This is a genomic window from Zymomonas mobilis subsp. mobilis ATCC 10988 (assembly GCF_000175255.2).
Taxonomy (GTDB): domain Bacteria; phylum Pseudomonadota; class Alphaproteobacteria; order Sphingomonadales; family Sphingomonadaceae; genus Zymomonas; species Zymomonas mobilis.
This window is the reverse complement of the sequence record NC_017262.1, coordinates 1095758-1326443: the sequence shown is the minus strand read 5'-3', so window position 1 is coordinate 1326443 and position 230686 is coordinate 1095758. Positions and strand designations below refer to the sequence as shown.

Below are 230686 nucleotides of genomic sequence, written 5' to 3'. Positions count from 1 at the left end.
ATCAGGTAACTATTACGATCAGTGCGCTTACTGATTTGTCAATAGTCATGAACAGCGGCGTCCCCGGCACCGGCACCCCCCCCAGCGGCGGCCAAAAACCTGGTTTGACTGTTTCGACTTCAACTGGTGCTCTTGCAGCACTTGACACGATTAGCAAGGCCTTGACTTCAGTTAACAAAATCCGTGCAGGTCTTGGTGCTTCCGAAAGCCGCCTGAACTCGGTCGTCAACAACCTGACCACCAATGTTACGAACTTGTCTGATGCTCGTAGCCGTATCGAAGATACCGATTACTCTTCTGAAACGACCAATCTGGCCCGTTCTCAGATCCTGAGCCAGGCTTCCACCGCTATGCTGGCACAGGCTAACCAGTCTCAGCAGAATGTTCTGTCCCTGTTGAAGTAATTGTTACTTTAAACAGTTTCAAAAGAACAAAAAAGAAGCCGCCCGAATTTCGGGCGGCTTTTTTAATATATTATATAAATTTTGAAAAATTCAGTCAGAGCCAAGTGTATAAGGTAATTGGCCGATATGTTTTACTTTCTGAGTAACATCCATATCAAACCATAATTTATATCCAGCAGCCATCGCCTTGACGCTAAAAACATAATCTTCTCCGAAGATAGCCTTTTCCTCGTTATCCTCAAAGTCACGCAGCGCGAATAAAAAATAAGGGCGAAACAGATGGTCAAAAACCGACATTCTAATCAGTAAACAGCCTGTTGGAATAAATAGTGCTGGTAATAATCCATGATCTGTTAAATCTTCAAATTTGTTAACACTTTCAACTCCCGAAAATAAAATGTTTTCAGTTCTTTTACGATAGTTAACCCCGATAATATCTTTGTCATGAGATAATAATCTTGTGATGGTATCGGGGGGGATATCCATATCACTGTCGAGAAAGAAGAGATAATCGGCTTTTGCTTCCTGTGCCATAGCCACGCAGGCATTACGGGAAACAGCGATATTCGGCGATTTATTGTTAATCAGGATGAATTCAACATCAGGGGTATGTTGCATCATGATAGCGGTCGAAATCATAAAATCGACATGCACCATAGGCCCTGATGGAAAACAAATGGCAATTTTTATAGGCAGATCGGGCTTGTTGGCTGTCATCAGACAATCCTTGCAGCAAAGCGGAAAAAAGAAATCTGGCCAAGTAGCCTAAAAAATTAGGCAGAAGGCGGCAGTAATTTTTCTTTCTCTTTTTCCAATAATTCCCGCTCCATCAATAAGCGACGTTCTTCAATTTCTGGCATATGATAGACCCGTTGACCAATGCGGCCTATTTCGGCTGACAAATTAGTATCGCACCAGATATCATAGCCCAATTCACGGACGCGATCACAAAAAACAAAGTCGTCGCCCATCACGTCATCTTGGAAAACATCATAATAAAAATGCGGTAGATTAGGATCGAGTTTTTTGAAAACATCCATTTTTACTAATAAGAAACCGCCCGGCATATAGCGCATTTTCAACAGGCCTTTTTCTAATTCTGCCTGATCTTGATTATCATCGGCGATACCCAATAAATTATAGGGAGCAATAGGTTTTGGGTAGGTTGCACCAATAATGTCTTTTTTCTGTGCCAAAAGATGGTGCAGAGCATTATTAGGGAAAGTGATATCGCCGGATAATAAAAGAATATAATCAGCACCCCAATTAAGCGCATCTTTAACGGCTATATTTTTGGCACCAGCCAATACCGAGGAACGACCACAAATTATATTGGTATCCAAATCTTTGGCATGTTGAATCATGCCCATCGCACTGATTGAGAATTCAACCAAGATCATGTCACCTGGTGCAATAACCGCGATTGCAACCTTTGGATTAGTGATATTTATATTTTCGCCCTGTTCCATATTAAAGTTCCCCTAAAAGGCCGTAGTTTGCCTTGCATTAAGAAAAAATAAATCTTTTGATAGATAATAGCTTTTTTAATATTGGATCAATTCTACTTATTTTTATTGAATTTATATTTTTATTATCTTTTTAATGCTGCCAATCTGTCATTTTTGGGCGCAAATGATCGACTGCCGATTTTTTGATTTGGCTAATTCTGGCTGTGCCTAGATCAAGCACTTCCCCGATTTCTTTCAGGTTTAATTCTTCGACATAATAAAGCTGTAAAACCAAGGCCTCCCGCTCTGGTAGAGTTTTGATCTGTTCAGCCAAAGCCGATTGCAACGCCTCGCGTTCCATCTCGCTTGCTTGATCGGCATTATCGTCGGTGAATATGCTGGAATGATCGGAATAAACGTCGTCTAAAGATTCTTGCCGAATATTGATCGCCCCATCCGCCCATTCGCGATATTCGCTGGGAGACATATTCAGCTTTTCAGCTATTTCAGCCTCTTCGGGACGACGACCAAGCGTCGCAGATAACTCTTCACGCGCTTTGTTCAAGGTTTTTTGGCGAACAATACTGGAACGGGCCGTGGCCGCATGTTGACGCATATAGTCAATCATCGCGCCCCTTATCCGCATCGAGGCGTAGGTTGCAAAGGCAAAACCCCGATTTTCAAAGGCATTGGCCGCCTCTATCAAAGCAACCATGCCAATTTGTATCAAGTCTTCCACTTCAATCGCAGAAGAAACACGGCCATGTACATGCCATGCAATTTTCCGAACCAGTTGAAGATGGGTTTTGATTAACGCTTCGACATTCTTTTTTGACGGGTTGCGGCTGTAGATATCTGGCGAGGGATCGGAAGCGTCAAAATCATTAAGATGCACTCACCATCTCCAAGCTGGAAAAGAAATTGCTACGCTTTGTTTTCTTGAGCAAGCTATAGTCATTAAGCCGATGCGCTAAGCGTTCAAAGGCTTCTGATGCCCGTGATCTGGGGAATAAATCCAGACAGCAGCGTTTTCTTAATACCGCTTCACGAATATGAGAATCCCGAGGCACTGAACCCAAATGATGCAGTTTTATGCCAAGAAAACGGGCGGAAACATCCGAAAAACGCCGAAATAGATCGCGCCCATCGGTTTCATCCTCGACCATATTGGTGACGACCAGAATCTCTTTCACCTTATATTCAAGCGCCAACAGCTTGATAAGGGCATAGCCATCCATAAAAGATGTCGGTTCAGAAGACAGAACCAAAATCACCTGATCGGCAGAAGCCATCAAAGAAAGCGAACTGGAGGAAGCGCCGCTAGGATTATCTAGCAGAATATAGTCAAAAGACTTTGTCCAAGGGCGCAAACTATCAACCAATCGGCGTTTGGCAACCGCGTCCATTTCCATGATACGCCCAGCGCCATTGACCCCCGGCACCAAATTCAGTCCAAAGACCCCTTGTTGCACGACATCTTCATATTGCCGCCTGCCGGTTAGAATATCTTCAATCGTTCGATCAGAATTCATGCCTAGCACAATACCGGCATCAGCCATGCCCAGATCACAATCCAGTAACAGAGTGCGCTGCTTTATTTTAGAAAGCGCTGCCGTCAGATTGGCAATCACATTGGTTTTGCCAACACCGCCCTTGCCACTGGCAACAGCGATGACTTGAAGGTTGCGTGTCACTTTTAAGGACATTTAGGACACCGCCTCCGCATTATTTGCTGGTATCGAATGTGATGATTGGCCATCCCCAACCACGGCAACGACCTCTACCGGCTTTCCATCTGGGATTTCAAGAAAAGACAGCACAGAAATTTCAGAAAAATGCGGTTTAAGCAAACGTGCCAAAGGTCGCCGGATAACCGGCGAGGTCACAATTGCAAAACGCTGCCCATTCGACAAAAGCGGCTGGGCTGCCGATTCAAGTGCGGTCACAATCCTGTTTGCCAAGGCGGGTTCAAAAGGATGAGCGGCTTGGGGGCCTGAACGCACGCCTTGAGAAAGCAACGCCTCTAACTTGGGTTCAAAAGTAACCACTGGCAAAGGCATTTTTACAGGAACGATCGACTGAACGATGATACCACCAATACGTATTCTGATCGCTTCCAACAGGGCATTCGGTTCCGTTTCCTCTCGGACAGCATCAACCATCGCTTCAACAATACGCCGGAATTCGTGAAGAGAAACACCTTCCCATAACAGAGAGCGGCAAATCAGCGTAATCACTGCCAAAGATAACGGTTGAGGCGTCACGGCAGATACAAGCTGGGGAGCGGTTTCTTTCAACATATCAAGTAATTTTTGGGCATCATCCATGCCAAAAAGATCAGCGGCGTTATTGATAATAGACTGATTAAGATGGGTTGCAATAACTGTTGCTGCATCAACCACTGTATAACCCGCTACAATAGCATCAGAACGGCGATTTTCAGGAATCCAGACCGCATTCAGACCAAAAGTAGGATCTTTTGAAACGCGGCCTACTAATGTGCCATCCGCATCACCATTATTGAGCGCCATAAGTTGATCTGGCCAGACTTCATCTTCGCCAGTCACCACACCGGAAACGCTAATCCGATAGCTGTTTGCCCCTAGTGAGAGGTTATCACGCACACGCACCAAGGGGATAACAAAGCCTAAATCGCGGGATAATTGCCGTCTAATACCGGTAACACGCGCCATAAGAGGCGCTTTTTTACGGTCATCCACCAATGGAATAAGACCATAGCCAATTTCTAAAGACAAAACCGCCCCATCAGAAACATCATTCCACGAAACAGGCGGTGGCGTATCTGGCACCACGACAGGCGGCGGTGCTTCTTTTTTGGCGGCTTCGGCTTGGGCAGATTTGTGCAATTTCCACGCCGTCCAGCCGGAAAGACCCGCAGCAGGTAAAATAACAAAATGCGGCATGCCCGGAACAATGCCTAAAAAACCCAGAATAACCGCAACAGGTGTCCATGCTCGGGCAGAGTTAAACTGACTAACAATCTGGCCGGTCAAGTCAAAGCTGGATGTAACGCGGGTAACAATCGAGGCTGTTGCAAAAGACAACAGAAAAGATGGTATCTGTGCGACCAAAGCATCACCGATAGCCAGCTGGACATAATTTGATGCCGCATCGCTAAGGGTCATATTATAGCTAAAAACGCCTAAGATAAGGCCGCCAATAATATTGACCAAAAGAATAAGAACGCCCGCGACAGCGTCCCCCTTCACAAATTTAGAAGCACCATCCATTGAGCCATAGAAACCAGCCTCGGTCGCGACTTCCTGTCTTCTGTTTTTGGCTTCTTCAGGTGTAATTAAACCAGCATTTAAATCGGCATCAATCGCCATCTGTTTACCCGGCATTGCGTCCAAGGTAAAACGGGCAGAGACTTCTGAAACGCGCCCTGCCCCCTTGGTCACAACGACCAAGTTGATAATCATCAAAATGGCAAAGATGAAAATCCCGACAACATAATGTTCCCCGATCAAAAAATGACCGAAGGATTCAATCACCATGCCTGCCGCATTTGCGCCAGTATGACCATTTACCAAAACAACGCGGGTTGAGGCTACGTTAAGCGACAGTCGTAACAGTGTGGCAAAAAGCAAAACGGTCGGGAAAGAAGAAAAGTCTAATGGTTTGGCAGCATTCAACGACACCATCAAGACCGCCAGCGAAATCGTGATATTGGAAATAAAGCCGATATCCAACACCGCTGTTGGCACCGGCACAACCATTAATCCCACCAGAACCAAAATAGCCACAGGCAAGATAGCCGTGCGTCCAGCGGCAAGCCAGATCGTTTTTCTGACCGCTGCGGTAGCCATTAAATACTTTCCTTTTTCAAAAGACGACTAATTTTGCCTTTGCCGGTCATCCCCGCTCCTGCCAAATTTACGACATTTTTTAGATTTATCTCTGAAGGTAAGCAATTTTTGTGCCATAATTTGTTAAGATTTTTAAACAAAAAAACAACATAATATTTAGAAAAATAAAACGTTCTTTTTTATGCTCTCTACATTTATTAGTGAAATTTTTATATAAAAAAGGATATTTTTATATACCAAAATCCTCATTACATTGCATTTTGGGACAAAAATGCGCTGAGGAGACTTTATTGGCCGTCCATTTCGGAGTAAAAATAATATCGGGAAGCTAGCGGGGAAATCCGTCACTTTCGCGGTAAAGTGACGGCAAAGTTGACAGTTGGGTAAGGAAAATAACTAGGGCTGTCAGAAAATTATGAAAATTTGCCTGTGCGACGATAAGCCAAAGGCGCATCTGTTAAGCCATAAATAGCCATCTGACTTAACAGCTTTTGCATCATATCGGCACTGTAAAGACTACGCTGCCGGCCTGCTTCGGCCTGCTTCATGGCTGTCTGCAAAGATTCACGCAAAGAATCCGTGGTATGCCACGCATCTTGCTCTTTAACTTTTTTGACTGCGGCAGAAACCTCCGCGCAGGCAGCTTCGATGTCATCGACGCTCCGCCCGTCAAGGGCTTGCACCAAGGCAATGATCGCGTTTTTTAATTCAGCCAGCTCACTCATTAGAATCAGTTGAAGCAGAAGCCGTCACAGAAGAAGCTGATGACGTGCTATCTGCCGTCTCATACTGAACCATCTTTGACGCAATCGCGCTTGCACTGATAGGATAACGACCTTCGGAAATTAAAGCCCGAATGGCCTGAATTTTAGCCTTGTTGACAGGGGGTCCTGCAACCGCAATCGCTTCGGCAAAACTTACCGCGCTAGAGGTTGTGCTTTTTTCTTTTGACTTGCTGCTGTCAGTCGATACCGAGGTGGATTCTGTTGAGGAAGTATCCGTTACAGAAGAGACCGAGGAGGTTTTGGTCTTTTCATCAGCCGCCGGTATCGCTGTCTGGACGGAATTGGCATCCCCAGAAGAGTTTGAACTGTTTAATGATACAGCGCTGACCGCTTTTAATGCGCTGCTGGTTCCGATACTGTCGACCATTCGATTAGCCCCGATTTTAAAATACTAATAATAAAAAAAGCTCCTGATACCCCTATAACGGCAAAATTTCCGATTATTTAAATCATTTTAATCATTCAAATCCGGGAATTCTTACTTTGCCAGATTCGACCACGACCGCAATAACAGGTGGTTTGCTCGGATCAGACTTGACGCGGATATGATCGCCTAATGCGCCGTCTTGTTGTGCGATGCCCTGAACAGACACGGTGAAGCTGTTATTTCCTGCTACTAATTCGACAGGATCACCCCTCTTAACCAGAATAGCTCCTTTGCTATCTTCCTTGGAATTTCCTGAATTTTGGCTGTTTTGTGGATTTTCTCGGCTGTGTAACACACGAGAAGCGGTTCTGACTAAAGGCACACGGATACGCCAGCCAAGGGATGGACAATGGACAGAAACAGAACCTGCAATCGGTTTATCCACCACAACAGATTCTGGGCATTGTGCCAAATGTAAACGGCGATCGACAGGGGTTACGGCACCGCCTTCCGCCCCGATAGGAACACCGAGACTGGTCGCAATTTGTTTATCCAAGGCTGATAAGTCCTGAAAATCAGCAGCCAAAACGGATGTATTCGGTAATAAAAAAGCAAAACTACCTAAAAAAAAGCCTAAACATGAATATTTATTTTTCATTATTGCCTTTTATCCCTCTGTTTATGCTGCGTTTTTCAGGATTTGCTTTCTATATTTTTATATCCACTGAAAAAGCAAAATTATCTCTGGCAGAAAAGTCAAAATAACAGATACCTCATCGAGATATCATCATATAATTTTATGGTTTCTGCCTCGTGACATTCTCAATCAGGCAGCCGTTATACTAAGCGGCATCCAATCCGCTAAGTCTTATTTTGATCTTTGACTCCTATTTTTTTCAATAGCCTTTAGATAAAGATTTTCTGACTGATAGCATTTTTCATTACGGAAAGAGCAATTAGGCGCAGGATTCCTGTTGGGTGCGCGCAAAATCACCATCTGCCCGACCCATTTTAGTCGCCCGATTAAATTTTAGAGAAAAATGTATCTGCCCTGCGATAACCGCTTATTCGCTTTAACATCTTATTATGCGATGATTTCAAATTTCATCGCTAAAAGATACGGCTTTTTCATACGGTTTTTTTCTTGAAATTCTGAGCATTCTTAAAATGGCTGTTTCGCCTAGGGCTTGTTAGATCTTGAAATAGTTTCTGTATTATAGAGATGGAAAAAGTAGACGTAGGCGGTATTTTTACGGATGAGACATGGGCAACCTGGGGACCTCTGATTGAGGAAGTTCGCCCGATTGGCAAGACGCCGCCCCATGATCTGCGTCGGACTATATCCGCGATATTTTGGCGCCATGAGAATGGCACGAAATGGCGGAGCATTCCCGTTGAACTGGGTCCGTGGTGGCATGTGGCGCAGCTTTTCATCCGCTGGGCAAAGCTCGGCGTATGGGAACACTTGTTAGAACGGGTTTAGAAACAACAGGGAGTGGCACTCGGAATGGCTTTTCTAGATGGCACGAACATAAGGGCTCACCATAAGGTGGCGGGAGCCGAAAAAAAGGGCTTCTTTCGAAGAGCGAGACCATCGTGAAGCGCTTGGCCGCTCTCGCGGTGGCTATGGCACGAAAGTTTGTGTAATTGCTGATGGACACGGGAAAGCTATAAATTTTACTCTTGCGCCCTGATAGGCTCATGGACTGCCAATGGAGCCAGTCATGCTCGAACATCTCCCCTCTGTTCCCATGTGGGTCGTAGCTGACAAAGGCTATGCTTCGGATGCTTTCCGTGAACGGATCTGGGACATGGGGGCTCGACCAGCCATTTCTACAAAACGACGTGATGCACCGGTCGCCTGCCATAAATGGGCTTATCGTTGCCGGCATCTCGTTGAAAACCTCTGGGCTCGCCTCAAAGAGTGGCGCGCTGTCGCTACCAGATACGAAAAAACAGCAACCTCGTTCCTCGCTGTCATCCATATCGCTGCCGTCGCAGACTGGATCAAGATCTAACAGAACCTAAATTAGCGTGAAGAAAGGGTGCAAAGAGCCTTCTATCGTTATTTTACAGGCATCGTCTTATTCTCTTTACTAATGGTAATGAGTAAATGCTGGCCGTTATCCGCCAAGGGGTTATCGGGTGCCATCATGATTTTTAAATGATTTTCATCAACGCCTGATGATTTGAGCTGTCTTGCCACCGAAGCTGTTCGTGCCGCCGCCAGTTCCCATTTATCAAATCGGGCAGTGCCATTACCAATGCCATGGCTTTCAATCATAAAATAAGCTGATGCCCGTGCCGCTTTCTTGGCAAATTGGGCTAATGCAGCCTTCCCTTTATCTGTCAAAATGGCATCTTGAGGCGAAAATAAATCATCCGCCAGAAAATCTTGCGTCGGACAAGCGGCACCTGTTTTAGTTAAACAATTGTCGGTTGTGCTTTTGTTATCGTCTTTGGCATTGCTTGTATTTGTATCATTGGCTTTCATTGCATCAGCTGGCGAAGCCGTCTTATTGACATCTGATTGAAGAGCGCTGCCCCCTGCCCCATTATTTTTCTGCCTATTGTGATCTTCGTGATTAAAGGCAGAGCGTAAGCTATCCGCAACTTCTTTCGGGTCATGCTCTCGGGCATAAAGCAGCACAAAAAAGCCGAGAATCGTCATCAAAAGGTCGATATAGCTGACTGTCCAGCGTGAATTTCTTTTCAGCTTCACGGGATTTAGTCCTCTATTATACTGGTTTTGACGGGGGGCAGTTTGATAACCGGCGGCTTCAATTCATCCGTAACAGAAGAAATCAGAGTGTCCGCCACTCTTTTCCACCATTGCCCTTCCATGTCCGATAGATATTCCAACCGTCCGGCGATCGGGGCAGCAATCAAGGTTGAAAGACATAAGCCATAAAGCGTGGTTAAAATAGCCATCGCCATAGAAGGCCCCAGACTGTTAACGTCGCTTAGATGGGAAAACATGTTGACCAACCCGACAACCGTCCCAATCATGGCGACAGAGGGAGCAACATCGCCCACGATATACCAAAAATTGATTGCCCCTTGATGCCGATTCTTCCGTTTTTCCAATTGTCCCGTTATCCATTGCCGGAAATCATCAGGGTCACGGCAGTCAGTCAGCCGACCTACCGCCTTTTGTAAAAAGAGAGGCGCAAAAGTAATATCTATCCGATCAGCCGTCGCGATACCTTTTGCCTTGGTTTGCTGTAATACCGCCTGCAATGCCCGATCGGCAACTTCGCCATCATGTTCTGGCTTGGCCGTGAGTAACGGCTGGAAGGCTTTAAATGCCCGCAGAATGTCAGCCGCTGTTGATCGGAATAGGGCAATAAGAAAACTTCCCACAAGCACCAGCAGAAAGGCGGCGGCGTCAAAAAAATGACTAACTGACGTCAGAAGATACATTAAGCCCCTCTTTTTGTAAGAAAAATAAGATGGCATCCGGCAAAGCAAAGCGGCAACTATCGGCAAATTTTTGCCGCTTCCGGCAATCGCTCGCCTTTTTTCTATTAAAAACCTGCCGAAGAAATCGCCTTTCCGCGACATTTAACCATTTGGCACAGCTTTTGAATAGAAATCCACACATTCTTTTTGAGACTCTATTTTAAGGGGGCGACATGGCGATCAGTTCAACTCTGTTCGGTATTCAGGGCGATGCTCTTGTGTTGAGAAATCAACGCATGGCAATGCTGGCTTCGAACATCGCCAATGCGGCAACACCTAACTATAAAGCGCGGGATATCGATTTTAACAAAGCATTGGGCGAAGCCACTTCTGGCAATGAGACTGAAGAAGCCGTCAATGATGCGATGGGATACCGAGTGCCGATTGACAAATCTATCGATGGAAACACGGTCGAATTGCCAACCGAACAAGCGCAATTTGCCGAAAACGGTTTGAAATATCGTTCGACATTGACCTTTATCCAAGATCGTATGTCTGACGTTATGTCATCCTTGAAGGGAGAATAAGGCGTTTTATGGATCGGCCTCTTTCTATTTTTGATATTTCTGGTCGGGCTATGTCCGCCCAGTTGGTTCGTCTGAATACCAATGCGTCCAACCTTGCCAACGCCAATTCCGTGGCGAGCAGCAAGGAAGCAGCCTTTCATCCCTTAAAGCCTATCTTTTCAACAGTGACCCAATCGCCCGGCATTGCCACTGTCAAAGTTAACAAGGTAGTCGCAACAGGTAGCCCGCCAACCCAAATTCACGATCCGACGCATCCCTTGGCGGATGAAAATGGCGATGTATGGGCGGCAGGTGTCGATACAGCACAAGAAATGGTCGAGATGATTGAAACCGCACGTGACTACCAAAACAATGTGCAGGTTATGCAGACGGCAAAATCGCTCACGCTCGATACGTTAAAAATGGAACGTTAATTAAAAATTAGAGTAATCCGAGTTTAACATTTTGCTTATCTGCGACCTTTAGGAGAATATCATGTCATCAACATCGTCGGTATCCGGCCAAAGTTATATCAACCAGCTATCCAGTGGTTCCAGCACCTCGTCAAATAGCACAAGCAGTTCAAAAGACCCGACGGCAGCTTTAAGCTCGACCGATTTTTTAACGCTTCTGACGACGCAGCTAAAATATCAAGATCCTGATAGTCCGGTCGATAACACGCAAATGGCCGCCCAGATGGCGCAGTTCTCCAGTGTTGCCGGTATTAACCAGTTAAACACGACGGTCAGCTCTATTCAAAGCGATGTTTCTAATTCCCGCCTTGGCAATGTATCGAACTGGATCGGTAAAGCTGGCTTGGTCAGTTCCAATATTGCGACCTCGATTGATGGCACCTTTGCCGGACAGGTCAAATTGGATAGCGCCGCTTCCGATGTCAAAATCAGCCTTGCCGATAGCGCCGGAAAAGTGGTCTATTCCAAAGATTACGGTTCGCAAAGCGCAGGCGATGTTAGCTTCTCATTCTCGGGCAATGACAGCAGCGGCAATGCCGTATCAGGGCCTTTGACTGTCAAAGTCAATGCAACCAATAGCTCTGGTGGTAGTGTCAGCAACTCTACATCCACATGGACAATGATTGATGCCGTCAATTCTCCGGCCAGTGGCACGACGCAAATCGTGACATCGCTTGGAACCTATGATCCCAGCGACATTACCAGCATCAGCTAAATCCTTTAACCCTTTGCCCTTCCTTCAGGAGAGCTTTTAAATGGCTTTTTATACCTCTTTAACGGGTCTTAATGCTGCCCAGACTGACCTTTCGGTTACGTCAAACAATATCGCCAACTCCGGTTCTTATGGTTTTAAGAAAACCACGACCGATTTTGGTGAATTGGTTGCGGATTCTCCGCTTGCTTCTGCCAAAAATATTGGTCAGGGTACTCGCCTCCGTGCCACTATTCAGGATTTTACCTCTGGTAGCATGAAGACCACTAACCGCGCGCTTGACATGATGGTCAATGGTGATGGTTTCTTCTTGGTTAAATCCCAAGGCGCTTCCGGCACGATTTCTTTGACCCGTGATGGTAGCTTCCTGACCGACAAGAATAACAATGTTGTTACCTCTGATGGCCATTATCTGCAGGTCTATGCAACCGATAATTCTGGCAATATCTACACCAATGGCGATACGGCTTCGGCAACGGGTGGACGTACGGTCAAAAATTTAACTCTGCCGTCTTATGAAGACCAGATAACGCTTGATTCTACCGATAAAGGCAGCTTGGTCACTGTAGGCAATAGTTTAGCTGCAACTGGAAATGTTACGGTTGATGGTCACACGATCTATGGTGCAAAAATTACGCTAGGCGGTGCCGGATACACAGATACAGCGAACACGAAACTTTCAGGTGGCGTATTAACCATTACAGGCGGTAGGGTAGATAATGCTAGTACGCGTGTGGCCAATACGGTTACCTACACGTCAACCAATGCAACCGCCACCGTAAACCCGTCAGCTACGGGAACAACTTTAACTAATATCACTAGCCTTGGCACCCTGGCTTCAAATGGAAGCACTTATACTGGAAAGATCATGGATGCCAGTGGCGCAGAAGATACAACCGGCAAGGTTTCCCCTATTCAGAAGGATGAAAGCGGCGACACTTCTTCAGCCCTCAGCAATATTGCCGTTGCAACTGACGGTAAGGTAACCGCTACCTTTGCCAATGGTAACCAGTATATTTTGGGTGCCGTTGCTTTGGGTGATGTGAACAACCGTAATGGTCTTCACTCTACGGGTAATGCCAACTGGACGGTAACCGGTACGTCCGGCAACCTGAACTATCGTGAAGCCGATACTTCCGGTTTGGGCTCTGTGCAGTCCGGTGCTTTGGAATTGTCGAATATCGATCTGACGCAGGAATTGGTTAATCTGATTTCTGAACAGCGCAACTTTCAGGCGAACTCCAAGGCTATCAGCACGGATAACCAGATGGTCAGCTATGTGATGAATATCCAGTCATAATTTTTGGCTGAATAATCACCGACAAGCATAGGGAATAAAATGGACCGTCTTCTTTACACTTCACTGTCTGGTATGCGGGCAACGATGCGGCAGCAGATTGCTACCGCATCCAATTTGTCCAACACCGAAACCCCCGGTTTTAAAAAGGAACTGTCAACGCAGGCAGCTTTCTGGCTGCGGGGCGGTAACAGTAGTCGGGCTATGGCATCGCAGGGCATTTATTCGGCTGATTTACAAAAAGCCGAAGTGCAACAAACCGGACGGGATTTAGATCTCGCGATGGGGGGCGATTCCATGATCGCAGTGCAGGCAGAAGACGGTTCAGAAGCCTATACGCGTCGGGGTGACTTGCAAGTCACCAATTCGGGCGTTCTGGTTAATGGTGAGGGGCATCCCTTGGTCGGCGAAAGAGGCCCTATAACCATTGGGGCGGCTGACAAAATTACGATTGATAAAGACGGCACCGTCTATGTCATTTTGCCGGGGCAAAATCCGGTTCAGCCCGAAGCCATTGACCAGATCAAATTGGTTTCACCTTCTACCCAGCCCAGAAATCGCATTGCAAAGGGATTGGATGGTTTATTCCGTGTTGTCGATGGCGGCACATTAAACCGTGATCCGGCGGCCTCTGTTCAGGCGGATAGTCTCGAAAATTCAAATGTCGAACCGACACAAGCCTTGGTCGATATGATTCAGGCCAGCCGATCTTATGAGCAATCGGTCAAAATGGTCGCAACCGCAAGACAGCTTGATGAAAGCAGCACCAGCCTGATGGATATCCCTGAATAGGTTTGACTTAAGTCCGCTGCATAACAAGATTAGACTGTAAGGAATACAAAGAATGCCAACGACGCCGCTGCAAGTTGCAAGAACCGGATTGGATGCCCAAAACACCCGTATGCGGATTATCGCAAACAACCTTGCGAACGTTAATACGACCGCTTTTAAACGTGATCGGGCAGCCTTTGAGACCTTGGCTTATCAGGCAGAAAGACAGCCGGGTGCCCAGTCAACCAACAGCTATTATTATGCAACGGGTTTAACCTTGGGTTCTGGTGTCCAAACTATCGCCACTGAACGGCAGGAAACCCAAGGGTCTTTTGTGAATACCGGCAATTCCCTTGATCTTGCGGTTTCAGGTGTCGGCTATTTCCAGATTCAGTTACCAGATGGAACCATTGGTTATACCCGCGCCGGTAACTTTCAGTTATCTCAAGATGGTCAGATTGTGACCGATGATGGTAAGCCGTTAATCCCGAATATCAATATTCCGCAAAATGCCGAGCAGATCACAATCGGTGAAGATGGAACGGTTTCTGTTCAGCTGCAAGGCCAAACGCAGTCGAACCAAGTAGGACAGATCCAGACTGTCCGCTTTATCAATCCAGCGGGTTTGCAGGCAACAGGTCAGAATCTTTATATTGAAACCCAATCATCGGGACAGCCGCAAATCGGTCTGCCGCAGCAGGATGGTATGGGCTATATTTTGCAGGGCGAGCTTGAACAATCCAACGTCAATATTGTTCAGGAATTAGTCGATATGATCGAAACGCAGCGCGCTTATGAAGTGAACTCGAAAATGGTCAAGGCTTCTGACGAGATGCTGCAATATATCAACCAGCAGATTTCTTAATATGGCGCATTTTATGAAACCTTCTTTTTCGGCAATGTTGATAGCGGTTGCAGTCTTGGCTGTTTCACCGCTCCATGCTCGTAAGAAGGTTACCCAGCCAGATCCGAATTTTGCAGCGACCTATCCCGATGATCCAAGGCCGGAAGTCGTACCGAATGGCGCTATTTTTCAGCCGTCTTATGGTTATATGCCGATCATTTCAGGCGCACGCGCTTCGCATGTTGGCGATATGGTGACGATTACGTTGGTTGAATCTTTTGCCGCCAGCAAATCTGCCAATACGACGACCTCTCGTTCTGGAGGGGCATCGATTATTCCACCAACGACCGGCCCCCTTTCCTTTTTTAAAGCGACAGATGCTACGGCTAGCAGCTCTCATAATTTCAAAGGAACAGGCACGACTGGACAGTCGAACAGCCTGTCCGGTGAAATTACGGCAACCGTCGCCCGCGTCTTTCCTGATGGGACTATGCTTATTCGTGGTGAAAAAATTATGACCATCAATCGTGGGGATGAACATATCCGGATTTCCGGTCTTGTTCGACCTTGGGATATTGATGGCACTAACCATGTCTTGTCTACCCGCATTGGTGATGCTCGCATCAGCTACACCGGAACCGGAGATGTTGCGCGTGCCAGCCGTATGGGTTGGTTGGGTCACTTCTTCCAAATGATCAGTCCTTTTTAATGGGCAGAAAGTCTATGGATATTTTTTCATCTGAAAGAAGCCTGATAGGCAGACTGTTCCAAAAAAGTATTTTGGGGCTGTTTCTCGCTTTTTTGGCACTGATTTCGCCCTTTATGGGGGCGGCAAAAGCAGACCGGATCAAGGATCTTGGTTACTTCCAAGGGATGCGAACCAACCAATTGACCGGCTATGGTATTGTTACGGGTTTGGCCGGAACGGGTGACTCCAGTTTGCAATATACCATTGCGGCAATGACGGCTTTGTCCGCTCGTTTTGGTCTTAGCATGCCGAGCAATGTCAGCCCGACTTTGCAGGATGCGGCAGCGGTTATTATTACCGCAGATTTGCCACCTTTTGCGAAACCCGGACAAACTATCGATATCACCGTTTCTGCTTTGGGGCGTGCGCGCTCTATTCGCGGTGGCGCGTTGATGATTACGCCTCTTTATGGTGCTGATGGTCAAATCTATGCCATGGCACAAGGCAATCTCGAAGTCGGTGGTCTTGGTATTAGTGGCCGCGATGGTTCCAATCTAACGGTTAATATTCCAACCGCTGGGCGTATTCCTTCGGGGGCTACGGTTGAACGAGCGGTTGATCCCGGTTTCGCTTCTGCGCCGTATTTACAGTTTAACTTGAGCGAAGCTGACCTGACCAATGTGCAACGGGTCGCGACAGCTATCAACAATGCATTGGGCCCTGGACGGGCGCATGTCTTGGACGGCGTTTCGGTAGCCATCACGGCACCTGAAGGGGCAGAAATTCGCACCGCTTTAATGGGTGAGATTGAAAACCTGCCGGTCGATCGTGCTGATGCTCGCGCTCGGGTGACGATCAATGCCAGAACCGGTACGATCGTGATCAATGGCGCTGTTCGCATATCGCCTGCCGCTATCACCCATGGTCGTTTAACGGTTCGAGTGGATGAGAATTATGGTGTGTCCCAGCCTAATGCTTTTGGACAAGGGCAAACAGCTGTCACACCTAATAGTACAATTACAGCGGAACAGACGCGTTCTCCGATGTTCCATCTTCAAAACGGTGCCAATCTGACAGATATCGTGAAAGCGGTTAATGCCATTGGTGCAACCCCGGGCGATTTGGCCGCCATTTTGGAAGGCTTGAAACAGGCCGGGGCTATGAATGCGGATTTGATAATCTTATGAGCAGTATTTCAAAAATTACGAACGCCCAAGATTTGGCTGCCAGCTTGGCAGTCAGTCAAAATACGATGGCTTCGAATGGGGCATCGGCTTCTGCAACCAAGGCATATGGAGAAGCGGCTGCCGCAAAGGGTAAAACCGGCGTGGCAGCGGTCGCCCAAAAATTCGAAGCTATTTTTAATCGGCAAATGCTTTCTGGAATGCGGAAAGCCTCTCTCTCTGATGACGATCCTTTTGGCAATGATGCTGGCGATCAATTCCGAGATATGCAGGATGCTAAACTTGCAGAAAATCTTGCTGCTCATTCAGGGAAGCATGGCATTGCGGCTATGTTAATCCAGCAAATGGGTGGGCAGGTTGCTACGGATGGAACGGCCGCAACCAATAGCTAACTTTGGTCAGTGTGATTATTACTGCCGTAGTTCTTTATTTAGTAATAATTGACATAATTTTTCTAAAAAATTTGGCCATTAAGCCGTAGAATAACAAAAGAACTAATGCGGTTGGTATCCCATACCTTGCGCGGCGTGGTGACAGGATAAGTGAAACGATATGAGCGATATTCTTCAAATTGGAGCTTCTGGCGTCCTTAACTACGGTAAGGCAATAGACGTTATCGGCGAAAACGTTTCCAATGCAAGCACCACTGGTTACGCAAGACGCGATGTTTCTCTGATTGAAGCCCCTAATGGTGGTAGTGGAATCCTTGGCCTTAATCAGGTCAGTGGTAATGGGGTTACAACCCAGTCTGTTACACGGGCATGGGATGGTTTTGCAGCAACCCATGTCAGAAACACGGCTAGCGATGCGGGCGAAGCCAGTGCCGTTTCGCGTTGGATGTCTTCTGCTGAAACGGCTTTGAATAGTGGAGATACTGGGACAGACAGCGAGCTGACATCCTTTTTCACTAGTCTGACTACTCTGGCATCGAATCCGACCAATGCAACGCAGCAGGCCGCATCGATAAGTGCGCTTAACGATTCAGCTAAAGCGATAAGCTATTCTGCTTCGAATCTAAAAAATGTCTCTGACGGGATTAAAGATGAGGCTGATGGTAGCGTATCCGTTATCAACTCAGATCTTAAAACCTTGGCAAAGGTCAACGCAGCAATCATCCGCACCCCGAGTGGTACCGATTCAGCTGCAGGCCTTGCTGATCAGCGTGACCAGTTATTAGACGATTTATCCTCTAAAATCGGTATTAACGCAGATATTGCCTCCAACGGTACCGTCAAAATTACTTTAAGCGGCACCAGTAATGGTCAAACCCTGTTGTCGAGCACGGCAGCAGGTCAGATGGCTGGATCGTTTACGGCTTCTATGGATTCGTCTGGTAAATTGACTATTGGGGTGAAAGACGCTCTTAATAGCAATAATAACCGCGATATGAGCAATAGCGCAGGCGGTTCTCTTAGCGGCTTGGTAACAGTTGCATCTACAGTCGCTGATGAACGTAGTAGCCTTAATAGCGCGGCAAGCGATTTTGTAACGCAGGTCAATGCGTGGAATAGCCAAGGCACAACACCTTCCGGTGCAGCAGGCGGTGATCTGCTGACCATTACAGATGGTGATGCCACCACGATTGCGACAACAACGTCTGATGGTAGCAAGATTGCGAGCGCAAACAGCTCTAGCCCGAATGGAAACCTTCAGAATGTTTCCAGTGCTTTAAGGGGCAGCAACGGTATCGAAGCCAATTATGCAACCCTTGTAAGCAATAATGCTCAGGCAACATCTTCGGCTGCAACAAACGCCACCAATACAAAGAATTTATATAATACTGCTGCGAAAACGCGCGATAGCTTGTCAGGTGTCGATTTAAGCACCGAAGCGGCTCAACTTCTGCGTTACCAACAGGCTTATAATGCTTCTGCAAAAATATTGCAGACGGCGCAGACTACCATGCAAGCTATTCTTGAACTGTTCTAGGAAGGGTTAGACTAATGACAACCATGTTTGGTATTAATTCTTCTATCAGTAGCATGCTATCTACTGATAGCGCGATCGCCAGCTATCAGAATCAAGTTAATACAAAAAAAAAGATACAGCAGCCCTCTGATGATCCGGTTGCTTCTCAACAGATTGACACCTTACGGCGCAGCTTGAGCGGGAATACCGCTTATCAGAAAAATGTCTCAACAGCGACTGCCGTTTCTGATCAGTCCAATGCGGCTTTATCCGATATCTCAACGCAGCTTAGTTCCATCCAGAACAAGTTGCAGCAGGCAATGAATGGCACCAGTTCATCTTCTACTCGTGACATTTTAGCTAAAGAAATTAGCACCGCGACAGACCAGATAGACAGCTACAAAACGACAACTGATACCAATGGTAATTCGCTATTTCCTGCCAATAGTAGTCAGTTGATTACCTATCCGATTGGTGACAGCCGTTCGGTTGCGGCAACCCTTACGCAATCTCAGGTTTTTAACTTTACTGCTAGCTCTGGCAGTAGCGCAGGTTCAACCGTTGATCTTTCGACTCTGTTACAGAATACGCAAACTGCGATCAAAAATAATGATTCAAGTGCAATGGGTGATGCGCTTAATCAGATACAGGATGCAATCTCTCATATGTCTGATGCACAGGGTCAGCAGAGTGTTCTGGCTACCCAGATTAGCGATCAGGATAACCGCCTTGCCAACCAAGCGCTCACAATGAAAACGACAAAATCATCTTATGAAGAAGTTGATTACAAGGAAGTTTTACCTGAGATTGTGGCAAGTCAGACCCAATTAGAAGCACAGCAAGATGTCTTTTCAGTCGTAGCCAAATCGTCTCTTTTCGATAAACTTGGATAATAGCTGATTAGATAGCTTCAAATAATTGACAAAAATATCGGTTTAAAAATACAGCCTTATGCTAAGAATATTTTAATATCTCTAACCTTAAAATATTCTGAATAGGCTGTATTTACTTGCCGCCCTGTCTTTGTGAAAAGGCAGCTTAAATATTTGATAATTATAAATCGGGAATAGACATAACCCGAGGGAAAGGTTTTTCATGTTTGCGGCAATCGGCTTTACCATCTTGCTGGTCATGGTATTCGGTGGCTTTGCTATTACGGGTGGCCATCTGGGGCCAGTGTTGGAAGCTATTCCGCATGAATTGATTGTTATTGGTGGCGCCTCGGTGGGTAGTGTCGTTGCCGGTAACTCGATGCTTGAATTGAAACTTTTGCTAGGCGGGTTCAAATCTGTTTTTAAAGGTCCCAAATTCAACAAGGAAGATTATCAAAATACGATTTTCCTTGTCGGAAAGCTGATGCGCACCCTTCGGACTGAAGGTCCAGTGGCATTAGAAAGCCATGTCGAAAACCCTGAATCCAGTGCTTTTTTTGCAGAATATCCGAAATTATTGACGGATAAAACCTTGGTTAGCCTTATCACGGATACGCTAAGGCTGGTTGTGGTTTCTTCAGGAACGCTTGATCCGAATGCTGTTGAAGATGTCATTGATAATACGATCAAGACCCATCATAGCGAGACCTCTCTACCGGCTGATATTCTTCAAAATCTTTCAGAGGCTTTGCCGGCTTTCGGTATTGTTGCCGCTGTTTTGGGTGTGGTTAAAACCATGGGCTCCATTGACCAGCCACCGCCTATTCTGGGTGCGATGATTGGTTCAGCCTTGGTCGGAACCTTCCTTGGTGTGTTGCTCGCTTACGGTATTGTTGCCCCTATGGCTAACCGTTGCCGCGCCGTGATTGATTCAGATGCCCATATTTATCAGGTCATTAAGCAGATGATTATTTCATCCATGCAAGGGCATCCTCTTCCTCTGGTTATTGAAGCGGCACGCTCGGATATTCCAGAAGAGAATAAACCAGAATTTGCCGAAATATTTGATGGAATGCGTGGGCGTTAAGCCTTGAATTCCGAGTTGATAACAAGGCATTAAATCCGAAGGCAAAAGACGGTGGCAAGAAAAAGCAACAAAAACGAGCCAGAAATACGCCCCATTATCGTCAAAAAGATTATTGACGAAGGGCATGGTGGTCACCATGGCGGCGCGTGGAAAGTCGCTTATGCCGACTTTGTGACGGCCATGATGGCCTTCTTTCTGTTGTTATGGCTTTTGGGTGCTACCAACGAAAAAGAGCGTAAAGGTATTGCCGACTATTTTAATCCATCTCTGACACCAGAAAGCGCAGCGGGATCAGATGGAGGTATGGGATTCTTGAAGGGGGATTCCATCACGGCACCTCAAGATATGCCAACCCATTCGAAACTAGCCCCTAATGGGCAAAAGTTGGTTGCGAAAAATCCTGACGTTATTGCTCAAGCGAAAGAGATCATTAAACAGAATGATCGGCAGCGTTTCGAAAAGCTGCGCGAAATGCTTGAAGAGCATATGAAAAAAGACCCAAGTCTTGCCCGATTACAGCAAAGCGTTCGTCTGGTTGAGACGCGCGAAGGCTTGCGCATCGACCTTGTTGACCAATCTGATTTTGCCATGTTTACCCTTGGCACAGAGAATATGGTCCCTGCAGCACAGAAACTTATTGCCGAGGTTGCGCGGGTTATCAAAGATGTTCCGAATATGATTATTGTTCGGGGACATACCGACGCCCTGCCCTATGCTTCGGGTCAAAATGTCAATAACTGGACCTTGTCAGCTGCTCGTGCGGATGCAACCCGTCGTGGTCTTATTGCCGGTGGAGTTGATATAAACCGTTTCGACCGGATTGAAGGGGTTGCTGATCGCGAACCTTATGTCCCCGAAAATCGGATGGATCCACGAAACCGTCGTATGTCTATTACGCTTAGCTGGCTTAATAGCGATGATGCCCGGAGTCATCCGGTTTCACCGACTTCTGGTCATTCCGACCCGACACCGGAAGAACATAAAGCAGTTGTCAAAATAAACACGCCTTCGGATAAAAAAGTCTCGAAATAAGGTCTGATGTTCGGTTTTGAAGAAAGTATTCTCATTGAGAGGGATGTAAGCCTTTTAAAGGCTCATCCCCCTTTGGGGCGTTATTTGAAGTTTGTTTTTCCGTAAAAAATATTGGGCGACATTAGGTTCTGTTAACAAAAATAGACCGCAATTTTTCAGCCGCGGTATATAATATATATAGGAAGGTGATGAAGGCTTGTCTGGCTTTGTTATAGCATGTGGCGATACGTCTGAACGGCCTTAACTTATTGAATATTCGCTCGATACGATCACGATCTTTGTAAGATTGAAGATCGCAAGGAATATGCTTTTTTCGATTGGAACAGCGGTGAGATAACAGGAAGGATGCCTCAAAAAGCAGTTTTTCCTGCAATCTGTCGCTATCATAGCCTAGTGGCGAGAAAAGGCTGGGGCGTTGCGACAGGAATAGCTATCAAGCTTATTGGCTCCAGAATAATCGGAGACTTCACTGCCTGTCAGTTCGAAAGCGACAGGGCGTCCTTAATCTTTAAATCGAAACAGGCATAGGTCTTGCTCGTCAAACTACCGCCCCTTCGACCGAAATTTTTCTTATGTATCCCCTTTTGCGCCAGCTGCTTGATTGTGAGCGCGAATGACCGTGCTCTCTATCAATATTTGCCCGTCACATTCGTCAGGCCAAGGTCAGCCAAACTGTCCAAACGAGCATCCCAGATACTTTATTCTGTCCATCTCTTGAACCGAACATAGACCGAATTTATTTCCTATAGCGTTCATGCATATCTTACCATGAATAACCTGTTCGAAGGGCATAAAGCATAGCATTGAAAAATAACCGATTATTTTTTGTCGGCTGTGCTCAGCGTCCGCCGTCGCTAGGAAGAAGGCCTTTCTATCATCTTCCATTCCGCATCTGTTAGATCTCCACACATCCTACCTGCCGCGCAAAAACTTTATTTGAAATGACCCTTTCAAATTTTAATTTATATCCTTTTTCAATGGAACCTCGGCATTTTATAGCTGTCATCGGAAAAGTCAGAAGAAAGAAGGACTCTCTTCAAACAAATTATTCTTAGAAAAGATTATCCTGCCTTCTTGAGAACTTTACTGACAGCAACGGCTAAATCCTGAATAGAAAACGGTTTGGGTAAAAAGGCGACATGCTCAAGGCTGATCGAGCGTCTTAACTGTTCTTCTGCATATCCCGAAATAAACAGAACAGGTAAATCCGATTTGATTTTGCGGGCTTCGCTGCCCAAACGAGGCCCATCCATACCCGGCATGACGACATCAGAAATCAGGAGGTCAATTTCAGGATTTTTTCTTAGGATAGACAGCGCTTCTTCGCCATTTTCTGCCGTTAAGACTTCATAGCCCTGCCGCACTAATCCAAAACTGGCAACGTTACGGACAGTTTCTTCATCTTCGACTAACAATATTTTACCGCTTCCCCAGACCATAGAGGGGGTTGGAGTATCTTGTGGCGAAATTTCTTTTTGAGGTAATTCGCCTTCGTAAATAGGGAGATAAATCGTAAAACAGGTACCAACGCCTAATTCGGAATCGGCAAAGATAAAGCCGCCGGATTGCCTTACAATGCCATAAACAGTTGCCAGACCTAATCCGGTTCCCTTGCCGACCTCTTTCGTTGTGAAAAAAGGCTCGAATATTTTGTTCAAAATTTCGGGAGGAATACCGCTTCCCGTATCCGATATGGCCAAGGCGGTATAATCCGCAGGAGGAATGGCATGATGCCTTTTCCTAGAAGATTCTTCAGCTAATACGCGGTATGTTTGAATAGTGAGATGCCGTTCTTCGCGACTATCCAGCATGGCATCACGAGCATTTACCGCGAGATTAACAATAACCTGTTCTAATTGTCCGGGATCGGCTCTGACTAAACCCAAATTGCGACCATGCTTGACTGTCAGCAAGATTTTTTCACCCAATAGCCGCTTCAAAAGATTGGAAATCTCTGAAATAACATCAGGGAGTTGCAATATTTGAGGTCGCATTGTCTGCTGACGGGAAAAAGCCAGTAATTGTCGGGTTAAAGCAGCTGCCCGATTACTGTTATGTCTGATCTGTTGAATATCATCATAGTCACTGTCGCCCGGGACATGACGCATACGCATCACATCACAATAACCGATGATAGCTGTCAAAATATTATTGAAATCATGCGCCACACCACCTGCCAACTGTCCGATAGCCTGCATTCGGGTGGTTTGTGCCATTTGTTGCTTGATTTCATTTTCGCTGGCGGATTCCTGCAAACTTATCATCAAGGCAGATTCACCCAGATGACGGATACCAGTTAGCGTCAGAATAACCGTTTCTTCTGGCTTGGCGATCAATCTGACAGAGATCTCACCGGAAAGAGCGCGCCCCGAAGAATAACGCCGAACCGCATCGGCAACAGCGGCTTTATCCTCTTGCACGACCCAATCGCTTGGATACATGACGAATTGTCGGAGCGACATTCCTGTAATGCGGGACATCGGCGGATTCATCAATAGGACTTGGCCATCTGCCCCGATAATAGCTAAATTATAAGGTAAGACAGGGAGTAATCGTCCGATAATATCGAGATAATCTTGTCCTGTTTGATCGCTATTTTGAACCTCGTCCAGTAATAAGATCAGATTAAATTCGGCATAATGCTGACCTTTGAGATGCCTCTTGGAGGTGTTCGAGGCGATATCTATTTTAACAAAATGAACAGGATGCTCTTTTTCGCCTGCATTTTTAAAGAAAAACTGTCCATGACGATTAACCTGAAAAAAAGATAAAAAGTCAGCGCCTTTTATATCGCTGTCGATCTGACCGGTGCTTCTGAAATTGAAAACAGGATTAGTCATAACAATCCGGCCTTTTTCGTCCAGCAAAACGGCTATAATACCCGCTTCTGCAAAAAGCCGGCCTAAATGGCCTTCGATTAAAGCCGATAGGGTCTCGCCTTCAGGAATAGGATGTTGCGACTGAATCCGCCATATAAGATAATTATGATGGATGCCTGCCCTGCGGATTGAGAGCGTATAAATCTGCCGATTAGCGGATTGCCATGTCAAATTGGCACCACCATTACGCCAAACAAGACGCAAGGCTTTATCAAGCGATTGCCGCGTTTCTGGTGGTAGGTCAAATTGATCGGGTAAAAGCAAAGAAGGAAAAGCGTGATTATAAGCCGCATTTGAAGCCAGCATTTGTCCAGAACGGTCGCTAATAGCGACGGCGGCTTTATCACTATCAATAATGGAATGAAGTAAGGCCAGATCTGGCAACTGGGAAGTTGAATGAATATTAGGAGAGATAAAGGTTTTTTTTCGAGAAAGCAGAATAAAAAAAGTAATCCCGAAATAAGTCACTAACGATAAAAATAAAAGGCGTAAGTCCCCGATAACCCATCCAAAAACAAAAAAACAAAAAAAGGAAATGATTAAAAAGGCTATCACAAGCCATCTGGTTGCAGGAATATTTTTAATTCCAGCCAAATAAGAAAATATGGCAGATTTCATACATATTTCATCGCTGAACGAACAAAAAAGGTCAATCAAATCACTTTATAGAAAAAGAAAAGATAGAGTGCATTTTATTTATGAAGAATTGATTGCTTTTGCCAATTCCACGCTGTTTTTTCTCGGACGCAAAAACAGAGCCTGTAGAATATTCTAGCGACGTAGGCCGGAAAGGCTAGACAGAAAAAAGCCTGTCCGATTTCATTTTAGAAATGCCGTTACGGACAGGCTATAGATTCGAAATTCGGAGGAAAGCCGAATTATCCCCCGATATCCAAGAATTTTTTACGCCGCATTGACCGCAAAGCATCACGATCCATCGGTTTTAAGAAAGCTAATTCTTGAAGTAACGCCATTTTAAGAGCGTCAATCGCGGTTTTGGGGTCACGATGAGCGCCGCCGACCGGTTCGAGAACAATACGATCGACAATACCAAGACCATAAAGGTCAGTGGCCGTCAGCTTCATCGCTGTTGCCGCATCACTGGCCTTCCCTGCATCACGCCATAGAATAGAAGCGCATCCTTCAGGGGAAATGACAGAATAAACCGCATGTTCAAACATCAAAAGACGATTAGCCGCAGCGATAGCGATAGCACCACCAGAGCCACCTTCCCCGACGATAACGGAGATCAGGGGCACGCCTAGAGACAAACAGGTTTCTGTTGAACGGGCAATAGCTTCTGCCTGCCCCCGTTCTTCGGCATCAATGCCCGGAAATGCCCCCGATGTATCTACCAGAGTAATAACCGGCAAACCGAAACGATCCGCTAGCTTCATTAAGCGGATAGCTTTGCGATAGCCTTCAGGACGAGCCATGCCGAAATTATGTTTAAGACGGCTGGCGGTATCATTGCCTTTTTCTTGGCCAATAATCATGACCCGCTGCCCATCTATACGGGCAAGCCCCCCAATGATGGCTTCATCTTCACCAAAAAGGCGATCACCGGCCAAGGGAATAAACTCTTCACACAAAGCCGAGATATAATCATGGAAGTGAGGCCGTTCGGGATGGCGGGCGACCTGTGTTTTTTGCCAAGGCGTCAGATGTGCGTATGTATCACGCAGCAGTTTTTGCACCTTGACCTCGAGATCAGATATCTCACGGTCAAGATCCATTTCATCCGAAGTAGCTTTGCGAAGTTCAGCGATGCGTGTCTGTAACTCAGCTACGGGCTTTTCAAAGTCGAGATAAGAAACCATTATTGCTCGGTTAGGCTGCGTTTACAGGAACGTCAACGAGTGGATGACGTGAATTGACTAATTCAACCAATTTTTGGCTGTCAACATGGGTATAAATCTGGGTAGTCGAGATATCCGCATGGCCTAATAAAAGCTGCAAGACTCGCAAATCTGCTCCCCCTTCGAGTAAATGTGTTGCAAAAGCATGCCGTAAGACATGGGGACTCACTCTTTCGCGTGGTAAATCAGCTTCGACAGCCAATTCTTTGATAAGCTGGTAAAGTCTGATCCGGCTAATATGCCCCTTTCCTGAAGGAAAAAGCCATAGGCTTTTTTCAGGCACATGCACCAGCCACGCGGCGACCGCATCCGTTGCCCTATCTGATATCGGCACCAGACGTTCACGACCACCCTTTCCTTTCAAAATTAAAAAGGGCTGTTTGCGGATAAACGCCTGTTTCGGTAAAGAAACCAGTTCACTGGCTCTTAAACCAGAACCATATAATAATTCGACCAAAGCCATCAGCCGTAAAGTGGATGGGGTTGCTGCACGCTCGTAACGTTGTTGCAAGGTGACAAATAACCGTTCAACCTCGGCCGTTGTCAGAATTTTGGGCAAATTCCGCGAAATACCAGCATGAGGCAAAGAGGATGACGGATCATCTGTTCTCATGCCTTCTTCTAACAAAAAACGATAAAAATGCTTTAGCGCTGCCGATTTTCTAGCAACCGTATTACGGGCATAGTCAGACCACACAACGCCCAGACTGGCAAGATCATCTGTATCAGCTTTGACAAGACCGTTTTCAAGCTGTTGTGAAGCCAGTCTTAGATCGCTGCCATAGGCCATAAGCGTGTTGGGAGAAGAGCCGGATTCCGCCGCCATCATTTCAAGGAAACGGAGAATAAGGCTTTCATCTTCGATCCGCGCTTCATTTTCAGATTTTTCTGACATTAGCCCATTCTTAAAACAAAATAGAGATTAAAGGCTATCTTTTATGTGCGGCTCATCATTTCAACCGCCATCATCCGCGCTTCATTTTCAAGGCCGACTTTTTTCATCGCTTTCAACATATGATAAAAAGTCGAAGGGGCGACCGACCGCCATGAACGATTTTGCATACCGATCGCGACAAGTAAAGCGACCGTTGCCGGAGCATGCGACAAAGCGGCCTTATCAAGGGCTTTGACCCAAGAATTTTCGTCATGCAAAAAATTATCATAATGGATTTGGAACCACCAGCTTTCTTCTTCGTCAATCCGATCGAGGCCTGCCAAAGCCGCTACAGCCATACGACCACGCCAAGGGTCACTCTGGTTGGTTTGCTCGATAAAATGCCGAATATGATTACGGCTTAAATCCATGACTTTATCCGGCGATCCCAGTGCCAATAATATCCATGCAGGATCGCTCTGCTCTTTATCCATGTCTTTGACAGCCGATGCCCATCGGGTAGCCGCTTGATCGAAACCGGCTGAGAACATAGCCCCCAACAAATCGGGAATAATATCACGATAGCGTTTATTGGGGGTGATATAGCTTGCGGCTCGTGCAGTGAGAATCATCCCCGCATAATGCTCATCTGCATCATCGCCATTGCGTATCAAATTCTCAATCGCTTTGACACGGCTTGTCTCATCCCTGTTGATATAAGCCTGCTTTAAATTGGGAATATCATCATTTATGACAAGATCATTATTATCATGTTCATTGTCACTAGCAGACAGGGATGAATAAAAATCGACAAGAGCCGAATTTGAAAAAACGCCAAGGACAGCGGCTTTTCTAATAGCGGTTACCCTTGATCTTGCCGGAATCATCGTTGATCGTGCAAGGAAAGCCCAATAGGCTGGATTAAGACTGCCATAAAGATAGTCAGGTAATAAAAGACCGGCGGCAGTCGCCATGCCAAAACGCCATGGTGTTAAGTGACCGACTTCACCCCGATTGATATGGATCGTATGATTGTCATGGCTGCCTGCAAGAGCAAGCTTTTGCGCCAATTTTCGGTCTGTTTGGTCACCTTTATAATTGGCACGGCTGAATAGCCAACTAGAGACGGCATCATCGCCACCCAACCCTGCACATAAAGCACGCACCAAAGTTTCATTGGCATCTTTTAGGTCAGTATTGGCAAAATAAGGTAGTAAAGGGCAGAGTCCAGCCGGATCAGCCGTCGCCAGAACCGTTTTAACGGTTGCGTCTAGCAAAAGAGCATCAGGGGCAAGCCCTGACTTTTGGATGAGCGCTCTCGCTGCATCCGCCTCCCCTAACTGCAGCAGCAGATTCGCCCTTGCGGCTATCCAGCCTTGGGGCGAGACATCTCTTGGTAACGCTTTTAAGATCAAAGCGCGCCGCAGCATGATTTCTGCCCAGCGTGAGGCCAAAGGCGTATCCACATGCAGCATCAGGCTGGTAAGATAACGACCAGAGGGGTTATTGCCCCAGCCATCTCTTAAATTACCTGCCTTTGCCCCGCTGATAAGGCCGCTATTCTGCCAAAAAAGATAATTTCCGTCTTTTTTTTCGGTTTTTTCTTTTTTTTCTATCCTAATAGGATGTTTTAAAGCATGAACCGAATAAGAATGAGCAGATGATGTTTGACTCTGTCCGAAACAAACGCCACTGCTCATTATTCCAGTGAACATGCCAAAAGATAGGAAGAATACCCATTGCCGCCAATAACGACCTGTGAAGGGCTTCCGTCTGTCTTTAGCCAAATTGTTACAAACAGTTTTAGCGAGCAAGCACGTCATTACCGACGTCTTTTTCGATAGAACGAATCGGAGCTTCAAAATGCATGAAGCCAAGGCTGAAAAAGCCAACGATCACAATAAATATGATTCCTAACAGGAAAGCGCGTAAAATTGACATACCCATCCTCAAAAGTCAGCCGATTTTGCTCATTTATTCATTAACCTAGATAATTGTGTAATCTCATTTCTTTCGTGTATAGCGTCTTGGCCATGCTGCAAAGCCCTTCTTCTCCATATCCGCGCACAATTACCTTGATCGGTATGATGGGCGTTGGCAAGTCTACTATTGGTCGTCGTCTGGCCAGCCAGCTTAACATGCCTTTTTCAGATTCAGATCTGGAAATCGAAGAAGCTGCCGGACAATCCATAACAGAGATATTTGCCCGCTACGGTGAAAACTATTTTCGTAATGGTGAACGCCGTGTCATTTCACGCCTTATTGCTGGCGAACCCAAAGTCTTGGCTGTGGGAGGTGGCGCCTTTATGGATGAAGAAACACGGAAACTGGTTCTTGAAAAAACATTGGCGATCTGGGTCAAAGCCGATATTGATACTTTGGCCGAAAGGGTCACAAAACAGGCTGATCGACCTTTGTTAATCGGACATGATGTCCGCACCCGTTTGCAGGAACTGGCCGATATCCGCGACTCTTTTTATGCAATGGCACCTTTACATGTCTGGACTGGGGCGCAGCCCCATGAAGAAATAGTGGATGCAATAATAATGGCGTTACCGCGATGAGCAGTGAAGTTTCAAAAACCGTCACCGTGCCGATTGATCTTGGCAATCACAGCTATAAAATCGACATTGGCGCAGGCCTTTATCAGCAGGCGGTCTCTATTTTGACCCCTTATGTCCGTAATCGGCGTTTTATTGTCATTACGGATGAAAATGTTGCCCGCTGTCAGCTACCTGAATTTGAAAAATCCTTTCATCAGGCAGGTGTTACGGTAGATTCTATTATCTTGCCAGCAGGTGAAGCCACTAAGAGTTGGCACCATCTGGCTGAACTTTGCGATCAGCTTATCCGGCGTGGTGTTGAACGGCGGGATGCTATCATTGCTTTGGGTGGTGGCGTGATCGGTGATCTGGTCGGATTTGCTGCCGCTATTTTGAAAAGAGGCTGCCAATTTATTCAGATACCCACCAGCCTTTTGGCGCAGGTGGATTCTTCGGTTGGCGGAAAAACGGCGATCAATTGCGAAGCTGGGAAAAACCTGATTGGTGCATTCCATCAACCTGTTTTTGTTCTGATTGATCCTGATGCCCTTCAGACATTGCCTGCTCGGCAGCTTCGTGCTGGCTATGGCGAGATTATCAAATACGGTCTTATTGATGATCCTGATTTCTTTGCATGGTGTGAAGAGCATGGTGCGGCTCTGATCGAAGGGGATAAAGCCAGCCGTCTGTATGCAATTGAACATAGCATCCGTGCAAAAGCCCTTATTGTTGCTGATGACGAAAAAGAAATCAGCGGGAAACGCGCTCTCTTAAATTTGGGTCATACTTTCGGTCATGCGTTAGAAGCAGATACCGGATTTTCTGATAAATTATTCCACGGTGAAGCCGTGGCTGCTGGTTCTGCTCTGGCCTTTGGCTTTTCCTATGTCAAAAATCTGGCATCTAAAGAAGATGTTCAGCGGATTATTACGCATTTGAGAGAAACGGATCTTCCCGCCAGCCTTGAAGAAGCCGGTGTCAAAGCCTCTGGTAAAGAGTTGGTTGCCCATATGATGCATGACAAAAAAATGGAAGCTGGCCGCCTTCCCTTCCTTTTGGCACGGGGCATCGGGAAAAGCTTTTTGGATAAAGAAGTTAATCTTGAAGAAATTGCAGCCTTTTTGGATAGCCCATTGGCACGTAAAGGCACGATTTAATTCTATATTATTTTTTGAAATGAAGGCCGCCCTGATATTTTGTCACGGGCGGTCTTTTTTGTTCATATGCCTAGATTGACCTAGCCAGAAAAAGACAGCGGTCACCAACCATCCCGCAATCATCAAAGACCCACCTATCGGAGCTATATGCGCGACGATTTTGGGCGCATCCAAGGCAAGGCTATAAAGAGAGGATGAAAAAAGAAAAGCACCGATCAAAAGAAGAAGGCTTGGTAATTTATTGGGCATTTTTATCCTGATAGCCAGCACGGCGACAGCATGGATTAACTGAAAATCAGCCCCCGTTTTTGCCCATAAAGCGGCCTGATCATGGAATAGATGCGCACCGGCAGCACCAAAAGCGACAGCGATTGCCGCTGATAAGGCGGCTAAAGCAGAGATATAGTCACGTTTCATAAAAGGCTTTACTCCTGACATCCTGACAAGGTCAAATTCAGGCGGGCAAAGCCTCTGTTTTTGCGACCATAGCCGCTTCAAAGGCAGCGATAACCGTTTCAAACGGCAAACAGATGGCTCCATGACGGCCCTTATGAGGACGTGCTGCCGATAAAGCCATTAAGCTAGGCCAGCTTGTGATATCTTCGATTTCTCCAGCAAGATATGCCTTTAATTGCCGAAGTGTTTCTTTTAATTCCGGCAAAGAACGCCCGATAATATCCTGACCCATTAAAGCTGCCGAAGCCTGCCCCAAAGCACAAGCTGAAATGTCTAGCCCTATTTCTGTGATATGTTGGTTATCATCAAGACAGACATCACAGGCCATTTGACTACCACAAATAGGCGCACGTTTTTCGGCGCGACCATCGGCTATTTCCAACCGTTCTTCAAACGGGATAGAGGTCGCTAATTTAAGAATATCTCGCGTATAAAGTGGTTCTGCCATAGAAAAGCTACCCCAAATTAGAGCCTCAAAATATGGAAGAATTTACCAGATATTTTTTAGGCCTAAAAAAGAAATTTATTAAACGCCCTTATAAGCGATTAGAAAATAGTATTCTGTTTTTTTAATAAATTTTTGCCCTAGCCCTTCAAAAGGCCGCCGAGGAATGGAAGATAAGACAAGTCGACAACCGTTAGAATGCACTATTTTGGCCTATTCATTCTTTAAGACGGGCTTTTTAGGATGATTTTTCTTTTTAGGTAAGCTGGGAGTAGCATCCTCGGATGCCTTGCTGTCATTATCGGTATCAGTAGGAAAAAAAGCCTCTTCAATAGGCTTGGACATCATCTTTTTTCGATAAGAAGTTACTTTATCTATCGGCCAGCTTGTTTTTTCAGATTTCCCATTTTCGCGAATATGCTGCCCAATCCAGCTTGGGTCAGGAATACCGGCATAATCGAGAATAGCCGTGCTGCCATTTTGTAGCCACGGATAACTAACAGCCGATTCTAACCATAGCGGGACACGATGTTTATAATGGGTCGAAAAAGTTGCATTTATCAGGATGATAACAAGGAACAGACATTCGGCAATAATGGCGCCCTTTATAGCCCCAAAACCCGCACCCAGCACCCTATCTGGAAAAGCCAGAAAAGAGCGTCTTACCTTGGCACCGATACTATCTGATAACCATTGACCCACAAAATAGACTGTCACGAAGAGTAAGACGAAAGAAATTAAATTCGCCCCAAAAAGACCTACACCCAGCCAATTATGGACAATATTGGCAGCCGAGACATGTCCTATTCTGACAGCGATAATTGCGGCAACCCAAGCAAAAAGAGAAAGTGCCGCGCCAATGAAACCGCGCCAAAAACCTGTAAAGCCACAAATAATCAGTAAGGCCAAAACGGCTAAATCGACTGGATGAAAATTGGTCATTAACGTCCTAGTAAATAATCCACACATTGACGAAGGGTTGAAAAAGAAGAGAATGCAATATTCTCCTTATTTTCAACCATTTTCGGTATCAGAGCCTTGGTGAATCCCAGCTTAGCGGATTCCCGTAATCGCAACCGACTATGGGCAACCGGTCGAATTTCACCCGATAAAGCGATTTCACCGAAGGCCACGGTTTCAGAGGGAATAGGCCGTTCTGCCAAAGCAGAAATAAGCGCCACGGCAACCGCAAGATCAGCGGCAGGATCGGTTACACGATACCCGCCCGCGACATTCAAATACACTTCAGCCGAGGAAAAATTTAACCCGCAACGCGCTTCTAACACGGCCAAAATCATCGCTAAACGTCCAGAATCCCATCCAACGACAGCGCGTCTAGGTGTGGCACCACTAGAAAGCCGAACGGTCAAAGCCTGCATTTCAACCAGAACGGGGCGCGTGCCTTCCATTGCCGGAAAGACAATGGCTCCGCTCATATTTTCATCTCTTGTTGTTAGGAACAGACTGCTGGGATTGGAGACTTCGGATAATCCCTGATCGGCCATGGAAAAAACGCCGATTTCATCCGTGCCGCCAAAACGGTTTTTTGTGGTGCGCAATATTCGATATTGATGGCTACGCTCGCCTTCAAAAGCGAGAACCGTATCCACCATATGTTCAAGCACGCGGGGCCCTGCGATAGCGCCATCTTTGGTAACATGACCCACAAGAATTAAGGCAACTCCCGCCTCTTTTGCGAAACGAATCAATTCTTGCGATGAAGCGCGCACCTGACTGACAGTTCCCGGCGCGCCTTCGATCATATCCGAATACATCGTCTGGATAGAATCTATAATCAGGAAATCAATATGCGGTAACTGTTCCAAGGTGGCGAGAATATCGCGAACCGAAGAGGCCGCCGCTAATTGCACGGGCGCTTGCCCGAAACCCAGTCTTTTTGCGCGTAGCCGGATTTGGTCAACGGCTTCTTCACCAGAAATATAGACAACTTCTTTGCCCGCTAGAGCCAATCGAACGCCGGCTTGAAGAAGCAAAGTGGATTTACCGATACCGGGATCACCGCCAATTAAAGTAGCCGATCCAGAAACAAAGCCGCCGCCCAGCACCCGATCAAATTCGGCGATACCCGTTACCATACGTTCCGGTAAGGGTTGTTCCGTTGCCAGATTGCCCAATCTGACAATATTTCCACCAGTTCGGAGATTATGACGATTCGTAAAAGGCGTTTTAGGCGCTATCTTTTCTTCAACTAAACTATTCCATGCGCCACAATCGGCGCATTGTCCCTGCCATTTGGTGGCAACAGCGCCACAGGATTGGCAGATATACCGTTTTTGTTGTTTGGCCATATTTTTTCATACGAACATAATGCAAATATGACAAGTAACGCCTCTAATTTGACCTTGCCTGATGAAAAACAATAAGAGAGAATAGCCCTATGCAATTTTTACGTACAATGTTCGCGGCGGTTCTTTTCGCCATTTTTCTTACTTTTTGTGCCAGCAATTATAACATTTCTGTCAAGCTCCAAATGTGGCCGGGATGGGAAGCTGATATCAATATCGTTTTGTTATTATTGATAGTCTTTTTAATTGGGCTGGTTCCGGCATTGCTTTATCACAGCGCTTCCCGTTGGAATTGGCGTAGAAGGATTGACAAGCTCAACCGTCAGATTGCAGATATGCAGCCAGAAAACCCGCCGGTAGAGACGCCGTCACTCACGAAGAATGACTCAGCTTTCACTGGCCAATAGAGTTTGATGCACTGTGCCCAATACTGACTTTTTATCCAATCCCGTTTTTGTTGCCCTCGATACACCAGACCTGAAAAAGGCTGAAAAGCTGGCGACGATCCTCCGCCCTCATGTTGGCGGGATCAAGCTTGGTCTGGAATTTTTTATGGCGCATGGCCATTACGGGGTTGAAAAAATCGCAGATCAAGGGCTGCCTATTTTTCTTGATCTCAAATTTCATGATATTCCGAATACAGTGGCTTCTGCGATTGAGGCTTTGTTTCAGGCGATCAAGTCGCCGCCTGCTATTTTAACGGTTCATACCGAAGGCGGTGAAGCCATGATGCGCGCGGCCAAAAAGGCCGCAGACAAAGGCTCGAAAGTGGTGGGTGTCACTATTCTGACCAGTCTCGATCAAAGTGATCTTGGTGTGATTGGCATGACGGGAACGCCAGAATCGCAGGTTGAAAAACTGGCACGTCTGGCACGTAGATCCGGTCTGGATGGCATTGTCTGTTCTGGTGAAGAAGTCGAACAGGTGCATGAAGAATGGCGCGATGGCTTCTTTGTTGTTCCCGGAATACGGCCTGCCGATAGTGTCGTTGGTGACCAAAAACGGGTTTGCACGCCTGCCGATGCTTTGGATCGGGGCGCTTCTATTTTAGTTATTGGCCGCCCGATTACCCGTGCAGATGAACCTGCCGAGGTGGCCTCGGCTATTGCCAGACAATTGCGCCGGAAATAATCGTCCGAGAAGCATAAAAACACTGTGACCCGATGGATAATATCCTTTAGAGGTATCTGGACTTTCAGTTTATCTGAAGGGATCAACGGGTTTCTTTCCGGATGTAATAACAATGTCGGTTCGTACAAAAATATGTGGTTTATCCACAGAAGAGACAGTCGCGACTGCCGTCAGATATGGCGCAGACTACATCGGCTTTGTCTTTTTTGAAAAAAGCCCACGGTCGGTAACACCAGAAAAAGCGGCTATGCTGATCCGGCAGATCCCCGACCACGTCCAGAAGATGGGCGTTTTTGTTGATCCCGATAATAATTTACTGGAAAGAGCCTTGGCTTCCGGCCTAACGGGTTTTCAGCTACACGGCCATGAAACGGCTGAACGGATAGCTTCCATCCGCGAGACATTTCCTAAGGTAAAAATATGGAAAGCGCTTTCTATTGCCAACAGCCAAGATTTGGCACAGGCACCGCATTATCGCGGTTTAGCCGATCGGTTGCTTTACGATGCACGTACCGATGGCGTATTGCCGGGCGGTATGGGCAGGCGCTTCGACTGGCGTTTACTCAAAGAGTATAAACATCCTTTGCCTTGGGCTTTATCCGGCGGACTTGATGCCAATAATATAGCCCAAGCCGTCGCTATCACTGGTGCAGAACTGGTCGATATTTCTTCGGGTGTCGAAACATCACCCGGTATCAAGGATATGGACAAGATTGCCCAATTCCTTCAAGCGGTTCGTCTATTATGAAACAATCTAATTCTGTTCTTCCGAATTCTCTTCGCGCCCAACCTGATGCAGGAGGGCATTTTGGCACATTCGGCGGACAATATGTTCCCGAAACCCTGATGCCTTTAATTCTTGAGCTTAATCAGGAATATCGGCGCGCATTGAAAGACCCGTCATTCATAGCAGAAAGAGATGATCTGCTAGAGCATTATGTCGGTCGTCCTAGCCCGCTTTATTTCGCGCCTCGCCTGACAGAAGCCTGGGGCGGCGCAAAAATCTATTTGAAGCGTGAAGATCTTAATCACACGGGTGCGCATAAAATCAATAACTGCATCGGTCAGGTCTTATTAGCGAAAAGAATGGGTAAAACCCGCGTTATCGCGGAAACCGGTGCCGGACAGCATGGTGTCGCAACGGCGACCGTTGCGGCTCGCTTTGGTCTATCTTGCACGGTCTTTATGGGTGAACTGGATACAGAGCGCCAGCAACCCAATGTCTTTAGAATGAAATTGTTAGGTGCCGAGGTTCGTCCCGTTAAAGCGGGTTCCCGCACCTTAAAAGATGCCATGAATGAAGCCCTGCGTGATTGGGTGGCTCATATTGATGACACTTTCTATATTCTTGGCACGGCAGCAGGCCCCCATCCATATCCTGAAATGGTGCGTGATTTCCAATCCGTGATTGGACGCGAAGCCAGAGAGCAGATTCAAAAAGCAGAAAAGCGTTTACCGGATTTATTGATCGCAGCCGTTGGCGGTGGATCAAATGCTATGGGGCTTTTCCATCCTTTCCTTGATGATACAGATGTCGCTATGATTGGTGTCGAGGCTGCCGGTGAAGGCATGGAAACCGGTCGTCATGCAGCCAGCTTAACGGGCGGCGCACCGGGTATCGTCCATGGAAACCGCACCTATCTTCTTTATGATGAGAATGGTCAGATTAAAGATGCCCATTCGATTTCAGCCGGTCTTGATTATCCGGGTATTGGCCCTGAACATAGCTGGTTAAAAGACATAAAACGTGTCCGTTATGAAACCATTACGGATAACGAAGCCTTGGCCGCTTTCCAGCAGCTTTGCCGATTAGAGGGTATTATTCCGGCATTGGAATCTTCCCATGCTTTGGCAGAAGCCGCCAAAATAGCCCCGACAATGGGCAAAGACAAAGTCATTATTGTTAATCTTTCAGGGCGTGGCGACAAAGATATCTATACCGTAGCCAGCCATTTAGGGGTCGCGTTATGAGCCGGATTGCCAATACTTTTGCCAAAACAAAAAAAGAAAATCGGGCTGCTTTGATTGCCTTTCTGACGGCAGGTGATCCCTCTATTGAAGCGACCCCTGCCCTGTTGGATAGTCTGGTTGAAAATGGCGTCGATATTATCGAATTAGGGATGCCCTTTTCTGATCCGATGGCAGATGGCCCCGCTATTCAGAAAGCCAATCTTCGGGCTTTGGCGGCTAAAACTGGCTATAATGACATCTTTAGAATAGCCACGGAATTTAGAAAACGACATCCGGAAACGCCGCTTATCCTTATGGGATATGCCAATCCGATGACGTTTAAAGGCAGCGACAGCTTCGCCGCCTCTGCAAAAGAAGCCGGTGTTGACGGCATTATCTGTGTCGATATTCCGCCAGAAGAAGACGCAACCCTTGGTGTCGCAGTGCGCGAAAAAGGCATGGATATGATCCGGCTCGCCACCCCGACCAGTGATGAAGCGCGTTTGAAAATCATCCTCGATGGGGCTTCCGGTTTCCTCTATTATGTTTCTGTCGCGGGCGTTACGGGTCTGCAACAGGCAACTGAAGCCAGCATTGATGCCGCGCTTGATCGGATTAAAGCTGTAACAGATTTGCCGGTTGCCGTCGGTTTCGGTATTCGTTCACCAGAACAGGCCGCAGCGATTGCCAAAAAGGCTGATGCGGTTGTGGTGGGTTCGGCCTTTGTGTCTTGCATCGAAAAGGCTGTGACCAATCGCCAAGATCCCAATGCCGCCTTAGAAAAATTGGCTAAAGAATTAAGCACGGCCATTTCCGATGCCCGTAAGGAGGCCGCCCTATGAGTTGGCTCGAAAAAGTCCGAAACAAAATACCTTTTATTGTCAAACGAGAAACGCCTGATAATCTGTGGCATCGCTGCCCCCATTGTCAGACGATGATTTTCAACAAAGATTACGAAGAAAATCTGTCTGTTTGTCCAAAATGCGGCTTTCATGGCCGCATCGGGAGCCGTGCGCGTTTTGATTCCCTATTTGATGAAGGGGATTACAGCGTTCTTCCTCCGCCCGTCGTGCCGGAAGATCCGTTAAAATTCCGCGATACCAAACGTTATGTTGATCGTCTTAAAGCAGCCCGCCTTAAATCGGGCGAAAATGATGCGCTGCTTAATGCCAAAGGGCGGTTGGCAGGGCGTCAGACGGTTATTGGCGTTCAGGACTTTTCCTTCATGGGCGGTTCTATGGGCTTGGCGGTCGGAAGCGCTTTTGTGGCTGGTGTCAAAGCTGCAATAGAATGTCATTCGCCTTATATCATCTTTACGGCGGCAGGTGGTGCAAGAATGCAGGAAGGCATTTTGTCTTTGATGCAAATGCCCAGAAGCACGGCAGCTATTGCGGAGTTAAGAGAAGCCGGACTGCCTTATATTGTCGTCTTAACAGACCCGACAACGGGGGGTGTTACCGCCTCTTATGCGATGTTGGGTGATGTTCAGATTGCGGAACCCGGTGCCTTGATTGGCTTTGCCGGACAGCGTGTTATTGAATCGACCATTAGAGAGAAGCTCCCCGAAGGATTCCAGCGGGCAGAATATCTTCTTGAGCATGGTATGATTGATATGGTTGTTCCCCGTGCTGAAATGCGTGATCGTCTGATCTCGCTTGTGGATTATCTGCTTCCTGCCAATGAAGCGGCCTAAACATTCCTTGCTGTTCGAGATATAAATTATGGCCGATCACGCCCGTTCCGATAATCCAGATGTTCAATTCCAATTAGACAGATTGGCACGCCTCTCACCGGGAAGTGACATCTTGGGTCTAAGCCGTATCAGCGAATTGCTGGAACGGCTGGGACATCCAGAGCATCACCTGCCCCCAGTATTCCATGTTGCTGGAACCAATGGCAAAGGCTCTACTTGCGCCTTTCTAAGAGCGGCACTTCAGGCCGCCGGTTTGTCTGTCCATGCCTATACCAGTCCGCATCTGGTACGTTTTAATGAACGTATCAGAATAGCTGACAAGCTGGTCGATGATGATACCTTGGCTGGTTTATTAAAAGAAGTATTGGATATTGGTGAGGATGTCGGTGCTAGCTTCTTTGAAGTCACCACGGCGGCGGCCTTTTTGGCTTTTTCTCGGAACCCTGCGGATGCCTGCGTCATTGAAGTCGGTTTAGGGGGCAAGCTCGATGCGACCAATGTCATTACCAATCCGATTGTATGCGGGATTGCCCAGCTTGGGGTCGATCATCAGGCTTTTTTAGGCGATAATGCCGAAGATATTGCAGCCGAAAAAGCTGGTATTGCCAAAGAGACAGTGCCTCTGGTCACGCAGACCTATGAGCCTTCTATTGCGGCGCAGATCAAAAAAATAGCTGATGAGAAAAAAGCGGTTTGGTTGCCTCGTGGCAGCATATGGGAATGGACAGTTTACCAGAATGAGCTGCATTATCGGGATAAGGCTGGACGGCTCCATTTGCCTTTACCGCGGTTAAACGGCAGTCATCAGAATGAGAATGCGGCCTTGGCCGTTGCGATGCTGCGCCATCAGAAAGTTATTCAAATACCAGAGGCGGCTTATAAAGCGGCTATGGGATGGGCTTTCTGGCCAGCCAGATTGCAGCATGTCTCGGATGGTCGTTTGGTAAGCCAATTACCGGTTGGGGCAGAATTGTGGATTGATGGTTGTCATAATCCCGCCGCCGCCCCTTCAACGGCAGCTTTCTTCCAAGAACATGTCGAAAAAGAGAAGAAGCCTTTCCATCTTATTATGGGCATGCTCTCTAATAAAGACGCCGAAGGTGTTCTTCAGTTTTTTGGATCGACACAGGCTCGCTTCTATGCGGTTCCAGTGCCAAGCCATCCCTATCATTCGCCTGAATATCTGGTGTCTATCGCCCAGAAAAATGGAATGTCAGGGCGGATTGCGGCTTCACCGGAAGAAGCGCTTCGCTTGATAGCCCGCGAAGCCTCTCCCGATTATCCGCCGATCATTGCTATCGTTGGTTCTCTTTATCTGGCAGGCTCTGTCTTAAAAGCGAATGAAACACCACCAGAATAAGAATTTACTATCATGGGAGGCTATTTTTGATAGCCTTCCGTTTCGCTTATCGAGCGATCAACCATTCCAGACCGCATCATAAAAGCGTAAAGCAGGATACTGGGTAAGGCGATCACGGTCGTCAGAATATAATAATTCACGTAGCCCATGGCTTCTATTAGCGCCCCTGCTGTGGTGCCAGTCAGGAAACGCCCCAAGACACCCGCTAAAGCGCTCAATAAGGCGAATTGTGTTGCTGTAAAGCGAAGGCTGCATAGCGCAGATAAATAAGCGACAATGGTCACGCCGCCGATACCGCTTGAAAAATTTTCAAAGCCAACGGCAAAAATTAGCATTGGCATTGAATGCCCACAAGCCGCCAAAATAGCGAAGCTCACATTCGATATAGCCATTAACACAAGACTTAGCAGAACAGAACGCTTCATCCCCATACGGACAAAGAGAATGCCGCCGGCAAAAATACCGGCTAAAAGCGCAAAAAAGCCGATATTGACATCGCCTAATAATATTTCCTGCTTTGTGAAACCGAGGCTAACCAACAGATTGCGAAGCATCAGATTGGCCATTGTATCCCCGACTTTATGAAGAAGGATGAAGAGTAGAACCATCCAAGCGCCTTGCCGTTGCAAAAAATCACGCAGAGGATTGATAAAGGCTGCAACCATATCGCTGGGCGTTTTTAAAGGCTCTGGCTCGCGATATTGGTTAGGCTCGCCCATAAAAATAGAGGTTATCGGGGCAATCAGGACAAAAGGTGCGCAGGCAATATATCCGATATGCCAATTCCATTTATCAGCGAGCAGCAAGACGCCTGAGCTGGCCAGAAAAGACCCAATACGCCACCCATATTGAGATAATCCTGATCCGACACCTAAACGGGACGGATCTAATAATTCAATACGATAGGCATCTAAAGTGATGTCTGCTGTTGCTCCACAGAAGCCTAAGAAAATCGCCCAGAAAACGACTTGTTCCAGATTTCTATAAGGATCAGCTATGCCGAGCATCACGATAGCAAAGGCCGTTAGAATTCCACTCACCCAGAGCCAAGCGCGTCTTTGCCCGATCATTTTTGTGAGGAAAGGGATTGGACAACGGTCGATTAAAGGCGCCCACAACCATTTCAGGCTATACATCAACAAAGTTAGGGCAAAAGCCGATATTGATTTTTTATCAATCCCCGCATCTGACAATCTATGCGTCAAGGTTGCAGCGAGTAAAGTGTATGGTATACCGCTTGCAATACCGAGAAAAAATGCCGCAAGGGATGCTTTCTCAAAATAGGGCATAAAGGTATTTGCAATACGTTGCGCCCAATCCTTCATTCTCTTATGAATGGCTTGTTTCCTGCTAAAATATCAGATTATGTCTGCTTACGGCATAGCCTTAGCCGGAATTGTAACGAACATCCATATCGGAAGGGATGACTTTGAAATAGAAAATATCGAGCCGTCTTCTTTAAAAGAATTTTGTTTATTTGCAAAAATAAAAAAATAATTTTTAGTTTTATAAAAAAATTTCCTTCCTAAAGGAAATATTTTGGTTAAAAAACACAATCATATCAATTTCCGATAGGGAATTTCTTCTATCTTGTATTCAAGTTAAATTATTGCTCTAAATTAGTGGAATTTAAAAATTTTTCTGTTTGAAAAATAAAATTAAACATTTAATTTTATTCAAAATATTGAAATTATATTTTTGGAGAAGAGAGTGGCAAAAAGGCTCACCTTTTGGATAGTCGTAGCCTTGATCGCAGGCTTGATTATTGGCGCGATTATGAATTTGACTATCCATGACAAAAGCTGGATTGACTATCTGGTAGAAAATTATCTGTCGTTATTGACGGTAATTTTCTTGAAACTGATCAAAATGATCCTTTCCCCTTTGGTCTTTGCCACATTGGTTACCGGTATCGCCCATATGGGGGATGGCAAAGAATTAGGCCGTATTGGTCTTAGAACCATGTGCTGGTTTATCGGGGCAAGTTTGGTCTCGCTGGCCTTGGGGCTTTTGCTTGTTAATATTCTTAGACCCGGTGATGGCTTGAATTTTGTGCCGCCTGCGGCTTCTGCAAATCCTGTTGCCTCATCCGCCCCTGTCTTTTCGTTAAAAGATTTTATCAACCATTTGGTGCCGCAATCTGTCGTTGATGCCATGGCGCATAACGAAATCTTACAGATTGTTATCTTTTCGGTCTTTTTCGGTTTGGGGCTGGGTTCGCAGGGTAAAAAGGCAAGACCTATTTTGCGGGGTATCGAAAGCCTGTCCCATGTGATGCTTAAAGTGACCAATTATGTCATGTGGTTTGCGCCTTTTGCCGTTTTTGCGGCGGTGACATCGGTCATTGCTCAACGCGGTTTTGGCATTATTCTGACCTATGGTTATTTTATTGGCAGCTTTTACCTTGGTTTGGCTGTTCTTTGGGGTGTTATCCTCCTCGCAACGCGATTGGTTGTCGGGAAAGGTGCGCTTAACATTATACCGCTGTTGAAAGCGCCAGCGCTGATTGCCTTTACGACATCTTCTTCCGAAGCCTCCTTGCCGCCGACTTTGGAAGCGCTGGAAAATTTTGGTGTGCCGCCTCGGATCGCCGGATTTGTTTTACCATTGGGTTATTCATTCAACCTTGATGGCACCATGGTTTATTGCACCTTTGCCACGATGTTTATTGCACAATCTTACAATATTCATCCGCCAATGGGGCAACAGATCATCATGCTTCTTTTGTTGATGATTACCTCAAAAGGTATTGCCGGTGTGCCGCGCGCCAGTTTGATCGTTATCGCTTCTGCCCTTTCTTTTATGCAGATCCCAGAAGCCGGTATTTCCCTTATTTTGGCCGTGGATCACTTCCTCGACATGGGACGTTCTGCCACCAATGTTATTGGTAACGCTGCCGCGAGCATGGTTGTTGCCAATTGGGAAGGTGAACTGAAAATCCCCAGCAAAGAGGAAATTGCAAAAATAGGGGCTGAATAAATTTTTCATTTTTTATAGCCTGACCTGTGACAGGTCAGGCTATAGATGGTTGTTTGACAGAAGCTGTGATTCGCCTATGGCTGTTTCCGGTATTCCACGCCTCTTGCTACGGCCAAGCATTCAACCAGATAAGGACTTATGGTTTTCAATCGCCCCCCGAAATCCGGCAAAGGCCGGTCTCCGTCATCTAGAAATCCGGCTCGCTCCCAAACGACTTCAGAAAATAATAGATCACAAAAAACGTTACGCCCTTCTTTTGATAAAAAGAAGGAAGACAATACTTCCTTTCGGCATTTTGATTCTTCTGCTCGCAAAGATAAGCCTTATAAAAAGGCCGCAGGCTATTCTGACAACAGATCGCGTCAGGATAGAGCGCCTCTAAAAGCACGGCAGGATCGGCAAGAAAACGACCGTTTTTCGCGTCACAATCGCCCAGATTCAAATGACCGTTTCCAGCGGAACAACCAAAGACAAGATTTTTCAGAAAGACCGCGTTCTTTCCGTGACCAAAAGCCAGCGCAAAGCCGCTATTCTGGCGATAGAAAAACAGATAATTCTTATGGTTACCGCAAGGAAGCTGGCGATCGTTTCTCACGGAATGACTATCCGCGCACTGACTCCCCACGTGGAGAAAGACCTTTCCCAAATCGAAAAGGTGAAATGCGGAATAACGAGAACCGTCCTTCGCGCTTTTCTCGTGAGCCATCCGATCGTTCCGACCGTTTTTCGCGCAATGCTGGCTATCAAAATACTAGGTCTGATAACCGTTTTTCTGAAAATGCTTCGCGTAATTATGGTTATGCGGGAGAAAGAAACGACAGGCGTTCTGAAAGGCAAGGCTATAATCGCAATCTTGCCGTTAATCCGTCTTATTCACCGAATGCCCGCCCTTTCAGAAAAAAAGGGGCAAGTGAGCCGGCTTCGGCGCGGATACCGCGTGAACATGGCGAACAACGTATCGCCAAATTGTTATCACGGGCAGGTATTGCCAGCCGCCGCATGATTGAAGCCATGATCGAAGAAGGCCGTATTGCCATTGATGGCGTGACGGTTGAAAAACCCGCCACCTTGTTGACCTCGCTTGACGGTGTCACGGTTGACGGCAAACCGGTCAATGCACCGACAGAAACGCGGCTCTTTTTATATCATAAAGCTACCGGCTTATTGACTACTGAACGCGACCCCGAGGGACGCAAGACGATTTACGATCGCCTGCCCGCAGATTTGCCAAGGGTTATGCCGGTCGGTCGATTGGATATGAATACAGAAGGCTTGTTACTTCTGACAACCGATGGCGGATTCAAGCGGATGCTGGAATTACCGGCCACCCACATCGAACGTTGCTATCGCGCTCGTGTTTTCGGTGATGTTTCCCAAGATCAATTGGAAGAGTTGATCGAAGGCGTCACTATCGACGGGATTCATTATGGTTCGATTGATGCCAATTTGGAACGCCGGACGGGTCGGAATGGCTGGGTCGAAATGAAGCTGCATGAAGGCCGCAATCGTGAAGTTCGCCGTGTATTGGGTTATCTGGGATTACAAGTTTCGCGCTTGATCCGTATCAGCTATGGCCCTTTCCTTCTCGGAGATTTACCGGTTGGGGCGGTTGAAGAGGTTGATCCTGCGACCTTAAAAGCTTTTAAGAACACTCTGCCTGAAATGTCTTAGAGGATAATTTTTCACAATGAGAATTATTGCCGGAAAATGGCGGGGACGCAGTTTAAAAACACCCAATAGCGACACGACCCGCCCGACCAGTGACCGCGCCCGCGAAGCGCTGTTTTCGATGTTAGAAAGTCGTATGGGATCACTCGAATCCCTACGAGTAGCCGATATTTTTGCCGGAACGGGGGCGCTTGGTCTAGAAAGTCTGTCGCGCGGGGCGGCCTTTAGCCTGTTTGTTGAGCAAGACCCCGAAGCCTGTAAAATATTGAAGAGCAATATAGAAAAAATGGGCGCACAAGCGGACACCCGTTTAATGGCGCAGCCTGTTTCTTCCCTCGCGCCGATTTCGCAGCCTTTTGATCTTTTGCTTTTTGATCCCCCCTATAACAGTGGTGGAGCGGGTGCTTTATTAGAAAAACTGACCCGTCTGGGCTGGGCATCACCCTCCGCATGGGCAAGTATTGAAACAGCCAAGCAAGAGACAACCTCTGCCGGAGGTTGGGTGGTTGAAGCCGAAAGGACATATGGCAAATCCCGTGTCACCTTACTTCGGAGAGTAGCGGAATCTTAATTCCTATGGAATTCCTTTGCCTCATCCCTTGCTGATAAAGTTTTCTAGGCGTAATTTAACGAAGTGACTGACTCCTTGTATTCATCTTTTTCAGCCGAAACCCCACCAGAACCTGATTATCTGGCACGCCTCAATCCTGAACAGAAAGAGGTTGTCAGGACGACAGAAGGCGCCCTTTTGGTTCTGGCAGGGGCAGGAACGGGTAAAACGGCCGCTTTAACAGCAAGGCTGGCTTATTTGGTCGAAACCCTGAAAGCATGGCCTTCGCAAATCTTGGCGGTGACCTTTACCAATAAGGCGGCCCGCGAAATGCAAATGCGGGTAGGTGATTTGCTGGGCAGTCAGGCAGAAAACATGCCTTGGTTGGGCACATTTCATTCCATCGCAGCGAAAATGCTGCGCCGTCATGCCGAATTAGTCGGGTTAAAATCCGATTTTATTATTCTTGATACTGACGATCAAATTCGGCTTTTGAAACAGCTTATCCAAGGGCAAGGCATTGATGAAAAACAATGGCCAGCCAAACAATTGGCAGGCATTATTGACCGTTGGAAAAATCGGGGTTTAACACCCGATAAAATTGCAGGGAAAGAAGAAGATAGCTTTGCTGATGGTCAAGGTGCGGCGCTTTATCTGGCCTATCAAAAAAGACTGTTAAGCCTGAATGCCTGCGATTTTGGCGATCTGCTTTTGCATATGCTGGTTATTTTGACCCAGCATCGAGAGGTTCTGGACAGCTATCATGATCGTTTCCGCTATATCATGGTAGATGAATATCAGGATACCAATCAGGCACAATATTTGTGGTTAAGGTTATTAGCCCAGAAAAACCGGAATATTTGCTGTGTTGGCGATGATGACCAGTCTATCTATAGCTGGCGGGGTGCTGAAGTCGCCAATATTCTTCGTTTTGAGGAAGATTTTCCGGGCGCAAAGATTATCCGTCTGGAACATAATTATCGATCAACACCGCAGATTCTCGGTGCGGCATCAGGGCTGATTACCCATAATAATGCTCGCCTTGGGAAAACCTTGTGGACGGAAAGGGATCAGGGCGAAAAAGTCAAAATTATAGGCGTTTGGGATGGCGCAGAAGAGGCAAGGCAACTTGTTGCCGATGTCCAAAATCTGAGGCGTGCCAATATTCCCCTGAACAAGATGGCAATTCTTATTCGCGCCCAATTTCAAAGCCGCGAATTTGAAGATATTTTTATAGCAAAGAACCTCCCCTATCGTATTATCGGTGGCTTCCGTTTTTATGAAAGAGCGGAAATAAGGGATGCCTTGGCCTATCTTCGAGTTATTGCCCAACCGACAGACGATCTTGCCTTTGAACGTATTGTTAATGTGCCGAAACGCGGTATTGGCAAAAAGGCGATGGAAAAGCTTTATCAAGCGGCTTTTCTCGATCGCATTCCCTTAGCCGAGGCTGCTGAAAAACTGGTTTCAGAAAAAACACTGGGAAGCAAAATAACCCAGTCGCTTGGCCAGTTAATGAACGATTTTTCTGAATGGCGAAAAAGCCTGTCCGTCGTCAGCCATGCGGATGTTACCCGAAAAATGTTGGATGAATCCGGCTATAAGGCGATGCTTCGCGCCGTGAATGATGTCCAATCTGCGGGGCGGTTGGAAAATCTGACCGAATTAGCGCGTGCAATGGAAGAATATGATGACCTTGGCAGCTTTCTTGAGCATGTCAGCTTGGTCATGGATCATGAAAACGATCCGATAGATGATAAAATCACCCTTATGACGATGCATGCCGCCAAAGGCTTGGAATTTGACCATGTCTTTTTACCCGGGTGGGAAGAAGGCGTTTTTCCATCGCAGCGGTCATTAGATGAAGGTGGCCTCAACAGTCTGGAAGAAGAAAGACGCTTGGCCTATGTCGGTATTACCCGTGCCAAGAAATGCTGCACCATTTTTCACGCGGCCAATCGCAGAGTTTATGGTCAGTGGATAGCTTCGACACCTTCGCGTTTTATCAGCGAGTTACCAGACGACCATATAGATGAGAAATCACTTCTTCGAAAAAAGGCCCCTATATGGCGTGACATATGGGCAGAAGATAGATCCAAAAATCCGGCTTATAATTCTGCAAAAGAAGCTATTACGCCGCCATGGCAATTAGCTAGTCGTCGGGGTGCAGGTTGGCAAAGGGCGCAAAAAGCGGCCGCTTCGCCCTCTCCTGCGGTTAGCCATCCATTAAAGAAGAAGGACAGCCCTCAATATAAGATTGGCGACACGGTAAAACATGCTAAATTTGGTCAGGGTGTCGTCAATGAAGTGGATGGGGACAAGGTAACGGTCGAATTTCACGATAAGGATGTCGGCATCAAAAAATTACTTTCGCAGTTTGTCTCCTTGTAAAGATTCATAAAATAACAAAAGATTTGTTGTTTTTTAGTTATTGCCATTAAATCTACACTGCAAATTGATCGAGAAGACCAATTTTTGATGCTTTTGACATCGCCTGAAGATAGGTGGCAACCTCGACTGGATAATAGACATTTTTGACTATCGACAGACTGCGCAGAAAAGCGAAGAGATGGAAATCATCGGTAGATAATTCCCCATTAACCGCATTGGACTCATCAATTAAGGGTGCCAATTCTTCTAGGCTCAGGACCTGTTAATTTCTTGAGTTGAGCGGGCTGTTGTGATTCACAGGTTTACCGATGGAGGTGAAGCTGTAAGTGACGTGTTTTTGCTGTCTGAGCACCAGATGGAACGGATTAAGCCGTTTTTTCCACTGGCGCATGGTGTGCCGCGTGTCGATGACCGTCGTGTCCTGAGCGGGATCGTTTACGTGATCCGCAACGGCCTTCAGTGGAAAGACGCCCCGAAAGCGTATGGCCCGCACAAGACTTTATACAACCGGTTTATCCGGTGGAGCCGCCTGGGTGTCTTTGACCGGATCTTCGTCGCCCTGACGGAGCAGGCAGGCCGTTCGAAGCGTCTGATGATCGATGCAACACATCTGAAAGCACACCGGACAGCGGCCTCCCTGCTCAAAAAGGGGCTTTTCCCCGCCATATCGGACGCACGAAAGGCGGACTGAACTCAAAGCTTCACGCTGTATGCGATAGTCAGGGCCGCCCTGTCCGGCTGCATCTGACCGCAGGTCAGGTCAGTGACTTCAAAGGCGCGGATGTTCTGCTGGCAAATCTGCCGGAAGAAACACAAGAAATTCTCGGGGACCGGGGATACGACAGTAATAAAATCAGACAGTCTCTCGCAGACCGGAATATCACCGCCTGTATTCCGCCGAAGAAGAACCGGAAATCAAAGCCGCCTTACGACTGGCATCTGTATAAAAAGCGTCACCTCATCGAAAATATGTTCGCAAAGCTCAAAGACTGGCGGCGTGTCGCAACACGATACGACCGGTGCGCTCACATATTCATGTCAGCAATCCATATCGCAGCAAGTTTCATCTTCTATCTCAAAGAATGAGTCCTGAGCCTAGCAACAGATTCATTTCTTCGCGTAAGGATTCACTTTCCCCTAGCCAACGGCTAAAAAGCCCTGTCTGGGCTTCTTTCTTGGAAATGAAATAAGCGCGCGCGGCAGTGGTCGCAAAATCCTCAAAAGGCGCGCAGGCTATTCTCGGAATAATCAAAGAAGAGAATAGAGGCGTCACCCGTTCCAGCCAGTTTGCAATCTTGGATGAATTTCTTCCGGTAACAATAGGCGTGCCTAAATGGTCAATATGAGCCACAATATCCATACTTTCGGCGATAAAGCGGCCATCGTCTTCTAAAATCGGCAACATTTTTTTGCCAATCATCCGTATAGGATCAGTTTCATTGTCATTCAATAAGACTATTTTTTCGAAATCAATGTTTTTCAGGCCAAAAATCATGCGCGCTTTGACACAGAAGGGGCAATGCTCATAAATAAATAGCTTGAAAGCCATAAAATACGGTCTCTTTTTCAATCGGGTGGTTAAGACATCCCGATCATAATTCTGATAAAATAGAAATAAATGACCGTTACATCGGTTTGGCTTGTTACAGAAAAAACGGCTGGGGTAAGGACAGTTATCTATCCTGTCCGGTAGAATGATACCTGCCCTCTACCCTCAAAGAAAAAGTGGCTTAGCTTGGATTATCCAAGGTAAATAGATCGGATTCTTCATCATAGGCGAAATATTCAGCATAGCGTGCCATACTAGTAACTGCCTTGATCGTATCATTGGCAGCCTCTTCTGACATGTAATCCTGAAGCTCCTCACGGAAACGTTGTGCCGAGGCTTTGTGGCTAGGCCTTTCATCCAAGATACAACGAATATGAGCCGCCAATGGCACATAGACGGAAAGCTGTTGCGAAAAGAGATGCTTACGATCGTCAAGCTCGCTTTCGACAAAACGCTGTCCCAAAGGCGTAAGACGGATATCGCCTTTTTCCATCTCGACAAAACGCAATAATTGCAGCGTTTCACCAACCGGAAATAAATCGTCAATTTCAAGGCGCAGACTGGCTGCAAGAGGGGGAAGGTCAGCCTTGCCGTTATAGGGAGGTGCGGCAATCGTTTCGATCAAACCAGCCAATTCGTTAACCGAGACCTTGGGCAAGACAATAGCGATACCATTGCCGACAAAAGGTTCGGAAGGAAGCGTAGCGGTGCCATCCGTTTTTGAGGTCATCAGAGAATAAATTTCTTCTAAAATCTCTCTGAAAGCAGGATCAAGCCGATTTCTGGGCTGAGGTAAATCAACATGGATTTCTCCAATGATATGCCCCGGATTTGATCCAAAAATCAAAATATGGTCACACATCAATACCGCATCTTCGATATTATGCGTCACCATCAGAATGGCTTCTATTGGCATTCGGCCTTCTGACCAAAGATCAAGTAAATCATTCCGTAACGTTTCGGAAGTCAGCACGTCCAAGGCAGAAAAAGGTTCATCCATCAATAAAAGTTTAGGATGAACGACAAGAGCGCGTGCCAATCCAACCCGCTGGCGCATACCTCCAGACAATTCTTTAGGATAAGCACTCTCGTAACCATCAAGGCCAATCAGATCGATAGCGGACAAGGCTTGCCGCCGCCGCTCTGCCGGTTTGATACCCCTCGCCTCCAGACCGATTTCAACATTTTCAAGAACCGTTAGCCAAGGAAAAAGCGCAAAATTCTGAAAGACCACAGCGACATCGGAAGATGTTCCTGAAATCAGTTTACCTTCAAAAGTAACCGTGCCTTTCGTCGGCTGAATAAGCCCCGCAATAGCCCGCAAAAGGGTTGATTTCCCAGATCCAGAACGCCCCAATAACCCGACGATTTCACCCCGACGGAGTTCCATATTGATGTTATCCAGCACAGTGATTTGGCCAGATGTTCCATTGTCATAGCTCTGACAGACATCTTGCACTGAAACGAGTGGCGGATTTTTAACAAGGACAGAATTATCCATAACCAAGCTCCCATCAGGAAAGGCTTTTAATTGAAACGGATACGACGCTCGGCAAAGGCATAAAGCGGCCGCCAAAGGATCCGGTTAAAAAAGGTAACGAAAAAGGCCATGACAACAATGCCAAGGACAACCCGTCGGACATCGCCTGCGGTTGTCGCGTTAGCAATATAAGCACCAAGGCCATAGGCTTCGAGTTGAGTGTTGCCCCAACTAGCGACCTCGGCAACAATGCTGGCATTCCAAGAACCGCCAGTCGCGGTTAAAGCGCCCGTAATATAATAAGGGAAAATACCCGGTAACATGACCCGACGCCACCATGTCCACGACCGTATTTGATAGACGGCGACAGCTTCCTTTAAATCTGTCGGGAAAGAAGCGGCTCCGGCAATAACGTTAAACAGAATATACCATTGCGTGCCGAGAATCATCAAAGGTGAAAGCCAAATATTGGGATTGGCACCTGTGACAACAATCGCAATGACGACAAAGGGAAATAGGACATTGGCAGGAAAGGCCGCTAAAAATTGGGCAATGGGCTGGATATGCTGTGCCAAGGATGGACGGAGTCCAATCCAGATGCCAACTGGCACCCAAAGCAGGCTGGCGAGCATAATTAATACGGCTACGCGCAGTAAAGTCATCAAGCCGCAGCTAAAAGATATCCAGACATCCTGCCAAGAAAGTGCCTGACGTAAATAATCAAATGTAACCCAACCACCCCAAAGGATGGCGGACAAGACACAAAAACCCCAAACATAATCCCCTATTTTACTATGCGTATCGGAATTAGCCGGATTGACCTGATTTTCAGCCGAGGAAAACCGGATCATCATCAATTGCTGGCCAATCCATAGAAAGGGAGTTGATAAACGCTTTATCAGACGCGTATGGCGAATAATGTCATAGACCCATGAATTGACTTTTTCTTTGCTCGTTGATTGTTCAACTTTGAATTTTTCAGCCCAAGCCAAAATAGGTCGAAATAAGAGCTGGTTATAAAGAAGAATGATAACGACCATTGCCAAAACAGCGGCGGCAATGGCGGAGAAGTTTTTCTCATCGATCGCTAACGCCAGATATGACCCGATGCCCGGTAAACGAATATCCGTATTCCCAACGGTGATGGCTTCGGAAGCGACAACAAAAAACCATCCCCCCGACATTGACATCATCGTATTCCAAATCAAACCGGGGGCGGCAAAAGGCGCTTCTAATCGCCAAAAACGCTGCCATGCAGATAGTTTAAAACTACGGCATACCTCATCAAGATCAGTCGGAATACTGGTCAGTGACTGATAGAATGAAAAAGCCATATTCCAGACTTGGCTTGTAAAAATAGCAAAGATAGATGCACATTCAGCACCGATTTCTTGCCCTGGGAATAGCCGAAGGAAAAACGTCACGGTAAAGGTCAGAAAGCCCAGAACTGGCACTGATTGCAAAATATCCATTGCCGGAACAATAATTTGCCCTGCCCTGCGATTTTTAGCCGCGAAAGTGGCAACCACAAAGGTAAAAACCAAGGATATTAAAATACCGGCAAACATGCGCAGGGTTGTCCGCAACGCATATTCTGGCAAATGACCAATCCCTAAAGAAATGGGCTGTTTTTCCAAGAGTGCTAAAGAGCCGCTCATATCAGAAGTGCCATGGACAACAAGCGCAATAGCCCCGCCGAGCAAGGTAAACGCGACCAAGTCATAAATATTCGGCAATATTGGGACACGGGAAAAGGCCGGATTTGCACGCGGCTCTATGCTATTATGAGGAAGAAAGACCATAATAGACCTCATCATCCATGATAGAATAAAATAAGCATACCTTATCTATATTATAGAAAAATAACTTAATTTTACTCAATACGATAAATATAAAATCATTCATATTTTAGAAAAAATATGAATTTACGATAAATTAATAAAAAATGAGGTAAATTTTATCGGATTGGATCAAGAAAAGGGTAATAATAAAAAGATTGCATTATTGAATATGCAATAAAAAAGCCGTTATTGATCATTCTATCTCTCCCGAATCTATGGGGAGCCAAGGCAGCCTTTCAATCGGCTTTCTTAGACAAAAACAGCTGGAAAAATGCCTCATATTTGGGACATTCTAAAAGCCGGATAAAATCAAAATCATTTCGGCATTAGAAACATTTTGAAACATGGACATCCCTGCTCTGTTACCTGACTTTTGTCAAGATTAGATCATTCTAAAAAAGATACGGGATAATTTTGTTACAAAGTCTTTAATATTCTCATTAGGATGCGAATTTATAGATGTCGCTTTGGCGGTTAGCGGGTCTAAAACTCTGGAAAAAAGTTTTAAAGAAGGAAGAGAAAACTCTACCAAAACAAGAATATAGATAAGGGAAATATGGAGCAGATCGCAGGATAGCTAGGGTATTTAGCTATCTATTTAATTTTAAAGGAAAGAAATAAACTCGACGTGTTTGGTACGGGTGGTCGGACTCGAACCGACACTCTATCGCTAGAAACGGATTTTGAGTCCGTCGCGTCTACCAATTCCGCCACACCCGCACAAAAGCGCTACTTGAAGCGTTTCGCTGTATAACCAGCTAAGGTCAACGCGGATGCCACAAGTAACGCCTTCCGTCCAGTCTATTTTTTACTTTTTTTGCATTTTTTATCAGAAAAGCTCAATTTTTTTAGAATCTTGGCCGTTTCACTAGGCGAAGTGTTGGCCAATCACCCAAAACAACCCGATCAGCCAAACGCATACCCAAATTTTTATAGGCTCGACAGACGGCTTGCTCTTGCTCTGCAACGAGCCCGGCAAGAATCAGAGAGCCACCTTTCTGTAAAGCTGGGACAAAGGACGGTGCCAATTCAATCAAGGGCCCTGCCAAGATATTGGCAATCAACAAATCATAGGGCGCACGCCGTTTTAATTGGCGATTATCCATACCGGCAGCCACAACCATTTCAACCTGCCGACATCCCATGCCCAAAGGCACATGGTTAACGACTGCGTTTTCTTTGGCGACTTCTACAGCGACCGGATCAATATCTGAAGCGATTACGCGCGCGGAATGCCATAAATGGCGGGCGGCAAAGGCCAATAAACCCGTGCCGGTGCCGATATCGGCGACATTATGAAAATTTTGACCGGCCTTCTTCATCCGGTCAAGCATCGTCAAACATCCAGTTGTTGTTTCATGATGTCCGGTACCAAATGCCCGTCCGGCATCAATAACAAACATCTTTTTGCCTTCTTCAGGCGCAACCGCATTGCTGGGCGTGCAGACCAGAAAGCGTCCGGCGCGAACCGGTTCCAGTCCGGATTGGGACAAAACAACCCAGTCTTCTTCTTCGATATGTTCTATAATTTCTTTTTCTAAGGCCGAAGTCGGAGCCAAAGCCCGTATAGACTTAATTTCTTCAGCCTTTGGTTCATGGTCAAAATAGACATCCAAACGCCATTCTTCGGGGCGTTCTGGATCAGGTTCAGTCACCATAATAACAGGCGGCTCATCCAGCAGGGCAAAAGCCCCAATTTCACCATCAGCAACCGCCTGCGCTTCGTCTTTGCTGCAAGGTAAAGTCAGTTTCCAGCTACCGTTACAAGGGGCGTTAAAAGGGAATCCTGTTATCATATCTCCATTCCCTTGTTTTCTATTACCCATGGCGCCCAATCCATCCTTTTTCTATTTCGTGTTTTAAAAATTTAAACAGTTCATCATTTGCTTGATATCATCTATCAGCTAAAAGATATTTTTTGATATTTCCCCTGTTTAATCGGAGTATTTCTTGTGGCTCGGTCGACGGCTTCTTCTTCCTCTTCTCGCAAGACAGCATCGCCCGACTTTCAAAGAACGGCGACTTTGTTGCATCGCTTAACGGCACTGGCAATTGCTTTTATTGGTTTTCCGCTTTTTACCCTATGGTTATTAGCGGTATCAACCAGTCCAGAAAATTATGCGCTCTTCTGGCATTATATTATTCATAGCCCTGATAAGAACAGCTTTGCCTTTTCCGTTAATATTATCAGCCGTATTATAGGGGTCATGCTCACATGGTGTTTTTTCTATCATGTGATGTCTGTAATAAGGCTTAATACCCTTAAACGGCTGCAACGCCCTTCCCTTTATAAAAATTACTTTTTTTACTCTGCCACAAATATGGTCGCTCTTATTCTAACCTTGCTGGTTTGGGGCATTATTTTTCTCGGGGCATAATGATGAATTCTTACAGTGACAGCCCGCTATCTGGAAATCACCGTTATCGTGATAGCCATCGAACCGATTTTTATAAAAAACTCACGGCGGCGGCTAATCTTCTTTTATATGTTTGGTTGATCGTCTCTTTTCTGGAATTACCGGTCTATGATTTTAATGTCATTAGACGTTGGGTAGCCCAGACCATAGTCGCCTTGCCGATGATTTTTCTGGCCATATCGACCTATGGCTATGCCTGCTCTTTTGTGGATAAGCTGTTTTCAGAGGAGCGTTTTCCAAAAGCAGGGCTGTATTTCCAGATAGCCGCCTATTTTTACATGATAATTTTTGCAGCGATCGCGGTCTTTTCAATTCTGAAAATCGCTTTTCATTCTAGTATAAGCTAATTATTCAGAAAACTAATCCCTAATTCTCTATTATATAAAATATTAACACGAGGTCTGTGCGCAGACCGCAGACCTTTACGGGTCAGGAGAAAAAACAGATGTCCATTCTTGCCAATGCGACAACCAAAGTGATTACGCAGGGCATCACTGGCCAACAAGGCAGCCATCATACAGCCCAATCTTTGGCCTATGGCACAAAAATGGTCGGTGGTGTGACCCCAGGCAAAGGGGGGCAAACCCATCTTGATCTGCCGATTTTCAATTCGGTAGCCGAGGCAAAACAAAAAACCGGTGCCGATGCTTCCATGATTTTTGTACCGCCTGCTTTTGCAGGGGATGCTATTCTTGAAGCTATTGATGCGGAAATTCCGCTGATTGTAACGGTCACCGAAGGTATTCCAATTTTGGATATGGTGCGGGTAAAACGGGCTTTGACCGGTTCCAAATCGCGTTTAATTGGCCCGAATAGTCCGGGATTATTAACCCCCGATTCCGCCCGTATCGGCATCATGCCGGGTGCGATTTTCAAAAAAGGTTCTGTCGGTATCGTTAGTCGTTCTGGCACCTTGACCTATGAAGCCGTTTTCCAAACCAGCCAGTTGGGTCTGGGACAGTCAACGGCTGTCGGAATCGGTGGTGATCCGGTTAATGGCACCAATTTCATCGATATTCTCGACATGTTCCTTGATGATGATGCAACTGAATCCATTATCATGATTGGTGAAATCGGTGGTTCGGATGAAGAGAATGCCGCCGAATTTTTGAAAGAGCAGGCCAGAAAAGGCCGCAAAAAACCAGTAGCTGGATTTATTGCCGGTGTTTCTGCGCCTCCGGGGCGGCATATGGGACATGCTGGGGCTATTGTTTCCGGTCATTCCGGCAGTGCGGCTGCTAAAATAGAAGCCATGGAATCGGCTGGTATTGCGATGACGCCTGATCCATCAAAGATTGGCCATACGTTGCTCAATTTGCTTAAAAAATAGAATAAAAAGCCTCTTCATAGGGGCTTAGAATAAAAATATATGGCTGATTTTGATTTGAAATTATTATTTTTTATCTGTCAGCCATAATTTTCATGTCAAAAAATTAAATCAAAATCTATTTAATATTACAATTTGCGCCCTATCCAGATAATTCTATTTTGCCCATTCTTAAAAACGAACCGGTTACCAAACGGTATCAAATCCTGAATAGGGGACAAGATGGGCAGCATCGATAGCCATCAAGCGAATAAAACGCCTTTTCATAAAGAAGAAAGCAAAATTTGGACAGAACGGGGCAGTAAAGATTATTTGGTAACCAGTTTTGCCTTGTTTCTAGGTTCTGTTGACAAAGGGTATAATTTAAGATTTTTAGAGATAACTTGAGGACAAGTTTTGTAGGGTAGATAGAGATGCGAGGAGATCTGACGGACGCGGAGTGGGAGATAATACAGGGTCTTCTTCCAAGCGAACGAGGCCGCTGCGTGCGTCCCGCCAAAAGTAATCGGTTATTTCTCAATGGTATGCTTTATGTGCTTCGAACAGGCTGCCCGTGGCGAGATATGCATGAACGTTATGGGAAATGGAATTCGGTCTATGTTCGGTTTCGTAGGTGGGCAGAACAGGGTGTGTGGGACGCTCTTCTTGAAACCCTGGTTGACCTTGGCCTGACAGATGACTGGCAACATATGATAGATAGCACGATTATTCGCGCCCACAGCCAAGCGGCTGGCGCAAAAGGGGGACGCATAAGGAAGGCTTTGGTCAAAGCTGCGGAGGCTTTACGAGCAAGATCCACGCCCGTTCCGATGGTCAAGGCCGCCCTCTAGCTTTCGCACTAACCGGTGGTGAGGTCTCTGATTATTCTGGCGCTGATAGCTTGATAGATATCCCTGTGACAACACCCCACTGTTTTCTCGCGGATAAAGGATATGATAGCGATAGGTTACGCGAAAAACAGCTTTTTCGAGGCATCCTTCCTGTTATCCCGCCTCGTTCCAATCGAAAAAAGCCTATTCCTTATAATCTCCAGCACTACAAAGATCGTCATTGTATTGAGCGGATGTTCAATAAGTTGAAGCGGTTCAGGCGCATTGCCACACGTTATGACAAAACCAGAAAATCTTTTCTCGCCTTCCTTCATCTCGCGGCCGTAAAATTGTGGTTACCTTCCTTTGTCAACAAAACCTAGTCGGCTTCATTACCTTTTCTCTTTTATATTGTGTTCAGCCTATTCTGCCTGAATTAACCCGTTATTTCCATGTAAGCGTTACAGAGAGTTCTTTTGCAATTTCGCTGACAACCGGTTTTCTTGCCGTTTCTATCTTCTGTTCAGGAGCAACGGCTGAAAGTTTGGGGCGAAAAGGCATTATGTTCTTTTCGATGGCTTCAGCCTCTTTCATGAATATTTTTGCGGCCTTTTTACCGTCATGGAATGTCTTTCTGATTGCGCGCGCTTGTGAGGGATTCGTCCTTGGCGGGGTTCCTGCTGTCGCCATGGCGTATCTATCGGAAGAAATACATCCCAAGAATTTGGGCTATGCCATGGGCATTTATGTTGGTGGAACAGCTTTCGGTGGTATGTTTGGCCGTGTTGCCGTAGGTATTATGACTGAATTCACAAGCTGGCAAATGGCGCTTAGAATTCTTGGAACTGTTGACCTGCTGGCAGCTATCATTTTTGGATTATGTCTGCCCACTTCCAAAAACTTTATCAAAAGAACGCGTTTTGATGTGAAATATCATGCCAAAGCATGGTCACAGCACATCACCCGCCCCGATATGTTTTTGCTTTTCGGCATTGGAGGGCTTGCGGTTGGTAGCTTTATCACAATTTTCAATTTTATTGATTTCCGTTTGGTATTACCGCCCTTCTCGCTGTCATCTTCGCAAATCAGCTTTATCTTTCTGTCTTATATTTCGGGGATGATGGCTTCCCCTGCCGCCGGTTCATGGTCAGACAGGATAGGCCGAGGGCCTGTTCTTATTGCCGGTATTGCTATTATGCTTTCCGGTATGTGGTTGACACTGAGCAACCATCTACTTTTGATGGTTTGTGGCATTCTTATCTTCACCACCGGATTCTTCACTATCCATTCTGTCGCCAGTGGTTGGGTCGGGCAGCTAGCGCGCCAAAATAAAGGCCATGCGACATCGCTTTACCTTTTATGCTATTATATGGGTTCTAGCATTTTCGGTTCTTTGGGTGGCGTATTCTGGACATCTGGCGGCTGGCCAAGACTGATCGCCTACACATCCTGTTTATTGGCTATTGCCACTATTTTCTCGACCATTCTTATTCGCCGTCATGCGCTATCTATAAAATAAGAGAAGATATACTATCATTTATAATTTTATTTTTATGCATATTGAATAATATTCACAAAATATATAACCTTTAATTGTATTAATTATAAATAAAAAGAAAAATTATGGTTGACAAATACGGATTTAATAGGGGGGGATTTCTATCCCCAAAGTTATTCATGTCATTTGGGTTGGAGATGAGAGCAAACGTCCTAATCATTTTATCAATAGCTGGGTTGATCAAAATCCTGATTGGGAAGTAAAGGTCTGGGGCAACGACATTCTAGCCAATCATAATTGGTATAATGCCAAACATATAAAAACTCTGTTAGAATGCGGGCGGTTAGACGGGGTTAGCGATATGATGCGCTATGAAATCCTGTTTATTGAAGGTGGTTTTTATGTAGATGCCGACTGCTACTGTATCCGTCCTCTAGAAGATTGGCTGTTTGATAGTGATATCTGTTTAGGTTGGGAACATGAGCAGATGCGTCCCGGACTCATTGGCAATAATGTGATGGCTGCTGCGCCGCAGCAAGAATTTATGGCAAAGCTGATAGAGCGTATTCACAATCGAGAATCTATTACTGATGGTTGGCCATGCCATATCACAGGTCCCAGATTGGTAACAGAAATCCACCAAGAAAATCCGCAATATAACTATACATTGTGGCCAAGCCATTATTTTACGCCTGTCCATAATACAGGTGCGCGCTATACAGGACAGGGGCATGTCTTTGCCGATCACGTCTGGGGAACAACCAAAGGCCATCCACAAAGTGTTTGCGATATTATTATCGACTAAATCTTATTTTGTGTCCTCTTCCTTCGGGAAGAGGGTTTCTGTCTGACCTATTTTGATGGGCACTTGGTGGTAACGGCTAGAAAAGGCCGTCATAAACAACAATTCATTAAATCTACTGTTAAACATTAGCTTATTTTTCGGCCTTTTTGTGTTCTTAAGGTAGGTTCTGCTGAGGCGGGGTCTTCTGGCCAAGGGTGGCGTGGATATCGACCGCGCATTTCTTTCGCAATCATATTCCAACTACCCGCCCAAAAATCAGTTAAATTTTGGGTTGTCTGGATAGGCCTACCGGCAGGAGAAACCAGTCTTAACACCAAAGCCACCCGACCATTTAAAAGCATTGGATGCTTTTTCATCCCAAATAGAGCCTGCGGACGGACTTCAACCGCGGGCCCACCGTCTGCTTTGTAATCAATGACATGACTACTACCGGCAGGCGTAATCAATCTAGCCGGAACCCATTGATCGAGCTGCTGTTTACCTTGCCATCCCAGTATATTTTCTAAGGCCTGTGTCAGGTCAGACGCCTTTATCTGATCCAAACGACGGCATCCCAACAGCAAAGGATAAAGCCATTCATCGACTTTAGACAAAAGGGTATCATCACTTAAGCCGCCATCAGAAAAGGCTCCCCCTTCTGATTGATGTGCTGCCACGAAAGCCCATCTTTCCTGCAAAGCTAAAGCTGCATCCGACCACGGTAAAATATCAAGACCATATTGCTGGACAGCCGCCATCAGAGCCGATGCGATTGCTTCTTCATCAGGGGAATCATCCTGTCCCCGTGATAGAATAATGGCACCCAATCGCTGTAGGCGTTCGGTTTCAACAGATTTGGTTGCAAAATTAAAACGGACATTTTGTTCAACCACTATCTTTTCAGAAAAAAGAGCGTTGATTTGCTCTGTCGTTAAAGTTGCAGCTGACAGAATACGTGCCGATTGTGCCGAGCCTTGCGCCTCGGCCACGGCTAACCATTCACTTTGTGCCAAAGGCGATAACGGATCTAGTCGGAACCCCCTGCCGCCAGCGGAAATCCATTGTTCGCCTTTGGCATCACGCCTTTTTGCGACACGATCAGGAAAAGCCAAAGCCACGCAAGCCCCGACATCGCCCATCTCGATCACGTCCCTTTTGGAGGAAACGGTTAACCCGACCTGTTTTCTCCATCGATTGGCAAGTTGACGTGCTTTTTGTGATCGGAGTGTTTTTTCACGATAAAAACGATTGAGACGGTTTTCGATGTCAATATCCATGCCGCCGATGCCGCGCTCGGAAAGCAAAACGGCAACATCAACGGCCAAAGCCCCCCAGCCCTTTGCCTTTGCCTTCAATATCATATGACCAAAAGGTAACGGCATTGGGAAAGCTGCCAGATCACGGCCATGCGGCAAAGGACGCTTATCGGAAGAAGTCGCCTGTAAATTTTCCAAGCGTTTATAGGCTTCTTCTATCGCTTTTTCCGGTGGGGAATCAATCCAACGTAATTGATTTGGTGTTACCCCCCATAAAGCACAATCCAATGTCAAAGCCGACAAATCGGCTTCTGTTATTTCAGGAGGATCGTAAGGTGACAAACCGACTTGGGCAGCTTCTTCCCATAATCGCCAGACATAACCGACATCTTGCCGACCAGCACGACCGGCGCGCTGTTCAGCCGATGCCCGACTGACGCGTTCAGTAACCAATCGCGTTAAACCTGATTGACGATCGTAACGCGCCCGTCTTGTCAAACCGGAATCAACAACGATGCGGATACCATCCAATGTTAGGCTGGTTTCAGCAATCGCACTGGCCAGAACAATTTTGCGATATCCTTTTGGCACGGCCTGAATAGCCGCATGCTGTTCCCGAAAATCAACTGAACTATGCAAACGATAGAGCAGGATATTGGAAGGTAGATTTTCCAATAAAGCCGCAGTGCGTTCTATCTCGGCGATACCCGGTAAAAAAGCGAGAATACCGCCGTCATTTTCGAGTAAAGCCCGACGAATAACAGTCGCCATATTCTGCTCAATTGAAAGATCAGGACGGCGGCCTTCATAGTAATAATGTAAGGGATAACATCGCCCTTGGCTTTCAAGAAGAGACGCTTTACCAGCGCCCTCTTCTGCCATGAGATCGGAAAAGCGTGTCCCGTCCATGGTTGCCGACATTGCGATCAATCGTAAGTCAGGGCGCAAAGCAGATTGCACATCCAAGGCCAAAGCTAAGGAAAAATCGCTATCAAGGCTTCTTTCGTGAACTTCGTCAAATAAAACTGCCGAGATATTCGGTAATTCAGGGTCTTGTTGAATCTGATGGCGAAATATCCCTTGGGTCACGACCAAGATGCGGCTTTTATCTGACCGTTGCGATTCCATTCTGGTCAGATATCCGACCGTCTGGCCGACAGGTTCCCCCATTATTTGCGCGATGCGTTCAGCGGCTGCCTTGGCTGCCAAGCGACGCGGCGAAAGCAGGATAATCTGCCCTTGGCACCAATCTTCTTGTAACAAAATCGGTGCAATCGCCGTTGTTTTACCTGACCCCGGAGGTGCTATGATAACCGCATTGCTTCGATTTCTGAGTGTTTCAGCCAATGGCTCAAAAATAGAAGAAACCGGCAATTCTTTCAGAAGGGCATTATTCTTCAACATAGAGAAGGCTTTACGGTTATCAGAAATTATTCGTCCTTCTTTTAATAAGCGCGGGCGATTGTAAATTCGACGGCTTCTATCAACGCCTCTTTCACTGCACCGTCAGGAAAAGCCTTCAAAGACTGGATAGCTTTTTCACCATAAAGACGAGCGCGTTCCAAGGTGTCCGACAAGGCATCCGTATTTACCAATAGAATTTTGGCAATATCAAGATCACTGTCAGCGACGCGGCGGCCTTCTATAGCTTCACGCCAGAAATCGCGGTCAGCCTTTTCACCCCGCTGATAGGCTAGAATGACCGGAAGGGTCACTTTCCCGTCGCGGAAATCATCGCCGACACCCTTACCCATGGTCTGGCTATCCGACATATAATCAATAGCATCATCGGTTAGCTGGAAGGCGATACCTAAATACTGACCATAATCGGCAAGACTTTGTTCTTTATCTTTCGAACAGCCCGCCATGACCGCTGCGATCCGACAGGATGCCGCAAATAAGACAGCCGTTTTTGCACCAATAATAGACAGATAACGCGCTTCGTCTGTTTCCACCTGATATTGAGAAACAAGCTGATCCACCTCACCTTGGGTAATAATTGCCGCCGCATTAGACAGAATTTCAAGCGCCCGTAGTGAGCCGGATTCAACCATCATTTCAAAAGCGCGGCTTAGGAGAAAGTCGCCAACCAAAACAGTGGGCCCATTGCCCCAAATATTATTGGCCGTCCGCTTGCCTCGCCGTAAATCGCTATGATCCACAACATCGTCATGCAACAAAGTTGCCGTGTGAATAAATTCGATAGCAGCCGCTAATTTATAATGAATATCACGCGGTTCGCCTATCAAACGGGAACAGGCCAGCATCAGCATAGGCCGCATTCTTTTCCCGCCGCTGGAAATAAGGTGGCCTGCCAATTCAGGGATAAGGGGAACTTCGCTTTGCATCCGGTCAAGAATGACTTGGTTTACAGCCTGCATATCAGAGGCGACCAGATGCATTAACGGCTTCAAAGAGGCCGCCTGATTTCGATCTGTGGCAGAATTGATGGCGGTCATGCTGAAAAGACTACACTGTGAAGCATGAAGAAATACAAGCGTTGACACTTGCTCAACTTGTTTGCAACCGTCAAAAAGATACCTCCATCGCTTCGATAACTAAGGATTTTCATTTATGCCCAATGATCGGTTGCAGCGCTATCGCAAAAGTATTGACAATATCGATACGGCTCTCATCTGCCTTTTAGCAGAAAGATTCAAGATTACTTCAGATGTCAGTTATTACAAGGCTGAAAAACAACTTCCTCCTGCAGATCTTGCCCGCGAAGCCGAACAGGCCAAGCGGCTGCGTCAGTTAGCCGAATCAACGGGATTAAATCCTGACTTTGCAGAGCGCTTTTTACGAATGGTCATCGAAGAAGCAACCCAACATCACCGTCTCATCAAAGATGAGATGGAAAAAAGCTGGTCTAACTAACTCTACAAGAAAAGCGATGGAAGAAAAGGCCTTGATTTTCAAGGCCTTTTCTTTTGAAACAGAAAAAATATGGCGATAACAAAAGAATAAAAATTTAATCCAAAAGAGTGTCTTTTCAGGGAATTATGCCGAATTCCGGCGCTTAAGCTGAGGCCATTACCTTTTCAAAAGCCGCCTTAAAGGCATTCATTTCCGCAAAACTACCTACGGAAACGCGCACCCAATCAGGATAGCGCGGTCGAGTTCCAGAAATAAAAATTTTATATTTTTTTAAAGCATCCGTGACTTGTTGCCCCGGTCTTCCAACATGAAGCATAAAAAAAGAGGCCTCTGACGGCGTATATTTGTAACCTCGTTTCGAGAGCCAAGCGAAAATATCATTTCGAACCGCTTTGTTATAAGCCTTTCGCTCCGGTAATAATTTTTCATCTAAAAGGCTGGCTTCAGCCGCAGCAAATGCCGGCATGGGGGGATTATTAGTATCGAAATAGGTTATTTTCTCTAACAAATCAGGGCGAGCGGCTGCAAAACCAAGGCGCATCCCTGCCAAGCCGTAAATTTTAGAGAAAGTCCGAAGCACGACCACATCTTTTCCCTGGGCAACAAGGGACATTGCCGAAGGCATATCGCTGTAATGAATATAGGCTTCATCGACCAAAACAACGGAATTAGCGGGTTTATGTGCGAGCAGCCATTCTATGTCGCGCATTGGCGTAACAACACCGGTCGGATTATTTGGATTACAAATATAGTAAAGACCGGCATCTGGTGCCGCAGATAACATAGCCGCGACATCAATTTGATGCTTCTCATTGACCGGCACCGGCTTTAGAGGCGCAAAATTTTTACCGTCCGGCGCTTTGAAAAAAATATCAAAAGTAGGAAGCGGATAAGCAATGGCATGGTCTTTATCAGAAAAAGCCATGGCGGCGGCGTGAAGGGGAACCGTTGATCCCGCAAAAAAATGGAGATAATCGACCGGAATATTTTCTTGCTGACTGATAATTTTCGAAATATTTTCAGCAAAATTCATCCCATAGCGACCACTAAATGGAATTGTTTTCGCCAAGGCCTCTCTCGCATTAGCGCAGGGACCCAAGGGATTTTCATTATAATTGATAAAAACGCCGTCACTCATTTCACCAAGCAGGCTATCCGGCGTTTCAAAAGACGAATTAGAAGATAATGGCGTTGCCGCTGATAGAGCGCTTTTCTGAACGAAAGGTGCAGCAACAATACCCCCTACGGCCATCTGCATTAAGCGGCGACGAAATAAATTGGCCTCACTCATATTACCCCCTTCGTGAAAAATAAAAATTTATTCCTCTAATAAAGGGAAGTAAATACTAAAATTACATAAATAAATATTTTATTGCATCAAAATACCAAAAAGGAAGGATATGGATATATCTATACCCTTCCTCAAAGGATTATCTGCCGATAAAAATCAGCTTTTAAAGTGTAATATTGCGCCCCTGTTCACCCGCAATTTCAATAATATATTGCCATGCCATACGACCAGAAAGGCCGCTTCTAGAGCGCACCCATGACAAGGCATGGTTTTCATCTAACGTTAAACCGAAGCGCGCTGCATATCCTCTTATCATTTCGAGGTAATTGCTCTGGTCACAAACATGGAAACCTAAATTAAGGCCAAAACGATCAGCCAAAGCCAATTGGTCATCAAGACTGTCACGGGTAAAGGATTCTGCAGTATCCTGTACTTGGCGCGCAATGATATGACGACGATTGGCGGTAACATAAAGCCGCGCGTTATCAGGACGAGCCTCTGCCCCCCCTTCTAAAAGTGAACGTAAGATTCTAGGGGCTGAACTACCTTCTTCAAAGCCGAGATCGTCAACGAATAGAACAAAACTACGCGGTTGATCAGCAATATAGCCAAATAATTCTGGTAGCGTATCAACTCTTTCGCCAGCGACCTCGATCAAAGCTAAGTCGGCGCCTTCTTTCTGAAGTTCACCAACAACGGATTTGCATAAGGCTGATTTTCCGCTGCCTCTAGCACCCCATAGCAAAACGTCATGGGCTGCCAGATGATTAGCCAGCCTTGCGGTATTATCGAGCAAAGCTTTTTTCTGGCTATCTACTCCGGTCAAGCAATCAAGCGGAAAAGGTTTGAAAGAACGGGCAGCGATTAAATTTTGACCACGCCAGATATAGGCCGGTGAAGCCATCGGATCAGCCCATACGGCTGGCGGTGGTGCCAGACGTTCCAAGGCATCCGCAATCCGTTTCAGGTTATTATCATCAGCAGAAAGCATTTGAGTTTATTCCCAATTTTTTAAAAATATCGAAGCAATCCCTATTCATCATGGAATAGCGATCGCACGCAAAATTTACCGTCCCGGAGGTGCCAAGCGGATGAGCTTTCCGCCTTTGTTGTCATCATACAGAACCCACAAAGCGCCATCGGAACCTTGAGCGACATCACGAACAGGATGCCCCATTGGCCAGCGATCTGCCTCACGGACTTTGTCGCCCTTTATCTCCATTCGGACGAGCATTTGGCTAGCGAGACCGCCGATAAAAGCATTGCCTTTCCATTCAGGAAACAGATTTCCTGTATAGAAAAGTAGGGATGACGGCACGAGACTAGTGCTCCAACTCCATTTCGGCTTTGTAAATTCAGGATGAGTGGGCGTGGTAGCGGTAGAAGAAGACGGTTCGGCTGCCGCTGTTACGATAGGCCAGCCGTAATTAGCCCCCTTTTGGATGAGGTTGAGTTTATCACCCCCATTTTGGCCAATTTCATTTTCCCACAACCGTCCATCAGGAGAAAAGGCCATACCTAAAGGATTACGATGTCCTGAAGTCCATATCTGGGATTTTAGAAAACTGCTTCCGTTAAAAGGATTATCGGCAGGAATCCGGCCAATGTCAGTAATTCTGACAATCTTCCCGAGATTGATACTCATATCTTGAGCGGCGGCAGGCTGTGATCTGTCACCACTTGAGATGAAAAGGCTTTTATCCGGTGCAAAAGTCATTCTGGCACCAAAATTGACGTCACCTTCGGTTTTAGGCTCTTGCCTCCAGATAACGGACAAGCCTGCGAGACGCCCCCCGCCCTTGTTATCACAAACCAATTCAGCTCGACCAATAACGGCACCCATAGCTGATTTGTCTTCACCGGATAGATCATCTACGCTTTCGCCATTCCGAAGCGCGGCTTTTTCTTTCAACAGCTTTTCGGATTCTGTCCAGCTGAGATAAATAAGGTGGTTCTTTTCAAAATCGGGATGCGGGGCAATATCAAGCAAGCCACCTTGGCCATTACTAACAACATCAGGCAGATTACGAATAACGCCGATTTTATTGTCAGGATGCCATAATTTAAGCTGTCCTGATTTTTCAGCAACCAGCAGCGTACCATCCGGTAAAAAGCTCATCGCCATAGGATGATTGAATTGGGCAATTTCATGAATAATAAAGGGGCGTCGATCAACAGGCGTTAATTGTCCCTGTAAAACGCTGGAAGAATCTCCGCTTTCATCGCGACCGGCTGCAAATTTTTCATCGACCACTTTGTGATATTTTTTAATCACATTACAACCGCTCAATAAAAAAGCAGACAGGCATAACTGCCCCAACATAAAAGCAGCCTTACCGGATGTCCGTTTTTTAGAAAAATGACCTGACAAAAAGCCTTTCGAACGACAAAGCATGGCTATTCTTTCTTCAAATTATCCTGAAAGACACAATTTACAGGCGACATAGCAGAAATTCAGAATAGAAAGGGCGAAAATAATCCCCGATTAACGAATGATCCCTTCACGATTAAAAAACACATCTTTTTCCGAACAAGGTAAAAGGGGAAAAGATCGTCGTAAAAACGGCAATATTCTTTATTCTCCTCTTGTAGAAATACCGCGCAATCTGTATATAATTCGTATCTCCTCGACATCGACGGTCTTTGTTGGGGCTAGTGTCTGAATTGATACTGGCACGATAATCTGTGCAAACAGATATTGAAAAGACATCGGTTAAAACAACAAGCGAGAAAACGAGGCTCGCGAAACGTCCTGAAATCTTTTGATTTTATGACACAACGGAACAAGCAAAGTTATGACTGATACGGCTCCGAAAGCCCCTGTTGTTGATATTCCAGCGATTACCGCCTTGGTCGAACCTGAGGTCAAGGCATTGGGTTTAGAGCTTGTCCGTATTGCGATGTTTGGCGGCAAAAGTGATCCGACCTTGCAGATCATGGCTGAACGCCCCGATACGCGACAGATTGGTCTTACCGAATGTGAAGCTTTGTCCCGCCGTCTTTCGGAAATATTCGACGAACAGGATCCTATCGAAGACGCATATCGTCTCGAAGTCAGTTCCCCCGGTATTGACCGGCCTTTAACGCGCCGGAAAGATTATCAGGACTGGAAAGGTTTTTCTGCTCGCATCCGGTTATCAGCACCGCTTGATGGCCGGAAACAATTTGACGGAGAAATTATCGGTATCGACGATGCTGATAATGTTATATTGGATTGTCCTAAAGTAGGGCAGAAAATTTTGCCGTTTTCAGCTATAGAACGGTCAAAATTATTATTGACTGATGCGCTCATCGCCGCCACCCAACCGCTAGACAGCGAAGGCGCCGACCAGATTGTAAGAGAAGGATGATCGATATGGCTAGTGCCATTTCTGCCAACAAGGCTGAGTTGCTTGCGATCGCCGATGCCGTGGCGCGTGAAAAGCTGATTGACCGTGCTATCGTTATTGAAGCGATGGAAGAAGCTATTCAGCGTGCAGCACGCGCCCGCTATGGCGCCGAAAATGACATTCGGGCAAAAATTGATCCGAAAACCGGCGACATGCGTCTGTGGCGTGTCGTTGAAGTAGTCGATCAGGTCGATGACTTTTTCAAACAGGTTTCTGTCGTCGACGCTCAAAAATTACAAAATGGTGCTTCGGTTGGGGATTTTATCGTCGATCCTCTGCCTCCGATCGAATTTGGCCGCATTGCCGCACAGGCTGCTAAGCAGGTTATTTTCCAAAAAGTCCGCGATGCTGAACGTGAACGGCAATATGCAGAATTTAAAGACCGTATCGGTGAAATCATCACCGGTATCGTCAAGCGTATTGAATTTGGTCATGTCGTTGTTGATCTTGGTCGCGCAGAAGGTGCTTTACGCCGTGATCAACAGATTCCGCGTGAAACTTTCCGTGTCGGTGATCGGGTTCGTTCCTTGATCATGAATGTCCGCCGTGAAAATCGTGGCCCCCAGATTTTGCTTTCGCGCTCTCATCCGAATTTCATGAAGAAGTTGTTTGCGCAAGAAGTGCCGGAAATTTACGACGGTATCATTGAAATCAAAGCCTGCTCCCGTGATCCGGGCAGCCGCGCCAAAATTGCTGTTGTCAGTCAGGATAACACGATTGATCCGGTCGGTGCCTGCGTGGGTATGAAGGGTAGCCGTGTTCAGGCCGTTGTTCAGGAAGTTCAAGGCGAAAAGATCGATATTATTCCGTGGTCGGAAGATCTTGCAACTTTCGTCGTAAACTCCTTGCAGCCAGCACAGGTTTCTCGCGTTGTTATTGATGAAGATGACAGCCGTATCGAAGCCGTTGTGCCAGATGATCAACTTTCATTGGCTATTGGCCGTCGCGGGCAGAATGTCCGCCTTGCCAGCCAGTTGACGGGGTCTGCTATCGATATTCTGACCGAAGCCGATGCTTCGGAACGGCGACAGAAAGAATTCGTTGCTCATTCGGAATTATTCCAGCACGACCTTGATGTTGATGAAACCTTGGCACAATTGCTGGTAGCCGAAGGCTTTGGTAGCCTTGAAGAAGTTGCCTATGTTGATCAGGCTGAAATTTCCGCTATTGAAGGTATCGACGAAGAGCTTGCTTCTGAATTGCAGAACCGCGCTCGCGAAGCTTTAGAGCAGCGTGAAGCGGAAGCACGTGAAGAAAGACGCAAGCTTGGTGTTGAAGACGCACTGGCCGATTTACCCTATATGACAGAAGCAATGCTTTTGACCTTGGGAAAAGCTGGTATTAAGACGCTTGATGATCTAGGTGATCTTTCAACTGACGAACTTGTTCACAAAAAACGTCAGGATCAAAGACGCCGTCATTCGTCTGATAACAATGAAGAAGACGGTATTCTGGCTGAATATGGCCTCAGTCAGGAACAGGGGAATGAAATTATCATGGCAGCACGAGCCCATTGGTTCGATGACGCTGAAGATGAAACCCATTCCTCGGAAGACACTGAAACAAGGTCGGAGAAAGCCTAATAATGGTTTATGGAATAATTTTCCATTGCCCCAAGGCTCCTTTATGTAAAGGAGGCGCCTTGGCGTATGGAAGACAATGAAACCGTCAATGATGAACTGAAGACTGATTCGTCCCGCCGGTGTATTTTAACCGGTGGTAAGGACTCGCGCGATTATCTGATCCGACTTGCCCTTGCCCCAGACGGATCGGTGCACCCTGATGTTCGGGCTCGTGCGCCCGGACGCGGGGCGTGGATCAGTGTTGATCATACGGCACTTAGTCGGGCAATTACCAAAGGCAAATTGAAGGCGGCATTACAACGCGCCTTCAAAACCTCTGATATCACTATTTCTTCTGATCTCCCTGTCCGTATAGAAAATGCGCTTCAACAGCAGGTGTTAAACCAGCTCGGCATAGAGGCGCGTTCCGGACGACTGCTAACCGGTTTTGAACGCATCATAGATAGTTGTCGAAATGGGCAAGCCGCCCTTTTGCTTCATGCCTCGGATGCGGCACCGGATGGTTGCAAAAAACTGGATCACGCTTTTCAAAGCGGAAAAAATAGAAATGCTGAAAGACAAGACTTCCAGTCTGTCAAAGGTTGGGTTTTGCCTGTCGACCGCATGATTTTGTCATTGGCCGTTGGACGCGGAAATGTGGTACATATTGCATTAACTGCACCAACAACAGCTGACCGTATCAAGAAATCTTTGATGCGGTGGTGCCGATTTATAGGTTGGAACTGGGATACCGATATTTGCATCGACGAGAATGCAGATACCATGGCTATCGCTGGAAATAATGTGAAGGGTTCGGATTAACAGATGAGCGATAACGACAAGCCGAAGCTCGGGATGCGGGCGCCGCTGGGAATAAAACGCACAGTAGAGACCAGCAAGGTGAAGCAGAGCTTCAGCCATGGCCGTTCAAATACCGTGATTGTAGAAACCAAAAGAAGACGGGTTATCAATAAACCGGGCAGTGGTGATGCAGCAACGGCTGCTGAAACGGCCAAAAAACAGGCTGCACCGGTAGAAAATACCCCAAATAAGGATACAGCCGTTACTCAAACTGCTACCAAGAATGAAACCGTGGCAACGCCTGCTGCTGCTCCGGCTCCGGCGCCAGCGCCAGCTGCACCTAAACCAGTTGCAGCAGAAGCGACCGCCCAAGAAACAAGCAAAGCTGCGCCTGCCGCAGCACAGCCTGTAGCTGAAAAAGAAGCCGCCGCTCCGGCAAGTGCAGAAGCCGCGAAACCCGCAGCCATAAAGGTTACGGATCGGGGTGCCAAGAAAACGACCGAAAAGAATGGCGCGAATGCTTCCGGCAATCGCCCGTCGGGTAATCGTTCGCAGGACAATCGCGGTCGCCAAGGCGGCCGTGGCAGTCAGAATAAAAACCAGACGCGTTCAGGCGGTCAGCCGCGTCAGCCACGGACATTGGCACATCGTGATCTCGCTTCGAGACAGGAATTACAGGCTCGCCTTTTGCGTGAAGCAGAAGAAAGCCGTCTTCAGGCATTGGAAGAAGCCCGTCGCCGCGAAGATCGCCTGAAACAAGAAGCCGATCTTGAAGAACAGCGCCGGATTGAAGAAAAACGTCGTCTTGAAGCCGAAGCGAAAGTTGAAGCTGAAAAACAGGCTGCTCTGAAAGAAAAAGAGAAAGCTGAAGCAAAAGCGCGCGCTAAAGCTGAAAAAGAAGCCAAAGCGGCTCAAGCCAAAACGGCAGGGGCTGCTGAAGGCGAAGAAAAAACGCGTCGTCCAGCAAAAGCCGCGGCACCTAAAGCCCGCGAAGAGCGGAGCGAATCGCCTCGCTCTCCTGCCCCAAGACGCTTTACACCGGTATCACCGCCAAGACGCGAAGCCCCTCGCCCTGCTATGCGTGATCGCAAGGGTGAAGATCGTCGTCAATCAGGTAAACTGACTGTCACCAAGGCTTTGTCGGGTGATGAGGGTGGCGCACGCGCCCGTTCTTTGGCGGCTTTACGACGCGCCCGTGAAAAAGATAAACGCGCAAACCAGAACAGAGCCCAACAGGTTCGTCAGATACGTGACGTTGTTGTTCCAGAAGCGATTACGGTTCAGGAATTAGCCAACCGTATGGCTGAACGGGGTGCTGATCTGGTCAAAGCCTTGTTCAAAATGGGCGTGGCTGTAACGCTTACCCAGACGATCGATCAGGATACCGCAGAATTGTTGGTCACTGAATTTGGCCATAACATCAAACGCGTTTCTGAAAGTGACGTCGAAATCGATAGCTCGAGCGACGTCGATCCAGAAGAAACGCTGAAATCACGTCCTCCGGTCGTGACGATCATGGGACATGTTGACCATGGTAAGACCTCCTTGCTCGATGCTTTGCGTGGCAGCGATGTGGTTCGTGGTGAAGCCGGTGGTATTACCCAGCATATTGGCGCTTACCAGGTAGAATCACCTTCAGGTGAGAAAATCACCTTGCTCGATACGCCGGGTCATGAAGCCTTCAGTGAAATGCGTGCACGTGGTGCCAATGTTACCGACATTGTTATCATTGTTGTTGCGGCAGATGATGGTTTAAGACCGCAGACGGTCGAAGCCATTGACCATGCTCGCGCAGCGGATGTTCCGATTATCATTGCCATCAATAAGATGGATAAGCCGGAAGCCAATCCCCAGCGCATTCGTGAAGCCTTGCTGCAATATAATGTGCAGGTCGAAGCCATGGGCGGTGACGTACAGGATGTCGAAATTTCTGCAGCGAAAAAGACCGGTCTTGATGAATTGATCGAAAAGATCCTGCTTCAGGCAGAAATGCTTGAGCTTAAGGCCAATCCTGATCGTGCCGCAGAAGGCACTGTCGTTGAAGCCAAGCTGGATCGCGGTCGTGGACCGGTCGCAACCATTCTGGTTCGTCGCGGCACCTTGAAGGTTGGCGATATCTTTGTGGTCGGTGAATTCAGTGGCCGTGTAAGAGCCATGACCGATGCCCAAGGAAAGAACCAGAAAGAAGCTGGCCCTTCTATGCCGGTTGAAGTCCTCGGTCTTTCCGGCGTTCCGCAGGCCGGTGACACCCTTACGGTTGTTGAAAGCGAAGCCCGTGCCCGTGAAGTCGCAGCTTACCGTGCTGAAATCGCCCTTCGTAAGCGGACGACGGCACAGCCAGCCAGCCTTGAATCCATGTTCTCGGCATTGAAGGACAAGCAGGCTGTTGAATATCCTCTGCTTATCAAAGCCGATACGCAGGGTTCAGTCGAAGCAATCGCCGGTGCTCTTAATAAAATTTCGAATGAGGATATCCGCGTTCGTATTTTACATCAGGGCGTTGGTGGTATCACTGAAAGCGATGTCTCCTTGGCCGCAGCTTCTGGTGCGCCGATTATCGGCTTCCATGTTCGTCCGAACAGCAAAGCACGTGATATTGCCCGTCGCGATGGCGTAGCCTTGAAATTTTACGATGTGATCTATGATCTGATCGATGAAATTAAAGCCGCTATGGCTGGCAAACTTGGCCCAGAATATTTTGAAACTGTGGTCGGTAAAGCCGAAATTCGTGAGGTCTTCTCTGCTGGTAAACATGGCCGCGCCGCCGGTCTGTTGGTTCTGGAAGGCTATATCCGCCAGAAATTGCGGGCACGTGTGCTGCGTAATGACGTTATTATTTATAACGGTTCAATCGCATCACTGCGTCGCTTTAAAGATGATGTTCCCGAAGTTCGGGCTGGTCTCGAATGCGGTATCACGCTGGAAGGCTCAACCGACATCAAAGCGGGTGATATTGTCGAAACCTTTGAAGTTGAAGAACGGGCACGCACCCTTTAATTTTTCAACAGATTATCTATTTTGCGGTCAGGGTCATCGACCTTGGCCGCAATTCTTTTTCATGCCGATTTCTTTTTAAAGTCTGTCTCTCTCAGCCCTTAAAAAGATACCGTATTTTATATTTTGTTTTTTAAGGTCTGTAGCCCATGCGTCGCAATCAAACGCCAGAAGGTCACTCCATCCGCCCGTTACGTGTCGGAGAACAAATCCGTCATGTTTTAGCTGAAATGCTGATGAGAGGGGAAATCCATGGCGATACATTAGACAATCTATTTGTCTCTATCAGTGAAGTCAGAATGACTCCTGATTTACGGATCGCCACCGTTTTCGTAAAATCGTTAGGCGGCGCGTCTGATGACACAGTCATCGGCGTTCTGTCAAAAAACGCTTCTTTTCTCCAAGCCGCTATCGCTAAAAAAATACGGCTGAAATACGTGCCTAAGCTCCGCTTTTTAGCCGATGAAAGTTTTGAACAGGGTAGTCGGATTGACTCACTGTTACGCTCGCCTCATGTGCAGCGTGATTTACAGGAAAATGACGATCAGGAAGACGACAGCGAAGGCAGCCTTTAAGCGATCAAGCGGGTATTTCACGCATGGCTAAGTTGTATTTTTATTATGCCTCGATGAACGCCGGAAAATCGACGAATCTTTTGCAAGCGGATTTCAATTATCGTGAACGAGGGATGCAAACCTTATTGTTCACGGCCGGAATTGATACCCGCTATAAACAGGGTGTCATAAAATCCCGTATCGGTTTAGAAGCGCCCGCTATCGCGTTTTTTGAGGAAAGCTCTCTATGGGATATTATCCAAGAGCAGCATGTTAAAAATCCGCTGCACTGTATCTTGATAGATGAAGCGCAATTCCTGAACAAAAATCAGGTATTTGAACTTGCCCGCGTCTGTGACGATTTGAATATTCCAGTTTTATGTTACGGTCTTCGCACTGACTTTCAGGCTGAATTATTTGAAGGCTCGAAATATCTGCTGGCGATTGCGGATAAATTGGCAGAAATCAAATCGGTCTGTTTTTGCGGTGCCAAGGCGACAATGAATTTACGGGTTGATGAAAATAAAAAGCCCATTCGTCATGGACAACAAACGGACATCGGAGGGAACGAGCGCTATATCGCGCTTTGCCGCCGCCATTTTATAGAAAAACTCAATAGCTTATGACCCTTACGCCCTCCCCGACCGATGCGCTCCATGGCTGGATCATTCTCGACAAGCAAGAAGGCTTAGGCTCAACCCAAGCCGTCTCTGCTGTCAAACGCGCTATCCGTATCGCCGGATTACCGAAAGTAAAAGTCGGTCATGGCGGGACGTTAGATCCCCTTGCCTCTGGCGTTTTACCTGTTGCCTTAGGCGAGGCGACGAAATTGGCGGGCTATGCGCTTAATTCCGACAAAGTCTATGCCTTTACCCTCGCTTTTGGAGCGGAAACGGATAGCTTGGATAGAGAGGGGCACATCACCGCTCAATCAGATAAACGTCCCACAAGGGAAGAAGTGGAATCTGTTCTATCTTGCTTCCGAGGTGAAATACACCAAATCCCCCCCGTTTATTCTGCCTTGAAAATCAATGGGAAACGCGCCTGCGACCGCGTCCGCGCCGGAGAAACGGTGACCGTCAAAGGACGCGATATTACTATCCATGAATTGACCTTAGACGATTTTAGCCCCGATCAGGCTACTTTTATCGCCAAGGTTTCTAAAGGCACCTATATTAGAAGCCTTGCCCGCGACATTGCCCATAAACTGAATTGTTATGGTCATGTCAGCTATTTGCGTCGATTGAAATCGGGGCCATTTACGAGTGAACAGGCAATTTCACTGGACAAATTAATGGAAATGGCGCAAGCTGGAAAGCTGTATCAAATGCTTTTGCCTTTAACAGCAGGGCTGGACGACATCCCGGCTTTAGCAGTTTCCTCCGATCAGGCAAAAGCACTCCGTCAGGGGCAGAAATTGATCGGAATTAACGCAGAATCCGGCTTAAATATGGCAATGGAATCACAAATTCCGGTTGCTCTTATTGAAGTCACTGGGCAAGAAGCCCGGGTTTTGCGCGGTTTCAATTTTTAAAATAGAAAGGACGACTGATGTCGATCACAGCAGAACGCAAAGAAGCGTTAATCAAAGAATATGCACGCGTCGAAGGCGATACGGGTTCTCCGGAAGTCCAGGTTGCTATTCTGACCGAACGGATTGTTAACCTGACCGAACATTTCAAAACCCACGCCAAGGATAACCATTCCCGTCGTGGTTTGCTCCGTTTGGTTAACAAGCGTCGTAGCCTGCTTGATTACGTCAAGAATAACGACAAAGACCGCTACAGCAGCCTTATCGCAAGACTGGGTCTTCGTAAGTAAAAGACGGTGCGGCCTCCTTATCGGGAGGCCGTTTCGCATCCGGTTATCTCGCAATCCGGCGAATCCGGAAAAAGGCAGCTCCTGACATAGGGTCGGAGCCAGAAGGAAATTGAATGTTCGATATTAAACGCCAGGAAATCGATTGGGGCGGGAAAAAACTGACACTGGAAACCGGACAGGTTGCCCGTCAGGCAGATGGCGCCGTCATTGCGACCTTAGGTGAAACGGTCGTATTATGCGCGGTAACGGCAGCAAAAACGGTAAAAGAAGGTCAGGATTTCTTTCCTTTGACCGTCCATTATCAGGAAAAATATTCAGCAGCAGGCCGTATTCCCGGTGGCTTTTTCAAGCGTGAACGTGGCGCAACCGAACGGGAAACGCTGATTTCACGGTTAATCGACCGTCCAATCCGTCCTCTGTTTCCGGAAGGTTTCTATAACGAAACCTTGGTCATTGCGCAGGTCATGTCCTATGACGGCGAGAATGAACCGGATATCTTGGCGATGATCGCCGCTTCTGCGGCCCTTGCTCTTTCCGGTGTGCCTTTCCTTGGTCCCATCGGTGCTGCCCGTGTGGGTTATCAAGATGGCGAGTTCATTCTTAACCCGACCTTGGAACAGCTTGAAAAAAGTGATCTTGATCTGGTTGTCGGGGCTACCCGTGATGCCGTGATGATGGTTGAATCGGAAGCGAATGAGCTTCCCGAAGAAGTCATGCTCAATGCCGTTTCTTTTGCGCATGAATCTTTACAGCCGGTTATCAAAGCTATCATCAATCTGGCAGAACAGGCCGCTAAAGAGCCTTGGGAACTGGTCAGCTATGATGACAGCGCATTGGCTGCCAAAGTCGAAGAACTCTGCTACGACAATTTCGATAAGGCCTATCGTCTGACTCGTAAGGCTGAGCGTGTTGAAGCCTTGAGCAAGGCCAAAGCGGTTCTTGACGAAGCCTTCCCAGAAGCTGATCCGACAGAAAAGCTGCGTATCCAGAAGCTCGCGAAGAAGCTGGAAGCAAAAATCGTCCGCACCGCCATTCTGAAAGAAGGCCGGAGAATTGACGGACGCGATCTGAAAACAGTTCGCCCGATCCGCTCTCAGGTTGGATTCTTGCCCCGCACGCATGGTTCTGCTCTGTTTACGCGCGGTGAAACACAGGCTTTGGTTTCAACCACCCTTGGAACGGCGGATGCTGAACAGATGATCGACGGTTTAACCGGCCTTCATTATGAACGCTTCATGCTGCATTATAACTTCCCTCCTTATTCGGTCGGTGAAGTTGGTCGTTTTGGGGCTCCGGGTCGTCGTGAAATCGGCCATGGTAAACTGGCATGGCGTGCGCTTCATCCGGTTTTGCCGAGCAAGGCTGATTTCCCGTATACCATCCGCGTTTTGTCGGATATCACCGAATCTAATGGTTCCTCTTCCATGGCAACCGTTTGCGGTGGCTGCCTTGCCTTGATGGATGCCGGTGTTCCCTTAACGCGTCCGGTTTCCGGTATCGCCATGGGTCTTATTCTGGAAAAAGACGGCTTCGCTATTTTGTCGGATATCATGGGTGATGAAGATCACTTGGGTGATATGGACTTTAAGGTCGCCGGTACCGAAAAAGGTATCACCAGCCTCCAGATGGACATCAAGGTTGCTGGCATTACCGAAGAAATCATGCAGAAAGCTTTGGAACAGGCTAAAGGTGGCCGTGCTCATATCTTGGGTGAAATGTCCAAAGCGCTGGGTGAAGTCCGCTCCGAAATTTCTAATTTGGCACCGCGCATTGAAACAATGAGCGTACCAAAAGACAAAATCCGTGATGTTATCGGAACGGGCGGAAAAGTTATCCGTGAAATCGTGGCGACCACAGGTGCCAAGGTCGATATCGAAGATGACGGCACGGTTCGTCTGTCTTCTTCCGATCCGGCCAATATTGAAGCAGCCCGTGAATGGATCAATGGTATTGTTGAAGAACCGGAAGTAGGCAAAATCTATAACGGTAAAGTCGTCAATATCGTTGATTTCGGTGCCTTCGTAAACTTCATGGGTGGCCGTGACGGCTTGGTACATGTTTCGGAAATCAAGAACGAACGTGTCAACAAGGTCAGCGATGTCCTGTCTGAAGGTCAGGAAGTCAAAGTCAAGGTTCTTGAAATTGACAACCGTGGCAAGGTTCGCCTGTCTATGCGTGTTGTCGATCAGGAAACCGGCGCAGAGCTGGATGATAACCGTCCGCCACGTGAGAACGCAGAACGTCGCGGTGGTGAGCGTCCTCGTCGTGATCGGGGCCCTCGTCGGGAATCTGGCGATCGTCCGGCAAGACGTGACATGGAACCGGAATTTGCTCCGGCATTCCTGCGCAAAGATAGCTAATATCTTTCATATTTTGTATCGAAAAAGGAGGGTCTTTAAAGATCCTCCTTTTTTTTGCATAAAAAGAAGGCCATAGAACAAACAGTGATAAAGATAGTCTCAAACTGTCTTTTTATAGGAAATACCAGAATATTGTATCTGGGGGAGGATGCATGGTCTTAATCCGGAATACCCCGGTCATGCACAGGATGTTAGAGCTTTTGCCTTTATGGCAAAATAAACCATGGCTCGGGAATATCTGCGCTTTGATTTTTGTAGGATGTGCCTTCCTTGTCCGTAGTATTATTGGGCATTTTTTACCGGCAGGTTATCCTTTCGTGACCTTTATGCCGACAATGCTTGTGGTTACTTTCCTCTTTGGGACAAGACCGGGTATTATCGCGGCTATTCTTAGCTTGATGGTTGCGCCTTATTTTATCGAAGAAGGAAGCCGATTTAACGGTGTATTGGTCTGGTTTCTTTGTCTGCTAGAAACAGTCACGGATATGGGATTGGTGATTGCGCTACAGCAAGGTAATTACCGCCTCCAGAAAAAGCGTGCCTATAATCAGATGCTGGCTGAACGCAATGAATTGCTGTTTCATGAATTACAGCATCGCATTTCAAATAACTTACAGGTTATTGCGTCATTATTGCGGATGCAAAGCCGCAGCATCACTGATGAAAAAGCCAAGGAAGCTATTGATGCCTCTGTTCGGCGGATTCATATGATCGGTGAATTACAGCGGGCGCTTTATATTAAAAACGGGAATCAGCTTGGGGCAAAACTGATCCTTGATCGCTTGATCAAAGAGGTCATTGCGTCCAGTAATCTCCCGAATATCCGCTATAAAATAGAAGCTGAAGACCTGATCTTACCGTCAGATATGGCAATCCCTTTAGCGCTTGTATCGGCTGAATCCGTTTCAAACGCGTTAGAGCATGGCTTTAAAGGCGATCATAAAGACGCGTTTATTGAAATTAAGCTTCAAAAAATTGGCGGGCAAATCGAGCTTACCATTTCCAATAATGGCAAACCTCTTCCCCAAGGCTTTTCCCTTGAAAAGGTCGATAGCTTAGGCCTGAAAATTGCGGCTATGTTTGCCCGCCAATTCAAAGGAAAATTCACCTTAAGTAATCAGCCTAACCGTTATGTGGTTTCTAGCCTTATTTTGCCTTGCGGTTAGGGAATGACCATTTCCATTATCCACTGACTTGACTTTTGGCATTATTTTGGCCTTAATATAGATAAGGTAATGGAATCTACCTGATCCTTTCTATGGATCGAACCGCCCTTTAGGCTGATGACTCCTGCTCAAACATATTTTTATGATTGAGGAGTCATGCCTGCTGATGATCGTTCTTGGCGGAACACGGTTTGGCTCCTTGATTAAAGGATGCCAGATGTATCAGTTATTTTTAAAATACAAACCCTATCGGCTTATTTTGCTGTTTAAATGGCTCGCTATCATTTTCCCATTGGCAGCTATTATCGGCAGTTGTTGTGCCCTGTTCCTATGGTCATTGGAATGGGCGACAAAAACGCGTTTTCTCTATCCAGCGCTTCTTTTCGGATTGCCTATTGCTGGTTTTATCACTTCATGGCTTTACAGCCGTTACGGTAAATTGGCGGCTGGTGGAAATAATCTCATTTTGGAAGAGATTCATAAGCCGAATGTAGGTGTCCCGTTACGAATGGCACCCCTTATTTTTATATCGACCGTTATAACTCATCTTTTTGGTGGCTCGGCAGGTCGAGAAGGCACGGCTGTCCAGTTAGGCGGTAGTATCGCCAGCGGCATAGGCAAAATCGCAGGGCTTGATAAAAAAGATATTCGCTTGCTCCTGATATCAGGTATTGCCGCCGGTTTTGGTGCTGTTTTTGGAACGCCTGTCACGGGAGCGATCTTTGCCCTAGAAGTGCCGGTTATTGGTCGATTAGAATATCGCGCGCTTATTCCAGCTTTAACAGCGGCGATCTTGGGTGACTGGGTCTGTCGCCTTTGGGGGATGGATCATCTGCGTTATAGCATGGCCTCCTTTAGCCAGATGGGGCATTTCCAATTAAATATTATTCTCTTTTTTAAAGTTATTCTGGCCTCAATCGCCTTTGGTGTTATCGCCCGCCTCTTTTCGGAAAGTCTCGCCAATAGCGCCCAATGGTTTAAAAAAGTTATTCCATCGGCACCTCTTATCAGTTTTACGGGCGGTCTTATTGTGATTGCTCTCGTTTATATTACCGGAACGAGAGACTATCTTGGTATAGGAACGATTGCAGCTCAACCTAATGGATTACAGTTAGGTAGTTTTTTTGACCCCCAACAGCATCATTATTGGAGTTGGTTACTCAAATTTATCTTTACAGTGGTTACTCTTAGCACTGGTTTTAAGGGGGGTGAGGTAACGCCCCTTTTCTTTGTCGGAGCCGCCTTGGGTAGCACCATTGCCCATATCATTGGCGCGCCTGTCGATCTTTTTGCTGGCATTGGTTTTATTGCTGTCTTTGGTGCCGCTGCTAACACGCCCCTCGCCTGTATTATCATGGGGGTAGAGATGTTCGGAGCCGATAACATCGTTTATTTCGCCGCCGGATGTTGCACCGCTTATATCTTTAGCGGATATTCAGGGATTTATTTATCCCAAACCATCGGCACAGAAAAACCGGATATTCGTTCAGACACAATTTTGGCACAAAGCCTCAAAATGTTGCAGAGAAATTGGTGGACACCTGCCAGTGATCCTTTGATCTTTGCTAAAATTGATCCATCAGAAAAAGAGCCGAATCCAGCGGAGAAAGCCAAAGAAGAAGCGACTGCTGCAAGTGATCATGCAAAGTTTTTATAAAAATTTACGGACAGCTATTGCCTTTATGGCTGTCCGACCTTAGCTAGAGAGCGTCACTTCGGTGACTACGATGGTAGACTGTTAAGTGAAATAGACTCGACGGACCCGGAGGGCAGTACTCCGGCGCCTCCACCAACAGCCGCGGATAGCAAGCCACTGTTGTTGATGGGGGCGAAACAGGATCGACGTGTGTAGTAAAGACTTGATTGCCATCCGGCGTGATTGAGCCGTTAAACCGATCATTTTTATAAGTGCCAACGATAACGAGGTACTCGCTGTTGCTGCGTAATGGAAACCTTCACGGGTAGACATTACTAAGTAAGAGCGCGGTTGGGCTGCACCGGGCAACAGAAGCAGATTCCAGCGGTTCGGGAAGCACCGGGCAACAGAAGCTTCCCATTTCTATTATCAAAAGCCATCATGGCTTTTTCTATCTATGTATTTCCCACACTGATTTTCAGCAAAAGTCTCTTTTAGCGCTTCTGCCGTCCTACTGATGAATATCAATCTGTTAGCTTATCAATCAAAACTGAACTGGCTTTATTCAGGCCAATAACCGTCAACTCTGCTTTGTGATGGCTAAAGCGCTCCTGCACCTTTTGAAAGGCTTCTACAGCAGTTACATCCCATAAATGGGCATGCGTCAGGTCAATCGTTACCGAACGTCCCTCAATATCCTTCATATCAAACGCATCAATAAACATATCGGCAGAGGCATAGAAAACCTGTCCCCTGACTTGGTAGATACGCTTATTCTCTTCATCAACAGCCTTTACCTTGATTAAAGACGCAATTTTAAAGGCAAAGAATAAGCTGCTTAACAGCACCCCAACAATGACACCGGCAGCTAGATTATGAGTCAGGACAGTAACCAGCACTGTTGCGATCATCACGATAATTGAAAGTTTCGGCTGCCGTTTAATATCCGAGAAAGATTGCCAGTTAAAGGTGCTGATAGAAACCATCACCATAACAGCGACCAAGGCAGCCACAGGGATTTCAGATACCCAAGACCGAAGTCCTAGCATAAAAATCATCAAAAACATGCCAGCGGCAAAAGTAGATAGTCGCCCCCTGCCCCCATATCGGACATTACCAACGGTCTGTCCGATCATACCACATCCCGCAATGCCCCCGAAAAGGCTGGCAGCGATATTGGCAATGCCTAATCCCCATGATTCCCTATCTTTATCGCTGCTGCTATCGGTCAGATCATCTACCACAAAAGCGGTCATGATCGATTCCAATAGCCCGACCATCGCTATCGCCAAGGCTGGCATCAAGATAATCTGCAAGGTCTGCCAATTATGGGGAACATTCGGCAATGCCCAATGGGGCAAAGTAAGCGGTAATTGTCCTAATTCGGCGACAGTTTTTACCTGTAAATGGAAGAAATGAGAAATCAGAGTGAGAATAACAATCGCAATCAAGGGCGATGGAATGCTGCGAATTAAACGGGGCGCGGCATAAATAATCACTAGCCCAAGCCCGATCAAAATCAGCCCTTGGGTATTCGCGCCCAATATTTGGGGAAGCTGGGCTGAAAAAATCAGAATAGCCAAAGCATTAACAAATCCCGTCCGCACTGGACGAGCAACGAAACGCATCAGAATAGATAACCGCAGCAGACCAAAAATAATTTGGAACACCCCAGCAAGAATACCGGCGGCTAACAAATATTGTAATCCATGGCCATGAACCAACGCCGCTGCAACTAAGGCAACCGAACCGGCAGCCGCCGAAATCATGGCAGGCCTTCCGCCCGAAAAAGCAATAACAAGACCAATGACAAAAGACGCATATAATCCGACTTGCGGATTAATGCCTGCAACCGAACTAAAAGCAATGACTTCTGGAATAAGCGCGAAGGTCGCTACCATACCCGCCAATAATTCTCGTGTAACGTAAACGGGCAGGTTTGCTTTTGGACTCTTTGCGCTGGTCATCGGGTATCCTTAAAAATGCTAGGCCTTGCCGAAGAATTGAGATTGCCATCTTTTACCAGAGCTCAAAATTTTACCGAAAGATTTTAGCTCTATTTATCCGGCTTCCTCGAAGGAAAATCTGCGATGGGAAATATCAATTCAGTTTTTTGGGCAAGATCAAGGTTTTGGGATTTAGCAAGGCTGAGCCCGATCGTCAAAATATCAGGAATATTGCCGATAATATGACCAAAATTTCACTTCAAATGATGAAGTGAAGGATAATTTCTTTATACTAAGACTTCTAAAGATCAGCTTTAAGATCGGCTGATTATCCCTTATGGGAAAGGATATTTTCAAAAATCTATCTATCAGTTCATTTTTAAAAATGGATATAGCAGATTTCAACTCTCCCCTTTTCACGGATCACCGATGTCAAATATTCTTACAGAGATCTGCGCCACCAAGGCAGAATTCGTGGCAGAACGAAAAAAACAGATTGGGAATAATGCCCTTCTTGATTTGATAAAGGCACAGACGCAACCCCGTGGTTTTCGAGCTGCCCTAGAAAAAAAGAGAGCGCGAGGGCAATTCGGGCTTATTGCAGAAATCAAAAAAGCTAGCCCTTCAAAAGGGTTAATCCGTTCTGATTTTACACCAGCAGCCCATGCCCGTGACTATGAAGAAGGCGGTGCAGCCTGTTTATCCGTTTTAACAGATCGCCCCTATTTCCAAGGCCATGAAGATTATTTAATCGCGGCCAGACAAGCGGTAAAGTTACCCGTCCTTCGTAAAGATTTTATGATTGACCCGTGGCAGGTAACCGAAGCTAGAGCCATCGGTGCCGATGCGATCTTGATTATCGTTGCGGCCTTGGACGATCAACAGATGCAGGATATTGAAGCCGCCGCTTTAGAATATGGCATGGATGCTTTGGTAGAAGTCCATAGTCATGATGAGATGGAGCGGGCGTTAAAATTGAAATCCCGTCTTATTGGCGTCAATAATCGCGATTTGCGAGACTTTTCGGTCAGTTTTGACCGCACCTATGAATTAGTGGGTTCAGCCCCCAAAGATTGCACCTTTGTTGCGGAAAGCGGTATCCGCAATCATGATGATTTGGTGGCTATGCAGCGTCATGACATTGGCTGTTTTTTAGTAGGTGAAACTTTAATGCGGCAAGATGATCTGAGAAAAGCCACAAAGGATTTATTGGGATTATCCTAAAGACTTTTGACGATAGGATAATCTGCCTTTCATAAAGGCATTTTCTGTAGTTATTTATTTTTAATAAAAATTCCGGCCACCTAAATCAGGCAGCCGGAATTTTAAAATTTATAGATGGGCCACCATCTCTTCTGTAAATTGGCTGGTAGGCAGCGCAACGCCTTCTGGCATGAATCGCGCCAAATCAACCGTAGCATGTCTCTTCTGGAACAGTTTTTCCATAGCCTGACTAATCAGCTTGCCGACTTCGAACCATCCAAGATAGTCAAACATCATGGCACCTGACAGTAACAGCGAAGACGGGTTAGCCTTATCTTCCCCAGCGATATCCGGTGCCGTGCCATGGGTCGCTTCAAAGATCGCATGTCCGGTGGCATAGTTGATATTAGCACCCGGTGCGATACCAATACCGCCAACCATGGCGGCCAACTGATCGGAGATATAATCGCCGTTCAAATTCATGGTTGCAATAACCGAATAATCTTCAGGTTTCAGAAGAGTATTCTGCAAGAAGGCATCGGTAATCACATCTTTAACGATAATTTTTCCAGCAGCCTTGGCCGCCTGCAAAGCCTTGTCAGCAGCTTCGGCACCTTGTGCCTTTTTCAGCTGATCATATTGGTTCATCGTAAAAAGTTTATCGCCAAATTCACGTTCAGCTAAGGCATAGCCCCATTGTTTAAAGCCGCCTTCTGTGAATTTCATGATATTGCCTTTATGCACCAAGGTAATCGATGGTGCTTTCTGGGCAATAGCATATTCGATAGCCGCACGAACAAGCCGTTCAGAGCCGTCAATAGAAACGGGTTTGATGCCGAAAGAAGAGGTTTCAGGGAAACGGACCTTGGTAACGCCCATTTCTTCATGCAAGAATTTATAAAGCTTTTTGGCATCATCCGTGCCTTCCAGCCATTCAATACCCGCATAAATGTCTTCGGTATTTTCCCGAAAAATAGTCATATTGACTTTTTCAGGGTGTTTGACCGGTGTTTCGACACCTTTAAACCAGCGAACTGGGCGCAAACAAACAAAGAGATCCAGTTCCTGCCGCAAAGCTACATTTAAAGAACGAATACCGCCGCCGATAGGCGTTGTCAGAGGGCCTTTAATACCGACAAGATAGTCTTTGAAGGCAGTCATCGTTCCATCAGGCATCCATGAGCCTGTTTGGTCAAAAGCCTTGCCGCCAGCTAAAACCTGTTTCCATTCAACGCGGCGTTTGTCGCCATAAGCCTTTTCGATGGCTTTATCGAAAATCGTCTGAGCAGATTGCCAGATTTCGGGTCCGACACCATCGCCTTCAATAAAAGGAATAACGGGATAATCGGGAACCTGTAATTTACCTTCGGTAAACGTTATTTTTTCACTCATCACTATTCCTCATAGCAGGCCTATCTGCCTCAAAAGAGGCGATAGCCCCGCTTTCTTCACCCCAATTATGAGGCTTTATATTCAGACTTTAATTTATTCAGTGCACTACCGGCGCGGAACCATTCAATCTGTGTCTGATTATAGGTATGGCTCACTTCAAAAGACTCTGTGGAGCCGTCTTTATGGGTCAACTGAACCGTTAAATTCTTACCCGGTGCAAAAGAGGTTAAACCTAAAATGCTGATTTTGTCTTCTTCTTGGACTTTGTCATAATCGGCTTTATTGACAAAAGTCAGCGCCAACATGCCTTGCTTTTTCAAGTTGGTTTCATGAATGCGGGCAAAAGATTTAACAATAATCGCCTTCACATTAAGAAAACGCGGTTCCATCGCCGCATGTTCGCGCGATGAACCTTCACCATAATTTTCTTCGGCAACAACAATCGAGCCTAAACCTTCGGCTTTATATTTTCTAGCCAAAGCAGGGACAGCCATATAGTCGCCTGTTTCAGGATCAATCACAGAATTGGTTTTATGGTTAAAGGCGTTTACCGCACCAATCAGCATATTATTGGCAATATTATCCAAATGGCCACGGTAACGCAGCCAGACACCTGCCATAGAGATATGATCAGTCGTGCATTTACCCGTCACCTTAATCAGCAAAGGCTGATTGATAATATCTTTGCCATTCCAAGGCGCAAAAGGTGCCAGTAATTGCAGACGCTCGGAATCTGGTGCGACAGTTACCTTAATCTGGCTGCCATCTTTGACAGGCGCAATATAACCTGCTGATTTAAGGGTGAAGCCCTTCTTCGGCAATTCATCGCCAATCGGTTCTGCCAGTTTTACCTGCTCACCCTTTTCATTGGTTAGGGTATCTTTAAGCGGGTTAAAGTTTAAGCTCCCCGCGATTGAAAAGGCCGCAACCATCTCCGGTGAGCAAACAAAGGCATAAGTATTGGGATTGCCATCATTTCTTTTTGCAAAATTGCGGTTAAAAGAAGTGACAATAGAATTCTTTGGCGCTTTATCAGCGCCTTCACGCCGCCATTGACCGATACAAGGGCCGCAAGCATTGGCCATAATAACGGCACCAGCCTGTTCAAAATCGCCAATCAGACCATCGCGCTCGGCTGTTTCTTTGACCTGTTCGGAACCCGGATTGATAATAAGCTGGGATTTAACCTTAAGATCCAAAGAATTTGCATTTTCAATAATCGAGGCTGCTCGGCTTAAATCTTCATAAGAAGAATTGGTGCAAGAACCGATAAGGCCTGCTTCCATCTTTTCAGGATAGCCATGCTCGGCAACTGCTTTGGCAAATTCTGATACAGGATATGCGAGATCAGGCGTGAAAGGACCATTGACGTAAGGCTCAAGGCTACTGAGATCAATTTCAATCACGCGATCGTAATAAGAAGCAGGATCAGCCAAAACCGCGTCATCGGCTCTGAAACAGTCTTCTAGAGACTGCCCAAGATCAGCAATTTCACTACGATCAGTCATTTTCAGATAATCAACAGATTTCTGATCGAATGGGAAAATCGAAGTCGTAGCCCCAACTTCTGCCCCCATATTGCAGATTGTTGCCTTTCCGGTCGCGGAAAGAGCGGCGGCGCCATCGCCAAAATATTCAATAATTGAATTGGTGCCACCTTTGACGGTCAAAATACCAGCAAGTTTTAGGATAACATCCTTAGCAGAAGCCCATCCTGACAATTTACCCGTCAATTTTACCCCGATAATCTGGGGCATTTTCAGTTCCCATGGCAAACCAGCCATCACATCAACGGCATCCGCGCCGCCAACGCCAATAGCAATCATCGAAAGACCGCCTGCATTGGGAGTGTGGGAGTCGGTTCCAATCATCATCCCACCAGGGAATGCATAATTTTCTAACACGACCTGATGAATGATACCTGCGCCCGGTTTCCAAAAACCGATACCATATTTATTCGAAACGTCTTTTAGAAAGCTGTAGACTTCCTGATTGCTCTTTTCTGCTGCGATCAGATCATCATGGGCGTTTTTATAGGCTAAAATCAGATGATCACAATGAACCGTAGAGGGAACAGCAACCTTGTCCCGTCCAGAATTTAAAAGCTGCAATAACGCCATCTGGGCGGTGGCATCTTGCATCGCGACCCGATCAGGGGCGAAGTTAACGTAATCAACGCCTCGTCGATAAGGCTTAAGTACTTCGCCTTCAGCTAAATGGGCATAGAGTATTTTCTCTGTCAGCGTTAACGGCTTACCTAATGCGATTTGTATTTTATGGATTTTATCACGATAGCCCTGATAAACACGCTGGATCAAATCAACATCAAAAACCATTTTACGCTTTCACTTCTATAAGTTCACTCTCTTTGCAAAATTCTCATATCATTCAATTGTCAGGATTTATATTTATTTTTTTATCTAATGGCACATTGTAATAGATATATTTTAAAAGACATAAATTGTAATAATATTACATTTTATCAAAAAAGACGCTTTGTAAAATTATAGAAATCTTGGGCTGGGATAAAAATTTAATTACAAAACCTTAATTCAGAAATACTGACCGATAAATTAAAACAAGACTAATGGATATATGATCGAATAATTTGAAAAATTTATTGCTATCTTATGGCAAGACACAAGGGCGCGTTTCAGCAGAGCTGATATATAATTTAGGAAAACGCCACTTAGAAAAATTACAGAAATAATTGGGGCTGAATAAACTATCGGAATTTTAATATTTTGATTGGCTAGACCCAAAAATTCGATGAGAAAATGAGGATTACCTTAGCCGATTAAAGCTAGTCCTCTATTTTTTAAAATAAGGGGAAAATGGAAAGTCAGGAAACCAGTTTCAAAAAACTGGCGGAGCGGGTGGGATTCGAACCCACGAGAGGCGGTTAGCCCCTACACACTTTCCAGGCGTGCGCCTTCGACCACTCGGCCACCACTCCGCATTTGTGTTGCGGGGTGCAGCTCTAATCATCTCGAGCAAAAAAGGCAAGCCCTGCTTTGATTTTTTTGAAATTTTTTAGAAAAAAACAAAAAGAAAGGGGCTAATAAGCCCCTTCCCTTTTTAAAATAAGCTTTGAAAGAAATCAGGCTTCTTCATTTTCCTGTTCTTCAACCTGAACAGGGCCAGAATCCTGACCTTTTGCCGTGGTATCGCGATCAACCAATTCAATCACAGCCATCTGGGCTGCGTCGGAAGCACGGATACCGGCTTTGATGATACGCGTATAGCCACCGTTACGATCTTTGTAACGTTCAGCCAAAACGTCAAACAGCTTTTTCAGCTGAGTATCGTCCAGCAACCGGCTATGAGCTAAACGACGGTTAGCCAAGCCACCTTTTTTAGCCAGCGTGATAAGCTTTTCGGTGTAAGGACGTAATTCACGTGCCTTAGCCAAAGTCGTGATGATCTGTTCATGCTTAATCAGAGCCGCTGACTGATTGCGGAACAAAGCCAGACGATGGCTGGAAGTACGTTGCAGCTTGCGGCCGCCTACACGATGACGCATTTTAAATCCTTTCGTTTGTTCTCAAGGCCGTTTCAGGTACCTTGGACCACGCTTTTTTAAAGAGAGCGCCTAACTCTGCTGCGAAAGACCGGCCTGATTTTCAGGCCGGTTTACAGAAATCAATATTCCTGTTCGAGCTTTTTGGCCATTTCCTCAATATTTTCAGGCGGCCAACCAGGGATTTCCATACCCAGACGCAATCCCATACCGGACAGCACTTCCTTGATTTCATTCAAGGATTTACGGCCAAAATTCGGGGTGCGCAGCATTTCTGCTTCAGTCTTCTGGACAAGATCACCGATGTAAATGATATTGTCATTCTTGAGACAGTTAGCAGAACGAACAGAGAGTTCTAATTCGTCAACCTTCTTGAGAAGGTTACGATTAAGCTGATTAGCACTATTTTCAGCTTCGCTGCTGGAAGAAGGCAGCGAGCTCTGTCCAATAGCAGAGGTTGGCGGAGCCAGACCATCATCAAAGTGGACAAAGAGCTGAAGTTGATCCTGAAGGATACGGGCTGAATAAGCAATCGCATCTTCCGGCGAAATGGTACCATCGGTTTCGATCGTCAACAAAAGCTTGTCGTAATCGAGTTCCTGACCAACGCGGGCATTTTCGACTTTATATGCAACCTGTCTTACCGGAGAATAAAGCGCATCAACTGGAATAAGACCAATAGGTGCATCTGCCGGACGGTTAGCCACAGCGGCAACATAGCCTTTGCCGGTATCAACGGTCAATTCAGCATTAAAGACGGCACCCTGATCAAGATGACAGATCACTAATTCTGGATTCATCACCTCGATATCACCGCTAACAGCAATATCGCCGGCAGTAACCACACCTGGGCCGGTACGAGAAATATGAAGGCGACGGCTACCGTCTCCCTGCATTTTAATCGCGACCTGCTTGATATTAAGAACGATATCGGTCACATCTTCACGAACCCCATTCAGGGACGAGAATTCATGCAACACATTTTCGATCTTGATAGCCGTAATGGCTGCCCCTTGCAGTGAAGATAACAGCACACGGCGCAGTGCATTACCAAGCGTCAGACCAAAGCCGCGCTCTAATGGCTCGGCAACAAAAGTTGCCTTGCATTTGCCGTTCCCGCTCGCTTTCTTTTCCAGGGCGTTGGGCTTTTTAAGTTCCTGCCAGTTCTTAGCGTTGACAGCCACGTTCGTCCCCTTGTGAGTTGAGCCGGCAGGGCTGCCCGCCGGCCACCAAAAAAATGGAAAAGGAAGGACACTGATGCCCTTCGCCAGATCGATCAGACACGACGCCGTTTAGAAGGACGCACGCCATTATGCGGAATCGGGGTCACATCACGGATAGAAGTGATATGAAAACCGACAGCCTGCAAAGCGCGAAGGGCAGATTCACGACCTGAACCCGGACCTTTAACTTCGACTTCTAAAGTGCGGACACCATGTTCAGCGGCCTTTTTACCGGCATCTTCTGCGGCAACCTGTGCAGCATAAGGCGTCGATTTACGGCTGCCCTTGAAGCCCATCATACCAGCAGATGACCAGGAAATAGCATTTCCCTGTGCATCGGTGATGGTGATCATTGTATTATTGAAGCTGGCGTTAACATGAGCTACGCCGGCTGAAATATTTTTACGCTCGCGTCTTTTAACGCGCTGCGGTTCGCGTGCCATATCCTAAAATTCCTCAGGCTGGATGATGCAAAAGCAAAAAGATATCTTTTAAGAAGATATCTGCTTATTTCTTCTTGCCAGCGATGGGCTTAGCTTTACCCTTACGCGTGCGTGCATTGGTGTGAGTGCGCTGGCCACGGACAGGCAACCCTTTACGATGACGCAAACCGCGATAGCAGGCAAGATCCATCAAACGCTTGATGTTCATAGCGACCTGACGGCGAAGATCACCTTCAACCGTATAGTCAGCATCAATAGCTTCACGAATCTGCAATACTTCGTTGTCAGAAAGATCCTGGACACGCCGTTCCGGCGCGATACCAAGCTTGGTAACGATTTTCTTAGCCGTGGTCGGACCGATACCATGAATATAGGTAAGTGCGATCTCTACACGTTTGTTTGTCGGGATATTGACACCCGCAATACGAGCCATGTCTGTAATCTCCTGCTCCACGAGATATGTGGCACATATCTCATCTCAGCGCTTTTTTTATTACAGCTATCACCCCAGACATGCCGAAACACCCCTGCGATTGACAACTGCAAAAGAGCAAGCTTGCTAACCGTTAGGTAGGCATGAGTCAAGGACAACTGATACAAAACCAGCAATTATTCTCTTTTTCTATAAAAAATCTTTAAAAAAATAGCAATAAAAAAGCCCACTCAAAAGATCATAGAAAATGAAGCGTGGAACAACCCTATTTTAATATAAAAAAGGCAGGCCATAAATGACCTGCCTTTGAGATATAAAAGCAGAAAAAGCGCATTATGCAGAGATAGGTTTAGCACCCTTCTCTTTCAGAATTTCTGCGATTTTAGTCGCGACGTCTCCCATGGGGAGCATCCCGTCTACGTAAGCGACAATGCCTCTCGCTTCATAAACCGGCAAAATTGGGGCAGTCTTTTCGTGATATTCTACTAATCTTGCCCGAACGGCTTCTTCATTATCATCAGGGCGACGTTTGAATTCAGTAGAACCACAGATGTCACAAACCCCTTCTTTGTGGGGGCGTTTGAATTCATCGTGATATCCAGCGCCACATTGAGCACAAACATAGCGTCCGACAATCCGCTTTACTAAGGCGTTTTCATCGACTTTGATCTCAATGACGCAATCAAGTTTGCTGTGGCGTTCTGCCAATAACTTATCGAGCGCTTCAACCTGAGGTTTTGTCCGAGGAAAACCATCAAAAATGACGCCATTTTTGGTATCGGGTTTATCGAGACGCTCGCCCAAAATTCTGATCATCAGGTCATCAGGAATCAGCTTACCAGCCTTCATCAATTCGCCAGCGATTTTGCCCACTTCAGTACCTTCTTTAACGGCCTGACGCAAAATATCACCTGTAGAGAGCTGAACCATCCCAAAGTCATGGACTAATCGATGGGCTTGTGTTCCCTTGCCAGCCCCCGGCGGGCCAAAAAGAATAATGTTCATTGTAAAGATTCCGATTTATTAAACAGGAAAACCTATTTCAATCTTTGGCGCCGCCGAATGCTCTTACCACGCAATTTCGACTTACGGATTAAGTCACCATATTGATGGGCAATCAAATGGCTTTGGATCTGGGTGACCGTGTCAATCGTCACATTAACAACGATCAACAGACTGGTTCCGCCAATAGCAAAAGAAGTCATACCCAACTCGCTAGCCATAAATTCTGGCACTAAACAGATGCAAGTCAGATAAGCGGCTCCGATAACCGTAATACGGGTCAGCAAATAATCGAGATAATCTGCGGTGGCTTTACCTGGACGGATACCGGGAATAAAACCGCCATAGCGCTTCAAATTATCAGCTGTTTCTTCTGGATTGAAAACAATGGCCGTATAGAAGAAGCTGAAGAAAACGATCCCGATCCCGTATAAAAGCATATACAGCCATGTGCCATGTGCCAGATACTGGTTGAGCGTAATCAGAATATTGCTCCACCGTCCCCCTGCAGTCACCCGCTGGCCAGCAAATTGCGTAATCGTCAATGGCATTAATAAAACAGAAGACGCAAAAATGGGCGGGATGACATTAGCGGTATTTAACTTTAACGGCAGATGGCTTTTATCCGCCTGCATCATCCCATTAGCAGATTGGCGTTTAGGATACTGAATTAAAACACGCCTTTGCGCTCGTTCCATAAAACAGATGAACAGAACCAAGGCCGCTACAACAGCAATAACAGCAATAATCAGAGCAGGATTAACAGCTCCGCTTCTTGTACGTTCCAGCGTATTCAGAATAATAACCGGAAGCTGTGAAACAATCCCCGCCATAATGATAAGCGATGTTCCATTCCCCACGCCGCGGCTTGTAATCTGTTCACCTAGCCACATCAAAAACATGGTACCGCCAATCAGGGAAATCACGCAGCTGATGCGGAAAAGTAAACCCGGATCGACGACGGCAGATAAGCCCGCAGGCGTTTTCCAGTTTTCTAATCCAACGGCAATAAAATACCCTTGAATCGCAGTCAGAAGAACCGTGCCGTAACGCGTATATTGGTTCAGTTTTTTTCGGCCACTTTCACCTTCTTTTTTCAAAGCCTCAAGATGTGGGCTAAGAGAGGTTGAAAGCTGAACGACAATAGAAGCCGTAATATAAGGCATTAATCCCAAAGCGATCAATGACATACGACTTAGAGAACCACCGGAAAAAGTATTAAAGAAATCCAGCACACCACCATGTGTCTGCGCAAAAAGCGCGCCCATAGTGCGCGGATCAATCCCCGGTAACGGCACAAAAGAAAGTAACCGAAAAACAATCAAAGCCAGAAAGGTAAACCACAAGCGCTTTTTAAGGTCAGTGGCCTTCCCAAACTGGGATAGATTGAAATTAGAGGCAAATTGATTGGCTGCTGATGCCATTATTCAGTCGAACCCCGAAAAAATTGCTGATAGATTTTAAAAAACTATCATGACGTATGATCGACATGCCGCAAAAGATAAAGAGAAAGCTCGAGCCTTATCTTCTTTCCACGACCTCTTGAGTAATAAAAACTCAAGAACCGGACATAGAGGGTTTAAGCAGTGAATGCAAAGTTGACAACCAAGCCTTTGCCTAAAATGACGTTTATTCCAGAAAAAACGGCCTGCAAAGGTAAATACCTTAACAGACCGTCCTTCTTTTAATCAGGCTTGGTGCCTAGCCTATTAGGCGTCTGTCTTTTCAACATTGCGACGAGCAATGATTTCAACCGATCCGCCAGCCTTTTCAACGGCTTCGCGGGCAGCTTTAGAAATGCCAGCAACTTTGAAGGTTACTTTAGAAGCAATCTCACCTTTACCGAGGATACGAACACCATCTTTACCACCGCGGGCAACACCAGCCGCTTTTAAAGCCTGGTGGTCGATCGGATTTTTGGCATCAAGACGGCCAGATTCAATCAGCTTTTGAACAACGCCAAGGTTAACTTCAGCATAGTCTTTGCTGAAAACATTGTTAAAGCCGCGTTTCGGGAGACGCATATAGATGGGCATCTGTCCACCAGCGAAACCATTAATCGAAACACCAGAACGGCTTTTCTGACCTTTTTGACCGCGACCAGCGGTTTTACCAAGACCAGAACCAATACCGCGACCAACGCGGACACGACCAACGCGTGAACCGGCGTTATCTTTCAGACTATTTAATTTAAAAGACATATTAAAAGCACTCGCTTTCGCTTTTGGCGCGCAGAAAAATTTTCAAGGAAAGCCTATGCGCATCAAAGCTTTCCAAAACAAAAACAGCGCCTCTCTTATCGAGACGACGCTGTTCTTTGCCAATTTCCTTATCAAAAGACAAGGAAAAGATTAGTTCTCAACTTTAACCAGATGAGCAACCTTGCGAAGCATACCCCGAACATCGGGCGTATCCTTCAATTCGCGGGTGCGATGCATCTTGTTGAGGCCAAGACCAATAAGCGTTGCACGCTGATCTGGGCTACGACGGATAGGAGAACCAATCTGAGTAACTTTAAGAGTTGCCATCACATTTTTACTCCACAACCGCAGCAGCTTCAGCTTCAGCCTTAGCTGCAGATGCACCACCGCGACCGAAGAGATCAGCAATCCGTTTACCGCGGCGCTGGGCTACGGCTTTCGGGCTTTTCTGATCGTTCAGTGCTTCAAAGGTAGCACGAATCATATTGTAAGGGTTGCTGGTGCCAACAGACTTCGTCACGACGTCAGCAACACCAAGGCTTTCGAAGATGGCGCGCATTGGACCACCAGCGATGATACCGGTACCTGACGGTGCCGAACGCAGATAGACCAGACCAGCACCGAAACGGCCACGACCATCATGATGCAAGGTACGACCTTCACGAAGCGGGACGCGAATCATCGTCTTTTTAGCTGCGGCAGTTGCCTTGGAAATAGCTTCCGGCACTTCGCGAGCTTTACCATGACCAAAGCCAACGCGGCCTTTACCGTCACCAACAACAACCAAAGCGGCGAAACCGAAGCGCTTACCACCTTTAACCGTCTTAGAAACACGGTTAATGTGAACCAGCTTTTCAATCAGCTCTTCACCAGCTTCTTCGTTGCGACGGTCATCACGGCGACCACGACCATCACGGCCACGACCACCACGACCACGGCCACCACGACCACGACGTTCGTTGTTCGGATTGGTGCCGTTAGCAGCATTGGCAACTTCGGCATTTTCCGTTTTCTGGATTTCGCTTTCGTTAGCCATTTAGAACTCCAATCCGCCTTCACGGGCAGCATCAGCCAGAGCTTTTACCCGCCCATGAAACAAAAATCCCCCGCGGTCGAATACAACCTTGGTAATACCAGCCGCTGAAGCGCGTTCGGCTAAACGTTTACCCGTTTCAGCCGCAGCTGCAACAGTCGCACCAGATTTGTCTCTTACAGCTTTTTCCAGTGTGGAAGCTGCAACAACGGTGCGTCTCTGATCATCATCAATAACCTGAGCATAAATATGCTGGCCAGAACGGTGAACAGATAAACGAGGACGATGATTACCCTTGGCACGCAGCGTGGTACGAACCCGCTGACGACGCCGTTCAAAAAGAGAAAGACCTTTGGCCATTATTTCTTCTTCCCTTCCTTACGGAAGATGAACTCACCGGCATACTTGATACCCTTACCCTTATAGGGCTCAGGACGACGCCAGCGACGAATCTCAGCCGCGACCTGACCAACTTTCTGCTTATCAATACCAGAGATATTGACAGTCGTTGGTTCCGGCGTCTGGATCGTGATACCTTCCGGTATAGCAAAATCGATATCGTGGCTGTAGCCAAGCTGCAGTTTCAGGGTTTTACCCTGTGATGCAGCACGATAACCGACACCCGTGATCTGAAGGGTTTTAGAATAACCTTGAGTCACACCATCGATCAGATTCTGTACCAATGTACGCTGCATACCCCAGAAAGAGCGGGCACGCTTCGTGTCATTGACAGGCTGTACAGAAAGCTGACCATCTTCAAGTGAATAGGTCACTTCAGAAGACAAAGGCATAGAAAGCTCGCCTTTGGGGCCTTTTACTGAAAGTACACCGTCTGCAATATTTGCGGTGACGCCCGTCGGGATAGCCACCGGTTTTTTACCGATACGGCTCATCAGAACACCTCCGCAAGGACTTCACCGCCGACATTCTGGTCGCGGGCTTCTGCATCAGAAAGAACACCTTTCGGCGTTGAAACGATCGTGATGCCAAGGCCATTACGGACACGCGGTAATTCGCGAGAACCAGAATAGATACGACGACCCGGTTTTGAAACACGAGCCAGATGATGAATAGCCGGCTGGCCTTCAAAATATTTCAGCTCAATGCGCAGTGCGTCATGATTGCCAAGCTTGGCTTCAGTATAACCGCGAATATAGCCTTCACGTGCCAGCACATCTAATACGCGAACACGTAATTTAGAGGCAGGAGATACCACGCTATCTTTGCGGGCATGCTGGCCGTTGCGAATGCGGGTGAGCAAATCACCCAGAGGATCGGACAATGCCATTTTATATATCCCCTTACCAGCTCGACTTGGTGACGCCTGGAATCAGGCCTTTATTAGCCAGATCACGCAACTGGATGCGGCAGAGCTGGAACTTACGATAATAACCGCGCGGGCGGCCGGTTAAAGCACAACGATTGCGAACACGCGTTGGATTCGCATTTCGTGGCAATTCAGCCATTTTCAGCCGTGCAACAAGACGATCCGTCTCATCAAGGCTCTTGTCATTGGCAGCAGCCTTTAACCGAGAATATTTACCGGCATAGGCTTTAGCCATTTTTTTGCGCTTTTCGTTCTTGTTAATCGAACTCAGTTTCGCCATGACTTAAGTTCTCTTTCCTTAAAGAGCTGCCTGATTCATGAAATCAGGCTGCCTTTTTCTGTGTAGTGTCAGCCGGGAACGGAAAGCCGAACAAACGAAGCAATTCACGTGCTTCTTCATCCGTCTTAGCCGTAGTGGCAACAACGACATCCATACCGCGGATGGTGGAAACCTGATCATAGCTAATTTCCGGGAAAATCAGCTGTTCTTTGATACCGGTAGCATAGTTGCCACGACCATCAAAGGATTTTGGGTTCAATCCACGGAAGTCACGCACGCGAGGCAGCGCGATCGTCAGAAAACGATCGAGAAACTCGAACATACGTTCACGACGGAGCGTTACCTTGACACCGATCGGCATACCTTCGCGCAATTTAAACTGCGCAATGGATTTTTTTGCACGGGTGACGACAGGCTTCTGACCAGCAATCAGCTCCATTTCAGCTGCGGCTTGGTCAACCTTTTTCTTGTCCTGCGTCGCTTCACCAACGCCCATATTCAGGACGATTTTCGTGAGTTTCGGGACTTCAAAAGCATTTTTATAACCGAATTTCTCGGTCATTGCTTTGATGATCTCGTCATCATACTGCTTTTTCAGGCGCGGAACATAGGCTTTAGCCATTGATCGTCTCCCCTGATTTTACAGCGATGCGTACTTTCTTACCATCGCGAACATCAAAACGGACCCGGGTGGCTTTACCCGTTTTCGGATCTTCGATTGCAACCTTAGAGGCAGCAATCGGCGCTTCCATACGATCCAGCCCGCCCTGGGGGTTAGCCTGGCTTGGTTTACGATGACGGGTAATAATATTGATACCCGAAACGATAACCTTGCCTTCTTGTGGCAGAGCCTGGGTTACTTCGCCATGCTTACCTTTGTCCTTGCCGGACAAGATAACCACGCGATCACCTTTTTTAATTTTAGCTGCCATTACAACACCTCAGGCGCAAGTGAAATAATTTTCATATGGTTACGCGCCCGTAACTCACGTACCACCGGACCAAAAATACGAGTACCAATAGGTTCGCCACTCGTTTTATTGATCAGAACAGCCGCATTACCGTCGAAACGAATCACCGAACCATCGGCGCGATGAATATCTTTGGCAGTGCGAACGATAACGGCACGATGGACGTCACCCTTCTTAACGCGCCCGCGCGGTGCGGCTTCCTTGACTGATACAACGATGACATCGCCAACAGTCGCGGTACGACGCTTAGAACCGCCCAGCACCTTGATGCACTGCACCCTCTTCGCACCGCTGTTGTCGGCAACGTCAAGGTTCGTTTGCATCTGGATCATATAATTAGACCCTTCTTTTTAACCCGGACTAGCCGGGAAAGCCTCTCTATACCTGCAAGCTTAAATAATTAAGCAGCAGACGCTTTATCTGCTTTTTCAAGCACACGCCATGATTTAAGTTTCGAAATCGGCGCGCATTCTTCAATACGCACAGTTTCGCCTTCATGATAGGCGTTTTGCTCGTCATGAGCATGATATTTTTTCGACAAGCGGATGATCTTACCGTAAAGGGGATGTTTCACTTTACGCTCGACCAAAACCACTACCGTTTTGTCGGTCTTATCAGAGACCACGGTTCCCGTCAGCACACGTTTGGGCATGATGAGAAATCCTTACTTGGTTGCCGAGCGCTGACGCTCGGCCTGTAAAGTCTTAATCTGAGCAATAGTGCGACGCACTTCGCGAACCCGGGCGGGCTTTTCCAGCTGGCCAGTGGCTGACTGGAAACGCAGATTGAACTGCTCACGCTTCATTTCACCCAGCTCGACGGCAAGTTGATCGTCACTCTTTGCTTTGAGATCGTCAATCTTCGCCATATTTAGGCCTCTTCATATATGGTCTCACCCAAACGGGCAACGACCTTCACTTTGATGGGCAATTTCGCTGCGGCGCGTTCAAAAGCAACGCGAGCGATCGGGCCAGGAACACCATCTAATTCAAAAAGAATCCGACCGGGTTTCACACGAGCGACCCAGAATTCCGGTGAACCTTTACCGGAGCCCATGCGGACTTCAGCAGGTTTGCTGGAAACGGGAACATCCGGGAAAATACGGATCCACAGCCGTCCCTGACGGCGGATATGACGGGTAATAGCACGACGAGCAGCTTCGATCTGGCGCGCGGTAATCCGATCTGGCTCCATAGCCTTCAGACCATACGCACCGAAATTAAGCGTAGCACCGCCAGGTGCATTACCATGAATACGACCCTTGTGGGCCTTACGAAATTTAGTTCGTTTCGGTTGCAGCATTTTAATTCGCCTTCTGACACCGATTATCCGGTCGATCAGGCGACGCTGATAAGGGAGTTACCCTTATCGCGTCGGCCGGACCCCCGACGTCTGAGCTTCTACCATCAGCCGATCTTGGGCTAAGGGATCATGAGCCATGATTTCACCCTTAAAGATCCAGACCTTGATTCCACACACACCATAAGCGGTATGCGCTTCAGCTTCGGCATAATCGACATTTGCGCGCAAGGTATGCAACGGCACACGGCCTTCACGATACCATTCAGTCCGGGCAATTTCAGCACCACCCAAACGACCACCGCAAGTGATTCTGACGCCCTGAGCACCAAGACGCAGAGCAGACTGAACAGCACGCTTCATCGCGCGCCGGAAAGCAACACGCCGTTCAAGCTGATCGGCAATGCCCTGGGCGACCAACTGAGCATCGATTTCCGGTTTACGGATTTCGACGATATTCAGAGAAACGCCACTTTCAGTCATGGAGTCCAGTTTCTTACGCAGCTTTTCAATATCTGCGCCTTTTTTACCGATGATAACACCGGGACGGGCAGCATAAATTGAAATGCGGCATAATTTAGCCGGACGCTCAATCACCACTTTCGAAATCGCTGCCTGCGGCAGCGTTTTCATGATGAATTTGCGGATCTTGATATCTTCAAGCAACAGCTGGCCATAATCGCCACCTTGGGCAAACCAACGGCTGTCCCATGTACGATTAATCTGCAGCCGCATACCGATCGGGTTAGATTTATGACCCATCTTATTCAGCCTCTTCCTGTTCGCGGACAACGACACGGATGCGCGAAAATGGCTTGATGATCTGAGTCGAACGACCGCGAGCACGGGTTGCGAAACGCTTCATCACGATCGACTTACCGACCGATGCCTCTTTCACAATCAGAGCGTCAACGTCGAGATTGTGGTTATTCTCGGCGTTAGCAATAGCAGAAGCAAGAACCTTGCGGACATCTTTTGCCATTGCCTTCTTGGAAAAGCTCAAAATGTTCAGGGCTTCACCAGCTTTCTTGCCACGGATTAAACCCGCAACAAGATTCAGCTTGTAAGAGCTACCGCGAACGGTGGTGGCGACGGCTAAGGCCTCCTTTTCACCGACGCGACGGGGAGCTTGCGGCTTAGACATTAGCGCTTACCCTTCTTGTCAGCGGCATGGCCAGGGAAAGTACGCGTTGGCGCAAATTCACCCAGTTTATGACCAACCATTTCTTCATTGACTAGTACCGGCACAAATTTGCGGCCATTATAGACATTGAAAGTCAAACCAACAAACTGTGGCAGAATCGTCGAACGACGCGACCAGGTCTTGATGGGAGCCCGGTTGCTGCTGTCCTGCGCTGTCTCTGCTTTTTTCAACAGAGACAGTTCGACAAACGGACCTTTCCAAACGGAGCGGGCCATGCTTACCTCTTCTTCTTCGCGTGACGCGAACGGATAATGAACTTGTCCGTCGCCTTATTCGAACGGGTGCGAGCACCCTTGGTCGGTTTACCCCAAGGCGTTACCGGATGACGACCACCAGATGTGCGGCCTTCACCACCACCATGCGGATGATCGACAGGGTTCTTTGCAACACCACGGGTCAACGGGCGGCGACCAAGCCAACGGTTACGGCCGGCTTTGGCAAAATTCTGGTTGGCATTGTCAGAGTTGGATACGGCACCAACTGTAACCATGCAATCAGAACGGATGTAGCGCTGTTCACCTGAATTCAGGCGAATCATTACCATGCCTTTGTCACGACCAACGATCTGAGCATAAGCACCGGCTGCGCGAGCGAGCTGGCCACCCTTGCTGGGTTTAAGTTCGATGTTGTGCACAATGGTACCAAGCGGAGCTTGGCCGATTTCCATGGCATTGCCGGGTTTCACATCGGCTTTGCGAGAAGCAACAATGGAATCACCAACACCCAAACGCTGCGGAGCAAGAATATAAGATAAGGTTTTATCTTCATATTCAACCAGGGCAATAAAAGCTGAACGGTTGGGATCGTATTCAATCCGCTGAACCGTAGCTGGCATATCCCATTTACGACGTTTGAAGTCGACAAGCCGATATTTCTGCTTGTGACCACCACCGATACCGCGTGAAGTTCTGTGACCTTTGTTGTTCCGGCCACCGGTTTTATTCTTCCCTTCAGTGAGGGCTTTAACCGGGCTACCTTTCCACAAAGACGAGCGGTCGACCAGGATAAGGCCACGGCGGGCCGGGCTGGTCGGATTATAATGCTTAAGAGCCATCGTCCTAGACCCCTGTCGTCACATCGATTGACTGACCTTCAGCCAGAGTCACGATCGCCTTTTTGACGTCTGACCGCCGATAAGGACGGCCTTTCCACTTTTTGGTCTTGCCTTTGGTGATAACAGTATTCACCGATTTGACAGAAACCCCGAACAAAGCTTCAACAGCTTCTTTAATCGCAGGTTTGGTCGCATCAGCGGCTACTTTGAAGACCACCGCGTTAAATTCAGAGACCATAGTCGATTTTTCAGTGATGTGCGGACCGAGCACAACATCATAGTGGCGAATTGCCACCCCATCCTGACTTTTAGCCATTGAGACGAGCCTCCAGCTTTTCAACAGCGGCGCGAGTCAGCACCAGCGTGTCATGTTTCAGAATGTCGTAGACATTGGCACCTACGGCCGGCAATACATCAAGACCGACAAGGTTGCTTGAGGCACGAGCAAAATTTTCATTGACCGTATCGCCATCAACAACCAGAACCTTTGGACCAAAGCCTAAAGACTGAATCTGTGCGGCTAAGAGCTTGGTCTTTGCTTCAACGTCCAAAGCTTCGATGACAACTAAAGTGCCCGTTTTTGCTTTGGAAGACAGAGCCATACGAAGACCAAGGGCGCGAACCTTCTTGTTTAAAGAAGGATTGAAAACGCGCGCTCTTGCACCATGAGCTTTACCACCACCGATAAAGATAGGTGAGCGACGATCGCCATGACGGGCGGTACCACCACCTTTTTGACGGCCGAATTTTTTACCAGAACGTGCAACGTCAGAACGTTCACGCGTAGCGCGGGTCGGCGCACGGCGTTTTTCCAACTGCCATGTTACGACACGATGCAAAATATCAGCACGCGGTTCGATACCGAATACGGCATCGTTAAGCTCGATGCTACCCTTCTTAGAGGCATCGAGGGACTGAACTTCAACCTTCATGATCAGCCCTCCTGACCTTCTGCGGCCACCGGCGCAGCCGGAGCCTCGTTGCCATTCGCGGCTTTAATGGCGGCCGGATAAGGAGCGTCGGTTGGACGTGCTACTTTAACGGCATCACGAATAATCAACCATGCACCCTTTGAACCGGGGACAGAACCACGAACAAAAATCAGATCGCGTTCAGCATCGGTAGAAATAACTTCCAAATTCTGCTGAGTCCGCTGGCGGGCACCCATATGGCCAGCCATTTTCTTGTTTTTGAAAACGCGACCCGGATCCTGACGATTACCGGTAGAACCATGGGAACGGTGAGATAAGGACACACCATGGGTGGCACGCAAACCACCAAAGCCCCAGCGCTTCATAGCACCGGCAAAGCCTTTACCCTGAGTCTGACCAGAAATATCGACCAACTGACCAGCAATAAAATGATCAGCTGAAATTGATGTTCCGACTTCGAGGACGGCGTCTTCGGAAACGGGGAATTCAACCAATTTTGCCTTCAGCTCTACTTCGGCTTTGGCAAAATGACCCCGTACAGGCTTGGTAACGTTTTTAGCTTTTGCAGAACCTGCACCAAGCTGAACAGCAACGTATCCATCCTGATCTTTATTTTTGACGGCCACGACCTGCACATCTTCGAGTTTCAGGACGGTTACCGGCACATGCCGACCATCTTCCTGAAACAGACGCGTCATTCCGACCTTCTTGGCGATCACGCCAGTACGCATGATCCATTACTCCTTCAGAGGCTCGCGACAGCGGCGAGCATGATAAACGAAAAGCTCCTACGTCCGAATGACGAAGGAGCCGGCCCCTTTACAATAGAAGCCCCCGCCAGGGCCATATACTATGAGACATAGTAAATAAGGCGGGGACGCATGACACCAGATAAAACTGGTCGGTATCCCTGCTTGTCTACAATGGTGAATATCGTATTTCGCTCGAGAAATCTACCCTTCCCTTTCAAAGAAAGAGAAAAAATATCACCATCGCAGAAATGGGAGGAAAACCGGTTATCTTAGTATCCGGCTCAAACGCTTTATTAAGCTAATTTGATTTCAACTTCAACACCTGCCGCGAGGTCAAGCTTCATTAAAGCATCAACGGTCTGGGGGGTTGGCTGAACGATATCCAGAAGGCGCTTATAGGTACGCACTTCAAACTGTTCACGCGACTTTTTATCGATATGTGGACCACGGTTGACCGTGAACTTCTCGATGCGCGTCGGCAAGGGAATCGGTCCGCGAATAAGAGCACCAGTCCGACGAGCTGTGTCGGCGATATCTCCTGTAGCCTGATCTAAAACACGATGATCAAACGCCTTGAGGCGAATGCGAATATTCTGCGTATCCATATCCCTAACCATTTCAAAGAACGAGGAGGCGCCTAAGACAAACTGTCTTTCGGCGCCCACCTAAAAAATGAGAGCTAACCGGCAGGATGCCGGTTAGCTAACGAAATTATTTAATGATGGAGCTGACAACACCAGCGCCAACGGTACGGCCACCTTCGCGAATAGCGAAGCGAAGACCCGGATCCATAGCGATCGGAGCAATCAATTTCACACCAAACGCAATGTTGTCGCCTGGCATAACCATTTCGACATCTTCAGGCAAAGTGATTTCGCCCGTAACGTCGGTGGTGCGGAAATAGAACTGCGGACGATAGTTCGCGAAGAACGGGGTGTGACGACCACCTTCATCTTTCGACAGAACATAAACTTCTGCCTTGAATTCGGTATGCGGCGTGATGGAACCCGGTTTAGCCAAAACCTGACCGCGTTCAACTTCCGTACGTGCCGTACCACGAAGCAGAGCACCGATGTTATCACCGGCCTGACCCTGATCCAGCAATTTGCGGAACATTTCAACGCCCGTAACGGTGGTCTTTTTGGTGTCACGAAGACCGACGATTTCGACTTCTTCACCGACCTTGACGATACCGGTTTCAACACGACCGGTAACAACCGTACCACGACCAGAGATGGAGAAAACATCTTCGATCGGCATCAGGAAGCTTTTGTCCAAAGGACGTTCCGGCTGCGGAATGTATTCATCAACAGCTGCCATCAAAGAAAGGATGGCTTCTTTGCCGATTTCCGGATTTTTGTCTTCCAGAGCAGCCAGAGCAGAACCCTTAACGATAGGAATATCGTCGCCCGGGAAGTCATAGCTGGAAAGAAGTTCGCGGATTTCCATTTCGACGAGTTCCAGAAGTTCTGGATCATCGACCTGATCGACCTTGTTCATGAAGACGACAAGGGCAGGAACACCGACCTGACGAGCGAGCAGGATGTGCTCACGAGTCTGGGGCATAGGACCGTCAGCAGCGGACACAACCAAGATTGCGCCATCCATCTGGGCAGCACCGGTGATCATGTTCTTCACATAATCGGCATGACCCGGGCAATCGACGTGGGCATAATGCCGGGTTTCGGTTTCGTATTCAACGTGAGACGTTGAAATCGTGATACCGCGTTCACGTTCTTCCGGAGCTTTATCGATGTTGGCATAGTCAACAAAGGTGTTGCCGCCACCAGCTTCAGCCAAAACTTTGGTAATAGCTGCAGTCAGGGTAGTTTTACCATGATCGACGTGACCAATGGTACCGATATTACAATGCGGCTTATTCCGCTCAAACTTAGCTTTCGCCATTAGTTACCTCTTTTTGTTACCGCTTTTATCACTATTGTATTGAGCGCGCCGCGCTTCTCCGGCGCGCTCATAACGACATTTTTCGGTTTATGCCAGTATTTAATTAAGCCATCTTCGATTTTAACTCATCCGCGACGTTAGCCGGGACTTCGTCATAATGCGAAAATTGCATCGAATACTGGGCGCGTCCCTGGGTGAAGGAACGGAGCTGGTTCACATAGCCGAACATGTTAGCCAGCGGCACCATCGCTTCTACGACCTGGGCATTACCGCGTGTATCGGTGCCCTGAATCTGGCCGCGCCGCGAATTCATATCACCGATCACGTCACCGAGATAATCCTCCGGCGTGATTACCTCAACCCGCATTACCGGTTCAAGGAGCTTGATTCCCGCCTTCTGAGCGGCTTCACGCATAGCACCTCGGCCAGCAATTTCAAAGGCAAGAGCCGAAGAATCGACATCGTGATACGCACCATCGGTTAAATGGATTTCAAAGTCGATAATCGGGAAGCCGATTAAAGAACCTGTTTCTGCGGTTTCACGCATACCTTTTTCGACGGAAGGAATATATTCACGAGGAATATTACCACCTTTGATCTCGTCGAAGAACTGGATACCAGCGCCTCGTTCGCTCGGAACAAGGTTGACTTTTACGCGACCGAACTGACCGGAACCACCGGACTGTTTCTTATGCGTATAATCAACTTCGACCGGACGGGCGAGTGATTCGCGATAGGCGACCTGCGGAGCGCCGACATTGGCTTCCACCTTGAATTCGCGCTTCATACGATCAACAAGAATATCAAGGTGAAGTTCACCCATTCCCTTAATGATCGTCTGGCCGGATTCAAAATCAGAAGCAACGCGGAAAGAAGGATCTTCAGCCGCCAAGCGGTTGAGAGCCAGACCCATTTTTTCCTGATCGGCCTTCGTCTTCGGTTCCACTGCGACTTCGATCACAGGTTCCGGAAATTCCATCCGTTCCAGAATGATCGGTGCGTTCGGAGCACAAAGCGTATCACCAGTCGTGGTTTCTTTCATACCAACCAGAGCCACGATATCGCCGGCATAAGCCTCTTCGAGATCTTCACGGCTGTTGGCATGCATCAAAAGCATACGACCGACTTTTTCGCGCTTATCTTTCACTGAATTCAAAACGGTACCCTTAGTGAGTTTACCGGAATAAATACGAGCAAAAGTCAACGAACCCACAAAAGGATCGTTCATAATTTTAAACGCAAGTGCCGAGAAAGGTTCGTCGTCAGACGGCTTACGACTATCTTTCGTTTCGCCATCCATTTTCACGCCTTCGACCGGAGGAATATCCAACGGGCTCGGCAAGAAATCAACGACTGCATCCAAGAGAGGCTGAACACCCTTGTTCTTGAAAGCAGAACCACACAGAACCGGAACAAAGTCTTGAGCCAAGGTTCCCTTACGAATCAGCTTTTTCAGCGTATCAGCATCAGGCTCATTGCCTTCGAGATAAGCTTCCATAGCCGCATCATCTTGCTCGACTGCCATTTCAATCATTTCAGCACGAGCAGCTTCGGCCTCAGCTTTATATTCTTCAGGGATTTCCTGATATTCGAATTTTGCGCCCAGGCTTTCTTCAAGCCAAATGATAGCGCGATTTTCGACCAGGTCGACCAAGCCTTTGAAGTCGCTTTCGATGCCGATTGGCAAATAAAGAACCAACGGACGAGCGCCAAGACGATCACGAATCATATCAACGCAGCGCATGAAGTTAGCGCCGGTACGATCAAGCTTGTTCACGAAGCACATACGTGGAACGTGATATTTTTCAGCCTGACGCCAAACTGTTTCTGACTGCGGCTCAACACCAGCCACACCATCAAAACAGGCAACAGCACCATCTAAGACGCGAAGGGAGCGTTCAACTTCAATGGTAAAGTCAACATGCCCTGGCGTATCAATGATATTGATTCGATGGTCATTCCAAAAACAGGTAGTCGCAGCAGACGTGATCGTAATCCCGCGCTCCTGTTCCTGCTCCATCCAATCCATGGTCGCCGTGCCTTCATGGACTTCGCCGATCTTGTAGGACTTACCGGTATAGAAAAGAATACGCTCGGTTGTGGTCGTTTTACCGGCATCAATATGAGCCATAATACCGATATTACGATATTTATCGAGCGGATATTTGCGGGCCATAGATCCTTAGTCTCCGTGACCGGACAGGGTATAAGCTGTCCGGTATAGGGTAAAGCCGTTACCAGCGATAATGCGAGAATGCACGGTTTGCTTCAGCCATGCGATGAGTATCTTCACGCTTCTTGACAGCATTGCCGCGATTGTTAGCAGCGTCCAGCAATTCGCCAGAAAGGCGAGCGGACATGCTGTGTTCCGAACGAGCACGGGAAGCAGCGATCAACCAACGGATAGCCAATGCCTGTGCACGGTCAGGACGGACTTCAACCGGAACCTGATAAGTAGCACCACCAACACGACGGCTGCGGACTTCGATCCCTGGTTTTACATTGTCCAAGGCTTCATGGAACACTTCCAAGGGAACGCGCTTTACGCGTGCTTCGATAGAATCCAGAGCCGAATAAAGAATACGTTCTGCAACGGATTTTTTACCGTCAAGCATCACAGAATTCATAAATTTCGAAAGAACCACATCCCCGTATTTAGGATCTGGCAAAATTTCACGTTTTTCCGGGCGACGACGACGTGCCATATCAGTTCAACCTTCTTACTTGGGCCGTTTGGCGCCATATTTGGAACGGCTCTGCTTGCGATCTTTGACACCCTGGGTATCGAGAACGCCGCGCAGAACATGGTAACGCACACCTGGAAGATCGCGAACACGACCACCACGGATAAGCACAACCGAATGCTCCTGAAGGTTATGACCTTCACCGGGGATGTAACTGATGACTTCGCGCTGATTGGTCAGACGCACTTTTGCCACTTTACGAAGAGCCGAGTTCGGCTTTTTCGGGGTCGTGGTATAAACACGGGTGCAAACACCCCGCTTCTGCGGGTTTGCCTCCATAGCAGGAACTTTAGAGCGTTCCTTCTGTAACTGACGGCCCTTACGGACCAATTGATTGATCGTCGGCATGAAGCCCTTCACCTCAAGAGTTACTTTACCAAATATACAAAATGCGCCTGACCATAATTAAATTATGAAAATAGCACCGAGCAAAAATGACTAAGCTCGCCTGCGTGAATTCTTTAAAAGGAAGACGCGCATATATGGCAATGTTCAAGCGCACCCGTCTGACGCCAAAGATTCACCGTCAACAGGAGATGTAGACGGGCGCTATAGCGACGATAACGGCAAGGGTCAACGGAAAGCATCTTTCCGCTAACAAAATTACGCCATTTTACGAAATGGAAACCTTACATTGATCAGAATCGATCTTTCATGCAGTGTTTCCACGGTAGGATATAAAGAATTTTATTCTGTCATGCTAGGGCAATTTTAGGAACACCCATTTTCTTTCACTTATCCTGCCATCAAGACATGGATTCATGATGTTTTAAATGGGCATTTACATCCTCGTCCTCTTCATCTCTCATTTTGACAGATAACGGATCTGAATGGCGCAGCCCCCATTGTTCGCAGATTTCATAGCAGACAAGAAGCCATGCGCTGCCAGCCACCCATCCAGCCATAACATCGCTAGGCCAATGGACAGCCAGCGCGACACGGGACAAACCGACAAAAACCGCCAAGACAATAGACGCATAAAGCCAACCGAGGCGGCCACCATGGCGTCTAATTAACAAAGCAAGCATCGGATAGACGATCATGGCATTGGTGCTGTGACCACTTGGAAAACTAGCGCCATCAACATGATCCAGATGAAAAAAGATCAAGGGTCTGGGGCGGTTAATAACCAATTTCAAGAGCGAAAAAAAAGCCCATCCCCCCAAAGGCGCCAAGATAGCAAAAATAGCCCCTAATTTATCCTTAAGGGCTACCATTGTTATAACCGCGACAAGAATACAGCTAACACGGACAGAAACATTACCGGCAAAGCTACCAATACGGGCGATACAGGCCACCCAATGATGGCGAGAGGCAAAGCCACCGATTAAATGCAGTAGGGTAAGGTCGAAAGCACCAGGCGCCTCACAGGCAGTCAGAAAACCGATCAGAAAGGCGATGATACAAAAAAAGACAATGGCAACCCAACGCCAGCCACTCAGAAAAAAAGGCAACGCCCCTCCCCTTAAAAATGCAGTGCGCGCCCGTAGGCAGCTAGCACACTTTCATGCATGGCTTCCGAAAGAGTCGGATGAGGAAAGATCGTTTCCATAATTTCCGCTTCAGTGGTTTCCAGCGTTCTGGCGACGGTATAGCCCTGAATCATTTCAGTTACTTCAGCCCCAACCATATGCGCGCCTAAAAGCGCACCACTGTCGGCATCAAAAACGGTTTTAACAAAGCCATCAGTTGCCCCTTGAGCAATAGCTTTCCCGTTAGCGATAAAGGGGAAATTGCCTATTTTGACATTATAGCCCTGTTGCCGCGCTTTTTCTTCAGTGAGACCCACACTGGCAACTTGTGGCCTTGCATAGGTGCATCCCGGAATATTTTGGGTATTTAAAGGATGGACATGGTCACAGCCTGCGATGGCCTCGGCCGCAATAACCCCTTGATGGCTAGCTTTATGTGCGAGGCAAGGTGCTCCAGCGACATCTCCGATTGCCCAGACATGATCAACATTGGTACGACCAAAGCCATCGACGGCGATAAAACCGCGATCAAGTTTAATTCCGAGTTTATCAAGACCGATATTTTCAACATTGGCCACCACACCGATGGCGACAATAGCATGAGAAAAACGTTCTTTCGTAACCTTGCCATCAGCTCCGGCGATTTCAGCCGTTACGCCTTCATCATCTGGCGTCAAATTCTGTAAAGCCGACTGTGTCAGAATACGGATACCGCGCTTTTTAAAGGCTTTAGCGACATAAGCGCTCACCTCGGCATCTTCCATCGGCAGAATTTGGGGCGCATGTTCAACGATGCTCACTTCAGCCCCAAAATCAGCATAGAAGCTGGCGAATTCGATACCGATAGCCCCCGACCCGATTACCAGCAATTTTTTTGGCATGGCAGGTGGTTTTAAAGCATGATGGTAAGTCCATATATGCTTGCCATCAGAATGAACATTGGGAAGCTGTCTAGCCCTTGCTCCGGTTGCGATGATAATATCCTTGGCTTCAAGGATTTTTTCTTCACCTTCGGTCGTTTCTACCAGCATTTGCTGATTACCCGTCAGTTGACCGACGCCGCTAATGACTTCAACCTTATTTTTGCGTAATAATGTTTTAACGCCGGAGGCTAGACGGGTGGCTACTTCGCGCGAACGTGCAATAATTTTATCTAGATCAAAGTCAGGTTTGAAAGAGGTTAGACCATAGGCTTCGGCATTTTGCATCTCATGATAGACTTCAGCAGAGCGCAAAAGCGATTTGGTCGGGATACAGCCCCAATTCAAGCAAATACCACCTAGATGGACGCGTTCAACCAAAGCGACTTTCAGGTTTAACTGAGCCGCCCGAATAGCCGCAACATATCCTCCTGGACCCCCGCCCAAAACAATCAGATCAAAATGATCAGCCATGAGTTAAGTTCTCTTTCCTTTGTAATTGCCGCTGTTCTTCGGAGGCTATTTATCAGCTTTATCGGATAACAACCGCGTTCCATTCATCGGCGGCACCTGACAAGGGCGACGATCTTCATCAATGGCAACAAAAGTAAACAAGCCAGAAATAGCTTTTATGGTTTCCAGCTCATGCCGGACACGCCGCCAACCTTCGACTTCAATTTTCATTGAAGTCCGGCCAACTTTTACCAATCGAGCATAAAGCGACAATTCATCGCCGACCTGAACCGGCGCATGAAAAGTGATAGAATCGGCAGCGACGGTTACAACCCGAGCCAAAGCATGGCGAGCAGCAACCAAACCGGCGGCTTGATCCAACATACCCATGAGCCAACCACCAAACATCCGGCCATCGGCATTCGTATTTGCTGGCATAGCAATAACGCGAATGGCGGGTTCTCCGGCGGGAGCTAAGGGTTCTGAATTATCCGATTTCGTGACCTGATTACTCATTGTGCTAAAATCCCTAATGGTTTTTCAACCAAATGCTTGAAGGCTGACATAAAGGCAGCCGCATCGGCACCATCAATAACACGATGATCAAAACTACCGGTGATAGTTGCAACGGTAGCAATGGTGATCGCATCATCAATCACCCAAGGCCGTCTTTCACCGCTTCCAATCGCCAAGATAGAAGCCTGTGGCGGGTTGATGACAGCATTAAACTGCTTGATACCAAACATCCCCATATTAGAAATACTGGACGTTCCGCCTTGATATTCCTGAGGTTGCAAGCGCCCTTCCCTTGCGCGAGCAATAAGCTCTTTCATTTCGACAGAAAGCGCAGACAAGCTTTTGGTATCAGCTTGTTTCAAGATAGGCGTAATCAGCCCACCTTCAACAGAGACAGCGACAGAGATATCGGCCTGTGAGAATTGCAGCATCTGATCGCCATCAAAAGCAACATTGACGTTAGGCGTTGCTTTTAAGGCTAAGGCCTGTGCTTTAATCAGCATGTCATTGACTGAGATTTTAATATTCTGAACAGCTAAGGATTCATTGAGCTCAGAGCGGAGCTTCAAAAGAGCATCCATCTGGACATCAACCGTCAAGTAGATGTGAGGAATATTTTGTTTGGATTCAGTCAGACGACGAGCAATAACGCGCCGCATATTGCTAAGCTTGATGCTATTATGGGGCGTATCATGCGTTATTTTACCGGAGGCTTCCGGCGTAGAGACTGACGGATTAGAAGAGGCTTGATTAGCCTCAGCAACGAAGGCTTCAATATCAGCTTTGATAATCCGCCCATGGGGGCCACTACCGTTTACCTGTTTCAGGTCAACATGGTTTTTCTTAGCCAAACGCTTGGCCAAAGGACTGGCTTTTATCCGCCCTGCTTTTTCTTGATAGGAAGCCGTCATATTCTCTGTTTTGTTGCCGTAACCTGCGTTGCTGATTGCCTTATCGAGAGAGGCATCGATGGATATCGTTTCGCTATCTGCCGTCTCTTTCTGTGCGACATCTGCTTTTTCAGAAGGTTCTGATATCTGTGATGAAGCAGAAGCGGCGACTTGAGAAACATCTTCGCCCGCTTCGGCCATGACAGCAATCACCTGACCTACAGCAATATTTTCACTACCTTCCGGCACTAGAATTTTAGCGATGATCCCTGCATCAACCGTTTCAAATTCCATAATCGCTTTATCGGTTTCGATTTCGGCCAGAATATCGCCCGCCTTAACGGCATCCCCTTCTTTCACCAGCCATTTCGCAAGGGTGCCTTCTGTCATTGTAGGCGAAAGCGCTGGCATTTTGACTTCAATCGACATCCGGACATGGTCCTTTTTCTATTCACGGCTGTTTGCCAGAGGCAGGAAGCCTTTAAATTAACTGACTTAAAAAATAGCCCTAGAATACCTTGGAATTTCTCTAAAACATTCTAGCCAAAAGATATTTTTCTTTCGATATAAAACAAGTGGGGAGCAAGAAACAGCCCCCAATTTTATCGATCCACAATCGAAGTAATGAAAATTATTGTCTACAGAAAGTCTATAACCACTCCAAAATTTTTAAAATATTATCAGAATAACCAGCCTCGGAATCCTGTTTTAGCGTGGCGTATATTCTTCCCGTTCATCATAACTTACGCCGCCTTGTCGCGGTGGATCAGAACGCCAACCATTGGCGTCATCTTCGGTTACAGGAGAAACCGCAGCGCCTTCGGGCTGTTTATATTGGCGTTTTCGGATCGAAGCCGAGGGGGGTGGCGGAGGCGGCGGTGGTGCAGGCTGATAAGCACCGCCATAATTGTAATAGTCATCATAACCGACAGGGGGCGCGTAATAATTCCCGCCCACATAGCCATTATTCCCATAATAGCCGTCATAATAAGCCGCTGGCCCATTATTTTGACCTGCTATGGCTAGAATGGTTCCGACACCATCAATCAAAAAAATATCCTGATAAAAGCGCACCCATTGTTGATTATTTCCTGGAGCCGGTAATCCATAATAAGCCCAGTCAGGTAGTCTCTGACCATAGGAGCGCCATTCGGAAGGTAATCTATCCCCTTGACGGAAATGTCGCTGTCCGGCGGGATTAGCATATCCACGCCCGCCATTTCCGTTACCATCTTGGTAAACACCCGATCTTTGGGGATCGCTGTTGGGAGGTGGAATTACATAGGGGGAGCCTCTTTCTACTGATCTGACAACAGGATCACTAGAAAAATCGCCGGAATAACCGGCTTGGGCATATAAAGGGCAAGTAAATCCCCCTACGATCAAAGCAGTCCAGATAGAGCGTTTTATAGGTAAAGGGATTTTCATAACACAACCTGTTTTTATCTCTTTATAGAGCAAACAGAAGAAGCCGTAACCGCTAAAATCAGAAAATAATTTCAGAATTTTTGATTATTCAATCGGATATTTTTTCACCATTCTTATTTCTTGGACATCTCTTTCAAAGAAAGTCTCACCCATTGTTTCAAAACCAAGGCGGCGATAGAAATTTTGTGCAGGCAATCTGGCATTCAACCATATTTCGGTCAAATCAGGTGTAACCAATTTTTCCATTGCATGTTTTAAAAGCGCACTCCCTAAGCCTTGCCCTCGATATTCAGGCGAAACAGCCACACGCCGGATCCGTTTTTTATGCCCTTCCAGATGATGGAAAGAAGCACAACCAGACAATTTATCCCCGACAAAAACGCCAAAATGCGTGGCATTTTTATCCCCATCGGTAACACATTCTTCTTGTGTCAGGCTTGGCCAAAGATAGGCCTGACGAATAGGTAAGCAGTCAGCAAGGGATATCTCTTTTATCGAATAAGCAATATCTGCCATTCACATTCTCCACAGCCAGTATTTTACCCAAGAAAACGCCCCAAAACTTCCATCAGGCGAGAGCAACCCTCAACATCTTCAGCATCGAAACGCCCCATCGTCGGGCTTTCAAGATCAATAACCGCTAAAATCTGGTTCTGACGTCCTCTTATAGGAATAACCAATTCAGATGCGGCACTAGGATCGCAGGAAATATGATTGGGATATGTGTGGACATCCCGCACGCATTGTATCCGTCCAGTTGCGGCGGCCGTGCCACAGACACCCCGACCATAAGGTATCTTGACGCAGGCAACTTTTCCTTGGAAAGGCCCCAAAATCAGATAGCTTCGGATAGCCCGATAAAAACCGACCCAGTTTAAATCAGGCATATATGTCCATATCAAAGCAGCCGTGTTGGCCATATTAGCGATCGGGTCACCCTCCTCGGAAAGTAACTCTTTAAGGGTAGTCAACAAATCGCTATACAGCGTTTTTTTGCTGCCGGTATTGATCGAGAAAGAAAACATGGGAAAGTAGAGTAACGGGATTTTTTCTATCCCTCAATCCACAGATACCCTCCCAGAAAAAAATATCTACGCAATAAGAAAGAAAAATCCCATCTTTTTAGAATTTATGTTCAATGTCTAAGTATTTTATTACTCAAAGAGTAAGTATCGATTCAGATTCTATAGAAGAATATTTTATAAGAGCATCAGGCCCCGGTGGCCAAAATGTGAATAAAGTTTCTTCAGCTGTAGAATTGCGTTTTGATATGGCGATTTCTGGCTTACCCGAACTTGTCATCAATCGCTTACAGGAAATAGCGGCATCAAGAATTAACAACAAAGGTATTCTTGTTATTCAAGCGCAACGTTTTAGGGACCAGCCTTTAAATCGGCAGGATGCTTTTGAACGCCTTGTCGAGCTAATCCGTTCAGCTACTTTTATTCCTAAAAAACGGAAACCGACCAAAGCCACATATGCCAGTAAGCAACGACGTTTAGATGGCAAAAGTAAGCGTTCTATGGTCAAATCGGCACGCCGCCGACCTGAGTTTTAGAAATGGTTCAAATGCAATTTTATAGAGCAAATATTCTAAAAAACGGGTAAAATCCAATAAAAGCCAGCGCCCAATAATCGTCAAATTTTTTACGGTCTCTTTCTATCAGGACACACAGGCCATGCTCGATTAACTGATCGAGGTAAATGATGGCACAAGCCATGGTCGGATTATGACCATATTGCCGCTATGCTGGTGATATATTAGAATGATAAGGGCAAAGAAATTTGCCTTCCGATGTGGCAGCAACTAAAACCCTAAATCTGTAAATGCCTTGGGTAAAGGGGCTTCGGCGGCAATTGGCTTTTTCTCCAGACGGGCAATTTCCAAAGAATGCGCATGAAGCATCATTCGCGAAATATTTTCGTCTTTATGACTGCCATAAAAAGGGTCACCGACAATAGGTAAGCCTAACCCTGTTGCGGCATGCACTCTTAACTGATGAGTCCTTCCGGTTTCAGGACGAAAGGCTACCAAGCTGCGCCCTTTATTTTTGGCCAAGATTTCCCAATGAGTAACGGCTCTTTTGCCTTTATCATCTGCGACGATCCGCCAGCCACTTTTAGGCGAAGATATCTTCAACAAAGGCAAGTCTATAATGCCTTCATTTTTCTCCGGCACGCCTTCTAGAATGGCCCAATAGCATTTTTTCACCTGACCTTGGCTAAAGGCTTCGCTTAAACGACGGTGCATTTTAGGATTACGCGCCAGCAATAAGCATCCTGACGTATCGCGATCCAAACGATGGACAATACTTGGCCAACGTTTGAAGCCGAAGCATAATGAAGCCAGATAATTCTCAAGGCTGAGAGAACCATCACGAACCGAAGTCACCGGCAAACCGGCAGGTTTGTCGATAATCATGGCTTCAGCATCAATAAAAAGAACACGTTTTGCAAGTATAGGCATATAAAAGACACCTTAGAACCATGCTGAATATATCGCCCATACTGCAATTTTCAGCTTTAAAGGCAGCTCTATTTTTTAATAGAACTGATTCCCAATTCAAGATTCACTATTTTCTTTTTGGCTTTTTGACTCTTTCCCAGATCAATTTGCTCGCAGCGCCAAAATTGAAAGCTGCCCCAATTAATGCCCCTGCCAAGCCCGCTAAAGACCAACTGGATGTCTGATGAATAGCTAGCTCGGCGACTCCGATATTGGCTAAAGCGCCAATGCTACAAATCAGACAAAAGAGAATTAATCCCGGAATAAAAGCCCAACCTTTTAATTTTCGGTCACGATAAGTCAGCTCATTATTAACAAAGAAGTTAAACAGCATCGCACAGCCGATAGCCGCCGTTTGCGCTGGCAAAAAAGCGACGTGATAAGATTTCAGTAAAAACAAAATCCCTAAATGGACACAAAGGCCAAGCGCACCGACAGCACTGAAAAGAACGAAACGTCCCGGAATGAGACCATGGGACATTTTTTCAATGATCTGAAACAGGAATTCAGCCATGACCTGCAAGCTGATTTTGCTTTCGCCTTCACGCCGATTTCTAAAGACGTAAGAAACCTCTTCAATATGCAAAGGCATTGGAGCCGAACTGATAATATCCAACAGAATTTTATATCCCTGTTGCGATAAATCATAAACTGACGCCTCAACAACCTCACGGCGCAGCATAAAAAAGCCACTCATCGGGTCAGATGTCTTGTTACCGATCAGAATACGGCTAAGCCTTGTGGCAAAATCACTCATTTGCCGTCGGGTTTCGTCCCAATCTCCGACACCGCCATCACCCGCATAACGCGTTCCAACAACTAGATCAGCTTTCTTAGCGATCATCTTTTCATACATGGGTTTCAGCATTTTCTCATCATGCTGAAAATCGGCATCCATAACCGCGATAAAATCGCCATTGGAGGCCAAAGCCCCTTCCACGACAGCCGAAGACAAACCGCGACGACCGACTCTTCTGATACAATGAAGACGAGGTTCTTTGTGGGCTAACTGAAAGGCCAATTCATAGGTTTTATCAGGACTATCATCGTCAACAACAATCATTTCCCACGGGATATCCCCTAAGGCGTCTCTTACAGCTTCGACTAAAGCGGCAATATTCCCCTTTTCGTTATAGGTAGGAATAACCACCGATAACATCGGCATAAAATTTTTATTCTTCTGGTTTATTTCCGCAGAAAGAGAAGATATCGGTTGGTTCACGGTATCATCATGCATTAAAGAGCGCGTCCTAATCGCGAGGGGTTAGCCGAAATTGAATAGAGGAGCCTTTTAGGCGTTAAGGTCAGAGTTCAAAAGAGAGATTATCGTTTTTTTAATTTTATTCTGTCCTCACTCTTTTTACCCTAAGCATTTTTTATACAAAAAAAGCAAATCATCTTGCACATCGGAACAGGAAAAAGGATAAGCGCGGCAATGTTTTCTTTTCGACCTGCATCCCGATCTTCATTTAAAAACAGCGACTGGTGGCAGAATCCTTTTTATATTTTGGGTCTGATCCTGCTTTCTGCTGTGCCTTTGTTCTGGCCGGAATTGCCTCCGCTTACGGATGCCCCCGGCCATCTTGGGCGATATCGGGTTGAACTGGGTATTCACCAATCGCCATGGCTGCATCAGTGGTATAGTTTCGATTGGCATCTAGTCGGCAATCTTGGTTTTGACCTTTTTATTATCCCGCTTGCCCATTTATTCGGGCTGGAATTAGGATTAAAAATCGGCGTTATCATCATGGTTATGGTAACCGCAGCGGGGTTGTTAGCGGTTGCGAAAGCCGTACATGGCAAGATTCCGCCCACGGCGGCCTTTGCGTTACCCTTTATCTATGGTTTTCCTTTCCAATTCGGTTTTTTGAATTATTGCCTATCCATGGCACTGACATTCAATGCCTTTGCCTTGTGGATAACCCTGAAAAACAGCCCTTATTTAAGAGCCTTCATATTTATACCCTTCGGGATTATTATCTGGTCATGTCATAGCTATGGCTGGGGTATCTTGGGCTTACTCTGTTTTTCGGCTGATTTTTCAAGTGATTACCGCCACGCCAGACGCAATAACCAGCCTATTTTATCAGCTCTGTTCCAAGCCGGTTATAAATCGGCTTTGGCGATGCTGCCCTTGCTGCCCCCTATTTTACTAATGATTTTATGGCGTTCAGGCCATGTCAGTGATGGAAATGGCGACTGGTTCCGATTTGACCTTAAAATAGAATGGGTTCTTTCCGCATTACGGGATCGCTGGCAAAATTTTGACATTGCCTCTATCGGTGTCGCTTGTTTCATTCTTCTTTTGGGACGTTTGCGACTGGCACCCCCGATGGGACTCGCCTGTTTTATCCTGCTCATCGCCTATATCTGTTTGCCTCGGATTTTGCTGAGTGCCGCCTTTGCAGATATGCGACTAGCCCCCTATATTTTTGCATCAGCCTTGGTCGGGTTGAAGGCTCCCAAAAACCAAAATTTTGCAAGAATAGCCGCCATAGCGGCCTGTCTGTTTTTTACGATAAGAACGGCAGCGACTACAGTCAGCTTTTGGTTTTATGACCAAGGCTATCAAAAGCAGCTGAAAGCGGTTGATTTCATGGCTCCCGGATCACGGGTTTTAGCTATGGTTTCTACACCCTGCCTTATGACATGGGTCAGCAACCATATGAGCCATTTACCTGCCATGGCAACGGTCAGAAAAGATGCTTTTACCAATAGTGAATGGGCAATAGCCGGTCAGCAATTACTGACAATTCATTTTCCAGAGGCGAAAAGATTTATTCACGACCCATCTCAATCGCTTTATCCGCGTCAATGTCGTTTTAGAGGATCAGCCGATCTCGATAAAACCTTGGAATCTTTTCCAAGACAGGCTTTCGATTATTTCTGGCTTATGGATATACCGCCGTCTTTGTGGCCTCATGAAGATGATCTGATACCGATATGGTCGGGCGAAAACGGTATTTTATATAAAATAGACCATCGCTTTACGACAGTTAGCTCTATGCTTTCTGCCCCCAAAAGCGGATCAAAGCCCAAGGCTGTCCCTGCCGTAAAATAAGAATAATTAGGCGATGTTCATTTTTTAGACGGTCGAAAAACCCAGCGACGATTCAACCAAAAACTGACGAGAGGCGTTACAAAAACCATAAAAGGCAGGGGCGTCCATTTCATGAGGTGGAGATAATTGACCATACAGCCCACCCAAAAGCTGTTCAGTCCCAGTCCCAATAAAGAAGCAAGGCAAAAGCGTAAAAAAAGCTGCCAATGGCGATCTTGGCAGCCATGTCCCCGAAAGCTGAAATAGTTGTGGAGCAAATAGCCCACAATCATAGCCACGAGGTAACCGATAAAATTCGAGAATAAAGGAGCCATATGCCCCCATTTGGCACCGACATAATAAATAGCCGCATTCAGAAAAGTGGTAAAACCTCCGGTAAGGCCAAAACGAATAACTTGCCCCAGAAACAAACGCTTTTCTTCATCAAGAAAATTCTCTAGCTTTAACCAAAGAGACCGGTACATTAGACCTCATTTCTTTATATCTATTGGAAACGGTCAAAATTTGTTTTTAGACAGATGGCGACCGAATAGGATCGCTATTGCATCAGTCAGAGAAAAGATTAAAGCCCGATCCATAAATATTTTATCTTATCGGTCGTTCATAGGCAGAATTAATGATATTGGGTGGGGGTAAAGGCATTCGCTATGAATTTGTATTTCGGAAATAACGAAGATTTCCGTTAATGACAGGCAAAGTCCATTCAAATAAATCTTTGATAGCTACTTTCAAAAAAGTGGTAGTGACACCTTTCTTGTCTCTCAATAACAGTCAAGAAAGTCTGTTATGGGATCAGATTAGTCGGCATTATTGGCGACTTATTACCTGCCTATTCTGGATTTTAACGGCAGCCTTTCTTCTTTACACCCATCGTCACGCTATTTATTGGCTTTCTCTGTCTGACACCGATGACAATCTCCGCCTTGCGGAAGTCAGGGACTGGCTTCATGGTCAGGGATGGTTCGACTTACAGCAACATCGTCTTAATCCGCCTAAAGGTGCCAATATTCATTGGTCGCGCCTAGTTGATATTCCTATCGCGGCTTTGATTGCCATAAGCCAACCCTTTCTTGGCAGCATGGGATCTATTCGTTTTGGAACAGCGATAGCGCCCCTTCTCCCTTTGGGAATTCTCTTTTTTGGTAACGCGCTCACTTGCCGTCGCCTTGTAGGCGAAAAAAGTTTTTTTGTTGCCAATTGCCTGTTGCTCTGCGCTGGTGTGACATTGGGGATGTTTTTACCCCTGCGGATAGATCATCATGGTTGGCAGCTGGCTTTTCTTAGTCTGATTATCGCTGGAAATGCAGATCCCGACAGGAAAAGAGGCGCTGTTACAGTTGCGCTTTCTTCTACTTTATCTTTGGTAATTGGTCTTGAGATTCTGCCTTATATTGCGCTTGCAGCCGGTATGCAGACGTTATTTTGGGTTACAAATATTCGTCATGCCCAAGCCTTAAAATATTATGGCTTCACTCTAGCTTTAACCAGTCTGATCGGTTGGCTTATCTTTGCTTCCTATGCCAATAGAGCGCCGGTTTGTGATGCGCTTTCTCCGGTTTGGCTGACAGCAACGATAGGCGGTGGACTATTGGTAGCACTCATCGCCTCTATCCGTGCAGGATGGGCTTTTCGGCTTTCGGCTGCTGTTATCGCCGGTCTCTTTATCGGCGGTATTTTTGCCTATAGCTGGCCACAATGTCTTGGACGACCAGAAGCGATATCGCCAGAATTATATAAATTATGGATGTCACATGTAGGGGAAGCCAAACCCGTTTATAGTCGCGATATCAAAGTTATCGTGCTTATTCTGTCTTTACCGATTGTTGGATTGATCTCGCTGTTTCCGGCCTTATGGAATAACCGTTTTTCTCCCAGAATTGGGGGATGGCTCAATCTAGCCTTCATTTTTCTATCGGCCTTGGCTATGACCGCATGGCAGACAAGAACATCGCCTGCCGCGCAATTATTGGCAGTCCCTGCTTGTTGCTGGCTGATTATGACCCTTCTGAAGAAGATGGATAAACAGAAAACATATGCCGGAATGTTGGGATATGCGCTTGTCATTCTTTCTATTTTGGCTGTTGCCAGTAGCTTTATTCCTCTAAAAATAGTCGAATATACCCATCAAGGGCATCATAAACCTTTCTTTAAAAATCCCTTTTCCAAAGGCAGCACTTTGCCTTCTCATCGGGCAGAAGAAAATCACAAAGTCAGTGAGAATAAAACGCCGTCCCATCCAGAAAGACGATGCCCTACTATTCCGGCGCTAAAATCTATCGAGGCCATCCCGCAAGCCAATATTTTGACCTTTATTGATTTTGCCCCCCGCCTTATTGCAATGACCCATCATCAGGCGATTGCAGGCCCGTATCATCGTAATGCAGACGCTATTTTGGATGTGCATCATGCTTTTCGGGGCAGCCCTGAACAGGCAGAAAATATTATAAGACGACACGCAATTAGTCTGGTATTGATTTGTCCGGGGATGCCCGAATCCTCAATTTACCTTAATGAAGCCAAGAATGGATTTTACGCGCAGCTCGCAAAAGGTCAGGTGCCACCGTGGCTGGAAGCCATGCCGTTACCAAAAGAATCGCCTTTTCGCTTATGGCGCGTTAAAGCAGCTGCAAATGCAGCCTCTCGTCAGCATAATTGATGCTCCCTTTTCTCTTTAATTGACCCTGAAATGAGCAGCAAACCTTCAAAGAACCCTCAAAACCGCCCCCAAAGAAAAGCCTTGCGCCTTGTCTTGATCGTCGGTGGCATATTGGCGACGATTATCTTGGTCTTGGCTGTGCTTTTGGGAATAGCTGTTTACACAACCAAAAGTAGCCTGCCTGATTTTGACAAGCTGAAGGCTTCTCCCAATGGTCAAACCATTCGGGTTCACTCGAATGACGGCACGGTTATCGTTAATATGGGTCCCGGCTATGGCCGTTGGATTCCGTATAATGATATCCCGAAATCCATGACGCAGGCGATGATCGCAACAGAAGACCGTCGTTTCCGTTATCATATCGGTGTGGATCCGGTAGGGGTGATGCGGGCTGTCGGGGTGGCGATTATTCACCATGGCCAAGGCAAACGCTGGCAAGGGGCATCAACCATCACCCAGCAATTAGCCCGCAATGTCTTCCTGACCAATAATTACAGCTTTGCCCGTAAAGCGCGGGAAGCCTTGCTGGCATTAGCGATTGAGCAAAAATTCACTAAAAACCAGATTTTAGAACTTTATCTTAATCGGGTCTATTTTGGTGGTGGTGCTTACGGGATTGATGCAGCTTCCCGTAAATTTTACGGGCATCCGGCAACCCAGCTTTCACTTCCCGAAGCTGCTATTATCGCAGGTTTGGTCAAGGCACCTTCCAATTATTCGCCAACCGCGGATCCAGAAGCCGCAGTTAGCCGTGGACGCGTTGTTTTGGGATTGATGGCAGAACAGCATCTGATCAACCCAACCGAACAGATCAATGCCGATCCGCAAAATGTTGCTTTATCGGCTGAACCGCATCAAAATGGTGTGCGCTACTTTACAGACTGGGCTTTGGCACAGTTGGATTCTCTGATCGAGCCCAGCACAGAACCGATTGACGTCTGGACAACGCTTGATCTCGGAATGCAAAGAGCCGCAGATACAACGATTCAAGACTCCACCCCGAAAGGGGCGCAAGGTGCCTTGGTGACGCTTGATAGCGATGGTGCGGTTCGAGCCATGGTTGGTGGCCGCGATTACGTTTCTTCTATCTATAATCGGGCAACACAGGCGACTCGTCAGCCGGGTTCATCATTCAAACTTTTTGTTTATCTCGCGGCTTTGGAAAGTGGGGTTCGCCCCGATGACCGTATTGTTGATGAACCAGTGACCATCAACGGATGGAGTCCGAGAAACGCTTCCCGTCATTTTTCAGGTGATATCAGCATCAGAACAGCTTTTGCCTTCTCTTTGAATACGATTGCCGCCAAACTTGGTAGTCAGGTCGGCTTTAACACGGTCGCCACCATGGCTAAAAGATTAGGCATCACAACACCGATTGATGTTGTGCCTTCAATGGTGCTGGGAACTTCCGATGTCCGTTTGATTGATATGACCCGCGCTTTTGCTGTCGTTGCCAGAAAAGGTATTGCGGTTACCCCTTATGGTATTAGCCGCATCACGACCAGCTATGGCAAATTGTTGTATCAGCATCCTGATAACAGCGATCAGGTCTTATTAGCCCCTTGGGTTGCAGCGGAAATGACTGATTTGCTGCAAACGGCAGTTGCCACCGGAACCGCACGCGCTGCCCAGATAGGTCGCCCTGTTGCCGGTAAAACCGGAACGACTTCATCTAGTCATGATGGCTGGTTCATCGGTTTCTCTAGTGGTCTGACAACAGGCGTCTGGATGGGGCGCGATGATTCTAAACCTGTTCCGGGATTATCCGGCGGTCATGCTCCGGCCATGGCGTTCTCGAAATATATGCGTGTCGCTGTGGCTGATCGGCCTGTTGTGCCTTTTGACACACAGGTAACTTTGCCAGATTCGCAGGTTGAACCGGATGACGAAACCTATTTCGGTGATGCTGCGGCTATTCATCCGGCGACTTCCGGTCTTCCGGCGGATACCCCCGCGCCTACTCTGCCACCAGCGGTGACAGAAAAACACGCAGGGGATGCGGATGACAACCGTTCCAAGGGCAATGAAAAATCCGCGACAAAGCCAGATTCTGGTAAAGAAAAATCAACAGGACATGCCGATCCAGCCTTAGATAAAAACTGGCTCGATAATGTTCTCGGCCATAATCCTGAGGGTTAAATTATCGTCTCAATAATAAAAAATTTTGATATTCCGGTTGCTGATGGCAGCCGGAATATTTTTATATTAAGCTATCTTTTTGAAAAATAATCGCCGTTTATTGGACGGGATATCTCCCTGACTTTTTGTTTTTTGGCAAAGGGCACTGCTATAAAAAAAGCCGGTAAAAACCGGCTTTTCTTTATTTTTTCTTTTTTCTCTGCCGAAATTTTTTTGCCCATAAGGCCTTGTTCTCTTGTTCCGATCGGGCAATCGCCAAGCTGTCATCTGGCACATTATGGGTAATGGTTGACCCTGCGGCAATAATAGCCCCTGCCCCGATACGCACCGGCGCAACCAACGCGCTATTGGAACCGATAAAGGCTTTCTCGCCAATTTCCGTCCGGCTTTTGTTAAAGCCATCATAATTACAGGTGATAGTGCCGCCGCCGATATTAGAACCTGCGCCAATAGTCGCATCCCCGATATAGGTCAGGTGATTAACCTTGGCGCCTTTCTCGACTTTGGACTTCTTGATCTCAACGAAATTACCGATTTTAGCTTTTTCAGCAATCTCGGCACCGGGTCTCAACCGTGCAAAGGGGCCTATTTCAACATTTTCTTTAATGTCAGCCCCCTCAATATGGCTAAAGCTATGAATGGTTACACCATTGGCAACTTTAACATCACGTCCAAAAAAGACTTGCGGTTCAATAATGACATCTCGCCCGATTTCAGTGTCATAGCTGAACCAAACGGTTTCAGGTGCAATCAGACTAGCCCCGTCTTTCATGACATCCTGCCGCTTGCGATTTTGCCACAGGCTTTCAAGGCTGGCGAGTTCTGCCCGATTATTGACGCCGGAAACTTCCCAAGCCTCCGCATCAACAGTCACAGCTTGACAGCCTTCGGACAAAGCCAGCATAACAATATCAGGCAGATAATATTCGCCTGATGCGTTATTATTCTGAACCCGTGATAATAACGGCCAAAGATCATGCGCTCTGATGGCTAATAGGCCACTATTACACAGGGTGATTGCCCGCTCTTCTTCGCTGGCATCCTTATATTCGACCATTTTTTGGATATGGGCGGTCTTATCAGTGACAATACGCCCATATTGACGCGGATCGTCAGGTCTGAACGCTAAAACGGCCACTGTCGGCTTGTCTTCATGATGCAAGCGTTCCAGCAAGGCTTTTATCGTTTTGGGTTGCACTAAAGGAACATCGCCATAAAGAACGACAATATCCCCTTTAAAATCCTTCAAAGCGGATTTAGCCTGTGCCACAGCATGTGCCGTACCCAATTGCTCTTCTTGGGTAACCGAGGTAACGGGCAAATCAACCTGTTTTAGATAATTTTCGACTTGCTCGCGACCGGAACCTGTCACAACCACGGTATGATCAGGCGATAACGGAGCAAGGCTGTCCAGAACCCATCCTAAAAGAGGTCTGCCAGCAAGGGCATGTAATATCTTATGGGTATCCGAACGCATCCGCGTTCCCTTACCCGCAGCCAGAATAACAGCAGAAAAAGGCTTATGAGCAGTCATAACAAAAACTCTCCTATATTCGGCTTTTGCCATGAAGTTGTGCCTATTTCCAGAACAGGAACAGACTTAATTTTACAGGCAAATATCTCTATAAGCCGATATATTTCCACGACATCGTAAATTATTGCTGTTGTTCTGTCTCTTATGACTGCGCCCCACGGGGATAAATAGCCTTTATTCTATAGCAGGGAGTTTTTACCCATTATGTCCCGTATTCCATTTGACTTTATCGGCTTTGATCTCGATGGCACGCTTATCGACAGTTCACCTGACCTTCATGCAGCCCTTGATTATGCTTTAAAACAAATGGGACGTCCCGTTCCGACACAGGAACAGGTCGAAAAAATGATGGGTAAAGGTATCCGGCGACTAATGGAACAAGCTTTGGAAGTGACGGGCGGTATCAATCAGGAATTGATGGTCAAAGGATTCCCTTTGATGCTGGCTTATTACAAAAAGCATGTTCTGGTACATACGCGCCCCTATGAAGGCGTCGAAGAAATATTAAAAGCGCTTCAAGACCTCGGTTTAAAATTGATTGTCTATACCAACAAACCGGAATGTCTGGCGCGGCCGATTATCCACCAGCTGGGTTGGGATCACTATTTTTCAGATATTATTGGCGGCGACAGCTTTTCAGTCAGAAAACCCGATCCAAAGCCTTTACTCGAAGCGATCCATGCAATGGGCGGCGGCCGGACAGCCTTTATTGGCGACTCTATTACTGATGTCAAAACAGGCCACAATGCCGATTTACCCGTTATTCTGGTAAGCTTTGGTTATTCTGATGTTCCGGCTACTGCTTTGGGCGCCGACCGTGTTATTAGCAATTATCAGGAACTTATTCCTACTCTCGCCAGTTTTTCCGATGATATGATGCCAGATGCCGTGGTCAAGCCGGATTGATGACCTGTTTCTTCAGGCCTTTTCCCATCAAAGAGGCAGGCTTTTTAAAGAAGAAAAGACAAAAACATGTTGCATCATGGGTGATCGCAGCAACGTTTTTTTTGACCTATATCGAAGCGGTCAAGGCAAAGCCGCCACCCCAAAAAAACATCATGACCGACAACAGCAAAGGTTTTTCAATGGCACCTTTGGATAATTGGTCTGATCTTGGGGTAGACTGGCCAGATCTTCAAAAAACAGATTCCAATACAGAAGGCGATTTATCCCCTTCTGTGAATAGCAAGGCTGATAACCAACCGAAATCTTCCAAGAGTAAAATATCTTCCGTTTCAGAAAATAATCTTGGTTATCATTACACAGTTAAAATTACAGGTTTGCCGCCGCGCGAGCATACATGGCAAAGTAGTTTTAATGGTCTTTCAACGCTTTATATGACGCGCCGGAAACGCGCCAATATTGCCCAAATAAGAAGACGAATCAGGGGTGACAGCGAAAATCTGACTGCTTTGTTGCAGTCTGGTGGGTATTATGACGCTTCGGTTGAATCGCGCCTAACCCCTATTATTGAAAAACATAAAGTCGTTATCGAATTCAAAGTTAACCCCGGCCAGCTTTATCGCTTTACGGATGTCAAGGTTAACGGCTTGGATAAAGAAGATACGCCACAACTAGGCTTACAAAAAATTTACCCGATTCATAAAGATGACCCAGTAGATCAAGCTGCCATTATTTCGGCCGATCAAGATTTGGAGAAACAACTCGGTCATCTGGGCTTCCCCTTTGCCCAGATCACCCAGCCAGATATTATCGTCGATCACAGCAATTTTACGGGCAGTCTGGTGATGAATGTCGAAACAGGCAAGCCTCAAAAATTTGGCGAAATCATCCTTAACAAAAACAGTCAACCGCTCGATACGCATCACCTTAATGAGATTGCCCGTTTTCACCCTGGCACCCCTTATGATTCGGTATTGCTTGATGATTTACGGCGCGCCGTTATTCAAACCAGTCTGGTTTCCACTATCCAATTGAAACCAGTGCCAGATCCCGATCATCCGAATGTTACCAATATCGCGATTACGACTGAAAAAGCGCCACTTCATACTATTGCTGGAACGGTTGGCTATGGAAATGGTGAAGGTGTTCGTTCGGATGTTAGTTGGACTCATCGTAATATGATAAAGCCGGAAGGCGCGGTCACCTTCTCTGGTATTCTGGGAACGCGCGACCAAGGTGTGGGCGCATCTTTAAGGCAAGGCAATAAAGGGGCAAGAGACCATATATTGTCTTCCAGCCTTTCGGTTCTTCATACCAAAAGGCGCGCTTATGATGCACGCACTGCCACGTTATCAGCGAGCTTTGAACGCGAAACCAATATTATCTGGCAAAAAAAATGGGTCTGGTCGATTGGCGGCCAATTTATTGGTTCAGACGAACGCGATAATGGCTACTACACCTATGGTGCTGGGCATCATCAATATTTGATAGCCGCCCTGCCTGGTCAATTGGGGTATGATAGTAGTGACAATCTGCTGAACCCGACAAAAGGCTTTCGATTAAGCGCCCATGCTTCACCAGAAATTTCATTTCTGCACAAAACAGTGCCTTATATCCGAACCCAAATAGACGCGAGCGGCTACCAACCGCTTGGTCATAATATTGTGCTGGCCGGACGCGTCCGAATGGGATCTATTATAGGCAGCGACAGCAGTGACCTTGCGCCGTCCCGTCGTTATTATGTTGGCGGTGGCGGTTCTGTTCGTGGTTTCAGTTATCAGGCCATTGGTAATCTAAATGCCAACAGAAAACCGCTTGGTGGCTCAAGCCTTGCCGAATTTTCTATTGAAACCCGTTTCCGCTTTGGGGATTTGGGATTGGTGCCTTTCCTTGATGCCGGTAATCTTTACACATCAACCTTACCACGCATGAGCGGTCTACGTTTGGGGACAGGTTTGGGATTGCGTTATTATACCAGCTTTGGCCCTATGCGCGTTGACCTTGGCACCCCGCTCCATCGTCATGCTGGTGAAAATCGTATTGGTGTGTATGTCTCCCTAGGGCAGGCCTTCTGATGCCCGAAAAACAGGATATGCCGCCGGAATCCAAAGAAACTTTGCCCGAGGAAATGGCAGAGATTCATTCGCCGATAGAAAAGGAAAAAGCCGGACAAAAACAATCAAAATTGCGGCATCTCTGGCGTTTTATTCTTCTTCCCATCCTTTTTTTTGCGGTGGCTCTTCCGGCGATTTTTTTGCTTTTTCTAGATTCATCCATTGGACATCGCCTAATTATCGATGAAATTAGAAAACAAAAACTGCCAACTGGTCTGCATTTTTCAATAGAACATATTGATGGCTCTATCTGGCATAAAATGCAGATAGAGAAACTCCGCTTTTATGATCTTGATGGCGTTTTTCTTGAAATACCCAACCTTACGCTGGATTGGCGATTATGGGATCTATGGAAAAAACATTGGGATATTCAGACATTACAGGCCAATTCTGCCCGCTTATGGCGTTTGCCACGGCTTAAATCACAAGGAAAACCCTTTCGGCTACCCAATAGCTATATCAGAATAGACCATCTGATACTGACCCATATCGAAATTATTCCCCAAAAGAGAAATAACCCTCAACAGAATATAACGGCTATTCCCGTTATGGATATCCGAGGTCATGCGCTATCGACTTCCGGCCAGTTAAAGGCTGAAATCACAATTACTTCGACCTTAAAAGACAGCTTTCATTTTCTGGCAGACATCAATCCTGAAAAAAACAGATTTGCGTTAAAAGCCAATCTATTGGCACCAGAAAAAGGATCGATTGCTGATCTTACCGGAATTAAAAAAACACTCGCTGCCGATTTAAACGGGCAAGGAGAATGGACAAACTGGCAAGGGCATATTCATGCTTTACTCGACCAGAATCCGCTGGCTGATATCCATTTAAAACAAAATAAAGGTCACTGGTATATTGCGGGTTGGGCGGCGTTATCGCGCCTTGTTAAGCCCAATACAGCCCGTTTATTGGGTAGTGAAACCCGTATTTTATCAGAATTTGACCAGAAAGATCATAGCATCAATGGTCAGATACGCCTTCTTTCCCCAACGCTTGATATAAAAAGCCAAGGCGGCATTGATTTTGCCAAGGGTCTTTATCATTCGATCGTCATCGAGACCCTGTTAAGGCAAAGCAAAGCGCTCGATCCTAAGATGGAAGGCGAGCATATTACCCTTCTAAACCATCTGGATGGTAGCTTTGAAAAAGGACATTTCAGTTATCAGCTCAAAGCAGGCTGGCTTTCTTTTGGGAAAGAGCATTATGAAGCGGCGACTTTGGAAGGCGAAACGCTTCTATCTGATGGATTATCGCATCTGCCCTTAAAGCTTACAATCAAGCATATTTCTGGCACAGATCATACCACAGAAGATTTAACGCGCGATTTAGTTATCAGCGGCATCTTTCATATAACCCATAACCATCTCATTGGAGAAAAGACCTCTTTGGCATCTCATTTTTTGAGTGGTGAAGGTCTGCTTGATATAGATTTAAAAGACGGAAGTTATCAGGCCGATATCAAACCCCGTCTGACACGTTATCCTATACCTGAATTTGCCCTTTTGGATGCCGAAGGTGAAATTTATGTCGAGCATCATGCGGGTGTAGATGGGGTAAAGGCCACGGGGCATTTAAAGACATGGACAGAAAATTTTGAGAATGCTTTTCTAAAAGGTCTGATGGAAGGCGCACCGACGCTTAACGTTGATTTTACACGGCAAATTAACGGGACGACCGACCTTCAAAAAGTTATCCTGCAATCCCCTGCCCTCCAGCTCAATGCGAAGGGGCAACGCGATAATGGCAATGGCAATCCGTTGCATCTTATCGGCAGCGGCAATCAACGTAGCTATGGCAGTTTAAGGCTGAAACTTGATGGTGATATTGCCCATCCTCATCTTGATATTCAACTTGACCATCCGGTTGACAGCCTTGGTTTAAAAGACGTCAATCTGATCCTTGAACCAACACAAAAAGGGTATGATTGGAATAGCCATGGTGGATCGCCTCTCGGCAATTTTAAGGGATTGGGACGAATTGATGTCATCCCCCGCCAGCCAACCGTCATCCATGTTCAAAATCTTGATATTTCGGCATCTCATTTTTCTGGCGATCTGACGGCTGTTGGACGGGGCGTTAATGGTCAGCTACAATCCAGTGGCGCGTTGACTGGTCGAATTAATTTTCAAGTCCCACTCAATCCTACATCTGATAACGAACAGCAGATAAATGTCGCCCTGACGACCAACAACGGTCATTTAGGCGGTGTTTTTGAATCGGTTATTCGTCATGGTGATATCAATGCTCATATCCAGCTAGGCCAAAATACGTCTATTGTGGATGGCCTGCTGTCAGGGCAAGAAATCAAAGGAAAATTATTTGATATTGGTCAGTTAAAGGGGAATTTTCATTTCGATCGTGATGAGGGTATTTTTCATCTGGTCGCATCTGGAAATCGCGGTCAACCTTTTGATATAGACAGCCTAATCCATCTATCTCGCGATCATTATTCTATCGAAGGTCATGGTAGCATTGCCCATATCGGGCTTCGCCTTGATAAAGCAGCGCAGCTTACAAAAGATAAAGATGGCGGTATTCGTCTTGAAGAAAGCCGGATTGAAATTACAGGTGGCGGCAGCGCCAAATTAAAAGGTTATCTTGGTAAAAGCAAAAATGAAGGCAGCATCGCCCTCGAAAAAATTCCTTTATCTTTACTAGATATTTTTCATCCGGGATTAGGCCTTGGTGGCTATGCCCATGGCCAAATTACATGGCAGCAAGATCAGACTAATATCCCAAGAGGTATGATGAATCTTACTCTGCGGGGATTGTCTCGTTCCGGTATTTTTCTATCATCACGTCCGATTGACGCGGGTGTGGCGGCTATTCTCAATCCTGAAAAGCTGGCTTTAAGAGCGGTCGTTCAAGATAATAATCAGATTGTTGGACGGGCACAGGCCGAATGGCGGAACAGCCCAAATACGTCTTTTAATCTGACAGAATTTCGCCATCTGCCTATGAGAGCACAAATCCGTTTTAAAGGTGCCAGCGAAACCCTGTGGCGATTATTGGGTATCGACAATATTGATCTTTCCGGTGGACTTGCGTTTTTCACCGATGTTGGTGGCACGATTGATCATCCTTTTTTGACCGGCAAATTGGCAATGAATCAAGGTCGATTAGAAGGTGCAACAACAGGCCTGACTATCGATCAAGTGCAAATGCAAGGTAACTTTGCAGATACCAGCCTTATTATAGATCAATTTAGCGGAGATACTTCAAACAAAGGGCGGATCAATGGCAAGGCGACGATTAATTTCGCAGCGCCTCAAGGTGTTGGTCTGGCTATCCGCTTAAAAGCAGATGATGCCGTTCTGATTAACCGCGATGATTTCAAAGCGACGGTGTCCGGCGATTTGTCGCTGGATTCCCAAGGCGATGGAGGACGTATCAGCGGGGACATACAGATCAAGCGCGCCAATTATCAGCTAGGCAAGTCATCAAATGCGTCGATTCCTCATTTACCGATTAAAGAGATCAATCGCATCGAAGAAAATCCGGTAACGCAAACGCCTCCAAAAGCATGGACATTGGATTTAAAGACCCATGCGCATAACCGTCTCAATGTGACTGGTATGGGATTGGATAGCGAATGGCGCGCCGAGCTTAATATTAGTGGGAATATCGACAATCCCTCTATTTTGGGAAGAACTGATCTTATTCGGGGTAATTATGATTTTGCAGGGCGACGTTTTACGCTTGATCGCGGGAATATTCGCTTCCAAGGCGAAGTACCCGTCGAACCAGCGCTTGATCTGACGGCGCGTGCAACGCTTAATTCAACAGATGCGACTATTCACGTTACTGGCACGGCTTTAAAACCGGAAATCAATTTTACCAGCAATCCCGCTATGCCGGAAGATGAATTACTGGCACAACTTTTGTTTGGTAGTTCGATTACCAATCTGTCTGCTCCAGAAGCGTTACAGCTTGCCAGCGCGCTTAATCAGCTACGACATGGGGGTGCGAATGTTGACCCGATCAATAATGTCAGAAAGTTAGCCAGACTTGACCGGCTTAGGATTACATCATCTAGCCAGAATAGCCAGAAAACTGCCGTCGCAGCCGGTAAATATATCGGACGGCATACCTATGTCGAAGTCGAAACCGATGGTCAGGGATATTCCCTGACCAGTGTTCAGTTCCAGATCAATCGCTGGCTTTCGCTTTTGTCATCGGTTTCGACCGTAGGACGATCAAGCGGTAATATCAGAATATCGAAAGATTACTGATTTTCTTTGGGGACAAAAAGGCGGCCTTTTTCAGCCCATAAAATAATAGCAAGGGCAAAGAGACCATAAAGAGCGTTTCCGATGGTCATCGGGAAAATGGTATTATTAAACATCTGTCCCAATATCGCCCCAAAGAAATCACCGCCGACGAGCCAGATGAATCCTTGGATTGATGATGCCATACCCGCGATATGCCCCATGGGTTCCATAGAAATGGCCGAGAAATTGGCAATGCAGAGAGAAAAGAAAAACATGGTCATACCCTGCATGATGACAAAAGTATAAGCCGTTTCGAGACCGCAATAGCCCAAGAAAGCATGAGCGATAGACATTGCAATCATCATGAATAATGACCCATGTCCTAACCGATGCATACCCACTTTTTCGACCAGAAAAGAGTTAGTAAGACAGGCCAGAATCATGAAGCCCCCGCCTGCGGCAAAGGCAAGGTTAAAGACTTTCGGTGAAGCGTGAAAATTATCGGTAAAAATCTCCACAACAGAGTTAAGATAACCCAACAAACCACCTTCGATCATCATCAAAGCCAAAGTATAGGCAACCGTATCTCTGCTCTTAAAGAAAAGCCCTGCGGCTCTGATGGTATCTTTCCAGTCAAGATCACGCCGATCTTCAGGATGCAAGGTTTCCGGCAAACGCCAGATAATCATGGCAATGAAGAACAGGGTAAATAAGGTCAAAGAGAAGAAAATCGCCCGCCAAGATGCATATAATAAGACGACTGATCCCAATGAAGGTGCAAAAATAGGCACGCCCATAAAAATAATGACCGCAAAGGACATGACTTTTGACATGCGCCGACCGGAAAAACAGTCACGAACAATAGAGGTTGCCAAAACACGGGACGAGGCCGCTGCGACACCTTGGATCAAACGGGCAGCCAGCAATAATGGATAGCTTTGGGACAGCCCGACCATCAAACTAGTCAAGATAAACAGGATATAACCTGTTATCAAAACCGGCTTACGACCAAAGCGGTCAGATAAAGGACCATAGAAGATTTGGGCGAAACCAATACCCAGAAAATAAACAACAATAATCCATTGTTGGTCATTTGGATTTGTAACCGAAAAGCTTTTTCCCATTTCCGGCAAAGCCGGTAACATAGAATCAAAAGCCAAAGACGGAATAGCCATCATTCCGGCAATGAACAAAACGAAAGCCGGAAAAGATAAAGGCTGGCATCCTCTTTCCGCGGGACGTTCATGGCGGGATGTTACAGCCATAAGAGACCTCTCTTTAAATTATAGAATTGAAGAGCGGCCGTTCTTTAATTGTCCCCCGACAATCGGAAAGAAAATATGCCGCAATATAATAAAACAACAGACAGTAATAAAAATAGGGGATGCCCGAAAAGTTCCGGACATCCCCTTTTCTAAAAAACCCTATCCTGTCAAGGACAGAATAGATTCAAATTAGAATTAGAGAGAATAATACATTTCAAATTCAACTGGGCTGGGAGCCATTTCCCAACGAAGAACTTCAGCCCGTTTGATTTCGATATAGGATTTGATCTGATCTTCGGTGAAAACGTCACCTTTGGTCAGGAAGTCGAAATCTTCAGACAAAGCATCCAAAGCTTCACGCAAAGAACCGGCTACGGTCGGAACCTTGGCCAATTCTTCCGGCGGCAGATCATAAAGATTGCAATCCATGGCTTCACCCGGATGAATCTTGTTCTGAATACCGTCGATACCAGCCATCAACAGAGCCGTATAGCAGAGATACGGGTTGGCGGTTGCATCCGGGAAGCGGATTTCAACGCGGCGAGATTTTTCACCGGTACCATAAGGAATACGGCAGGAAGCAGAGCGGTTACGGGCAGAATAGGCCAAAAGAACAGGCGCTTCAAAACCCGGAACCAGACGTTTGTAGCTGTTGGTTGACGGATTGGTCAAACCATTGATAGCTTTGGCGTGGCGGATAATACCACCGATAAAATACAGGGCATTTTCGGACAAGCCAGCATATTCAGAACCGGCAAAAGTCGGCTTACCACCATCCCAGATAGAAATATGGGTATGCATGCCAGAACCGTTATCACCGGAAATCGGCTTGGGCATAAAGGTTGCGGTCTTGCCATAGGCCTGTGCAATCTGATGCACGACATATTTATAGACCTGCATACGATCAGCCGTCTGCGTGAGCGTGCCAAAGGTTAAACCTAATTCATGCTGGGCAGGTGCCACTTCATGGTGATGTTTGTCCATGGGGAGACCCATTTCCAACATCGTTGAGACCATTTCGCTACGGATATCAACAGCGGAATCAACCGGAGCAACTGGGAAGTAACCGCCTTTGACGCCCGGACGATGAGCAAGGTTCCCATTGTCATATTCGCGACCGCTGTTGGTCGGCAATTCGATATCATCAACCCGATAGAAGCTGCCGTTATAGCCACTGTCAAAACGGACATCATCAAACAGGAAAAATTCAGCTTCAGGGCCAATGTAAACAGTATCACCCAGACCCAAAGTTTTAACATAGGCTTCTGCCCGCTTAGCGGTCGAACGCGGGTCGCGGCTGTAAAATTCGCCCGTTGCAGGTTCAACAATATCGCAGATCAAAATCAGCATTGGGGATGCCGAGAAAGGATCAATGTAAAAAGCGTCCAGATCAGGTTTCAGGATCATGTCGCTTTCGTTGATCGTTTTCCATCCTTCAATGGAAGAACCGTCAAACATAAAACCGTCATTCAGATCGTCTTCACCGACAACCGTGCTTGCCATGGTCAGATGTTGCCATTTGCCTTTGGGGTCGGTGAAACGCAGATCGACCCAGTCGATTTCTTTTTCCTTGATAAGCTTAAGCAGATCAGATGCCGAATTGGCCATAATATGATTACCCTTTAATGTCCTGACAGGGGAGAGACGAAAAACAGATGTGCGTAGCTTAAAAGCCTGTTCTTTACAATTAACCAGTGCAGCTTAAATCGCTTCGATACCTCTCTCTCCGGTACGAATACGGATAGCGTCCAACACATCGCTTATAAAAATCTTTCCGTCCCCGATACGGCCTGTTCTGGCAGCCACTGTGACAGCCTCGACCACATTTTCTACCAATTCGTCCGGCACCACTGTTTCCAGTTTTACCTTGGGCAGAAAGTCGACGACATATTCAGCGCCCCGATATAACTCGGTATGCCCTTTCTGACGGCCGTATCCACGTGTCTCTGTAACGGTAATACCGGATATACCGGCATCCGTCAGAGCGGCCTTAACGTCTTCCAGTTTAAAAGGCTTGATGACGACTTCAATTTTTTTCACAAGCGCTTCCTCTATCCCGCGCATTCAAACGTATTGTTGTTACAGTTACGCCAAACTTCTCGCAAGGATTATATAAAATATAACCTATTTTTTATTAAAAAGATTGCGTCCTCTAATATTTTTCATATAATCACTATCCCCTCAAAGGCGCGGTCGCGGCTTTCAGCCATTCGGCTTCCTGCATGGACAGGAAAGGTAACAGTTTTTGACAAACTTCCTGATGATATTGGTTCAGCCAGCTTATTTCTGATTCGCTCAAAAGAGAGGAATTAATCAGATTTCTGTCTATTGGCGTGAAGTTTAATGTCTCGAAGGCAAGGCAAGGTTTTTCTGCCTCTGCGACCTCAACGGGCTTAACCAGCAACAAATTCTCGATACGAATACCGAAGGCGCCTGATTTATAATAACCCGGCTCATTAGACAGGATCATACCCGCCCGCAGAACCTCGTTCCCGCCAGAAAAAGCGCCACCAGATGGCGAAATACGTTGCGGGCCTTCATGCACGGATAAAAAGGCACCTACGCCATGTCCCGTCCCATGAGCATAATCAACGCCTGCCCGCCAGAGATATTGGCGCGCAAAACTGTCTAATTGCCCCCCCGATGTGCCGGCCGGAAAGACGGCTGTTGCCAAAGCGATATGCCCTTTTAATACCAGCGTAAAACGCTGTTTCATTTCTTCGGTAGGGGTGCCGATGATTACCGTGCGGGTCACATCAGTCGTGCCATTCGGATATTGCCCGCCGGAATCCACCAGATAAATTTCATCTTTTTTCAAAGGCAGATTGCTGGCTTCTGTCACCCGATAATGAGGAATAGCACTATGCGCCGCCGCGGCAGAAATCGTTTCAAAAGACAGGTCGACCAGATGACCGCTTTCCTGACGGAAGGACAGTAGTTTTTCAGCTGCTGATAATTCGGTCAGCTGCCTTTTTGGTGCCGTTTGGGATAACCAATAGAAAAATTTTGCAAGAGCGACCGCATCCCAAAGTTGGGCTTGGCGATGGCCTTCAATCTCGGCGCGGTTTTTAATCGCCTTCATCAAAACAACTGGATCACGGTCATAGGAAAGGCGCGCGCCGCCGTCCTGCAACAAAGCGGTAATAGCGGCTACCGTTCTTTCAGGATCAACAATAACCGATTTCCCAGATAATGCTTTTAAAGCATCAGGAAAATCCGCTTGATCGTGGAAATGAACCGCATTCCCCATAGCTTCTTTCAAAGCATCATCCGTTTTTGCCGGATCAATAAATAAATCAGCCGAGCCATCTTTATGGGTCAGGGCAAAAGCTAGAGCTACTGGCGTGCAGCTGACATCACTGCCGCGCATATTAAACAGCCACGCGATTGAATCGAGTGCTGTTAAAACCAGCGTATCTGCCTGTTTTGCATTCAACCATTCCGCGACTTCATGCCGTTTCTGCTCGGAAGTTTTACCCGCCAAATTTTCAGGTTGAATAAAGGCCGGTGCTTGAGACGGTAAAGGCCGGTCAGACCAGATAGCATCTATCGGATTTGTCGGTAGCGCCACCAATTCAATTTTTTGAGCGTCCAGACGGCGGCGAGCTTGTTTTTCCCATCCTAGGCTAGCTAACCAAGGATCATATCCAATTCTGTCCCCCGCCTTCAAATGAGCAATCGCCCATGCAACAGGGTCATCAGCGGGTAAAGATTTATATGACCATAATTCAGGATCGACCTGTTCTGTGACCTGAATAGTATAACGGCCATCAACAAAAATAGCCGCCTGTCCTTCTAAGACGACCGCAGAACCAGCAGAACCACCAAATCCGGTTAACCATTCCAGTCGACAGGCATAGGCACCGATATATTCGCTCATATGCTCATCGGTCAAAGGGACAAAAAAACCATTCAGATTTTCGCGGGCTAACTCTGTTCTTAACGCCCCTAAACGTTGTCTGTGACTGGACATGTTCTTCCTTCGACCTATCTTCTTATAAAACGCAGCTATAATAACATTACTTTCTGATACTGTCAGATCATATCGTCATAATATATCTGACAATGTCAGAAATTATAAATAAAGGTGATTTTCTGTGTCGCAATCATCCGCTTTGCCTAGCCCTCCGGTTGCCCAAAAAAGAGCCCATAGTTTTACACTCCACGGTAAAACGCTTCAGGATGAATATGCCTGGCTGAAAGACCCGCATTACCCTACGGTCGATGATCCGGACATTCTCGATTACCTCAAACAGGAAAACGCTTTTTTCGAACAGGCGATGAAGCCTCGGGCTGCTTTGACTGGCCAATTATTTTCGGAGATGAAAGCCCGATTACAAGAGGATGAACAGGCCGTTCCATGGCAGGATGGAGACTATCTTTATTGGTGGTCTTTCCAATCGGGAAGTCAATATCGAGCATGGTATCGCCGTTTGATGGCTGACACAGAAGATAAAAAACAAATTCTGATTGATGAAGCCGCCGAGGCTGAGAGCTATGATTATTTCCGTCTGGGTGCTTTGAGTATCAGCCCTGACGGACGTCTTGCGGCTTGGACATGTGACAATAACGGTGCCGAACGCTTTACCTTACAAATCCGCGACCTTGAAAGCGGCAAGGATATTGAAACCGTCAGTTCAGTCGTCAATGGTGCGGTTGTCTGGTCAGCCGATTCCCGTGCCGTGCTTTATACCGAGGTTAATGATAATTGGCGTAATTATCGGGCAATGCGTCACATCATCGGGGAAGACAGTAGCCAAGATCGCGAAATCTACCGCGAACAGGATGATGGCTTTCGGGTTTCTCTATCCCGCAGTCAGGATAGACAGTGGATTTTCCTTGAATCCGGTAATCACCAGACCAGTGAGATTTACCTTATCCCGACAGATGATATCGACAGCCCACCTGACCTTATCAGCCCACGAAAAACAGGACGACTTTATTCGGTTGATAGCGGGCAAGGTAAACTCTGGATTCTAACCAATGACAATCATGTCAATTTCAGATTGGCTAGTGCCAGCTTTGATACAGCTTCGGATTGGCAGACTGAAATCGCGGGCTCCGACCTCTTATATTTGACGGGCTTGCATGCCTTTTCTGATCATCTGCTTTTATCCGCTCGGAAAGAAGGCTTGGATCAAATCATCCTTCGTCATCCAGATGGCCAATTGGAATATATCGAATTTCCTGAAGCCAGCTACAGCGTTAGCTTTGACCATAACCCTGCCTATGATCCGGTCTATTACCGTCTGCGTTATGAATCGATGGTCACACCACCTACCATTTATGATTATGATCCTGATTCAAAGACGCTTCGCTTCTTAAAAAGGCAGGAAGTCCCTTCGGGCTATGATCCCGAAGCCTATAGCAGTGAACGGCTGATGATAAAGGCACGGGATGGTGTTTCTGTGCCGGTCACGGTGGTCTATCGGAAAGACTTTGAAAAAGACGGCGAAGGTAAATTACTGCTTTATGGTTATGGGGCTTATGGCATCAGCATCGCGCCCTATTTCTCGACCAGTCGCCTTAGCTTGCTGGATCGGGGTTTTGCCTATGCCATTGCCCATATTCGCGGCGGCGATGATCTCGGTTATCAATGGTATTTGGACGGTAAATTGGAGAAACGCTGGAACAGCTTCCATGATTTTAGCGATGTCGCCAAAGGCCTAATTGAACATCATTTCACCAAATCCGGAAAAATCGCGATTCACGGAGGGTCTGCCGGTGGTGAATTGATGGGTGTCGTCAGCAATACTGACCCAAATTTATGGGGTGCTGTTGTCGCCGAAGTGCCTTTTGTCGATGTTCTGAATACAATGCTGGATGAAAGTCTGCCTTTGACACCGGGAGAATGGCCGGAATGGGGCAACCCGATTACCGATGAAAAGGCATTTGATCTTATCTTGTCTTACAGCCCTTATGATAATGTAAAGGCACAACCCTATCCACCAATGCTTATTACCGGCGGCTTGAATGATCCGCGCGTTACCTATTGGGAACCCGCCAAATGGACAGCGCGCTTACGAGCCACCAAAAGCGATAACAATGAATTATTATGCAAAATCAACATGGGCGCAGGTCATGGCGGAAAATCAGGACGCTATGCCCGTTTGGAAGAAACCGCCGAAGCCTATAGTTTTGTTATCAGCCATCTGGCGGATTAACGCTCATCAAAACAACAGATAATCTATCAAACTTTTTAACTCCGCCTTCCGAGGCGGAGTTTTTTTAATAAATCGATCAAAGGCCTTTCCGAGGAAGATAAAATAGCCGCTATCTTCAGCTGAAATATTTTCATCCAGACTATAAAATAACATTTTGGCCATTAGATTGACCAAAAACACATTAAGCTTTTGGAACAGAAACACCCAAAAGTCTGATTTTTTTGCTTTAAAATGCATTTTTTATAAAAAAAATCGCTTTTCTTTGCATTGGGTTATTGATCATAGATCAGGAGATGGTTATAGCCCCTTTTCACAAGCCATCATTGAAGCGCTGGAGACGTGGGTGAGTGGCTGAAACCAACGGTTTGCTAAACCGTCGTAGGGGTACAACCCCTACCGAGGGTTCGAATCCCTCCGTCTCCGCCATTTTCCTGTTTCAGGAAAAAATTCTACAATTTTAGAACAAGACACAGCCCGCATGATCGGGCTTTTTTCTTATTCGGCATTTCGGATAATTCCTCCCTGAAAATACATAGATAGTTTTTCGATATTTCGGTATCGAATCATAATGAGACTCACATTACTGCCATCTATTGTTCTTTTCGCTGCTATTGGCGGCCTTTCATCCTGTCATAATGGCGATACGGACAACAACTCTCGCAACAGCGAACAATCTGCACAAAAATCGGCACGGCATGACCCAGACTTCCTTGAGCAGCATGCAAATGACCCTCATGCCTTAGAAACTGAATTCGGTGATGAGGCACATGCGGCCTGCGCCGACGGTGCCAATGATTATTTAAGAGAAATCGAACTCCATGATTTTTCATGGGATGATGACGCCAAAGGCGTTAATGGTCAGCGCTTCGATAAATTGACGACCCATTCCGAAGCCCCCTACGTCCTGACACTGGTCAGCACCCGTGCCAAACTGGCAAACGCTTTTGGCGGTTTTTCTCACATAACGCTCTACTGCTCTTATGATGCAAAACAGCAAAAAGTTTTAGGCTATTCCCTGACAGACCCTCTATTATTGAAACTGGAGTCTGACCTCAAAAACAACACCGTTCCAACGAAAAGACCTGATTATATTCCATCCACAGAACCAGTGGACAGATCAGAAAAACCGACAATCAGTTTTCCTCAACCGCAACCGAAAGAGGCAGCCTCTAAAGATAACGATCTCGACGCACAGGCTACTAATTTCTTGTCAGAATATTACCAGATTGCTGAACAGTCACCAGAACAAGCCATTCCCTGGATGATGGCGCATTATAAACCAGTCGTTGATTTTTTTGGAAAATCCCAATCTTTGAATCAAATTATCGCTCAAAAACGGACTTATCTGACAAGATGGCCAATCCGCTCTTATCGATTATTAACGGATACGGTTACCCATCAATGCAACCAAACGAATATGATATGCCAATCCATGGGGACTTTGGAATTTGATGCCCAAAGCCCAGAAAGAAAAGCGGCTTCACATGGGAAGGCCTCTTTTGTACTTTCCGTCGATTTTTCAGGCAATACACCTCAAATTACCAGCGAAAATAGTCAGGTGATCTCTCGCTAAGATTTGCTAGTTTGAGCCTTCCAAAGAAGGTTAAACTGTTTTTTGATGGAAAATGCCTAGCTGAAGCAGCATTTTCCATCATCAAAGACTAGAAATATTCCTTAGCTATTGTGCAATATTATTGTGTTGCCTTCATTTTTTCAGCACGAGCCAAAATAGCACGGGCGCGAATCCGTACTGGTTCATCAACCATTGCCCCATCAACCCGTTGAGCACCCTCCCCCGCAGATAGAACGCGATGTGCCCACGCGATTTCACTATCGTCTGGTCGAAATCCTTTAAAAATCGGCGTAATCTGACGAGGATGAATACATAATTTTCCACCAAAACCAAGACTACGCGCATAGCGAGCATCTGCCTCAATCGGTGCTGGATCATCAATGGTCGCGGTCACGCCATCCAAAGGCGCAATCTTTCTTCCCAGTCGGGAAGCCAGAACCAATTCACTACGAGCGGATAACAAGACTTCGCGGCTATGTGAACAGCCCATATCGGCACAGAAATCAATAGACCCGAAAGCCAGTCTTTTGACTGAATCTATTTGCGCCAATTGACGGGCATCAGCCAAGCCTTGCGCTGTTTCGATCAAGGCAATCAGAGCAACCTTATCATTCAACCGATCTGCCAAAGAAGTCAAAGCAGCACCGATTTCGGCTTTCGGAAAAATAACGCCTGCCAGATCAGGCAAAGCTGAAATGGCCTCTATATCAGCCTGATGCCAAGCGGTATCCGCACCATTGATTCTGACAAAAACGGGTAAATCCGTAAAAGCGGTATCAAGAGAGGCTCTGGCTTGCTCTTTGTCTTTTTCGGCAACCGCATCTTCAAGGTCAATAATAACAGCATCGGCACCGCTTGCCGCCGCTTTTGAGAAGCGTTCAGGGCGAGAAGCCGGTACAAAAATCGGGGCGATACAAGAAAAATTAGTCATCGAATATGGCCTCTGCCTTCATGGCGATAGCCCCGCCATCCTTGCACGTCCACAAAGACAAACCTTTTTCATTTTCTTGGGCATTCAAAGAAAAATCGGCATTATCAAATAAAGGTGATCGGCTTTGGAAGAGAAACTGCTTGGGCTGGGCTTTCTTAATTTTGGCCGCGAAATGAATCAGCAGCGAAGCCTGTAAAGGACCGTGGACGACCAAGGCGGGATAATGTTCTTCATTAACCGCATAATTCCGGTCATAGTGAATACGATGGCTGTTGAAGGTAATGGCTGAATAACGGAACAGCAAAGGCGTAGTCGGTATAATATCCTGACTATGCTCACCTCGCCCGACAGCGGGCAAAGGCGTTGCTGGCTGCGGTGCAGGCTTGGTAGCGGCTTCCCGATACACGATATCCTGCCTTTCCCGTATTCTGAGCTCGCCTTCTACTTTCATTTCATGCTCGACGGTTACAAAGCAAAGAAGACCGCTACGGCCTTTTTTCGGCACAACATCAACAATACGGCTATGACGGCAAAGCCTTTCCCCGATATGTAAAGGCGAAAGGAAATGGATGTCGCCCCCTGCCCACATTCGACGAGGCAATGGGACAGGCGGTAAAAATCCGCCTTTGGAGGGATGGCCGTCAGCCCCTAATTCTTTTCCCGAAACAACAGTCGGAGCCAAACAGAAATGAATAAGCTGTGGAGCAATCGCGCCTTCATTCAAGGCAGATGGGGGCAAGTCAAGAACCGCAATATAGCGTTTGGCCAATTCTTCCAAAATGACATCTTCCGCCGTCATCTCACGGCCGATCCATCCCCGCAAAAACTCGACATCCAACTCAGTCTCTGATGAAGAGGTGCTATTCATAAAGCCTCCTGCAAAAAGCCGGAGAGTCACCTCTCCAGCTATCCTATCGGGAAAAGAAAAATTTTAGTAAGAACGCGGCATTCCAAGAACATGCTGACCAAGGAAAGCCAAAATCAAATTCGTTGAAATCGGGGCGACCTGATAGAGTCGGGTTTCGCGGAATTTCCGTTCAACATCATATTCTTCGGCAAAGGCAAAGCCACCCAAGGTCTGAACACAGGCTTCAGCCGCTGCCCATGAGGCTTCAGCTGACAGCATTTTTGCCATATTGGCTTCGGCACCTGCCCGCTCGCCCTGTTCAAAAAGATGAGCCGCATGATAAACCATCAATTCGGCAGCCCGCATTTGCGCATAGGCACGGGCAATCGGAAATTGGATGCCCTGATTGGCACCGATAGGCCGACCGAAAACAACCCGTTCACTGGAATAATCGCGGGCTTTTTCGATGAACCATTTGGCATCACCGATACATTCCGAAGCAATAAGAACGCGTTCGGCATTCATACCTGACAGAATATAACGGAAACCCTTACCTTCTTCGCCGACCAGATTTTCAGCCGGAATTTCCATATTATCAAAGAAAACTTCGGTCGTAGAATGATTCATCATTGCCCGAATGGGACGAATGGTCATGCCACCATCGGCTAAGGCTTTTCGCATATCGACCAAAAAGACCGACAAACCATCTGTCTTTTTCTCGACTTGATCTTTCGGCGTTGTCCGCGCCAAAAGCAGCATCAGATCGGAATGTTCAGCTCTGGATGTCCAGATTTTCTGACCATTCACAATATATTTGTCGCCTTTTTTCTCAGCGAAAGTCTTGAGCGAAGTCGTGTCAGTCCCGCTAGTGGGTTCGGTAACCCCGAAAGCCTGAAGACGTAATTCACCAGAAGCAATCTTGGGCAGATATTTTTTCTTCTGCTCGTCATTACCATGGCGTAACAATGCGCCCATAATATACATCTGGGCATGACAAGCACCAGCATTGCCGCCGCAATGCTGAATCTCTTCGAGAATGGCTGCCCCGGCAGAAAGCGGTAAGCCCGATCCGCCAAATTCTTCAGGGATCAGAGCGGCCAAATAACCCGCATCACTTAGTGTTTTTACAAATTCGGTAGGATACGCACTTTCCCGATCAAGCTTCCGCCAATATTCGCCGGGGAATTCGGCGCATAATTTGCGGACTTCATCCCGAATATCAGCGTAGTCATTTTCGAGTGCTTCTAATGGACCTGATGTCATTTTTTGCTCCGTTCACTAGGCGAGACAGCTATTTCAGCAGATTAGGCCTATAAAATTTACCGTCAATTTTTCAGTAGCTTATAGTCTGTCTTTATACGTCTTCTTGATGACCTTAACATGTTATGAAGCGATATATTACCCTTATCGCCAGAGAAGATCATAAAATTACAGCGAAATATTTTAAGTGATTTTAAAATTAAAAGTCCAAAAAATAGTTTTTTTTTAACAAAAATAAATAACACTGGACTATCTTATAAATCATTATGCCAAGTGACATGTCGCAGGTTTTTCCATGAGGCTATTTCACTTGCCAAATCAGCTAATTCTCGGGATTCGGTCACATTATGACCGAAGTGAATGGTTATTTCAGAATGTTGATCGTCACAATTTTCTAATTGAATAGATTCAATTTGATATCGAAGAGACTCTATTTTTTCTAAAATTCTTTTTTGTATTTCCAATAGGTGTCTTTTATCGACGACAATCATCAAAGTATAAGCGGCATCTGGCTCTGATTTAGAAATAGGTAAATGGTTTATCCATTTTACCAACGGACGTAGCAAGGTATTACCGCAAATAACAAAAACCGTTAGCAAGGCGGCAACCGCATATTGGCCGATTCCAACACAAGTACCAACGGCTGCCGAACACCAAATAGTGGCCGCTGTATTTAATCCGCGGACATTCATGCCATCTTTCATAATAACGCCCGCGCCTAAAAATCCGGTGCCAGAAACGACAGCGGCAATAACCCTGATAGCGTCTGCCGTTGTGCCCATTCGCATACATAAATTAACGAAAGAAGTGGTGGCTAAGACAACCAGTATATTGGTTCTTAATCCGGCAATTCTTTGATGAATTTGGCGTTCCAGCCCTATCAGGCCACCTAGAAAAAAGACAGGCTGTAAGTCAGCATGACAGAATAAAAATTGTTCAAATGATCAAAGAGCGCAAACACCAATAGAGTCGCCTTCTCGTTTCCTTAAAACGCAATTACCTTATTTCCCGATTTTAACCCCGATTTTCTTTATTTAAAGAGCTTCCTAAGCGTATCACGCTTGAAATAACAACGCGGTCAGGGCAAGTAACAGCTAACAGGCAAAATTTATGGGATATATATGGTGCAGGGCTTGCGAATAGCATTAGCCGGCTTGGGAACAGTCGGTTGTGGCGTATTGAAATTATTGAAAGATAACGCCGATCTGATCGAACGCAGAACAGGCCGCAAAATTGAAGTTATCGCGATATCGGCGCGCAATAAAAATCGCGACCGTGGTATTGATCTATCCCGATATGACTGGGTTGATGACGTTGTTGATCTCCCCAAAAGAGACGACATCGATCTGGTCATCGAATTGATCGGGGGATCAGAGGGCCCCGCCTTGGAATTGGCACGGGCTTGTCTGAAAAAGGGTATTGCCCTTATTACCGCCAACAAAGCCATGATAGCGCATCATGGTATGGAATTGGCTGAATTAGCCGAATCTTCCCAGATTCCTTTTGCCTATGAAGCGGCCGTCGCAGGCGGTATCCCGATTATCAAAGGGGTGAAAGAAGGAGCTGCAGCCAACGAAATCAGCCAAATCTTTGGTATTCTAAATGGAACCAGCAATTTTATCCTGACCACGATGGAAAAGGATAAACGCGGTTTTGAAGATGTTTTGGCAGAAGCGCAGGCCTTAGGTTATGCTGAAGCTGATCCGACCTTTGATATCGAAGGCATTGATGCTGCCCACAAGCTGGCCATTTTGTCGACCTTAGCCTTTGGCACAAAACTCGATTTCGATTCGGTCAAGACTTCTGGAATCCAGACAGTTACCTTGAGCGATATGCAAAAAGCGGCTCAAATGGGTTATAAAATCCGTCTCATTGGGCAGGCTAAAAAAAATACCCAAGGTTTATTCCAAAAAGTTTCACCTTGCCTTGTCCCTTGTCATCATCCGCTTGCCCAAGCAGATGGCTCGCTTAATGCTGTTGTGGCTCAAGGCAATCAAGTCGGACGTTTGTTATTTGAAGGTGCTGGTGCCGGTGCAGGCCCCACGGCCTCGGCCGTTGTCGCTGATTTAGTTGATATTGCCCGCGGCGGTTATGCAACGCCTTTCGGGATTCCGGTTCAATATCTTGAAAAGGCGGATACTGAAAAGGCGGATAGCGACAAACAAAGCGTTTATATTCGTCTGTCCATTGCGAACACAGCCCAAGCGGTTTCAAAGCTTGTAGTTCTTCTGGCTGATGCTGATATCAGTTTGGAAAGCCTGAACCAGCAAGAAGGACAGGATCAAGAAACATCTGATGTCATCTTGGTAACAAAAGCATGCACATCAGAAGCGATCGAAAATCTTGTAAAGGCTTTCAACGGGCTTGCTGAAATAAAATCGGCGCCTGTTACAATGGATATTCTTAATATATAGAATAAATCATTATAAGATGATGGCAACTATTCGTTAGGCGACATCGCTTTATCAGGTTCATTTATAACTTGTTTCGGCTGGATTCTTATATAATTTTTAAGGTCAGAGAAGGCGAATACTCATGGCTAGACAAGAGAGTGAAAGATTAAACCCTGCTCTGACGCATGACATGGCCTATGTTACTCAATCGGCGGCTTTGGCCGTCTCTCGATTGGTAGGACATGGGAATGAAAAAGCCGCAGATGCAGCGGCTGTCAAAGCCATGAGAGATGCCTTTAACGAATTGTCGATTAACGGAACCGTTGTTATCGGAGAAGGTGAACGAGATCAGGCGCCGATGCTTTATATCGGCGAAGAAGTTGGCCGAATGGGTGCCGATGATATCTCAATTGATATTGCTTTAGATCCCTTGGAAGGCACAACCTTAGCCGCCAATGGCAGCGCCAATGCCATTGCTGTTTTAGCAATTGCCCCCAAGGGAAGTCTTTTAAACGCCCCTGATGTTTATATGGAAAAGGTCGCTATAGGCCCCGGATATGAAGCCGGTTTGGTCAGCGTTGAAAAGACCCCCATAGAAAATATACAGGCCTTGGCTAAAGCGAAAGGGGTCGAACCTAAAGACATTCGGGTTTGCATCCTAGAACGCCAACGTCACCAAAAAATCATTTCAGAATTACACGGAATCGGTTGTTCAACGATTCTTATCGAAGATGGCGATATTGCGGGGGTCATCGCAACAGCCCGCGAAAGCAGCAATGTTGATATATATATGGGCATTGGTGGTGCGCCTGAAGGCGTCCTTGCCGCCGCTGCCTTGAACTGTATCGGTGGACAATTTGAAGGCCGTCTCCTTTTTCGGAATGATGACGAACGGGACAGAGCGCATCGCTGTGGAATAGAAGACCTCAATCGTGTTTATAAGCTGCATGACCTTGCAAAAAGCGATACGATTTTTGCGGCGACAGGCGTCACTGATGGCTCCCTTATCAGAGGAGTCTATAAGGATTTGCGCGGTGTTTCAGTTACCCAAAGTCTTATTATGCAGGCTAGCACTGGCCAAGTCAGTTATATCACGACAGAACATAGACATATTCCTGACCTAGCGACTTTTATGAAATAAAAATATTTCTTATGCAAAATGGGCAAATATCTATCTTGGGAATGGTGAACGACAATGCCATTCTCTTTCGCATGCGACGATTTATTTGCCTTTTTGCACTTAGCCTTTGCCTTTACAAACCCGCCATCGCGACTGACTTTTTAATCAAACCACACGGAAAACCCGTTAAAGCAGGCTATTTTCGCCTTATAGAAGCCTCGCCATCCCATCTTATAACAAATTGTCTATTTTCATTGGGATGGAAAGCTGCCAGCGATGAAATGAAGGATGAGGATGTCTGGCAAATTGCCGTTAGCTATGCCCAACATCCGCAATTCATCAATATGAAGGATAAAAACACCAAAAAACTGGATAGGCTTTCAGGAAAGAATGTCATGTGGCAAAGCGATATGACATGGCTGTTCATTCCGCCTCATGCCACTGACAACTCAAAGAATTACTCTATTACAGGGTATAAGATCTGGCATATCAATACCGATCAACAGATCTCAAGCGAGATGGCTGCTGCCTTCTGCTCCGCTCTCAAAAAGCATTCCAGAGAGACAGTCGAGAAAGCTATTCAGGATCAACCATCAGCGGCAAGGTTACAATAAAACATGTTCCCTTTCCGGGAGTGCTTCTACAATCGATATGGCCATGATGCCGCAAAATAACCTTATTAACGAAGACCAGACCTAAACCGATACCTGAAATCTTGGCAGCGGGGCCTGTTGAGGCGCGACGGAAAGGCCGGAACAGGGCTTCTATCTGCTCCTGATCCATCCCAATCCCTTGGTCGCAGATGGCAATTTCTACCTGATCTTCCTTTTTTTTCACTGTGCAGGAAACGGTGCTTCCATCAGGGCTATATTTTACGGCGTTATCTATCAAATTGATAAATACCCGCTCTAATAAAGCTGGATCACCTTCGACGAATAAAGGTTCTTCCCAATCATTAAGCGTTATTTTGATCTGGCGTTTATTGGCCTGTATCCATAATTCATCGACTGCGCTGGTCATCACGCCTTCAATTTCAACATCCATCCATTGGTATTCGGGCGCTTCTGCCTGTGCCAAACGGGTAAAATTATCTGCCAATCCCAATGTCCGGCGGGCGTAATTGGAAATCTTGGTAATGATTTCTTGCGCTTCTTTTTCCTTGCTACAGGATGTCCGAGAAAAACGGTCAATCAAGGCCAGAATAGAGATTTGTGGTGACCGCATATCATGACTTAAAAGATGCAAAATACGCTGACGCTGTTCTTCGGCAGATTTAACAGCACTGATATCAATCAACATAATAAGCCATCCATCAGGCTGGTTAATCACCTGACGACAAGCCGCGATACGCAGATCAAAAGCTCGGCCATTTTCGGCATAACATTGGCTATTAATCTCATTATTACGGACTTGATCAAAGTTTATCCGATGGCCTTCTTCATTATGGAGATGGTTTAAGATCGTCGAAATCGGCATTCTGTAATGATATTGAGCGCCTAATTCTGCGGTTAAATTCTCAGCTGCTTTATTTAATAAAATGATGTTATTATCTTTATCGGTAACAAAAAATACGTCAGGCAAATAATATAAACTATCAGCAATAAAACGACGCATAAAAACAATGCGAGAAATGGCTAATTTTAAAAGTTGCTTTTTATATTCCAGTGGGTCGGCTGCGGTAATATCGGGTAATTTTTGTCTTTGTTCTTCTGGAAAATCGCTTAATAATTTTTCCAATTCATCAGAAAAATATTTACTAAGGCTGGCTAAACGGCTCCATGCCCAAAAAGGATAGGTAAACGCCACCCCGACAACGGATGTGATCGGCGGGAACCAATAATTAAAAAACAGGAATAAAACCGCACATAAAAGCGGCACCCCTACCCCAAGGGTAACGGTCAATAATATTGTTGCCCTTGGCGATAAAAAGCGAAACCCAATAAGCAAGATCCATAGAGATACCAGTGCGACAATCAGCTTGGTAATGTCACTAGCTTCATGGATTGTCCGATCATGAAGCAAGGTATCCAAAATATTGGCTTGAATTTCGACACCAGACATCACCCCGAAAGGCGTCGGATGTAAATATTCAAAACCCGATGCGGTTACACCGACCAGAATTCTTTTACCGGTTAAAAATTCTGGAGGCACCTCGTTGCGCCAAATGGCAGCCGCAGAAATAACAGGGAAACGATTTCGGGGGCCATCAAAAGAAAATAGCTTTTCACGTAAATCAGCTTCGGAATAAACCTTTTTAGGGTTATCCATCAACTCGACCAAAGCAGGCCAGTAGCGCCCTTTTGCCGTCAAGGCAGGCCAATAGCGGCGAACCATTCCATCGCGATCAAAAGGCACGCTGACATGACCCACATTAGTTGCAGAGGGTGCCAGCAAAGGTAGAACCGCAACCGTTTTCTTGTTGTGATTACCGGATTCAACCAACATCGGTAAAAATATCGGTGTTTTACTGGTTTTTAAGGTCTTCGATAAATTTTCTGTTGCTTGGGATTCTGAAGGATCAAGAAACAGGACATTATATCCTATTTCCAAAGGATGTCCGGCATCCAATTGTTTAATAAATTTAGCATGTTTATCGGGAGACCATGGCCAAGGTGCTATGGTTTTCAAAGCATTATCATCAATTTTGACAATAAGAACCGAAGGGTCAGGTTTGTGGCATCCCAACCTTACAACGGTATCGTAGAAAAAGAGATCCAACTGCGAAGTCATCCCAGCCCAGCTGATGACCACCACGGCCAAAGTAGCCGCAAGAGCCAATAGAGACCATTCAAAAACGAGTGTATTTTTTAATTCAGTTTCTATTCGTGCAGTGTTCTCTGTATTCAGACTGTCAAAAACATCATTCATTTTTTTTCATCGGGTTATTTCCTGAAATATGCAACTTACGAAAAGGCAATATAATTTGTCCCCCTGCTGGCCATGCTGCAATAATACGCCAGTAATAATCCCCTTCCGGCAAAGAGGAAATTTTTACAAGCCCTGTCTTACCCCCTAATTGATCCACAATAGGGATAGCAGTTTCACTGATTTTACTAGCGACAACCTGCAAACGACTAATAACTACTTCATTATCTGGTATTTTCCATTGGAAAACTGCCCCCTCAGAGAAAGAATAAGCCGAAGCCTCGAGATGGCCGGTTTTATGATCAATAGGAAAAACTTTTTCCTCACCCTCAAGATCATGATTATCAACAGCAGAAAGCCGCAAATAATAATGCCCGTCGCCTAATCCTTGTAATTTAACGTCTGTATTATCGAGCCAGCTTTCAGAAAGCAAATCAGAGAAATCTGGATCTTTGGACAATTCAGCATAATAAACAGAGGCCGTCGGCATTTTGCTTAAGAAAATATCGGGCTCGGCATCACGAAGAATGGTTAAACGGTTTGAAGGACTGGGCGGCGTATTCAAAGGAAAATCAAGCTTTTCTATTGAATTGGTACCATATCCGCCAGGAACCGCATAAACTATTTTATGATTATCAGTTGTGACCAAACCTTCTAATACTTCGACAATATTCTCTTTTTTATGGGTCTTACTATTTTCGATATAATGAACACGAAAATCAGTCCCTCGGACAGCTGTCAGCGAGGATGGTGTTGCGATATGAAAATAGCTGTCAGAACGGAATAAAGGCGTCGCATGGACGCGGACATGCCCTGCTTCTAATTTGAATGATCGCTCAACCGCTCCGGTCAAAGCTACCTTGCGCAGACGTGTGATAGTAATCTGGCTCATAGAAGGCATGCTGACATGCGAGCCGTCCGGCAAAAGGAGGGTCACAAAGCCTGACGAACCCGTCTCAATAGTCATTTGCTCGGTAACGGGCTGGCCTTGTTGCAGGCAACCTCTTTTCCCGTGAATAAAAAGAGTGACGGGACCCGAAATATGGGAAACTACAGCGGTAGAAATTTCACGCCGTAAAAACGCTTTAGGGATATTAAGATGGAAGCCTGCATGCAAAGGCTGACTTAAAGAAACGCCAGCCCGCTTCGCAATAGCTTCCATATCGCTTATTCTGTCAAAATAGCGCTGAGCAATAGAAGAAAGCGTATCGCCTTGCTCAACGATATATTCAACGGATTGATGGTTTTCGAAATGCGCGGCTACAGCCTTTTCGCTATGGCCGCTTCCTAAAAACAGAAGTGCACAGCCCAGAAGAAAAGGCCGGAGGCTTCCGCGCTTCCAAAACATTCTTTACCGAACAGCTTCTGCAGCGATGGCTTTCTTTTCAGCTAGCCGTTCCAAACGGTAACCATAGGCATAAACAGGCGCTAACCGATAACCATTTTCCGGTCTCAAATTAAGTTTGGTTCTGATTTTTGAGATATGGGTATCAAGTGTTCGGGTCGGCAAATCCGGATTCCGTCCCCAAAGGGTTTCAAAAATATATCCCCGTGACAATGGTCGATGCAGATTACGGAATAACAGCAAGGAAAGCGTAAACTCCTTTGATGTCATCGGAATAAGCGTATTGCCTAGAGACACCTGCTCTCTTGAAACATCAAAGGTATAATCGTCGTAATGTTCAATACCATCTGACGGTGGTGTTGGATAACTACGCCGCAAGACAGCCTTTACCCGAGCCAGCAAGATTTCAGGCTGAACGGGCTTAACCAGATAATCATCTGCTCCGGCATTCAGGCCAGTAACAATATCTTCGGCCGCCGTTCTCGCCGTTGAGAGCAGAATAGGCGGTTTCGGATCGCAATGTTTATTGACCCATTCTATGATTTCAATCCCTGAAAAATCAGGCACATTCCAATCAAGTAATAATAAATCAACCGTTTCGCTGCGCAGCATTCTTAAAAGGGCATAGCCTTTATGGAAAGAACGACAGTCGTAACCCGCTTCAGTCAAAATTGCATTTAACTGAGCAGCCGTTTCCAGATCATCATCTAGCAGGGCTATTCTCACGCCCGTTATTCCTCATCAAAATTACAGATATATACAATGCATATTTCTATGAGATATGCCACTTTCAAGGGGGAATATCCAAATACAACTTAACCATTATGAAGATAATTTCTCATTTTGGAAAATTATACCAAAATAATCTTTTTTTCTGTTCTCAATTATTTGTGCAAAAGCAGGGCTGGTGATTTTTCAGGAAGCCTATAAATTACCGGATATGGTTCGAAACAAAATTTCTATTTTATGGCAGGATATAAACGCATTTATCCGAAATCATGGGCATATCCGGCCAGTGATAGCCATCCTTTCGCTTGCCTTGACGGGGGGCATGGTTTCCATGATGTTTTTTAGCTCAAAGATAGAAAAGCCGGATCCTGAAATTATCTTTGTCCAAAATATCAATGGCGCACGTAGCGATGCCGAAATTCAGTCTAAAAATCTCGAAGATCAAAAAAAACTTGAGGCCAGACAAGAAGAATCTCGCAAGCGCTGGCGTGAATTTGGCCATGTGTTAGGCTATTCAACACAAAATTAGGGCAACATATTTGAAAAGCAGGCTGTCAATTTGACCCATCTTGAAAATGATATCCGCTGGATGCAAGCCGCCATCGCCCTTGGCGAAAGAAGTAAAGGCCTGACTGCCCCCTCGCCTTCTGTTGGCTGTATTATTGTCAATAAAGATAATCAGATCATCGGACGTGGCTGGACACAGTCAGGCGGACGACCTCATGCGGAGGCGATGGCTTTGTCACAATGCCAATCGCTGAAGGGGGCAACTGTTTATGTCACCTTGGAGCCTTGCGCCCATAAAAGTAACAGGGGCCCAACCTGTAGCGATAGTTTGGTTGCCGCTCTGCCTGAAAGAGTAGTTATTGCTTGTCGTGACCCTGACCCCCGAACCAATGGCCAAGGTATTTCCAAAATGGTCGCAGCCGGTATCAAAGTGGAGTGTGGTCTTCTTGAGAAGCAGGCGGCGCAATCGATGTCTGGTTTTTTCAGTCGTCAACTGAAAGCTCGGCCTTATGTTACGTTAAAGATGGCGACTTCGCTTGATGGTTGTATCGCGTTAGAAAATGGCGAAAGCCAGTGGATTACCGGAGAAAGGGCGAGAGCGCATGCCCATTTGGAAAGAATGCGATCAGAGCTGATTGTTGTCGGTCGAAAAACACTGGAATTTGACAAGCCCTCTCTCAATGTCCGCTTACAAGGTTTAGGCGATCGCTCACCGAAAAAAGCAGTTTTAGGCCATGGAGAAATCCCTTCCGGCTGGATTGGATTAAGAGAGCCCACAGATATTATCAAAACAACTGCCGATCATGTCCTGATTGAAGGCGGGGCAAAAACAGCCGCGGCTTTTTTAAAGGCCGATCTGGTTGATCGGATATTACTCTATCGCGCCCCTATTCTTATTGGGAAGGGCTTGCATGCCTTGGCTGATATTGGATTAACGAATTTATCTGAAGCGCATCATCGTTGGCATCTCAAAGAGAGAAGAACGCTTGGCAATGACCAGTTGGAAGCCTATTTACGAATATAAAAATGGGCTTATTTACAAAAAAATAAATTTATCAAAAAACAATATATAAAATAATTTTATTACCCTTCACAGGAACGGAGCTTACCCCATGTTCACCGGCATTGTTACCGATATTGGCGAGATTACTTCTGTTACGCAGGAAGGCGATCGCCGCATTCGTATTGCAACAGAATATCCTATGGATACCGTTCCTACCGGTTCCTCTATCGCCTGTTCCGGTGTTTGTCTGACCGTGGTTGACAAAGGGACAACGCCTCGCAACTGGTTTGAGGTTACCGTTTCTGGCGAATCTGTTTCCCGCACGGCACCGGGACGCTGGGAAAAAGGCCAAAAACTTAATCTGGAACGTGCCTTAAAAATAGGCGATGAATTGGGCGGCCATATCGTTACAGGTCATGTCGATGGCATTGGTAAAGTTGTTTCGATTACGGCGGTCGGTGACTCCCATAATTTTCTGATTGAAGCTGGCCCCGAAGTCGCCCCGCATATTGCAGAAAAAGGATCAGTCTCTCTCGACGGCGTATCACTTACGGTGAACGAAGTTAAAGATGTCGATGGCAAAGTGCTGTTTTCTATCAACATCATTCCTCACACCGCCGAAAAAACCACGCTGGGCGATCTGAAAGCCGGTGATTTTGTCAATATCGAAATTGATGTTCTCTCGCGCTATCTTGCCAGAATGAATGCTTTAGGAAATGTCGCGGTATGAGTAAGAACACCCCTATTGTAAAAGGATCGACCAAACGGCATCCTTTTCTATCTTCGGTTGAAGAGCTGATCGAAGAAGCACGGAATGGTCGAATATTTATTCTGGTTGATGATGAAGATCGTGAAAATGAAGGCGATCTGATTATTCCGGCACAGATGGCAACACCGGCAGCCATCAATTTTATGGCGACGCATGGACGAGGATTGGTCTGCCTCGCCATGACTAAAGAGCGCGTAACTAGTTTGGGTCTAGCCCCGATGTCACGCGAGAATAACGCGCCTCTGCAAACGGCTTTCACCGTTTCGATTGAAGCCAAAGAAGGTGTTACAACAGGCATTTCTGCTGGCGACAGGGCAAGAACCATTGCAGTTGCTATCGACAGTTCTCGCGGTGCAGAAGACATCGTAACCCCAGGTCATGTTTTCCCCTTAGCCGCAAAATCGGGCGGCGTTCTGGTCAGGGCGGGACATACGGAAGCCGCTGTTGATATTGCACGTTTGGCTGGATTAAATGCTTCCGGTGTTATCTGTGAAGTGATGAAAGAAGACGGGACAATGGCTCGTCTTGATGATCTGGTCACTTTTGCTCAAAGACATAATATCAAGATAGGCACCATCCGCGATTTGATCGCATGGCGGCGCGAACATGATAATAATGTCGAGTTGATAGAAGAAAAATCTTTCAACAGCCTTTATGGCGGTGATTGGCAAGCCATCCGTTTCAGAAACAAAGCGACCGGCAGCGAATCCTTGGCCTTGGTCAAAGGACAGATTTCAGCTGATGAACCGACCCTTGTTCGGATGCACGCCATTGATCCTTTTACGGATATGCTGGGTCAAACAGGCTCTAGGCAGCAGCTTTTATCCCGTTCGATGGAAATCATTGCAAAGAAAGGGGCTGGTGTCGTTGTTCTTGTTCAACGTTCACAGGAAAATAGTGCCGATAAAAGCTCTGTATGGGCTGCCAGCCGAAATCAGGAAACGATTCACCGCGATTATGGTATAGGCGCACAAATTCTGGCGGAATTGGGGGTCAGAGATATGATTCTTCTGACGAACAGCCACCATATGCCTGTAGCCTTGGCTGGATATGGCCTTAACATAACGGGCGAACAGCCTATTACCGAAGGAGCCTGAAATGGCTAAATTCTTAATTGTCGAAGCACGTTTCTATAGCCATTTGAATGATATGCTGATTCAAGGTGCCAAACAGGCCATTGAAGAAGCTGGTCACGAATGTGAAGTCATTACGGTGCCGGGCGCGCTCGAAATTCCGGCAGCCATTACTATGGCATCTGATACCGGTCTTTATGATGCCTTTGTCGCTTTAGGCGTGGTTATTCGGGGCGAAACCTATCATTTCGAGATCGTCGCTTCAGAAAGCGCCCGTGGCGTTATGGCTTTGACTTTAGATGGTTTAGTGATCGGTAACGGTATTTTGACCGTCGAAAATGAACAGCAGGCCTTGGTTCGCGCTGATCCTCAACAAAAAAACAAGGGTGGTGATGCAGCCAAGGCGGCTATTACCATGTTCAATCTCAAGAAAAAATTATCTTAAATCTGAAAGGGATAGTGCCTGTTGTCTTATAATAAAGACGGCAGGCCGCCCGATCTTTCTGATAACATCTGTCATTTTACTCTGACTGTCATGAAAAACTTCATCTAAAATTCACCGCTAATATGTTGACCTTTTTTCTAGTAATAGCAGTATTACAAAGGTCACTTTATTCAATTAAAGAGACATCCTCTTGGCTGTGAAGGATTATTATGACAGATTCCTCTCCGTCGGGCAGCAATCCCGATGAAATGACCTTGGATGAAATAAGACAAGCCATTGCTCCAAGCCTTCCCGAACATGTAGCCTTTGATGGTTGGAGCGATCAGGCTCTGGCTTTAGCCGCTTACCAGCATAAAATTCCGATTGAGAGAGCTAGACTAGCCTTTCATGACGGCCGTATTCAGATGATAGATGCGTGGTTTGACTCTGTCGACAAAGCTCTGATTGAAAAGGTCGAAAGCCTGTCATTGGATGACATGCGGGTCAGAGACAAAATTCAGGCTTTGATTATGGCGCGCCTCGAAATCATGCAACCCTATCGTGAGGCGCTGCGGCGTGCCTTAAGCATTTTGGTAATGCCAAGCCATGTTCCTCATTCATCCCAGCTTAGCTGGCATGCAGCTGATCTGATCTGGAAACTGGCAGGCGATAAATCGACTGATTTTTCCTATTACACCCGCCGTTTATCACTGGATGCCATTTATATGGCGACTTTATACGTCTATCTTGATGATAAAGATCCCGAACTCGCTAATACCCGCCAGTTTCTAGCCAGACGGATCGGGAATTTTATGAAAGTTCATAAAATTAAAAGCTGGTTCAAACGTTCAGAAGACAGCAAATTTTCATTTTCCCGCTTATTGGGTCGCTTACGTTACCCAAACAAATAACCTCCCGATCGAGTAAGAAAGGCCATATTTTATGGCCTTTACTCGAAGGGAGGATGCAATTCATTCCACCAATGGCGTTCCATTTTTCCGACAACCCAAGGAGCTTTCTGGAAACGCTGGGCTAAAAAGCCAAGTAATGCCCGCACCCTTGCCGGACGCGCCCGTCCTGGTGGGGTCAAAAGAAACATCCCGTAAGGCGGTATCGTCCATTCAGGGAATAATTCTTCTAAAACGCCATCCCTCAACGCTTGCCAGATAAAAAATTCCGGTTGGCAAGCAATGCCGATTCCTGACAGCAAAGGCCCCATGGCCACATCACCATTATCGACATGAACACGGCCATCCACCTTGACCTCTACCCGCCCCTCTTCTGGATGAGAAAAGCGCCAGATATGGGGATGCTCGATATGGGAATAAATAATAACTTCATGTTGGCTTAATTCGCGTGGATGCGTTGGGCGGCCATGACGATCCAAATAGGCACGTGATGCCACAACAGGTCGGCGAATTGAAAATAAACGCCGGGCCCGCAAAGAAGAATCTGGAAGATCACCCATTCTTAAAGCGATATCAAAGCCTTCGGCGATAACATCGACTCTGGAATCGCTTAAATGAAGATCAATACCGACCCGAGGATATTCCGCCAGAAATTCAGGAAGAATGGGTCCCAAAGCCTGAATACCAAAAGAAATAGGCGATGCGATCCTGACGACACCATAAGGATTATTGGCATCTTCAGAAACTTCCGCTTCAATCGCTTCACCTTCTTCCAATAAATGAGTCGCACGTGTCAAAGCGACGCGCCCGCTTTCCGTCAAAGATAAATGGCGGGAGGTTCTATGAAGAAGAGAGGTTCCCATCCTTTCTTCAAGTCGGGAAATCGCTTTTGATACCGTCCCTTTTGACAACCCCAGAGCTAAGGCTGCCTTTGAAAAAGAATTTGATTCAGCCACTTTGGCAAAGATAGCCCAAGCTTCAAAATCAGGCAGATGGCGCATGGCCGTTTCACTTTACTTGTCCATTTACAGGAACCTGTCTGTTCAACATGGTGACCTTATTGACAAGGAAAAAAGCTGTTTATCCCTTAAAAATTGGCATAAAATGCGGCAAGATTGGCAGAAAGGCATTATTTTACCTTTTTGATAAATATTGTGGTAAGGAATCCCCCTTTATAAAAGGGAATCTAGCCTCAATCGGCCTTCCGGATACTCTCTTGTCACGCATGGCTGATACTGATTGTAGAAGGGTGTTATGATAATCCAAGACGATAAAAAGAAGATATTCTCTGCTGTAAATACATCTGAAAAATGGCTAATCGACCATAATACAGATCAAAAAGCGCCCTTAGCTACGGGACATTTCAGTCAGCTCGAATGGGATGTTATCTATCTGGGGTTAAGAGAAGCCAAGTTAAAACACCGGAAAACGTATAAAAAAGCCACCAAAAAACCCAATGGTCTTCGGCGATTCTGGCATTGGATGACGGGTATCGAGCCGCCCAAAAATTTGGCAGATGAAAAACTTGAAGCGCTGCGCTCTTTTGCTTTCGCCCACGCCCGCAAAGAAGATCATCGCCATCTGGAAAGACAGCTGAACCATCACGGTTATAACGCCCAGCAAATAAAGACGATTGCTTCTCTGACAGCAGAGAAAAGACTGTCACGACATCACGGCTACAAATAAAAAACGGGAAATTTATTCCCGTTTTTTATCTTTAGTTTTTAGGCCTTAGCTGATTGTTTCAGCAGAATATCGTTTTGGGTAAAGGCATCTTGCGCCGCAGCGATTAAAGCGCCTGCTTTGGCTTCACATTCCCGTTGTTCCGAGGCAGGATCACTATCTGCAACAATACCTGCACCCGCTTTTATATGCAGAACACCGTCTTTCAAAATAGCCGTTCTTAGAACGATACAGCTATCCATATCACCATTAGGTGAGAAATAACCGACGCCACCAGAATAAGGTCCACGGGTCTCGGGTTCTAATTCCGCAATAATTTCACATGCCCGAACTTTCGGCGCGCCTGAAACGGTGCCAGCAGGGAAACCTGCAAAAAGCGCATCAAGCGCGTCTTTATCCGGCCTGATTTTACCGACCACATTTGAAACCACATGCATCACATGGCTGTAATATTCGATACTAAAGGAATCGGTAACCTTGACGCTGCCCGCTTGAGAAACCCGACCGACATCATTTCGACCAAGATCTAACAGCATTAAATGTTCAGCCCTTTCCTTGGGATCTTTTAACAAAGATTCGCGCAAGGTCTGATCTTCGAAACTGTTACGGCCTCTCGGTCTGGTGCCAGCCAATGGCCGGATTGTGACCTCTCCATCTTGTAGCTTGACCAAGATTTCAGGGCTGGAACCAACCAAAGAGAATCCCGGAAAATCAAGGAAATAGAGGAATGGAGACGGATTGATCCGACGCAAGGAGCGATAAAGCGCCATCGGTGGTAAAGGAAAATCTACCGTAAAACGCTGTGCCGGAACGATCTGGAAAATATCGCCCGCCTTAATATATTCCTTGGCCTGAACAACAATATCTTCATAGGCTTTGGGAGGCATTGCCCGCTTGATTTCAGGCAGCTGATCGACTTTGACAGCAGGCAAGGATGGAATCGGTTCCTTCAGAATATCCGTGATATTCTGGATAGCCTCCAAGGCCGTGGCCACTTTTTCTTCTGGGCTTCCTGCACCGTCTGGCCAGACAGGTGCGATCATATAAAGCGCATCAGTTACCTGATCGAAAACCAGAAATAGCGTTGGCCTGACAAAAAGCATATCAGGCACATTCAAAGGGTCAAATTTCGGCTTTGGAAGCTTCTCGACAAGGCCGACCGTCTCATAAGAGAAATAGCCGACCAAACTGCTAATAGAAGAAGGCAGCTCGGATGGAATATCCATCTGGCAAGAGGCAACCAGTTGGCGCATTGCCGATAAAGAATCGCCCTCAACCGGAGAAAAATCATCATGATTTTGTAACCAGTTGCGGTTGATTTCTGCCTTATCTCCAACAGCTTTAAAAACGAGATCAGGCGCAAGGCCGATAAAAGAATAGCGCCCCCGATTGCTTCCGCCCTCAACCGATTCTAGCAAGAAGTCGCCGCGCCCTGACTGATGCGCGCGCAGCATAACGCCAACAGGCGTATCAATATCCGTGATACGTTTCCGCCAAAGCAAGGCTGCTTTGCCTTGCTTTAGTTTTTCCAGCGCTTCTTTATCGCTGTCCTGTCCGTTATTTTCTTTCTCGATTGTTATTCTGGGTTTCACTGTGCTGCGCTCCCGCCGCTGCTAAGAAAGCGTTTTTCTAACTGAACAGCCGCTGCCTGATCAATTTCAGCAGGAGATTTCTGCATAACCGCATTCGAGAACTGCTCTGCAATGTCACCCGTCATCATATTTTGAAACTGGTTTTGAACAGCTGCCGTTAATCCGGCTTCCTTGGAAGGATCAGAGCTGACGAGACGTTCCATCTTCATCAGCATCCAACCGCTTTCATCGGGCGCAGGGATCAAAGCGACTTCACCCGGCTTCAGCTCAAAGAAACGGATAATTGCTGGCGGTAAAGATTGCTGGAAACGGCTTAAGTCAAGCTGACGGAAAGCCAGAGGCGTTACCGGAGGTAATTTAACACCGGCCTGCGCAGCTAACTGAGCAAAAGGCACGCCCGATTTGGCTTTTTTCAAAAGATCGTCAGCCAGCTTGCGAGATTTTTCGACCATTTCACTATGGCGAATATCCATTACCACCTGATTCTTAACTTTCTCAAGCGGTTGTGCGGCTGGTGCAATCACATGATCGACCATTGCAAGCGCATAGAGTTTGTCAGCCGTAATGGTTGCAACAAAAGGCTCGCTGTTTTTTCCGCTTTCAAAAGCAGGGGTAACCAGACTTTTAACGATTTGATCATCACTGGCATCACGGCGAAGCGGTGCCGTCTGAACAACCTCCAGCTTTTCTTTATGAGCAATGTCGGAAAAACCGTTTCCGTTAGAAATATTATCCTGAATCCGGTTAATCTTGGCTGTCATTGCCTTTGAAGTCAGACTTTCAGAAAGCTGGCGCGTGATTTCGCCCCGCATCTGATCCAAAGTGGCCGCCGGTTTGCGTTCAATTTTATCAACATGAACAATATGCCATCCCAAAGGCGAATGGAGGACATTACTGACGGCTCCATCCCCCAGAGAGAAAGCGGCATTGGCCGCTTCGGGAGAAGCTTTTTCTGAATATTGCTCTTTTGACAAAGCGCCAAGGCGAATATCTTCGCTGGAGAATCCGACCGTTTTGGCAGCAGCGACAAAATTCAAACCGCCATGAATTTTGGCCAATAAAGCTTCTGCCGCTGCTTTATCGGGCAGAATAATCTGGCTTAAATCACGCTTTTCAGTTGCCGCATATTCGCTTGCATGACTTTTAAAGTAATCAGCGATCTGGACTTCGGTCGGTTTAACCTCATCCGGTTTGACTAATGCGTAACGAATAACGCGCTGTTCCGGCAAGGTGTAGCGTTCGATATGGGATTTATAAAAATCGGCAATAGCCTTGTCATCCGGTGCTTTATCGGATGGCGGCATAACCGTTGTCGGGATAGCCAGAATCATGCCTTCATGGCGCTGTATCAGCATACGGGCAAAGGGTTCAGCCATTGCGTTAGGCGTTTTTAATCCCGCAACAATCGGGATTAAAATCTGCCGCCGCACCATATCTTCCGCAATATCGGAGCGAAGCTGATCAGCTGTCATATGCTGTTGAGCTAAGACAGCATCGAATAACTTCTGGTCAAATTTACCATTGGCACCGATAAAAACCGGAATACTGGCAATTTCACCATCAACCATTTTTTGGCTGACCCCGATACCATTATTTTTAGCCCATTCGCTCATGGATTTGGCAGCGATATATCCGCTGATGGCTTTACCAATGCCGCCACTGGCAACAAAGGTCATCGCATCAATAGAAGGATTTTGTTGGCGCACAGCCAAATAGTCACGACGGATATAATCATAGGCTTCGGAAGCGGAAAGTTTCCTCTTTCCAATCTTTGCTATGGTTCCTCCGTCTTTATCACTACTTCCACTTCCGCCAAAACGGCTAAAACCGCCTAACGCCCCCGTAAAAATAAAGGCGAGAATGACGATACCGAAAAGAAGCATAGCAAAGCCGTTTTTGGTCATACGGCGAAAAAAAGCAAACATCGGATATCCCGAAAAAATTATAATAAACACGATGCCATAATCTGACCTTGGCTTTGCATCAAGCCAACGATAAACAGACCGGCGTTAAAGAAGCTATCTCTATCGCATGAAATCCACTTTTTAGCAAAAATAGTTGTTGCTTCTGATAAAAAATATTCAAGGCATTACCTTTTTGCTAGAAAGGTTATTAACTGTGACGACAAAAATTGAAATTGTCAGCACGTTTTTTATTTACCTCATTTATTCCATCACGGCATAAGCCTGTTTTAAGAAGACAATGATTGTAGATATAAGGCGATATGAAGGAATAGGCTCATGACAATACGCAAGCTCATCGCCGGCAATTGGAAAATGAACGGTTCTTTAGGCATGTTGCACGAACTGGACGGGATCGCCAAGGCAACCTTTAACCATCCAGAACTTGATGTTGTGATTTGTCCATCCTTCACGCTGATAGCGCCCGCTATTGTGCGGCAACCCGATATGACCTTCGGGGCGCAAGATTGCCATTATGATGAAAGTGGTTCGCATACCGGCTGTGTTTCGGCACCGATGCTCCGTGAAGTCGGTGCAAGTTATGTCATCGTTGGCCATAGCGAAAGACGTATTGAACAGAATGAAACCAATGAAGAGATCCGGGCAAAAACGACAACGGCGATAGCCAATGGCCTTGTGACGATTGTCTGTATTGGCGAGTCCCGTGCTGCCCACGCATCGGGTCAGGCTTTGCCTATTATCGGGGCGCAGCTGGATGGCTGTATTCCGCCCGATGCCACCAGCGATAATCTAGTTGTTGCCTATGAACCCATCTGGGCTATCGGAACGGGTAATACCCCACCGCCTGAAAGCATTGCCGAAATGCATGCCTCGATTCGTGACCGCTTGTGCTTGTTATTGGGAAGCGAAGGGAAGAAGGTCCGCATCTTATATGGAGGCTCTGTTACCGGCAAAAATGCCGAAGAATTGATGGCCATTCCAGATGTCAATGGAACTCTTGTCGGTGGCGCCAGCCTTACCGCAGAACAATTTGTTCCTATCATTGAAGCTGGGGGACGTTTGGCCTAGCCGCAACCTGTTTACCTCGCCTCTCGAATTATCTGCGGCAGAAGGCTATGGATAGTTGAAGAAAACGCGCCCTTTCGCTAGAGCTTGTTTCAGTCTCTATATTGACAGTCTTGGATACTGAATCCCAGAAAGCCCGTTTTCAATAACCGGATAGCCTGACCTAACGTGTTGTCAGCTTATTGAAGATGGTTTTCGGCCATTCGGCACCATCACTGACAGCATTATTTTTGCCGGAGAATACTTTCCTGATGTTGTTTACTATTCTTATAGTCGTTCAGGCCTTGGTCGCAGCGGCGCTTGTCACTGTTATTCTGATGCAACAGTCAGAAGGCAGCGGAATAACCGGTGGCTCAAATCCGGGTGGATTGATGTCAGCCAGCGGGGCAGCCAATTTTTTGACCCGTGCGACGGGGGCTCTGGCCGTCTTGTTTGTTGTTTTGTCTATCGCACTTGCCGCCTTGGCTAGTGTTCAGAATACAGCGCCTCAGATTGATACTTCACTCGCGCATAAACCGGTAGCACAGCAAACAGCGCCCGCCCAACCAGCACAGCCGAAGCCTTCTTCGGTGCCTTTGGCAGATCAACCGGCGACTACTCCGCATCAATAATATTGAACTGGTAGAAAGTTAAAAGGCTGCAACAGCGGTTATTTAACGCTTCTGCCAGTGATGAATTTTTCGTTATCGATAAATTTTTATATTCTTCGCTTGCTTTTTTATCCCTCTCAGTTTTAGGCATTTACTCCCATGGCGCGGTTTATATTTATCACCGGCGGTGTGGTGTCATCCCTTGGCAAAGGTCTGATGGCGGCCAGTTTAGCTGCTTTGTTACAGGAACGAGGCTTTAGAGTCCGTATCCGTAAATTCGATCCTTATCTTAATGTCGATCCGGGCACGATGAGCCCCTATCAGCATGGTGAAGTTTATGTCACCGATGATGGTGCTGAAACGGATCTTGATCTTGGACATTACGAAAGATTTTCCGGCGTACCTTCTCGTCGTTCTGATAATATCACCTCTGGACGTATTTATCAGAATATCATCGCCAAAGAACGGCGCGGCGACTATTTAGGGGCAACGGTTCAGGTCATCCCACATGTCACCGATGCGATCAAAGATTTCGCACGTGACGATACAGATGATCTTGATTTTGTCTTATGTGAAATCGGTGGCACGGTCGGGGATATTGAATCCTTGCCTTTCATCGAAGCCATCCGGCAATTAAAAAATGACCTCGGTCGGGGTAATGTGGTTTTTGTGCATCTTACCTTGGTGCCTTACATCGCAGCGGCTGGAGAGTTAAAAACCAAACCGACACAGCATAGTGTCCGTGATCTGACCAGCTTTGGTATCCAACCCGATGTTTTGGTTTGTCGCACCGAACATCCTTTGCCGGATAGCGAAAGATCAAAAATCGCTCTTTTCTGTAATGTCCCGAAAGAAGCGGTTATTCCGGCTTTGGATGCTAAAAGCATTTATGATGTGCCGCTGCATTATCATGCAGAAGGTCTGGATAAAGCTGTTTTGTCAGCTTTTGGCCTCAATATTGAGACGCCCCTTGATCTGCATCGCTGGAAAGAAATTTCCGATCGTCTGGCGAACCCAGAAGGCGAAGTGACCATTGGTGTTGTCGGGAAATATGTCGGCTTACAGGATGCCTATAAATCTTTGCATGAAGCCTTGGTTCATGGTGGCATTGCCAATCGGGTAAAGGTCAATATTGTTTGGCTTGATGCTGAAATGTTTGAAGGCAATAATCCCGAAGCCGCAGAAGCCCTTTCCTCCCTCCATGCTATTTTGGTTCCGGGCGGATTCGGAGAACGCGGATCAGAAGGTAAAATTGCGGCTGTCAAATTTGCTCGCGAACACAAAGTGCCTTTCTTTGGTATTTGCCTCGGTATGCAGATGGCTTGCATCGAAGGCGCGCGGAATACCGCTGGCCTTAAAAAGGCCTCCAGTAGTGAATTTGGTCCGTCAGAAGAACCGGTTATCGGCCTGATTACCGAATGGGAACGCGATGGCGAACGCGAAGAGCGTGCGGCGGATGGTGACCTTGGTGGAACGATGCGTTTGGGTGCCTATCCGGCCGTTTTAAAAGCAGGCAGTCAGGTTGCCGAAATTTATAATAGTCGGGAAATTACTGAACGGCATCGTCATCGTTACGAAGTCAATATTCATTATAAAGAGCCTTTGGAAAAAGGCGGTCTGGTCTTTTCAGGTATGTCGCCTGATGGATTGCTTCCTGAAATTGTGGAGCGGCCAGATCATCCATGGTTTATTGGTGTTCAATTCCATCCGGAATTAAAATCCAAACCTTTTGATCCGCATCCTCTCTTTTCTGATTTTGTTGCAGCGGCCTTGAAACAAAGCCGCCTGGTTTAAGAAAAGCAAAAGGCCATCAAAAAATTGATGGCCTTTTTTGCATAAAAAAACGCCCGGGTAAAAACCCGGGCGTCTCGCGTGACGGTAAGCGTCAACCCCCTTGCTCGACATATAGTCTTTTGATTACTTCCCCCCGAAAGAATCATAAAAAGACTTTAGTCTTTTAGACCAATCCCCCTTGAATTAAGGCCTGTATTGAAGGCTATGCGACTTCTGCGATCTTGTCATCGTGCTTTTCATGTCTGTGCTAAAATGGGCGAGAAATGTGTTATAGATGCAACATTAGTTGCGAACCACTCTCTCATTTTTGTCTTGTAAGAAAAACGGCTACCAAAATCCCCCTATCCCGTTCTTTTGATAAAAACTTCTTTTGTATTTTTTTCATCATTAAAGTTGATTGAAAAAGAAAAAGTTCAGTTGCAGCAACGGGTTCTGACATTTACAAGCATTAAAAATAACCTTTTTATGACAGATGAAGTTTTTATCCTATGCGCTTATCCCGTTATTTTCTTCCTGTGATGAAAGAAACGCCGGCTGATGCCCAGATTATCAGCCACAAACTCATGCTAAGAGCTGGTATGATTCGCCAGACGGCTGCCGGTATTTATGCATGGCTTCCCTTGGGACTGCGGGTTTTGCGCCGGATTGAAAAAATTATCCGCGAAGAACAAGCTCGGGCTGGGGCGCTTGAATTATTGATGCCGACGCTTCAAACGGCTGATCTGTGGCGTGAATCTGGCCGGTATGATGCTTATGGCCCTGAAATGCTGCGTATCAAGGACAGACATAATCGCGAATTACTGTATGGTCCGACCAACGAAGAAATGATTACTGCACTTATTCGCGATAATCTGCAAAGCTATCGCGATCTGCCGCGCATTTTCTATCATATTCAATGGAAATTCCGCGATGAAGTCCGCCCACGTTTCGGTGTGATGCGTGGCCGCGAATTCCTGATGAAAGATGCTTACAGCTTCGATATCGATGAAACGGCTGGTCGTCACAATTATAACCGGATGTTCGTCGCTTATTTGAACAGCTTTTCACGCCTTGGGTTAAGAGCTATCCCGATGCAGGCTGATACTGGGCCTATCGGTGGTGATTTATCGCACGAATTTATCGTTCTTGCTCCAAATGGCGAAAGCGATGTTTTCTATCATAGCAATTGGGAACAGCCGACCCGCCATATCGAAGCTGATTTCGATGATCCCAAAGCCCTTCAAAGTATCGTTAACGATCATATCTCTGATTATGCCGCTACAGATGAAAAGCGTGATCCTTTAAGAGAAGCACAAGCAGGCGACAAATTGCGCCAGTCGCGCGGTATCGAAGTCGGCCATATTTTCTTCTTTGGCACAAAATATTCAAAACCGATGGGATTCACCCTCCCCGGCCCCGATGGAAAACCAATTCCGATCCAGATGGGCAGCTATGGCATTGGTATTTCCCGCCTTTTGGGTGCCATTATCGAAGCCAGCCATGACGATAACGGCATTATCTGGCCAGAGGCCGTCGCCCCTTATCATGTCGGTCTTATCAATCTTAGAATTGATGACGAAAATTGTCGGGCGATTGCGGATTCTCTCTATCAACGTTTGGAAGCCGCAGGCATTGATACCCTTTACGATGACCGTAACGAAAGAGGCGGTGCCAAATTTGCTACCATGGATCTGATCGGTCTGCCTTGGCAGGTTGTTATTGGCCCCAAAGGTGCTGAAAAAGGCGTTGTCGAGTTGAAAAACCGCGCAAGTGGTGAAAAGCAGACTATTTCTGTTGAAGATGCCTTCAATCTTCTTACGGCAGGTCATCAGCAACGATGATTCTTTCCGCCTATGAACGAATAATAGCCAGAAGATACCTTTTACCGGGCAAGGGCGAAGCGTTCATATTTTTGGTGGCCTCTATTAGCCTTTTGGCTGTTACTTTAGGGGTCGCCGCTCTCATCATTGTGATGAGCGTCATGAACGGGTTCAGGGCGGAATTATTTGATAAAATCGTAGGCATTAACGGCCATGCCGTGATTCAAGGCTATAATGGCGAGCTTGCGAATTGGCGACCTATCCTTGAAGCCACAAGAAAGACGCCGGGTGTAACCAGTGCCATTCCTCTTATTGAACAACCTCTGATGGCGACCCATGCGGGTCGTGTTGAAGGCGTTTTATTAAGGGGGATGGCTTTAAACGACGTTAATAATAACAATCTCATCCGTTCAAATATTCGAGAAGGTCATCTCAACGAATTAAAAGCGGGTTCAAACAATGTTATTATAGGTATTCGGTTAGCTGAACAGCTTGGTATCCATGCGGGCGATGATATCAGTCTTATATCCCCCGCAGGACAAACAACACCCTTTGGGACAGTGCCAAGGATTGTGTCTTACAGGGTCGCTGCGATATTTGAAGTCGGTGTGTATGATTACGATAAAGCCTTCGTGATTATGCCGCTTTCTGATGCACAGACCCTGCTGATGATGAATGATACGGTTGGTATTATCGAGATTAAAACCAATAACGCCGATCGTGTAGGACAAATACTCGATCCGTTAAAAGACAGAGTCGCCAATGTCGGGGTCTTACAGGATTGGCGCAATATGAATGCCAGCCTGTTTCAGGCGTTATCCGTTGAACGCGTCGTGATGTTCTGGATTTTGGCTCTGATTATTCTCGTGGCCGCATTCAATATCTTGTCTTCTCTGATTATGCTGGTTCGCGCCAAAAACAGAGATATCGCTATTCTAAGGACAATGGGTGCCTCCCGCATCGCCATGCTGAAAATCTTTATGGCGGTGGGATTAGCCATCGGCAGCTTGGGAACCTTGGCAGGTGTTATCCTAGCCTTTGTGATCCTTTATTTCCGTCAGCCCTTGGTCAATGCCATTCAATATTTCAGCGGCCAGAATTTATGGGACCCTTCGATCCGCATTATTACCGAACTTCCGGCGCGGGTCGATCTGATTGAGGTCATTGGCATCATTGCCTTGTCTATTGGTTCCAGCTTCCTCTTTACGCTTTATCCTGCATGGAAGGCCGCCAGCACTGATCCGGTTGAGGTCTTGCGCTATGAATAGCCCGCTATCCTATAATAATGTTATTGAAGTAACCGATCTTCAAAGAGCATTCAAACAGGGCGAACATGAAATCCAGATTTTGCGCGGGATTGATCTGATCGTCAGGCGAGGTGAAATTTTAGCGCTTTTGGGACCTTCTGGGGCAGGGAAATCGACTTTTCTGCAAGCGATTGGTCTTCTGGAAAATGGATTTACAGGCTCCATCAATATTCTGGGGCAGGAAATCGGCTCTTTGAATGATAAAGAGCGCACTGCTATTCGGCGCGATCATCTTGGTTTTGTGTACCAATTTCATCACTTGCTGCCTGATTTTTCAGCTTTAGAAAATGTGATGCTTCCCCAACTCATTCAGGGAAAATCTTCGCATCAGGCTAAAGAGCACGCCCATTTTTTGCTCAACTCTTTAAAACTGGAAGAACGTCTAAAACATTACCCTTCCCAACTATCAGGGGGTGAGCAACAACGGGTAGCCGTGGCACGCGCTTTAGCCAATCGTCCAGCCTTGGTTCTAGCCGATGAACCTACAGGCAATCTCGATGAAGCTACCGGTGATATTGTGCTGCATGAATTTTTAAGACTAGTGCGCCGCCAAGGTTCTGCCGCTATCATAGCGACCCATAATATGGCTATGGCTCGCAAGATGGATAGGATCGTTACCTTACATGACGGCCGTCTAATCGAAGAATATTAGACTTTGCGCTCTGCCTTATCTGAAGTTTCTGGCAAAGGCAGAATTGTGCTATGTTTTAGTTCTTCCATGGAAAAAATAGCACTTACATCCGTCAGCTTCACACGGCTGACCAGCTTTTTATAAAGACGATCATATTCACTAATGCTCGCGACCTGTAACTTCAAAAGATAGTCAATGTCCCCTGCCAAACGATAAAACTCTATCACTTCCGGCGATTCATTGACGATTTGCAGAAAGTTATCCAACCAATCTTGGGAATGTTCCGCACAGCGGATACAGACGAACACTGTAATACCAAGCCCGATTTTCTGGGGATCAAGCAAAGTGACGCGATTTTTGATAACACCATCCGCTTCTAAAAGCCGGATACGACGCCAACATGCATTCGCTGACAGACCTGTTTTCTCTGATAATTCAGCCATAGTCGCAGTGGCATCATGCTGAAGCAGGTCTAAAATTTTGATATCAAAATCATCCAGCTTTCTGATCATAATTAGGTATTTTTCCCAGAAAATTTCATTTTTTGTTTAAAAATTTATAATATCAAGCATCTGAATCTGCAATTTTTTTAAAATTCTGCCCTTCACAAAAAACTGATCACTGTCGAATGAAATTACTAGAGATCCAGAACTAAACGGGCAGAACGGGCGCGCGAACAACAAATAGCGATTTCTTTATTCTGGGCTTTTTCTTCTTCTGACTGGATATGGTCACGATGATCAGCTTCCCCCGAGACCAATCCGACCATGCAAGCCCCGCAAACGCCCTCTTCACAGGCGATGACCGTTTCGATACCTGCTTTTTCCAAGGCATCTGCAATTGTTTGGTCAGATGTAACCGGAATAACTTCACCGCTAGATGCTATCTCAATTTCGAAAGCCTCTTTTCCTTCACCAACAAAAGAGCCGGAATCCGGCAGTTTTTTGCTATCCATATTCCTTGATTTCCAACTGTAGAATTTAACTTAAGACTTCATGTATCGGTTAAAATCAGAACAACCTTACCCGACCTCAGAATAGAAAAGATCAGGCCTCATTCCTTTAAGGCTGTTACCGACATAGCGTATAATGAAGGATAATTTTCCGGCAACAGAGTTGATAAACCCAGCAGGTTCCAACCCTGTTTTATACAACTATGGCGGCTCTTATATTGGAGAAAAGGCGCTTATCCTATCTTAAAAAGATCAGCATAATATTTTTTCACCTTGTAATATAATTGTTTAATATTTTTGAAAAAAATATATCTAAAAAACCTTATTTCGTTATATATTTTATTGCCTTAAATAGCGGCTAAGAACAGATAGCTGTTATCTATCTTTTTACACTTCTCGCTAAATTTACTTTTGCTTTTGGAGAGAATTCATATGCTGAGCGATATCGAAATCGCTAGAGCCGCAACCTTAAAACCGATTACCGAGATTGCTGGCCGCCTGAATATTCCTGATGAATCTGTTTTGTCTTATGGGCATACCATCGCCAAGCTTGATGGGGAATATCTGAACAGCCTATCATCCAAACCTCGCGGTAAACTGGTTCTGGTAAGCGCCATTACCCCGACCCCTGCCGGTGAAGGTAAAACCACAACAACGGTTGGCCTTGGTGATGCTTTTAACCGGATCGGGAAAAAAGCTGTTATCTGTCTGCGTGAACCGTCTTTAGGTCCTTGCTTTGGCGTTAAAGGTGGGGCTGCCGGTGGTGGTTATGCACAGGTCGTTCCGATGGAACGCATCAATTTGCATTTCACGGGTGATTTTCATGCCATCACTTCCGCGCATGACCTTCTGGCCGCAATGATTGATAATCACGTCCATTGGGGCAATGAGCCTGTTATGGATCGTAACAGCATTACCTTCCGTCGGGTCATTGATATGAATGACCGGATGCTTCGGAATATGGTTATCGGTCTTGGTGGGAAGGCTAATGGCTATCCGCGCGAAGGTGGTTTCGATATCAGCGTTGCTTCGGAAGTTATGGCCATTCTTTGCCTTGCTTCAGATCTGAAAGATCTTCGTAGCCGTCTGGAAAGAATCATTATCGGTGAAGATAACGATCATAATCCAGTCGCAGCCGCCAAGATTAAAGCCGCTGGCGCAATGACAGCCCTTTTGAAAGATGCTTTACAGCCGAATCTTGTGCAGACCTTGGAAGGTAATCCTGCGCTTATTCATGGCGGGCCTTTCGCGAATATTGCTCATGGTTGTAACTCCCTGATTGCAACGAAAGCCGCGTTGTATCTTGGTGATATTGCGATTACCGAAGCTGGCTTTGGTGCTGACCTTGGTGCCGAAAAATTCTTCGACATCAAATGCCGTCAGGCCAATCTTGAACCGGATGCAGTCGTTCTGGTTGCCACAATCCGTGCATTGAAGATGCATGGTGGGGTTGCCTTGGCTGATTTGAAAAACGAGAATATTGCAGCGCTTGAAACCGGCTTTGCCAATCTCGCCCGTCATGCTGAAAATCTTGCCAAATTCGGTGTTAAAACGGTAGTCGCTATCAACCGCTTCCATAGCGATACTGAAGCTGAATTAGACAAACTTCAGGATCTTTGCGCCTCAATCGGTCTTGATTCTGCTGTCTGCACCCATTTCACTGATGGTGGTGCGGGTGCCGAAGATTTGGCTCGTAAATTGTCGGCTATCTTGGATGCACCGAAGGAAGATTCTTTCCGCCTTCTCTATCCTGACGAAATGCCGCTTTGGAAGAAGATCGAAACGATCGCCAAAGAAATCTATCGCGCAGGTGAAGTTGTGCCGCAGGGTGCCGTTCTCAAGAAACTGAAAAGTTTTGAAGAACAGGGCTTTGGTGATTTGCCCGTTTGTATTGCAAAAACGCAATCTTCCTTCTCGGCAGATCCGAAAGCCAAGAATGCGCCGACTGGCCATATCTTCCCGATTAGAGAAGTGCGCCTGAATGCCGGTGCTGGCTTCATTGTCGCTATTTCCGGTAATATCATGACGATGCCGGGCTTACCGCGTCATCCCGCCGCCGAAAATATCGATATCAATGAAGATAACGAAATTATCGGCCTCGCTTAATTTCGTTTCAAAACCAAGCTAGAAAAAAAGCTTCCTGATTTCTCAGGAAGCTTTTTTTTGATATTAATCGAATGGATTTTCGGGTGATCGGAAATGTAACCGAATAGGCACTGAACCAAAATCAAGATCAGACCGAAGGCTATTGATTAAATAGCGTTCATAACTGGTCGGTAATTGATCCACACGGGTTCCGAATAAAACAAACGTCGGAGGCCGTGTCTTGATCTGGGTTAAATAGCGTAATTTGATACGTTTACCGCCCGGTGCTGGGGGCGCATGATGCGCAATTGCACGGGTTAGCCAACGATTAAGTTGACCGGTCGAAACACGATGGCTCCATGCTTTTCTAGTCTCAAAAGCAGCTTTTAATAAAGGATCAACACCCCGTCCGGTCAATGCCGAAATCGTAATAAGTGGGACACCCTTGACCTGTGCCAGACCATCATTCAGCCCTTCCCTGATAGCCTGCAAAAAGGCTGACGGGTTTTCGACCATATCCCATTTATTGATAGCAATAATCAGACTGCGCCCTTCTTCAAGAACACGATCTGCAATACGCAAATCTTGCCCTTCAAGACCTTGGGTGCCATCCAGCAACAAGACGACAACTTCCGCATAGTCAATCGTACGGAAAGTATCCATCACAGACAGACGTTCCATCTTATCAACAACACGAGCTTTCTTACGAAGTCCTGCTGTGTCAATTAAACGGACAGGCCGTCCTTGCCATGACCAGTCAATTGCAATTGAATCGCGAGTAATACCGGCTTCCGGCCCCGTAATCATACGGTCAACGCCAATCAAGCGATTGATAAGCGTTGATTTACCGGCATTAGGACGACCGACAATCGCCAACTGCAAAGGCGACAGGTCAATTTCTTCTTCGCTTTTCTCTTCGTCTTCATCTTCCGAAGAGGTGTCCTCTTCAAGCGAATAGCCTTCGACAAAGGGCCTTAATGCTTGAAATAGGCCTACCAGCCCTTCACCATGCTCGGCAGAGAAAGGCAGAGGTTCACCGAACCCCAAAGAATAGGCTTCCAATAGCCCGGATTCACCGCCCTTGCCTTCGCATTTATTGGCAAGAACAATAATTGGTTTTCCTAAAGCTCTTAACCAGCGGGCAATTTCCTCATCAAGAGGGGTTATGCCCTGTCGCGCATCAATGACGAATAAGGCGACATCGCATTCTTTAACGGCAGCTTCAGTCTGAACGCGCATTCTGCCGGGTAAGCTGGCTGGGTCTTCATCTTCAAAACCAGCCGTATCAATAACCCGAAAAGGCATTCCGATAAGTTCGGCATCGCCCTCACGACGATCGCGGGTAACGCCCGGACGATCATCCACCAGAGCGAGCCTTTTCCCAACCAATCTATTGAATAAAGTGGATTTTCCGACATTCGGGCGGCCAATAATGGCAACGCTTGGCATATTATTTTCCTATTGAGAGCAAAGGCTCACTAAAATAACGGGGAAGTAATGTAATTTTACTATGCATTAGTGCCATGCCTGTAACTGACCATTTTCTCCCAATAAATATAAATTATTGCGAGCGACAACAGGGGTTACAACCATAGGCAGACCAAGGCGACGTCTGGAAATCATTTGACCATCGGCTGGATCAACTTCGATCAATTCTCCACGGTTATTGGTCAGAATCAGCCGTCCTCCGGCAAGAACAGGACCATTCCAGTTAATGGGGCCTGTTTTCTTGGATGGATTAGCCCAAGCCTTTAATTCACTCATCCAGCGGATATGACCATTTGAGCGTTGAATGGCGAGTAATTTCGCATCCATCGTTACAACAAATATCCATTGCCCAACGACCCAAGGCGTTGAAAATCCGGATATATTGAGTTCCCATAAACGCTGCCCCATGAACAAATCGACAGCGACCATTCGGCCACCTTGTCCGACGGCATAAACATGGCCGGAATCAATAACAGGGAAAGCGTTGATATCGGATAAACTACCAACCGTGGTAGAAATACTGGTGCGAGATAAAGCATCCTGCCAAACCTCGTAACCATTTTCGTAACGATAAGCGCTTAATTCGCCGGAAGAGAATCCGGCAATAACCGTACCATGGGCAATAGAGGGCGCAGCCGCCCCAAAAATGGCGGTTGTTTCTAAAGTCGCCGCATCAGACCATTTCAGCTCTCCGGTATCTTCGGAAAGAGCGAATATCTGGTTATCGCGAGAAATCACATAGACATTGCCAAGACCAACACCGGGAGCGCCCCTCACAGGACCGCCGGGACGTTTAACCCAAAGTTGTTTACCCGTTTTGGCATCGAAGGCCGCCACATCACCAATACCGGAAGTCGCAAACAAACGATCACCATCAACACTAACACCGCCACCAAATAAAGCGGCACTATTCGAGCTTCCTCGGCGAGGCTTCTTGTTTTTTATTCTGATCTTTTCGGCTCTTTCCCAGAGAGCATAAGCCTGCTTATCTGAACGATTGGGAGCGGGTAACGGCTCTTCATCTTCATCGCCAGTCGGAATATTTTTGATAATATCATGGCCGTCACCGACCATTTTTTTCCAAAGTAGCTTTCCGCTATCAGCATCAAAGGCATAAAGATGGGCGTGCGTATCAACAACATATAAGCGACCATCCGAGATCACAGGCCCCGAGGCCATACGGGCGCGGGTGCTTCCTCCGCCGATATGCGCCTGCCAAAGCCGTTTCGTCGCTTTACCAAGTTCCAAATGCCCCATGGATTTTTCAGCATTACCGCCCGGCTGTTCCCATGTGTCATTCAAAAAGGCATCGGGAACGGTTACCGGAACAGATGCCAAGCCGGAATCAATCTCAACCCCATTCTCGGTCATAAGAATAGGAGTGCGTTCTCCGATAAGCGGGGTTTTCGGCTTATTTTCTTTTGCCATATTGCATGATGCGACTGAAAAAGCACAAAGACAGCTGACTGCAACATGCCGCAAAAGACGCGTTTTGCTTAACCTATTTGCCATTAACGTTTATCCCCAGCTACTCTTATTTTTTATCCGACGCTGGTGTCGCCGCCGCGGCCTGTTGCGGCTTTTCTTTATTGTTACCTACGATATCAGCATAAGAATTAGCCAGTGATTTGGCACGTTCACGGATATCTTCAGGAACAGACGTATCAGAATAAATTCTTTGATAAATTTTGACGGCTTGTTCCGGTTTATTTTCTTTTAAATAAGCCGCCGCTTGCATTTCTCCGGCACTTCCTAACCAACGACTACCAGGGGCAACCAAAGGTTGAAGTCGTTTAATCACATTTTCAGGAGGCACCGTATCCAGTTCAATGGCACTTAAATGCAAAGTCGCCACAGCGTGCAAAATATCACCGGCAGCCGGATCATTAAGAACCGTTTGATATAAAGCGGTCGCGCTTTTAACGTCACCCTTATCAGACAGGACACCGGCTTTTAAAAAACGGCCAAGATTGGCATAAACCGGATCATTGGAAGCGATCAGCTTATCCAATGTTGCGACATCCTTGACCTGTCCTCCTTGGATTACCGGCGCAATAGCGGCTGCCAAAGCATCTCCGCGGCTATTGATAGCCTCCTGTTTATGACGATGATATGACCAACAGCCGATACCACCCACACCGACTACAAGAAGGATGACGGCAATCGCAGCTGTGATGCACCGGCGATGGGCAACACAAAACGGCGTTTTTATTTCATCAGTCGTTTCGGAAGCCGTCTGTAACGTATTTTGGTTATCATTGCTGTTATGTGGCAGGTCAGCCAAGGTCGTCTCCAACATCAATCAACAGTCACACCTTAAAAGCTCAAGGCGAATCAGTTATTTCAAGCCGTTAAGTTTATAGGGTGCCTTTTTATCTTCACAAAGATTTAAGCAGATAACGTCTCGGATAAAGAGAAGAATCCGTCAATGGCTGATATTAGAAATTATCACTTAAATACTCAAAAGGCCTTATCGCCTAATCTACTAAGCGATACCATCTAAAAATATTTTTTAAGGAGAAAAATTTGCTTGGAACAGCAAGATCGCTTTATTGAAAGGGAAAGCGTACCCCCTAAAGAAGCGCCATAAAAAATGGCGCGAGTGACGAGACTTGAACTCGCGACCTCCGGCGTGACAGGCCGGCGCTCTAACCAACTGAGCTACACCCGCTTGGGATGGCCTGTCCTCTAAGGTAGGTTGGTCGTGTCGTCAAGCATAATTTGAATAAATTTTCATTTTTTTCAAAAAAAACAGGAAAATACGCCTTTTTAGCTATCAAAGGCCGGTGCCATTATCTTATCTAAGGAAAATTCTGGCCAAAAACGCAGCAGGACGCTATAGCCGCCCTACCCTTTCATTGAGTCTCTCAATGACAAAAATTGAAAAATCCATCCGCCCGGACGGAACAACTGCTGCATTTCACCGCATCAGACGAACGGGCAGCCTTGTAAAAAGTTCCGATGGATTGACCAAAAGGGAATAGAGGGTCACCAAGAAGTTCGGTTATTTAATTCATCCATCTTGGATGCTTTAAAGCGACAAGACGTGATTATTCTGCTGTCCCAAGACTGATTATATTCTTGCATTATATATGGGACATCCGAAAATTGCGCAGGTTATGGAGTTGTCGATGTCCGCTTTAGGACATTTATTTCGTAAAAAATGGGCAAAATTAGTTTTACCTGTAGCTGCCATCACCTTTCCGGCACATCAGGCCATAGCCGCCGCCCTTCCTTTGGGCGTAACCTTGGCGAGCAACGTGGCTATTGCGAAAAGCCAGCCCATCGCCAATACGTCATTCGATCATAATAATAACACTGTCGCCAATCATGCTCGACAGGCATTAGCAAAATCATCTGATTATTCCGAAGAGAGTGAAAATCTTTCGGCTGATGAGTTAGAACAGCAATCCGAAGGCGCACAAACGATGTGCATGGCCAAGGTTGTTTATCACGAAGCGGCTAACCAGCCCCGTGAAGGCCAGATTGCGATTGCACAGCTTATTTTAAATCGGGCAGAAGCCGGTGGTCGTTTCCCGCAAACAGTCTGCGGTGTGACTAATCAGCCGGGGCAGTTTTTTGATACCACCCGTTATACGCCGCCGCGTCAGGATCGTCGCTGGCAGAAAGCGATTGAAGTAGCGCATGAAGTTTTAACGGGTAGCAGTGAAGACCTCACCAAAGGGGCTTTGTTCTATCATGCCAATTCGCAGGCACCCAACCATTTCTTTAAAACGCGCACTCGCGTTAATGCTTTGGGTAGCCACGTTTTCTATCGTTAATTTTAATATGGGAGGCTATTCAGCCTCCGCCCCTTCCTGATTTGAAAAATGAAGCGCTTCTAGCTTCTTCCAATAGCGATGTAAAAGATCTCTTGGCGCGGACAGGCCAGTCTCGGCAGCTAAATCGCGCCAGCTATCAGCCGTAGAAACAATCGGGGCTGTCCATATTGTTGGAGCCAAAGAATCCGCCCAATCCGCGACAGCCTCGGCATTCAACAATGCCAATAAAAGGCTTGCCGTCGAAATAACAATGCTCGTCCACAAGCCAGCTCGCTTCTGATCATTTTTATCACTGGGCAAGTCAATGGGTGAAAAGTCATTAGGCATAATGCCTTATTCCCCTATCAAAACTGGTAATAAATAAAGGGCGCGACACCTTCATAACGCATAGCATCAATAATCAAGATCAAAACCGCTATCGCGATTCCGACAGACCATGACGGCCAATTCTTTATTCTCAAGGCGAGATGGGTCAGCCCTTGCCGTGGCAAGAAATGAATTACCAATCCGAACAGAACTAACATCACCATTAACGGCGTTACCTGTCCCGCAGACCATGAACCTTGGGTAATATTTTTCAAATACTGGATTGCGGATGAAAAGCTGTCAGCTCGGAAGAATATCCATCCAACCACGACGATATGGAAGGTAAAAATCGTGCGGATCCAAACGGGTAAGCTCGGCCAACTGGCGGGTTTAATCCGGCTCCAAAAACGCTCACAGGCAAGAACCCCGCCATGAAGCGCGCCCCAAATCACGAAGGTCATATTGGCACCATGCCATAACCCACCAATTAACATCGTAATAAAGAGATTCAGATAGGTTCTAAAGGCCCCGCAACGATTGCCACCCAACCAACCGATATAAACATAGTCACGTAACCATGAAGACAGGCTGATATGCCAACGCCGCCAAAAATCCTGTAAGGAAGCGGCGCGATAGGGCTGGTTGAAATTGACAGGAAAACGGTACCCTAACAACGCGGCCAAGCCGATGGCCATATCGCTATAAGCCGAGAAATCGCAGTAAATCTGGGCAGCATAGCCATAGGCGGCCATAACCAGTTCCAAACTCGAATGGGATGATGGATCAAAAAAGACCGGATCAACCAATTGGGTCGAAATTTCCGAAGCCACCACTGCTTTTTTAAATAGTCCCCAGACAATCAACAGCAAAGCCATCGAAATTTTGGATTTTTCAAAAGGCGGCACAGCCTTAAACTGGGGTAAAAGTTCCGATGCTCGAACGATAGGCCCCGCCACCAAATGCGGGAAAAACGACATTAACAATAAGATGTCACCCAAAGAGGCCGGTGGCACTTTCCGCTTTTCGACATCGACCAGATAGGACATTCCCTGAAAAGTAAAGAAGCTGACTCCGACAGGAAGAACAATTTCCATAAAGGGTAAATGCGGCGCATATCCCAACAATCCGCAAAAGGCGGCAATCTGGTTCAGCAAAAAAGCATAATATTTGAAGAAAGCCAGAATAGACACATTGCCGATAATACCGGCTATCATAATCCGTTTACGCGCTTTTCCTTCGTAACAGGATAACCAAGCGGCCATCGCCCAATTAAAAACAGCCGATAAGATTAATAAGGCAACAAAACGCCAATCCCACCAACCATAAAAAAACCAGCTTGCAATCAACAAAGCTATTTTTCGCCAGTCATTACTGCCCCTGAAACAACAGGCGACAGAAAAGACGACCAGAAAAAACAGTCCAAAAGTCAGAGTCGGAAAAAGCATTCTTGAAACCTAAATTTTACCCGAAAAAGGGCTATCGCGCCGGAGATGGAGAGGACTCCATAGCGTTTTTTATATCGTTATCCAGACGATTTGCGATAATTTGTCCACCCAGAGATGTATAGTGGACATAATCACGTCGCATCAAAGAAGGATAAGCCTTGCCCCAATGGACGGCGGCACAATCGCCCCCCATACGGGCATGCCAATCCCAAAAGGCAATACCCAACTGGGATGCGACACGTTGTTGCACCCGACGAACCGCCGCCAAACCAGCGGGCGGAAATAACGGATGGGTTGTCACTTTCCAAATAACATTGGAAGGCGGCACGATATTAGGCAACGCATTTTGAGCTGAATTCGTATCCGATCCCGGAGGCTGCGAAATATCGGGGCCATTGCCATCTGAACCGAACACCCCCTGTTGCCGCAAAGTCGACATCACAGAATCGACCCCTTTGGACTGATTGGCTGAGAGCTGCGAAGCGGTTGCAGGATTAGAGGCCGGACTAGTAACAAAACCATCCGTAGGAAGCGGTTCAGAACAAAGAGGCGGAGAAACACCGGGCGTATTATGCAGCATTTCTTCGCGACGGCTTGAAGCATCAGGCGCGCCCAGCATTAAAATAGGCACATTGCCGGACAATCGCCGAATCCGTGAAATTTGTTCACGCAAAACGGATTCAAACGCCGTGGGATCAAAATAAGGCGCGAAGCCTTCATTCGTTCCGAAAGCCAGCACAATCAGATCGGGGTGATATACTTTTAATTCTGTTGCGATAACCTGATCGCTACTTCTTTGAAGATGAATTAACTGGGAACCGACCACCCCGAGATTGGATAAGGCAACGCCACCATTATCTCGGAAGCTCGCCCATGATGTCAGGGTAATGGGACCTTCCGCGGCGACGACATCGGCATGAACCTGAGGCATATCACTTGTTAAAGTGACACATTGGCTATGCGACCAACTGCTGTTGAAATCGACCCGCTGGAATTGCCCGCCCATAGAAACGACGACAATACCAGCACCGGGTTTCGCCAAGCCACAAACGGTAAAACGGTCAAAGGCCTCTTCAATCCCGCTATCAAGCGAGATCTGTGCGCCATTCTTGTGAGAGGTCAGGTTAAAACCACTAAAACCGACCGGCGGCATATCGCTACTATAATGAGAACCGAAAATAGAGCCGATAGTCCAACCATCCGACATGGAGACATGGACACCATGAGCAATATAGCCTTTATAAGGAATACCGGGGGCTAAAACGCCCCGCCCGCCCGAGCCATAGCGGTTTTGTAAAATAGAACGCCACGCCCCTGAAATAGAATCGCCTGCGGTATGGCTGTCACCGATTTGAAGAATATGGAGCGGCTTTAAATGTCGCCCACGGGGATATTCAGCCAATTTTTTGAAAAAAGGAAGAATGGCTTCAGAATTTTTTAAAGCCGGTGGTGTTTCTGGCGGCGTGAAAGGCACACCCATTATAGGCGAAGAAGAGGCTGTCTGCGCAGCAGGCGCAAAGGCACCGGCCATAAAAGCACAGGAGGCCAAAGCAGATTTCAGGACTAAAGTCAGTTTTGATGGAATCAGGCGTTTCACCGGCTCACTTCTTTTTGACTAGCTACAAGACTGGCCGTTTCACTTGATGTGGCGGGCAGTTTTGGGCGATGCTGATCGGCGAAATGACGGATTTGCGAAGCCAAACCACGGCTTAATCTGACATATCCGGTCATCGACATATGCACCCCGTCATTTGCCCGCATCAATGTCATTTTCTTTGTCGCGTCATTAGTGCCATCCATTAGATAAGGCGCGTATTGTCCATTTTCGTCTACTGTTAGCGAACGGGTTTCAATAAAGGGAACATTTAACTTAGCCATTTCGGCGGCATAAAAGCTGTTCATGCTGCTGATACTGGCATCGAAATCAGCTTTCCGCATCACGGGTAAACCAACCCAATAAACGCTTATGCCTTTTTGCCGCAGCATGGACACGAAACTTTCTATCCGGTCACCAATGACCTGTCGCCATTCTGCGCTCAGCAAGGGCGCGGCATGATGCCCGACTAAAACACCTTGAACGTCATTGGCACCAAAACAAATAACCGCAATATCAACAGGCTGACTTACCAGATCGCTTTTGGCTTTTTCTTCGACATTCAGGCTTTGGTAACGGGTAAAGCCTGTCGATTGCTGGCTAAATTTCAAAACACGATAGCCCTCTTTCGCCGGTAATAGACGATAAAGAGCCGACCAAAGCCCATCACCATAGCTATCACCGAATACCCCGACCCGAAGCGGTTCGCCTTGGGATAAACGCTGATTCAGATTTGCGCTTGATGGTTCTGGTGGTAAAGGTGAATGCGATGGCACGAAGGGTTTATAGCCTTCGCTTGTTTCCTTTTCTGCCAGCTTGGGCGGTTCCACTGTCGCAACCGAATTGTTCATCACTGGCTGATCAGAAGAAGCCTGCTCAGGGCTATAATTTTGATTATCAAGAGAAGTGATCGACTGGGTAGAGGAAGCAACAGGCGTCTCGCCGGATTTTCCTGACGAACCAAAAGCATAACCTATGGCTGTTCCGACTGCGACACCTAGTAACAATACAACAGCCCGATCAGCTAAAAAACGCGCTGACTTCATGAAATCTCCCAGTCTCCGGCCTTAGATATCCGATAAGTTATAGTTTTCATCAATGGCGGCTTTTTCTAACAAAAATTCTAAAGAGGGATAGCCCTTCTTTTACTCTTTATATCCATAAAGGCCGATGAATCACAAAATTGATGTTTTGACTAGAGAACAGAAAAATTTTGAATGATTTTTTTGATAACAAATTTTTATAGAATCTATATATAGAATGCTAAACTTTTTGTAATACTATATGTAGAGTCTTTCCTCATTTTCAGAATCGGCAGGACAAGATCGCCAGATTCGTCTTTCTATCCCTATTTTATACGAAGGAACCGCCCCTATGTCCCTGCTTAAGGCATCTCCGGTTTACAAGCCTTTTGAATATCCATGGGCTTTTGAATTCTGGCAGCGGCAGCAGCAGCTTCATTGGCTTCCCGAAGAAGTGCCTTTAGGCGAAGATTGTCGGGACTGGGCGCAAAAATTAAGCGATCACGAACGCAATCTATTAACGCAGATATTCCGTTTTTTCACGCAGGCTGATGTCGAAGTTCAGGATTGCTACTTCGATAAATATGGTCGCATTTTCCGTCCGACTGAAATCAAAATGATGTTGACGGCTTTCAGCAATATGGAAACGGTGCATATTGCGGCCTATTCCCATCTACTTGATACCATCGGCATGCCGGAAACTGAATATTCGGCTTTCCTTCAATATAAAGAAATGAAGGACAAGCATGATTATCTGGCAACCTTTGATGTCGGCAGCGATCAGGATATTGCCCGCACGCTGGCGATGATGGGTGGCTTCACCGAAGGTTTACAGCTTTTCGCCAGTTTTGCGATGTTGATGAACTTCCCCCGCTTCAATAAGATGAAAGGCATGGGGCAGATTGTGTCTTGGAGTGTTCGCGATGAATCGCTTCATTGCGAAGGGATTATTCGTCTTTTCCATACCTTCTGTCAGGAACGCCAATGCCTGACCAAACAGGTTAAGGACGATATTCTCAATATCTGCCAAAGAACGGTCAGAATTGAAGATGCCTTTATTGATCTGGTTTTTGAAATGGGTCCCGTTGAAGGCATGACCCCGAAAGAAATCAAAAAATATATTCGTTATATTGCTGATTGGCGTTTAGGTCAGTTGGGTCTTTCACCTATCTACATGATCGAAGAACATCCGCTTCCTTGGCTCACGCCTTTGTTGAATGGCGTTGAACATGCCAATTTCTTTGAAACTCGCTCGACTGAATATTCCAAAGCCGCGACCAAAGGCGACTGGAATGAGGTTTGGGGTGCCTTTGACCAACGCCGTGATGCTCAATCCAATATAGAGGCAACGGCAAACGAAAAAGACGAAAGCGGGCTATTCCCAGCGTAAAACAGACAGATAAAATCTACAAAAAAAAGGCCATGAGATTCATGGCCTTTTTTGCATTTAAAAATAATGCGGGATGAAATGCTTTAATCTTTTTGATTCGAGGCAATCAAAGGAGTCACATCAATAACCGGCATATGAGCGCGCTTCGCCGCTTCAAATCCGGTCACACTATCTTCAAAAACCAGACAATGCTCGGCTTCTACACCTAATCTTTCAGCTGCCTTCAAGAAAATATCAGGGGCAGGTTTCGGCACGCCGATATCATCGACAGAAAGAATAGTATCAAACAGGTCAAACAAACCTGTTATTTTCAAGCCTTCCAGCAACAAACTACGGGGCGCACAAGACGCAACCGCCATCGGGAATTTTCCATAAGCATTGCGGGCAATATCTGCGACAGGCGTAATCTCGACAACATGCTGTATATTGGCAAGATAATAGGTCTTCATCTTGTCAGATATCGCCTTGTGGTCGAATTTCTGACCGACTTTTTCTTCAAAAGCGGTTATCAGATTGTCTTCAGAAAAGCCGGATCTTGGCTGATACCAGCTATGTTCCATTGAATAGCCCAGTTCACCCCAGATAGCGACCCAAGCCCGTTCATATACCGGCAAACTATTGAGTAAGGTGCCATCACAATCAAAAATTAAAGCTAAAGGGGCGCCCCCTTCTCCCAAATCATTTTGAGCTAAAAAAGCCCATGATTTCTGCCCTGTCATTTCAGACATCCTTCCTTAATATCCGGTTCTTTGACCGTTAGTTTGTATTTACCAGGCTGAAAAAACGGGCAGCAGCTAAAAAGTCACGACGACGACGTTTAAGGGCGTTGGCCGCGACTTCATCCTGCCCCCATTGTTCTGCCTGCCATATTTCGTCGATATGGGCGGCATCAAAAGCTTTCTCAGGTGTAATTTCATCTGCCAGTATAGCAAGTGGAATAACCAAAGAGCCTGAAATAGTTGCCAGTTGTGTCAAAGCGACGATTTCAAAATGATTGAAATCTGTAACGGCTGCACCAATCCGCTGCAAAGTCACTTCAGGCTGCTTTTTATGGATAATACCAACCACCCGATGGAAATGGATATCAAAGCGCTTTTCCGCCCATTCCAACAAAGGTTCCCATAATTCGATTTCTCGATCAACCAAGGCCTGAGGGCTGTCGGCACGGTAACAAGTCACATCGCTTTCAGCAAATTGGCGAATACCAGCAACAAAATCATCATAGCGATCAGGCACCAGATCAACGGCAGCATTGGCATAGCCGGTTATCGGCATCGAAGCGAGATCAATTTCTTTCGGTTGATTGTTCCATTCTTCGGCGACAGCCTCTGCCAAAGCACGAGTCGGCAAAATTAAAGGGTGTCTTGCCGGAGTCATGATCTGACGGTCATCCAATTTCGCAGCAAAGCCTATTTCAGCTTTATCGACAGTGGCTTTTTTATAAAAACGTTTTCTTTTCATGGCAGAAAAACTTGTCTCTTTTCAATTTATGGCTTTTGCCATCTGATCAAAATTTGAGGGATCAGCATAATGATAAAACTGATAACAACCATAGCATCCAGCCACCGCTGGTCCCACGGAAAGAAACGAGGCATCTGTAAGAGCAAAATAGCAAAAGTCAGTAATAACGCGCCCACAACCCGACAGGCAGACATAATAAACATCCGCCGTCGGCTAGCCTTTACAATATCGAAAGAACTTTCTTCCCATTGTCGGCTATTTTCTCCGGCTTGATCCAATTGCTTGGCAATCCGATTGTAGGCATTTTTAGGAATCACACTACCACACTTCTTTTGCTATTGCCGGTAGGATGGATGACGCAATGCTATGCTGCGGCTTGGCAGCATAAGCAAAATGACAAGCTAAGACCAGAAAAAGGACGACAAATCACCGTTTCCGATCTCGCCCCCTTGGTGCAGAAGGTTTCTGGGAAGAACGATTCCGCCTTTCGCCTTTTCTGGCACGGCGGCGATCACGGGCGCGGCGACCCTCTGCAATTTTTTCGGCTTCTTTATCAATGACCTTTTCGCCACCAAGCGGACGATCATAGCCATTTTCTAAATCGAAACCGAGCAAGCTCATACTTTCGAGGAAATGCTCTGGTAAATCGGCATGGACATCCAAATTGGAACCATCAGGATGCGGGATAACCAATCTTCTGGCATGAAGATGCATTTTACGGCTGACGCCTCCGGTCAAGAAGGCTTCTTTCCCGCCATATTTACCATCACCAACAATAGGAAAGCCAATAGCCGAGAGATGAGCGCGCAACTGATGGGTGCGGCCTGTTAAAGGCTGCAACTCTAACCAACAGGCGGCATTCCCTGCCCGTTCGATCACGCGATAAAGGGTTTTTGCCGTCGCGCCATTTTCTTCATCGACATGCATTTTTTCGCCGCCGCTTCCGGGCTGACGAGCCAAAGGCAAATCAATCAAACCTTCGGTAATCGAAGGCACACCGACAACCAAAGCCCAATAGACTTTATGCGCCGTCCGCCCTGAAAAGGCTTTGGAAAAATAACCGGCATTATTAGCGGAACGGGCTAACAGCAAAACGCCGGACGTGTCCTTGTCCAAACGATGGACTAATTTGGGACGAGACGGCGCTTCAAACTGCAAAGCATCCAACAAACCATCAAGATGGTAATGGGTTTTTGTGCCACCTTGGGTCGCCAGACCGGCGGGTTTATTGACCACGATTGCCGCTTTATCGCGATGAATAACCAAGGACTGGGCAAATTCGATTTCAGCTTCCGTCAATTCGGGTCTGGAAGGCTTGGTCGGACGATTATCCTGCAAATTCGGTTCAGCCGGTGGGACGCGGATGGATTGACCCGCCATAACTCTTGATCCGGGGGTAGCGCGACGACCATCAAGGCGGATCTGTCCGGTTCTTGTCCAGCGCGCTATTCTCGCGAAACCGGTATCTGGCAAATGACGCTGAAACCAACGGTCAAGGCGGATACCATCATCGTCATCATCAACCACAAAGTTACGGACATTATCGCTCATCGACCTTCCCCTTCCACAATAACGGGCAAACAGAATAAAATATCGGAAGACAAATTCCGAAACAGCAACATCCGATACCGCTGATCGGCTATTTCGGCTCTAGAAGGGAAAGGCATAGATATCCTTGAAAGACAATCTGAAATGACGGGATTTATAGAATGATTGGCAAAAATTAGCCAGAGAAAGGCAGTCTCTCCCGCCCTCTCAAGCAGGATATATTTCTACCATTGATCGCATAAGGTGGAAAACAGGCGTTAGAAAATGCCGCCGCCGATAATAAGGCGAAAAAAACCTAATAAAATAGCCAATATATTGATACGACGACCACTTATTTCTCGGGATAAGCATCCAATGGCCAAGCCAATGACCGGCAACGGAATGATAATCCAGTTCAGCCATCCCACGAAAGGCAGAAAGGCAACCGCTACCGAAATAAGGGACAGAAAACCAATGATTACCGAAATGATATTGGCCATGACTCTAATCTAATCCTGTCTATATTCGTGTTAAGGTCGCTGATGATAATCATCGGTTATGGCGGAATTATGAGTTTTTAGAACCGCTTATTCTGAATAAGATTTCTGGCAGCATAGCAAAAGACGATTAACCGCTACAATATAAAGGGATTTTTTATGACCAAGCCGCCCGAATTTTATCTTCTCGGCATAGTGTTGTTGTTGGCTTTGTTACAAATTTTTCTAACGGCTCATTTCAAGACGCGCCAATATGGCTATAAATGGAATGTAGGTGCCAGAGATGAAGCGCTTCCCCCTCTTTCCCCTATGGCGGGTCGCTTAAGTCGGGCGCAAGCGAATCTGTTTGAAACCCTCCCCTTGTTTATAGCAGCCTTATTAGCCAACCTCTATTTGGGGCATAACGGCTATTATAGTGAATTAAGCGCCGAATTATATGTGGCCTCCCGCCTGACATATTTACCGCTTTATGCTTTTGGTGTGCCTTATTTACGCAGCATCGTCTGGGCGATTGGTATTATCGGCTTGTTGGGACAAATCCTGCTGATTTTTTGTTGAGATCGGAAACAAAGATTTCAATTAGCTGTTTAAATTCTTAATGCTACGCTCATATTCTAATTGATAGAAACAGGCTAACAACACATCATTTTATTGTGATGCTTGATTTCAAGCGAGAGGACAAAACAGTGAAACGGTTATCGTTTGCTCTGGCACTCATTTTGATGGCACCTATTGCAGCAGTGCAGGCACAACCTCCGGGTGGATCACCCCCGCCCAATTATTATGGCGATCGTGACGATGGTCGCGGTGGCAATTGGGATAGAGGCGATCGGGGTGGCTATCGCGATGGTGGCCGTGACGGTGGTTATTATCGCGGCGGCGGACGTCGTGGCGGATATCGGGATGGCCGTTTAGGCCCCAATGATCGCATTTATCGCGGTAATGATGGCCGCTATTATTGCCATCGTTCTGATGGTACGACCGGAACGATCATTGGCGCTCTTGGCGGCGGCTTGCTGGGCGACGTTATCGCACCGGGTGGGTCAAAAACTATCGGCACGCTTCTGGGTGCTGGCGGCGGCGCTCTTATCGGACGTCAGATTGACCGGAATAAAATTCGCTGCCGTTAAGCCTATTGTCCTGACAAGACCTGTTTTTCAAAAAGGGTGCATTCGAAAGAATACGCCCTTTATTCTTTTAAGCGGCTTTCTATTATATTCTATTTCGGGATTATTCTTATCTTAGCCCCTTGACCTTCATCCCTGCTTGGGCAAAAGGTTCCCATGCCTTCAGCTAATTTTCGACTAGCCCGCCGTGGACTTCTTTTTGTTATATCCTCACCCTCAGGTGCAGGTAAGTCCACTATCGCCCGTAGAATACTGGCCGAAGATGATGAAATTCATCTGTCAGTTTCTGTTACAACGCGTCCCAAACGACCAGGGGAAGTTGACGGAGTAGATTATCATTTCGTCGATGTCCCGACTTTTAAAAAGATGGTCGCCGAGAACCAGCTTTTGGAATGGGCGCATGTTTTTGATAATCGCTATGGTACGCCCCGCGCCCCTGTTGAAGAAATGCTTCACAAAGGCCAAGATGTCCTCTTTGATATCGACTGGCAAGGCGCGCAACAGCTCTGGCAACAGGCCAGCGGCGATACGATACGCGTTTATATTCTTCCCCCTTCTTTTGAAGAACTGGAACGCCGGTTAAGAGGTCGGGGAACCGATTCCGAAGAAGTTATCCAAAAAAGAATGGCGCGCGCTGCAAGCGAGATAAGCCATTGGGATGGCTATGATTATGTTTTGATCAATGATGACATGGATGAATGTGTCAAACAGGTGAAAAACATTTTGACGGTCGAAAGAATTAAAAGACGCCGCCAAATCGGCCTTATTGGCTTTACCCGCAAATTATTGGCACCACCCGAAGATTAAAAACATCTCGTATAATATTCTGATATTATCCTTTTACCGCTTTCCATATTTGGAAGGCGGTAAATTTTACAGTCCGAGACAAGCTATCTTCTTAATGGATATTTTGATTTAACAAAATTTTATTGTTATAAACAAATATATTAAAAATACGTGTTAATCTTAAATAATTTTTTCAAAAACGACGACAGAAAAAATAATAATATAAAATCTTTTCAAAAAATCATTTACATTAACGCCCGTTAACGCCTGCAGCTTTAGAGTCATCGACTGTGCCTATTTAAGCCATAGATTATCGCCTAGATTAAGAGCTGGGTTGATACTCTTTGGAGCATGGTAATGAGTAGTATTAATAAACCGTTGAGACTCATTTTCCCGCAATGGCAAGGTGGTGATAATCCCCCTTACTATTTGGGTTCGCAGCTTTTGGCGTGGTTATCGCCTGATCCCAAAGGCGCGGTTGAAGAAGTGCCTGTTCCAAAACCAACAGGAGAACCGCTGCAAGAAGAAAATGGCATTGTTGGGCGGTCAATTTTAATAGATCAGCTATCAAAAGCGCGGCAGTTGATCGAAAAGCACACACCAGATTCTCTAGTTGTCTTAGGCGGTGATTGCCTTGTTTCTTTAGCACCCTTCTCATGGCTTCTTGAAAAATATAAAGATAAGTTAGGGATTCTTTGGATCGATTCACATCCAGATGTTCAAACGCCCAAGGAATATAAAAATGCGCATGCCCATGTGCTTGGGGAATTGATGGGTAATGGCGATTCTGATTTTACCAGAACGGTTAAACACCCAGTATCTCCACAAAAAATTATGATTGCGGGCATACATGACCCGCTCCCCTATGAAGCAAATTTTATTTCCGAGCATAAAATTCAAACTTGCTCTCCAGAACAGGTAAGGTCTGGCGCTCAACCCGTTTTAGACTGGATCAAGAATGAAAAAATCGAATATCTGGCCATCCATATAGACTTGGATGTATTGGATCCCCATAATTTCAGATCTGTTCTTTTTGCTAAACCGGGTCGAGGACAGCATGATTTCGGGGATGTCGCAGAAGGCAAATTAAACATACCAGATGTCGTAAAATTGGCTAATCAAGCGGCCTCTATTTCCAAGGCGGTGGGTTTAACTATTGCCGAACATCTCCCATGGGATGCGCTTAATTTAAAGAATATGCTCGAAGAACTGCCTTTAATCGGGAAATAAGGCGTTTCTTTTATAAAAAAAGCCGGCATTCATAAAATGCCGGCTTTCCGTTACGTCTCAATAGACTTTAATTCTGGGCTTCTCTTAAAAGCTGATTGATGCTGGTCTTTGAACGGGTGCGTTCATCGGCTGTTTTAACAATAACAGCGCAATAAAGCGAAGGTCCCGGACGACCATCAGGCAAAGGCTTGCCAGGCAAGCTACCCGGAACAACCACAGCATAAGGCGGGACCTTACCCATATGGATTTCGCCAGTTGCCCGATCAATAATACGGGTTGACGCACCGATAAAGACACCCATCGACAGAACGGCACCTTCACCGACCGTAACGCCTTCGGCAACTTCGGAACGCGCCCCGATAAAGGCATTGTCGCCAATGATGACAGGGCCTGCCTGTAAAGGTTCAAGCACACCGCCGATACCGGCACCGCCAGAAATATGGACATTCGCACCGATCTGGGCGCATGAACCAACGGTTGCCCATGTATCAACCATGGTATTTTCGCCGACATAAGCACCGATATTTACGAAGCTCGGCATCAGGACAGCGCCCTTGGAAATAAAGGCGCCACGACGAACAACGGCCCCGGGAACCGCACGGAAACCAGCCTGTTTAAACTGATCTTCGCTCCAGTTAGCGAATTTCAGCGGGACTTTATCATAACCACCATTCATCGGCGCATTGCCGGTCAAACGGAAAGACAGAAGAACGGCTTTTTTCAACCACTGATTGACGACCCATTCGCCATTATCGCCCAATTCGGCAACGCGGCGTTTACCAGAATCCAATAAGGACAGAGCCTCTTCAACGGCTTCGACAACGGCACCTTTGGTCGCAGGCGTAATATTGGCACGGTCTTCAAAGGCTTGATCAATAATCTTGATAAGATCAGACATCCCGATTTCTTTCTTTATAGTAACAAGTTGAATTTACGCTGTTATCTCTTTTAACCAAGAACCGACATCATAAATTTCGTAATCTATTTTTTCATGGCCTTCCGTAATATGACCATCCTGCCCTTTCAATCCATGATTGACCCAAACAGTGGTCATGCCCTGATCTTTCGCAGGCAACAGGTTACAGGCCATATCATCGACAAAGAGCGATTTTTCTCCATTGGCCTGAAATTCTTCCAACATACGTTGATAACAAGAAGGATCGGGCTTTGGTCGATATTGCGAAGAATGGATGTCGAATACCCCTTCAAATACACCCGACAATCCACGGCGCTCTAAGACCTGTTCAGCATAAGGTCGATCGCCATTTGTAAAAATCCATTTGCGTCCCGGCAAATTTTCAATAGATCGTCTCAATGTCAGGTCGGGGGATAAACTGTCCATTTCGATATTGTGGACATAGGCCAAATAGTCATACGGGTCGATATTGTGATACCGATACAAACCGACCAAAGAAGCCCCATATTTTAGATAATAATCCTGCTGTAGTTTCTGGGATTTTTCCAGAGGCAGGTTTAATTTCACCGAAATATAATAGGCCATACGCTTGTCGATATGGGTAAAAAGATCAGCATCCGGCGGATAGAGCGTATTATCGAGGTCAAAGATCCAGTTTTCGATATGCTGCAAACTAGAAGTCATATAGGTGCCTTGTCATTGAGACAATTGAGGGGTCATCATCCCCTTCTATACCTGTTTTATTACAAAAAAGAAAACTGGACACAAATAAAGCGAATAAAAGACAAGGCTTCATTCAACCCAATAATCAGACAGTAAAGCTTTCACCGCAACCGCACATGCCGGTCGCATTAGGATTTTTAAATTGGAAAGCGGCCTGAAAATCATCTTCGACCCAATCCATTTCTGAACCGATCAAATAAAGTAACGAGGCATTATCAATAAATAACACCGCATCATCAATCACAATCCGTTCATCGAGCGGGTCAGCTTTATCGGTATATTCCAAAGAATATGCCAAGCCCGAACAGCCTTTCTTCGGAGTTGAGAGTTTAACCCCAACCGTTCCTTCAGGGGCTTCGGATAACAGTTTTTTGATCCGCATTTTAGCATTCGGGGTCAGGGTAATAACAGAAGCAGTCTTCGCCATTTCATATTCCTTTCGGGGCTATTGAGAGCTTTTCAAAGCTACAACAGCCCTAATTCAAGTTTGGCTTCATCGCTGATGCGATCCATGCCCCAAGGCGGATCCCACACCAATTCAACTTCAACCGCACCGACCCCTTTTATTTGCCCGACGCGCAGTTCAATTTCCGCAGGCATCGACCCCGCAACCGGACAATTCGGCGTTGTCAGGGTCATTTTGATAACGACATGATTGTCATCACCAATTTCAATGTCATAAACCAACCCCAGATCATAAATATTAACCGGAATTTCCGGATCATAAATATCTCTCAAGGTTTCGATAATTTCAGCCTTCAGCTTTTCCTTATCCGGTTTTTCAGCCGTGAAGCCTTCGAGATAATCCTGTTTCCGAGGGGCAGAGGCCGAGGCCTCGCCAGAATTTTCACCCGAAGGCGTTTCTAAAGGGGCTTCCGACGTTCCCGTGATATTACTCATAAGAAAATACTCACTACTCTTGAAAGTCCGGCTGCCAAACGCTCGATATCTTGCTCTTCATTATAAAGACCAAAACTGGCTCTTGCGGTCGCTGGCACATTCAAATGAGCCATCAGAGGTTGAGCGCAATGGTGACCGGCGCGGATAGCGACACCCTCTTCATCCAAGATAGTGCCGATATCGTGAGGATGAATACCGTCCATAGAAAAACTTAAGATTGCTGCGCTGTCATCTGCACCAAAAAGACGCAATCCCTTGATATCTTTCAGGCGGTTTCTCGCTATTTTAGTTAAAGCAGCCTCGTGACGGGCAACTTCTTCCATGCCGATATTTTCTAGATATTCAATGGCGGCGGCCAGCCCCAAAGTCCCGACAATATGCGGCGTTCCAGCTTCAAAGCGTGCAGGCGGATCAAGATAGGTCGTTTTTTCAAAAGTGACCTGATCGATCATCGCACCACCGCCCTGCCAAGGTGCCATCGAGTCCAAAATATCGGATTTAGCCCATAAAACTCCGATACCCGTTGGTGCATAGAGCTTGTGGCCTGAAAAAACGAAAAAATCGCATCCTAATTCAGAAACATTGATAGGCAAATGAGGGGCTGACTGACACCCATCAATCAATAATTTTGCTCCGACACTATCCGCAATTTTTCGGGCTTTCGAAACATCCAGAACCGAACCCAGCACATTGGATATATGAGCCAATGAAAGCAGTTTATGTTCCGGCCGGATCATTCGGGCAGCCGCATCCAGATCTATCTGGCCTTCTTCATCCAAAGGAATAACATCGATGGAAAAACCCATCCGGTCACGCAAAAGCTGCCAAGGCACAATATTGCTGTGATGTTCCAATTGACTGATAAGGATTCGGTCGCCTTGTTTTAAATGGGCAGCACCCCAGATCTGGGCAACCAAATTGATCGCTTCGGTTGCACCACGAACAAAAACAATCTCATCAGGGGTTTTGGCTCCGATAAAGCGCGCAACCGTTTCTCGCGCCTTTTCATAGGCAATCGTCATATCCGCCGAACGACTATAAACGCCGCGATGCACCGTCGCATAATCGACCGCATAGGCTTTATAGACCGCGTCTATAACCGCTTTCGGTTTTTGTGCCGTGGCAGCACTATCAAGATAAGACCAGTTTTCAGGAATAGCCGGAAAATCGGCGCGATGATTGAAATCCGCTACTCTGTTATTTCCTGCTGACGGGCTCATTCTTTTTCTCCTGCCCAATGTTCTGTATCATGCAGCCATGTCGAATAGAGCAGACTATCCGGAGTCGAAATAAAGGCTTCCATCACAAAAGATTGAATCAACAAATCTTTGGCTTCTTCGGGGTCAATACCTCGGGATTCCAGATAGAAAAGCGCCTGCGGATCAAGTTCACCGACAGCCGCCCCATGCGCGCATTTGACATCATCGGCATAGATTTCCAGCTCCGGCTTCATATTAATCGTTGCGTTACGGGACAAAAGCAGGCCTTTCAAAGACTGCTCCCCGTCGCTTTTTTGTGCAGAAGCGGCAACCTCTGTGCGAACAGCCAAGCTGACCGTTGATTCATCATCGGCCAAGGCTCTTAACTTCTGACGGCTGCGACATCCCTCGGCAATATGGCGGGTGATAATCATGATATCATGCCGCTGTTTTTCTCTTGCCAGAAAAGCGCCGCCGCTCATCAATTCAGCACCGGAAGCGGTTAAATCGAAACGCTGGTCTATCCGACTATCCGCGCCTTTATTTCCGATCCAGTCGGTCAGCAAATGGGCGTTTTCACCCAAACGACCTTCTTCAATCAAAGACGTAAAGCCGCCTTCGCAAGATAAACGCGATAAGCGTTGTAATTGAGCATTTTCACCAAGATCGAAATAGGAAAAGCGGTTGCCCCAACCCTGTCCAGCATAAGTCTCGACCAAAGTTGCCGAAACATTCTTGGCTAAACGAACAGAAGAAGGCAGATGGTAAGCACCGCCGCTGCCTAAATATAAAATCTCGATAGGCTCGGCGCAGTCTTCTTCAATCTCGAGCGTCCAGCCACTTGCCCCATTAGCCATTTGACCCAAAGGATTTTGGCTTTTTGCCTCCACGGCTCCGATTTTAACAGGCCCCGGATGGCTCGCTTCCGGCTGGTAAACCCCGTCAATAAACAGCAATTTAGGATTTGTCAGACCTGACCAGAAAGAAGACGGATTGGGCAAAGGAAACTGGCCATGCTCTTCGCCTGCCAATATTTCCAAAGCATTCAACCGCGACCAATGCCATTCTTCGTCATGCGGAGAAGGTAATGTCAGAGCAGCTTTTGTCTTATGGCTGTCTTCGACAGTCGTCATGCTACCAACTCCCCATAACCTTCGCGTTCCAGTTCCAAAGCCAGCTCTGCCCCGCCGGAGCGCACAATCTGACCTTTGACCAAAACATGGACGAAATCCGGTTTTACATGATCCAACAAACGCTGATAATGGGTAATTAACAGGACGGAACGATCTGGCTGCCGCATAACGCGATTGATGCTTTCGCTGACAATCCGCAAGGCATCAATATCAAGACCGGAATCGGTTTCATCCAGAATAGCCAGCTTTGGCTGAAGAACGGCCATCTGCATCATTTCGTTGCGTTTCTTTTCACCGCCCGAAAAACCGACATTAACAGGACGCTTCAACATTTCGGGATTGATGCCCAATGCTTTGGCTTCCTTGCTGGCAATTTTAATAAATTCTCCAGCGGAGAGTTCCTCTTCACCCCGTGTTTTCCGCTGGGCATTAGCTGCCGCTCTCAAAAAATGGAGATTGGAAACACCGGCAATTTCTACCGGATATTGAAAGCCCAAAAACAGACCGGCGGCTGCCCGCTCATGCGGTTCCATCGCCAGCAAGTCTTTTCCCATAAAACGGGCGGAGCCATCCGTTACCGTATAGCCGGGCTTACCGGAAAGAACATAGGAAAGGGTGGATTTCCCTGCCCCATTAGGCCCCATGATAGCATGAATTTCTCCGGCACCTATTTCCAGATTCAAGCCTTTCAGAATCTGCTTGTTATCGACTTCAGCGCGAAGATTACGAATTTCCAACATCTTACTCATTGTATTATCTCCTGTTAGCCAACCGCACCTTCAAGGCTGATTCCTAATAACTTTTGGGCTTCGATCGCAAATTCCATTGGTAATTTTTGTAGAACGTCTCGGGCAAAACCATTGACGATCAAAGCCACGGCTTCATCTTCATTCAATCCGCGCTGTCTGGCATAGAAAAGCTCGTCATCAGAAATTTTCGAGGTCGTAGCTTCATGTTCGACTTTGGCAGAGGGATTTCTTACCTCGATATAGGGGACGGTATGTGCCCCGCATTTATCGCCAATCAAAAGAGAGTCACATCGCGTAAAGTTACGGACATTTTCAGCAGCGCCGCCGACCTTCACCAAACCGCGATAGGTATTGTCAGAGTGACCGGCCGAGATACCCTTTGAAATGATAGTAGAACGGCTATTCTTGCCGATATGGATCATCTTGGTGCCGGTATCTGCCTGCTGATAATTATTGGTCAGCGCAATGGAATAGAATTCCCCGACCGATTCCTCGCCTTTGAGGATACAGGACGGATATTTCCAAGTAATCGCCGAACCCGTTTCAACCTGAGTCCAGCTTACTTTTGATCTTGCGCCATCACATAACGCCCGCTTGGTCACAAAGTTATAGATACCGCCTTTGCCATTTTCATCGCCGGGATACCAATTCTGCACCGTCGAATAACGGACTTCAGCTTCCTCATGGACAAAAATCTCGACAACCGCCGCATGAAGCTGATTCTCATCTCGTTGGGGGGCAGTGCATCCTTCGAGATAAGAGACATAAGCGCCTTTATCAGCGACGATCAAAGTCCGCTCAAATTGTCCGGTATTCGCGGCATTGATACGAAAATAAGTCGATAATTCCATCGGGCAGCGGACACCTTCCGGTATATAAACAAAGGTGCCATCTGAAAAAACAGCACTGTTCAAAGCCGAAAAATAGTTATCCCTGACCGGCACGACCCGCCCAAGATAGCGCTTGACCAATTCTGGATATGTCTTGATGGCTTCAGAAATTGACAGGAAGATAACACCCACTTCCTGTAATTTTTCTCGAAAAGTGGTTGCCACTGAAACAGAATCAAAGACAGCATCAACCGCGACTTCACGCGCACCGCTAACACCGGCTAAAACTTTTTGTTCTTCAATCGGGATGCCTAATTTTTCATAGGTTTTCCTAATCTCGGGATCAATTTCATCCAGAGATTCAATCTTGGGCTTCGCTTTGGGGGCGGCATAATAATAAGCATCCTGATAATCTATTTCAGGCAGCTTCAATTTTGCCCAATGAGGCATTTCCATTTCGAGCCAGCGTTTATAGGCTTCCAATCGCCATTCCAGCATCCATTCCGGCTCGCCTTTTTTGGCCGAAATGAAACGGACAATATCCTCGTTTAATCCTTTCGGAGCGAATTCCTGATCAACCGCAGAAGAAAAGCCCCATTCATAACGATCATTGCGGGCTAACGCTTCCAATGCAGCTTCGTTTTTTGTCTCACTCATTATGATGCTCCCGCAAGACTTTTAAGACTGATACTTTCAAGGGCATTTTTGACGGTGCGGTTTACCTCTGGCCAACGAGGCCGCATTCCACATTCCGCAGAAAATTTGCAAAGGCTTTCTTTGTTATCACAGGATGACATAGCGATAGGCCCTTCTATGGCTTCGACGACATCAGCAAGGGTAATTTCCTCCGCCGGACGTGCCAATGTGAATCCGCCCCCCATACCGCGCAACGACGTCAGCAGATGGGCTGCGGCTAAACGCCCCATCAGTTTTTGCACAGTAGGTAAAGGGAGACCTGTTTTTTCCGCCATAGTTAGTGTCGTTAAACATTTCGCACCTGCGCCATGGTGAACAACCTGACGCAGCACGACAACGGCATAATCTGTCAGATTAGAAAGACGCATATAATCAAAAACCCTGAATAAAAAATAATCTTTTTTCAATTTTTTTTAAAAAAATAGTATTTTTTAACAACGATAAATCGAATCAAAAACAAGACTAAATTTGTCTGATTAAGCATGGAGATAGTTGCGAGCATCGTCAAGGTCAGCTGATTTGATCACAGCGATCGAAAAAACATATTGAACGTTGAAACAAGCCTTTCTGGGTTGGGGCGTGAAAGTGGCAAAGCAAAAACGGCCATAAAAAATATAAAAAACAGTTTATCGCTAAAAAAAATCGGCAATTTTACTCTATTAGGAAATACCAAAAAATAAAAATTAAAGCCTTTTTAAACAAAACCATTAAAGAAAATTTAGTTTTTTAATTTTTTATTATAAAAAACAAGAAAAACACAACCCAATAAACCAAATCAATCTATTTTCTGCTTTGACCAAAAAGCTGTAAAATTTTTTATAAATTATGATACAAAATCAGTCACTTTTGTTCTAAAATAAAGAAAAGACTATTAAATATCGAGGATAGCCTTTAACGCGCGCCATTATTATCCGGATTTTTATCAAAGAGCTATTATGACTGCTGCACCTGAACTTCGCCCGAAATCTTGGATCGACAGTATTGCGCCTTACATACCGGGGTCATCAAAGACGCTGGATGGCCGTCCGGCTGTCAAACTTTCGTCTAATGAAAATCCTTTGGGAACTAGCCTAAAGGCGAAAGAAGCCTATCGGGAAGCCATAGACTCCCTTTCCCTGTATCCTGACAGTGGGGCAACCGCTCTGCGTGAGGCTATCGGCGCTTGCTATAATCTTGATCCGGCTCGGATTATTCACGGCACCGGATCGGATGAAATCCTGCATTTGGCCGCCGGTGCCTATGCCGGACAAGATGACGAGGTTTTATACCCTCGCTATAGTTTTTCAGTTTATCCGCTGGCTGCCAGACGCGTAGGCGCAACACCGGTAGAAGCACCGGATGATGACTATCGTTGTTCTGTTGATGCCTTGTTAAAGGCTGTCACGCCACGGACGCGGGTTGTTTTTATTGCCAATCCGAATAACCCGACGGGAACATGGATTACCCGTGCAGAAGTCGAAAAACTACATAACGGCCTTCCCCGTAACTGCTTATTGGTTATCGATCAGGCCTATGCTGAATATCTTGATCCTGAATGTGATGATGGCGCGTTAGCACTCGCCAAAAACACAAAAAATGTGCTGGTAACGCGGACATTTTCTAAAATTTACGGATTGGCCGCTGAAAGAATTGGCTGGGCTTATGCTTGCCCTGAAATCATTGATGCCCTTAACCGGATACGGGCACCCTTCAATGTCACGATTGCGGGACAAAAGGCAGCGGTCGCCGCTTTGGAAGATCAGGCTTTCATCCAGAACAGCTTCAAACATAACAAAAAATGGCGTGGCTGGTTTGAAAACCAGATGGCGCTTTTAAGTAATGCTGGCATTCGTGTTATCCCGTCCTCTGCCAATTTTACTTTACTGCTGTTTGAAGGCAGCCTGACGGCTGAAACCGCCTATAAAGCCTTGATGGATCACGGCTATACCACCCGTTGGTTGCCGGGACAGCGCCTTCCTCACGCATTACGTATCACTATCGGCAGTGAAAAACATATGCAGGATGTCGCTGGTATTTTAACTTCCTTGGTTAGGCAGGCGCTCTAAGTGACCGTCTTTAAGCATATTGCCATTATCGGATTAGGACTGATCGGTTCCTCTGCGGCACGGGCAACAAAGGCCTATTGTCCTGATGTAACGGTCAGTCTCTATGACAAAAGCGAATTTGTCCGCGACAGAGCTAGAGCGCTCAATCTCGGCGACAATGTCACCGATGATATTCAAGATGCGGTTCGTGAGGCTGATCTGGTGCTATTATGCGTGCCAGTCAGGGCAATGGGTATCGTCGCGGCAGCGATGGCACCGGCGCTGAAAAAAGACGTTATTATCTGCGATACAGGTTCGGTAAAAGTCAGCGTTATAAAAACGCTGCAAGACAATTTACCCAATCACATTATTGTTCCTAGCCATCCTTTGGCTGGGACTGAAAATAACGGACCCGACGCCGGTTTTGCTGAATTATTCCAAGACCATCCTGTTATTCTGACCCCTGATGCCCATACACCGGCACAGGCTATCGCCTATATCGCCGATTATTGGGAAGAAATTGGCGGGCGTATCAATCTGATGTCGGCGGAACATCACGATCACGTTTTGGCGCTTACCAGCCATTTGCCTCATGTCATTGCATACCAACTTATAGGGATGGTATCGGGTTATGAGAAAAAAAGCCGGACACCCATCATGCGTTATTCGGCAGGCAGCTTTCGGGATGCGACGCGGGTAGCGGCTTCGGAACCTCGTCTCTGGCAAGATATTATGCTGGAAAATGCGCCTGCTCTTTTACCAGTGCTGGATCATTTTATCGCAGATCTCAAAAAATTGCGGACAGCTATTGCTTCGCAAGATGGGGATTATCTTCTTGAGCATTTCAAAGAATCGCAGAAAGCGCGTTTAGCCTTAAAAACAGACCACGATATTCACCCTTAAAATTTACCAGTATTATTCAGCCGTCAGATATTTTTCTGACGGCTTTTTTACTGATTAAAGCGATTGATCGCAGCATGAACAAGCGCTTCGGCTTCCTTCCGCGGCAATCCGGCTGGTATCACTTCACCAGCTTGAAAATGTACAATACCTGCTTTTTTATTGAGACCACCGCCCCAGAGTAAACCACTATCAAGTGCAATCGGCACAACAGGCAGATTCAGCATTTTATAGAGACCATAAAATCCGGCGCGGATAGGCGGGGCGTCACCATGGGCAACTCGGGTGCCTTCAGGAAAAAGTAATAGTGACCGTCCCTGCTCTTTTGCATCCCCCGCAGCCCGTAACATCCGTCTCAAGGCGACAGCAGAACGCGACCGATCAACTGGGATAGAGCCATGCGCTTTTAACAGGCGACCAAAAAGCGGCAAATCAACCAGTTCTTTTTTTAAGATAATGGCTGGATGCCCTAAAAAGCGTACCAATTCCAAGGTTTCAAACATGGATTCATGTTTAGCCACCACCAAATAAACGCGATCTTCTGAAAAAAGGGTATCCAGCTTATCACCCAGCCATTCACTATGAATACCGATGATATGACGCGCCAAAAAGCTATGCAGTCGCGCCCAGCGATTAGCCTGCCGCCACATGGCGGATTGTTTCCCCAACAATAGAGGAAAAGCCATAAAAATCATCAGAACAGTCAGGCTATAAAATATGACCAGAAATAGCGCGGCGCGTAACTTGGCTATCATATATTCAATTCCAAATTCAGAACGGATAAAGCCATTTTTAAACGGCATAAATTTCAAAAGTCAGTAAAATATTCTCTTCCCAAAAGCCAGCCAAGATCATTTCTGATGAAAATAACGCCAGATAGAGGCCGGAGCCGAAGGATAGGGAATCGAATTAAAACCGATGGCAACGCTGGAACGCCGCCATAGATATTTGCAATATTCGATAATCCAGACCCGCCAGCCGGCATGGCTGGGAATGGCATCTTCAACAACTTTGATATCTTTCCCAATCATCAAAGACAGTTCGAAACGTGCTCTTGCCATATGCCAATCTGTCGTAATCAGACGAACCGAATGATAGTGATTAAGCGTTATCCATTCTGCGGTTTCTTGGGCGTTGGAACTGGTATCAACCGCTTGAGTGCCTAGATCGACACAACATTCTATCAAATGGGAAGGAATATCATAAAGGGCGGCCAATTCTTCAGCTTTTACTTGACGGTTAACGCCTGAAACCAGCATTTTTTTAGCTTGGTGACGCTCCAACATCATCAGGCCTCGGTCAATCCGGCCTGCGCCGCCAGTCAAAACGACGATACCATCTGTTACCTGTTTATTCGTCGGATGTGCATGGAAAGAATAGAAAAGCCAGAATCCTCCTAACCAAAGCATAAAAAGACAGATCAGAAAGCGGATAGACCCAAGAAGAATAGCTTTGGCGTTCATAAAGGGAACCAAAAGGAAAATCCGCGTCTTGTCATCTTTTTTCAACCATCCGCAAAACGATTATATGAGCCGTGATAACGCCTATTATAACCGTGATAATAGGCAAAAAAGCGATAAAAAGCAGCGGCAAAAAATTTATACTATCCGAATGAAAAATAGGGGTAGGTAAACTCGCCAGTAAACGCCTAGATAAAACCGCGATTAAAACCGAAATAGCACAGCCGATAACGCTTCCTTTGAAAACATCAAATCCGGTTTTGTAACAGAATAAACCCGCTATCCGGTTCTGCTCTGCGCCCAGTAAAGACAGTAAAATAATCTTGTCATGACAGCCATTCACGGCAGACCGCACCGCCAATGCAATGATAGCAATTGTAGCAAAAATTAAAGAGAGAATAACGCTCCAAAGCAAGCTGCTTAAAAGAGATAGAAAAGATAACAAAGTAGCCCCACTGGAACCATGGTCATCCAGAGAAGCGGAAGGCGCAGCGTGATGAATTTCTGCCGCGATCGCCTGTTTATCGCCATGTGGCAAAATCGTAAAATCAATCAAAGCAGGCAAAGTGATTTCAGAAGCCGCATGATCGCCCAACCAAGGTTCAACCAGCTTTTCTAATTCCTGTTGAGATAAAGCATGCACCGATTTTACTGATGACAGGCTTTGTAATAGGTGCAAGGCCGCTTCTTTTTGCCTATCTCTGTTTGATGGATCGGCTTCGACAATCTGAACTGTCAAACGATCGGCTAGCTGATCGTGCAAAGAGATAGCTCTTTGATGAATAGACAACACAAAAAGCAAGGCTAGGGTCAAAAGCGCCATCATCAAAGCCACAAGCCATGAAAGCGTACGGGAAAGAGGCGCTTTTCCCAAAAGATGTTGATCCTGAAAGAATATCAGTTTTTTCATTTCAAGGGAGACCATTGGTCGAGAAGCGCTACAGATTCAAGATTTCCCTTTGTCCCTAAACGGATATGTTTGGCATGCGGCACCCTATCCAACAAATGCAAGTCGTGGGTTGCCATAATAACCGTCATCCCTCTTTTGCTAAGAGCAGACAGCAAATGCAGAATAGAGGCTGCCAACCCATCATCAATATTACCGGTCGGCTCATCCGCGACCAATATTTGAGGACGACGAATAAGCGCACGGGCAATCGCTATTCTCTGCTGCTCACCACCGGACAGCGTTTCTGGAAAATGAAAGGCTTTATCCGGCAAATCAATCTGAACCAAAATCCGGCCAACTGTAGAATGGATAAAATTTTCTTTTCGTCTATCCAAACGCAAAGGCAGCGCAATGTTATCAAAAACATTCAGTTCAGGAACAAGACGGAAATCCTGAAAGACAATACCAATGCGCTGTCTCAAACTCGGGATATAGCGTTCCGGTAAAGTCATTACGTCTTCACCGAATATCCGCACACTACCGCGATAAGGCCGCAAAGCCATATAAATCATCTTCAACAGGGATGTTTTACCGGCACCAGACGCGCCCGTCACAAAATAGAATTGTCCCGGCTCAAATGTCAGATTGAGATCGGATAAAATATCAGCCCCTGCATTATAAGCAAAATGGACATGATCGAACTGAACGATAGCGCTCAAAAAGGCCTCTTTTTTAAAAACAAAGTAAACTATCCCACAAGACAAAATTAAAAAATGCCTTTATATCAGTAAAGCACCTTATTATTGAGCATGTTTTGGAAAAAGCGGTTCTTATTCCGAACAGCCGGATACTTGCTCCGGTCAGCAAGGCGTGCTTTACCGGATTAAGTGGCATAAATACTCCTCATACAAGCGTAGAAGAGCCATGATTTTAACCTGTCCAGCCTGCCATACCGATTACGAAGTTCAAGATGGCATGATTACGGCGAATGGTCGTCGTGTTCGTTGTGCCAGTTGCGGTCATAGCTGGATCGCCTACCCTGACAGTCGTGACGAAACAGAAACCCCTGTTCCTGAATCCTCCGATCAAGAAGAGACAGTTTCGACCTCTTCAGAAGAAGCTCTTCAAGAAGAAAACACGCCCAAGGACAAGCCAGCCCCGGCTTTATCACAACAGGCTTCTTCCAATAAAAAGGAAGAGAGCGAGGCATTGACTGAACCGACCAGCGCGGAATCGATAAAATCGGATAGCTATTCAGAAAAAGTGGTTCCAGAAAAGAAAGAAGAAAGCAGTATCGCCTCGGTGCCTTTTCTGGCGGCATTATCAGCTCAAGAAAAATCGGCCTCTTCTGACCAAGAAAATAAAGATAAAGAAGAAAGCTTTTCCACCCAAAAGCCAGAATCCGAGGATTTCTCAGCTTTCAGCTACAAACTTTCTTCCAACACGCAAGGCTATGATTTTTCCAATGATCAGGATGATGATCTAAACCGAGATTATGATTTCCGTAATCATCGGGCATCATTACCGGCCAATCCGACTAAACCTTGGATGAAAAGCTGGGTATTAGGCACGGCCGCTGCGCTTATTGTTTTGCTGATTGCAGCCAGTACTTATTACTTTGTGCACAGAAAGCCCTCTAATGCCGCTTTTGCCGCGACAAAAACCGCTGAAAACAGCCTGACGATTGAGCATGTCACCAATGAAAGACATCGCACCAATAGCAATAACGAGCTTCTTTCTATTTCAGGACAAATCGTTAACCACGATAATAAAACCCTGAAGGTGCCCGATATCCGCATTGATCTTTTGGATGATAAAGGCCAGTCCGTTTTTAATTGGATCGCCCCTGCCCCAATCGCCAGTTTGAAACCGGATGAAGTCGCTCAATTCGATAGCGCCACTTTCAATATTCCCCCCAATGCCAAGAATATCAGCATCGATTTTTTATCAGCCCCCGGCAAATAGCCCCGTAATCAGGACGATATGACATGATTTTAATCTTGGAAATTATCTATTTTATGCTCAATATCTTGTGGTGGGTTATTCTCATTCAGGCCGTATGCTCGTGGCTGATCGCCTTTAACGTTATCAATTCCGATAACGAGTTTGTCCGTAAAGTCGTCTATACCCTCGATCAGCTAACGGAACCGCTTTATCGCCCCATCAGAAAGATATTACCAGATTTCGGGGCAATAGACCTTTCTCCGGCAGTCGTGCTGATGGTGATTCTGATCATCAATCAGTTTATTATCCCCCAAATGGTCAGCCATATTTACATGATGCCTTTCCATGGTTTTACCAGTGGTGATGCGTAGGACGATATATTGCGCCAATATGATATAAAATTTTTAAAAACAACTTGAAAATAGAATATCATACGGTAAAATGACGGATAGATTGTTATCCATTTTAATAAAAAAATTATAACTTTCTCTTTGAATTTCGGTAATGGCAAGCGTATTGACGGCGTTCCTTTTTTATCTGGCTTTTTGAGCTTTCATTTATGATCTCTCTTTTTATCTCGACCTGCATCTCGCTTTTTGTCGTTATCGACGTGCCGGGATGCGCCCCTATTTTCGCAAGCCTTACCAAAAATGCGACATCGACAGAACAACGGACTATGGCCATAAGAGCGGTTCTAGTTTCGTCCGGTATTCTGGTCTTTTTTGGTTTTCTAGGGGAAAGTTTTCTTCGCGCTGTCGGCATTGGCTTAGCCGCTTTCCGCATTGCGGGGGGTATTTTAGTCTTGCTGACCGCTATCGAAATGGTCTTTGAAAAGCGCACCCAAAAAAGAGAGGATCGAGCCAGACAGGTAAAAAAAATACCTGAAGAAGCCGAAGATATTTCTGTCTTTCCGATGGCCATTCCAATGATCGCAGGCCCCGGCTCTATCGCAACGATTATGTTGCTGATTTCCAAAACCGAGAATTGGGAACAACGCATTACCGTCTTTGGGGCGTTAGGTGCCATTCAAATTATGATGGTTATTTCTCTTATTCTTGCCGGGCCTATCATGCGCGTATTAGGCCGCCGCGCAGAAGCGATGATAACCCGAGTATTAGGATTGATCTTGGCCGCTTTGGCGATACAATTTATTCTAGATGGCTTAAAAGAATTTTTTCATTTTTAAGATTTATTCACTAAAATCATTTTTTATTGCAAGGCTACTGCTCTTTCCTTGTCTTATAGTTTTAATACGCTTACAAAATAAAGCATGGTGGATCCGTTCCACGATGCAGATTGTCCAAGTTCCGCCATCAGTAATGATGGCGGAATTTCAGTTTTCTGAAAGACATCGGCATTTTTTGAAAAAGCTTTATTCAGGCTAAATATCCATAGCAGCTTCATCAAATTGGGCTGCATTAGCCTGAATAAATGCAAAGCGATGCTCTGGCTGGCGTCCCATCAAACGATCCACCAAATCCGATATTTCCTGCCTATCCTGATAATCTTTCGGTAATGTCACTCTTAAAAGACTGCGGGTCTTGGGATCCATCGTGGTTTCCCGCAATTGCTGGGGATTCATCTCGCCCAAACCCTTAAAGCGAGCGACCTCGACCTTTCGACCTTTGAAAACCGTTTTTTCCAATTCTACCCGATGATTGTCATCCCGAGCATAAAGGGTTTTGGCACCGGCCTTCAAACGATACAAAGGCGGCTGTGCCAAATAGATATGGCCATTCCGAACAATCTCGGTCATTTCACGAAAAAAGAAAGTCATCAACAATGTTGCGATATGCGCCCCGTCAACATCAGCGTCCGACATGATGATAATACGATCATAGCGCAAGGCTTGCGGATCACAACGATCACGGACACCACAGCCCAAAGCCTGCGTAATGTCGGAAATTTCCTGATTGGCCAAAATTTTGGCATTGGTCGCCGCCGCAACATTCAAAATTTTACCGCGAATAGGTAAAATAGCCTGTGTCTTACGGTCACGTGCTTGCTTGGCGGAACCGCCAGCGGAATCCCCTTCAACGATAAATAATTCGCTATTGTCAGCCGTATCCTGACTACAATCGGTTAATTTACCAGGCAATCGTAACTTGCGAGCAGCTGTCACGGTTTTCCGCTTGATATCCCGTTCAGCACGCCGTCTCAGACGCTCATCCATCCGCTCCATGATGAAGCCAAGCAAGGCGCGTCCACGATCCATATCATCCGTCAAGAAATGGTCGAAATGGTCACGAATAGCTTTCTCGACCAATCCTGCCACTTGTGGATTGGTCAAACGGTCTTTTGTCTGGCTCTGGAATTGTGGTTCCCGAATAAACAGGGACAGAACCATATCCGCTCCGACAATCACATCTTCCGGTGCGATATCCTTGGCCTTTTTCAGACCAACCAATTCACCAAAGGCTCGCAACCCTCGAACCAAAGCCAAACGTAAGCCTTGTTCATGGGTGCCGCCAGCCGGTGTCGGAATGGTATTACAATAATAAAGAGACGAGCCTTCCGACCATAACGGCCAAGCCACTGCCCATTCTACTGAACCTTCTTCATCAGAAAAGCTCTGCCGCCCTGTAAAAAACTCTTTGGTAGCACAGTCTCTTTTCCCGACTTCCTCTTTCAGATAATCGGCTAAGCCTCCTGGAAAATGGATAACCGCCTTTTCCGGCACGTCTTCAGAGGCTAATTCTGGAGCACAACGCCAAATAATTTCGACCCCTGCGAAGAGATAGGCCTTAGAACGCACCATCCGATATAATTTGGCAGGTTTAAAATGGAGAGTCTTACCAAAAATTTCAGTATCAGGAATAAACGAAACTGAGGTGCCGCGCCGATTTGGTGCATTGCCCACCTGTTCCAAAGCCCCAAGAGGCACGCCACGCGAGAAAGACTGCCGATAAAGCAAACGATTGCGGGCAACCTCAACGGTTGTTTCGGATGACAACGCATTCACAACCGAAATACCGACACCATGCAAGCCGCCTGATGTTGCATAGGCCTTATTCGAAAATTTGCCTCCTGAATGAAGCGTGGTCAGGATCACTTCCAACGCTGATTTATCAGGAAATTTCGGATGAGGATCAATCGGAATACCGCGACCATTATCAGTAATGGTTAAACGATCGCCGGTATCCAGAGTGACTTCAATGCGGGTTGCATGACCCGCCACCGCTTCATCCATGGCATTATCAAGGACTTCGGCGGCCAAATGATGGAAAGCGCGTTCGTCAGTTCCACCGATATACATACCCGGCCGCCGCCGGATCGGCTCCAGCCCTTCTAAAACTTCAATAGAATCCGCGTTATAATTATCAGCGGAAGGCGTTACGGTAGATTTAAAAAGATCGTCTGACATATAAGAAAGCTTTATAGAGTATTTCCATAGGCAGTGAAAGCGCCTCTCAATCAGGCATGTAGCCTCCCTTGATATCAGTCGATATCGACAGGAAAGCTATAATGCTGACCACAAAATTCACAATCTATCTGAATAAGCCCATTTTCATCGCACATTTCAGCTCGCTGCTCCTTGGGGAAGCGCATGATAATGTTTTTGAAACGCGCTTCATCACAGCGACACAAAGTCGAGAAAGATTCCGATCTGGTGATATTGATCGGCTTTTCGTCGTGGAATAACCGCCAAACGATATCTTCACAACTCAAGGCCTGTTCCGTCAATTCTTCCGGTTTAATAGTTTCACCCAAAAGACGGACATGATCCCAGTCAGGATTATCAAGTCCCTGATGGGTCAATCTTGGGGCATTCGTTTCGTTTTTGGGGAGATGCTGTAACAACAACCCGCCAGATATCCATCCGCGGCCATTTTCGGGTGGCTTTACAGCGATCCGAATTAAGGTCGGAATTTGATCAGACTGGGTAAAATAATTTTCGACAGCCTTAGAGAGAGACTCTCCGGTCAAGGCAACGATACCCTGATAGCGTTCACGGCTAGCCGATTGATCGAAAATAATAGCGAGATAGCCTTCACCCACAATGTCAGTCAGAGAGGGTTTTTCAGGTAAGGCAGCCTCTTTTTCCGTATTAAATTCAAGATAGCCGCGAATAATATCATTTTTGAAATCGCAAACCAACAGGTCAACCGCGCCTCCTTCGGCACGGATTTGCAGTGTAAGCTGACTATCTTTTTCATCTAACAGACTGCCTAGCAGAGCTGTCAAGGTCAAAGCCTCTGCCAAGAAAGAAGCCAGAGACTGCGGATAATTATGATTGGAAAGAATTTTGTCCAAAACGCTATTCAGACGCACCATTCGGCCTCGGGCATCCAAAGCAGGCAGCGTAAAACTCAAATAGCGATCGAGATTTTCAGAAGGACTATTCTGGATATTCTCACTCATTTTTACCTCGCATCCTCTGACCCATAAAAAGTAAGCTGACAAAAAGATGCCAGCTTACTTGAAGGGTGATACCCCTTGCCGGAATAAAGCAAGGGAACATAGTTAATTTCAGGCTATGTTAGGGTATTTTATAATAACCCTAATGACCAAAGCAGAACCGACTTCTGGGCATGGAGCCGATTTTCGGCCTCATCCCAAACCACAGAACGAGAACCGTCAATAACAGCATCGACGACCTCTTCACCGCGATGGGCGGGCAAGCAATGCAGGAATAAAGCCTGATCGCCAGCCTTTGCCATCAAGGCTTCATTAACCTGATAAGGCTGCATAGCGGCCATTTTTGCTTCAGCATGCGCCTGCCCCATGGAAATCCATGTATCGGTTACGACGACATCCGCGCCTTTGACAGCTTCATCGGGATCATCGGTAATAACCACATCGCAGCCTGCTTTACGCGCCGCTTCGATAAATTTCGGATCAGGTTCATAACCATGAGGGCAAGCCGCGATAACAGAAAAGCCCATAAGGCCACTGGCTTCGATGATGGAATATAACACATTGTTACCATCACCCAGCCAAGCCCAACGTGTGCCTTCCACTTTACCCTTATGCTCTATCACCGTCAGCATATCTGCCATAATCTGGCAAGGATGGGATAAATCCGTCAAACCATTGATAACCGGAACTGAAGCATAACGCGCCAGTTCTTCGATTTTCGCATGGTCATCGGTGCGGATCATGATCGCATCAATAAAGCGGGATAATACACGAGCCGTATCGGCAATGGTTTCACCGCGACCGATTTGGGTCGATCCGGATTCCATAACGATGGTGCTGCCCCCAAGCTGTCGCATTCCGACATCAAAAGACACTCTTGTCCGGGTTGAATTTTTCTCAAAAATCATCCCGAGAATAGAATCTTTTAACGGCGCATCGGCATCAACCCGTCCTTTTGGCCAGCCTTTTCGCGCCTGTTTACGCGCCAAAGCATCCGCGAGCATAGCTTTCACAGCATCTGCACCAGCATCAGCAAAATTCAGAAAATGACGACGTTTTATTGAATGGGGCACAGTAACCACCTTTATTCTATGGCCGAAAAATCAAGCCGCTTGAGCTGGAGCATAGCTTTTCAAGCCAGCTTCCAGTTTTTCCATGAATTCATCGATATGTTTTTCTTCGATGACCAAAGGCGGCAAGATACGGATAACATTATCCGCCGCAGCCACCGTCAGAAGGCCATGATTGTCACGCAAATGCGCAACAACATCACGAGACGGAACCGATAATTTTAAACCACGGATCAAGCCACGACCACGGGCTTCAAGGCAAAGCTCGGGGTATTTTTTGACGATTGTTTCCAGCTTTTCAGCCAGAATGTTACCCATTTTCTGGACATGGTCGAAAAAGCCATCTTCCAGAATGATATCAAGGATGGACTGACCTGCTGCCATTGCCAGCGGATTGCCACCATAGGTTGAACCATGCGTGCCGAATACCATACCTTTTGCAGCATGTTCGGTTGCAAGACAGGCACCTAATGGGAAACCACCACCGATACCTTTGGCAACGGCCATAATATCCGGCTTGATGCCATATTGTTCATGGGCAAAGAAAGTGCCGGAACGGCCATAACCGCACTGGACTTCATCCAGAACCAACATCAATCCTTTTTCGTCACAAATGCGACGCAGGCCTTTCATGAATTCATCTGTTGCTGGACGGATCCCACCTTCACCCTGAATAGGTTCAACAAGGAAACCGGCTGTCTGATCATCAACCGCTGCTTCGGCTGCCGCCAGATCATTGAATTCTACGACTTGGAATCCGGGCAATAACGGTTTGAAACCATCGACCATTTTGGGCTGATTGGTTGCCGAAATCGTACCCATCGTCCGACCATGGAAGGCATTGGAGAAAGTAATCAGCTTAAACCGTTCAGGATTTCCATTGGCGTAATGGAAACGACGTGCTGTTTTAATCGCACATTCAATAGCTTCGGCACCGGAATTGGTGAAGAATACGGTGTCGGCAAAGCAATGGCTTAATAAACGCTTGGCAAAGGCTTCACCCTGCGGCGAACCATACATGTTTGAAACATGCATCAAGGTTGCGGCCTGTTCTTGAATGGCCTTGACCAAATGTGGATGACCATGCCCCAGAATATTAACAGCAATACCTGAAGCAAAATCCAAATAGCGTTCGCCTTGCTCACCGAAGAGATAGCAGCCTTCGCCTCGAACCGGACGGACGGCACAACGAGGATAGACAGGCATTAACGGCGTTATGGCCATAGTTATTCTCCCTATCAACTAGGCCGGGCGCTGGCATAAGGCCGCGTCAGGCATAGAAAATCTAACCAAGAAAAAAAGGCAGCCAATAGGCTGCCAATAGTCAAAATTTATACGCACAGGATTTCCAAGGTGCAACCCGTATCACCTAACTTTTTTCAGAAATCCTGCCTTCTTTTTGATACGAGGAAAATCATCTTTTCCCCGTATCCCATCGCTTTCATCCCGTTATCGAAATTATGAACGATTCCTCGGGAAAGGAATGGTTGGCGTAGGCCGACGATCACGGCGCGGTAACTGCGCCTGATAGGCGACAGAACAATGTTCGAGGCAATAAGGGAAGCCCGGATTGACCGGCTTGCCGCAAAAATGGAAATCAGGTTCCCCCGGATGCCCCATTGGCCAACGACAGATCCGGTCAGTCAGATCCAAAAGCGAAGTTTTATCCGCAATTTCAGGTGACGGTTTGGCCGGAACAAGGCGGCGCGGTGGTGCCGGTGGAATGGGAGCCGTCTGTTCACCCGGAACCTGACGCTGGAATCCACCAGGGCCGATAGAACGGATAACAGGTGCCGGTTCAGTTTTTTTCTCGGCCACAGCGGGTGGTGCCACAGCTTCTACAGCTTTCACGCTTTTGACGGTTTCTTTTTTATGAAGCTCTTTACGCGCTTCGTTGACAACCGGCGCGACCGTCGGATTTTTGCTTACCGAAGGCGTTGCCTCTTCTTTTTCTTTATGCCCATGATCGGCAGCTTCAGCATGATCGCTGTTTTTCACAGGAGACGGGCGCGCCTGTAACCCTAAACGATGGGCTTTCCCGATCACAGCATTGCGGCTGACATCGCCTAGCTTTTCTGCAATCTGGCTAGCGGTATCGCCTGCTTCCCATAGTTTCTTAAGCTGCTCAATTCGTTCTTCGGTCCAGGCCATTTAACTCCTCACGATCTCTTAATCCATCAACCCGACAAGCCGGTTATTTCCACGTTATCCCGATTAAGGGAATGTAAATTCTTTCTGACTCCAGACGATTCCAAGCAGGAACCCACTTGCAGCTAAAGCCAACAAGCTTTAGCGAACAGATATGGTCAAACTGTCTTCTGCTAGTCAACGCCCTTTTGGTAAAGCCACAATAGCTTCTATCAATTGGGAAGGTCTTTATGCCCTCTATGTGAAGGAGGTAAGACGCTTCTTCAAGGTTCAGATGCAGACAATCTGGGCTCCCGTTGTCTCGACTTTGTTATTTCTGGTCATTTTTACCGTTGCATTGGGAGGCGGGCATAAAACGTTGGGTTGGGACTTTGCTGCATTCGTTGCCCCCGGCCTTATTGCCATGGGCATGATGCAAAACGCTTTTGCTAATGCCAGTTTCTCACTTTTAGTGGGTAAAATGCAAGGGACTATTTTAGATTATCTGATTCCGCCTATCGGTACCAAAGAAATTATTACCGCTTTAACCGGTGCCGCGATGACACGGGCTTTTCTGGTCGGTTTCTTTTTATGGGTAGCGATGGCCTTCTGGCCAAACGTCCATTACATCCCTAATCATCCCTTTGCTGTCCTGTTATTCGGCTTTTTCGGGGCGATGATGCTGGCGTTAATCGGGCTGCTTACATCCATATGGGCAGATAAATACGATCATGCAGCCTCGGTCTCCAATTTCGTTATTCAGCCGCTTGCCCTTCTTTCTGGCACTTTTTATTCTGTTCACAGCCTCCATGGCTTTTTCTACTGCTTCAGCACATGGAACCCGTTCTTCCATGTTATCTCCGGCTTCCGTTATGGTTTTTTGGGGGTAGCCGATGCCAATATTTTTGAAAGCGCCGCGATTGTGATCGCCATTGATGTTATTCTTGGCGGTATCGCTTATCTCCTGATAGCGCGGGGCTGGAAACTCAAATCCTGATATTGCCCAATACTTAAGGTCACCCATAATAAAAAGCGGGTTCGAGAGAACCCGCTTTTTTTAAAGAACGATAACCTTACGCTATAAGGTCAGGATTCATCCAGTGTTTCACTGGCTTCTTTCCCTTTTTTCGGCTTCTTGCTCACAGAAGGCGCTCCTGGGACGATTTCAAAGCTTGGCTCATTCTCTTTCAGATGAACCTTGACTTCGCCGCCATCAACCAACTTTCCAAAGAGCAATTCTTCCGCCAAAGGCTGTTTGATCTTTTCTTGGATCAAGCGTCCCATAGGACGAGCGCCATAGAGACGATCATAGCCTTTTTTGCCTAACCATTCGCGAGCTTCATCATCAAAGGCAATGTCGACTTTGCGATCAGCCAACTGGATTTCAAGTTCAAGAATAAACTTGTCCACCACTCGCTGGATCATTTCCGGCGACAGATAGCCAAAGGGAACCACCGCATCCAAACGGTTGCGGAATTCCGGCGAGAACATCGTTTTAATAGCCTCGAAATCCTCCCCTTCCCGCGTCAGATCACCAAAGCCGATCGTTTCGCGAGCCATGTCAGAAGCACCGGCATTGCTGGTCATGATTAAAATGACATTCCGGAAATCGACCGTTTTTCCATGCGGATCGGTCAGTTTACCGTTATCCATCACCTGCAATAAAATATTGAACAGATCAGGATGTGCCTTTTCAATTTCGTCCAGCAACAAAACAGAATGCGGATTCTGCTCGATTGCATCGGTCAACAAACCACCCTGATCATATCCGACATAGCCCGGAGGCGCACCGATCAAACGGCTAACCGAATGACGTTCCATATATTCGGACATATCAAAGCGTTTCAGCGGGATACCCAGCAAGGAAGCCAACTGACGGGCAACTTCGGTTTTACCAACCCCCGTCGGACCTGAAAACAGATAGCTACCAATCGGCTTATGCATTTCCCGCAAACCGGCACGGCTTAATTTGATCGCCGAAGCCAAAGTCTTGATGGCTTTATCCTGACCAAAGACAACCCGCTTCAAATCGGTTTCAAGATTGGCCAAAATCTGGCTATCATCATTCGAGACCGTTTTCGGTGGAATCCGCGCCATCGTTGCGACGACAGCTTCCACATCCTTGGCCAAAATGACCTTCCGTCTTTTGGAGGGCGGTAACAGCATTTGCGCTGCGCCCACTTCATCAATCACGTCAATAGCCTTATCCGGCAGCTTGCGATCATTGATATAACGGGCAGATAATTCTACCGCCGAACGAATGGCATCCGAGGTGTAACGCACGCTATGATGCTCTTCGAAGGAAGGCCGCAAGCCGTTCAGAATTTTGACGGCATCTTCGACAGTGGGTTCGACAACATCAATTTTCTGGAATCGACGTAATAAAGCGCGATCCTTTTCAAAGTGATTGCGAAATTCCTTATAGGTGGTCGAACCAATACAACGGATAGTCCCACTGGACAAAGCCGGTTTCAAAAGGTTAGAGGCATCCATTGCCCCGCCCGAGGTTGCACCAGCGCCTATAATCGTATGGATTTCATCGATAAACAAAACAGCTTTCGGCTGTTTTTGCAGTTCGGTTACGACGGCTTTCAGTCTTTCTTCAAAATCCCCACGATAACGGGTGCCAGCCAGCAATGCCCCCATATCCAAAGAATAGATGACGGTATCCTTCAGGACTTCCGGCACCTGATCTTCAATAATTTTACGGGCAAGGCCTTCTGCAATCGCGGTTTTGCCGACCCCCGGATCACCCACATAAAGCGGGTTATTCTTGGAACGACGGCACAATATCTGAATTGTGCGATCAACTTCGGCAGAACGACCGATCAAAGGATCAATCCGTCCAACTTCAGCCTTTTCATTCAGATTAACCGTGAATTGCTTCAAAGCGCTTTCGTTCTTTTTAGAAACCTCGGATGGTCGCTGCTGGGTCTTTTCTTCTTCGGCTTGATTATCCGCCGCGACACCGCCCTTTCCAACACCATGGCTTAAAAAGCTGACAGCATCCAATCGGCTCATATCCTGCTGTTGCAGAAAATAGACGGCATAGCTCTCTCTTTCGGAGAAAAGGGCGACCAAAACATTGGCACCCGTCACTTCATCCCGACCGGAAGACTGGACATGCAAAATAGCCCGCTGGATCACGCGCTGGAAACCGCTCGTAGGAGAAGGATCACTGTTGCCTTCTATTTTCAAAGCATCCAGTTCGGTATCGAGATACGTCGTAAGAGAACGCTTCAATTCTGCGAGATCGACACCGCAACCCGCCATCACTTGCGAAGCATGTTCATCATCAATCAAGGCGAGCAACAAATGCTCAAGCATGGCATATTCATGATGACGACGGCTGGCGATAGCCAAGGCATTGTGAAGTGTTTGCTCAAGGGCTTTGGCAAAAGATGGCATATTCCCACTCCCTATTCCTGATGCATCGGATAAAATCAGATGCCTAAATAAGCTCGTCTTATCGAGTATATTGGTATGGCATGATTATTTATCAATACAATGAATTATCAATAATCGAAAAATAAACAGTTACAATTTTTAGAATTTGAAAGGCTATCGATCCGGCTTTTTGTTGCCGCCTGTATGTCGGTTTCAGCCATCAAATACTCCTCGGATGAAAACAAGATAGAGCCAGAACAGCCCGCAGGACAAAACAGCCCCAAGTCTATCGCTTTCGCCATATGTTTTCAGGGACAGTATGATTCCACGGAAAAGGAGGGTTCACGTTCCGCTATCAGGAGTCAATAGATGTCTTGGTAAGAGGAGGAAAAGATATCACCAGATTAATGGCTTGCTGACCTAACGTGGTTATCAGCAAGAATAGAGATAATTTAAATTAGAAATCACAAAAGAAAGAACAGGCCTTATTTCAAAATAAAATGACCGCTATCAAATAATAAAAACCTTCTATTTCAAGGGAAATATCCGAATAAACAGGAATATATCTTCTTAAAATTGGGGAGATATATTTATTATGAGGAAATAAAATGAAATATAAATAAGCCCTATCAGAATTATTCTATGAAGGAATAATGATCTTAATATAGGAAGGATAGTGGTTTATTTTAAAGGAGGTTTTGATTGGATGCCCCGTGTGGATTCGAACCACAATTGACGGAGTCAGAGTCCGTAGTCTTACCTTTAGACGACGGGGCAACTTTCGAGCTGCGAACTAATGCTATCTGGTGGTAGTGTCAAGCCTCTTTTTTAAAATACTTCTATTTTTTGTTCCCATTCGCTTTATGCCGACCACGGATAATTAGACCTCCAATGCTTGCCGCCAGCCCCCCGTATCTATACTATCCCTTGTAACAAATCGGTAATTTTGCCGTTTAATCTACCATTAGGACAGGACGATCATGGCCCCACCTCTATTCAGGGCCGTTCCGACTTTTAGACAACGGTCGGGCGGCCGTTATCTGACCGATTCCAGTTTAGTGGCCAGCCCCCAAAATACGTTTAACCTGACTCGTCCCCGCGTTTATGGTGCGCTTGATCTTGGCACCAATAATTGTCGTCTGTTGATTGCTCGTGCTGAAAAGCATGATTTTATGGTCGTTGATGCCTTTTCCAGAATCGTTCGTCTTGGGGAAGGTTTGGCGGCCAGCCATCGGCTTTCCGATGCGGCTATTGATCGCGCCTTGGCTGCGCTTAGTGTTTGCGCTGAAAAATTAAGAAAACGGAATGTTTTCTTGGCACGTTCGGTCGCTACAGAAGCTTGCCGCCGCGCCTTGAATGGTCGCAATTTTGTGCAGCGAGTTTACAAAGAAACAGGCCTATTGCTGGAAATCATCTCGGCAGAACAAGAAGCTCAGTTAGCGGTTCTTGGCTGTCATATGCTTTTAACAGAAAAAGACGTTCCTTCCCTGATTTTCGATATTGGCGGCGGTTCGACAGAACTCATTCTCACCATGAGCGACCATAATGGCCCCAAAGTGCTCGATTGGGTTTCCGTGCCATGGGGGGTTGTTTCCCTGACTGAAAGTCTGGGATATCGCGGAAATAGTCTAGCAGACAGGAAGCAGGCCTATCAGGCGATGAAGGAACAGGTCAAAAAACTGTTTCTTTCTTTTTCTGACCGCCTCAAAAAACAAAGGCTCACCCCACGCAGCTTGCTTGGGACAAGCGGGACAGTCGCCACATTGGGCAGTATTTATCTGGAATTGCCGCGCTATGATCGCCGCATGGTAGATGGATTGATCGCCCCAACGGCGGCATTACGCCAGATCAGTAAACAGCTTTCCTTAATGTCGATTAAAGAAAGGGCGAAAATCACCTGCATCGGGGAAGATCGGGCAGATTTAATTGTTGCTGGCTGCGCGATTTTAGATGCCATTGTTGAAATATGGCCAATAAATGCGGTTCATATCGCTGATAGGGGTATCCGCGAAGGTATATTGCGTGACCTGATTGCCCGTTATGGCTATTGCAGCAGACCCTTTAACCAAGAAAGATTTCTATGAAAACGCCGGGACATCAAAGAGTAAAAACAGCCAGAAGGCGAACTGCCGCTTCGACCCGCTGGTTAGAGCGCCAATTAAACGATCCTTATGTTCAGAAAGCACAAGCCGAAGGCTATCGCTCACGCGCGGCGTTTAAATTGATAGAATTGGATGAACGCTTTTCTTTGCTCAAAAATGCCAGACGTATCATTGATCTGGGGATCGCTCCCGGTGGCTGGAGTCAGGTAGCCAGAAAAAAAGCACCTCAAGCTAAAATCGTTGGGATTGATCTTTTGGAAGCCGCGCCCATTGAAGGCGTCACCATTTTCCAAAATGACTTTACCGACCCAGAAGCCCAGAAAAAACTTATCGAAGCCTTGGGTGGTGCTGCTGATCTTGTTTTATCCGATATGGCTGCAAATACTATCGGTCATGCCCAAACCGACCATTTAAGAACGATGGCTTTGGTTGAAGAAGCCGCTGTTTTTGCCAGCGAAACCCTTCGTGAAGGCGGCTCATTTGTTGCCAAAGTTTTGGCCGGTGGCGCGGATAAAGACTTGGTCGCTTTATTGAAACGCCTTTTTGGTCAGGTAAAACATGCAAAACCCCCCGCCAGCCGCCGGGAATCTTCGGAATGGTATGTTATTGCCCAGAATTTTCGTGGTGAAGCCTATCAAGGTTAAGTTAACATTTGAAATTTTTAGACAAAAAAATCGATTTCTGTAATAAATTTTATTGAAAATAATCCAGAGTCCCGTAATATCCACTCTAATATCTTGTGAGAAAAATTACTCTTTACGCCCTAATAAAATAACAATCTATATATTCAGCCTGCCTATCAAGTAAATCTGTCTCCAAAAAGAGCGCTTTTGATAGAGCAGGCGGATCAGGAACCGCCTGTCATGCTTACCAAAAATAAAGCCGTCAAACATGGCAGGCGTTATTTTCCACGACAGAAAACGGTTCTTCTCTACCGGCTGCGGCACCGCCTCAAAAATTACTTTATTCAGCTTGGAATTTTAAAAAATCACGCATCCAATATCAGATATTGTAAATTCAATATAAAGTTTCAGACGATTTTAACGTTATCTTTAATGTTCACTTTTATCTCGGTGAACAATTATTCCTTGTTGAAGATTTTAATAAATTACTTCCACAAAAGTAATCTTATTATAATTGTGCTGGCGGTAAGTTTTTGCAGTATGCTACTCTTTGGGCACCATTGCCGGAAACATAAGAATAAGACCAGTTTACCTCCAAATCCGACCAATTTGTTCCGATTTTTAGCTCAGCTCATTTTTGTTATTTTTATAACCATTCCGGTTTGCCTTTATACCAATGCCGATCGGAACAGTATTTTCAATGATATTATTTTTCCTTTTATCCCGACGATCATTTTTGGTTTTTTCTGCATTTACCGCCTAAAAATAAGCTCTTTCATTGTCTTTTTTACCAGCCAGTTCATCTATTTTTTAAACTTATTCCACTTTATCCCACCGAAATTTTCGGCCTTTTTAGAAGATATCGAATTTTTCTTTTGCAACGCCATTTTGCTTTATCTGTTTGAAGCCTACCATCTTTCATCTTGGTTCTCTTCACAGAAAAAGGACAAGACGGAATCTCCGCCGCTGCCTTTGCTCACGATAGAAAAAGAAATCGAGCAACAGGCTAGTTGCTATGACTCAACCACCGGTTTGGCAAACCGGAGGCAATTTTTTGCTGATCTTCAAGCTGTCAATTCGCCTTATAGAGACGATAGCATTCCTTTTTCGATTGGGATTATTGATATCGACGGCTTTAAAAGGATCAATGAAATCTATGGCCACGATATCGGGGATTTTATCCTCGATAAGATCGGTCACAGATTATATCTCGCGCTCCGGCATAAGGCGCTAGTTTACCGGATTGGTAATGATGAATTTGGCTTTATTTTGCCGGGAGACAAGGAAAGCACAATCCTTAATCAAGAGATTGCCTCTATTCTTGAGACGATTTCTCATCCGATTTCTGCCCGAAATAATCAAATCGTTATCAGTTGCTCAGCAGGCTGCGCGCGTTCCTATTTTGGCACAGCTAACAGCACACAGCAGATATTTGAACATGCCGATTATGCGCTTTACTATGCCAAAGAGCAGGGCGGACAAGGCCAGATTGTGGTCTTTGATGTCAATCATGAACTAAAATTAAAAGAACTGGCACTTATTGAACGGGCTTTAGAAAAAGCCGATTTTGACAAAGAATTCTTTATCCAATTTCAGCCGATTATCGATTCCCGTAATGGTGGAATTATCACCTTCGAAAGTCTGGCACGGTGGGACAGTCCCGGCTTAGGTAGGATTGCGCCTGACAAATTTATTCAAGTGGCAGAACAAACGGGGGCGATCATTCGCCTAACCCCTATTCTGTTTAAGAAGGCATTAAACGAAGCTAAAAAATGGCCTCATTCGATCAAACTTTCCTTTAATTTGTCTGCACATGACATTTCTCATGAGAAACAAATCAATCTTCTGCTCGATATTTTAAAACAATCGAATATTGACCCTGAACGGATAGAGTTTGAGTTAACAGAAACAGCGGTCATGCATAATTTTGCAGCCGCCTTTGATAACGTCAAAAAACTTCAGGCGGTTGGTGCCAGTATTGCCTTGGATGATTTTGGAACCGGATATTCCAGCTTATCCCATCTCCAGAATTTCCCTTTAAATAAAATCAAAATCGACCGCAGTTTTGTGACTAATCTCGAATATAACAACCGGAATTATAAAATCATTAAATCGATCATCATCCTTTGCCGAGAGATCGGTTTGGATTGCGTAGCCGAAGGCGTAGAAGATAAAGAAAAGGTTGATCTTCTCGCCCATCTCGGTGTCTATCTTATTCAGGGATATTATTATTCCTCGCCCCTCTCGGCGGAATCTGCGCAAGTTTACATCAGAAACCGCCCCAGAGTATAAAGCCTTTTCTTAAAAAGATGCACGGGCAAGCGCGTACACACTTAAAGCATCCAAAATTTCTCCCGCCCAGAAACCATAAAAGCGATGCTCTTCCGGCTGCGGTGAATAGCTTCCTGCCATATCGCCGTCAGATATCTGAAAGTTTTGCAGCATGGCATAAAGACGCTCGACAGTTTTTTCCGCCTTGGTTTTGTCATAACCGGCCTGCCCGCACCATAAAGCGCCTTTCAAAGCCAGTGCTGTCTGATCGGGATTATCTCCCTTTATTTCAGGTGCCTGACTGGAAAGAAATAGCGCAGGCAAGGATCGTGCCTCTGGATTACTATCCAGCCAATCGACTAACCAATCCATAAAAGAACTGGCAATGTCTTTTGCTAAAGCCGTTGCTTTTTGAGCCGAATTTCCGTCGGCTTTTGCGATGACAGAAGCCGAAGTCATTCTAGCCCAATAATCGGCGACGTTATGAAAAGCCCGATATTGGAATCCACCCCAGCCCCAGTTGGGATCGGGGCCTCCAAAGATAAAATTATAAGGCGCGCCATATTGTTCGGCATCCCATTGGGCAAAAATATAGCAAGGCGTAAAAGGCCCCGTTAAGGCAGCCTGATTTTGTGCCGTATAATGTTTTTGAGAATCCTGCATCAATTGCAGCATGTTACAGGCTTCATCATGCCGATTTAATAGCATCCAAGGCACCGGATTCTGATAACCGATATAGGCGGGGCCTTGCCATAGACCACCACCCCCAGAAGGAGAGCGTCCCGATCCGATGGTCGCATGCTGGAAAGGCAGCAACCCGGGGGAATAGGGTTGTCTTATCGTCGTCGCCTTTTCAATCGAGGCATTGCCGATTTGAATAGTCACGGCATCCGCACAGCTAGAAAAAACACGCGCGGAAATAATTTTCGCCTGATCCGCTATTTTAGCCGGCATTTTATTATAAGCGGCTACCAGATAAAGCGTTTGCGGTGTTTTTACATCACTGGCTATCTGGAATTGAACCGTTTTTATCGGTGCCGTGCTATCTGGCTTATCGGGAAATGGGGCTTTATTAGTCTGATATCCAGCAAGAACAAAATTCGCCCAAGGAAAACTCTGTAAAGTTGCATCGGCATTCGCTGGCAAAGTCACCTGCCAATGCCATCCTGAATTATCGACTACAACCAATATAATATGACTGCTGTCTGTTATATAGGACAAGGCCAAAGCCTCTGCCCCACTCCATGTTTGATTGGAGGCAGCCGTAGCAAAGCCGACACCCGCAGAACTATCAGACAAAACATAATGACGCGCCATCACTGCCCGCCCCTCTGCCGTTGTCAGGCGTTCAGTGGTGGCAGTTGCCGTGCCATAAACAAAATCAGTATTCCCCGGCACCCATTCGGCAACATCGGTATAATCCATAAATTGTTGCAGTGGCAGGCTATAGCTTTGAACAGTCGTATCAGGACAAAAATTATATTTATATTGCCGTTTCTGATCGTCCGACAAAATAACGGCCAAATTGGTCGATCGAGAGGCCGCCGCTTCAACCGCTACATTCAAATCAGGCGTAATACCTAAATTCAAAGCGTCATTTTGAAACACCCATCCCAAGCGATGGCTGTGTTCAGGTAGATCGAAATAAGCGACCCCGCTCGTTTTATCCCGACCATAGCGGCAATAATCGGTTGGCGGAGTATAAGAAATATTCCCGTCAGCATAGGCGTAAAAATAGGTCAAAGGCCAACTATCATAGGTGCCGATAGTAGAACGCTTGAAAAAACAGGTCTCTGATGAAGTCAAAACACAGGCCTCTTGCCATAAAGCCAGCATCGCCTGATAAGAGCTTTCCCATTTGGCGCTATTGTCTGTATCAATCGCCTGCATCAGATAAAACAGATCAATAAACCAATGAATGGCATCGCCTGCCATAACCTGTTCATCCGGCATCAAATGCCGCCACATCGGCCAGCCTTCAAATTGGCTGGCATAGGGAATAGTGTCTTCTTGATAGAGCGAATAACTAACCTGATATTGACCATTCAAGGCAGTATTTTTCATCTGCAAACAGCCCGCCGGAATAGCGGTCTGAGGCTGTGCCTCCGATGTAAAAACAACATCCGCCGCATATCCGCTTTGCCAGCGGAAAATATAGCCATCACGATCAACAAAATAATCTATGTCAAAAAACTGCCCTTTGGATAGATCGGCATAGACATTTTGCCAGCTTAGTTCTCCCTGAAAAACATTATAAACATTGGCAAGACTGGCGGGAAGTTGAGCCTTCCCGTCCTTAAAGGTAACAGTTTCTCCGACATTCCCGTCATAGGCATGACCATTGGGATTAGAGGGGCCTTTGACGTTAAAGCCCTGCCCTGCATTCACCACCCAATGATGATACCATAACCCGCTTGCAGGTGGCGTTTTTCCGGCAAAGAAGTAACTCAATGCGGCGTCCGCCAATTTTCGGGCATTATTGAGGGCTTTTACATCCCCAGAAGCGAGATAATAACGGGCATATCCACGCGCTAACAAAGCCTGACTTTCACTGGTCGAAGTATCATTAGGCAGATAGCCTGCCCGCCCGTCTTCGACATGCATGTTATTGCGAACCAGCCCATCGCCGGAAAGCAGATAGATATCAGGATGGTCAGGAATAAAAGGTGCCGGAGAAGCTGTCATTATCTTAAGCCTGTGCTTGGGTGAGCTGCGCTTTCAAAGCGTCAATTTCAGCCTGCTGCCGAATAATTTCACGCCGCTGCCATGCGGCTTCGATCGCCTGACATTCGCTATAGCGCAAACCATAGGCTTCACCGGCTGGCACCAAGACATCGCGATAGACCGGCTTGCCATTTTTACCCATATTACCGGTTTTTTCACGGCGAGTATGGGCTTCCCAATGGTCATGACAAATCATGCCCAGACTTTCGGCATCCAAGCCCGCATTTTTATAGGCATCTTCGACTTCTTGAGCGATCAGACCGAAATGCCAGCGCGCCTTATCAAAGCCTTTGGTCTCAACCGCTTTTCTGAATTTAAACTGCCGCCATGACAGATTGCCCCAGACATCCAGAACCTCATCAGGGACAGAAGCAATATCCATCTTCTGACGGGCATCCGAGGTGTTAATTGCCCCATTCGAAGCATAGATTTCAGCCCATTTACGGTTAGGCTGTCCCAAGGTAATCACACCATCTGAAGCCGGATTGAGATTACCAGTCAGTTCACCCCCGGTCGTCAAAACCGGTGCAGCACCTCGGACAGCATTGATTTTTGAGACCAGACCCATGCCATCAATATTAGACAAGTCTTTATTGGCCGGTTCATATCCCAGACCACCGGTAATCTGGCCATAGGACAGCGTCACTTTCTGCTGGAAAGTGGATCCGTTGAAATTACTGAAATCGACATTCATCGGCTCATAGCCGAGGCCTTTGGTAATCTGGCCGTAAGAAATCGCTACTTTCTGCTGGAAGGTTGCGGCGTTAAAATTGCTTAAATCAACGCTCACCGGTTCATGCCCCAAAGCGGCAATGACGGAATCATAATTGGTCGTCAGATTTTTAATATAGCCGATTTTGGCTTTATAGGTTGCATAACCATTGGCAACCGGACGGGAAATTTCAATCAAATCATCTTCGGTAACCGATCCTGCATCGGTCATTTCCGAAATCGTTAAAGTAGACATGGCATCACTCCATAGAATTATTAGAATAATTTTTGATAAATTGGGCTAAGTTTCCGGCCGCACCCAAAGCCTTGTTCATGGCTGCGACCGGCAATTCGGCAATACGGGTGCCGTCGGGCAAGGCTGCCCCGCCCCCTTGCAGATGGGATTCATCATAAATTTGAACGCCAGAAAGACGCGTCCGAATTTTGCCGCCATAGGAAATGGTCAAATCATAAAGACCATCCGCAACATAAAATTCGAAATATCCGAGACTATCCGTCCGCAAAGGCTGGGAAATAGCGGTCGTTCCATCATCAGAAAAAAGGGAAGCCAGACTACCGTCTGTTTTATAGACGAAAATCAAGGCACCCATGACCGGCTTCCCGTCAAGCGCGCTCGCCACGCTGTCAAAATATTTACGCATGAAATTACCTCGTAAAAATACAATGGACTTCAACCGAACCGGCAAAGCCATTCTGATCGGTAACATCGTCACGCAAATAGGCTGATGCGGCATGGTGATGAGGCACGCCATCGGCTCGAAAAGTCGTTGTTGCCGAAAAAGGAGAAAGAGCCATCACGCTATCGGCTCTATCGCTACTCACCAAAGACCAGCGATGTTGATAAGGCGGAACACCGCCCGAAACCTGAACCGTCACCGCAGAAGAAATCACAGGATTATGACGGGAATAGCTTTCTATCAAAGCGTCAGAAACCGAGACATCCAGCTTGTGGCAAAAGACCTCATGCAAGCTTTCATCCTGCCCACGGATACGAATAGATCCGACAGAATGAAGCACGCCATCGGCTCCCCTGATTGAAACAGCTCTTATCTCGCGGGAAAAATTATCCTGATCTTTAAGGCTGATAGTCATACATAGACCAACCAGATATCCCCCGGCTGACTTGTCGGGTCAGCCGCTTGACTATTGGTCACATAAATCCGGCCACCGGAAAAAGAACCATCGGCAAAATAAGGGAAAACTCCCTGACCTTTACGGCGCAAAACGCCGTCAATAGTGTCACCACTATTCGCCAAAGCCCCAATAGCCTGACGAAAACTCGCCATATCAGCCGAGCTCAAGGCCGTATCCATAGCCTGATTGATAGCAGACCGCATTTCAGCCATTATCTCGCGCAAGGCATTGTTAAGATTGCCCGGTGGACAGCCTTCAGCAATACTGATCCCGCCAATATTGCTGTTACTATCTGCATTTTGCGACCAGTCCGAAAAAGACATAGCGCAGCCCTACCCCTCCTTATAAGAGCATAAAATAAATAAATATTTTAATGATTACATTTCGATTACATTGGATTTTACTTACAAAAAATCCCGATACCCAAAGTATCTATTGTGATATTCTTATAATAAATCCAACATTTTAAGGATTAATTTAAAAATAATATCCAAAATGGATGTTATTTATTCTTAAAAAGCAATCGTTCAATGGCTTTCCTTTCCGGATCATTCGCCGGAAGATTGACGATATGACTAATCATCCGTTCATGCTCGCTAGGCAGCGGCATATCAGGATCGCGTATCTGGGTCGCCTCTCCTGTCATAGGGTTGAGAGACAGAACCCGCCCATCAGCTCCGAAATGATATTGTGGCTTAGCCGCTTTATCGGCCATATTTGCCTGCTGCTGATTTAATTTCGAAGTAGCGAGATTATTGCTAAAATCTCGTTGCTGTTGCTGGGCATTTTGTTGGTCGATACGACGATTATGCTCCATTACCGCAGGTAAATAGAGCGGATAGCGGCCATTGGCCAATAATAAGGCGTCACCGATTACACCAGCAATCCGCTTGCCTATTCCACCCGCCGAGAAAAAATGAGGCGACGGGTGTTGCTCCGCTTGCGGTGTAGTAGAAGCCGTCTCCGGCATCGGCGTTTCTTCGCCTCCACTCCCATAACCATTGATAGGCGATGGAGAGGTAATAGACGGTTCCATATCGTTGATTGGTTTTTGCTCGATCGGCTCTGATGCAAAAACAGGGCTATCACTAAAGCTATTAATCGCCTTTTTAAGAGCGGAACCATCCTGATTTAATACATCATTTTGATTGATTTTATTTCCGAAAGATATCGCCATTTGAAAAGACTCCTAAACTTTAAAACCGCTGGAAGCCCAGCCTGACAATCCCGCCCCAGCTAAACTGGCCAAGGTTGACCCGATGCCCTGATTTTGGGTTGTGGTGTTATAATTGCCCAATAACGAAGCCATATTGCTTGCCAGCACCGAAAAGGAGGATTGCGGCAAAGCTGCTGTCGTTGTCAGATAGTTACCAAGGGTATTGATGCTACTATTCCGCGCATCGCCCAAATTGGCAGCATTTTCAGAGGCCTGCTGTTGATAGCCTCGCTCGGTATTGTAATTATTATAAAGAAGGTTGCTGTCTGTCTGACCCAACTCTTTCGCTAATAACTGCGCTTGGGCAGAACCTCCCGTCAGACCTCTTGTCCCAATCGCGCCATTGACGCTATCCGAAACATCCTGATTGGTATTCTTGATAATATCAGACAAAGCGGGATTGGATGACGGGGAAAGATATTTTCCCGATAAGACAGACTGGTTATAGGTATCAGCCTGATCCATATCACTGTTATTCAGGGTTTTACTGGCAACATTTCCGATGTTATTCTGCAATAAACTATTGATATTGCTTACATTATCCTGATTATCGCTATAGGCTTGCTGGATAGCATTGGCACTATTCGTGATATAAGGACGGGCAAACCGGCTCGGTGCCGTTGTCGCCTTGCTTTTCTTGCTCATTCACTTTTCCTTTAACGCTTTTTCATAGGCTACCGTTTTTTCCCGCCACCCTAATTTTGCCAAAGGCCGCCGCCATCCTGTCCGGCCATAGGCTCTGACCGCGATACAGCCGATTTCTTGGGCTGAACGGGCGATGGTTTCGGATAAATCAGACAGCCAGAATTCGAAATCACGACCACCCACCAGATAGATTTCGGCAATTTCACCTTCACGACTGGCAACAATACGGGTCACGGCGGCGGCATAGAGAATATCGCGTTTTTTTAGGGCTGAATCCGGCTGTAGAACCGCCCATAATTGTAATTGGCCATCTTCCAGTTCAGGCAAAATATCCGCCCAACTTTCATCTGAACGCTGCAAAGCCGGTTCTAAAAAATCACGGGCAGCAGACCATCCTGCCCATTCCAAAGGACGGGCAATCATACCAATTTCCATTTTTCGCTTATCCGTTTTCAAAACAGCCAACCGATAATCTGCGTTCTTTATTCCCACAGATTTTGCCATTGGGTGCCATCCCACATCATCGCTTTTTGGCTGGTTTTATTGAAAAACCACTGTCCTTTTTCAGGATTATCCGGCGCGTTATCACTGGCGGGTATCGGACAATGATAACGGCTCTCCATCTGACTGGATTGCTGTTCAACATTCGTCATCAAATTGTTGACGGCCATTGCCGCCCGCCGCATCCAATCCGCGACAGAAGTAGCGGCGATCGGTAAGCGCAGCATCATCGCCCTTCTCCGGCAACAATGTCCCAATCAAAGCCTTGGATAAAAGACCAAGCGGCACCGCCTTCAATATCCAGACGGAGCGCACAATAACGGTTATTGACCCGTAACGGGATTCGACCTGATAAAGTGATATCGCGAACGACCCGACCAGAAGATGGATCACCTAAACGATGGCTGCCCTCGATTGTTAGGCTAGCTTTTTCGATTAAATCGCCAAGTAATCTTGCCGACCGTATCCGGCTGTGATTACCGCCATCGGCAGAGAAAAATCCGGTTTGGAAACAGGCGGGTAAATTCTCACCGTCCAAAATCCCGAAATTATTCGACTTTCCGACAAAAATGAACAAAGGGTCACCGCCAGAAAAACGGGGATCATCCAGACTATAGGGCATAGAATCCAACCCATCTGGATAAAGCGTATTAAGGGCTTCCAAGGTCGTATTGGCGGTAAATCCCGAAAACATCCCGATGGCATCAATATCCAAACGGCTCCAACGGTCTATTGCCCAATTATAGATCAAAACCATCGAAGGATTACCGGGCATCAACCAGGCGACCATATGCTGTCTTGGGTCAATCGCCGCTGTCATTTGATCCAAACTGTCCCTTGGCCAGCTTTCAAAAAAACACCGGTCAACCCGTTCATTGCCGATCGGTGTGACAGAAACGCCGTCTGTCATCATAAAACCCCGATCGGAAAGAAAGAAAACCTGATGCCCAGCTTGCGCTATAGAGCCTGACGCAATCGCCCCGATATTGGCGCTGATCTCATCAAACTGCCAGATATAGCTGTCCCCCGTGTAACTCATACGGACAATGCGGGAACGCTGGATAATAACGCCATATTCGCCGCCCATAATGCCCATTATGTCGCCACCAGTCAGCATCGGTTGATAACCGGCCTGATTGGTGCCGATGACATTGCTGTTTTCGTTATTAAAGCCCGACCATTGGATTAGATTCTTCTGGGCTGACGCGCGGCCATACACCACAAAATCCCGAATAGTTGTCACCATTTCAGCCGTCGGGGCATCTGCTATGCTGTCGGCTTTTCCAGTAAGGATATCTATTTTTCGGGTGGCACTGCCGTTAACGGCAATAATGCGATCCCCAAATTGGGTGAAATGCCATCGTCCATAAGCCGGCAAGGCTGTTACCAAGGCCTCCCAATTACCGGAAACATAGCGGTAAAGACTGTCTTTGGTACCAGCGACCAATAAAGTCGAACCATCTGACCCTAAAAAAGCCGCAGCTCCCATAAAAACATCTGGCAAAGACGCCGCAAAAGGCTTGAAGCCTCCGACCGGACGATATCCATTTGTCGTGGCATAGGCATTGCTTAAATGGCGCAGTGATCCACTCATATACGGTGGTTGATCGGGTTCATAAGCCCCGAATAAAAGACGCTGACTTACCATCGGTAAGTGCCTTTCACCGCTTCCACGACAGGCGATGGCGCAACCAAGGTGCTTTCTGCATAACGCTTGCGCAATCCTGCTTTATTTAACTCGCCCAAGGCTTCATCCAGCGCCGATTTAATGACCGGCAAACGGCTGTCATTCCATCCGAAGAACTCGGCCTGTAATAACGACCCGAATAAATAAATATCGGGATGGGACGTCAACAGCCAGTTACTCTGGCGATTCAAGGATAAAGACGGCAAAGCCGCACGATAGACCAACGAAAAAGCCGTTTCTGTTTCAGGAAGAGGCGATATCCATAATTGCCCTGCGATCAGGGTGAAAACAGATTTATTCTGATGCTTGCCCTGCTGAAAAACATCTGGCGGCAGCTGCAAAAAAGCCCGATCGCGACGACCGCCTGCCGGATAAAGCAGGCGCAAGGCCTCAAAATCATCCGGCAACGCAACAGGACAGCCTGCCGCTACCGTTATTTCGGTTTCCAATTCGGGATTAGTCAACAATCGCCGAAAACGGGCTTCTGCCAGTTGCACG

At 46.5% G+C, this 230686-nt stretch carries 221 protein-coding genes, 5 tRNA genes, 1 other RNA gene, 3 pseudogenes and 1 riboswitch (2 of these 231 cut by a window edge); of the genes and pseudogenes, 92 read left to right on the top strand and 138 right to left on the bottom strand.

Annotation, left to right across the window (positions count from 1 at the left end; translation table 11 throughout):
* Positions 1 to 404, top strand: partial view of a flagellin N-terminal helical domain-containing protein gene (locus ZMOB_RS05960; RefSeq protein ID WP_014500894.1) — the final stretch only. Its footprint begins 520 nt before the window's first position; the window shows 404 of its 924 coding nt (coding positions 521–924); its start codon lies off the left edge, out of view; its stop codon occupies positions 402 to 404.
* Between the two features lie 90 nt (positions 405 to 494).
* Here ZMOB_RS05960 and ZMOB_RS05955 read toward each other — a convergent pair whose 3' ends face one another.
* The 8 genes from ZMOB_RS05955 to flgA all read right to left on the bottom strand — a co-directional run bounded on the left by ZMOB_RS05955 (position 495) and on the right by flgA (position 7492).
* Positions 495 to 1121 (bottom strand): glycosyltransferase family 2 protein, encoded by a 627-nt coding sequence (locus ZMOB_RS05955; RefSeq protein ID WP_014500893.1) that lies wholly within the window; start codon positions 1119 to 1121, stop codon positions 495 to 497.
* A gap of 56 nt (positions 1122 to 1177) precedes the next feature.
* The gene (locus tag ZMOB_RS05950) at positions 1178 to 1873 is read right to left on the bottom strand and encodes a glycosyltransferase family protein (RefSeq protein WP_014500892.1); all 696 of its coding nucleotides are present in this window, start codon (positions 1871 to 1873) and stop codon (positions 1178 to 1180) included.
* 130 nt (positions 1874 to 2003) lie between these two features.
* On the bottom strand, positions 2004 to 2747 hold the full coding sequence (locus ZMOB_RS05945; RefSeq protein WP_014500891.1) for a FliA/WhiG family RNA polymerase sigma factor: 744 nt from the start codon (positions 2745 to 2747) through the stop codon (positions 2004 to 2006).
* Positions 2737 to 3558 carry an AAA family ATPase gene (locus ZMOB_RS05940; RefSeq protein WP_014500890.1) on the bottom strand — a complete coding sequence of 274 codons (822 nt, stop codon included), beginning with the start codon at positions 3556 to 3558 and terminating at the stop codon, positions 2737 to 2739. Before ZMOB_RS05940 ends, ZMOB_RS05945 begins: the two co-directional genes overlap by 11 nt.
* On the bottom strand, positions 3559 to 5682 hold the full coding sequence (gene flhA / locus ZMOB_RS05935; RefSeq protein WP_011240521.1) for a flagellar biosynthesis protein FlhA: 2124 nt from the start codon (positions 5680 to 5682) through the stop codon (positions 3559 to 3561). It lies immediately after the preceding gene.
* Between the two features lie 413 nt (positions 5683 to 6095).
* Complete coding sequence (locus ZMOB_RS05930; protein ID WP_014500889.1) at positions 6096 to 6407, bottom strand: hypothetical protein; 312 nt, start codon at positions 6405 to 6407, stop codon at positions 6096 to 6098.
* Positions 6400 to 6834 (bottom strand): flagellar biosynthesis anti-sigma factor FlgM, encoded by a 435-nt coding sequence (gene flgM / locus ZMOB_RS05925; RefSeq protein ID WP_011240519.1) that lies wholly within the window; start codon positions 6832 to 6834, stop codon positions 6400 to 6402. The genes ZMOB_RS05930 and flgM overlap by 8 nt, the downstream gene beginning before the upstream one ends.
* 91 nt (positions 6835 to 6925) lie before the next feature.
* Positions 6926 to 7492 carry a flagellar basal body P-ring formation chaperone FlgA gene (gene flgA, locus ZMOB_RS05920; RefSeq protein ID WP_011240518.1) on the bottom strand — a complete coding sequence of 189 codons (567 nt, stop codon included), beginning with the start codon at positions 7490 to 7492 and terminating at the stop codon, positions 6926 to 6928.
* Between the two features lie 588 nt (positions 7493 to 8080).
* Here flgA and ZMOB_RS09880 point away from each other — a divergent pair.
* Positions 8081 to 8852 (top strand): annotated as a pseudogene (locus tag ZMOB_RS09880) (IS5 family transposase).
* Between the two features lie 47 nt (positions 8853 to 8899).
* Here ZMOB_RS09880 and ZMOB_RS05905 read toward each other — a convergent pair.
* Positions 8900 to 9556: an OmpA family protein gene (locus ZMOB_RS05905; protein WP_014500888.1), complete on the bottom strand. Its 657-nt coding sequence runs from the start codon at positions 9554 to 9556 to the stop codon at positions 8900 to 8902.
* Between the two features lie 5 nt (positions 9557 to 9561).
* Positions 9562 to 10257: a motility protein A gene (locus tag ZMOB_RS05900; protein ID WP_011240516.1), complete on the bottom strand. Its 696-nt coding sequence runs from the start codon at positions 10255 to 10257 to the stop codon at positions 9562 to 9564.
* Positions 10258 to 10469: 212 nt separating this feature from the next.
* Here ZMOB_RS05900 and flgB point away from each other — a divergent pair, with 212 nt between their 5' ends.
* From flgB to ZMOB_RS05830, 13 genes are all read left to right on the top strand, one after another.
* Positions 10470 to 10823, top strand: a complete 354-nt coding sequence (gene flgB, locus ZMOB_RS05890; protein WP_011240515.1) for a flagellar basal body rod protein FlgB — start codon at positions 10470 to 10472, stop codon at positions 10821 to 10823.
* A gap of 8 nt (positions 10824 to 10831) precedes the next feature.
* Entirely contained in the window at positions 10832 to 11236 is a 405-nt protein-coding gene (gene flgC / locus ZMOB_RS05885) for a flagellar basal body rod protein FlgC (protein ID WP_014500887.1), read from the top strand.
* 61 nt (positions 11237 to 11297) lie between these two features.
* Complete coding sequence (locus ZMOB_RS05880; protein ID WP_011240513.1) at positions 11298 to 11990, top strand: flagellar hook assembly protein FlgD; 693 nt, start codon at positions 11298 to 11300, stop codon at positions 11988 to 11990.
* A 40-nt stretch (positions 11991 to 12030) separates the two neighbouring features.
* Positions 12031 to 13287 carry a flagellar hook-basal body complex protein gene (locus tag ZMOB_RS05875; protein ID WP_014500886.1) on the top strand — a complete coding sequence of 419 codons (1257 nt, stop codon included), beginning with the start codon at positions 12031 to 12033 and terminating at the stop codon, positions 13285 to 13287.
* Positions 13288 to 13326: 39 nt separating this feature from the next.
* Positions 13327 to 14076 (top strand): flagellar basal-body rod protein FlgF, encoded by a 750-nt coding sequence (flgF, locus tag ZMOB_RS05870; RefSeq protein ID WP_011240511.1) that lies wholly within the window; start codon positions 13327 to 13329, stop codon positions 14074 to 14076.
* A gap of 52 nt (positions 14077 to 14128) precedes the next feature.
* Positions 14129 to 14920 carry a flagellar basal-body rod protein FlgG gene (gene flgG, locus ZMOB_RS05865; RefSeq protein WP_011240510.1) on the top strand — a complete coding sequence of 264 codons (792 nt, stop codon included), beginning with the start codon at positions 14129 to 14131 and terminating at the stop codon, positions 14918 to 14920.
* 1 nt (position 14921) lies between these two features.
* Entirely contained in the window at positions 14922 to 15608 is a 687-nt protein-coding gene (locus ZMOB_RS05860) for a flagellar basal body L-ring protein FlgH (RefSeq protein WP_012817235.1), read from the top strand.
* Positions 15609 to 15661: 53 nt separating this feature from the next.
* A complete protein-coding gene (locus ZMOB_RS05855) occupies positions 15662 to 16774 on the top strand; it encodes a flagellar basal body P-ring protein FlgI (protein ID WP_041573444.1) in 1113 nt (370 codons plus the stop codon).
* Positions 16771 to 17163, top strand: a complete 393-nt coding sequence (locus ZMOB_RS05850; protein WP_011240507.1) for a rod-binding protein — start codon at positions 16771 to 16773, stop codon at positions 17161 to 17163. The genes ZMOB_RS05855 and ZMOB_RS05850 overlap by 4 nt, the downstream gene beginning before the upstream one ends.
* Positions 17164 to 17323: 160 nt before the next feature.
* Positions 17324 to 18700, top strand: a complete 1377-nt coding sequence (flgK, locus tag ZMOB_RS05845; protein ID WP_014500884.1) for a flagellar hook-associated protein FlgK — start codon at positions 17324 to 17326, stop codon at positions 18698 to 18700.
* A 14-nt stretch (positions 18701 to 18714) separates the two neighbouring features.
* The gene (locus ZMOB_RS05840; RefSeq protein ID WP_014500883.1) at positions 18715 to 19572 is read left to right on the top strand and encodes a flagellin N-terminal helical domain-containing protein; all 858 of its coding nucleotides are present in this window, start codon (positions 18715 to 18717) and stop codon (positions 19570 to 19572) included.
* Positions 19573 to 19774: 202 nt separating this feature from the next.
* Positions 19775 to 20638 carry a flagellar motor stator protein MotA gene (gene motA / locus ZMOB_RS05835; protein ID WP_011240504.1) on the top strand — a complete coding sequence of 288 codons (864 nt, stop codon included), beginning with the start codon at positions 19775 to 19777 and terminating at the stop codon, positions 20636 to 20638.
* A gap of 51 nt (positions 20639 to 20689) precedes the next feature.
* On the top strand, positions 20690 to 21670 hold the full coding sequence (locus ZMOB_RS05830) for a flagellar motor protein MotB (RefSeq protein ID WP_014500882.1): 981 nt from the start codon (positions 20690 to 20692) through the stop codon (positions 21668 to 21670).
* A gap of 121 nt (positions 21671 to 21791) precedes the next feature.
* On the opposite strand, the pseudogene ZMOB_RS10575 reads toward ZMOB_RS05830, so the two are convergent.
* The 6 genes and pseudogenes from ZMOB_RS10575 to ZMOB_RS10235 form a co-directional block, all read right to left on the bottom strand.
* Positions 21792 to 22581: pseudogene (locus ZMOB_RS10575) on the bottom strand (IS5 family transposase).
* 150 nt (positions 22582 to 22731) lie between these two features.
* A complete protein-coding gene (locus tag ZMOB_RS05815) occupies positions 22732 to 25167 on the bottom strand; it encodes a hybrid sensor histidine kinase/response regulator (protein WP_014500881.1) in 2436 nt (811 codons plus the stop codon).
* A gap of 260 nt (positions 25168 to 25427) precedes the next feature.
* A complete protein-coding gene (locus ZMOB_RS05810) occupies positions 25428 to 26369 on the bottom strand; it encodes an acetyl-CoA carboxylase carboxyltransferase subunit alpha (protein ID WP_011240501.1) in 942 nt (313 codons plus the stop codon).
* A gap of 10 nt (positions 26370 to 26379) precedes the next feature.
* Positions 26380 to 27303 (bottom strand): tyrosine recombinase, encoded by a 924-nt coding sequence (locus tag ZMOB_RS05805; RefSeq protein WP_014500880.1) that lies wholly within the window; start codon positions 27301 to 27303, stop codon positions 26380 to 26382.
* A 41-nt stretch (positions 27304 to 27344) separates the two neighbouring features.
* Positions 27345 to 28982, bottom strand: a complete 1638-nt coding sequence (locus tag ZMOB_RS10205; protein WP_014500879.1) for a hypothetical protein — start codon at positions 28980 to 28982, stop codon at positions 27345 to 27347.
* Between the two features lie 103 nt (positions 28983 to 29085).
* Positions 29086 to 29223, bottom strand: coding sequence for a hypothetical protein (locus tag ZMOB_RS10235; protein WP_011240498.1), 138 nt, complete (start codon positions 29221 to 29223; stop codon positions 29086 to 29088).
* Between the two features lie 92 nt (positions 29224 to 29315).
* On the opposite strand from ZMOB_RS10235, the gene ZMOB_RS05795 reads away from it, so the two are divergent.
* Together ZMOB_RS05795 and aroB are read left to right on the top strand one after the other, a co-directional pair.
* Positions 29316 to 29846, top strand: coding sequence for a shikimate kinase (locus tag ZMOB_RS05795; protein ID WP_011240497.1), 531 nt, complete (start codon positions 29316 to 29318; stop codon positions 29844 to 29846).
* The gene (aroB, locus tag ZMOB_RS05790; protein ID WP_014500878.1) at positions 29843 to 30982 is read left to right on the top strand and encodes a 3-dehydroquinate synthase; all 1140 of its coding nucleotides are present in this window, start codon (positions 29843 to 29845) and stop codon (positions 30980 to 30982) included. Before ZMOB_RS05795 ends, aroB begins: the two co-directional genes overlap by 4 nt.
* 42 nt (positions 30983 to 31024) lie before the next feature.
* Here the strand turns inward: aroB and ZMOB_RS05785 are convergent, their stop codons facing one another.
* From ZMOB_RS05785 to radA, 4 genes are all read right to left on the bottom strand, one after another.
* Complete coding sequence (locus ZMOB_RS05785; protein WP_014500877.1) at positions 31025 to 31399, bottom strand: DUF423 domain-containing protein; 375 nt, start codon at positions 31397 to 31399, stop codon at positions 31025 to 31027.
* A 37-nt stretch (positions 31400 to 31436) separates the two neighbouring features.
* Complete coding sequence (locus tag ZMOB_RS05780) at positions 31437 to 31886, bottom strand: iron-sulfur cluster assembly scaffold protein (RefSeq protein ID WP_014500876.1); 450 nt, start codon at positions 31884 to 31886, stop codon at positions 31437 to 31439.
* A gap of 210 nt (positions 31887 to 32096) precedes the next feature.
* A complete protein-coding gene (locus ZMOB_RS05775; protein WP_014500875.1) occupies positions 32097 to 32825 on the bottom strand; it encodes a CvpA family protein in 729 nt (242 codons plus the stop codon).
* Positions 32825 to 34192 (bottom strand): DNA repair protein RadA, encoded by a 1368-nt coding sequence (radA, locus tag ZMOB_RS05770; RefSeq protein ID WP_011240492.1) that lies wholly within the window; start codon positions 34190 to 34192, stop codon positions 32825 to 32827. The genes ZMOB_RS05775 and radA overlap by 1 nt, the downstream gene beginning before the upstream one ends.
* 89 nt (positions 34193 to 34281) lie before the next feature.
* On the opposite strand from radA, the gene ZMOB_RS05765 reads away from it, so the two are divergent.
* The 7 genes from ZMOB_RS05765 (at position 34282) to ZMOB_RS05735 (ending at position 40323) form a co-directional block, all read left to right on the top strand.
* Positions 34282 to 34596 (top strand): lipopolysaccharide assembly protein LapA domain-containing protein, encoded by a 315-nt coding sequence (locus ZMOB_RS05765; RefSeq protein WP_011240491.1) that lies wholly within the window; start codon positions 34282 to 34284, stop codon positions 34594 to 34596.
* Positions 34597 to 34609: 13 nt separating this feature from the next.
* The gene (pyrF, locus tag ZMOB_RS05760) at positions 34610 to 35320 is read left to right on the top strand and encodes an orotidine-5'-phosphate decarboxylase (RefSeq protein ID WP_012817246.1); all 711 of its coding nucleotides are present in this window, start codon (positions 34610 to 34612) and stop codon (positions 35318 to 35320) included.
* A 112-nt stretch (positions 35321 to 35432) separates the two neighbouring features.
* On the top strand, positions 35433 to 36068 hold the full coding sequence (locus ZMOB_RS05755) for a phosphoribosylanthranilate isomerase (protein WP_011240489.1): 636 nt from the start codon (positions 35433 to 35435) through the stop codon (positions 36066 to 36068).
* On the top strand, positions 36065 to 37291 hold the full coding sequence (gene trpB, locus ZMOB_RS05750) for a tryptophan synthase subunit beta (protein ID WP_011240488.1): 1227 nt from the start codon (positions 36065 to 36067) through the stop codon (positions 37289 to 37291). The genes ZMOB_RS05755 and trpB overlap by 4 nt, the downstream gene beginning before the upstream one ends.
* Positions 37288 to 38112 (top strand): tryptophan synthase subunit alpha, encoded by an 825-nt coding sequence (gene trpA / locus ZMOB_RS05745; protein ID WP_011240487.1) that lies wholly within the window; start codon positions 37288 to 37290, stop codon positions 38110 to 38112. Before trpB ends, trpA begins: the two co-directional genes overlap by 4 nt.
* The gene (accD, locus tag ZMOB_RS05740; protein WP_014500874.1) at positions 38109 to 38963 is read left to right on the top strand and encodes an acetyl-CoA carboxylase, carboxyltransferase subunit beta; all 855 of its coding nucleotides are present in this window, start codon (positions 38109 to 38111) and stop codon (positions 38961 to 38963) included. Before trpA ends, accD begins: the two co-directional genes overlap by 4 nt.
* A 28-nt stretch (positions 38964 to 38991) precedes the next feature.
* Positions 38992 to 40323 carry a bifunctional folylpolyglutamate synthase/dihydrofolate synthase gene (locus tag ZMOB_RS05735; RefSeq protein WP_014500873.1) on the top strand — a complete coding sequence of 444 codons (1332 nt, stop codon included), beginning with the start codon at positions 38992 to 38994 and terminating at the stop codon, positions 40321 to 40323.
* Between the two features lie 20 nt (positions 40324 to 40343).
* Here the strand turns inward: ZMOB_RS05735 and ZMOB_RS05730 are convergent, their stop codons facing one another.
* Positions 40344 to 41648: an AmpG family muropeptide MFS transporter gene (locus ZMOB_RS05730; protein ID WP_014500872.1), complete on the bottom strand. Its 1305-nt coding sequence runs from the start codon at positions 41646 to 41648 to the stop codon at positions 40344 to 40346.
* 385 nt (positions 41649 to 42033) lie between these two features.
* Between ZMOB_RS05730 and ZMOB_RS05720 the strand changes: the two genes are divergently transcribed.
* From ZMOB_RS05720 to ZMOB_RS05705, 4 genes are all read left to right on the top strand, one after another.
* Positions 42034 to 43302 (top strand): dicarboxylate/amino acid:cation symporter, encoded by a 1269-nt coding sequence (locus tag ZMOB_RS05720; RefSeq protein WP_011240483.1) that lies wholly within the window; start codon positions 42034 to 42036, stop codon positions 43300 to 43302.
* Positions 43303 to 43440: 138 nt separating this feature from the next.
* Entirely contained in the window at positions 43441 to 44973 is a 1533-nt protein-coding gene (locus ZMOB_RS05715) for a pseudouridine synthase (RefSeq protein ID WP_014500871.1), read from the top strand.
* A gap of 16 nt (positions 44974 to 44989) precedes the next feature.
* Positions 44990 to 45541 (top strand): 16S rRNA (guanine(966)-N(2))-methyltransferase RsmD, encoded by a 552-nt coding sequence (gene rsmD, locus ZMOB_RS05710; protein ID WP_014500870.1) that lies wholly within the window; start codon positions 44990 to 44992, stop codon positions 45539 to 45541.
* 63 nt (positions 45542 to 45604) lie between these two features.
* The gene (locus ZMOB_RS05705) at positions 45605 to 47911 is read left to right on the top strand and encodes an ATP-dependent helicase (protein ID WP_014500869.1); all 2307 of its coding nucleotides are present in this window, start codon (positions 45605 to 45607) and stop codon (positions 47909 to 47911) included.
* A 52-nt stretch (positions 47912 to 47963) separates the two neighbouring features.
* On the opposite strand, the gene ZMOB_RS05700 is transcribed toward ZMOB_RS05705, so the two are convergent.
* A complete protein-coding gene (locus tag ZMOB_RS05700; RefSeq protein ID WP_041573381.1) occupies positions 47964 to 48152 on the bottom strand; it encodes a glutathione S-transferase family protein in 189 nt (62 codons plus the stop codon).
* 114 nt (positions 48153 to 48266) lie between these two features.
* Between ZMOB_RS05700 and ZMOB_RS09870 the strand changes: the two genes are divergently transcribed.
* A protein-coding gene (locus ZMOB_RS09870) for an IS5 family transposase (RefSeq protein WP_099045774.1) occupies positions 48267 to 48997 on the top strand; the annotation gives its coding sequence in 2 pieces (ribosomal slippage) (positions 48267 to 48567 and positions 48567 to 48997; 732 coding nt in all).
* Here ZMOB_RS09870 and ZMOB_RS05690 read toward each other — a convergent pair.
* From ZMOB_RS05690 to ZMOB_RS05670, 5 genes are all read right to left on the bottom strand, one after another.
* The gene (locus tag ZMOB_RS05690) at positions 48987 to 49460 is read right to left on the bottom strand and encodes a GrxB family glutaredoxin (RefSeq protein ID WP_252507252.1); all 474 of its coding nucleotides are present in this window, start codon (positions 49458 to 49460) and stop codon (positions 48987 to 48989) included. The two genes, ZMOB_RS09870 and ZMOB_RS05690, sit on opposite strands and share 11 nt — an antisense overlap.
* A 181-nt stretch (positions 49461 to 49641) precedes the next feature.
* A complete protein-coding gene (locus ZMOB_RS05685; protein WP_012817251.1) occupies positions 49642 to 50961 on the bottom strand; it encodes an ABC transporter ATP-binding protein in 1320 nt (439 codons plus the stop codon).
* A gap of 26 nt (positions 50962 to 50987) precedes the next feature.
* Positions 50988 to 52742 carry an ABC transporter permease gene (locus ZMOB_RS05680; protein ID WP_014500867.1) on the bottom strand — a complete coding sequence of 585 codons (1755 nt, stop codon included), beginning with the start codon at positions 52740 to 52742 and terminating at the stop codon, positions 50988 to 50990.
* A 672-nt stretch (positions 52743 to 53414) separates the two neighbouring features.
* Positions 53415 to 53501 (bottom strand) — tRNA-Leu (locus ZMOB_RS05675).
* Between the two features lie 128 nt (positions 53502 to 53629).
* Positions 53630 to 54607: a 50S ribosomal protein L11 methyltransferase gene (locus ZMOB_RS05670; RefSeq protein WP_014500866.1), complete on the bottom strand. Its 978-nt coding sequence runs from the start codon at positions 54605 to 54607 to the stop codon at positions 53630 to 53632.
* Positions 54608 to 54733: 126 nt separating this feature from the next.
* Here ZMOB_RS05670 and ZMOB_RS05665 point away from each other — a divergent pair, with 126 nt between their 5' ends.
* The 7 genes and pseudogenes from ZMOB_RS05665 (at position 54734) to ZMOB_RS05635 (ending at position 59637) form a co-directional block, all read left to right on the top strand.
* A complete protein-coding gene (locus ZMOB_RS05665; protein WP_011240475.1) occupies positions 54734 to 55159 on the top strand; it encodes a succinate dehydrogenase cytochrome b subunit in 426 nt (141 codons plus the stop codon).
* Complete coding sequence (locus ZMOB_RS05660) at positions 55159 to 55545, top strand: succinate dehydrogenase/fumarate reductase transmembrane subunit (protein ID WP_014500865.1); 387 nt, start codon at positions 55159 to 55161, stop codon at positions 55543 to 55545. Before ZMOB_RS05665 ends, ZMOB_RS05660 begins: the two co-directional genes overlap by 1 nt.
* A 98-nt stretch (positions 55546 to 55643) precedes the next feature.
* Entirely contained in the window at positions 55644 to 56528 is an 885-nt protein-coding gene (sucD, locus tag ZMOB_RS05655; protein WP_014500864.1) for a succinate--CoA ligase subunit alpha, read from the top strand.
* Between the two features lie 219 nt (positions 56529 to 56747).
* Complete coding sequence (locus tag ZMOB_RS10200; protein ID WP_158306277.1) at positions 56748 to 56912, top strand: hypothetical protein; 165 nt, start codon at positions 56748 to 56750, stop codon at positions 56910 to 56912.
* A gap of 26 nt (positions 56913 to 56938) precedes the next feature.
* Positions 56939 to 57717: pseudogene (locus tag ZMOB_RS10570) on the top strand (IS5 family transposase).
* Positions 57687 to 58853 (top strand): MFS transporter, encoded by a 1167-nt coding sequence (locus ZMOB_RS05640; protein WP_252507250.1) that lies wholly within the window; start codon positions 57687 to 57689, stop codon positions 58851 to 58853. The pseudogene ZMOB_RS10570 and the gene ZMOB_RS05640 overlap by 31 nt, the downstream one beginning before the upstream one ends.
* 136 nt (positions 58854 to 58989) lie before the next feature.
* The gene (locus ZMOB_RS05635; RefSeq protein ID WP_014500862.1) at positions 58990 to 59637 is read left to right on the top strand and encodes a glycosyltransferase family 32 protein; all 648 of its coding nucleotides are present in this window, start codon (positions 58990 to 58992) and stop codon (positions 59635 to 59637) included.
* A 125-nt stretch (positions 59638 to 59762) separates the two neighbouring features.
* Here the strand turns inward: ZMOB_RS05635 and hrpB are convergent, their stop codons facing one another.
* The gene (hrpB, locus tag ZMOB_RS05630; protein WP_014500861.1) at positions 59763 to 62276 is read right to left on the bottom strand and encodes an ATP-dependent helicase HrpB; all 2514 of its coding nucleotides are present in this window, start codon (positions 62274 to 62276) and stop codon (positions 59763 to 59765) included.
* Between the two features lie 41 nt (positions 62277 to 62317).
* On the bottom strand, positions 62318 to 63331 hold the full coding sequence (locus ZMOB_RS05625; RefSeq protein ID WP_014500860.1) for a polyprenyl synthetase family protein: 1014 nt from the start codon (positions 63329 to 63331) through the stop codon (positions 62318 to 62320).
* A 115-nt stretch (positions 63332 to 63446) separates the two neighbouring features.
* On the opposite strand from ZMOB_RS05625, the gene ZMOB_RS05620 reads away from it, so the two are divergent.
* Complete coding sequence (locus ZMOB_RS05620) at positions 63447 to 63749, top strand: chorismate mutase (protein WP_011240469.1); 303 nt, start codon at positions 63447 to 63449, stop codon at positions 63747 to 63749.
* Positions 63750 to 63891: 142 nt separating this feature from the next.
* Here ZMOB_RS05620 and ZMOB_RS05615 read toward each other — a convergent pair whose 3' ends face one another.
* From ZMOB_RS05615 to ZMOB_RS05605, 3 genes are all read right to left on the bottom strand, one after another.
* Complete coding sequence (locus tag ZMOB_RS05615; protein WP_014500859.1) at positions 63892 to 65040, bottom strand: pyridoxal phosphate-dependent aminotransferase; 1149 nt, start codon at positions 65038 to 65040, stop codon at positions 63892 to 63894.
* A gap of 163 nt (positions 65041 to 65203) precedes the next feature.
* On the bottom strand, positions 65204 to 66031 hold the full coding sequence (locus tag ZMOB_RS05610) for an ATP-binding protein (RefSeq protein WP_011240465.1): 828 nt from the start codon (positions 66029 to 66031) through the stop codon (positions 65204 to 65206).
* A gap of 75 nt (positions 66032 to 66106) precedes the next feature.
* Complete coding sequence (locus tag ZMOB_RS05605) at positions 66107 to 67363, bottom strand: PQQ-dependent sugar dehydrogenase (protein ID WP_014500858.1); 1257 nt, start codon at positions 67361 to 67363, stop codon at positions 66107 to 66109.
* 472 nt (positions 67364 to 67835) lie between these two features.
* Here ZMOB_RS05605 and rimP point away from each other — a divergent pair, with 472 nt between their 5' ends.
* The 12 genes from rimP (at position 67836) to ssrA (ending at position 81706) form a co-directional block, all read left to right on the top strand.
* Entirely contained in the window at positions 67836 to 68390 is a 555-nt protein-coding gene (gene rimP / locus ZMOB_RS05600) for a ribosome maturation protein RimP (RefSeq protein ID WP_011240463.1), read from the top strand.
* Positions 68391 to 68395: 5 nt separating this feature from the next.
* A complete protein-coding gene (nusA, locus tag ZMOB_RS05595) occupies positions 68396 to 70012 on the top strand; it encodes a transcription termination factor NusA (protein WP_014500857.1) in 1617 nt (538 codons plus the stop codon).
* 66 nt (positions 70013 to 70078) lie between these two features.
* The gene (locus ZMOB_RS05590) at positions 70079 to 70813 is read left to right on the top strand and encodes a DUF448 domain-containing protein (protein ID WP_011240461.1); all 735 of its coding nucleotides are present in this window, start codon (positions 70079 to 70081) and stop codon (positions 70811 to 70813) included.
* A 3-nt stretch (positions 70814 to 70816) separates the two neighbouring features.
* Positions 70817 to 73789: a translation initiation factor IF-2 gene (infB, locus tag ZMOB_RS05585; RefSeq protein WP_014500856.1), complete on the top strand. Its 2973-nt coding sequence runs from the start codon at positions 70817 to 70819 to the stop codon at positions 73787 to 73789.
* A 146-nt stretch (positions 73790 to 73935) separates the two neighbouring features.
* Positions 73936 to 74361, top strand: coding sequence for a 30S ribosome-binding factor RbfA (gene rbfA, locus ZMOB_RS05580; protein ID WP_012817264.1), 426 nt, complete (start codon positions 73936 to 73938; stop codon positions 74359 to 74361).
* Between the two features lie 23 nt (positions 74362 to 74384).
* Positions 74385 to 74966 (top strand): thymidine kinase, encoded by a 582-nt coding sequence (locus tag ZMOB_RS05575; RefSeq protein ID WP_014500855.1) that lies wholly within the window; start codon positions 74385 to 74387, stop codon positions 74964 to 74966.
* On the top strand, positions 74963 to 75874 hold the full coding sequence (truB, locus tag ZMOB_RS05570; protein ID WP_014500854.1) for a tRNA pseudouridine(55) synthase TruB: 912 nt from the start codon (positions 74963 to 74965) through the stop codon (positions 75872 to 75874). The genes ZMOB_RS05575 and truB overlap by 4 nt, the downstream gene beginning before the upstream one ends.
* A gap of 17 nt (positions 75875 to 75891) precedes the next feature.
* On the top strand, positions 75892 to 76161 hold the full coding sequence (gene rpsO / locus ZMOB_RS05565) for a 30S ribosomal protein S15 (RefSeq protein WP_011240456.1): 270 nt from the start codon (positions 75892 to 75894) through the stop codon (positions 76159 to 76161).
* A gap of 113 nt (positions 76162 to 76274) precedes the next feature.
* Entirely contained in the window at positions 76275 to 78521 is a 2247-nt protein-coding gene (pnp, locus tag ZMOB_RS05560; RefSeq protein ID WP_014500853.1) for a polyribonucleotide nucleotidyltransferase, read from the top strand.
* 152 nt (positions 78522 to 78673) lie between these two features.
* Positions 78674 to 79687, top strand: coding sequence for a sensor histidine kinase (locus ZMOB_RS05555; RefSeq protein ID WP_012817267.1), 1014 nt, complete (start codon positions 78674 to 78676; stop codon positions 79685 to 79687).
* Positions 79688 to 79743: 56 nt separating this feature from the next.
* Positions 79744 to 79821, top strand: a riboswitch (Fluoride riboswitch).
* A 32-nt stretch (positions 79822 to 79853) separates the two neighbouring features.
* A complete protein-coding gene (locus ZMOB_RS05550; protein ID WP_014500852.1) occupies positions 79854 to 81344 on the top strand; it encodes a voltage-gated chloride channel family protein in 1491 nt (496 codons plus the stop codon).
* A gap of 13 nt (positions 81345 to 81357) precedes the next feature.
* Positions 81358 to 81706: a transfer-messenger RNA gene (gene ssrA / locus ZMOB_RS09860) on the top strand.
* Between the two features lie 141 nt (positions 81707 to 81847).
* Here ssrA and ZMOB_RS05545 read toward each other — a convergent pair.
* Positions 81848 to 83290: a SulP family inorganic anion transporter gene (locus ZMOB_RS05545; RefSeq protein WP_014500851.1), complete on the bottom strand. Its 1443-nt coding sequence runs from the start codon at positions 83288 to 83290 to the stop codon at positions 81848 to 81850.
* Positions 83291 to 83698: 408 nt separating this feature from the next.
* On the opposite strand from ZMOB_RS05545, the gene trpC reads away from it, so the two are divergent.
* The gene (gene trpC, locus ZMOB_RS05540) at positions 83699 to 84493 is read left to right on the top strand and encodes an indole-3-glycerol phosphate synthase TrpC (RefSeq protein ID WP_014500850.1); all 795 of its coding nucleotides are present in this window, start codon (positions 83699 to 83701) and stop codon (positions 84491 to 84493) included.
* 108 nt (positions 84494 to 84601) lie between these two features.
* Here trpC and icd read toward each other — a convergent pair whose 3' ends face one another.
* From icd to ZMOB_RS05335, 41 genes are all read right to left on the bottom strand, one after another.
* Complete coding sequence (icd, locus tag ZMOB_RS05535; protein ID WP_014500849.1) at positions 84602 to 85864, bottom strand: NADP-dependent isocitrate dehydrogenase; 1263 nt, start codon at positions 85862 to 85864, stop codon at positions 84602 to 84604.
* A 65-nt stretch (positions 85865 to 85929) separates the two neighbouring features.
* Complete coding sequence (locus ZMOB_RS05530) at positions 85930 to 88200, bottom strand: aconitate hydratase (protein WP_014500848.1); 2271 nt, start codon at positions 88198 to 88200, stop codon at positions 85930 to 85932.
* A gap of 529 nt (positions 88201 to 88729) precedes the next feature.
* Positions 88730 to 88820: transfer RNA gene (locus ZMOB_RS05525), tRNA-Ser, on the bottom strand.
* A 144-nt stretch (positions 88821 to 88964) separates the two neighbouring features.
* The gene (gene rplQ / locus ZMOB_RS05520; RefSeq protein ID WP_011240448.1) at positions 88965 to 89387 is read right to left on the bottom strand and encodes a 50S ribosomal protein L17; all 423 of its coding nucleotides are present in this window, start codon (positions 89385 to 89387) and stop codon (positions 88965 to 88967) included.
* Between the two features lie 119 nt (positions 89388 to 89506).
* Positions 89507 to 90568 (bottom strand): DNA-directed RNA polymerase subunit alpha, encoded by a 1062-nt coding sequence (locus ZMOB_RS05515; RefSeq protein WP_011240447.1) that lies wholly within the window; start codon positions 90566 to 90568, stop codon positions 89507 to 89509.
* A gap of 92 nt (positions 90569 to 90660) precedes the next feature.
* A complete protein-coding gene (rpsK, locus tag ZMOB_RS05510) occupies positions 90661 to 91050 on the bottom strand; it encodes a 30S ribosomal protein S11 (protein WP_011240446.1) in 390 nt (129 codons plus the stop codon).
* Positions 91051 to 91114: 64 nt separating this feature from the next.
* On the bottom strand, positions 91115 to 91483 hold the full coding sequence (gene rpsM / locus ZMOB_RS05505) for a 30S ribosomal protein S13 (RefSeq protein ID WP_011240445.1): 369 nt from the start codon (positions 91481 to 91483) through the stop codon (positions 91115 to 91117).
* A 333-nt stretch (positions 91484 to 91816) separates the two neighbouring features.
* The gene (locus ZMOB_RS05500; protein WP_011240444.1) at positions 91817 to 92488 is read right to left on the bottom strand and encodes an adenylate kinase; all 672 of its coding nucleotides are present in this window, start codon (positions 92486 to 92488) and stop codon (positions 91817 to 91819) included.
* A 32-nt stretch (positions 92489 to 92520) separates the two neighbouring features.
* Positions 92521 to 93909 carry a preprotein translocase subunit SecY gene (gene secY, locus ZMOB_RS05495; protein ID WP_011240443.1) on the bottom strand — a complete coding sequence of 463 codons (1389 nt, stop codon included), beginning with the start codon at positions 93907 to 93909 and terminating at the stop codon, positions 92521 to 92523.
* Positions 93910 to 94194: 285 nt separating this feature from the next.
* Entirely contained in the window at positions 94195 to 94686 is a 492-nt protein-coding gene (gene rplO / locus ZMOB_RS05490; protein WP_014500847.1) for a 50S ribosomal protein L15, read from the bottom strand.
* 150 nt (positions 94687 to 94836) lie between these two features.
* Positions 94837 to 95013: a 50S ribosomal protein L30 gene (gene rpmD, locus ZMOB_RS05485; RefSeq protein WP_011240441.1), complete on the bottom strand. Its 177-nt coding sequence runs from the start codon at positions 95011 to 95013 to the stop codon at positions 94837 to 94839.
* 7 nt (positions 95014 to 95020) lie between these two features.
* Positions 95021 to 95722 carry a 30S ribosomal protein S5 gene (gene rpsE, locus ZMOB_RS05480; protein WP_011240440.1) on the bottom strand — a complete coding sequence of 234 codons (702 nt, stop codon included), beginning with the start codon at positions 95720 to 95722 and terminating at the stop codon, positions 95021 to 95023.
* Positions 95723 to 96079, bottom strand: coding sequence for a 50S ribosomal protein L18 (gene rplR, locus ZMOB_RS05475; RefSeq protein ID WP_011240439.1), 357 nt, complete (start codon positions 96077 to 96079; stop codon positions 95723 to 95725).
* The gene (gene rplF, locus ZMOB_RS05470) at positions 96079 to 96612 is read right to left on the bottom strand and encodes a 50S ribosomal protein L6 (protein WP_011240438.1); all 534 of its coding nucleotides are present in this window, start codon (positions 96610 to 96612) and stop codon (positions 96079 to 96081) included. Before rplF ends, rplR begins: the two co-directional genes overlap by 1 nt.
* Complete coding sequence (rpsH, locus tag ZMOB_RS05465; protein ID WP_011240437.1) at positions 96612 to 97007, bottom strand: 30S ribosomal protein S8; 396 nt, start codon at positions 97005 to 97007, stop codon at positions 96612 to 96614. Before rpsH ends, rplF begins: the two co-directional genes overlap by 1 nt.
* A 13-nt stretch (positions 97008 to 97020) precedes the next feature.
* A complete protein-coding gene (gene rpsN, locus ZMOB_RS05460) occupies positions 97021 to 97326 on the bottom strand; it encodes a 30S ribosomal protein S14 (RefSeq protein ID WP_011240436.1) in 306 nt (101 codons plus the stop codon).
* 43 nt (positions 97327 to 97369) lie between these two features.
* Positions 97370 to 97948 carry a 50S ribosomal protein L5 gene (gene rplE / locus ZMOB_RS05455; RefSeq protein WP_011240435.1) on the bottom strand — a complete coding sequence of 193 codons (579 nt, stop codon included), beginning with the start codon at positions 97946 to 97948 and terminating at the stop codon, positions 97370 to 97372.
* Complete coding sequence (gene rplX / locus ZMOB_RS05450; RefSeq protein WP_011240434.1) at positions 97941 to 98258, bottom strand: 50S ribosomal protein L24; 318 nt, start codon at positions 98256 to 98258, stop codon at positions 97941 to 97943. Before rplX ends, rplE begins: the two co-directional genes overlap by 8 nt.
* Positions 98258 to 98629, bottom strand: coding sequence for a 50S ribosomal protein L14 (gene rplN / locus ZMOB_RS05445; RefSeq protein WP_011240433.1), 372 nt, complete (start codon positions 98627 to 98629; stop codon positions 98258 to 98260). Before rplN ends, rplX begins: the two co-directional genes overlap by 1 nt.
* A gap of 68 nt (positions 98630 to 98697) precedes the next feature.
* Positions 98698 to 98949 (bottom strand): 30S ribosomal protein S17, encoded by a 252-nt coding sequence (rpsQ, locus tag ZMOB_RS05440; RefSeq protein ID WP_011240432.1) that lies wholly within the window; start codon positions 98947 to 98949, stop codon positions 98698 to 98700.
* 12 nt (positions 98950 to 98961) lie between these two features.
* Positions 98962 to 99165 carry a 50S ribosomal protein L29 gene (gene rpmC / locus ZMOB_RS05435; RefSeq protein ID WP_011240431.1) on the bottom strand — a complete coding sequence of 68 codons (204 nt, stop codon included), beginning with the start codon at positions 99163 to 99165 and terminating at the stop codon, positions 98962 to 98964.
* Between the two features lie 2 nt (positions 99166 to 99167).
* Complete coding sequence (gene rplP, locus ZMOB_RS05430; RefSeq protein ID WP_011240430.1) at positions 99168 to 99599, bottom strand: 50S ribosomal protein L16; 432 nt, start codon at positions 99597 to 99599, stop codon at positions 99168 to 99170.
* Between the two features lie 63 nt (positions 99600 to 99662).
* Positions 99663 to 100358 carry a 30S ribosomal protein S3 gene (gene rpsC / locus ZMOB_RS05425; protein ID WP_011240429.1) on the bottom strand — a complete coding sequence of 232 codons (696 nt, stop codon included), beginning with the start codon at positions 100356 to 100358 and terminating at the stop codon, positions 99663 to 99665.
* A 1-nt stretch (position 100359) separates the two neighbouring features.
* Positions 100360 to 100740 (bottom strand): 50S ribosomal protein L22, encoded by a 381-nt coding sequence (rplV, locus tag ZMOB_RS05420; protein ID WP_011240428.1) that lies wholly within the window; start codon positions 100738 to 100740, stop codon positions 100360 to 100362.
* A complete protein-coding gene (rpsS, locus tag ZMOB_RS05415) occupies positions 100740 to 101015 on the bottom strand; it encodes a 30S ribosomal protein S19 (protein ID WP_011240427.1) in 276 nt (91 codons plus the stop codon). Before rpsS ends, rplV begins: the two co-directional genes overlap by 1 nt.
* A 2-nt stretch (positions 101016 to 101017) precedes the next feature.
* Positions 101018 to 101854, bottom strand: coding sequence for a 50S ribosomal protein L2 (gene rplB / locus ZMOB_RS05410; protein WP_011240426.1), 837 nt, complete (start codon positions 101852 to 101854; stop codon positions 101018 to 101020).
* Between the two features lie 4 nt (positions 101855 to 101858).
* Positions 101859 to 102170 carry a 50S ribosomal protein L23 gene (locus ZMOB_RS05405; RefSeq protein ID WP_011240425.1) on the bottom strand — a complete coding sequence of 104 codons (312 nt, stop codon included), beginning with the start codon at positions 102168 to 102170 and terminating at the stop codon, positions 101859 to 101861.
* A complete protein-coding gene (gene rplD / locus ZMOB_RS05400) occupies positions 102163 to 102786 on the bottom strand; it encodes a 50S ribosomal protein L4 (protein ID WP_011240424.1) in 624 nt (207 codons plus the stop codon). The genes ZMOB_RS05405 and rplD overlap by 8 nt, the downstream gene beginning before the upstream one ends.
* A gap of 2 nt (positions 102787 to 102788) precedes the next feature.
* On the bottom strand, positions 102789 to 103517 hold the full coding sequence (gene rplC, locus ZMOB_RS05395; protein ID WP_011240423.1) for a 50S ribosomal protein L3: 729 nt from the start codon (positions 103515 to 103517) through the stop codon (positions 102789 to 102791).
* Between the two features lie 314 nt (positions 103518 to 103831).
* Positions 103832 to 104143 (bottom strand): 30S ribosomal protein S10, encoded by a 312-nt coding sequence (gene rpsJ / locus ZMOB_RS05390; protein WP_012817274.1) that lies wholly within the window; start codon positions 104141 to 104143, stop codon positions 103832 to 103834.
* Positions 104144 to 104249: 106 nt separating this feature from the next.
* The gene (gene tuf / locus ZMOB_RS05385; protein WP_011240421.1) at positions 104250 to 105443 is read right to left on the bottom strand and encodes an elongation factor Tu; all 1194 of its coding nucleotides are present in this window, start codon (positions 105441 to 105443) and stop codon (positions 104250 to 104252) included.
* 103 nt (positions 105444 to 105546) lie between these two features.
* Positions 105547 to 107619: an elongation factor G gene (gene fusA, locus ZMOB_RS05380; protein ID WP_011240420.1), complete on the bottom strand. Its 2073-nt coding sequence runs from the start codon at positions 107617 to 107619 to the stop codon at positions 105547 to 105549.
* 58 nt (positions 107620 to 107677) lie between these two features.
* Positions 107678 to 108148, bottom strand: coding sequence for a 30S ribosomal protein S7 (gene rpsG / locus ZMOB_RS05375; RefSeq protein ID WP_011240419.1), 471 nt, complete (start codon positions 108146 to 108148; stop codon positions 107678 to 107680).
* Positions 108149 to 108163: 15 nt separating this feature from the next.
* On the bottom strand, positions 108164 to 108535 hold the full coding sequence (gene rpsL / locus ZMOB_RS05370) for a 30S ribosomal protein S12 (RefSeq protein ID WP_011240418.1): 372 nt from the start codon (positions 108533 to 108535) through the stop codon (positions 108164 to 108166).
* 398 nt (positions 108536 to 108933) lie between these two features.
* Positions 108934 to 109641 carry a phosphatase PAP2 family protein gene (locus ZMOB_RS05365; protein ID WP_012817276.1) on the bottom strand — a complete coding sequence of 236 codons (708 nt, stop codon included), beginning with the start codon at positions 109639 to 109641 and terminating at the stop codon, positions 108934 to 108936.
* 11 nt (positions 109642 to 109652) lie between these two features.
* The gene (gene lpdA, locus ZMOB_RS05360; protein WP_011240416.1) at positions 109653 to 111053 is read right to left on the bottom strand and encodes a dihydrolipoyl dehydrogenase; all 1401 of its coding nucleotides are present in this window, start codon (positions 111051 to 111053) and stop codon (positions 109653 to 109655) included.
* Between the two features lie 45 nt (positions 111054 to 111098).
* On the bottom strand, positions 111099 to 111548 hold the full coding sequence (locus ZMOB_RS05355; RefSeq protein ID WP_014500846.1) for an acyl-CoA thioesterase: 450 nt from the start codon (positions 111546 to 111548) through the stop codon (positions 111099 to 111101).
* Entirely contained in the window at positions 111545 to 112867 is a 1323-nt protein-coding gene (locus ZMOB_RS05350) for a pyruvate dehydrogenase complex dihydrolipoamide acetyltransferase (RefSeq protein WP_012817277.1), read from the bottom strand. The genes ZMOB_RS05355 and ZMOB_RS05350 overlap by 4 nt, the downstream gene beginning before the upstream one ends.
* A gap of 279 nt (positions 112868 to 113146) precedes the next feature.
* Entirely contained in the window at positions 113147 to 113866 is a 720-nt protein-coding gene (locus ZMOB_RS05345) for an RcnB family protein (protein ID WP_012817278.1), read from the bottom strand.
* A gap of 84 nt (positions 113867 to 113950) precedes the next feature.
* Positions 113951 to 114382, bottom strand: a complete 432-nt coding sequence (locus tag ZMOB_RS05340; RefSeq protein WP_014500845.1) for a GNAT family N-acetyltransferase — start codon at positions 114380 to 114382, stop codon at positions 113951 to 113953.
* 23 nt (positions 114383 to 114405) lie between these two features.
* Positions 114406 to 114891, bottom strand: coding sequence for a GAF domain-containing protein (locus ZMOB_RS05335; protein ID WP_011240411.1), 486 nt, complete (start codon positions 114889 to 114891; stop codon positions 114406 to 114408).
* A gap of 113 nt (positions 114892 to 115004) precedes the next feature.
* On the opposite strand from ZMOB_RS05335, the gene arfB reads away from it, so the two are divergent.
* A complete protein-coding gene (gene arfB, locus ZMOB_RS05330) occupies positions 115005 to 115424 on the top strand; it encodes an alternative ribosome rescue aminoacyl-tRNA hydrolase ArfB (RefSeq protein WP_014500844.1) in 420 nt (139 codons plus the stop codon).
* A gap of 249 nt (positions 115425 to 115673) precedes the next feature.
* On the opposite strand, the gene ZMOB_RS05325 is transcribed toward arfB, so the two are convergent.
* Both ZMOB_RS05325 and ZMOB_RS05320 read right to left on the bottom strand, forming a co-directional pair.
* On the bottom strand, positions 115674 to 116333 hold the full coding sequence (locus ZMOB_RS05325) for an RluA family pseudouridine synthase (RefSeq protein WP_012817281.1): 660 nt from the start codon (positions 116331 to 116333) through the stop codon (positions 115674 to 115676).
* A 106-nt stretch (positions 116334 to 116439) separates the two neighbouring features.
* Positions 116440 to 117609, bottom strand: coding sequence for a glycosyltransferase (locus tag ZMOB_RS05320; protein ID WP_014500843.1), 1170 nt, complete (start codon positions 117607 to 117609; stop codon positions 116440 to 116442).
* Positions 117610 to 117807: 198 nt separating this feature from the next.
* On the opposite strand from ZMOB_RS05320, the gene ZMOB_RS05315 reads away from it, so the two are divergent.
* Positions 117808 to 119433, top strand: coding sequence for a hypothetical protein (locus tag ZMOB_RS05315; protein ID WP_014500842.1), 1626 nt, complete (start codon positions 117808 to 117810; stop codon positions 119431 to 119433).
* Between the two features lie 17 nt (positions 119434 to 119450).
* On the opposite strand, the gene ZMOB_RS05310 is transcribed toward ZMOB_RS05315, so the two are convergent.
* Positions 119451 to 119897, bottom strand: a complete 447-nt coding sequence (locus ZMOB_RS05310; protein WP_014500841.1) for a GtrA family protein — start codon at positions 119895 to 119897, stop codon at positions 119451 to 119453.
* Positions 119898 to 120118: 221 nt separating this feature from the next.
* Here ZMOB_RS05310 and ZMOB_RS05305 point away from each other — a divergent pair, with 221 nt between their 5' ends.
* Together ZMOB_RS05305 and ZMOB_RS05300 are read left to right on the top strand one after the other, a co-directional pair.
* Positions 120119 to 122089, top strand: coding sequence for a hypothetical protein (locus tag ZMOB_RS05305; RefSeq protein ID WP_014500840.1), 1971 nt, complete (start codon positions 120119 to 120121; stop codon positions 122087 to 122089).
* Between the two features lie 30 nt (positions 122090 to 122119).
* Entirely contained in the window at positions 122120 to 124228 is a 2109-nt protein-coding gene (locus ZMOB_RS05300) for a transglycosylase domain-containing protein (RefSeq protein WP_014500839.1), read from the top strand.
* Positions 124229 to 124409: 181 nt separating this feature from the next.
* Here the strand turns inward: ZMOB_RS05300 and glmU are convergent, their stop codons facing one another.
* Positions 124410 to 125762: a bifunctional UDP-N-acetylglucosamine diphosphorylase/glucosamine-1-phosphate N-acetyltransferase GlmU gene (glmU, locus tag ZMOB_RS05295; protein ID WP_014500838.1), complete on the bottom strand. Its 1353-nt coding sequence runs from the start codon at positions 125760 to 125762 to the stop codon at positions 124410 to 124412.
* A gap of 204 nt (positions 125763 to 125966) precedes the next feature.
* Here glmU and ZMOB_RS05290 point away from each other — a divergent pair, with 204 nt between their 5' ends.
* The 3 genes from ZMOB_RS05290 (at position 125967) to ZMOB_RS05280 (ending at position 133017) form a co-directional block, all read left to right on the top strand.
* Positions 125967 to 126668, top strand: a complete 702-nt coding sequence (locus ZMOB_RS05290; protein WP_014500837.1) for an HAD family hydrolase — start codon at positions 125967 to 125969, stop codon at positions 126666 to 126668.
* Between the two features lie 101 nt (positions 126669 to 126769).
* Complete coding sequence (locus ZMOB_RS05285) at positions 126770 to 128740, top strand: autotransporter assembly complex protein TamA (RefSeq protein WP_252507249.1); 1971 nt, start codon at positions 126770 to 126772, stop codon at positions 128738 to 128740.
* Positions 128740 to 133017, top strand: a complete 4278-nt coding sequence (locus tag ZMOB_RS05280) for a translocation/assembly module TamB domain-containing protein (protein ID WP_014500835.1) — start codon at positions 128740 to 128742, stop codon at positions 133015 to 133017. The genes ZMOB_RS05285 and ZMOB_RS05280 overlap by 1 nt, the downstream gene beginning before the upstream one ends.
* On the opposite strand, the gene ZMOB_RS05275 is transcribed toward ZMOB_RS05280, so the two are convergent.
* The 4 genes from ZMOB_RS05275 to ZMOB_RS05260 all read right to left on the bottom strand — a co-directional run bounded on the left by ZMOB_RS05275 (position 133011) and on the right by ZMOB_RS05260 (position 138234).
* A complete protein-coding gene (locus tag ZMOB_RS05275; RefSeq protein WP_011240399.1) occupies positions 133011 to 134261 on the bottom strand; it encodes a multidrug effflux MFS transporter in 1251 nt (416 codons plus the stop codon). The genes ZMOB_RS05280 and ZMOB_RS05275 overlap by 7 nt on opposite strands.
* Before the next feature lie 195 nt (positions 134262 to 134456).
* Complete coding sequence (glnA, locus tag ZMOB_RS05270) at positions 134457 to 135869, bottom strand: type I glutamate--ammonia ligase (protein ID WP_011240398.1); 1413 nt, start codon at positions 135867 to 135869, stop codon at positions 134457 to 134459.
* Between the two features lie 93 nt (positions 135870 to 135962).
* Positions 135963 to 136301 (bottom strand): P-II family nitrogen regulator, encoded by a 339-nt coding sequence (locus ZMOB_RS05265; protein WP_011240397.1) that lies wholly within the window; start codon positions 136299 to 136301, stop codon positions 135963 to 135965.
* Between the two features lie 133 nt (positions 136302 to 136434).
* A complete protein-coding gene (locus ZMOB_RS05260) occupies positions 136435 to 138234 on the bottom strand; it encodes an aminopeptidase P family protein (RefSeq protein WP_014500834.1) in 1800 nt (599 codons plus the stop codon).
* Between the two features lie 124 nt (positions 138235 to 138358).
* Between ZMOB_RS05260 and ZMOB_RS05255 the strand changes: the two genes are divergently transcribed.
* The 3 genes from ZMOB_RS05255 (at position 138359) to ZMOB_RS05240 (ending at position 141998) form a co-directional block, all read left to right on the top strand.
* Positions 138359 to 140425, top strand: coding sequence for a S9 family peptidase (locus ZMOB_RS05255; RefSeq protein ID WP_014500833.1), 2067 nt, complete (start codon positions 138359 to 138361; stop codon positions 140423 to 140425).
* A 333-nt stretch (positions 140426 to 140758) separates the two neighbouring features.
* Positions 140759 to 140851, top strand: a tRNA-Ser gene (locus ZMOB_RS05245).
* Between the two features lie 142 nt (positions 140852 to 140993).
* A complete protein-coding gene (locus tag ZMOB_RS05240; RefSeq protein ID WP_014500832.1) occupies positions 140994 to 141998 on the top strand; it encodes a hypothetical protein in 1005 nt (334 codons plus the stop codon).
* 118 nt (positions 141999 to 142116) lie between these two features.
* Here the strand turns inward: ZMOB_RS05240 and ZMOB_RS05235 are convergent, their stop codons facing one another.
* From ZMOB_RS05235 to ZMOB_RS05220, 4 genes are all read right to left on the bottom strand, one after another.
* The gene (locus tag ZMOB_RS05235; protein WP_011240392.1) at positions 142117 to 142929 is read right to left on the bottom strand and encodes an HpcH/HpaI aldolase/citrate lyase family protein; all 813 of its coding nucleotides are present in this window, start codon (positions 142927 to 142929) and stop codon (positions 142117 to 142119) included.
* Complete coding sequence (locus ZMOB_RS05230; RefSeq protein ID WP_014500831.1) at positions 142922 to 143797, bottom strand: HTD2 family dehydratase; 876 nt, start codon at positions 143795 to 143797, stop codon at positions 142922 to 142924. Before ZMOB_RS05230 ends, ZMOB_RS05235 begins: the two co-directional genes overlap by 8 nt.
* Positions 143798 to 143860: 63 nt before the next feature.
* The gene (locus ZMOB_RS05225; RefSeq protein ID WP_014500830.1) at positions 143861 to 145039 is read right to left on the bottom strand and encodes an acyl-CoA dehydrogenase family protein; all 1179 of its coding nucleotides are present in this window, start codon (positions 145037 to 145039) and stop codon (positions 143861 to 143863) included.
* 251 nt (positions 145040 to 145290) lie between these two features.
* Complete coding sequence (locus tag ZMOB_RS05220; RefSeq protein WP_252507327.1) at positions 145291 to 145887, bottom strand: MgtC/SapB family protein; 597 nt, start codon at positions 145885 to 145887, stop codon at positions 145291 to 145293.
* A 270-nt stretch (positions 145888 to 146157) separates the two neighbouring features.
* Here ZMOB_RS05220 and ZMOB_RS05215 point away from each other — a divergent pair, with 270 nt between their 5' ends.
* The 3 genes from ZMOB_RS05215 (at position 146158) to ZMOB_RS05205 (ending at position 149163) form a co-directional block, all read left to right on the top strand.
* Positions 146158 to 147450 (top strand): homoserine dehydrogenase, encoded by a 1293-nt coding sequence (locus tag ZMOB_RS05215; RefSeq protein ID WP_014500829.1) that lies wholly within the window; start codon positions 146158 to 146160, stop codon positions 147448 to 147450.
* Positions 147451 to 147571: 121 nt separating this feature from the next.
* On the top strand, positions 147572 to 148570 hold the full coding sequence (glpX, locus tag ZMOB_RS05210; protein ID WP_011240387.1) for a class II fructose-bisphosphatase: 999 nt from the start codon (positions 147572 to 147574) through the stop codon (positions 148568 to 148570).
* A gap of 41 nt (positions 148571 to 148611) precedes the next feature.
* Positions 148612 to 149163 (top strand): hypothetical protein, encoded by a 552-nt coding sequence (locus ZMOB_RS05205; RefSeq protein WP_252507248.1) that lies wholly within the window; start codon positions 148612 to 148614, stop codon positions 149161 to 149163.
* On the opposite strand, the gene ZMOB_RS05200 is transcribed toward ZMOB_RS05205, so the two are convergent.
* From ZMOB_RS05200 to ZMOB_RS05190, 3 genes are read right to left on the bottom strand one after another with little or no spacing between them, the layout of a single operon-like run.
* A complete protein-coding gene (locus tag ZMOB_RS05200) occupies positions 149126 to 151417 on the bottom strand; it encodes a CHASE2 domain-containing protein (protein ID WP_011240385.1) in 2292 nt (763 codons plus the stop codon). The two genes, ZMOB_RS05205 and ZMOB_RS05200, sit on opposite strands and share 38 nt — an antisense overlap.
* The gene (locus tag ZMOB_RS05195; protein WP_014500827.1) at positions 151410 to 152762 is read right to left on the bottom strand and encodes a FecR family protein; all 1353 of its coding nucleotides are present in this window, start codon (positions 152760 to 152762) and stop codon (positions 151410 to 151412) included. The genes ZMOB_RS05200 and ZMOB_RS05195 overlap by 8 nt, the downstream gene beginning before the upstream one ends.
* Before the next feature lie 3 nt (positions 152763 to 152765).
* The gene (locus tag ZMOB_RS05190; RefSeq protein ID WP_011240383.1) at positions 152766 to 153485 is read right to left on the bottom strand and encodes a response regulator transcription factor; all 720 of its coding nucleotides are present in this window, start codon (positions 153483 to 153485) and stop codon (positions 152766 to 152768) included.
* Between the two features lie 181 nt (positions 153486 to 153666).
* Between ZMOB_RS05190 and ZMOB_RS05185 the strand changes: the two genes are divergently transcribed.
* From ZMOB_RS05185 to ZMOB_RS05160, 6 genes are all read left to right on the top strand, one after another.
* On the top strand, positions 153667 to 154017 hold the full coding sequence (locus tag ZMOB_RS05185; protein ID WP_011240382.1) for a hypothetical protein: 351 nt from the start codon (positions 153667 to 153669) through the stop codon (positions 154015 to 154017).
* A 30-nt stretch (positions 154018 to 154047) separates the two neighbouring features.
* Entirely contained in the window at positions 154048 to 155019 is a 972-nt protein-coding gene (ribD, locus tag ZMOB_RS05180) for a bifunctional diaminohydroxyphosphoribosylaminopyrimidine deaminase/5-amino-6-(5-phosphoribosylamino)uracil reductase RibD (protein WP_014500826.1), read from the top strand.
* Between the two features lie 88 nt (positions 155020 to 155107).
* On the top strand, positions 155108 to 155728 hold the full coding sequence (locus ZMOB_RS05175; RefSeq protein ID WP_011240380.1) for a riboflavin synthase: 621 nt from the start codon (positions 155108 to 155110) through the stop codon (positions 155726 to 155728).
* Positions 155725 to 156864, top strand: a complete 1140-nt coding sequence (gene ribB / locus ZMOB_RS05170) for a 3,4-dihydroxy-2-butanone-4-phosphate synthase (protein WP_011240379.1) — start codon at positions 155725 to 155727, stop codon at positions 156862 to 156864. The genes ZMOB_RS05175 and ribB overlap by 4 nt, the downstream gene beginning before the upstream one ends.
* A gap of 1 nt (position 156865) precedes the next feature.
* Positions 156866 to 157285, top strand: coding sequence for a 6,7-dimethyl-8-ribityllumazine synthase (gene ribH, locus ZMOB_RS05165; RefSeq protein WP_011240378.1), 420 nt, complete (start codon positions 156866 to 156868; stop codon positions 157283 to 157285).
* Positions 157286 to 157494: 209 nt separating this feature from the next.
* On the top strand, positions 157495 to 158175 hold the full coding sequence (locus tag ZMOB_RS05160) for a COQ9 family protein (RefSeq protein WP_014500825.1): 681 nt from the start codon (positions 157495 to 157497) through the stop codon (positions 158173 to 158175).
* A 38-nt stretch (positions 158176 to 158213) separates the two neighbouring features.
* On the opposite strand, the gene ZMOB_RS05155 is transcribed toward ZMOB_RS05160, so the two are convergent.
* Positions 158214 to 159173, bottom strand: coding sequence for a LysR family transcriptional regulator (locus ZMOB_RS05155; RefSeq protein ID WP_011240376.1), 960 nt, complete (start codon positions 159171 to 159173; stop codon positions 158214 to 158216).
* A gap of 253 nt (positions 159174 to 159426) precedes the next feature.
* Between ZMOB_RS05155 and ZMOB_RS05150 the strand changes: the two genes are divergently transcribed.
* A complete protein-coding gene (locus tag ZMOB_RS05150) occupies positions 159427 to 159858 on the top strand; it encodes a hypothetical protein (protein WP_014500824.1) in 432 nt (143 codons plus the stop codon).
* Positions 159859 to 159896: 38 nt separating this feature from the next.
* Here ZMOB_RS05150 and trpE read toward each other — a convergent pair whose 3' ends face one another.
* Both trpE and ZMOB_RS05140 read right to left on the bottom strand, forming a co-directional pair.
* Positions 159897 to 161447 (bottom strand): anthranilate synthase component I, encoded by a 1551-nt coding sequence (trpE, locus tag ZMOB_RS05145; protein WP_014500823.1) that lies wholly within the window; start codon positions 161445 to 161447, stop codon positions 159897 to 159899.
* Positions 161444 to 163372, bottom strand: coding sequence for a peptidylprolyl isomerase (locus ZMOB_RS05140; protein ID WP_014500822.1), 1929 nt, complete (start codon positions 163370 to 163372; stop codon positions 161444 to 161446). The genes trpE and ZMOB_RS05140 overlap by 4 nt, the downstream gene beginning before the upstream one ends.
* A 315-nt stretch (positions 163373 to 163687) precedes the next feature.
* On the opposite strand from ZMOB_RS05140, the gene tpiA reads away from it, so the two are divergent.
* From tpiA to ZMOB_RS05110, 6 genes are all read left to right on the top strand, one after another.
* Positions 163688 to 164437 carry a triose-phosphate isomerase gene (tpiA, locus tag ZMOB_RS05135; RefSeq protein ID WP_011240372.1) on the top strand — a complete coding sequence of 250 codons (750 nt, stop codon included), beginning with the start codon at positions 163688 to 163690 and terminating at the stop codon, positions 164435 to 164437.
* A 248-nt stretch (positions 164438 to 164685) separates the two neighbouring features.
* A complete protein-coding gene (secG, locus tag ZMOB_RS05130) occupies positions 164686 to 165045 on the top strand; it encodes a preprotein translocase subunit SecG (protein WP_014500821.1) in 360 nt (119 codons plus the stop codon).
* A 138-nt stretch (positions 165046 to 165183) separates the two neighbouring features.
* Positions 165184 to 166818 carry a CTP synthase gene (gene pyrG, locus ZMOB_RS05125; protein ID WP_011240370.1) on the top strand — a complete coding sequence of 545 codons (1635 nt, stop codon included), beginning with the start codon at positions 165184 to 165186 and terminating at the stop codon, positions 166816 to 166818.
* A 488-nt stretch (positions 166819 to 167306) separates the two neighbouring features.
* Positions 167307 to 168638: a proline--tRNA ligase gene (gene proS, locus ZMOB_RS05120; RefSeq protein WP_012817305.1), complete on the top strand. Its 1332-nt coding sequence runs from the start codon at positions 167307 to 167309 to the stop codon at positions 168636 to 168638.
* Complete coding sequence (locus ZMOB_RS05115) at positions 168635 to 169885, top strand: lipoprotein-releasing ABC transporter permease subunit (protein WP_014500820.1); 1251 nt, start codon at positions 168635 to 168637, stop codon at positions 169883 to 169885. The genes proS and ZMOB_RS05115 overlap by 4 nt, the downstream gene beginning before the upstream one ends.
* Entirely contained in the window at positions 169878 to 170576 is a 699-nt protein-coding gene (locus tag ZMOB_RS05110) for an ABC transporter ATP-binding protein (protein WP_014500819.1), read from the top strand. Before ZMOB_RS05115 ends, ZMOB_RS05110 begins: the two co-directional genes overlap by 8 nt.
* Here ZMOB_RS05110 and ZMOB_RS05105 read toward each other — a convergent pair.
* Both ZMOB_RS05105 and ZMOB_RS05100 read right to left on the bottom strand, forming a co-directional pair.
* Positions 170573 to 171067 carry an Lrp/AsnC family transcriptional regulator gene (locus tag ZMOB_RS05105; protein WP_014500818.1) on the bottom strand — a complete coding sequence of 165 codons (495 nt, stop codon included), beginning with the start codon at positions 171065 to 171067 and terminating at the stop codon, positions 170573 to 170575. The two genes, ZMOB_RS05110 and ZMOB_RS05105, sit on opposite strands and share 4 nt — an antisense overlap.
* A gap of 125 nt (positions 171068 to 171192) precedes the next feature.
* Positions 171193 to 171510, bottom strand: a complete 318-nt coding sequence (locus ZMOB_RS05100; RefSeq protein ID WP_011240365.1) for a 2Fe-2S iron-sulfur cluster-binding protein — start codon at positions 171508 to 171510, stop codon at positions 171193 to 171195.
* Between the two features lie 429 nt (positions 171511 to 171939).
* On the opposite strand from ZMOB_RS05100, the gene ZMOB_RS05095 reads away from it, so the two are divergent.
* Complete coding sequence (locus ZMOB_RS05095; protein WP_014500817.1) at positions 171940 to 173613, top strand: formate--tetrahydrofolate ligase; 1674 nt, start codon at positions 171940 to 171942, stop codon at positions 173611 to 173613.
* 63 nt (positions 173614 to 173676) lie between these two features.
* Here the strand turns inward: ZMOB_RS05095 and der are convergent, their stop codons facing one another.
* The 4 genes from der to ZMOB_RS05075 form a co-directional block, all read right to left on the bottom strand.
* Positions 173677 to 175041: a ribosome biogenesis GTPase Der gene (gene der, locus ZMOB_RS05090; protein ID WP_014500816.1), complete on the bottom strand. Its 1365-nt coding sequence runs from the start codon at positions 175039 to 175041 to the stop codon at positions 173677 to 173679.
* 66 nt (positions 175042 to 175107) lie between these two features.
* Positions 175108 to 176592: an outer membrane protein assembly factor BamB family protein gene (locus ZMOB_RS05085; RefSeq protein WP_014500815.1), complete on the bottom strand. Its 1485-nt coding sequence runs from the start codon at positions 176590 to 176592 to the stop codon at positions 175108 to 175110.
* Between the two features lie 22 nt (positions 176593 to 176614).
* Entirely contained in the window at positions 176615 to 177379 is a 765-nt protein-coding gene (locus ZMOB_RS05080; protein WP_014500814.1) for a tetratricopeptide repeat protein, read from the bottom strand.
* A gap of 295 nt (positions 177380 to 177674) precedes the next feature.
* Positions 177675 to 177751 (bottom strand) — tRNA-Asp (locus tag ZMOB_RS05075).
* Between the two features lie 460 nt (positions 177752 to 178211).
* On the opposite strand from ZMOB_RS05075, the gene ZMOB_RS05070 reads away from it, so the two are divergent.
* Positions 178212 to 178862, top strand: coding sequence for a cell wall hydrolase (locus ZMOB_RS05070; RefSeq protein ID WP_011240360.1), 651 nt, complete (start codon positions 178212 to 178214; stop codon positions 178860 to 178862).
* A gap of 15 nt (positions 178863 to 178877) precedes the next feature.
* Here ZMOB_RS05070 and ZMOB_RS05065 read toward each other — a convergent pair whose 3' ends face one another.
* The 4 genes from ZMOB_RS05065 to ZMOB_RS05050 are packed head-to-tail and all read right to left on the bottom strand — an operon-like array spanning position 178878 to position 183253.
* Positions 178878 to 179189 (bottom strand): hypothetical protein, encoded by a 312-nt coding sequence (locus ZMOB_RS05065; RefSeq protein WP_014500813.1) that lies wholly within the window; start codon positions 179187 to 179189, stop codon positions 178878 to 178880.
* 17 nt (positions 179190 to 179206) lie between these two features.
* Positions 179207 to 180613 (bottom strand): MBOAT family O-acyltransferase, encoded by a 1407-nt coding sequence (locus tag ZMOB_RS05060; RefSeq protein WP_014500812.1) that lies wholly within the window; start codon positions 180611 to 180613, stop codon positions 179207 to 179209.
* 31 nt (positions 180614 to 180644) lie between these two features.
* Positions 180645 to 182210, bottom strand: coding sequence for an SGNH/GDSL hydrolase family protein (locus ZMOB_RS05055; protein ID WP_011240357.1), 1566 nt, complete (start codon positions 182208 to 182210; stop codon positions 180645 to 180647).
* A complete protein-coding gene (locus tag ZMOB_RS05050) occupies positions 182207 to 183253 on the bottom strand; it encodes an SGNH/GDSL hydrolase family protein (protein ID WP_014500811.1) in 1047 nt (348 codons plus the stop codon). The genes ZMOB_RS05055 and ZMOB_RS05050 overlap by 4 nt, the downstream gene beginning before the upstream one ends.
* A 328-nt stretch (positions 183254 to 183581) precedes the next feature.
* On the opposite strand from ZMOB_RS05050, the gene ZMOB_RS05045 reads away from it, so the two are divergent.
* On the top strand, positions 183582 to 184619 hold the full coding sequence (locus tag ZMOB_RS05045) for a ribonucleotide-diphosphate reductase subunit beta (RefSeq protein ID WP_011240355.1): 1038 nt from the start codon (positions 183582 to 183584) through the stop codon (positions 184617 to 184619).
* An 83-nt stretch (positions 184620 to 184702) separates the two neighbouring features.
* On the opposite strand, the gene ZMOB_RS05040 is transcribed toward ZMOB_RS05045, so the two are convergent.
* The 5 genes from ZMOB_RS05040 to ZMOB_RS05020 form a co-directional block, all read right to left on the bottom strand.
* Entirely contained in the window at positions 184703 to 185347 is a 645-nt protein-coding gene (locus ZMOB_RS05040) for an HAD family hydrolase (protein ID WP_017466335.1), read from the bottom strand.
* A gap of 28 nt (positions 185348 to 185375) precedes the next feature.
* Entirely contained in the window at positions 185376 to 186080 is a 705-nt protein-coding gene (locus ZMOB_RS05035) for an ATP12 family chaperone protein (protein ID WP_014500810.1), read from the bottom strand.
* A 26-nt stretch (positions 186081 to 186106) separates the two neighbouring features.
* A complete protein-coding gene (locus tag ZMOB_RS05030) occupies positions 186107 to 186397 on the bottom strand; it encodes a hypothetical protein (protein WP_014500809.1) in 291 nt (96 codons plus the stop codon).
* A 109-nt stretch (positions 186398 to 186506) separates the two neighbouring features.
* Positions 186507 to 187631 (bottom strand): RluA family pseudouridine synthase, encoded by a 1125-nt coding sequence (locus ZMOB_RS05025; protein ID WP_011240351.1) that lies wholly within the window; start codon positions 187629 to 187631, stop codon positions 186507 to 186509.
* 254 nt (positions 187632 to 187885) lie between these two features.
* Complete coding sequence (locus ZMOB_RS05020; RefSeq protein WP_011240350.1) at positions 187886 to 188107, bottom strand: hypothetical protein; 222 nt, start codon at positions 188105 to 188107, stop codon at positions 187886 to 187888.
* 156 nt (positions 188108 to 188263) lie between these two features.
* On the opposite strand from ZMOB_RS05020, the gene ZMOB_RS05015 reads away from it, so the two are divergent.
* The 4 genes from ZMOB_RS05015 to ZMOB_RS05000 all read left to right on the top strand — a co-directional run bounded on the left by ZMOB_RS05015 (position 188264) and on the right by ZMOB_RS05000 (position 191247).
* Positions 188264 to 188662, top strand: a complete 399-nt coding sequence (locus tag ZMOB_RS05015; RefSeq protein ID WP_014500808.1) for an MAPEG family protein — start codon at positions 188264 to 188266, stop codon at positions 188660 to 188662.
* A gap of 128 nt (positions 188663 to 188790) precedes the next feature.
* On the top strand, positions 188791 to 189234 hold the full coding sequence (locus ZMOB_RS05010; RefSeq protein WP_011240348.1) for a glycine zipper 2TM domain-containing protein: 444 nt from the start codon (positions 188791 to 188793) through the stop codon (positions 189232 to 189234).
* A 153-nt stretch (positions 189235 to 189387) separates the two neighbouring features.
* A complete protein-coding gene (gmk, locus tag ZMOB_RS05005; RefSeq protein ID WP_011240347.1) occupies positions 189388 to 190038 on the top strand; it encodes a guanylate kinase in 651 nt (216 codons plus the stop codon).
* A gap of 336 nt (positions 190039 to 190374) precedes the next feature.
* Entirely contained in the window at positions 190375 to 191247 is an 873-nt protein-coding gene (locus ZMOB_RS05000) for an arginase family protein (RefSeq protein ID WP_014500807.1), read from the top strand.
* Between the two features lie 67 nt (positions 191248 to 191314).
* Here the strand turns inward: ZMOB_RS05000 and dapD are convergent, their stop codons facing one another.
* From dapD to ZMOB_RS04955, 9 genes are all read right to left on the bottom strand, one after another.
* Complete coding sequence (gene dapD, locus ZMOB_RS04995) at positions 191315 to 192145, bottom strand: 2,3,4,5-tetrahydropyridine-2,6-dicarboxylate N-succinyltransferase (RefSeq protein ID WP_014500806.1); 831 nt, start codon at positions 192143 to 192145, stop codon at positions 191315 to 191317.
* A gap of 33 nt (positions 192146 to 192178) precedes the next feature.
* Positions 192179 to 192847, bottom strand: coding sequence for a pyrimidine 5'-nucleotidase (locus ZMOB_RS04990; protein WP_014500805.1), 669 nt, complete (start codon positions 192845 to 192847; stop codon positions 192179 to 192181).
* Positions 192848 to 192971: 124 nt separating this feature from the next.
* Positions 192972 to 193313, bottom strand: a complete 342-nt coding sequence (locus ZMOB_RS04985) for a HesB/IscA family protein (protein WP_011240343.1) — start codon at positions 193311 to 193313, stop codon at positions 192972 to 192974.
* A gap of 38 nt (positions 193314 to 193351) precedes the next feature.
* Positions 193352 to 193786, bottom strand: a complete 435-nt coding sequence (locus tag ZMOB_RS04980; RefSeq protein ID WP_014500804.1) for an SUF system Fe-S cluster assembly protein — start codon at positions 193784 to 193786, stop codon at positions 193352 to 193354.
* A complete protein-coding gene (locus ZMOB_RS04975) occupies positions 193783 to 195006 on the bottom strand; it encodes an aminotransferase class V-fold PLP-dependent enzyme (protein WP_014500803.1) in 1224 nt (407 codons plus the stop codon). The genes ZMOB_RS04980 and ZMOB_RS04975 overlap by 4 nt, the downstream gene beginning before the upstream one ends.
* Positions 195003 to 196118, bottom strand: coding sequence for a SufD family Fe-S cluster assembly protein (locus tag ZMOB_RS04970; protein WP_014500802.1), 1116 nt, complete (start codon positions 196116 to 196118; stop codon positions 195003 to 195005). The genes ZMOB_RS04975 and ZMOB_RS04970 overlap by 4 nt, the downstream gene beginning before the upstream one ends.
* Entirely contained in the window at positions 196115 to 196867 is a 753-nt protein-coding gene (gene sufC, locus ZMOB_RS04965; protein WP_012817324.1) for a Fe-S cluster assembly ATPase SufC, read from the bottom strand. The genes ZMOB_RS04970 and sufC overlap by 4 nt, the downstream gene beginning before the upstream one ends.
* Before the next feature lie 14 nt (positions 196868 to 196881).
* The gene (gene sufB / locus ZMOB_RS04960) at positions 196882 to 198354 is read right to left on the bottom strand and encodes a Fe-S cluster assembly protein SufB (RefSeq protein ID WP_014500801.1); all 1473 of its coding nucleotides are present in this window, start codon (positions 198352 to 198354) and stop codon (positions 196882 to 196884) included.
* Complete coding sequence (locus tag ZMOB_RS04955) at positions 198354 to 198761, bottom strand: SUF system Fe-S cluster assembly regulator (RefSeq protein ID WP_011240337.1); 408 nt, start codon at positions 198759 to 198761, stop codon at positions 198354 to 198356. Before ZMOB_RS04955 ends, sufB begins: the two co-directional genes overlap by 1 nt.
* A 567-nt stretch (positions 198762 to 199328) precedes the next feature.
* Between ZMOB_RS04955 and hisC the strand changes: the two genes are divergently transcribed.
* Both hisC and tyrC read left to right on the top strand, forming a co-directional pair.
* Positions 199329 to 200438 (top strand): histidinol-phosphate transaminase, encoded by a 1110-nt coding sequence (gene hisC, locus ZMOB_RS04950; RefSeq protein ID WP_011240336.1) that lies wholly within the window; start codon positions 199329 to 199331, stop codon positions 200436 to 200438.
* On the top strand, positions 200439 to 201320 hold the full coding sequence (tyrC, locus tag ZMOB_RS04945; protein WP_014500800.1) for a cyclohexadienyl dehydrogenase: 882 nt from the start codon (positions 200439 to 200441) through the stop codon (positions 201318 to 201320). It abuts the gene before it with no gap.
* 47 nt (positions 201321 to 201367) lie between these two features.
* Here the strand turns inward: tyrC and ZMOB_RS04940 are convergent, their stop codons facing one another.
* The 4 genes from ZMOB_RS04940 to ftsE are packed head-to-tail and all read right to left on the bottom strand — an operon-like array spanning position 201368 to position 204385.
* The gene (locus ZMOB_RS04940) at positions 201368 to 202120 is read right to left on the bottom strand and encodes a lysophospholipid acyltransferase family protein (RefSeq protein WP_041573376.1); all 753 of its coding nucleotides are present in this window, start codon (positions 202118 to 202120) and stop codon (positions 201368 to 201370) included.
* Positions 202121 to 202168: 48 nt separating this feature from the next.
* On the bottom strand, positions 202169 to 202780 hold the full coding sequence (locus ZMOB_RS04935) for a YdcF family protein (RefSeq protein ID WP_011240333.1): 612 nt from the start codon (positions 202778 to 202780) through the stop codon (positions 202169 to 202171).
* Positions 202781 to 202811: 31 nt separating this feature from the next.
* Positions 202812 to 203687, bottom strand: a complete 876-nt coding sequence (locus ZMOB_RS04930; RefSeq protein WP_014500798.1) for an FtsX-like permease family protein — start codon at positions 203685 to 203687, stop codon at positions 202812 to 202814.
* Complete coding sequence (gene ftsE / locus ZMOB_RS04925; protein ID WP_014500797.1) at positions 203684 to 204385, bottom strand: cell division ATP-binding protein FtsE; 702 nt, start codon at positions 204383 to 204385, stop codon at positions 203684 to 203686. The genes ZMOB_RS04930 and ftsE overlap by 4 nt, the downstream gene beginning before the upstream one ends.
* A 205-nt stretch (positions 204386 to 204590) precedes the next feature.
* Between ftsE and ZMOB_RS04920 the strand changes: the two genes are divergently transcribed.
* The 3 genes from ZMOB_RS04920 to ZMOB_RS04910 all read left to right on the top strand — a co-directional run bounded on the left by ZMOB_RS04920 (position 204591) and on the right by ZMOB_RS04910 (position 206796).
* Positions 204591 to 205631: a zinc-ribbon domain-containing protein gene (locus ZMOB_RS04920; RefSeq protein ID WP_014500796.1), complete on the top strand. Its 1041-nt coding sequence runs from the start codon at positions 204591 to 204593 to the stop codon at positions 205629 to 205631.
* Between the two features lie 23 nt (positions 205632 to 205654).
* Positions 205655 to 205981, top strand: a complete 327-nt coding sequence (locus ZMOB_RS04915) for a YggT family protein (RefSeq protein ID WP_011240329.1) — start codon at positions 205655 to 205657, stop codon at positions 205979 to 205981.
* A gap of 188 nt (positions 205982 to 206169) precedes the next feature.
* Positions 206170 to 206796, top strand: coding sequence for a MarC family protein (locus ZMOB_RS04910; protein WP_011240328.1), 627 nt, complete (start codon positions 206170 to 206172; stop codon positions 206794 to 206796).
* 195 nt (positions 206797 to 206991) lie between these two features.
* Here ZMOB_RS04910 and parE read toward each other — a convergent pair whose 3' ends face one another.
* The 5 genes from parE to ZMOB_RS04885 all read right to left on the bottom strand — a co-directional run bounded on the left by parE (position 206992) and on the right by ZMOB_RS04885 (position 213190).
* On the bottom strand, positions 206992 to 208974 hold the full coding sequence (gene parE, locus ZMOB_RS04905; protein ID WP_014500795.1) for a DNA topoisomerase IV subunit B: 1983 nt from the start codon (positions 208972 to 208974) through the stop codon (positions 206992 to 206994).
* Between the two features lie 74 nt (positions 208975 to 209048).
* A complete protein-coding gene (gene hslO, locus ZMOB_RS04900; protein WP_014500794.1) occupies positions 209049 to 209972 on the bottom strand; it encodes an Hsp33 family molecular chaperone HslO in 924 nt (307 codons plus the stop codon).
* A gap of 128 nt (positions 209973 to 210100) precedes the next feature.
* On the bottom strand, positions 210101 to 211042 hold the full coding sequence (gene argF, locus ZMOB_RS04895) for an ornithine carbamoyltransferase (RefSeq protein ID WP_011240325.1): 942 nt from the start codon (positions 211040 to 211042) through the stop codon (positions 210101 to 210103).
* 30 nt (positions 211043 to 211072) lie between these two features.
* Positions 211073 to 212263, bottom strand: coding sequence for an aspartate aminotransferase family protein (locus ZMOB_RS04890; RefSeq protein ID WP_014500793.1), 1191 nt, complete (start codon positions 212261 to 212263; stop codon positions 211073 to 211075).
* A gap of 234 nt (positions 212264 to 212497) precedes the next feature.
* On the bottom strand, positions 212498 to 213190 hold the full coding sequence (locus tag ZMOB_RS04885) for a GcrA family cell cycle regulator (protein WP_011240323.1): 693 nt from the start codon (positions 213188 to 213190) through the stop codon (positions 212498 to 212500).
* A 151-nt stretch (positions 213191 to 213341) separates the two neighbouring features.
* On the opposite strand from ZMOB_RS04885, the gene ZMOB_RS04880 reads away from it, so the two are divergent.
* Positions 213342 to 214163: an ABC transporter permease gene (locus ZMOB_RS04880; protein WP_011240322.1), complete on the top strand. Its 822-nt coding sequence runs from the start codon at positions 213342 to 213344 to the stop codon at positions 214161 to 214163.
* 89 nt (positions 214164 to 214252) lie between these two features.
* Here ZMOB_RS04880 and clpA read toward each other — a convergent pair whose 3' ends face one another.
* Positions 214253 to 216574: an ATP-dependent Clp protease ATP-binding subunit ClpA gene (gene clpA, locus ZMOB_RS04875; protein WP_011240321.1), complete on the bottom strand. Its 2322-nt coding sequence runs from the start codon at positions 216572 to 216574 to the stop codon at positions 214253 to 214255.
* A 682-nt stretch (positions 216575 to 217256) separates the two neighbouring features.
* Positions 217257 to 217330 (bottom strand) — tRNA-Gln (locus ZMOB_RS04870).
* A 203-nt stretch (positions 217331 to 217533) separates the two neighbouring features.
* Here ZMOB_RS04870 and ZMOB_RS04865 point away from each other — a divergent pair.
* The 3 genes from ZMOB_RS04865 (at position 217534) to ZMOB_RS04855 (ending at position 221570) form a co-directional block, all read left to right on the top strand.
* A complete protein-coding gene (locus ZMOB_RS04865; RefSeq protein WP_011240320.1) occupies positions 217534 to 218637 on the top strand; it encodes a Ppx/GppA phosphatase family protein in 1104 nt (367 codons plus the stop codon).
* Positions 218634 to 219299, top strand: coding sequence for an RlmE family RNA methyltransferase (locus ZMOB_RS04860; protein WP_011240319.1), 666 nt, complete (start codon positions 218634 to 218636; stop codon positions 219297 to 219299). Before ZMOB_RS04865 ends, ZMOB_RS04860 begins: the two co-directional genes overlap by 4 nt.
* Before the next feature lie 867 nt (positions 219300 to 220166).
* On the top strand, positions 220167 to 221570 hold the full coding sequence (locus tag ZMOB_RS04855) for a putative bifunctional diguanylate cyclase/phosphodiesterase (protein WP_224452991.1): 1404 nt from the start codon (positions 220167 to 220169) through the stop codon (positions 221568 to 221570).
* Positions 221571 to 221579: 9 nt separating this feature from the next.
* On the opposite strand, the gene ZMOB_RS04850 is transcribed toward ZMOB_RS04855, so the two are convergent.
* The 11 genes from ZMOB_RS04850 to ZMOB_RS04800 form a co-directional block, all read right to left on the bottom strand.
* The gene (locus ZMOB_RS04850) at positions 221580 to 224234 is read right to left on the bottom strand and encodes a hypothetical protein (protein WP_014500791.1); all 2655 of its coding nucleotides are present in this window, start codon (positions 224232 to 224234) and stop codon (positions 221580 to 221582) included.
* Between the two features lie 4 nt (positions 224235 to 224238).
* Positions 224239 to 225240: a tail fiber domain-containing protein gene (locus tag ZMOB_RS04845; protein WP_011240316.1), complete on the bottom strand. Its 1002-nt coding sequence runs from the start codon at positions 225238 to 225240 to the stop codon at positions 224239 to 224241.
* 4 nt (positions 225241 to 225244) lie between these two features.
* Positions 225245 to 225646 carry a hypothetical protein gene (locus tag ZMOB_RS04840; RefSeq protein WP_011240315.1) on the bottom strand — a complete coding sequence of 134 codons (402 nt, stop codon included), beginning with the start codon at positions 225644 to 225646 and terminating at the stop codon, positions 225245 to 225247.
* 4 nt (positions 225647 to 225650) lie between these two features.
* Positions 225651 to 226097, bottom strand: a complete 447-nt coding sequence (locus tag ZMOB_RS04835; RefSeq protein WP_011240314.1) for a hypothetical protein — start codon at positions 226095 to 226097, stop codon at positions 225651 to 225653.
* Positions 226094 to 226462, bottom strand: coding sequence for a hypothetical protein (locus tag ZMOB_RS04830; protein ID WP_011240313.1), 369 nt, complete (start codon positions 226460 to 226462; stop codon positions 226094 to 226096). The genes ZMOB_RS04835 and ZMOB_RS04830 overlap by 4 nt, the downstream gene beginning before the upstream one ends.
* A gap of 179 nt (positions 226463 to 226641) precedes the next feature.
* Positions 226642 to 227316 carry a hypothetical protein gene (locus ZMOB_RS04825; RefSeq protein ID WP_014500790.1) on the bottom strand — a complete coding sequence of 225 codons (675 nt, stop codon included), beginning with the start codon at positions 227314 to 227316 and terminating at the stop codon, positions 226642 to 226644.
* A 12-nt stretch (positions 227317 to 227328) separates the two neighbouring features.
* Complete coding sequence (locus ZMOB_RS04820; protein ID WP_014500789.1) at positions 227329 to 228000, bottom strand: hypothetical protein; 672 nt, start codon at positions 227998 to 228000, stop codon at positions 227329 to 227331.
* Positions 228001 to 228504, bottom strand: a complete 504-nt coding sequence (locus ZMOB_RS04815) for a hypothetical protein (protein ID WP_014500788.1) — start codon at positions 228502 to 228504, stop codon at positions 228001 to 228003. It abuts the gene before it with no gap.
* Positions 228483 to 228731 (bottom strand): hypothetical protein, encoded by a 249-nt coding sequence (locus ZMOB_RS04810; RefSeq protein ID WP_014500787.1) that lies wholly within the window; start codon positions 228729 to 228731, stop codon positions 228483 to 228485. Before ZMOB_RS04810 ends, ZMOB_RS04815 begins: the two co-directional genes overlap by 22 nt.
* Positions 228728 to 230149 carry a hypothetical protein gene (locus ZMOB_RS04805; protein WP_014500786.1) on the bottom strand — a complete coding sequence of 474 codons (1422 nt, stop codon included), beginning with the start codon at positions 230147 to 230149 and terminating at the stop codon, positions 228728 to 228730. The genes ZMOB_RS04810 and ZMOB_RS04805 overlap by 4 nt, the downstream gene beginning before the upstream one ends.
* A protein-coding gene (locus ZMOB_RS04800) for a phage adaptor protein (RefSeq protein WP_014500785.1) crosses the window boundary here: on the bottom strand, positions 230143 to 230686 show its 3' portion. It continues 116 nt past the right edge of the window; only the last 544 of its 660 coding nucleotides appear in the window; its start codon lies beyond the right edge, outside the window; its stop codon occupies positions 230143 to 230145. The genes ZMOB_RS04805 and ZMOB_RS04800 overlap by 7 nt, the downstream gene beginning before the upstream one ends.

What these genes read in the sequence shown, in the direction of transcription:
- rplB (WP_011240426.1), bottom strand. Translation starts at nt 101,854, where the DNA reads ATGGCTCTTAAGCATTATAATCCGACCAGCCCGGCCCGCCGTGGCCTT.
- ZMOB_RS05070 (WP_011240360.1), top strand. Translation starts at nt 178,212, where the DNA reads ATGTCCGCTTTAGGACATTTATTTCGTAAAAAATGGGCAAAATTAGTT.
- ZMOB_RS05680 (WP_014500867.1), bottom strand. Translation starts at nt 52,742, where the DNA reads ATGGTCTTTCTTCCTCATAATAGCATAGAGCCGCGTGCAAATCCGGCC.
- ZMOB_RS05205 (WP_252507248.1), top strand. Translation starts at nt 148,612, where the DNA reads ATGGTGAACGACAATGCCATTCTCTTTCGCATGCGACGATTTATTTGC.
- accD (WP_014500874.1), top strand. Translation starts at nt 38,109, where the DNA reads ATGAGTTGGCTCGAAAAAGTCCGAAACAAAATACCTTTTATTGTCAAA.
- ZMOB_RS04930 (WP_014500798.1), bottom strand. Translation starts at nt 203,687, where the DNA reads ATGAAAAAACTGATATTCTTTCAGGATCAACATCTTTTGGGAAAAGCG.
- ZMOB_RS04830 (WP_011240313.1), bottom strand. Translation starts at nt 226,462, where the DNA reads ATGTCTTTTTCGGACTGGTCGCAAAATGCAGATAGTAACAGCAATATT.
- glpX (WP_011240387.1), top strand. Translation starts at nt 147,572, where the DNA reads ATGGCTAGACAAGAGAGTGAAAGATTAAACCCTGCTCTGACGCATGAC.
- motA (WP_011240504.1), top strand. Translation starts at nt 19,775, where the DNA reads ATGTTTGCGGCAATCGGCTTTACCATCTTGCTGGTCATGGTATTCGGT.
- hslO (WP_014500794.1), bottom strand. Translation starts at nt 209,972, where the DNA reads ATGAGTGAGAATATCCAGAATAGTCCTTCTGAAAATCTCGATCGCTAT.
- ZMOB_RS05240 (WP_014500832.1), top strand. Translation starts at nt 140,994, where the DNA reads ATGAGACTCACATTACTGCCATCTATTGTTCTTTTCGCTGCTATTGGC.
- ZMOB_RS05350 (WP_012817277.1), bottom strand. Translation starts at nt 112,867, where the DNA reads ATGTCGATTGAAGTCAAAATGCCAGCGCTTTCGCCTACAATGACAGAA.
- ZMOB_RS04840 (WP_011240315.1), bottom strand. Translation starts at nt 225,646, where the DNA reads ATGCGTAAATATTTTGACAGCGTGGCGAGCGCGCTTGACGGGAAGCCG.
- ZMOB_RS05260 (WP_014500834.1), bottom strand. Translation starts at nt 138,234, where the DNA reads ATGTCCAGTCACAGACAACGTTTAGGGGCGTTAAGAACAGAGTTAGCC.
- ZMOB_RS05780 (WP_014500876.1), bottom strand. Translation starts at nt 31,886, where the DNA reads ATGGCAGAACCACTTTATACGCGAGATATTCTTAAATTAGCGACCTCT.
- trpB (WP_011240488.1), top strand. Translation starts at nt 36,065, where the DNA reads ATGAAACAATCTAATTCTGTTCTTCCGAATTCTCTTCGCGCCCAACCT.
- ZMOB_RS05605 (WP_014500858.1), bottom strand. Translation starts at nt 67,363, where the DNA reads ATGTTGGGGCAGTTATGCCTGTCTGCTTTTTTATTGAGCGGTTGTAAT.
- ZMOB_RS10235 (WP_011240498.1), bottom strand. Translation starts at nt 29,223, where the DNA reads ATGTCAATTTTACGCGCTTTCCTGTTAGGAATCATATTTATTGTGATC.
- ZMOB_RS04940 (WP_041573376.1), bottom strand. Translation starts at nt 202,120, where the DNA reads ATGCCGTTTAAAAATGGCTTTATCCGTTCTGAATTTGGAATTGAATAT.
- clpA (WP_011240321.1), bottom strand. Translation starts at nt 216,574, where the DNA reads ATGCCATCTTTTGCCAAAGCCCTTGAGCAAACACTTCACAATGCCTTG.
- ZMOB_RS05230 (WP_014500831.1), bottom strand. Translation starts at nt 143,797, where the DNA reads ATGAATAGCACCTCTTCATCAGAGACTGAGTTGGATGTCGAGTTTTTG.
- rpmC (WP_011240431.1), bottom strand. Translation starts at nt 99,165, where the DNA reads ATGGCGAAGATTGACGATCTCAAAGCAAAGAGTGACGATCAACTTGCC.
- hrpB (WP_014500861.1), bottom strand. Translation starts at nt 62,276, where the DNA reads ATGTTGAAGAATAATGCCCTTCTGAAAGAATTGCCGGTTTCTTCTATT.
- ZMOB_RS05555 (WP_012817267.1), top strand. Translation starts at nt 78,674, where the DNA reads ATGGTCTTAATCCGGAATACCCCGGTCATGCACAGGATGTTAGAGCTT.
- ZMOB_RS05785 (WP_014500877.1), bottom strand. Translation starts at nt 31,399, where the DNA reads ATGAAACGTGACTATATCTCTGCTTTAGCCGCCTTATCAGCGGCAATC.
- ZMOB_RS05155 (WP_011240376.1), bottom strand. Translation starts at nt 159,173, where the DNA reads ATGCGCCATCTGCCTGATTTTGAAGCTTGGGCTATCTTTGCCAAAGTG.
- lpdA (WP_011240416.1), bottom strand. Translation starts at nt 111,053, where the DNA reads ATGGCTGATCATTTTGATCTGATTGTTTTGGGCGGGGGTCCAGGAGGA.
- ZMOB_RS05735 (WP_014500873.1), top strand. Translation starts at nt 38,992, where the DNA reads ATGGCCGATCACGCCCGTTCCGATAATCCAGATGTTCAATTCCAATTA.
- ZMOB_RS05625 (WP_014500860.1), bottom strand. Translation starts at nt 63,331, where the DNA reads ATGACCGCCATCAATTCTGCCACAGATCGAAATCAGGCGGCCTCTTTG.
- ZMOB_RS04915 (WP_011240329.1), top strand. Translation starts at nt 205,655, where the DNA reads ATGATTTTAATCTTGGAAATTATCTATTTTATGCTCAATATCTTGTGG.
- ZMOB_RS05775 (WP_014500875.1), bottom strand. Translation starts at nt 32,825, where the DNA reads ATGACCAATTTTCATCCAGTCGATTTAGCCGTTTTGGCCTTACTGATT.
- rimP (WP_011240463.1), top strand. Translation starts at nt 67,836, where the DNA reads ATGACTGATACGGCTCCGAAAGCCCCTGTTGTTGATATTCCAGCGATT.
- trpA (WP_011240487.1), top strand. Translation starts at nt 37,288, where the DNA reads ATGAGCCGGATTGCCAATACTTTTGCCAAAACAAAAAAAGAAAATCGG.
- ZMOB_RS04805 (WP_014500786.1), bottom strand. Translation starts at nt 230,149, where the DNA reads ATGGTAAGTCAGCGTCTTTTATTCGGGGCTTATGAACCCGATCAACCA.
- flgK (WP_014500884.1), top strand. Translation starts at nt 17,324, where the DNA reads ATGAGCGATATTCTTCAAATTGGAGCTTCTGGCGTCCTTAACTACGGT.
- flgC (WP_014500887.1), top strand. Translation starts at nt 10,832, where the DNA reads ATGGATCGGCCTCTTTCTATTTTTGATATTTCTGGTCGGGCTATGTCC.
- ZMOB_RS05000 (WP_014500807.1), top strand. Translation starts at nt 190,375, where the DNA reads ATGAGTAGTATTAATAAACCGTTGAGACTCATTTTCCCGCAATGGCAA.
- ZMOB_RS05590 (WP_011240461.1), top strand. Translation starts at nt 70,079, where the DNA reads ATGGAAGACAATGAAACCGTCAATGATGAACTGAAGACTGATTCGTCC.
- ZMOB_RS05085 (WP_014500815.1), bottom strand. Translation starts at nt 176,592, where the DNA reads ATGGCAAATAGGTTAAGCAAAACGCGTCTTTTGCGGCATGTTGCAGTC.
- ZMOB_RS05690 (WP_252507252.1), bottom strand. Translation starts at nt 49,460, where the DNA reads ATGGCTTTCAAGCTATTTATTTATGAGCATTGCCCCTTCTGTGTCAAA.
- ZMOB_RS05110 (WP_014500819.1), top strand. Translation starts at nt 169,878, where the DNA reads ATGAATAGCCCGCTATCCTATAATAATGTTATTGAAGTAACCGATCTT.
- rplF (WP_011240438.1), bottom strand. Translation starts at nt 96,612, where the DNA reads ATGAGCCGTATCGGTAAAAAACCGGTGGCTATCCCGACGGGCGTCACC.
- ZMOB_RS05335 (WP_011240411.1), bottom strand. Translation starts at nt 114,891, where the DNA reads ATGTTTTCTTTCTCGATCAATACCGGCAGCAAAAAAACGCTGTATAGC.
- rpsN (WP_011240436.1), bottom strand. Translation starts at nt 97,326, where the DNA reads ATGGCGAAACTGAGTTCGATTAACAAGAACGAAAAGCGCAAAAAAATG.
- ZMOB_RS05545 (WP_014500851.1), bottom strand. Translation starts at nt 83,290, where the DNA reads ATGACCAGCGCAAAGAGTCCAAAAGCAAACCTGCCCGTTTACGTTACA.
- secY (WP_011240443.1), bottom strand. Translation starts at nt 93,909, where the DNA reads ATGGCATCAGCAGCCAATCAATTTGCCTCTAATTTCAATCTATCCCAG.
- ZMOB_RS04845 (WP_011240316.1), bottom strand. Translation starts at nt 225,240, where the DNA reads ATGTCTACTTTAACGATTTCGGAAATGACCGATGCAGGATCGGTTACC.
- rpsK (WP_011240446.1), bottom strand. Translation starts at nt 91,050, where the DNA reads ATGGCACGCGAACCGCAGCGCGTTAAAAGACGCGAGCGTAAAAATATT.
- ZMOB_RS05730 (WP_014500872.1), bottom strand. Translation starts at nt 41,648, where the DNA reads ATGAAGGATTGGGCGCAACGTATTGCAAATACCTTTATGCCCTATTTT.
- fusA (WP_011240420.1), bottom strand. Translation starts at nt 107,619, where the DNA reads ATGGCCCGCAAATATCCGCTCGATAAATATCGTAATATCGGTATTATG.
- ZMOB_RS05875 (WP_014500886.1), top strand. Translation starts at nt 12,031, where the DNA reads ATGGCTTTTTATACCTCTTTAACGGGTCTTAATGCTGCCCAGACTGAC.
- ZMOB_RS04885 (WP_011240323.1), bottom strand. Translation starts at nt 213,190, where the DNA reads ATGGCCTGGACCGAAGAACGAATTGAGCAGCTTAAGAAACTATGGGAA.
- ZMOB_RS04880 (WP_011240322.1), top strand. Translation starts at nt 213,342, where the DNA reads ATGGTCAAACTGTCTTCTGCTAGTCAACGCCCTTTTGGTAAAGCCACA.
- flgF (WP_011240511.1), top strand. Translation starts at nt 13,327, where the DNA reads ATGGACCGTCTTCTTTACACTTCACTGTCTGGTATGCGGGCAACGATG.
- ZMOB_RS05325 (WP_012817281.1), bottom strand. Translation starts at nt 116,333, where the DNA reads ATGCCTATACTTGCAAAACGTGTTCTTTTTATTGATGCTGAAGCCATG.
- ZMOB_RS04920 (WP_014500796.1), top strand. Translation starts at nt 204,591, where the DNA reads ATGATTTTAACCTGTCCAGCCTGCCATACCGATTACGAAGTTCAAGAT.
- ZMOB_RS05095 (WP_014500817.1), top strand. Translation starts at nt 171,940, where the DNA reads ATGCTGAGCGATATCGAAATCGCTAGAGCCGCAACCTTAAAACCGATT.
- parE (WP_014500795.1), bottom strand. Translation starts at nt 208,974, where the DNA reads ATGTCAGACGATCTTTTTAAATCTACCGTAACGCCTTCCGCTGATAAT.
- ZMOB_RS05715 (WP_014500871.1), top strand. Translation starts at nt 43,441, where the DNA reads ATGGTTTTCAATCGCCCCCCGAAATCCGGCAAAGGCCGGTCTCCGTCA.
- der (WP_014500816.1), bottom strand. Translation starts at nt 175,041, where the DNA reads ATGCCAAGCGTTGCCATTATTGGCCGCCCGAATGTCGGAAAATCCACT.
- ZMOB_RS05140 (WP_014500822.1), bottom strand. Translation starts at nt 163,372, where the DNA reads ATGTTTGCTTTTTTTCGCCGTATGACCAAAAACGGCTTTGCTATGCTT.
- ribH (WP_011240378.1), top strand. Translation starts at nt 156,866, where the DNA reads ATGGCTAAATTCTTAATTGTCGAAGCACGTTTCTATAGCCATTTGAAT.
- ZMOB_RS05320 (WP_014500843.1), bottom strand. Translation starts at nt 117,609, where the DNA reads ATGCATGATGATACCGTGAACCAACCGATATCTTCTCTTTCTGCGGAA.
- ZMOB_RS05310 (WP_014500841.1), bottom strand. Translation starts at nt 119,897, where the DNA reads ATGTACCGGTCTCTTTGGTTAAAGCTAGAGAATTTTCTTGATGAAGAA.
- rplE (WP_011240435.1), bottom strand. Translation starts at nt 97,948, where the DNA reads ATGGCTAAAGCCTATGTTCCGCGCCTGAAAAAGCAGTATGATGACGAG.
- ZMOB_RS04985 (WP_011240343.1), bottom strand. Translation starts at nt 193,313, where the DNA reads ATGGCGAAGACTGCTTCTGTTATTACCCTGACCCCGAATGCTAAAATG.
- rplO (WP_014500847.1), bottom strand. Translation starts at nt 94,686, where the DNA reads ATGTCTTTTAAATTAAATAGTCTGAAAGATAACGCCGGTTCACGCGTT.
- ZMOB_RS05060 (WP_014500812.1), bottom strand. Translation starts at nt 180,613, where the DNA reads ATGCTTTTTCCGACTCTGACTTTTGGACTGTTTTTTCTGGTCGTCTTT.
- ZMOB_RS05040 (WP_017466335.1), bottom strand. Translation starts at nt 185,347, where the DNA reads ATGTCTGAAATGACAGGGCAGAAATCATGGGCTTTTTTAGCTCAAAAT.
- rpsJ (WP_012817274.1), bottom strand. Translation starts at nt 104,143, where the DNA reads ATGGATACGCAGAATATTCGCATTCGCCTCAAGGCGTTTGATCATCGT.
- ZMOB_RS05805 (WP_014500880.1), bottom strand. Translation starts at nt 27,303, where the DNA reads ATGTCAGAAAAATCTGAAAATGAAGCGCGGATCGAAGATGAAAGCCTT.
- ZMOB_RS05160 (WP_014500825.1), top strand. Translation starts at nt 157,495, where the DNA reads ATGACAGATTCCTCTCCGTCGGGCAGCAATCCCGATGAAATGACCTTG.
- rplC (WP_011240423.1), bottom strand. Translation starts at nt 103,517, where the DNA reads ATGCGTACTGGCGTGATCGCCAAGAAGGTCGGAATGACGCGTCTGTTT.
- ZMOB_RS05105 (WP_014500818.1), bottom strand. Translation starts at nt 171,067, where the DNA reads ATGATCAGAAAGCTGGATGATTTTGATATCAAAATTTTAGACCTGCTT.
- ZMOB_RS05530 (WP_014500848.1), bottom strand. Translation starts at nt 88,200, where the DNA reads ATGGTTTTTGATGTTGATTTGATCCAGCGTGTTTATCAGGGCTATCGT.
- flgG (WP_011240510.1), top strand. Translation starts at nt 14,129, where the DNA reads ATGCCAACGACGCCGCTGCAAGTTGCAAGAACCGGATTGGATGCCCAA.
- ZMOB_RS05315 (WP_014500842.1), top strand. Translation starts at nt 117,808, where the DNA reads ATGTTTTCTTTTCGACCTGCATCCCGATCTTCATTTAAAAACAGCGAC.
- rpsE (WP_011240440.1), bottom strand. Translation starts at nt 95,722, where the DNA reads ATGGCTAACGAAAGCGAAATCCAGAAAACGGAAAATGCCGAAGTTGCC.
- ZMOB_RS05850 (WP_011240507.1), top strand. Translation starts at nt 16,771, where the DNA reads ATGAGCAGTATTTCAAAAATTACGAACGCCCAAGATTTGGCTGCCAGC.
- pnp (WP_014500853.1), top strand. Translation starts at nt 76,275, where the DNA reads ATGTTCGATATTAAACGCCAGGAAATCGATTGGGGCGGGAAAAAACTG.
- flgM (WP_011240519.1), bottom strand. Translation starts at nt 6,834, where the DNA reads ATGGTCGACAGTATCGGAACCAGCAGCGCATTAAAAGCGGTCAGCGCT.
- ZMOB_RS04825 (WP_014500790.1), bottom strand. Translation starts at nt 227,316, where the DNA reads ATGGCGATATCTTTCGGAAATAAAATCAATCAAAATGATGTATTAAAT.
- ZMOB_RS05340 (WP_014500845.1), bottom strand. Translation starts at nt 114,382, where the DNA reads ATGGCAGATATTGCTTATTCGATAAAAGAGATATCCCTTGCTGACTGC.
- ZMOB_RS04910 (WP_011240328.1), top strand. Translation starts at nt 206,170, where the DNA reads ATGATCTCTCTTTTTATCTCGACCTGCATCTCGCTTTTTGTCGTTATC.
- ZMOB_RS05670 (WP_014500866.1), bottom strand. Translation starts at nt 54,607, where the DNA reads ATGGGTAATAGAAAACAAGGGAATGGAGATATGATAACAGGATTCCCT.
- ZMOB_RS04865 (WP_011240320.1), top strand. Translation starts at nt 217,534, where the DNA reads ATGGCCCCACCTCTATTCAGGGCCGTTCCGACTTTTAGACAACGGTCG.
- ZMOB_RS05620 (WP_011240469.1), top strand. Translation starts at nt 63,447, where the DNA reads ATGCCCAATGATCGGTTGCAGCGCTATCGCAAAAGTATTGACAATATC.
- ZMOB_RS05755 (WP_011240489.1), top strand. Translation starts at nt 35,433, where the DNA reads ATGTCGGTTCGTACAAAAATATGTGGTTTATCCACAGAAGAGACAGTC.
- rpsL (WP_011240418.1), bottom strand. Translation starts at nt 108,535, where the DNA reads ATGCCGACGATCAATCAATTGGTCCGTAAGGGCCGTCAGTTACAGAAG.
- ZMOB_RS04860 (WP_011240319.1), top strand. Translation starts at nt 218,634, where the DNA reads ATGAAAACGCCGGGACATCAAAGAGTAAAAACAGCCAGAAGGCGAACT.
- rplX (WP_011240434.1), bottom strand. Translation starts at nt 98,258, where the DNA reads ATGGCAGCTAAAATTAAAAAAGGTGATCGCGTGGTTATCTTGTCCGGC.
- ZMOB_RS04815 (WP_014500788.1), bottom strand. Translation starts at nt 228,504, where the DNA reads ATGGCAAAATCTGTGGGAATAAAGAACGCAGATTATCGGTTGGCTGTT.
- ZMOB_RS05500 (WP_011240444.1), bottom strand. Translation starts at nt 92,488, where the DNA reads ATGAACATTATTCTTTTTGGCCCGCCGGGGGCTGGCAAGGGAACACAA.
- sufC (WP_012817324.1), bottom strand. Translation starts at nt 196,867, where the DNA reads ATGAGTAAGATGTTGGAAATTCGTAATCTTCGCGCTGAAGTCGATAAC.
- ZMOB_RS04990 (WP_014500805.1), bottom strand. Translation starts at nt 192,847, where the DNA reads ATGACTTCTAGTTTGCAGCATATCGAAAACTGGATCTTTGACCTCGAT.
- ZMOB_RS05840 (WP_014500883.1), top strand. Translation starts at nt 18,715, where the DNA reads ATGACAACCATGTTTGGTATTAATTCTTCTATCAGTAGCATGCTATCT.
- arfB (WP_014500844.1), top strand. Translation starts at nt 115,005, where the DNA reads ATGTCTAAGTATTTTATTACTCAAAGAGTAAGTATCGATTCAGATTCT.
- dapD (WP_014500806.1), bottom strand. Translation starts at nt 192,145, where the DNA reads ATGTCTGATCTTATCAAGATTATTGATCAAGCCTTTGAAGACCGTGCC.
- ZMOB_RS05305 (WP_014500840.1), top strand. Translation starts at nt 120,119, where the DNA reads ATGACAGGCAAAGTCCATTCAAATAAATCTTTGATAGCTACTTTCAAA.
- ZMOB_RS05355 (WP_014500846.1), bottom strand. Translation starts at nt 111,548, where the DNA reads ATGAGTAATCAGGTCACGAAATCGGATAATTCAGAACCCTTAGCTCCC.
- ZMOB_RS05615 (WP_014500859.1), bottom strand. Translation starts at nt 65,040, where the DNA reads ATGAGTGAGGCCAATTTATTTCGTCGCCGCTTAATGCAGATGGCCGTA.
- ZMOB_RS05405 (WP_011240425.1), bottom strand. Translation starts at nt 102,170, where the DNA reads ATGGCTAAAAGTCAGGATGGGGTGGCAATTCGCCACTATGATGTTGTG.
- ZMOB_RS05225 (WP_014500830.1), bottom strand. Translation starts at nt 145,039, where the DNA reads ATGACATCAGGTCCATTAGAAGCACTCGAAAATGACTACGCTGATATT.
- ZMOB_RS05115 (WP_014500820.1), top strand. Translation starts at nt 168,635, where the DNA reads ATGATTCTTTCCGCCTATGAACGAATAATAGCCAGAAGATACCTTTTA.
- ZMOB_RS05200 (WP_011240385.1), bottom strand. Translation starts at nt 151,417, where the DNA reads ATGAATGATGTTTTTGACAGTCTGAATACAGAGAACACTGCACGAATA.
- ZMOB_RS04955 (WP_011240337.1), bottom strand. Translation starts at nt 198,761, where the DNA reads ATGCGTCTTTCTAATCTGACAGATTATGCCGTTGTCGTGCTGCGTCAG.
- ZMOB_RS04935 (WP_011240333.1), bottom strand. Translation starts at nt 202,780, where the DNA reads ATGAACGCCAAAGCTATTCTTCTTGGGTCTATCCGCTTTCTGATCTGT.
- sucD (WP_014500864.1), top strand. Translation starts at nt 55,644, where the DNA reads ATGTCCATTCTTGCCAATGCGACAACCAAAGTGATTACGCAGGGCATC.
- ZMOB_RS05345 (WP_012817278.1), bottom strand. Translation starts at nt 113,866, where the DNA reads ATGAAAATCCCTTTACCTATAAAACGCTCTATCTGGACTGCTTTGATC.
- ZMOB_RS05575 (WP_014500855.1), top strand. Translation starts at nt 74,385, where the DNA reads ATGGCTAAGTTGTATTTTTATTATGCCTCGATGAACGCCGGAAAATCG.
- ZMOB_RS05810 (WP_011240501.1), bottom strand. Translation starts at nt 26,369, where the DNA reads ATGGTTTCTTATCTCGACTTTGAAAAGCCCGTAGCTGAGTTACAGACA.
- ZMOB_RS05025 (WP_011240351.1), bottom strand. Translation starts at nt 187,631, where the DNA reads ATGAGCGATAATGTCCGTAACTTTGTGGTTGATGATGACGATGATGGT.
- ZMOB_RS05685 (WP_012817251.1), bottom strand. Translation starts at nt 50,961, where the DNA reads ATGGATAATTCTGTCCTTGTTAAAAATCCGCCACTCGTTTCAGTGCAA.
- infB (WP_014500856.1), top strand. Translation starts at nt 70,817, where the DNA reads ATGAGCGATAACGACAAGCCGAAGCTCGGGATGCGGGCGCCGCTGGGA.
- rplQ (WP_011240448.1), bottom strand. Translation starts at nt 89,387, where the DNA reads ATGCGTCATCGTGTAGGCGGCCGCAAGCTGCAACGTACTTCCAGCCAT.
- radA (WP_011240492.1), bottom strand. Translation starts at nt 34,192, where the DNA reads ATGGCCAAACAACAAAAACGGTATATCTGCCAATCCTGTGGCGCTGTT.
- ZMOB_RS05050 (WP_014500811.1), bottom strand. Translation starts at nt 183,253, where the DNA reads ATGAAGTCAGCGCGTTTTTTAGCTGATCGGGCTGTTGTATTGTTACTA.
- ZMOB_RS05080 (WP_014500814.1), bottom strand. Translation starts at nt 177,379, where the DNA reads ATGTTGGAGACGACCTTGGCTGACCTGCCACATAACAGCAATGATAAC.
- ZMOB_RS05175 (WP_011240380.1), top strand. Translation starts at nt 155,108, where the DNA reads ATGTTCACCGGCATTGTTACCGATATTGGCGAGATTACTTCTGTTACG.
- ZMOB_RS05100 (WP_011240365.1), bottom strand. Translation starts at nt 171,510, where the DNA reads ATGGATAGCAAAAAACTGCCGGATTCCGGCTCTTTTGTTGGTGAAGGA.
- rplV (WP_011240428.1), bottom strand. Translation starts at nt 100,740, where the DNA reads ATGTCTAAGCCGCAAGCTCCCCGTCGCGTCGGTGAAAAGGAGGCCTTA.
- ZMOB_RS05015 (WP_014500808.1), top strand. Translation starts at nt 188,264, where the DNA reads ATGACCAAGCCGCCCGAATTTTATCTTCTCGGCATAGTGTTGTTGTTG.
- rpsH (WP_011240437.1), bottom strand. Translation starts at nt 97,007, where the DNA reads ATGGCATTGTCCGATCCTCTGGGTGATTTGCTCACCCGCATTCGCAAC.
- ZMOB_RS05900 (WP_011240516.1), bottom strand. Translation starts at nt 10,257, where the DNA reads ATGTATCTTCTGACGTCAGTTAGTCATTTTTTTGACGCCGCCGCCTTT.
- flgA (WP_011240518.1), bottom strand. Translation starts at nt 7,492, where the DNA reads ATGAAAAATAAATATTCATGTTTAGGCTTTTTTTTAGGTAGTTTTGCT.
- ZMOB_RS05020 (WP_011240350.1), bottom strand. Translation starts at nt 188,107, where the DNA reads ATGGCCAATATCATTTCGGTAATCATTGGTTTTCTGTCCCTTATTTCG.
- ZMOB_RS04850 (WP_014500791.1), bottom strand. Translation starts at nt 224,234, where the DNA reads ATGACAGCTTCTCCGGCACCTTTTATTCCTGACCATCCTGATATCTAT.
- glmU (WP_014500838.1), bottom strand. Translation starts at nt 125,762, where the DNA reads ATGACTGCTCATAAGCCTTTTTCTGCTGTTATTCTGGCTGCGGGTAAG.
- ZMOB_RS10200 (WP_158306277.1), top strand. Translation starts at nt 56,748, where the DNA reads ATGGGCAGCATCGATAGCCATCAAGCGAATAAAACGCCTTTTCATAAA.
- ZMOB_RS05940 (WP_014500890.1), bottom strand. Translation starts at nt 3,558, where the DNA reads ATGTCCTTAAAAGTGACACGCAACCTTCAAGTCATCGCTGTTGCCAGT.
- ZMOB_RS05300 (WP_014500839.1), top strand. Translation starts at nt 122,120, where the DNA reads ATGAGCAGCAAACCTTCAAAGAACCCTCAAAACCGCCCCCAAAGAAAA.
- flhA (WP_011240521.1), bottom strand. Translation starts at nt 5,682, where the DNA reads ATGGCTACCGCAGCGGTCAGAAAAACGATCTGGCTTGCCGCTGGACGC.
- ZMOB_RS04890 (WP_014500793.1), bottom strand. Translation starts at nt 212,263, where the DNA reads ATGGCCATAACGCCGTTAATGCCTGTCTATCCTCGTTGTGCCGTCCGT.
- flgB (WP_011240515.1), top strand. Translation starts at nt 10,470, where the DNA reads ATGGCGATCAGTTCAACTCTGTTCGGTATTCAGGGCGATGCTCTTGTG.
- proS (WP_012817305.1), top strand. Translation starts at nt 167,307, where the DNA reads ATGCGCTTATCCCGTTATTTTCTTCCTGTGATGAAAGAAACGCCGGCT.
- ZMOB_RS04820 (WP_014500789.1), bottom strand. Translation starts at nt 228,000, where the DNA reads ATGAGCAAGAAAAGCAAGGCGACAACGGCACCGAGCCGGTTTGCCCGT.
- icd (WP_014500849.1), bottom strand. Translation starts at nt 85,864, where the DNA reads ATGAGTGAAAAAATAACGTTTACCGAAGGTAAATTACAGGTTCCCGAT.
- nusA (WP_014500857.1), top strand. Translation starts at nt 68,396, where the DNA reads ATGGCTAGTGCCATTTCTGCCAACAAGGCTGAGTTGCTTGCGATCGCC.
- ZMOB_RS05215 (WP_014500829.1), top strand. Translation starts at nt 146,158, where the DNA reads ATGGTGCAGGGCTTGCGAATAGCATTAGCCGGCTTGGGAACAGTCGGT.
- ZMOB_RS05880 (WP_011240513.1), top strand. Translation starts at nt 11,298, where the DNA reads ATGTCATCAACATCGTCGGTATCCGGCCAAAGTTATATCAACCAGCTA.
- ZMOB_RS05950 (WP_014500892.1), bottom strand. Translation starts at nt 1,873, where the DNA reads ATGGAACAGGGCGAAAATATAAATATCACTAATCCAAAGGTTGCAATC.
- trpC (WP_014500850.1), top strand. Translation starts at nt 83,699, where the DNA reads ATGTCAAATATTCTTACAGAGATCTGCGCCACCAAGGCAGAATTCGTG.
- aroB (WP_014500878.1), top strand. Translation starts at nt 29,843, where the DNA reads ATGAGCAGTGAAGTTTCAAAAACCGTCACCGTGCCGATTGATCTTGGC.
- rplP (WP_011240430.1), bottom strand. Translation starts at nt 99,599, where the DNA reads ATGCTGCAACCGAAACGAACTAAATTTCGTAAGGCCCACAAGGGTCGT.
- rpsS (WP_011240427.1), bottom strand. Translation starts at nt 101,015, where the DNA reads ATGGCCCGCTCCGTTTGGAAAGGTCCGTTTGTCGAACTGTCTCTGTTG.
- truB (WP_014500854.1), top strand. Translation starts at nt 74,963, where the DNA reads ATGACCCTTACGCCCTCCCCGACCGATGCGCTCCATGGCTGGATCATT.
- ZMOB_RS05290 (WP_014500837.1), top strand. Translation starts at nt 125,967, where the DNA reads ATGTCCCGTATTCCATTTGACTTTATCGGCTTTGATCTCGATGGCACG.
- ZMOB_RS05930 (WP_014500889.1), bottom strand. Translation starts at nt 6,407, where the DNA reads ATGAGTGAGCTGGCTGAATTAAAAAACGCGATCATTGCCTTGGTGCAA.
- rpsC (WP_011240429.1), bottom strand. Translation starts at nt 100,358, where the DNA reads ATGGGTCATAAATCTAACCCGATCGGTATGCGGCTGCAGATTAATCGT.
- ZMOB_RS05150 (WP_014500824.1), top strand. Translation starts at nt 159,427, where the DNA reads ATGATAATCCAAGACGATAAAAAGAAGATATTCTCTGCTGTAAATACA.
- ZMOB_RS05045 (WP_011240355.1), top strand. Translation starts at nt 183,582, where the DNA reads ATGTCCCTGCTTAAGGCATCTCCGGTTTACAAGCCTTTTGAATATCCA.
- ZMOB_RS05280 (WP_014500835.1), top strand. Translation starts at nt 128,740, where the DNA reads ATGCCCGAAAAACAGGATATGCCGCCGGAATCCAAAGAAACTTTGCCC.
- rpsM (WP_011240445.1), bottom strand. Translation starts at nt 91,483, where the DNA reads ATGGCTCGTATTGCGGGTGTCAATATCCCGACAAACAAACGTGTAGAG.
- ZMOB_RS04980 (WP_014500804.1), bottom strand. Translation starts at nt 193,786, where the DNA reads ATGAGTAATATCACGGGAACGTCGGAAGCCCCTTTAGAAACGCCTTCG.
- sufB (WP_014500801.1), bottom strand. Translation starts at nt 198,354, where the DNA reads ATGAGTGAGACAAAAAACGAAGCTGCATTGGAAGCGTTAGCCCGCAAT.
- ZMOB_RS05955 (WP_014500893.1), bottom strand. Translation starts at nt 1,121, where the DNA reads ATGACAGCCAACAAGCCCGATCTGCCTATAAAAATTGCCATTTGTTTT.
- rplR (WP_011240439.1), bottom strand. Translation starts at nt 96,079, where the DNA reads ATGGCCAAAGGTCTTTCTCTTTTTGAACGGCGTCGTCAGCGGGTTCGT.
- ZMOB_RS05550 (WP_014500852.1), top strand. Translation starts at nt 79,854, where the DNA reads ATGATCGTTCTTGGCGGAACACGGTTTGGCTCCTTGATTAAAGGATGC.
- rsmD (WP_014500870.1), top strand. Translation starts at nt 44,990, where the DNA reads ATGAGAATTATTGCCGGAAAATGGCGGGGACGCAGTTTAAAAACACCC.
- ZMOB_RS05275 (WP_011240399.1), bottom strand. Translation starts at nt 134,261, where the DNA reads ATGGCTGTAACATCCCGCCATGAACGTCCCGCGGAAAGAGGATGCCAG.
- secG (WP_014500821.1), top strand. Translation starts at nt 164,686, where the DNA reads ATGTTGTTTACTATTCTTATAGTCGTTCAGGCCTTGGTCGCAGCGGCG.
- hisC (WP_011240336.1), top strand. Translation starts at nt 199,329, where the DNA reads ATGACTGCTGCACCTGAACTTCGCCCGAAATCTTGGATCGACAGTATT.
- rpmD (WP_011240441.1), bottom strand. Translation starts at nt 95,013, where the DNA reads ATGGCAACTCTTAAAGTTACTCAGATTGGTTCTCCTATCCGTCGTAGC.
- rpsG (WP_011240419.1), bottom strand. Translation starts at nt 108,148, where the DNA reads ATGGCACGTCGTCGTCGCCCGGAAAAACGTGAAATTTTGCCAGATCCT.
- ZMOB_RS10205 (WP_014500879.1), bottom strand. Translation starts at nt 28,982, where the DNA reads ATGAGCAGTGGCGTTTGTTTCGGACAGAGTCAAACATCATCTGCTCAT.
- ZMOB_RS05795 (WP_011240497.1), top strand. Translation starts at nt 29,316, where the DNA reads ATGCTGCAAAGCCCTTCTTCTCCATATCCGCGCACAATTACCTTGATC.
- rpsO (WP_011240456.1), top strand. Translation starts at nt 75,892, where the DNA reads ATGTCGATCACAGCAGAACGCAAAGAAGCGTTAATCAAAGAATATGCA.
- rplD (WP_011240424.1), bottom strand. Translation starts at nt 102,786, where the DNA reads ATGAAGGTTGAAGTTCAGTCCCTCGATGCCTCTAAGAAGGGTAGCATC.
- ZMOB_RS05815 (WP_014500881.1), bottom strand. Translation starts at nt 25,167, where the DNA reads ATGAAATCTGCCATATTTTCTTATTTGGCTGGAATTAAAAATATTCCT.
- rpsQ (WP_011240432.1), bottom strand. Translation starts at nt 98,949, where the DNA reads ATGCCCAAACGTGTGCTGACGGGAACCGTGGTCTCTGATAAGACCGAC.
- ZMOB_RS05660 (WP_014500865.1), top strand. Translation starts at nt 55,159, where the DNA reads ATGATGAATTCTTACAGTGACAGCCCGCTATCTGGAAATCACCGTTAT.
- gmk (WP_011240347.1), top strand. Translation starts at nt 189,388, where the DNA reads ATGCCTTCAGCTAATTTTCGACTAGCCCGCCGTGGACTTCTTTTTGTT.
- ZMOB_RS04810 (WP_014500787.1), bottom strand. Translation starts at nt 228,731, where the DNA reads ATGATGCTGCGCTTACCGATCGCCGCTACTTCTGTCGCGGATTGGATG.
- tpiA (WP_011240372.1), top strand. Translation starts at nt 163,688, where the DNA reads ATGACAATACGCAAGCTCATCGCCGGCAATTGGAAAATGAACGGTTCT.
- pyrG (WP_011240370.1), top strand. Translation starts at nt 165,184, where the DNA reads ATGGCGCGGTTTATATTTATCACCGGCGGTGTGGTGTCATCCCTTGGC.
- glnA (WP_011240398.1), bottom strand. Translation starts at nt 135,869, where the DNA reads ATGGCCAATTCGGCATCTGATCTGCTTAAGCTTATCAAGGAAAAAGAA.
- ZMOB_RS05765 (WP_011240491.1), top strand. Translation starts at nt 34,282, where the DNA reads ATGCAATTTTTACGTACAATGTTCGCGGCGGTTCTTTTCGCCATTTTT.
- rbfA (WP_012817264.1), top strand. Translation starts at nt 73,936, where the DNA reads ATGCGTCGCAATCAAACGCCAGAAGGTCACTCCATCCGCCCGTTACGT.
- rplN (WP_011240433.1), bottom strand. Translation starts at nt 98,629, where the DNA reads ATGATCCAGATGCAAACGAACCTTGACGTTGCCGACAACAGCGGTGCG.
- ZMOB_RS04975 (WP_014500803.1), bottom strand. Translation starts at nt 195,006, where the DNA reads ATGAGCCCGTCAGCAGGAAATAACAGAGTAGCGGATTTCAATCATCGC.
- ZMOB_RS04970 (WP_014500802.1), bottom strand. Translation starts at nt 196,118, where the DNA reads ATGACGACTGTCGAAGACAGCCATAAGACAAAAGCTGCTCTGACATTA.
- ZMOB_RS05610 (WP_011240465.1), bottom strand. Translation starts at nt 66,031, where the DNA reads ATGCTTTCTGCTGATGATAATAACCTGAAACGGATTGCGGATGCCTTG.
- ZMOB_RS05035 (WP_014500810.1), bottom strand. Translation starts at nt 186,080, where the DNA reads ATGAAAAGAAAACGTTTTTATAAAAAAGCCACTGTCGATAAAGCTGAA.
- ZMOB_RS04835 (WP_011240314.1), bottom strand. Translation starts at nt 226,097, where the DNA reads ATGACTATCAGCCTTAAAGATCAGGATAATTTTTCCCGCGAGATAAGA.
- ZMOB_RS05860 (WP_012817235.1), top strand. Translation starts at nt 14,922, where the DNA reads ATGGCGCATTTTATGAAACCTTCTTTTTCGGCAATGTTGATAGCGGTT.
- tuf (WP_011240421.1), bottom strand. Translation starts at nt 105,443, where the DNA reads ATGGCGAAAGCTAAGTTTGAGCGGAATAAGCCGCATTGTAATATCGGT.
- ZMOB_RS05235 (WP_011240392.1), bottom strand. Translation starts at nt 142,929, where the DNA reads ATGACTAATTTTTCTTGTATCGCCCCGATTTTTGTACCGGCTTCTCGC.
- ZMOB_RS05065 (WP_014500813.1), bottom strand. Translation starts at nt 179,189, where the DNA reads ATGCCTAATGACTTTTCACCCATTGACTTGCCCAGTGATAAAAATGAT.
- ZMOB_RS05195 (WP_014500827.1), bottom strand. Translation starts at nt 152,762, where the DNA reads ATGTTTTGGAAGCGCGGAAGCCTCCGGCCTTTTCTTCTGGGCTGTGCA.
- ribB (WP_011240379.1), top strand. Translation starts at nt 155,725, where the DNA reads ATGAGTAAGAACACCCCTATTGTAAAAGGATCGACCAAACGGCATCCT.